This window comes from Caballeronia eucalypticola, from assembly GCF_047608185.1.
GTDB lineage: Bacteria > Pseudomonadota > Gammaproteobacteria > Burkholderiales > Burkholderiaceae > Caballeronia.
In genome coordinates this window covers 57,672-262,147 of record NZ_JBLKRU010000008.1, presented here as the reverse complement: position 1 = coordinate 262,147, position 204,476 = coordinate 57,672, and the positions used below count along the sequence as shown (strand labels likewise).

Here is a 204,476-nt window from a genome sequence, read left to right as displayed (position 1 = left end):
CGATGGATCGGCAGCATCAGCCCGCGACAATAGTCCTGCAATCCGGCGTTCCGATCCTCATGCCCTAACGCTGCGCACAGGTGCTCGATGTAGCGATCGAACTTCTCCAGATTTTCCATTGCAGTCCACTGGTAAATAAGGATTCCTTATTATAGAATGAAACATAAAAGAAACTGTCGTTTTTTATGACACAGTGAGATTAGGGTAGAGCGGTGAAAGCGTTTTCTTTGCTTCGTTTCTTTGTCGCTAAGGACCAAGAAATGACGCGCCGCCACGCGCAGTGGCTAATAGTGATAAAGAGAACAACTAACACTAAACGCGCGAAGACCTGAAAAGCAGCAACCCGGCAATGAACCAGACCGCTAACACAGAACCCGTGCAACCCACCATTGACCCCGCACTACCCCCAACCCGCGCCAGACGCGTCCGTCCACCGGCGCGAGCAACCACCACCCCCTAGGCCGCTGACAACACCTCAACAATCTTCCGCTGATAAGCAATCCCATCGGCATTAAACAAATGGCAATGCTCGGGCATCGCGCCAAGCTTCAGCACCTCACCACGAGAATGCCGCTCGAGCGGCGGAATCCTGGCGATGATCCCTTCCGGCGCAACGGAAGACTCCGCGTACAGATAAGCAGCATCGCCGAGCGACTCCACGGCCATCGTCTTCGCCGATACCCCGTGCTCGACCGTCGCCGCCGTCCCAGCATGCAGATGCTCGGGACGAATCCCGACCGTCACCGTTTCACCGACCTTCGCACTACCCGGCTCGACCGCCGTCAACTGCGTCTCACCCGTCGCATACTTCACCAGCACGCCATCGCTTAAAACCTGCGTGACTTCGGCGTTAAAGAAATTCATCTTCGGCGAACCGATAAACCCCGCCACGAACTTGTTCTGCGGCGCGTGATAAAGCTGGTTCGGCGTTCCGACCTGCTCCACATTCCCCGCCGACAACACCACGATCTTGTCAGCCAGCGTCATGGCTTCCACCTGATCGTGCGTCACGTAGATCATCGTGGTCTTGAGCTCGTCATGCAGCCGCGCAAATTCCAAACGCATCTTCACGCGCAACGCAGCGTCAAGGTTGGACAGCGGTTCATCGAAGAGAAACACCTTCGGCTTGCGCGTAATCGCCCGGCCGATCGCTACCCGCTGACGCTGTCCACCCGACAATTGCTTAGGTTTCCTATCAAGCAAATGATCGATGTGCAGGATCTTCGCGGCCTGCTTCACCGCTGCATCAATCTCCGGCTTGCTCGTACCGGCCAGCTTCAGCCCAAACGCCATGTTGTCGTACAGCGTCATGTGCGGATACAGCGCGTACGACTGGAACACCATCGCAATTCCGCGCTTGGCCGGCTGCACGTCATTCACGCGCACACCGTCAATAGTGAGGTCGCCGCCGGTAATATCTTCCAGCCCGGCGATCATCCGCATCAGCGTGGATTTGCCGCAACCGCTTGGGCCTACGAACACGACGAACTCGCCATCGGCGATGTCGAGGTTCACGCTGCGAATCACTTCCGTTTCTTCGTAGCGCTTGTTGATGTTACGCAGATTCAGGCTTGCCATGATGATGTCTCCGTCTTTAACTTGGCTTCGTTTTCTGCGAGCAAGAGGCTCACGGCAGTTCGAAGCTTGCGTTTTGCAGCCACTGCCCGACGAGCGCGGGAAGTTGTCCCATCTCGTCGAACACGACACTTGCGCCAGCACGTTTCAGCGCATCAATTTGTCCTTCAGTTGCATGACCGCCACCCAGGAAACCCAGCACGGTCATGCCCGCCGCCGCCGCCGCGGTGACGCCGGTCACGCTGTCTTCGACCACCACGCAGCGTTCAGGTGCAACACGCAGGGTCCGCGCCGCAGCGAGATAAACATCGGGCGCGGGTTTCGGGTTCGGCACTTTATCGGCGCAAAACAGACGCTCGCCGAAAAACCGCACGAGGCCCGTGCGGTTCAGCACGGCTTCCACATACGACGTAAAGCTGTTGCTCGCGCAGGCTTTGCGCAACGAAATCGCGGCCAGCGCGGCCTCGATTCCATCGACCGCCGGCCCTTCCACGGCCGCGGCTTCCACGACCACGCGGATTGCTTCGACCTGGGCTGCATCAAGCGTCCGGCCGAGCGCTTCAGCCGTGCGCTGCAGCACCGTTTCGATCCGCAGCCCGAGCAGCGGCGTGACGATCGGCTCGGCATCCACGCCGGGCCACAGTGCCTGCATCTCCTGCACGAGCACGCGTCCCGCAATGGCTTCGCTGTCGATCAATACGCCGTCGCAATCGCAGATCAGCAGATGCCCGTCGAGGGCATCGACTGGAGCGAGCGCGTCCGGTACGCCGGCTTGGGACAAGTTCAGGTTCACTGGATCAACCTCACGTTCCACTTCGGATTAAGCTTCATTTCACCGCGCCGAAGGTCAGGCCGCGCACCAGTTGCTTCTGCGACAACCAGCCGACAATCAGGATGGGTGCAACAGCGAGCAATGAGGCCGCCGAAAGCTTCGCCCAGAACAAACCTTCAGGACTCGAGTACGACGCGATGAACACCGTCAGCGGCGCCGCGTTCGAACTCGATAGGTTGATACTCCAGAACGCCTCGTTCCACGACAGGATCACGAGGAGCAACGCGGTCGAGGCGAGCCCGGGCAGCGACATCGGCATCAGCAAGTAGACAATTTCCTGCCACGTCGCCGCGCCGTCTATACGCCCCGCTTCCAGGATGTCGCGCGGGATTTCGTTGAAGTACGTGTACGACATCCAGACGGCAATCGGCAAGTTAATCAGCGTGTAGACAATGATCAAACCCCACACCGTGTCGAGCATGCCGGTGTTTTTCCACAGCAGGTAGATCGGCACGAGCACGCCCACCGACGGCATCATCTTCGTCGAGAGCATCCACAGCAGCACTTTCTGCGTTTTCTTGGTCGGGAAAAACGCCATCGCGTAGGCGCACGGCACGGCGAACAACAAGCAGATCACCGTGACGCCGACCGAGATCAGGATGGAGTTCCACGCAAACGCAAAGTAGTTACTACGCGCGAACACCTCGCGGAAACTATCGAGCGTAGGCGTGAAGATCAGCGATGACGAATACGCCTGCTGCTCGGTCTTGAACGCCGTGATGGTCATCCAGAAGATCGGGAAAAACAGCAGCAGCGCGAACAGCCACGCGATCACACCCAGCACGCCACGCTTGAGCGTGTCGAGGATCGGCACGGACGTTGTTGCGGTAACGGGATGGCTCATGATTCGTACTCCCCTTTCAGGTTCTTCGCGAGCATGCGCACCAGGAAGAACGCCACGACGTTCGCCAGTACGACCGCCAGAATGCCGCCGGCAGAAGCCAGGCCGACGTCGAATTGCTGCAGGCCGAGCGCGTAGATCAAGTACGACAGGATGGTGGTCGCCGTACCTGGGCCGCCGCCGGTCGTCGTATAGATTTCAGCGAAGATGGAGAGCAGGAAAATGGTTTCCATCATCACCACCACGGCTATCGCGCGTTTCAAATGCGGCAGCGTGATGTAGAAGAACATGGAGAAAGCGCCGGCACCGTCGATGCGCGCCGCTTCCTTCTGCTCCTGGTCCAGCGACTGGATCGCCGTGAAGAGAATCAGGAACGCGAACGGCAACCACTGCCACGCAACGATCACGATCACCGCAAAGAGCGGATAGTCGCCGAACCAGTCGATCGGCTGGAGCCCCAACGATCGCATCAACTGTGCTATCAGCCCATACACCGGATGCAGGATCATGTTCTTCCAGATCAGCGCGCTGACTGTTGGCATGACGAAGAACGGTGCAATCACCAGCAGCCGCGCAATGCCCTGGCCGATGAACTTGCGATCGAACAGCACGGCCAGCAGCACGCCGCCGATCACCGTGATTAGCAATACCGATCCGATCAGCGTCAGCGTGTGAACAATGGACGGCAGGAAGGCCGGATCGGTGGCCAGGAATTCATAGTTATCCAGCCCGGCAAACCCTTTGACATCGGGGTTGAGCAGGTTGTATTTGGAGAACGAATACCAGATGGTCATCGCGAGCGGGATGGCCATCCACAGGAACAGTACGGCGGTCGACGGCATGATGAGCCAGCGGACCGACTTCGCGCGCTTCTTGTCGCGCGCTGCGGCGGATTCCGCGTAACCGTCTGTGAGGGGGGGATTAAGTTGACTCATGATCGTGTCACCTCTCGATGATGATGCGCGGGCCGCGCGCTTGAGGCTTCTTCACAGAAGCCGCGCGGCCCGCTGTACTACATTAGGCGCAACAAAGTCTGCTGCTTCGGGTCCTTACTTCTGGTACCCGGCCTGCTTCACGGCACGATTGGCCGCGGCATTGCCGGCCTTCAGCGCGGCATCAACGGTCGTCTGTCCGGCAACCACGCCGGCGATCGACTGGCCAACGACGGTACCGAACGACTGGAATTCAGGAATCCCGACGAACTGGACACCCGTGTACGGCACCTTTTGCAGCGTTGCATCGGTCGGGCTCGCCGATTCGATGGCGCTCAGCACGAAGTCACCGAACGGCGCCGCTTTCTTGTATTCCGGATTGGCGTAGGTCGACTTGCGCGTGCCTGGGGGAACCGAGGCCCAGCCTTCGTCCTTCGCAACCAGTTCGATATATTCCTTCGATGTAGCCCAGGTCGCGAACTTCTTCGCAGCATCTTGCGACTTGGAGGTCTTGGGAATCGCGAGCGACCACGACCACAACCAGTGGTTGCCCTTCGGCGTGACCGCGACCGGTGCGGCCGCGAAGCCGATCTTGTCAGCGACTTGCGATTGCGCCTTGTTGTACAACATGCCCGCTGCCACCGTCGCGTCGATCCACATCGCGCACTTGCCCGACGACATCAACGTCAGGTTCTCGTTGAAACCATTCGAGCTGGCTCCCGGCGGGCCGTCGTTCTTAAGCAGGTCCGAGTAGAACGTGAGGGCCTTGTGCCATTCCGGGGTATCGAGCTGGGCTTGCCACTTCTCGTCGAACCAGCGGCCGCCGAAGGTATTCACGACGGTCGAGAAATACGCCATGTTCTCGCCCCAGCCTGCTTTGCCGCGCAGGCAGATGCCGTACTGGCCTTTCGATTTGTCGGTGAGCTTGTCGGCGAATTGTTTGATCTGGTCGTAGGTCGGCTGGTCGGGCATCTTCAGGCCGGCGGCATCGAACAGGTCCTTGCGGTAATACGTCATTGAGCTTTCGACGTAGAACGGCAGCGCGTACAACTGGCCGTTATACGAGAGGCCGTCGCGAGCGGTCTTCACCACGTCGTCGAGATCGTAGCTGGCCGGCAGGTTCGTCATCGGTGCGAGCCAGCCGCGCTTGCCCCACTGCGGCGCTTCATACGTGCCGATCGCCATCACGTCGAACTGGCCGCTGTTCGTGGTGATGTCGGTCGTGGCGCGCTGGCGCAGTACGTTTTCTTCCAGGATGACCCACTTCAATTGAATGTCCGGATTCGCCTTTTCGAACGCCGGCGACAGCTTCTTCAACTCGATCATGTCCGGGTTGTTGAGCGTCGCGATCGTCACGGTCGCGGCTTTTGCGGCAATTGGCGCAATCGAGGCAACGGCGAATGCAGCGAATGCGAGCGAGCGCATCGGCAGGTTCTTGAGGGTGAAGTTGGCGCGTTTCATGTTGTTTCGTCTCCTTTATCGTTAGCACGGGCGCTGGTCTTGCGTTGCGTTGCTTGAAGCAGTCGATACTCGGGTAGTACAGGTGCTGCTTTAACTACTTTCGCTAATAATCTTTGCTGCGGTCGCCTGGATGCAGGCGTTCAACTCATCCAGTTACCGCCGTCCACGTTCAGTGTTTGTGCCGTGATGTAGTCCGAATCGGCCGATACGAGGAACAGTGCCGCACCCGTCAGGTCGTTTGGCAGGCCCATGCGGCCGAGCGGCACGGCCTCTCCGACCAGCCGTTTCTTCTCGCCGAGCGGGCGGTTTTCGTACTTCGCGAAGAGCGCGTCGACCGTCTCCCACATCGGGGTATCGACAACACCCGGTGCGATGCTGTTCACGTTGATGCCATGCTTGGCGAGCCCCAGCGCGGCTGATTGCGTATAGCTGATCACGGCGGCTTTGGTCGCGCAATAGTGGGAAACTAGCGCCTCGCCGCGACGCCCGGCCTGCGACGACATGTTCACGATTTTGCCGCCACGGCCCTGCTCCACCATGCGAAGCGCCACGAGTTGCATCAGGAAGAACATGCCCTTCACGTTGACCGAGAAGAGGCGGTCGAAGATGTCCCAGGATTCGTCGAGGATCGGGCGCATGTCGAAGAGCGCCGCGTTATTGAAGAGGATGTCGATGCCGCCGAATTTATCGACGGTGCTGGAGACAATGCGCTCCAGGTCTTCGCGCTTCGTGACGTCCGCCTTCAAAGCCAGCACGCGTCCCGCACTCTCAGGGAAACGCTGCGCCAACTCGGCTTCGTCTTTCAGATCGACGACGACAACTTTCGCGCCTTCGTCCAGAAATCGTTTCGTGACCGCTTCGCCAATCCCGCTTGCCGCACCCGTCACGATTGCTACCTTGTCCTGCAGTCTCACGGCTGTCTCCGGTTTGTCTCTGATTCGCTTGCTTGAATTGCACAGTTAAAACGCGTCACAGTGAGCGAACGCTCTTTGCGCGATCAATTGCTCTCTGTTTGGTCGAATGATCGGTGAGGCGTGAGGCGGTGTCAAGGCACGCCGTCATGTTTCGATGCTGCGGCGCGCAAAGCACCTCAAAACTGCGGGAAAACCCCAACCGGCGCGGGTTTGCGGGATATCTGAGGACGTCACCAAAGAGCCTTGGACAGGCTTTTGTAATACGTCAGCGGATGCAAAACGGAGTGATACGTTATATCATCGCGGTCGACTTGAACGGTCGTCTCACCTTTGCGGCAACCGAGCAGAACAAGAACACGACACACATTGTTAGCCTCAACTCACCTTCATTCCAGGAACCACCATGAGCAAACTTGCCGCTGCCGTCCTGACCTGCGCCGCCCTTTTATATGCCAGCTTTTACGGCGCAGCCACCGCACAGACGGCGGCCACGGGCGTGGTGCCGGTGGTCGCGGCAGAGAATTTCTATGGCGATGTCGTGCGTCAGCTCGGCGGCAACCATGTTCAGGTGACGAGCATCCTGAGCAACCCCGATGAAGATCCGCATCTGTTCGAAGCCAGCCCGAAGACCGCGCGCGCGTTGCAGAACGCGGTGCTTGTCGTGTATAACGGCGCCGACTACGATCCGTGGATGGACAAGCTGCTGTCGGCATCGAAGGAAAAGGGGCGCACGACCATCGTCGCGGCGCAACTGATGGGCAGGAAATCCGGCGATAATCCGCATCTCTGGTACGACCCGGCGACCATGCCGACCGTGGCGAAAGCGGTGAGTCAGTATTTGGTGCAGGCGGACCCGGCGCACAAGGCTGACTACGACGCGCGTCTCGCGACTTTCCTGGCGTCGGTGAAACCGATCGACGAGAAGGTCGCCGCGCTTAAAAGCCAATACAAGGGCGTACCCGTGACGGCGACGGAGCCGGTGTTCGGTTATATGTCGGATGCGATCGGCCTCGACATGCGCAACAATCGTTTCCAGCTTGCCGCGATGAACGACACGGAACCGAGCGCAACGGATATCGCCGCGTTCGAAAAGGATCTGCGCGAGCGTCGCGTGCACGTGCTGATTTATAACAGCCAGGCGACGGAAGCACTCACGAAACGCATGTTGAAAGTGGCCCACGATTCACACGTGCCGAGCATCAGCGTCACCGAGACGCTGCCCGCCGGCAAGACCTTCCAGACATGGATGACGTCGCAGCTCGACGCGTTGTCGGTTGCGCTGCAGGGAAAGACACAATGACGGGATGTGGCAATAGAAGGATTGAAACGTGCGCGCTTTCGGGCGCGTTGCAATGACGGCTCCGGACGCGGGTTCAGCGCGCGTTAAAGCCGGCGCGCTGGAAGTCGAGCATGTCGCGCTCGAGCTCGGCGGACGGTCGATCCTGAAGGACGCCAGCTTCAGCGTTGCGGCGGGTGAGTTTATCGGTGTGCTGGGTCCGAACGGCGCCGGCAAGACCACGTTGATGCGCGCAATGCTGGGGTTGCTGCCGTTATCGAAGGGAACGATTCGCGTGAACGGCGCAGCGGTCGTCCGCGGTAATCCGTCAGTGGGCTACATGCCGCAAACGCGGAGCGGTCTTGCCGGCCGGCATCTGCGCGGCCGCGATTTCGTCGCGATGGCCGCCGATGGTCATCGCTGGGGCTTGCCACGCGCGAGCGCCGCAGCGCGTGCCGATGTCGACCGTGTACTCGATCTGGTCGGCGGACGCGCACTCGCCACGCGGCCGTTGTCCGAGTTGTCGGGGGGCGAACGGCAGCGTTTGCTGCTTGCACAATGCCTGCTCGGCGACCCGAAACTCCTCCTCCTCGATGAACCCCTGATCAGTCTCGATCCACGTCATCAAACGGGCGTGGTCGATCTCGTGCGCAGCGTGCAGCGTGAACTCGGCATTACCGTGCTGTTCTCCGCGCACGAACTGAATCCGCTGCTGAACTCTATCGACCGTGTGCTGTATCTCGGCAATGGGCGCGCCGCGCTCGGTACGATCGATGAAGTCATCACGAAGCCGGTTTTATCGCAGCTATATGGATCGCCCATCGATGTGATGCGCGTGAACGGCCGTATCTTCGTGATGGCCGGCGACGTGGAGGTCGACAAGCTCGATCACGCGCACGAGGACGGTCCCGACGGCCATTCTCATTCCCACGATCACGATCATGATCACGGCCATAGCCATGGTCATCACCACACCGGAAAGCATTCCCACGATGTTTGAATACGAGTTCATGCAGAACGCCTTCGCGGCGTCAGGGATTGTCGCGGTGCTGGCGGGCGTGGTCGGCTACTTCCTTGTGTTGCGCGGCCAGACCTTCGCGGGGCACGCGTTATCTCACGTGGGTTTCACCGGCGCGACCGGCGCCGTGCTGGTCGGCATGTCGCCGCTCTGGGGCATGATCGGCTTCACGCTGGCGGCCGGTATCGGCATGGGCGCGCTCGGCGAAAAGCTGACGGGACGCGATGTCGCTATCGGCGTGATCCTGACGTTGTCGCTCGGTTTCGGCTTGCTGTTCCTGCACTTCTTCACCGCGTATGCCAGCCAGGCGACTGCGCTGCTGTTCGGCAATGTGCTTGGCGTGAGTCATGAAACGCTGGTGGTGCTTGCCGGGCTTGCAGTGGTCAGCCTTGGCGCGCTCGCGATCATCATGCGGCCGTTATTGTTCGCTTCGCTGCAACCGGAACTGGCCGAAGCCAAAGGGGTATCGCTGCGCCTCGTGTCCATCCTGTTTCTCGCGATCACGGCGCTGGCGGTGGCGGCATCGACGCAGATAGTGGGCGTATTGCTCGTCTTCGCGCTGATGGTGGGACCGGCGGCGGCGGCGCAGAATGTCGCGACGCGGTTGTCGACCGGCGTGCTGCTCTCGGCAGTTTTCGCGCTGGTGCAGGCGTGGTTGGGATTGACGCTGGCGTATTACACCGACTGGCCGACGAGCTTCTGGATCACGATCCTGGCGGCAGGGGTGTATGGGTTGAGTTTGTTGGGGCGGAAATGAACCAGAAGCGAAAGCGCATCAAGCGCTTTCGTCCCAGACACACTCTCAAGCGCACAAGGTCCGCGCATGAAACGCAATATGCTCGCCAACAAACGTCGAGATGAAGTAATACCCGTGGTCATAACCTTCATGCCTGCGCACCGTCACTTCCTGCCCTGCCGCCTTCGCCGCCGCTTCGAATAACTCCGGATGCAACTGCGCTGCGAGGAAGTTATCGGCGAGACCCTGGTCGATCAAAATCCCCGCTTCAAATTTCGATGCCACCGTCTTCACCAGTTCGCTCGCGTCATACTGCTTCCACGTTTCCCGGTCTTCACCCAGATAACCTGAAAACGCCTTCACGCCCCAAGGGCATTGCGAGGGCGCGGCGATCGGCGCAAACGCGGACACCGACTTATAAATGTCCGGGTTCTTCAGCGCGAGAACTAACGCACCGTGACCACCCATCGAGTGGCCGAAAATGCCAAGCCGATCCTCGCGCACCGGCAATTCAGCAAGCACCGTCGCCAGCAGATCCTGCGTCACATACGCGTACATTCGATAGTGCCGCGCCCACGGTTCCTGCGTGGCATCGACGTAAAATCCCGCACCCACGCCGAAGTCCCACGCCGCGCTTTCGTTCGGCACGCCCGCGCCGCGCGGGCTCGTATCCGGCGCGATCAGCGCAATGCCATGCTCAGCCGCGTAACGCTGCGCGCCGGCCTTGATCGGAAAGGTCTCTTCCGTACAAGTGAGACCCGCGAGATAAAACAACGCGGGCACTTTCCCCGTCGACGCCTCGGCCGGCAAGAACACCGAGAATCGCATCGGCAAGCCGATCGATTGCGAGTCGTGTTTGTAGGTTCGCTGCACGCCGCCGCAGCACCGATGCTCTTCCACAAGTTCCAGCATTGCTTCACCTCTTCTTTTTTTTGCCAAGGCAGCGCACCATCTGCGGCGCGTCACCTCAGCTTGCGCGTAGCGTCTTAATACAGCACCACCGAGCGGATCGATTCGCCTTTCTTCATCAGGTCGAAACCTTCGTTGATGCGTTCCAGCGGCAGCGTGTGCGTGATCAGGTCATCGATATTGATCTTGCCTTCCATGTACCAGTCGACAATCTTCGGCACATCGGTGCGCCCACGTGCACCACCGAACGCCGAGCCTTTCCACTCACGCCCCGTGACCAGCTGAAACGGCCGTGTGCTGATCTCTTCGCCCGCTGCCGCCACGCCGATGATGAACGACTGGCCCCAGCCCTTGTGCGTGCATTCCAGCGCCTGACGCATCACCTTCGTATTGCCGATACATTCGAACGAATAGTCCGCGCCGCCATCAGTCAATTGCACGATGTGATCGACCACATTCGGCACGTCATTCGGGTTGATGAAGTGCGTCATGCCGAACTTCTTCGCCAGCTCAACGCGACGCGGATTGATGTCGACGCCGATGATCTTGTCGGCCCCGACCATCTTCGCGCCCTGGATCACGTTCAAGCCAATGCCGCCCAGCCCGAACACCACCACGTTCGCACCGGCTTCGACCTTCGCTGAATACACGACCGCGCCCACGCCTGTCGTCACGCCGCAGCCGATATAGCAAATCTTGTCGAAGGGCGCATCTTCACGCACTTTCGCCACCGCTATTTCCGGCACGACGATGTAGTTCGAAAACGTCGACGTCCCCATGTAATGGAACAACGGCTTCCCGCCGATGGAAAAGCGCGATGTCGCATCCGGCATCAAGCCGCGGCCTTGCGTCGAACGGATGGCCTGGCACAGATTGGTCTTGCGCGACAGGCAGAACTTGCACTGGCGGCACTCGGGCGTATAGAGCGGAATGACGTGATCACCCTTCCTCAGCGTGCCCACGCCCGGGCCGACATCGACCACGATACCCGCGCCTTCATGGCCGAGAATTGCCGGGAAGATACCTTCCGGATCCGCGCCCGAGAGCGTGTAGTAATCGGTGTGGCAAATGCCGGTCGCCTTCACTTCGATCAGCACTTCACCGGCGCGCGGCCCTTCGAGATCCACTTCCTCGATGGTGAGCGGCTTTCCGGCTTCCCATGCAATGGCGGCTTTGGTTTTCATATGAGGCTCCTTTCGTTGATCGTAGATCGTAGATTCAAACCGACCGGCAGGCGATACATTAAGGGACGACGTTCAGTACTTCGTAGCATGCGCCCATGGTGTGATAGTCGACCTTGCCGGCCGGGCTTTTTTCGTTGCTGTATTTCGTGTTGTCGCGGGCGAGTATGCGGTACCACGCGCCCCATTTGTGATCGACGAAATGGTCCCAGCTATACGCCCAGAGGCGCTCGTAATCGTTCCAGTACCGCGTTGCCGCGGCCGTGTCGGCGGCTTGATCGGCTTTCCCGGCTTTCCCGGCTTGATCGGCGAGCAGCGCGGCGGCGGCCATCGACTCGGCCTGGACCCAGAAGTACTTGTCCTCGTCGTAGAAATCGCCCTTGATGTCGAAGCCGTAAACCATCCCGCCGTGCTCTTGGTCCCACGACAAATCCATCGCGCGATCGAACAATTCCCGTGCGCGCGCGACGTGCCATGGATCCGGACGATGCCGGTCCAGAATCAGCAGCAGCTTGGCCCATTCCGTCTGATGGCCCGGCTGGAATCCCCACGGCCGGAAGATGTTCGTCTTGTCGCCCTTGTTGTAGTCCCAATCGACCGACCAGTCCGGCTTGTAGTGCTCCCAGACCAGACCACCGGCGAGCGTCGCCTGACGATTCACCATGTTGTCCGCCAGCAGCGCGGCGCGGTCCAGATAACGCACATCCTGCGACGCTTCGAACGCGGCGAGCATCGCTTCGCAAGCATGCATGTTGGCGTTTTGTCCGCGATAGTCCGACACCACCCAGTCCGCGCTTGCCTCATCTTTGTAGAGGCCGTGTGCCGCGTCCCAGAAGTGCGTTTCCATCAGGTCCCAGGTTTCTTCCAGGTACCCGCGCGCTTCTTCAAAGCCTGCTTCCAGCGCCTTCGCGTACGCCAGCACAACGAACGCGAGGCCGTAGCAATGGTTGGTTGCATCGGTGACATCGCGGCCGTTGAGCGTCCAGGCATACCCGCCGGTCTGCGGATTCCGATGGAACTCGCGCAAATATTCAATGCCATGCAGCACGCCGCCGCGATACTCATCGAGGCCGAAGTGCTTGAACGCCATCGCATAGTTAAAAACGAAGCGCGTGCTCGACACCAAATGCCGCGACTTGCGGTCGTAGATCGTGCCGTCGTCCTTGTAGAAATGATAGAAACCGCCCGCTGGGTCCATGCAGTGCGGGTGATAAAACGTCATGGTCCGCAATGCATGATCGAGCAGGAACTCACGCGAGCGAAAGTCGGGATAGTCAGGATGTGAAGTCGGGGACGTGTTTGGGTCGGACATATTTCGTATGAGATCGTCTTACTATTTCGTGAATTCGCGCGGACTCGCCAGGGCGAGCGTAAGTGTAAGCGGAGGCCGAAACGCTGCGTTAAAACGCGCTCGCGTTGCCCAGAAAAAGTAAGCGATAAAAACGGGTTGCGACGGGTTTACCCGCTGCCCGCGCCGCGCCCCCGGAAAAGAGACTATGCGGCGCGGCAGATAACCATCATAACCACGCGTCGTATCCGGACGCCTTGCCGGGCGCGACGCAAATCGTCGTTCGCCCGCCAGCCATGGCTTCACGGCGCCAGACGCGATATTAAGGCACGCGCGGCATATCAACATGGCTAAGGGGGCCATACGCCAACGTCGACTTGTTCTCGCTTTTTACGCCACGTACCTTGAATAACCAATTCGAGGGACACACTCGGATCAACGCAAGCAACTTGCATGGGCCGGCGTAGCGCTAAATCCGGTCAACATTGGAGACAAAGACGACATGGCATCCCCCCAAGTTCACCCGTGCGACGAGCGGTTACCCGCCGCCCAGTTGCTTACGCTAGGCATACAACACGTACTCGTCATGTACGCAGGCGCCGTCGCGGTCCCGCTGATTTTGGGCGCCGCGCTCAAGCTGCCGAAAGACCAGATCGCGTTCCTCATCAGCGCCGACCTTTTCTCGTGCGGCGTCGCCACGCTGATCCAGACATTGGGCCTCTGGATCTTCGGCATCCGCTTGCCGGTGATCATGGGCTGCACGTTCGCCGCCGTCGGCCCGATGGTCGCCATCGGCACGAATCCGGGACTTGGCCTTCTCGATATCTTCGGTGCGACGATTGCGGCGGGTATCGTGGGGATTCTCATCGCGCCAATGATCGGAAAGTTGCTGCGATTCTTTCCGCCCGTCGTGGTCGGCACCGTGATCGCGGTGATCGGTTTGTCGCTGATGGGCGTGGGCATCAACTGGGCAGCCGGTGGTGTCGGAAATCCTGAATACGGCAATCCGGTGTACCTGCTGCTGGCGCTTGTCGTGCTCACCCTGATCCTGATGATCAACAAGTTTGCACGCGGGTTTATCGCGAATATTTCGGTGTTGCTCGGCATCGTGGCGGGGTTCGGGATTGCCATGTCGCTTGGACGCGTCGACCTCAACGGCGTGACAAGCGCGCCGTGGGTCGGCATCGTGCTGCCGTTTCACTTCGGCCTGCCGCACTTCGACCCGCTTTCCATCGCAACCATGATCATCGTCATGTTCGTGACGTTCATCGAATCGACGGGCATGTTCCTGGCCGTCGGCGACATGGTCGAGCGTCCCGTCGCTCAGGATGCACTGGTGCGCGGCCTAAGAGTCGATGGATTGGGCACGCTGATCGGCGGGATCTTCAACTCGTTTCCGCATACGTCGTTCTCGCAGAACGTCGGGCTGATTGGCGTCACGGGCGTGAAGAGCCGCTTCGTGTGTGCGACCGGCGGCGTGATCCTCGTCGCGCTCGGGCTGTTTCCGAAGATGGCGCAGGTGGTGGCGTCGGTGCCACCGTTCGTGCTTGGCGGCGCGGGCATTGTCATGTTCGGCATGGTCGCGGCGAACGGAATCAAAGTGTTGTCGAAGGTCGACTTCGTGAAGAACCACCACAACCTGTTTATCGTCGCGGTGAGTATTGGCCTGGGACTCGTGCCGGTCGTCGCGCCAAAGTTCTTCTCGCAGTTGCCGCATGCGCTGGAACCCATTCTTCATAGCGGGATCTTGCTGGCGTCGGTGTCGGCGGTGCTGTTGAATATCGTGTTCAACGGCGTGAGGAAAGAACGCGATGCGACCTGCGCAATCCGTCATGCCGGAAGGGATTTTGACGGCACGGCGAAGGTGAAGCACTGAGGGAGTTCGCGCTGGACTGAGAGAGATAAAATAGCCGCAATAAAAAAACCGCAGCCCCAAAAGGCTGCGGTTTTCAACATCTGAAGCACGTAAAACTTTATCCCGCCGAACCCACCGTCTTCCCGTCGGCATCGACCTGCGGTTTTGCTGCCGGCACCAGATGCTGCACCGGCACCAGCTTCGCTGGACCTGCCGAACCCGTCGACGAAGCCGAGCTGACCGTCGTACCCGAAGCGGCAGGAGCAGCCGCCGTCGGCGTACCGATATCGCGATAATCCGGCATCGCATCGGAAGGACGTGGCTGATCGCCTGCATGCTCGACCCAGCCGCCACCCAGCTCACGATACAAATCGACAAGGTTCGTCGCCCGGTTCAGCCGCGCCGTAATCAGCAACTGCTGCGCCGTGTACAGGTTCGTCTGAGCCGTCAGCACGGCGAGATAGTTGTCCACACCGTTTCGATACCGCATATCCGACAGCTCCAGCCCGCGAGCCTGCGACCTCACATACGACTCGAGCGCCTTGATCTGCTCGTCATACGTACCGCGCGCGGCCAGCCCGTCCGCCACTTCGCGGAACGCCGTCTGGATCGCCTTCTCGTAATTCGCGATCTCGATGCGCTTCTGGATCTGAGCCAGATCCAGGTTGGCCAGGTTCGCGCCGCCCTCGAAAATCGGAATCGAGATTTGCGGTGCGAACGACCACGCCGCCGAACCCGGCTTGAACAACGTGCCAAGCGAAGGCGCCAAGGTTCCGAAGCTACCCGTCAGCGAAATCTTCGGGAAGAACGCCGCACGCGCCGCGCCGATGTTCGCGTTCGCCGCGAGCAACGTATGCTCCGCCGACACAATATCCGGACGTCGTGTCAGCAGGTCTGAAGGCAGACCGGCGGGGATATCGGCGAGCAGTTGCTGGCTGTCGAGCGGCATGCCCGGCGCCAAATCTGCCGGCAACGGCTCACCAATCAGCAGCACCAGCGCATTCTCGGCCTGCGCCCGCAGACGCAATTGCGACTGCAGATTAGAAGCCGCCTGCTGCAGGATGCCCTCGGACTGAGTCACGTCGAGTTCGGTGCCTACGCCGTTATCGAACTGCAGCTTCGTGATCCGATAAGACTCTTGTGCCGTCTTCAACGTGTTACGCGTGACGGCGAGCTGATCGTCATCCGACAGCATGGTCAGGTACTGGTCGGCGACTTGCGACACCAGCGAGATTTCTGCCGCCTTGCGTGTTTCCGCCAGCGCGAAATACTGCTCGAGCGCTTGATCCTTCAAGCTCTGGATCCGCCCGAAGAAGTCGATTTCCCAGGACGCATTCACGCCCACCGAATACTGGTTCGAGATGGTCTGCCCGAAGAACGACAGATCCTTAGGCGTGCGCTGCTTCGTCTGCGACCCGACTGCATCGAGCGTGGGCAGCAACTCCGCACGCGTGATCTGATACTGCGAGCGTGCCGCTGCCACATTGAGCATGGACACACGCAGGTCGCGGTTGTTCTTCAGCGCGATTGCAACGATCTGCTGCAAGCGTGTATCGACGAAGAAATCGCGCCAGCCGATATCCACCGCCGGCTTTACCTGCGCCGAAGCGCTCGGCGAAACCGACGATGCCCCGTCCGGTTGCTTGTCATACACGCCGCCCGTCGGGAACGTCTGGTCGACGGGCGCCGCCGGGCGCACGTACTTCGGCGCCATCGTGCAGCCAGCCGCAAAAAGCGCGACCGCTGCTGCCATCAAGGAGTGTTTTAGCATCTCAATGTCCTTCCTTGGCCGGGGTCGCCGTGCCGCCATGACCATCAGTGCCACCGTTACCGCCGTTGTCACCGTTGCTTCCGCCGCCGTGTTCATGCTGCGGCGTACCCTTGTCGTGGCTGATCTTGCTGATCACGACGAAGAACATCGGGATCATGAAAATTGCCAGGAAGGTCGCCGTCAACATCCCGCCGATCACGCCCGTACCAATGGCGTGCTGGCTGGCTGAACCCGCGCCGTTACTGACCGCAAGCGGCAACACGCCGAGAATGAACGCCAGCGACGTCATCAGAATCGGGCGCAACCGCTGGCGCGCCGCTTCCATTGCCGCTTCAATCGTGGTCCTGCCCTGACTGCGCAGATCGCGGGCGAATTCCACAATCAAAATGGCGTTCTTCGCCGACAACCCCACCGTCGTCAACAAGCCGACCTGGAAGAACACGTCGTTTTCCAGCCCGCGCAGCGTGGCGGCCAACAGCGCCCCCAAGATACCGAGCGGCACGACCATGATCACCGAGAACGGAATCGACCAGCTTTCATACAACGCGGCAAGACACAAGAACACGACGAGGATCGAGATGCCGTACAAGATCGGCGCCTGCGAACCCGACTGGCGTTCCTGCAGCGACAAGCCCGTCCATTCGTAGCCAATACCCGCCGGCAACTTTGCCGCGATCGCTTCGATCGCCTGCATGGCCTGACCCGTCGACTTGCCCGGAGCAGCCGCACCCTGGATTTCCACTGCGGAAATACCGTTGTAGCGCTCAAGCTTCGGCGAACCGTAGATCCATTCGCCTGTGCCGAATGCGCCGAACGGGACCATCGCGCCGGCCGTATTGCGCACGTACCACTTGTTCAGGTCTTCCGGGTTCATGCGGAACTGCGCGTCGCCCTGTACGTAGACCTTCTTGATCCGGTTATCGACGTCCAGGAAGTTGTTCACGTACGACGATGCCCAGGCGATCGAGAACACGTTGTCGATGGTCGCCGGCGACAGGCCCAGCGCATTCGCCTTCTCGCGGTCCACGTTCACCTTGAACTGCGGCGTGTCGTTCAGGCCGTTAGGACGAACCTGCGCGAGCGTCGGGTCCTTCGCAGCCATGCCGAGCAGCATGTTGCGCGCTTCCATCAGCTTCGCGTGACCAAGACCCGAGCGATCTTCCAACTCGAAGTCGAAGCCTGATGCCGTACCCAGTTCCGGAATGGACGGCGGATTGACCGGGAAGATCAACGCGTCCTTATAGCCGGCGAAGTGCCCGAACATGCGTCCGACGAGCGCGCCGACCTTCTGGTCCGCGCGCTGCCGCAACCCGTAGTCCTTCATCCGCACGAACACGAGACCCGAGTTCTGGCCGCGGCCCGCGAAGCTGAAGCCGTTCACGGTAAAGACCGCTTCGACAATGTCCTTCTGGTCAGTCAGCAGCCAGTTGGTGACATCGGCGAGAACCTTGGCCGTGCGCTCTTGCGTCGAACCTGCCGGCGCCTGGACGAGCACGAACATCGTGCCCTGGTCTTCATCAGGCAAGAACGACTTCGGCAGGCGGACAAACAGGAAACCCACCGCGACGATCACCACGAGATAGATGATCAGCCAGCGGCCCGAGCGCTTGATCACGTGCTCCACACCGCTGTGATACTTGTCCTGACTCTTGGCGAACGTGCGGTTGAACCAGCCGAAGAAACCCTTCTTCTCGTCGTGGTGACCCTTCTCGATTGGCTTAAGGAGCGTCGCGCACAATGCCGGCGTCAAGATCAACGCGGTCAGCACGGACAAGATCATGGCCGCGACGATGGTCAGCGAGAACTGCCGATAAATCGCGCCTACCGAACCGCCCGAGAACGCCACCGGCACGAACACGGCCGACAGCACGAGCGCCACGCCGACCAGCGCGCCCGTAATCTGGTCCATTGCCTTGCGGGTGGCATCCCTTGGGGAGAGTCCCTCCTCGGCCATCACCCGCTCGACGTTTTCCACCACCACGATTGCATCGTCCACCAGCAAGCCGATGGCAAGCACCAGCCCGAACATGGAGAGCGTATTGATGGAGAAACCCACCAGCCCCATGACCGCGAACGTACCCAACAACACGACCGGCACGGCGATGGTCGGAATCAGCGTGGCTCGCAGGTTCTGCAGGAACAGGTACATCACCAGGAACACCAGCACGATCCCTTCGATCAGCGTCTTGACCACTTCTTCAATAGACAGCTTCACGAACGGCGTGGTGTCGTACGGATAATTCACGACGAGACCCGGCGGGAAATACTTCGACAAGTCGTCGATCTTCTGGCGCACCAGTTTCGCCGTGTTCAGCGCGTTGGCGCCCGTGGCAAGCTGGATACCGAAGCCAGCGGTCGGCTGACCGTTGTATTTCGTGTCGAAGTTATAGTTCTCACCGCCCAGCTCGATGCGCGACACGTCCTTCAGCCGCACTTGCGAGCCGTCCTGATTCACCTTCAGCAGGATGTTGCCGAACTGCTCAGGCGTTTGCAGCAGCGTGGCTTCCGTAATGGTTGCCTGCAGCATCTGGCCCGGCACTGCCGGCGTACCGCCAAGACCGCCGCCGGCCACCTGCACGTTCTGCGCAGCAACCGCGTTCGTCACATCGATTGGCGTCAACGCGTAGTTGTTCAGCTTGGTTGCATCGAGCCAGATCCGCATGGCGAATTGCGAGCCGAACAACGTCACCGTGCCCACGCCGTCGATACGGCTGATCGGATCTTCGACCTTCGACGCCACGTAGTTGGCGAGGTCGTAACGACCCATGCTGCCGTCGGTGGAGACGAACGCCATCACCATCAAGAAGCTGCTGCTCGACTTCGTCACCTTGGAGCCAAGCTGCTGAACGGCTTGCGGCAAGAGCGGCGTGGCGAGCTGCAGCTTGTTCTGCACCTGCACCTGCGCGATGTCCGGATTCGTTCCGGCCGCGAAGGTCAGCGTAATGGTGGCCGTGCCGGAGTCATCACTGGTGGAAGACAGGTACAGCAAGTGATCGAGGCCGCTCATCTGCTGCTCGATCACCTGCGTTACCGTGTTTTCCACCGTGCTGGCGGACGCACCCGGGTACGTAGCACTGATCTGAATGGCCGGAGGAGCAATGGTCGGATACTGCGCGACCGGCAAGGTAAAGATCGAAGCGATCCCCGCCAGCATCAGAATAATGGCGATCACCCACGCAAAAATCGGGCGATCGATAAAGAACTTTGCCATGAAACAGGCTCCCTTTTATTGCGCCTGATTACGCGCCTGATGCCGCGGATGCGGGTGCCGGATTGCTCGAAGCCGCCGCGCCGCTGGCGCCAGCATCCGCTGCCGCCGGAGCCGCACCGGAAGCTGCACCCGGAGCCGCGCCCGGAGCACCGGATGCCGGTTGAGCCGCCTGAGCCGGAAGCTGTGCGTCGACAGCCTTCACGGTCGTACCCGGGCGCGCTTTTTCCGTACCCTGCACGATCACGCGATCGCCCGCGTTCAAGCCGCTATCCACGACCCACTTGTCGCCGTAAGTACCCGACGTCACCAGCTGGCGCAATGCCACCTTGTTGTCCGGACCGACCACCAGCGCCGTCGGCTGGCCCTTCTGGTCATGCGTCACGCCGACTTGCGGGACCACCAGCGCCTTGTCGTTCACGCCTTCGTCAATACGGGCGCGCACGAACATGCCCGGCAGCAGCACGCGGTCCTTGTTCGGGAAAATCGCGCGCACGGTGACCGAACCCGTACCCTGGTCCACGCTTACATCGGAGAATTGCAACTTGCCCGGTTCCGTATATGTACGGCCGTCTTCCAGGATCAGCGTGACCTTGGCTGCGTTAACGCCGCTGGTCTGCAAGCGGCCTTCCTGAATGTCACGGCGAAGCTTCAGGCCGTCCACGCTCGATTGCGTCAGGTCGACATAAACCGGATCGAGTTGTTGAATCGTCGTGAGCAACGTGGCGGCGCTAGCCTGCACGTAAGCGCCCGGCGTGACTTGCGACAAACCCGTGCGGCCCGTGATAGGCGACACTACATCCGTGTAACCCAGGTTGATCTGCGCAGTGTCGACAGCAGCCTTGCCCGACGCGACGTCGGCTACGGCCTGACCTTGAGTCGCCACGGCGTTGTCGTAGTCCTGCTTGCTGACTGCATTCGCCGCCACGAGGATCTTGTAGCGCGCCGCCTGGGCGTTCTGCGTGACCACGTTGGCCTGCGCCTTGGCGAGCGTTGCCTTCGCCGTATTCAAAGCCGCGATGTACGGTGCCGGATCAATCTTGTAGAGCCGCTGGCCCGCTTTCACTTCCGCGCCTTCTGTGAATTCACGACGCAGCACGATGCCGTCGACCCGTGCACGAACCTGGGCGACGAGGAATGCGCTCGTGCGGCCCGGCAGTTCGCTCACGACAGGAACGGTGGTGGGCTGGATGGTGACGACCCCGACTTCGGGTGTCTGGGGCGGCGGTGCTGCTGGTTTTTGTCCGCAGGCTGCAAGAATCACGGCAGCCGTCGCGGCACTGATTAAGCGGAATGGAACCCGTTCGACGCGCATGGAGCGACCTCTGTCAAAGACTGAGATTGAAATAAATAAGTGCGCGGCCCCTTCTACGGGCGGGCCGCTACGAGCGCCTGGAGACGCTTACCAGTAGCCAATGGGCGCAAAAACCAGTGCCCCGACTTTTCGTTCGTCCGCTGCGCCTGGAGCCGTCTCTGAGGACGGCTACCGCTGACAACAGCCTTGGGAGGGCCACGCGGACGGACGGCGGATTGAAAGCTGTGTCGGATATTAACCGGTCAGTGCTACTTGGGCTATCGTTGGACGGATGGTATTGTATATACATTCATGAACGAACGTAAAAGAGACGATCGTACGTGAACAAGAGCAGTGCGAGGGGATTCGTCTCGAAGGGCTGGCGAGCGATGAACAAAAGCATGACGTCGCTGCAGTGCAATGTAAGACGGCGGTAAAACGATCGCCGGCAGGCAAGCTGGAACCCACGAACCAATGGTCAGACGAACCAAGGAAGAAGCGGCAGAAACGCGCAATAGTATTCTCGATGCAGCCGAGCGGGTGTTCTTCGAGAAAGGCGTTTCGCGCACCACGCTGGCGGACATCGCGCTGGAAGCCGGTGTCACGCGCGGCGCAATCTATTGGCATTTTGCGAACAAGGGCGATCTGTTCACGGCCATGTTCGACCGCAGCCTGTTGCCGCTCGACGAACTGGTCGAAGCGACACTCGACACCAAGGAGGCCGACCCGCTCGGCCGGATCCGTGACATCTTCATCTGGTGCATGCGCAATATCGCGCTCGACGAGCAGCGCCGGCGCGTGTTCGACATCCTGTTCCTGAAGTGCGAATTCGTGGAAGACATGGGGCCGGTGCGCGAGCGGCATCAAACGAACATGCGCGAGGGGAAGGAGAAGATCGAGCGCGGACTGCGCAACGCAGTCGATAAAGGCCAGTTGCCGGCCATGCTCGATACGCATCACGCCACTACTATCCTGCACGCGCTCTTCACCGGCATTCTTTACGATTCCCTGATCTGGCCGGAGAGCATCGACCTCAAGAACGATGCGGAACGCCTGATCGATTCCTGTTTCGACGTCATGCGCTACAGCCCCCACATGCTGCTGCGCACTGGCGAACCCTCGTAGTTATCGAAGACCGTATCGCTGCGCGAGGAACAGGAATATAGCCACGCAGCAGACCATCGCGGCCCATGCCCAGGCGGGCAAGCTGTGTGGATGCGGATGACGAGGCGCGTGACCCGGCAAGCGGTGCCGCAAGACGCCGCCAATAGCGTCGGCCGTTGCCGCCGCGCGGGATTTTTGTGCTGCGGGGGCGCCGTGACGCGCGAACGCCGCCGACATGCTGATCGGCCGCAAGAACACATGGCGACGCGAGACCGCGGGTGGTTCGGGCACAACCGCGGACGGTTGGCCATGCTTTGCGCGCACGACTTCGCAGAATTCGATAAAAAAATCGTCGGCGACTTGACGCAGCGAATTTTCTATCTGGCGTGGCGGCAAACCTGCAAGCGGCCCGGTTAGCGTCGCCCAGACGGTGTATTCAATCCACGTCGATGCGCCGTTCGAATCCGGAATCAGCGCCACCGCTATTTGTCCGCGCAACGACCCCACGCCTTCACCGCGCGCCTTGAAACTGAGGGTTTGCGCGTCGACATCGCCGGAATGGCCGTCGTGGCGCGGCAAACGGGTGGCATCGGCTACATGTGCGCGGATCGCGTAATGCGCCCGCAGCGCGCCGAGCGGCACCGTCAGCCTCAGCGTGTATTCGCCACCGGCAAGACGCACCAGCGATTCGCAGTTATCGATACTCGCGCGCACCAGCGCAAGATCACCCAACGCCTCGCGCACCTGAGCGGGTTCGAGGGGGATGCGTAAGGCGTCGGCTACTTCCATCGGGCCCTCCCAAAATGTCGACCCGCGTTGGCGCTGTCGACCAGAGTTGGCGCTTTAGCGCTTACTTTGGTCCCATGCGCTTATGCTGGTCCCACGCAATTCGCATGGCGCCCATTGTTTTAATATTTGACCTGGCGTTTCAACAATTCAGGCACCAGCGGTTTCGTCGATACGATCCACTCGCGACGGATAAAACGCCAGATAACTTTTAATTTTCTCGACGCCTGCTTTAGGCTGCTCGTAACTCCAGACGGCATTTTCGATAGGACCGTCTTCCGTCAGCAGATGGTAGTACGTTGCGTCGCCCTTGTATGGGCAATGCGAGGTGTGCGTGGATTTCGACATGCGCGCCATGTTGACATCGGCACGTGGGAAATAGTGCACCGGATCGTGGCCTGTTTCGATCAGGGTCAGGGCCGCATGCGTGTCGGCGAACGTCACGCCCTGATGAATGACGCGATGACGACGCGTATTCAACGAAATTTCAATGTGATGGGTGTCGGTGCTCATCGCGCGCTCCCGGTACCAGGAAATACGAAACCGCCGCCCTCGCGTATGGAGCAGCGACATAAAAAAACCACGGGTTTTCCGGGACCCGTGGCTTTCATTATGAGACAACTTCGGGGTGCTTGTGCAAGCCCCCGCTATCGACTTTGGTACCTGCGCCACACTCTGGACCACATTTAAATCAGCGCCGCAATCCTTCGTTTCATATGCGGTTTTGCGTACTGTGGTTCATAGCGCGCCGTGGTCGATTTAATGTGTTTGAACGCTTACTGCATGGACCAATGGAAATCCGCTTTGGCCTTGCCGTTGCCGGCGACCGTCACCCCTTGCTTCTTTTCTGAATCCTTGTACTTGGCATAAACCGTGTAGTGGCCCGGCGCCAGCTTCACCAGCATGTAAGGTCCCATGGCGTCGGTCTTGAGCACCTCCGCGTTCTTCGCGTCAGTAATCCGCACGTGGACGTCAGAGAGATAGTCCGATGTCGGCCCCGTGAAGCGCAACGAGAGCGGCCAATGCGCCTGTTCGCGAATCAGCGCATGCGATTCGTCCAGTCCCACGCCGCCGGACGTGAATGACACGTCGCCCTGTGTTTGAACCTGCGGCAGCCCGCCGCCGTTCGTATTGCCGGCGCTGCTCATGTCGCTCGTGCCCCCGCCCGCGGTCTGGGCGAACGCGCCGCCCGCCATGCCGAACGTCATCGCAGCCGCTAGCACGGCAATGGCCGCCTTCCTGCCGGCTGACCGCTGATGTTTAGTTAACGAACTTACGTTTGCTTCAGTCATTGCTTCAATCGCTGCTTTAGTCGTCTTGGTCATCGTGATCAGCTCCTTATGGACTTCAGACGCCTTCATCGGCGTTCCGCTTTTCCCGCCGTCCAGCACTCAACGTTTTGGGCGGTCGGGCCAAGCGGCTTGGGAGAGAAGCCATGAGCACGGTTCGTGCCTGCATCCCACCCTATTTTTCGGACGGCGCCGGTGCTTGCTTCATACCGCGCGCCGCCCTGCTTCTTTTTGCATCGGCCGATGTTTACGTCATGTGGCAATCAACCCAAATCCACTGGCACGAAGATCTGCGCGTCGTCACGTTGGATCAGTAACGCGATGCTGTCGCCAGCGTGAGCCACCATCGTCTTCAATTGCTGCACGCTCGTCACCGGCTGGCCGTTGACCGCCAGGATCACATCGCCGGCCTGGATGCCCGCGCTTTCCGCCGCGCCGCCCGCCTGTTGCACGAGCAAACCGCGTGACAGCGAAGCGCTTTGCTTCTCTTCAGGCGTCAGCGGCCGGACCGCGACACCCAGCCGTGCATCTTGCGATGCCGAGTCGCCCTGGTCCGCACCCTTGCCCGTGCTCGCGGTCTTGGCGTCGGACAACGTGCCCACGGTCACGCTCAGGTCCTTCGTGGCCTTATCGCGCCAGACCTGCACTTTAGTCGTGGTTCCCGGCGCGAGCGCCGCCACCTGCGACGGCAATGCGTTCGAGTCCGCAACTGGCTGTCCGTCGACTGAAAGAATCACGTCGCCGGGCTGGAGACCGGCCTTCGCTGCCGGACCGCCTGCTTCAACCGAACTCACCAGCGCGCCGTTCGGGCTTTGCAAGCCGAATGACTTCGCGAGCGTCTGGTCCATGCCCTGCACGGTCACGCCAAGACGGCCGCGATCCACATGACCGGTCTTCACCAGCGCGTCTTTCACCTTCATGGCTTCGTTGATCGGGATTGCGAACGAAAGTCCCTGGAAGCCGCCGGTTTGCGAATAGATCATGGAATTGATGCCGATCACTTCGCCTTGCAGGTTGAAGAGCGGGCCGCCCGAGTTACCCGGATTCACCGGCACGTCGGTCTGGATGAACGGCGTGTAATTCTCGTTCGGCAACGAGCGCGATTTCGCGCTGATGATGCCGGAGGTCACGGTGTTATCGAAACCGTAAGGCGAGCCGATGGCGACCACCCACTGCCCGACCTTGCTGCCGTTCGGATCGCCAATCTTGACGATGGGCAGGTTCTTCGCGTCGATCTTCAGCACGGCGACATCCGATTGCTTGTCGGCGCCAACCACCTTCGCGCGATATTCGCGTTTATCCGTGGTCTTGACCGTGACGACGTTCGCACCATCGACCACGTGTGCGTTCGTCAGGATGTAACCGTCGCTGCTCACGATGAAACCTGAACCCAGGCTTTCGCTGGGGGTATCGGCGGCGTTCTGGCCGTCGTTTCCGCCCATGCCGGGCACGCCATTACCGTAGAAATGCTTGAAGAACTGATAGAACGGATCGCTCGGATCGATCGGCAATTGCGGATTGCCACCGTTCGCGCCGCCGTTCATCCCGCCGTTCATGCCATTACGGCGCGACGCGGTCTTCACCACGTGTTTCGCGCTGATATTGACGACCGCCGGGCCGTAAGTTTCAACCAGGCCGGAGAAATCCGGGATACCGGTCTTGGCAGCGGCTTCGGCGGGCATCATCGCGGCTTGGGCCGGCGCAATGACTTGCGGTGCCGGCACGTTGCGGTTGCCCGCTACGTAACCCGCCGACAGGGCAACCACAACGGCTATCGCAATGGCGCTGCGGGAAATGATCTTCGCTTTCATCGTGTGCTCCTCGGGGATGCGCTTCAGGATGAAACGAAGAGTACGAGGCGCCGCTTAAAGGGTACTTAAAGCGCCTTTTAAAGCCGATTTGAATTGAATAGCGACCAGTAAACCGCCGCTTTTCGATTCGACAAGCGACACTTTCGCGTCATGCTGCATGGCGATCCGGCGCACGATTGCAAGGCCAAGACCGCTGCCCGCGACGTCGGTGCGCGCCCGGCTGGAACCCGGTCCTACCCGATAAAACCGGTCAAACACACGCTCGCGTTCATCGGCGGGAATTCCGGGGCCCGTATCCGCTATTTCCACTGTGGGATCGCCGCCTTCCAACCGCAGGCAGACGTCCACGCGGCCGCCGCTCGGCGTGTATTTGGTGGCGTTATCGATGAGATTGTTGAACATCACGCGCAACGCATTGGCGTCGCCGGAGATGGTCGCGGGTTCGCTCGCTTCAATGCCGAGGTCAACACCGCGCTGTTGCGCCACCAGCACGGATGCGCCCACGCATTCGTCCAGCAACGCGTGCAGATCTACCGGCTTGGTCTCGCTCTTGCCGTCAGGCTCCGAGCGCGCGAGCGCCAGCAGTTGCTCAGCCAGACGCGTGGCACGGGTGATGCCGGCTTGCAAATCGTCGAGCGCTTCCTTGCGCGACTCGTCGTCCTTCGCGCGCGCCACCAGTTGCGACTGGATCTGCACGGCGGCAAGCGGCGTGCGAAGTTCGTGGGCCGCGTCGGCGACGAAAGCCTTTTGCGTATCGAGCGCAGTCGCGAGACGCGCGAGCAGCGCGTTCAACGCGCGCACGACGGGCACGACTTCTTCGGGCAAGCGATTATCGGGAAGCGGTTCCAGCGCCTCAGGATGACGCGTGTCGAGCGCGCGCGTCACGCGTTGCAACGGCGTCAGCCCTCGTCCGACGATGATCCATATGGCGAGACCGAGCAGCGGCAACAGCACCACAAGCGGCCACAAGGTTCGCCACGCAACGCCCGCTGCCAGACGGTTACGGATGGATAACGGCTGCGCAAGCTGGACGACGTTATCGCCAACAATGGCGCTGTACACGCGCCATACACCGCGCGGCGTGGATTCGGTGGAAAAGCCCAGTTCTGCGTGCGGCGCCAGCGGTACGCGCGGGTGCGAGTAATACATGAGCACGCCGTTGCGGTTCCAGATCTGGATCACGACGCCTTCATCGCTATCGCTGCGCGATTGCAGCACGGACGAAAACGGCTCCGACGGCAACGCGGCCGCGATCTGTTCCAGTTGATAGTCAAACAGTTCGTTCGCTTCGGCCAATGCCTGACGGTAGATCAGCCAGCCCGCAAACCCCACGCCGACGATCACCAGTGCCAGCAGCCAGACCAGCAATTGGCGTCGAATGGAATGCATCAGGCTTCCTTCGACACCATGTAACCGAGTCCACGGACATTGCGGATAAGGTCGGGGCCAAGCTTTTTGCGCAGCGAATGGATATAGACCTCGACCGTGTTGCTGCCGATTTCCTCGCCCCAGCCGTAGATCTTTTCCTCAAGCTGACTCTTCGATAACACCGCGCCCGGGCGTGCCATCAACGCTTCGAGCAGCGCGAATTCGCGCGCCGACAGGGCAACGGCGTTGCCCTCCAGCGTGACCTGGTGGCCCACCGGGTCGAGCGTTAATGTGCCGTGGCGGATCAGCGAATCACCGCGGCCGGCGTGGCGGCGAATCAGGGCGCGCATGCGCGCGCCCAGTTCGTCGAGGTCGAAGGGTTTAACGAGGTAGTCGTCGGCGCCGGCGTCCAGTCCTTTAACACGGTCGGCAATGGAGTCGCGGGCGGTGACGATCAGTACAGGCAGTGCGTTGCCTTTTGCTCGCAGGCTTTTAAGTACGTCGAGGCCGTCGCGTTTCGGCAGTCCCAGGTCCAGCAGCATGAGATCGTAAGGTTCGCCGCCGACCGCGGTCAGCGCAGCTTCGCCGTCCTGTACCCAGTCCACCGCGAATCCGTCGCTGCGCAGCGCCTTGCGGACGCCTTCCGCAATCATTCTGTCGTCTTCTACCAGTAGGATTCGCATCGCTTTGGGTCACGGCTAGTCTTGGCTTTGCAGCCCGGACGATCATTCTAGCCGGGACGAGTTAACGCGGGCTTAAAAGGGCCTTAAGACAAGGGGGCGCCGCAAGGGGACGCCATCAATGTTCAACGCCCCGCGCTAAACCCGTCGAAGAACGCCCGCGCATTCACCTCCAGCGTATCGATGTGATATCCGCCTTCCTGCACGATCAGCGTCGGCAATTTCAGTGCGCCAACTTGACGGCCCAGCTTGCCGAAACCCTCGGTACTGACTGCGACCATCGATTGAGGATCTTCCTTATAGATGTCGAAGCCGAGCGCCAGCACTAAAACGTCGGGCTGGAAACGCGCAAGCACGCGTGCGGCGGTATCGAGGGAATCGAAAAACACCTCCTCCGGCGAACCATGCGGCATCGGCAGATTCACGTTGTAACCCTCGCCCGCCGCCTCGCCGCGCTCGTCGTCAAAGCCTGCTACAGCCGGATAGAAGTTCGTCGGATCGCCGTGAATGGAGACATACAGCACGTCGCTGCGATCATAGAAAATTTCCTGTACGCCCTGACCGTGATGCATGTCGGTGTCCAGGATGGCGACGCGGCCGAACTTAGCACGCAACGCCTGCGCCGCGATAGCCGCGTTGTTCAGGTAGCAGAAACCACCCGCCGCTTCGGCGCGCGCATGATGCCCCGGCGGCCGGCATAACGCGTACGCCTCGCGTGCGCCGTCCAGGATCGCGTTCGCCCCGCCAAGCGCGCTTTGCGCCGACCAGTAAGCAGATTCGTAGGTATCGGGGCCGACCGGGCAACTGCCATCGGCGAGATAACGGGCTGCCTGCCCAAGCACGCCACGCAGCGGATTGTTCTCGCGGACATACACATTCGACATCACTTCGTCGCCCCATTCAGCGGGCATCTTTTTCCACTCGCGATGCGCTTCCTCAAGGAAGCGCAAGTAGTTCATGCCATGCACGGCGGCAAACGGCGCGGCGCCGAAGTCGGCGGGTTCGCGGACATCGAAACCCATTGCCTTCGACGCCTCGACCAGCCGCAATGCGCGCTCAGGAATCTCCTGAGGCGTGCGCATCTGACCGCGAGAAAGATAGGTCCTCGGATAATGCTTGAGTTGCGAAGGGTGAAAGTAAGTCAGCATTGACCGTTCCTTTTTATGCTTCAACCGTCGCGCCAATCATCGCGCGCGCCAGTACTGCATTGATCAAGACATTCGCGCCGCACGTCACGTCTTCGGGGAGCGCGTCCTCGGCTTCGTTGTGCGACAGGCCGTCCACGCACGGGATGAAAACCATGGCCGTGGGCACGTGCCGCGCGAGGTGGATGGCGTCGTGGCCCGCGCCGCTCACAATGCGCTCGTAGGCATAGCCGAGGCATTTCGTGGCTTCTTCCACGAGATGGACGCAACCGGAATCAAACGGCGTCGCAGGGCTTTTCCAGTAAGTTGAGATGCCAGCTTCGAGTCCTCTATGCGCGGCGATCTTGCTGAATGCCACGCGCACTTCGTGCTCCATCGCGTCGATTTTTGTATCGTCGGGATGACGCAGGTCGACAGTGAACGCAACGCGCCCCGCAATGGTGTTGCGCGATGAATTCGGCACGTCCACCTGACCGATCGTAACCAGACCGAGCGGCGCGAAACGTTGCGCGATAGCTTCAAGTTCAAGCGCCATTGCCGCGCTCGCAAATAACGCATCTTTCCGATACGGCATCGGCGTCGTACCGGCGTGCGCGGCAACGCCCGTGACTTCGACATCAAGCCAGCGGATCGCCTGACCGCCGGTGACAACGCCAATCGGATTGCCATGGCTCTCCAAAATCGGCCCCTGTTCGATATGCGCTTCGAAATACGAATCGACGTGTTGCACGCCGAGGCCGCGTGTTCCCGCGCAACCGATCTGCTTCAAGGCTTCCTTCAACGTCACGCCTTCCGCGTCCTTCGTTTTCAGCGCAGTGTCCAGCGGCGCGGCGCCGACAAACACCGCCGACCCAAGCATGGCCGGTGTAAAACGCGCGCCTTCTTCGTTCGTCCACGAAACGATCTCGATGGGCTTCTCCGTCGCCACGCCATGATCGTTCAACGTACGCACCACTTCGAGCGCGGCAAGAACACCATAGACGCCATCGAAGCGACCGCCTTCCGGCTGCGTATCCAGATGACTGCCGATCAGCACGGGCTTCGCCTTCGCATCGGAGCCTTCACGACGCGCAAACAGATTGCCGACTTCATCGGTACGCACGGACATTGCCGCTTCACGGCACCACGTGGCGAAGAGCTCGCGAGCGCGCCGGTCTTCCTCCGACAACGCAAGGCGACGTACGCCGCCTTTGGGCGTCGCGCCGATTTTCGCCATGGTCATCAAGCTTGCCCACAAGCGCGGGCCATCGATTTTCAACATGCTTCGTTATCCTTTGATTCAGCGAGTAGCCAGCGCTTCCGGAGCATCGGCGCGACGATGTTTCAGTGCGTCAAGCGCGACGATCGACAGCAGCGAGATCCCGGCGAGGCACGTATAAAACACCGCCAGCGGCCACCATTGCCCAATGAATTTGTGTGCAAGCCAGGTGCCCACGAGCGGCGTCAAACCGCCCGCGATCGCGCCGCAGACCTGATACGAAATCGAAATCGCCGAGTACCGCACACGTACCGGGAACACGCCGCTGACAAATCCCGCGATGACCGAATAGAAGCTCGCCATGCAGACGACGGCAATCGCGATGCCGATAATCATCGACACCATGTTGCCGCTTTGCACGAGGATAAACATGGGATACGGCGAGATCATCGCGCACAGCGCCGTGAGCTTCAGGAAGCGCGCGCCGCCAATCTTTTCCGCGATCCACGCGGCCAGCGGCTGCGTGAGGAACTGGATGATCGCAACCGCAAACAGGCAATCGAGGATCAGCGATTTCGTCACGCCGACATACTGCGTGGTGTAGGAAATCATGAACGTGTTGGTGAAATACACGCCGGCAATACCAATCGTATTCGCGCCGATGCAAAACGCGACCAGCGCGCCCGACGTGCGGAACACTTCGGCAATCGGCAATTCAACCGTGCGCTGGGACAACTTCTCGCGCTCGAATTCCGGCGACTCGTTCACGCCCATCCGAATCAGGATGCCGACCACGAGCAACACCGCGCTGATCAGGAACGGCAGGCGCCAGCCCCACGCGATGAATTCGTCATGCGGCATGGATGTCACCGCGCGGAACGCGATCAGCGACAGGATCAGCCCGGCCGGACTGCCGAGTTGTGCGAACGATGCGAAAAACGTCCGGCGTCCTTTCGGCGCATGTTCGGCCGCCATCAACACCGCGCCGCCCCATTCGCCGCCGACCGCAATGCCTTGCACCACGCGCAGCAACACGAGCAACACCGGCGCGAGCAGTCCGACCTTCGAATAAGCGGGCAGCAAGCCGACGCAGACGGTGGCCACGCCCATCATCATCAGCGTGGTCATCAGCGCTTTCTTGCGGCCGATCTTGTCACCGAGATGCCCGAAGATCAATCCGCCCAGCGGCCGCGCGAAGAATCCGACGGCGAACGTGGCGAATGACGCCATCGTGCTGATGAACGGGTCATGCGACGGGAAATACAGCTCGCCAAAAACAAGCGCGGCGGCGGTGGCGTAGATGTAGAAGTCGTACCACTCGATCATCGTGCCGATAAAAGCAGCGGTCGCCGCGCGTACGGGCTGGCGAGTCGAACTGGATGCTGGGGTCACGTTGGCTCCTGATTCGCTTGTTTGCTTGTTTTATTGCACTGGTCAGCGTGTTTTATCGCCAGCCATAAAACATTAGTCCAATTTCGAATTATTATTCGCCGTATAAATTTGGCTAATACCTAGGACTTTCCACTATGGCTCAACGGCGTGTCGACATCGCGCGGTTCCTGAACGACCGGCTCGACTGGAACCTGCTGCGGACCTTCCTGGTGATCATGCAGGAGCGCAGCGTGAGCCGCGCCGCCGCGCGCCTGCACCTCACGCAACCGGCGGTGAGCCAGGCGCTCAAGCGACTGGAAGACACGCTTGGGCGCAACCTGATCCAGCGCCGCGGCCCGCACTTCGAGCCCACGCACGCGGGGGAAGAGGTCTACCGCATCGCGAGCGATATCTACGGCCACATGTCGCGGCTCGAAACCGAGCTCGATGATCGCAGCGAAGACATTACCGGTTCGATCCGGCTGCTGACCGTGAGCCGCATCGATTCAGGCGTGTACGACGAGTTTCTCGCCGAATTCCACCGGATGTATCCGCGTATCGACTTGCATATCGAGGTGATGCGTTCGTCGGACATCATTTCGTCGCTGCTGCAAAAAACTGCGACCGCAGGGCTCAGTTTGTGCCGCACGCCCATCGATAAACTCGAGCAGCGGTGTTTCCTGCGCCAGCGATATGCCATTTTTTGTGGCCGGCATCATCGCTTGTTTGGACGGCACGGGCTGACCATGGACGATCTGCTCGCGGAGAACTTCGTGTCGTTCACGAGCGATCAGATTGGCGACAGCTTGTCGCCGCTCACCGTCTTTCGCGACCAGCGCGGGTTCACGGGCCGGATCGTGGCGGCATCGCCGAGTCTGGACGAAGTACGGCGGCTGATCTTCGCGGGGTACGGCATTGGCTGCCTGCCTGAACACATTGTCCGCGACGACCTCACGCAACAGCGCCTGTGGCGATTGCCGCCGGAAGAGGGTCTGGCAGACGTCGACGTCGACCTGCTGTGGCATCGCGGGCGCAAGATGAACGCTGCGGAGCAGGCGTTTCTCGATGGCATGGAGCGCACGATGCAGCGTTATTCGTTGCCCGAACGACTAGCGCCGCGATGAGCCTCAAACGCTGAGCCTCGAACGCAGGACTTCGCACCCGCCGCCGCCTGAAATCCCGCAAACGTCAAACCGTAAGCAGAACCCCCATACAATACGCGCACCGCTTGGGGCGCCCTCGCCCTGCAATCCGCAAAAATCGCACGACATCACCTCATCACGATCCGATCACATGTATACAGCAGCCTTTCTGAACAGGAAAAATCCACTCTCCAAACGTTGGCGCGCAGCCGCGACCCTGGTCCTGGCCGCAGCAACTTTCACCTTCGCGGTGAACGCGCCCGTCGAAGCGCGCGGCGGTAACGGCGGCGGTTCAAGGACGGAAGCACAGAAACCCACGCCGAAGCGCGCAGCGGCGAAGAAGTCGAAGGGCGTCCAGCGCGTCGCCGTTCCAAAGGTGCCGGCCGGCCCGCTGCCAGCTACCGTCATGGCGGCGCTTGCACGTGCCCACGTGCCGCTTTCATCGATGAGCGTAGTGGTCGAACGGATCGGCGGCGGCGGCGTGCCCCTCGTCGCGATCAACGCCACCGAGCCGATGATGCCCGCGTCCACCATGAAGCTGGTGACGACCTACTCGGGCTTGTCGTTATTGGGTCCGGATTACCGCTGGAAAACCACGGCCTACGCCGACGGTGAAGTCGATGCAAACGGTGTCCTTCACGGCAACCTGTATATCCAGGGCACGGGCGATCCGAAGCTCGTGCCGGAAGAACTGATCGACCTGGTGGACCAGATTCGCCACAACGGCATCACGGGTATCGACGGCGCGCTGGTGCTGGACAAACGCTACTTCGACACCTCCACGCGCAACCTCCCCGCCTTCGACGCCGACGAAACCGCGCCGTACAACGTCGGCCCGGATCCGCTGCTGTACGCGTTCAAGTCGCTGTCGTTCACGCTGACGCCGAACTCGGACGGACAAGTTTCTATCGATGTCCTGCCGCAACTCGCGCAGTTGCAAATCGACAACGAATTGAAGGTCACGCGCGGCGCTTGCGCGGGCTCGCTACCGGCGGCGTCGCCGAGCGTGGCGCAAACCACGGGCGGTTTTGTGCAGGCGTCGTTTATCGGCGACTATCCGCTTCGATGCGGCCCGCGCACCATCAACGTCGCCGCGCTCGATCACTCCACCTTCTTCGCCGGCGGCTTCCTCGCGCTGTGGAAACAGGCGGGCGGCACGTTCAACGGCACCACGCGCGAAGGCCCGACGCCGGTCAGCGCGCGGCTCGTCGGCACGCATCGCAGCCCGGTGCTGTCGGACATTGTTCGCGACATCAACAAGTTCAGCAACAACGTGATGGCACGCAACTTGTTCCTGACCATCGGCGCCGCGATGGGCAAACCGCCCGCGACGACCCAGAAATCAGCGGCGGCAATTGAAGCGTTCCTCCATCGCAGCGCCCTGCCCATGACCGGCCTTTACCTCGATAACGGCTCGGGCCTGTCACGCGAAGAACACATCACGGCGCAATCGCTCGCCGACCTGCTGGTGGCGGCGAATTCGAGCCCGGTGGCGCAGGTGTTCATCGAGTCGCTGCCGATTGCAGGCGTGGACGGCACCATGCGCAACCGGCTCACGAACGCGGGCGCGGGCGGGAATGCCCACATCAAGACGGGTACGTTGCGCGACGTGCGGGCTATCGCCGGCTACGTGGGCGCGGAGAACGGCGAAAGCTATGTCGTGGTGAGCTTTATCAACGATCCGCGTTCCGAAGCGGCGCGGGCAGCGCATGACGCGTTGCTCGAGTGGGTGTATGAAGGCGCGCGTCGCACGGGCGCGACGGACTGAACCGGTTCCGTAGCGACCTAGAACCCGAGGATGCGCGCTCTGCAAGCACAGGCAAACCCTCGTAGGAAAGAGTCTCAAATCCTCTTAAAGATTCGGTAAGCTATCGCCACGATTGGCCGACGACACGCATTGTCCGCAGTGCTTGTCGTTTGAAGGTTCGAAGCCAACGCCCAAGCGGAAAGCCAGCCGAAAGCAACCTCGACGCGGCGTGCAGACCACATGACCAGATAAACGAGGAACGAGGAGATGAAGTCAATGAAACCCGCCCTGACGAAACCCGCCGCGCGTCAACCGCGCTGGCTGCTCGCCGTGCAGACAGCCACTGCATGCGCCGCGTTTGCCCTGCTGGCTGCATGCGGCGGCAGCGACAACAACAATAACAACACGCCTGCGGGCGGTCTGAAACTGCAAGTAGTGTCGTTTGGCGACAGTCTCTCCGACGTCGGCACTTATGCGCCGGTCGCAGCGGCAAACTTCGGCGGCGGGCGTTTCACGACGAATCCCGGCCAGATCTGGACCCAGAACGTGGCGCAGTATTACGGCGACACGCTGACACCAGCGAACACCGGCGGCTTCGGTATCCCGCTTTCGCCGGCCAGCGGTTTGGGTTACGCGCAAGGCGGCTCACGCGTGACGCTGCAGCCTGGCGTTGGCCATGCCACGCCGGGCACGGCCAACGCCGACTTCTCGCAAGCCACGACGATCCCGATCAACGATCAGGTCACGCAGTACATCGGCTCGCATGGCTCGTTCAACGCCAACCAGCTCGTGCTGGTGAACGGCGGCGCCAACGACATCTTCTACAACCTCGCCGTGGCGCAAGCCACAGCCGCGGGCATCCAGGCCCAGCTCGCCGCGGGCGCCATCACGCCGGCGCAAGCGCAGGCAGCGGGCACGGCGGCAACGACTGCCGCGACGACCGCCATCAGCCAGGCGGCAATCGACCTGGCGACGCTGGTTGGCCGGGTGCTGCAATCCGGTGCGACGCACGTGGTGGTGTCGGCGGTTCCTGATATTGGCGGAGCGCCTGAAGGGTTGGCGAGCGCCGATAAAGGGGTGACCTTCTCGCAAGTGACGCAGTTGTTCAACGGCACGCTGAAGGGCGCGCTGCAGCAGTCGGGCTTGTTGTCGAAAGTGATTTACGTCGATGCCTACACCTGGGTCGACGGCATCCAGGCGAACTTCCAGGCGAACGGCTTCACGGTATCGAATACGGGCACGGCCTGTAATCTCGCCGCGATGACCGCCGCTGCGACCAAGCTCGGCGAGCCGGACCCGTCGGCATTCGCTACGTCACTGTTCTGCTCACCGCAAACCTACACGGTGGCCGGCGCGGACCAGACGTACATGTACGCGGATACGGTCCACCCGACGACGCATCTGCACGCACTGTTCTCCACGTTCGTGGAGCAGCAGATTGCTGCGAGCGGACTGGGGAAATAAACGCGGCTGGATAGCGGGATAAGCTGATGAAGTCAAAACGCCCGGTCGATGAAGACCGGGCGTTTTGCATTTTGGGCTTCCAAGGATACATGCGTGGGTTGCAAAAGGTTGCATTATGAGCCACAATGCACCTTCGTCTTCGGGAGGCATTCATCATGGCTGTGGCACTCAAACTATCGGACGAACTGGTCGAGATTGCGAAGCCGCATGCGGCGGCAAAACATCGCTCGGTTCCAAAACAAATTGAGCATTGGGCACGACTCGGAAAAGCGGTTGAAGAGAACCCTGAGCTTCCCGTCCAGTTCATCCAGGACACGCTCCTCGCTGTCGAAGAAGCCAAGGCAGGTCAGCTTGCGGAATATCAGTTCTCTTCGTGATGACGCGGAAAATTCTCGCGACCCCAACCTTCGGTAGAGCCGCAAAGAAACTGCATGTTCGCGACAAGAAGATTGTGGAAGATGCAATTCGTGAAGTCTTGGGGGCGCCCGATATCGGCGTCGCAAAAAAGGGCGACTTAGCGGGCGTTTTCGTCCACAAATTCAAGCTCAACAAACAAGAGGTTTTGCTGTCGTATCAGTTGTCGTCGACAGAGTTGGTGCTTTTGAGCTTGGGTTCTCACGAAAACTTCTACCGCGACCTCAAGCGATAGAAGACCACGGAAAATATTGCGATTCGTCACTGTCAGGCAACGAGCACTGCCTCGACCCATGATCGCAAGGCTTTAGCTGATCGTGCCTGAAGCATCGCTAGCCAGCCGCGCCCCTACTCCTGCTCTTCAAACGCCGCAGCCGCGCGCCCTAACCGGTCGTTCACCGCGTTCCATTCCGCCGATACGGGCAGCGTCTCGATCAAAATCCTTTCGACATCAGCGCAATCGAGCGCGCGCAGCAGACCGTACAACTCGCGTGCATAGCTCCGCGGATCATCGGGCGCGGCAACAAAATGCACGTTCGGCGAGTCCGCCCATCGACCAGCACTCGAGGCGCGCGCAACCAGCGCCAGCTTCTTGCCGCCACTCGACGGATGCGCCGCGAGCAACGGTTCCAGCGCCGGGAACGGCAACAAGCTAAGCGGTGTGCGCGGCGCGTAATGCGCTTTCAGCGTGCCGGAAGCGCGTGGCGCGCTGGCGTCGGTGCCATCCGGCAAACGCGGCATCACACCCAGCACATCCGCAATTTCCAGCGGACTCACATGACCCGGCCGCAGCAACGCGGGAAAGCCCCGCGATAAATCAATAATCGTCGATTCGATACCCACCTTCGCCGCCCCGCCATCGAGCACATGCACGCTAGTGCCGAATTCATCGCGGACGTGCTGCGCCGTGGTCGGACTGACATGCCCAAACCGGTTCGCCGATGGCCCCGCCACGCCGCCATGACCATCGCGCAACGCGCTGAAGGCGGTGAGCAGCGCCTGCGCGACCGGATGCGACGGGCAGCGAATAGCCACTGAATCCTGCCCGCCGCTGACCGCCGCCGGCACGTGCGCGGCGCGCTTGAGGATCAGCGTGAGCGGGCCGGGCCAGAAGGCATCGATCAGTGTTTGCGCATCGGGGACAAGGGATTCGACCCAGTACGCCGGATCGCTGCCGGGTGCGAGATGCACGATCACCGGATGATTCGACGGCCGCCCTTTTGCCGCATAGATCCGGGCGATAGCCTCGGGATTCCCGGCATCGCCACCCAGTCCGTAGACGGTTTCAGTCGGAAACGCGACGAGTTGCCCGGCGTCGAGCAGCGCCGCCGCCTCCTGGATCCGCGCGACCGTGGGCGCTTCAAAAGTCATCGGGGTCAATCCAGCGCAATGTGCAGCATGCGCGCGCAATCACGCGCCGCCGTGCGCACTTCTTCCAGCGTCGCGCCGGTGAAATTCACGTGACCCATCTTGCGGCCGGCCCGCGCCTCTTCCTTGCCGTACAGATGCAACCGCGCGGTCGGCAACGCGATCACGTCGTGCCACGGCGGCGTGCGCGCTTTCGTGCCTTCGAACCAGATATCGCCGAGGATATTCAGCATCGCGGCCGGCGAATGCTGGCGCGTGTCGCCCAGCGGCATGCCGGTCATCGCGCGGACTTGCTGCTCGAATTGACTGGTGGCGCAGGCATCGACGGTGTAATGACCGGAATTGTGCGGACGCGGCGCCATTTCGTTGGCGATCAGCGTGCCGTCTTCCAAGATGAAAAATTCCACGCACAGCACGCCGATGTAATCGAGCTTCGCGGCAATCGTCAGCGCGGCGTCCTGAGCCTGGGCAACAAGCGCAGGCGACGCGTCCGGCGCGGGCACCACGGTCTTGGCCAGAATGCCGTTGACGTGCTGGTTCTGCGCGAGCGGAAAAACAGCCGACTTCCCGTCGCCGGCACGCGCGATCAGCACCGACACCTCGAACTTCAACTGCATGCGCTTTTCGAGCACGCAAGGCACGCCTGCGAGCGATCCATACGCGGTGCGCACTTCATCGACATTGCGCACGCTCGTCTGGCCCTTGCCGTCGTAGCCCAGCCGCGCCGTCTTCAGGATGCCCGGCAACACGGCGGCGATCTGTTCATCGCTCAAAGCGGCCAGCGCTTCCGGCGACTCGATCACCACATGCGGTGCCACCGGCACGCCCGCACTCGCGATAAACCGCTTCTCCGCCACGCGATCCTGCGCGATCGCGACACATCGGCCGGCGGGACTCACGAAGGTGGTTTTCGCGAGGAAATCGAGACTGGCGGACGGCACGTTCTCGAATTCCGTCGATACCGCCGCGCACAAGCGTGCGAGTTCGGTGAGCGCGGCGGGGTCGTCGTACGTGGCGCGGATATGTTTATCGGCGACGGAACCCGCCGGGCTCGTCTCGTCCGGATCGAGGACCGCCACGCGATAGCCCATCGATTGCGCGGCGAAACAGAACATGCGGCCGAGCTGGCCGCCGCCGACCATGCCGAGCCATGCGCCCGGCTGGATGGGAGAACTGGGTTGGGTATGTGCGTTCATCTTGTGGGGTCGGTCAGTCGGTCTCGGGCCGGGAAAAGTGCCGGAGGTGTTACGTGAAACTGCTGCGTTGCATTTAGAGCGGCGGGAGGACCATCGCGTGCGCCGCACTGTTCTGGCGCGCGCGGAACGCCGCGAGTTTGTCAGCGTAGGCCGCTTGAGTGACAGCGAGCACGGAGACGGCGAACAACGCCGCGTTCGCCGCGCCCGCCTCGCCGATAGCAAACGTCGCGACCGGCACGCCCTTGGGCATCTGCACGATCGAATGCAACGAGTCCACGCCCTTCAGATATTTACTCGATACCGGCACGCCCAGCACCGGCAACGTAGTTTTGGCAGCGAGCATGCCCGGCAGATGCGCCGCGCCGCCCGCGCCGGCGATGATCGCCACGAGGCCGCGCTCACGCGCGCTTTCGGCGTAGGCAAACATTTCGTCGGGCATGCGGTGCGCCGATATCACCTTTGCCTCGTAAGGCACGCCGAATTCCTGCAGGATCGCGACCGCGTTTTTCATCACGTCCCAGTCGGAACTGGAACCCATCAACACGCCGATCAACGGTGTGTCATGCGTGTGGGCGGCGGCGGTCTGGACTTCGCTCATCGTGCTGCATTCCTTTGGGGTGAACAGGCCTTCGGCGGCCTTTTTCGAGTGATCTGGATTGGTAGCTTGCGGGCGGTGCAGGGTCTGTTGCCTTCGTACGCTGACTGCCGGCAGTTTTTGCTGTCATCTAAAGCGCGGCCAAGCCGCCGGAACCGCCCGCATAAGCGAAGCGGCGTCGCGCGCCGGCCCGGCCGCGTGAAACTTTACGCCAGCGACTGCCCGGTCAACCGTTGCAGCGCTTCTTCGTACTTTTCGGCTGTTTTCGCGATCACATCATCCGGCAACTTCGGCGCCGGGGGCGTTTTTCCCCACGATTGCGTTTCGAGCCAGTCGCGCACGAATTGTTTATCGAAGGAAGGCGGGTTCGTGCCCACCTGATACCCGTCCGCCGGCCAGAAGCGCGACGAATCCGCCGTCAGCACTTCGTCCATCAGGAATAGTTCGCCGCGGTTATCGAGGCCGAATTCGAACTTCGTATCCGCGATGATGATGCCGCGCGTCGCCGCATACTCGGCTGCTTCCTTGTACAACTTGATCGAAATCTCGCGGATGGTCGCCGAGAGCTCCGTGCCAATCCGGCGTTCCATCTCATCGTAGGTGATGTTTTCGTCGTGATGGCCCATTTCCGCCTTCGCCGCCGGCGTGAAGATCGGCTCGGGCAGCTTTTCGGCGTTCTTCAGGCCCGGCGGCAATTCCACGCCGCACACCGAACCCGTTGCCTGATAGTCCTTCCAGCCGCTGCCGGCCAGATAACCCCGCACGACCGCTTCCACCAGGATCGGCTCGAGGCGCTTCACCACGACGGCGCGGCCCTTGACCTGATCGGCTTCATCGGCTGCGACAACCGTTGCCGGATCAATGCCCGTATTGTGATTCGGCACGATGTGCGAGAGCTTCGCGAACCAGAAATCGGCCATCTGGTTCAGGACGCGGCCCTTGTTCGGAATAGGCTCGCCCATGATCACGTCGAACGCGGAGAGGCGGTCGGTGGTAACGATCAGGAGTTGATCTCGGCCGACTGCGTAGTTGTCGCGGACCTTGCCGCGCCCAAGCAGGGGCAACGATTTCAGCGTGGATTCGTACAGCGGGGAATGTGAGGTGGACATCGTCATCTACCGGAAAAGTGCCGCAAATCAGGCTGAGAGAAAAAACCAACACGCCGTTCCCCGGAATTGCGGGAACGGCGGTTCGTGTCGGCTGGCCTTGGGATACGCCCTGGGCCAGCCTTTGCATTCATTCTGCGGTTTGATACCCGGCGCAAACCGGGCGACAAGCGCGACTCATCGCTATTGTAAACGCGTCGGGCGGATGGCCCGGTTTTGGTTCATCGACGGTGAGGCTGCAGTGAAAACCTGCTCGCCACGCCGTCGAGGATGGCCATCTCAAAAAAAATCGTCCAGCGGGCCGTGTAAACGCTCCGCCTGCGCGATAAACCTTAAAACGGATCGCCCACGCGCACGATCTTCATCGCGTTCGTTCCGCCGGCCTGGCCCATTGGCTCGCCAACCGTCAACACGACCATATCCCCACGAGCGGCATATCCCTTCGATACCACCACTTCCAGCGCCTGCTGAAGCGCAACATCGCGATCGGTGTTCGTATCGAGGTGCAGCGACGTCACGTTCCGATAAAGCGCCATCGTCCGCTCGCTGCCAATGCGCGGCGTCAGCGCGAAGATTGGCACGTGCGACCAATGCCGCGACATCCACAACGCCGTTGCGCCGGACTCGGTCAAGGCAACAATCGCCTTCGCGCCCAGGTGGTAAGCGGTGAACAACGCGCCCATCGCGATGGATTGATCGATCCGCGTGAACGTGCGGTCGAGGAAATCCTTGTCCAGTTCGCTCTGTTCGGACTTCTCGGCTTCCAGGCAAATGGCCGCCATTGTCTCGATGGTCGTCACCGGATACTTACCCGCCGCCGTTTCCGCCGACAACATCACTGCATCCGTACCGTCGAGCACGGCATTCGCCACGTCGGATACTTCAGCACGCGTAGGCACGGGCGCGTGGATCATCGACTCCATCATCTGGGTCGCCGTAATCACGAACTTGTTCGACTCGCGCGCCATCCGGATCATGCGTTTTTGCAGCGCCGGCACAGCCGCATTGCCCACTTCCACGGCCAGATCACCACGCGCGACCATGATGCCGTCGGACGCATCAAGAATGCCCTGCAACGCCGGAATGGCTTCCGCGCGCTCGATCTTCGCGATCATCTTCGGCTTGATGCCGTAAGGCGCGCCCGCGATATTCGCCAGTTGCCGCGCCATCTCCATGTCAGTGGCGTTCTTCGGAAACGATACCGCCACGAAGTCCGCACCCAGCGACATCGCCGTCTTGATGTCCTCCATGTCCTTCTCGGTCAACGCCGGCGCCGTCAGGCCACCGCCCTGCCGGTTGATGCCCTTGTTGTTCGACAGGTCACCGCCCACTTTCACCGTGGTATGAATCTCTTCGCCAATCACGCGGACCACGTCGAGCACGATCAGCCCGTCGTTCAGCAACAGCACGTCGCCGTTGCGCAGGTCGCGCGGCAGATCCGGGTAATCCAGGCCAACCCGTTCGTCATTGCCCAATTCACAACGAGCATCGAGGATGAACGAATTGCCCGCGATCAACGTGACCTTGCCGTTTTCGAACTTGCCGACGCGAATCTTCGGGCCTTGCAGATCCGCCATCAACGCGACTTCGCGACCGCATTGCTTGGCGGCATCGCGAACGTATTGCGCGCGCTGGCGATGATCGTCGGCCGTGCCGTGCGAGAAGTTGAAGCGAACCACGTCGAGACCTGCCTGCATCATTTGCAGCAAGACCTCAGGGGTGCTGGAAGCGGGGCCGATAGTGGCGACAATCTTTGTAGCGCGATGCATGGAATTCCTCGTCTGGGTGGTATCGCCTGAAACAGCGCTGCGAGTACGGTGTGCCGACGGGGATGAAGCTGTCTCCGCCTGCGAACGCGCGCCAGCTCGAGCCGGCGTCGCTTTGTGATGGCTATTCGATATCTGCCCGGCGACCGGAATCAGCGACGCACTCGCGCCACCAATCATGACCGCCGTTTCCTTTCTGATTTCTTTCCTTGTTTCCTGCTTTGAATCCGAACCATGCCCGGCCGGCGATGCAGCGGAACGCTTTGACTTTACCGCTGCGCGAGCGGGGCCGGGAATGGACTTGCTCCCGACCGCCACCCTCGATCCAATCTCTGCCGCCACGGACAAACCAGCGTCGGCAACCAACTTTTCTTTATCTTCAGCGACTTCAGCAACGACGGACTCGGGACGATTGCTCTTCTGAGTGGCTCGTTTCATGGGCTCAGGCCCGCGATTCGAGCACTTCTACTGCCGGCAGCGTCTTGCCTTCCAGGAACTCGAGGAACGCGCCGCCGCCCGTCGAGATGTAGGAAATCTCGTCGTGAATGCCGTACTTCTGTATGGCCGCGAGCGTGTCGCCGCCGCCTGCAATCGAGAACGCCGATGAGTTCGCAATTGCGTCCGCCAACGTCTTCGTGCCATTGCCGAACTGGTCGAATTCGAACACGCCGACCGGCCCGTTCCACACGATCGTGCCCGCCTTCTCCAACTGCGCGGCGAGCGCCTTGGCGGTGTCCGGACCAATATCGAGGATCAGGTCGTCGTCCTGAACCTGGTCGACGGCTTTCGTTTCAGCCTTGGCGGTCGCGGCGAATTCCTTCGCGGTCACGACATCGCTGGGAATGGGTACCGATGCCCCACGCGCCCGCGCTTCGCTGATGATGGTCTTGGCTTCGTCGATGAGATCCTTCTCCGCCAGCGACTTGCCGATCTTCAACCCCGACGCGAGCATGAACGTATTGGCAATGCCGCCGCCCACGATCAGCTGGTCCACCTTCTCCGCCAGCGACTTCAAGATCGTGAGTTTCGTCGATACCTTCGAACCCGCGACAATCGCGACCAGCGGGCGCTTCGGCTCGCCGAGCGCCTTGCCCAATGCATCGAGTTCAGCGGCGAGCAGCGGACCGGCGCACGCGACGGGCGCATATTTCGCGATGCCGTGCGTGGTCGCTTCGGCCCGATGCGCCGTGCCGAACGCGTCGTTCACGTAGATATCGCAGAGTTTGGCGAGCTTCTGTGACAGCGCGTCGTCGTTCTTCTTCTCACCCTTGTTGCAGCGGCAGTTTTCAAGCAGCACGACCTGACCCGGCTGAACCCGCACACCGTCGACCCAATCGGCGATCAGCGGGACATCACGGCCAAGCAATTCGCCCAGACGCTTCGCCACCGGCGCGAGCGAATCTTCCGGCTTGAACTGCCCTTCAGTCGGGCGCCCGAGATGGGACGTGACCATCACGGCGGCGCCTGCTGCCAGCGCTTGTTGAATGGCCGGCACCGAGGCGCGCACGCGCGTGTCTTCGGTAATGTTGCCTTGGTCATCCTGCGGGACGTTCAGGTCGGCGCGGATGAAAACACGTTTGCCGGACACTTTGCCTTCGGCGATCAGATCGGTGAAACGCAATACTTTCGTCATGGGAGTCAGCGGGTGAGCGAGTAATTGGAAAGCGGTTCGGGCGAATTGAATCTGCGCGCCGTGGCTTTAGGCCAGCGGGCTCACAAGGTCGCTACGGGGAAATTGAAGTGCTCAAAACCATTCCGGTGCCAAGCCGGCGTGTACTCAACGTCGCACGGGTCGAACAACGATCTGGACAAACAAGGTAATGCGAAGATGACGAAACGAGGCGTGCCGCGCCTTTCGCCGGTGACCTGAAGGCCCGGCCAACGAGGCGTTGCAGCGAAGCATGGAGCGAGTGAAGCTGGTGTGCGGTGACTGCCGGATACACGTTTCGACCTCATTCGATACGACAGCGAGAGCGCCATTTTAACCGATACCCATGCCCGTCCGACGCAGGAAACGCAAATCCCCAGGATTCGGGATTGGTGAGTTTGCGATGGCTTGCATGACTTGCTGCATGACGCGCCGCAGCAACACCAGCGTCAGGCGAACAGCCGCAATAGCGTAAAGACGATCATGCCGACGACGATTGTCCCCAGCATGCCGCGGCGCCAAACAAACCAGGCGAGACCGCAGAGGGACGCGTAGAGCGCGTGATTCGAGAAAGCGACTGACAGGCCGGTCGATGTTGTCAGAATATCCGGCAAGACGACCGCGACCAGAGCGGCAGCCGGTGCGTAACGCAACGCGCGCTGGACACGTTCGGGCAGGATCATGCGTTCACCGCCGATCAGGAACAAGGCGCGCGTAATGCTCGTGATCAGCCCCATTCCTCCTATAGCCAGCCAGACTTGCGCGGCGCTCACCGCGCGCTCCGGGTGGCCTTGGGGCTGACCGGCGCTTTGTCGAGACCGGATGAAGAATCGAACGAGGGGTTCAGTGGCTCAGTTTCGATGTGACGGGGTGCGGGATTTTCCGCAACGTCTACACGCCTTGTCCCGCCGCGGGTCTTGCGTCGTGCTCCGAGCTTCTCGGCCATGAGATCGGCGAATGTTCCTGCAAGCAGGGCCGCCGCCACGGCCAGCGGTAACGAAAGCCGATACGGCAAGTCCAGCGCCACCAAGGCGATCACGCTCGCCACGCCAACGGCCGCGAGCGTGGAGCGCGTGGCAATCGCCGAGACAATCAGCGGGATCAGCGCAAGCGTGCCGGCAAGCTCGAGGCCCCAGTTATCGGGGAAAAGGCTCGCGAGCAGGATTCCCGCTATGGACGAAATCTGCCAGGACGACCAGCTCGTCGCGGCCATGCCCCAGAAAAACGCCTCCTTGCCCGGCTGATATCCGATCGGGAAATTACGCTTCTGGAACATCAGGTAAATGATGTCGCCATTGAAATAGCCGAGCACCAGACGGCGGCGCAACGGCAGATAGGCGAAATGGGGCGCAAGCCCGGCACTAAAAATGACGAACCGCAAGTTGACCATGGCGGCTGTCAGCAGGATGGTCCAGAGCGGAAGCTTGGCGGCGAACAACGGCAGCACAGCCAGTTGCGATGATCCCGCGTAGACCGCGAGCGACATGCCGAGCGCCTGCGGCACGGTCAGCACCGACTTCGCCATCGCGATGCCTGTGACAAGACCCCACGAGAACGTGGCCGGAACCGCCGGGGAGAGGGTTTTGACGCCATCGAGAAACGCGCGTCGGTTAAGGTCTGACAGCCGGTCGAACATGGATTGGTGCGAGTCGCGGTGTGCTTGTGCGGTGGAGCGGCGAATCCAGCGGATTCGGCGAAGAACGGGCGAAGAACGGGCGAAGGCCCGACGACCAGCGCCGACCCGTTGCGGATAGAGACTGAATCACTGTCCAGGATGACTGAAACCCGACTCGAAGCCGCTATGCCGCGCCTTGAATCACGCCGAGTCTTACGTCCCGTCAGGCTGACCAACCCAGAGGCCGGCCTCCCGGACGTTCCTCACGGTTTGCTTTCGAACCACGACGCTGACTGCACCTTGAGCACATCGCGCGGCGGCGAAAGGCAAATTATAGCGTCGTGAAAGGCGCCAAATGGCCGACGACGCCCATTTTTTGATCGAAAAGACGCTAAAATGACGGTCTTTGGCCGCCCGGCTGTTTGCCGGTTTTACGCTGGAATCCCCTGCCCCTCGCGCCGTCTCCGGACAGGCGCCCCGGCTCGGAACAGCGAAAGACACGGACGATCAGCCGCTGAAACGCGCTGATGCAAACCGGGCAGCCCACTCAATATCTGCACACTACTCGCCAGGAGAAATCGTATGTCAATGGCCGACCGCGACGGCAAGATCTGGATGGATGGCAAGCTGATCGACTGGCGCGACGCCAACATCCACGTGCTCACCCACACGCTGCACTATGGCATGGGCGTTTTTGAAGGCGTGCGCGCCTACAAGACCGGCAACGGCACGTCGATCTTTCGCCTGAAAGACCACACCAAGCGCCTGCTCAACTCCGCCAAGATCTTCCAGATGGAAGTGCCGTTCGACCATGCAACGCTCGAAGCCGCGCAACTCGAAGTGGTCGGCGTGAACAAGCTGGAATCGTGCTACATCCGGCCGATCATCTGGGTGGGCTCGGAGAAACTGGGGGTATCGGCGAAAGGCAACACCATTCACGTCGCAATTGCCGCGTGGCCGTGGGGCGCCTATCTCGGCGACGACGGCATTGCGAAGGGCATCCGCGTCAAGACGTCATCATTCACGCGCCATCATGTGAATGTGTCCATGGTTCGCGCGAAGGCGTCGGGTTGGTACGTGAACTCGATCCTGGCCAATCAGGAAGCCATCACCGACGGTTACGACGAAGCGCTGCTGCTCGACGTCGACGGCTACGTGTCCGAAGGCTCCGGCGAAAACTTCTTCCTGGTGAACAACGGCAAGCTGTACACGCCGGACCTGGCGTCGTGCCTGGACGGCATCACGCGCGACACGGTCATCACGCTCGCACGCGACTTCGGCATTCAGGTGATCGAAAAGCGCATCACGCGCGACGAGGTCTACACCTGCGACGAAGCCTTCTTCACCGGCACGGCCGCTGAAGTCACGCCGATCCGCGAGTTGGACAATCGCACCATTGGCGAAGGCAAGCGTGGTCCGATCACGGAGAAGCTGCAAAGCGCTTTCTTCGATATCGTGAGCGGCAAGAACGAAAAGTACGCCAGTTGGCTTGCGCAGGTTAAGTAACTTAACGCGCTACCCGACGCATGAAGTACGGCGGTGAGCCGGGTTTTTCGAGTCTTGAGGAATACCGGACTCGAAAACAAGGCTCACCGCGTCCCCAGACTAGAACGAACGAGATTCCTCATGAGCGAACTGAAGGAAATGCCGCTGGTCCAGTTGTCGGCGAAAGATGTGCCGGCGTTTTGCCCGAACCCGAACATGCCGCGCTGGAGCACGCATCCGCGCGTCTTCCTCGATATTTCCCACGGCGAAGCACGTTGTCCGTATTGCGGCACGCGCTATAAGCTGAAAGACGGCGAACACATCAAGGGTCATTGAATCTTCGCGAATTTTCGACTTCGCGGGGACAAGCGGTTTGCGGCTTGAATCACGCCGCCCGCTTTTTCTCGCGGTCACTCGTCATGTTGTGCCGCAATCAGCCTATGCTGCCGCCGATCCCGTTGAACCTCACGCTCCGGCCGCGCTCCGTATCCTGAATGCGCTGAAATCACTGAGAGCACAACACCTCGCGCTTCGACATCGGACACTGGATGCCGGGCGCCTTCTCCCAAAATTGCAACAACGCGTCCGCCTGCCAAGGTGTGAGCTGCGTTATTTTTGAGACTGGAACTTACATAGATGCGTCGCGCGTTGGTTATCGCCCCGAACTGGATTGGTGACGCATTGATGGCGCAGCCGCTGTTTTCGCTGCTGAAAAAGCTGCATCCGCGCATGGTCATCGATGCTGTCGCACCCGCCTGGGTCGCGCCCGTGCTGGAACGCATGCCCGAGATCCACGACGTCTACGCCACCGATCTCGCCCACGGCAAGCTGCAAATGCTGCGTCGATGGCAACTCGCGAGCGATCTGCGCGACGTGGGTTACGACGCCGCGTACGTGCTGCCGAACTCGTTCAAGTCGGCGCTGATTCCGTGGATGGCGGGGATCAACCTGCGGGTGGGCTATACGGGTGAGAGCCGTTATGGCCTGCTCAACGTGCGGCACGCGAATCCGGCCAAGGGGCAACGTCCGCCCATGGTGGGCCAGTACGCCGCCCTCGCCTACGCGCCGGGCGCGAAGCTGCCGTGGATGCAGGAAAACGCTACGGTTCCCATGCCGGTGCCGCGACTCGATACCGACCTGAACGAAGCCGCGCGCGTTTCCGCCCGCTTTAATCTCGATACCCGCGCGCCGCTCGTCGTGTTTTGCCCGGGCGCGGAATACGGTCCCGCAAAACGCTGGCCGCCGGAGCATTTCGCGACGCTTGCGCAGTTCATCGCGCAGTCGTTCCCGTATGCCCGGATCGTCGCGCTTGGGTCGCCGAAAGATTCGCCCATCGCACAGGCCATTGCCGATCGCGCGCCGAACGTGCGCAACCTGTGCGGCCAGACGTCTCTCGGCGAAGCCTGCGCGCTGATCTCGCGCGCGAGCGCGGTCGTCACCAACGATTCCGGCTTGATGCATGTGGCCGCCGCGCTGCGCCGCCCGCTGGTGGCCGTGTTCGGCTCGACCGACCCGCGCCACACGCCGCCCCTGTCCGATCTCGCAAAGGTACAATGGCTGCACCTCGAATGCAGTCCTTGCTTTGCCCGCGAGTGTCCGCTGGGTCATTTGAACTGTTTGCGTGAACTCGGCGCCGAGCAGGTTTTCGGCGATTTACGCGGCATGTTGATGATGCAGCATCATTAAAGCGGGTTGTGCTGGAGCGGCTTCGGCGACGCAGCTCAAGAAGATCGAGCGAGTCTGACCGAGCGGGTTTGGCCCGGCCGCTTCGAAGCTTGCTTCATGACTTCGTCAGGGCAACATCCGCCACGCCAGCTTTCCCGGCGCCGTGTCCGCGTCCTCCCGAGTTCCTATCGGCGGCGTGTTTGCGGCTCCTGGCAAGTCCTGACATGCCAATGTCCCTAAGCCGGGGCATGCTTTTGAAACTTGACCGAACCGTCGCGCCTTGCTGTCAGAGAACATCGGCGCCGTGCATCGACCGTTAGAGACCCACTAGCCATGCCACGTTTTGCCCGCCTCTTCGAAGCCGCCGCCGATACCCTCAACGCCTATTACCAGGCTGTCGCGGAGGGCAATATCGACAGCATCATGGCGCTCTGGATCGACGAGGAATTCGCCACGTTTATTTGTGCGGACGGCTCGCATCTGAGCGGCCTGGACAGTATTCGCGCGGGCCTGGCGACGCAACTGGGGAACCAGCCGGTCACGGTCGAGCCGCTCGATATCCGTGTATACGACAGTCTCGGCACCGTGGTGTACGCCATCGCCGAAGCACATCAGCCCTCCGAACCGGGCAGCACGCCCTTCATGGTGTTCAGCACGTATGTAATGGTCCACGAACGTGGTGAATGGCGCATTGCACATATCCACGCTAGTGCGATGCCAGACGAAGCCGCAGGCCAAGTTGCGGCGAAAATGCGACATGGACAAGGTCCACTGCATTGACATCGTTTGTGCGGATCGGCTCGGCGAGGTGGCCGGCGTCCGCGGCTCGACGATTGCTGTCATAGTTTGATCTGCAGACCGTCGGCATCCGTTCGCATCCTGCATCCTGTTTGAAGACGCGCCATGAAACGCGAGCACGCTCATCTCATCCCTGACGCTCCGGCGCTGGAGCCTCCCTCCGCGCTTGAGCAAAACGCCTCGGCCGCTCTCGACGCGGTAAGCCAGGCAACGCTTGAACCGCTGGCCGAATGGCTGTACCGGGCGCCTCGATGGCTACCTACCGCACACGCGCAGACTATTGTTCCGGCGTTGTTCGCGCCGCGGCCGGCGGTGAAATATCGACGGGAAAGGTGGAACACCCCGGACGGCGATTTCATCGATCTCGACTGGCTGGCTTATGACGTTGAAGGTGAAGGCAATGAGCGGGGTCATTCCGATGCCGCCACCGCTAACGGCTCGCAACCTTCGCATCCTGCTCCGGGCGAACTTCGAAACGCCGACTCCGTCGCGAAATCGTTCGATGAAGCCGCAAACCGCGGCCCGGGCGCGGCGCCAGCTCCCAACCCGACAGCTCCGCTATTCGTACTCTTCCACGGCCTCGAAGGCAGCTCCGACTCGCATTACGCACGCGTGCTGATGGCCGAAGCGAAGGCGCGCGGCTGGTTTGGCGTCGTGCCGCATTTCCGCAGTTGCGGCGGTTCGATGAATCTCCTTCCGCGCTTCTACCATCTCGCCGATAGCGCCGAAGTCGACTGGGTCTTGCGTCGATTGAAGGCGCAACATGCCGGGCCGGTGATCGCGGCGGGGGTATCGCTGGGCGGCAATGTGCTGTTGCGATGGCTCTGCGAGCAGGAACAGGACGCGACCGCCATCCTGGATGCAGCCGCCGCGATTTCCGCTCCGCTCGACGTCCACGCCGGCGGCCACGCAATATCGCAGGGTTTCGGCATGGTCTATACGCGTAACTTCCTCAAGACGCTCAAGCGCAAGGCGCTGGCGAAACTCGACCAGTATCCCGGCCTGTTCGACCGCGACGCCATGCTCGCGGCCCGCACCATGCACGCCTTCGATAACGCCGTGACCGCACCCGTTCACGGTTTCCGCGATACCGAGGACTACTGGACCCGAGCGACCACGCGGCCCTATCTGCCGCGCATCGCCATTCCAACGCTGGTTTTGAACGCCCGCAACGATCCGTTCCTGCCTGGGCGCGTGTTGCCGTCGGCGGCGGAAGTTTCGGCGGCGGTCACCCTCGATCAACCCGAGCATGGCGGCCACGTCGGTTTCATGACTGGCCCGTTTCCGGGGCGAATCGACTGGTTGTCGCAGCGGGTTTTCGGCTATTTGCAGACCCATGTGCATCACGTGGATCACCCGCATCACGCTCCACACCAAACGGATTCCGAGCATGGATGAGATTGTCAAACAGGCGCTGGCCAAATGGCCGAACGTTCCGCATTGCACCGGCTGGCTGCTGCTCGACCGGCGCGGCCAGTGGCGCATGCGTGACGACGCCACGCAGGCAGCAGGCCTTCCCGGCGATATCATCCGGCACGACGCGTTGCTGGGTTTCATCAACCGCAATTACGCCGCCGATGCCGACGGCCAGTGGTTCTTCCAAAACGGCCCGCAGCGCGTGTATGTAGAACTGGGTTACACGCCGTGGATCGTGCGGCTGAGTGAAGTGGAAGGCGCGCTGCGGTTAACCGATCACGCAGGCGGGCAGTTTGAGCCGACGGCAGTTTGGCTCGACGATGAAGGCGGTGTGCTGTTTTCGGACGGCACCGATGTGTCGGAAGGAGCCCGTTCGCTCCGTATCGCCGCATTGCACGATCACGATCTCGATCTGTTTTCCACGCACGCCGATCTCGACGATGACAACGGCGTATTCCATTTCGCGGCTGGCCTGGACCTGACGGCGGGGCATATCGAACGAGCGGATGTACCGGGCGAGTTTGGCTTCGTCACCAGTCCGGCGGCGAGAGCGGCGGCCTCGTAAAGCTTCCTAACTATCGTCCTTCTCCAACTCGCGCTCTTCCTTGTAGCGTGTCTGGAAGTCGCGCAGACGCGCCGAAATCGTCGATAAATCGTAGAAGCTCGCGCTCTTGAGATCGCGGGCCGCTTCCAATTGCCGGATTGCGGAAGGCCACGCGCCATCGAGCGCAAGCTTCTCGGCCATGGCGCGATGCTGCTGCATCGGATCATTCGCGCCGACACTCGCCTGCGCCAAATATCGCCACCAGTCGGGCTGGGTCGGATCGCCGCGCGTTTCGCGGCGGGCGAGCGTCTGGGCATCGGTGAATCGATGCGCCGATAACAACGCCTGCAAGTGCGTTTCGACGGCAGCATGGGAATCGGGCCAGCGCTCTTGAGCGATTTCGGCGAGATGGACGGCTTCGGCGTCGTGACCTGAGAGGCGCGCGATCTCGGCGGCGAGGACATCGAGACTCGGCGAACTGCGGGACACACGGCTTGTTACGACGATGGGGCTGAGGTTCACGGTTGGGGCGGTTGACGAACTCGCAGCATTTAGGGATGCGAGAGCCGTGCTGGCGAGCGAGCCGACATCGATCGATGGTGCGCTTGCAGCGCTTTTTTCAACGCGTTGTGCGGTGGCGCTTCCGGACGATTCCAGCGATGCCGGCGGCGTGCCCGCCGCGCTTTGCCGGAGTTGCGGACGCGACCGGTCGCCCGCTTCACTCGTGATCGATACCGGCCGTGTCCCTGAGGCGCTCGACCTCATCCGGCGTGATTCCGCCGATATAGACCGCATGCCCGGCTCGCGTTTTGCCGCACTCGCGTCCGAATTCCCCGCCACGTCGCGACTCTCAAACGCCCGCCGCGCTTCACCCAGCGCTTCAGTGGCCGCGCCGTAATCGCCGACCAGCGTCTGCGCGAGCGCGATTCCGTACCAGTTCGCCGATACATTCAGCGCGGTTTCATCATTGATTTCAGAGCGCAAGCGGCTGGCGATATCGCGATATTCACTCGCCGACTTCCCCTGCAACACGCGCGCCCGCGCCCGCACAAAACCGTACTCCGGACCTTGCCGGGGTTGTCGATATGACACCCGGCGTGCCCGGTCCTCCATATCGGCCATGCGTTCGCCGGTCAGCGGATGCGTGCACAGATACGGCGGCAGGCCGTTATCGCCCATGGCCGTACGGTCGAGGCGCGCGAAAAAGGCGACCATTGCGTAGGGATCGTAGCCGGCCGCGCTGAGCATCTGGAAGCCGACGCGGTCCGCCTCGCGCTCCGCCGCGCGCGAAAAACGCAACTGGCTATCGATAGCGAAGGCCTGCCCGCCCATCGCGATGCCCATGCCGAGGTCGCCGCTATGCGCCACCACGCCCGCCAGCAGACCGAACAGCATGGCCGCGAGCGCCGCGTAAGTGCTGCGCTCGCCCGTGCTCATCATGCGAGCGATGTGCCGCTGCAGCACGTGCCCCATCTCGTGTCCGACCACCGATGCCAGCTCCGATTCCGTTTCGGTCGTGGCAATCAGGCCCGTGTTCACGCCGATGAAACCACCGGGCATCGAAAACGCGTTGATTTGCGGATCGCGGACGGGGAAGAGATCGAAGTCGGGCAGATAGCTGCCGATATATTGCGATGTCGCCGCGGCCGATAACCGCGCCGCAATCGAGTTCAGGTAGTCGCGGATGAGCCAGTCGTCGAGATAATCGGGATCGCGGCGCAGATCGCGCATCAGCCGTTCGCCGAGGCGACGCTCGGCTTGCGGGGTCAGCGTGCCGCCGGAACCATCGCCGAGATCGGGCAACTGGAGCGTGTTCATCGATGCCTGGAGACCCGCTTTTTCACCCGGACGGTTCGCGAAACGGGTTTCGGCGCCGCCGTAGAGACCGAAGACGTTGGCGTCGATGCTTGGGTTTGTAGCCCGAGATGGTGCGGGATCCGGGCGGGGGACGGTGGTGAGCGGGGTGTTCGATGTGTTCGACGTATTCGCACTTTGCGCGGCCGAAACCGCTTGCGCGAACGCGCCCGGCGGCACGGCCACGGTCAGGCACAACATGGCGGCAACTAGTCGATTTGGACGCATGGCAAACTCTGCTATACGGTCACCGAGGCGGATCGCGGCCATCAGCCGAAACGCTGCGAACGGATAAGCGAAAACGACTTGAAAGCCTTATCGTAGCAGCGTGCGCCCGGCTGGACCACCCGTGCGCCGCTGTTATGATGAGCGCCCGTTGCAAGGAGAGTTTATGTCCGGACTTACACATTTCGATGCTTCTGGCGAAGCCCACATGGTCGATGTCGGCGATAAAAGCGAGACGCGTCGCGTGGCAATCGCGCGCGGTTCGATCGTCATGCTACCCGCCACGCTCGCGCTGATCCGCGACGGCAAGGCTAAAAAAGGCGATGTGCTCGGCGTCGCGCGAATCGCAGCGATCCAGGGCGCGAAACGCACCTCAGATCTGATCCCGTTATGCCACCCGCTGGCATTGACGCGAGTGGCGGTGGATTTTTCGATCGATGAAAATTTGCCGGGCGTGTTTTGCGAAGTACGCGTGGAAACGGTCGGGCGTACCGGCGTGGAGATGGAAGCGCTGACCGCCGTGCAAGTGGGACTGCTCACGGTTTATGACATGTGCAAAGCGGTGGATCGGGGAATGACGATCACCAATGTCAAAGTGCTGGAGAAGCACGGCGGGAAATCGGGGGATTGGGTGGTGGGGAGTTGAGCGTGGAACGCCTCCGTTTTAGCCAAGAAAAAGGCAGTTCCAACGCGAGTCGGAACTGCCTTTGCTTTTAACCCTGATCGATCTCTTCGAACTCAAGACTTTCGGTCTCATCGAGTTATCGATCAGGCCGCCCCTCAATCATCGTCATCATCACTGTCATCGTCATTAGTCGTCGGTGCCGGCACGCCATACATCGTCATCAGTTCTGCCTTAAACCCGGCGAGCGGCTTGCCCTGTTCATCCAGTAACTGATAAACGTCCGACAGCTGTTGCGGCCAGTCGTGAAGCTCGGTGGAGAATATCTTCAACCGGGCGATGGTATCGAGCGCGTCCTGCGATTGTCCCGCCAACGCCTGCAACACCGCATAACGCCGCAACACCGTTTCCCCCGGCAACAACGCCAGCGCCTGACGATGCATCGCGAGCTTCGTCGCAAGGTCCTGGCTGTTCATCGGCAGCAATGTCGCGGCGCCGTATTCACCCCACGCTCGGAACAAAAACGACGGATCCGCACGATATTGCTCAGCCGGCTGCGAACCGTAATAGAGCACTTCCGAGCGGTTGTAATCGCGCAAGATAGGGTACAGCGAAGCAAGTCCAAGCACCACCAGCACAACATACAAACCATAAGAAAACGGCCGCGATACCCACCGCAACGGCCGCGTTTCGAGCAAGCCAAAAATCAGCATCGCGGGCATCAGGTAGAACATGTACTGCTGGGGATACTCAACAAGCGCGTGCATCATCAGCACGCCCAGCAGCGACAACGCGAAAATCCGCGCAGGTGTATGCGGCGCACGCAGCACGCGGACGAGCCAGCAGCCCACGCTGAACACTATGATCGCCATGCCGAGCAGACCGGTTTTCGCAAGCAAGTCGATGAAAATATCGTGCGAATTATTCGCAATCTCCACGCCACCCAGCTCCCGCACAAACTCGAACTGATGCAGCGGAAACTCACCCCAGCCGACACCCAGCAACGGATGCGTCAGGAACATGGTCCAGCCGTACTTCCACAGCGCGAGCCGCGGCGCAATCTGGTTCGCGTCCTGCATCCGCTCGGCCGCCGATTGACCGAGTTCAAGCTGAAAACGCAAGTTCGCCCAGCGAATCACCGCGTTCACCGCGAAGAACAAGACCAGCAACACGATCGGAATCAACCACGCGCGCATTTTGCTGCGAGCCGCCTGGCTAGCAAGTCCATCCGGGTCATCGGCCACGGTCGAACGGCCCTGAATGAAGGCCATCCAGAGTCCGCCGAATACGATCACGCCCATCTGCAACCAAGGTCCGCGCGACACGGTTAGCGCGAGACCTGCTGAAAATATCGCGGACAAGACGAACCAGACGACCACCGGCAACCGTCGTGTCTGCACCAGATACAGCGCACCCGCCGTCGCGAACGCAATGTAGGTGGCCAAGTGATTCGCCTGCGCCATGTTGCCGAACGGCCGACGTTCGATCGTGACGTTGTAAGCCACCACGAACGGCGAAAACTTCGACTCCATGTGGAACAACTGCACAACTTGGCAAAACACGGCGAACAGCCCACCGACAATCAACGCCGCCGCGCCCCAGCGCAACACCTTCTCGCCAAGATCCGCGCGCACGAAGCCATAACCCGTATGCACCGCAATAAACGATGCCAGCAAATAGCCGCCGCCGAGCCAGTTCATCGACGGCTGCGACACGGGCAAAACCACGGTCTGCGCCACGAGAAGAAGCCCAAGCACAAGCGGCATCAACGCGATAACCGGCGTCGCGAATGGCACGCGCGGCTCGGACATCCGCACGATCAGCGCCATTCCCCCGCCAAGCATCAGGAACAGTGCAAGCGCGCTAAACTCGGCGTAGAAGGTCGGAATGGGATAGGTGTGGTTGACGACCGCGAACGGGATCGTCAGCGCCAAACAGAGGGCAGCAAGAGAAAGGTAGCGCGCGATGTTTGAAGGCATGTGGGGTCGGGAACGTCGGCAACCGGCGCACTATACAAAAAATTACTCATGCTGTGCGGCGCCTGGCATGAAATGCGCCGAAATCACCGTCATTCCTGAAAATTCCGTGGTGGTTTCGGCAAAACATCGAGACTGCCCGCAATCCGCGTGCTCGCTCACAAGCGTCACGACGACGAAGCACCGCGATTACGGTTTCATGCGGACAGCCTTTCAGCTTTACTCAAAGCCTCTCGACTCGCTAAGTCCGGCATTCCGGCGGAGCGAGATTAGGCGGTAATGTGGGTGCTTCCGAAGGTGAAGGACCCGCGCCCGGCGCCGGCAAGGAAGACGCCGTTTTCGTGGCGGCGAAACATTCCCACGTGATCGATCCGGCCTGAACCGAACCCTTCGTCGGAACGGTACGTGCCGTCGGCGTCTCGGCGTTGTCCGGCATTGACGGCACAAGCACCAGCGTATTCGATCCAGCCGGCGCCACACGCGTGGAAAACGCGATAGTGACCTGCCCGTTGGTATCGTCGACGTGAATTGACTCCACGTTCCGCGTTCCCGGCGGCGACGAATATCCACCACCCAAGTCAGAGCCGCTCGCGGCATTTTCTGCCACCGCCAACCGTGCCGACGACGCCAGCGACAAACCCTCGCCCACCCGGCTACGCGCCAGATAATCCTGATAAGCCGGAATGGCATACGCCGCCACCACGCCAACAATGGCCAGCACGATCATCAACTCGATCAACGTGAAACCCATCCCGAAACGCTGTTTCTTGCCGCGCGTAAACAGCCTTCGAAACCACGCCTTACCGCTACTCGCTCCATCTACCCTGCACACCGCTGCTGTCATTGCTGCTGCCATTGCGAACCCCCAAAAAGACGAAGCGCCTGGTTGCGTAATGCAATCCAGACGCTTCGATCTTATTGAGTACAACCCGGTCCCAACAGTCAGCCTGACGGCCTATGGCTTGACCGAAAATCAGTGCGCGACTTTCGCTTCCCTGGCCAACACACGCCGCCGAAAGTACCAGCCGCAAGCCAGCACCAGCACCGCGCCGGCCACGTGCGCCGTGTACTCGGCGCCCAGCACATTCAATGCGGGCCAGCGGTCCAGAAACGGATCATCGATCATCAATCCGCCTGCGATCCACCCGAGCAAACCAGCGCCGAGCGCAATCACGATCGGGAATTTATCGAGCAGCTTGAGCACCAGCGTGCTGCCCCACACGATCAACGGAATACTCACCAGCAAGCCAAATATAACCAGCGCCAATCGATGCTGCGGATCGGCCGCTTCGGCAGCACCGGCGACGGCGATCACGTTGTCGAGGCTCATCACGGCATCGGCCACGATGATCGTCTTGACCGCGGCCCAAAGCTGGTCGGTCGGCTTGATATCCGGGTCGCTGTGATCCGGCATCATCAGCTTCACGCCGATCCACAACAACATCAGCCCGCCGACGAACTTGAGGAATGGGATATCGAGCAGCACGACGGCAAATGCAATCAACGCGACCCGCAGCACGATGGCGCCGAGCGTACCGAGCAGCACGCCGCGCGTGCGTTGCTCTGCCGGCAAGTTCCTGCAGGCGAGCGCGATGACAACGGCGTTATCGCCGCCGAGGAGGATATCGATAACGATAATCTGTAGAACAGCGCCCCAATGGAGCGTGGCGAAAAATTCGAGCATGAAAAACCAATAAACGATAACGACAGAAAAAACGCGCGATAAAAAAAGCGGGGAAGCCTTAGCTCCCCCGCTTTTAGAACCGACGTTTTACGAAAGGCTTACGCAAGCATAGCGCAGCCCCGCGTTTTCTGTCGATCAGCCGTTCCTGAAACCCTTACAGCATCGCCTTCAACAGACGCGCCATTTCCGACGGGTTCTTCGTAACGGTGATACCGCATGCTTCCATGATTTCCAGCTTGGCATCGGCCGTATCCGCACCGCCCGAAATCAGCGCGCCTGCGTGACCCATTCGCTTGCCGGCCGGAGCCGTGACGCCCGCGATGAAGCCAACCACCGGCTTCTTCATGTTGTCCTTGATCCAGTAAGCCGCGTTCGCTTCGTCCGGGCCGCCGATCTCGCCGATCATGATCACGGCGTCCGTGTCGGGATCGTCGTTGAACATCTTCATGACGTCGATGTGCTTCAGACCGTTGATCGGATCGCCGCCAATACCGACTGCCGACGACTGGCCAAGGCCAATAGCCGTCAACTGGCCAACCGCTTCGTACGTGAGCGTGCCCGAACGCGACACCACGCCAATGCGGCCTTTACGGTGGATATGACCCGGCATGATGCCGATCTTCAGTTCGTCCGGCGTGATCGTGCCCGGGCAATTCGGTCCGAGCAGCAGCGTCTTGCGATTTTCGCGACGCATACGGTCCTTGATCTCGAGCATGTCGCGCACGGGAATGCCTTCCGTGATGCAGATGGCGAGATCCAGGTCGGCTTCGACAGCTTCCCAGATTGCAGCAGCCGCGCCAGCCGGCGGCACGTAGATCACCGAAACGGTTGCACCCGTTTCAGCCTTCGCTTCCGCGACGCTTGCGTAGATCGGGATGCCTTCGAAATCTTCGCCGGCCCGCTTCGGGTTCACGCCCGCCACGTACGCTTCACGGCCGTTCGCATACTCGCGGCAAGCGCGGGTGTGGAACTGACCGGTCTTGCCGGTAATACCCTGGGTGATGACCTTGGTGTCTTTGTTGATCAGAATCGACATAGTGTGACCTCTGTTCGTCGACGCCGCCCGCGCCTCGAATGCTCATGGAGCACTCAGGCACGCACGCCGCCTTTCGTGTCTGGTGGAACGCTCGTAATTGCCGGATTAAACCTGGCGCTTACTTGCCCTCGGCTGCCGCGACAACCTTCTGCGCAGCTTCTTCCATGCTGTCGGCCGCGATGATCGGCAAGCCTGAATCCGCCAGCATCTTCTTGCCGAGATCTTCGTTCGTGCCCTTCATGCGCACGACCAGAGGCACCTTCAGCGACACAGCCTTCGACGCTTCGATCACGCCTTCCGCGATCACATCGCAGCGCATGATGCCGCCGAAGATGTTCACGAGGATTGCCTTGAGGTTCGGGTTCTTCAACATGATCTTGAAGGCTTCCGTAACCTTCTCGGTCGTCGCACCGCCGCCCACGTCAAGGAAGTTGGCCGGCTCGCCGCCGAACAGCTTGATCGTGTCCATGGTGGCCATTGCCAGACCCGCGCCGTTCACCAGGCAGCCGATGTTGCCATCGAGCGAGATGTAGGCCAGATCGAACTTCGACGCTTCCACTTCAGCCGGATCTTCTTCGTCGATATCGCGATACGCGACGATGTCCGGGTGACGGAACAGCGCGTTAGCGTCGAAGTTGAACTTGGCGTCGAGTGCGATCACCTTGCCGTCGCCGGTGACGATCAGCGGGTTGATTTCGGCCAGCGATGCGTCCGTTTCCCAGAATGCCTTGTACAGGCCTTGCAGGATCGCGCGCGCTTGCGGGATCGAGCCTTCCGGAATACCAATCTTGCGCGAGAGGTCGTCGGCGTCTTTGTCGAGCAGACCCGTCGACGGCTCGACGGCAAACTTGTGCAGCAGTTCCGGCGTCTTTTCCGCGACTTCTTCGATGTCCATGCCGCCTTCGCTCGATGCCATCACCACGACTTTCTGCGTGATACGGTCGAGCACGAGGCCGATGTACAGTTCCTTCTTGATGTCCGCGCCTTCTTCGATCAGCAGGCGGTTCACCTTTTGGCCTTCAGGGCCGGTCTGGTGCGTGACGAGCTGCATACCGAGGATCTGGTTCGAATATTCGCGAACCTGTTCCAGCGTCTTTGCAACCTTCACGCCGCCGCCCTTACCGCGACCGCCAGCGTGAATCTGAGCCTTGACGACCCATACCGGGCCGCCCAGCTCTTCTGCGGCCTTGACCGCATCGTCCACCGAGAACACGGGCTTGCCGCGCGGGACCGCGACGCCGAACTTCCGCAGGATTTCCTTTCCCTGGTACTCGTGAATCTTCATGCGTGATTCCTTCAGTCTGAGAGTTGGATTGAACTTCGATTACGTGGATTAATGAGTTGCCTGAATTACTTGCTCGATTTACTTGGAATACCTGAATTACGTTCAGCGTCGCTTCCCGCGTGAAAAGACCACACGTCCGAAGTCACGCTGATGTTTCCTGGTCGGCCAGTTCTCGGAACCTGCTCTCGCTAAATTCGCTTAGGGTCGACTAATCCCGATTAATTTCGCTGAGCCGGCTCCACTTCGCTTCCGGCCTTTTTGGAGTTGTCCTGATCCGCTATCCGGTCTGCCGCGCCACGAGGCGCGTGGCCAAACCAGCGCGGATAATATTGCCGAACAGCTTCGCCGTCGAAACGCAATGCGTTGCAACGTCCAAGCTGGAATGGGGGTTTGTCGGTTTCTGCTGTGTTGTTTGATGCGCTGTCTGCTGCGTTGTTGCTTGCTGAATTTTCCGCTGATTTGCCCGGCGCGCCGCCTTTTTCGGTGTTCCACACTTCGCCGGCGAACGCCTGGATAGCGGCTGTGGGCAACACGGCGCAGAGTTCGGTGATGTGCGTGCAACCGGTCGTTCCAGCGAGCAAACGGCTGGATTCACGACGGAAATTTTGCACAAGATTGAGGCCGATGAGCGCGCGATAAGCAGGGTTCGATGCTGCGCAAAGACCGGCATAGGGAGCCCACTCGGACGCCGCTTCGGCGTCGACGATAGTGAACGTGCGGTCGATGGTGATACGCAGCCAGAGTTCATGGATCGGCAGGCCTTTAGGCCGGACGCCCGCCGCGAGTTTGACGTCGCGCGGCTTTTCATCGGTTAGACAGGCTTCGATATCCCACAAGCCATCTTCACGCTCAAACGCTTCCATTCGAATCGCGCGGCGATGGCGCAACTGTCGGGAAACGGGCGGAGAAAGCGGCATGTGCAGAGGAAGGCCGTAATGAGAAAACGCCGAGATTTTACCATACTGAGCATTCTCAACCGAACCGGGTTGCCGCGGGGAAGCTTGAAGGGCAATGAGGAGGCTTGAGCAAAGGTTTGTTTCGATATGGCCGCGAGCGGCGGGGAATTCCGCTCAACAACGGGGTTCGCATCGTAGGGTCAGAATAAAGCCCACGCCTATTCGTCGATAAATTCGTCTTCGCCCGCTTTCAGCACTTTCACGATCGTCCCGCCGTTGAATCCACGCGTCGCGAGAAAACGCGCTTGTTTTGCGCGTTCGGCCGGCGTGGTTGGCAGTTCGCCGAACTTCTTGCTCCAGACGTCGCGAGCGCGGGCGAGCTCGGTTTTGTTCAGTTCGGCGCCGGCGTCCTGAATCAGCGTTTCGTCGATACCGTTGCGCTTCAACTCATGAACGATCCGGTTTGTGCCAAGCCGAGTGCCCCGCCGATGAACCACGCTCTCGACAAATCGCTCATTCGATAACCACCCTTCTTGCTCGAGCGCGTCAAGCAAGGTATCGAGGGAATCGCCTTCGTCGAGATGCGGCGTCAGCTTGCGGGACAGCTCGGCGCGACTATGTTCTCGACGCGATAAGTAACCCAGCGCTCGGCCACGTAAGGATAATTGCGGCCCCTTGCGCTTGGAATCGCTGGTTGCGGAAGCTTTGCCACGTCCGGTGGATCCGCGCGAATAAACCGATTCGGCGTTTTGGCTTTCGCTGACCGTGTCCGCCGCTAATGGCGCGCATTGTTCGAAAGGCTCGAATGGATCAGCTACGCCCACACCGATGCCGATGTCTCGCTCGATGCCCGGAGAAATGACCGGCGTTTTCGATTGCGATTTCCGCGCAGCTTTTGCAGGCAGGGCCTGTGATTGAACAAGAGCCTGTTCCAGCACCGCTCGAGCGCGCCTTAGGCGCTCCTCGGCATCGATCACTTCGAATTCAGCGGCCGAATCAGGCGGCGCGGATTCACTTCGATGCTCGTCAATACGCGGCGCCGCTACGCTTTCAGCGCTTTCGGGGATTTGCTCGTCCGCGGGTTTTGCAGACTTCGATGTTTTGCGACGGCTGGTGTTCCGATCGGTCGATCGCTCGAAAACGTCTTCGCCGTCAGCAGGCTGAGGTGACGATTTGCTACTGGAGGCCGGACCAGCCGCTTTGCGTCCAGACAACCCGCCGCGTCCAAATTTGCTTCGGTCACTCGATCGCTCGTATTCAGCGGGCGCATCTGCCGATGCACTCTTCGCAGATGCGCGCGCCGACGCCCCACCACCGCCGAACGATCCGCGCTTCGGATATGCACGATCACTCGACCGTTCATACACCGGCTCGCTGTCCTCCGTCGTTGCTCCGTCAGCCTCTTTTAAACTCGCGGCAATTGCCTCAGCTTTGCTAGTGCGAGACGACAGGCTTGAATCGCCTACGCGCCCAAAGCTGCTTTTCCTGGCAAAGCTACTGTTACCACTGCTGCTGCCAGCACTCTTGCCGCTTGAAAACCCACCGCCCTTACTAAATCCAGTGCTTACGCTCTTCTCGCCAGAAGCCCCGCCGCTCTTCGAGAAGCTGTTTCCAAACGAACGACGCGCCGGCGCAGATCCCTCCGCACCGGCGCGTTCGCTTGCTGCTGCGCGGAATCGATCGCTACTTCTCTCATAGCGATCAACCCCTTCCTCGGCGCCGAGACTTTCGTCTTCGTCACTGATGGAGTTCGAGCCGTCCGGATCTTCCTTTACGTCCTGCTCCGCGTCACGATTTGAATCGCGACCGGTTTTTGATCCGAACCGGCTCTTGCTGCGCATCATCTTTACCGCCTAAAACTCATTCTTCTTCATCCGCCACTTCGGCAACACCCGGTGCCAGTGCGTCGGCCATTGCATTGACGCCCAGAGACTCGCGAATCCGATTTTCGATTTCGCGCGCCATTTCAGGATTCTCACGCAGGAATTCACGTGCGTTGTCCTTACCTTGGCCAATCCGCTCGCCGTTGTAGCTGTACCAGGCGCCGGCTTTATCCACCAGCTTGGCTTGCACGCCCAAGTCGATGATTTCACCCTGACGCGAGATACCTTCACCGTAGAGGATGTCGAAGATGGCTTCGCGGAACGGCGGCGCAACCTTGTTCTTCACCACCTTCACGCGCGTTTCGTTGCCGATCACTTCGTCGTTCTTCTTGATCGAACCGATACGGCGAATGTCCAGACGCACCGATGCATAAAACTTCAACGCATTACCACCCGTGGTGGTTTCCGGATTGCCGAACATCACGCCAATCTTCATGCGGATCTGGTTGATGAAGATCACCAGGCAGTTTGTGCGCTTGATCGTGCCGGTCAACTTGCGCAGCGCCTGCGACATTAAACGTGCTTGCAAACCAGGCAACGAGTCGCCCATTTCGCCTTCGATTTCAGCCTTCGGCACCAGCGCCGCGACCGAGTCGATCACGATCATGTCGATGGAACCTGAGCGCACGAGTGCATCGCAGATTTCCAGCGCCTGTTCGCCCGTGTCCGGCTGCGAGATCAGCAGGTCCGACGGACTCACGCCGAGCTTTTGCGCGTAACCGATGTCAAGCGCGTGTTCCGCGTCAATAAACGCTGCCGTGCCACCGACCTTCTGCATTTCCGCAATCACTTGCAGGGCCAGCGTGGTCTTGCCCGACGATTCCGGACCGTAGATTTCCACTACGCGTCCACGCGGCAAGCCCCCAACGCCCAATGCAATATCCAGTCCGAGCGAACCGGTCGACACCACTTGAATGTCTTCAATGGCTTCGCCAGCGCCGAGTCGCATGATCGACCCCTTGCCGAATTGCTTCTCGATCTGCGCGAGCGCGACGGCAAGCGCCTTGCTCTTCTCTGCAGACATCCCGCCCGGGCCTTTCTTGCTATCTTCCATGAATCGTCCTTTGCTATGATGAACGGCGTCTGGCGCATGCCCTTGGGAGTTTTTTCCTGCTGGGCGCACTGCTGCAGACACTGTATAAAAAAACAGGTGTTTTTGCAAGTCCGATCGAAGCGCGTAGTTTCAGCGCCACGTTCGACCCATGCGAAACACCACTACACCTGGAGACCGCCGCGCCGGGCGAATTGCGGTGCCGGCAATGCTTTTTGCGCACACTACGATGCGAATCCTCATTGCCGAAGACGACAGCATACTCGCGGATGGTCTCATTCGATCACTCCGCCAATCGGGCTATGCCGTGGATCACGTGCGGCACGGCGTGGACGCCGACAACGCACTTTCGCTCCAGACTTTCGACCTTTTGATCCTTGATCTAGGCTTGCCGATGATGTCCGGCCTGGAGGTCCTGCGACGCCTCAGAGCCCGCAACTCCCAGATGCCCGTGCTTATCCTGACAGCCGCCGACAGTGTCGACGAACGCGTCAAGGGCCTCGACCTCGGCGCCGACGATTACATGGCCAAACCGTTCGCGCTGAACGAGCTCGAAGCCCGCGTGCGCGCCCTTACGCGGCGCGGCGCGGGCGGCGGTCCGACCGTTGTCAAACATGGCGCGCTCGCGTTCGATCAAGTCGGGCGGATTGCGTCGATCAACGACCAGGTCATCGAGTTATCGGCACGTGAACTCGGCGTGCTTGAAGTCCTGTTGCAACGGGTTGGCCGGCTGGTCTCGAAGGAACAGCTCGTCAACCACCTTTGCGAGTGGGGCGAGGAAGTCAGCAATAACGCGATCGAAGTCTATGTCCATCGGCTAAGAAAAAAAATCGAGCCCGGCGGGGCGCGGATCATAACCGTTCGCGGGTTAGGCTATAGCCTTGAAAAAGCCGTTGCCGCGGTGGCCGCCTCTGTACCGCCCTCCCCGGCAAACGCCGACGAGCCTGTCTCGCCCAGCCCGCAGCACAAGTAACACGTAACCACGAGTAATCACGCCATGGGCTCGCCAGCATCCCCCGAGCGCGCCGCTCCGGCGTTGCGCGAGCTGTCACGTGCTCCGCCGGATTTGCCGGAAGCCGATCCCGACGCATCCCGCGACGCGCGTTATGCGAATCCGTTCGCGCCGCCCGACGAGCTCGAGCCCGACGGCGAGCCCGCACCGCGTTCGCTATTCGGCGAGATCCTGGACTGGATGCTCGCGCCGCTGCTGCTCCTGTGGCCCATGAGCATTGCGGTCACGTATCTCGTCGCCAAGTCGATTGCCAACGGGCCATTCGACCGCGCGCTGGAGACGGATGCGTACGTGCTCGCGCGGCAGATCGCGCCGGTGAACGGCGTCGCGGAGTTGCGGCTGCCGAACGCCACGCGCGACTTCCTGCGCGCGGACAACGTGGACAGCGTGTTTTTCCAGGTGCTGGGTACGCGCGGCGAACTCGTAGGTGGCGACGCCGATATGCCCTTGCCTCACGACGATGACCGGCCGCAACCCGGCATCGTGGAGTTCCGTGACGATGTGCTGCGCGGCAACGATATCCGCGTCGCTTATACGACGGTGGAAGCACCGACGCTCTCTCACCCGGTGCTGGTCCAGGTGGCCGAGACACTCGATAAACGTAGCCAGTTGGCCAACGACATCATCAAGGGCGTGATCCTGCCGCAGTTCGTGATCTTGCCGCTGGCTATCGTGCTGGTCTGGTTCGGGTTGTCGCGCGGACTCGCGCCGCTGCATGCTCTGCAAGCGAATATTCGCGCCCGTCGTCCCGATGATCTTTCACCGCTCGAAGCAAGCCGCGCGCCGCCGGAAATCGCGCCGTTGGTGGCGTCGTTCAACGATCTGCTCAACCGGCTCGAGCAGAACATGCAGTTGCAGAAGCGGTTCATAGCCGACGCCGCGCATCAGATGAAGACGCCGCTCGCGGGTTTGAGGACGCAGGCGGAGCTGGCGTTGCGGCAGGACGTATCGGCGGAAGTGCAGCGCTCGCTTGAACAGATAGCTACGAGTTCCGAGCACGCGGCGCGACTGGTGACGCAACTGCTTGCGCTCGCTCGGGCGGAGAACCGGATGTCGGGGCAGATTTTCTCGCGCGTGGAGTTGACCGATCTCGCGCGGCTCGCCGTGCGCGACTGGGTGCAGGCCGCGTTGGCCAAACGGATGGACATTGGCTATGAGGAACCGCCGAATCCGGTCGAGGTTGAAGGCAATGCGGTGATGTTGCGCGAAATGCTGTCGAATCTTATCGATAACGCCATTCGCTACACGCCACCGGGCGGCCGAATCACGGTCCGTGTTCGCACCGACGAGTCCGATACGCGGCACGTCTTTCTCGAAGTGGAAGACACGGGTTTGGGCATTCCTGAAGCGGAACGGGGGCGCGTGGTGGAACGGTTCTATCGCATTCTCGGTCGCGAAGGCGATGGCAGCGGACTGGGTCTGGCAATCGTCCGGGAGATCGTGACGATGCACGGCGGCACCCTCGATATAGACGATCACGTGTACAGCGAAGCACCGCGACAAGCAGGAACGCTTGTACGAGTGGGCTTAAAGCGGGTTTATCCTGCCCGGGACAAACCCTGATCGAGGCTGGCCCTTCATATTTTCAGAAACCGATTTAAACGGATGTTAGCCAATTTATTGACGTAGAAGATTGCATATTTGCTGAATTTAGAGCAATAGGAAGACAAGAAAGCGTCTCAACGCCCACCCCCTCCGCGTCAGAACGCCGTAAGTTTTCCCTCCAATAATCGTTGCACGGCGCTGCTATCCGCGGATGCCATTCAAAGATCAATACAGGAGACGACTTCATGGCAACGGTCGAGGGGCGCATTTCCCACGCACCGATGACGAGCGAAGAACGGCGCGTGATTTTCGCGTCATCGCTAGGCACGGTGTTCGAGTGGTATGACTTTTATCTGGCGGGCTCGCTTGCCATCTATATAAGCAGGACGTTCTTCTCCGGCGTCAATCCGACGGCCGCCTTCATCTTCACCTTGCTCGGCTTTGCGGCGGGTTTTGCCGTGCGGCCGTTCGGCGCGATTGTGTTCGGGCGTCTCGGCGATATGGTCGGTCGCAAGTACACGTTCCTTGTGACCATCGTGATCATGGGTCTGTCGACGTTCGTGGTGGGCCTGCTGCCTGGATACGGCACGATCGGGATTGCGGCGCCTGTGCTCTTCATCGCGATGCGGCTGCTGCAAGGGCTCGCGCTCGGCGGGGAATACGGCGGCGCGGCGACTTACGTCGCGGAACATGCGCCTTCCAACAAGCGCGGCGCGTGGACGGCGTGGATCCAGACGACGGCTACGCTTGGGCTGTTCATCTCGCTGATCGTGATCTTGCTGGTGCGGAGTTCGGTTGGTGAGGAAACGTTCGGTGCGTGGGCTTGGCGTATTCCGTTCCTGGTGTCGATCCTGCTTCTCGCTGTGTCTGTCTGGATCCGGTTGAAGCTGCACGAATCGCCGGTGTTCGAACGCATCAAGGCGGAGGGCAAGACGTCGAAAGCGCCGCTGACCGAAGCGTTCGGGCAATGGAAGAACCTCAAGATCGTGCTGCTTGCACTGTTCGGGCTGACGATGGGACAGGCCGTGGTTTGGTACACGGGCCAGTTCTACACGCTGTTTTTCCTGACGCAGACGCTGAAGGTTGACGGCACGAGCGCCAACATCATGGTGGCGGTGGCGTTGCTGATCGGCACGCCGTTCTTCCTGTTCTTCGGGTCGCTGTCCGATAAGATCGGGCGCAAGCCGATCATCATGGCCGGGTGCCTGATTGCCGCCCTGACGTACTTCCCGCTCTTTCACGCGCTGGCTCACTACACGAATCCGACGCTGGAAGCCGCGACGGTCAAGGCGCCGATTAGCGTGATTGCCAACCCGGACGAGTGTTCGTTCCAGTTCAACCCGGTGGGGACATCGAAATTCACTACCTCCTGCGATATTGCCAAGGGCGCGTTGTCGAAGGCCGGTTTGAACTACGAGAACGTGGCAGCGCCAGCCGGGACGATCGCGCAGATCAAGGTGGGCGACACCGTGGTCAATACGTATGACGGCAAGGCGGCCGATGCGAAGGTCCAGGGCGCTGCGTTCGACAAGACGCTGGCTGGCACGCTGAAGTCGGCGGGTTATCCGGCGAAGGCTGATCCGGCGCTGATCAACTGGCCGATGGCGATTGTCGTCCTGACCATCATGATGATCTACGTGACGATGGTGTATGGGCCGATTGCCGCGATGCTGGTTGAGATGTTCCCGGCGCGGATCCGGTACACGTCGATGTCGCTGCCTTATCACATTGGTAATGGCTGGTTCGGCGGGTTCTTGCCGGCGACGGCGTTTGCTATCGTGGCCGCGAAGGGGAATATTTTCTCGGGGCTGTGGTATCCGATTGTGATCGCGCTGGCGGCGTTCGTGATCGGGATGCTGTTTGTGAAGGAGACAAGGGGTACGGCGGTTTATGACTCGGATTGATTTTCGGGGGGCATTTTCCGAGCTATCTTGTCTCTAGGAATGAGCCTGGAAGGGGTTGACAGGTTTCGCAACCCTCTTCATAATCTCGATCTCTTGGCGAATTAGCTCAGCCGGTTAGAGCGACGGAATCATAATCCGCAGGTCCGGGGTTCGAATCCCTGATTCGCCACCAAGATTGACGCGAGGCCCGCTGCTCCTAACGGACAGCGGGCCTTTCGCTTTGCGCGGTGAGCCAGTTTGTGAGCCATCTCATGCACAAACTGCCACACTTGTATCGCAATCGCTTCGGCGTCTATTACCTCCGCCTGGTCCGGTCTGGCCGGGAAACGAAAAGATCACTGCGCACCAAGGACTTCCGGCAAGCTAAACTTTTGGCTCTCGCGTTCAACCTTGAACTAGCCATGAAGACGCCGAAAGAGCAGCCGAGCGCCGCCGATTTCATCCTTGACGCCGAGGCGCTCAAACGGCTCGATGTCGTCTTCCCGGACGGCACGCAAGTCAAAGACATCAACACCGATGATGACGTGCGTCGCGCCAAGGAGCTTTTTGGTGCGAGATTTGAGGCCGCAGTCCCGTTCGACGCGCCCATTCTCCCGCCCCAAACGCTCGCGTTGATTGAGCGGCAGCGGGAAGCGGCGGAAGCCAAAAAACGGCGCGGAAAACCGTTCGCGGATGTCGTTAAGCTCTACAAGCGCGAAAAGGCGCTCGACAACACCGCCCGCACCCTCACCGCCAAGCAGGGCGCGTTCGACGACTTTGCGAAAACCGCCGGCGAGCGCCCGATGGACGCCTTTTCGCTCGACGACGCGATCGGCTACAAGAACCAGCTCATCGAGAATGGTGGCAGCGCGAGCCGCATAAATTCAAAACTTTCTTACCTTCGCGATTTGTTCAGCTACGCGGTGGCAAATGGCCAGCATCCTGGGCCAAACCCGTTCGAGAACGCCAAGGTCTCATCAAAATCAAAACTTGAACAACAAAAGCGATCGTATAAGCCCTTCTCGGCCGACGATCTCAAAACCATTTTCTCGCCAGAGGCGTACGCCTTGCGGATGGACAAGCCACATTACCGCTGGCTGCCTTTCCTTGCATTGTTTGCAGGCGCGCGCCTCGAAGAGCTCGCCAGCCTTTCTTTGAATCAAATACAACGAGATGGCGATGTTTGGTATTTCGAAATCGCGAAGGCCAAAAACGCGAACTCACAACGCCGGATTCCCCTCCACCGCGCGATCGTCGAATCCTCTTTTCTCTCTTATGTCGATAGCGTCAAGGAGAGCGGCGCCACCCAGCTTTTCCCGGAGCTCAAACCCGGCAAAAACGGCTACGGCAAGAACGTCACGCGGCGCTTTGCCGATTATCTCGACGAACGGTTGATAACCGACGACCGCAAGGTTTTTCACAGCTTCCGCCATACCTTCATTGCTCGCCTGTCGGCCAGGAACGTCCATCCCGCGATGTTGATGGCGCTGGTCGGCCACTATGACCAAGCCAAGGTGGATTTCAGCAGCCCGCATTTCACGAACTACCAGCACGACAAGACCCTCGCCGAACTTAAACAAACGATCGATTTGTTTGATATCGAATTGCCGTTTCGGTTTTAGCAATCCCATTCCAACTGTTTGAAAACAGACGCGGGCGGATTATCTTCCCGCGTTGAAAAACAACAATCTCAGGCAAGCCGCGAAATCCGATTGACGAGGGGCCTGCCGCGGAGCAATGTTTGCATTCGCGCAGGAGCCGGGGCTGGACCAACCTCCTTCACGTAAAAATTAAAATATGCGGCGAGGCGGCGATGAGCGAGCGTCAACCAAAGAAGGAGCGGCTGAGCGTCTATTTGATAAAAGACCCAAAGCTGCGCGACGAACAGATTGTCAAAACCGAACGGACTCACCCGCCGATTCTCCTCGAAGTCGGGGCGGGCGACGCGAAGCTTTACGTTAAAGCCAGGACGCAGCCGAAACTGCCGGAGTGGGTCGCTTTTATATTTCCTTCCCAAGACCCGCCCGCCGGCTTATTTCAAGGAAATCACAGCGATGGGGCAGTGCTGATTTTCCGCGACAAAGAAGCGGTGTTCGCGTTGTCTTTTGGAACCGGGCACCATCTGATCGACCGCGACCTTGTGGTTCGGGATTTCGGGCTGCGAGTCACGCTGAACTCCGTCGATCCGGACAAGCTGCGCAGCCTCGACAAGGCGAATTACGAAACCAACCCCCTTAACACGCGTAGCCAAAGCCCGAAGGACGCGGACATCTTCGATTTGCAGATCGACACCGAAAACGACATGGTCTATGCGCTCACCGGCACGTCGACGGTGCCGCTCCTCGGCGACCGAGTGACCGGCCGCGATGCGCTGACGATCATGCCTGAGTCGACGCTCGAAATTTTGCCGCTGATTCTTCGTGAGGCTCACGCGCGCTATTCAGAGAAACCGCCGCAAAAATTCTCATTCGTGGAGGATGTCAGCCGCGTCAGAGACACAGAAGACGAGCAAATTCTGAATCTCGAACTGAGCGACTTGCTCACGCAAGACCCGCCGCCGACCAATGTTTGGGTCGGGGAGCCCGAGATCGTCGACTGGGAGGCTCAGACCGGCTACTCGTTTGAAAGGGGCAAAAAGGGCGTCGTGCATTCCACCTTGCAACTCGACAAGTTGCTCGACCACATGGCCGCCAAAGGAGCCAAGCCAAGCGAGGCGGAGCTTCGCGCGCTCAAAATCTATGTCATCGACGCCAACTACATGCCAGTGAAGCAGTGGTCGGCGTATCAGTGCCTATATGCCGAGATCCCGATGGGCGACCAGGTCTACATTCTTCGCAACGGGGCTTGGCACGTCGTCAGCGACGACTTCGTCGATCGGGTGGACAAGGCGTTGGCCGACGTCGAGATCGACGCGACCGCGATGCCGGTTTATGCCCACGACGACGAAGGCCATTACAACGAGAGTTGCGCCGAGCCCGGGAGCGGATACGAGCTTTTGGATCGCAAGATGGTTCCTATCGGCGGCCCCCACGACAAGATCGAGTTTTGCGATCTCGTCCGCGACGGCCACGACTTGATCCACGTGAAGGTCTATCGAAGCTCCGCGACCCTCAGCCATTTGTTCGCCCAGGGCAGCGTGTCTGCCCAGACCTTTCTGAGAGATGGCCAGTTTCGAAAACAACTCAACAACCGGCTCCCCGCTTCCATCAAGCTTGTGGATCCATCCGTTCGGCCGGAGCCAAAGAACTTTCGCGTTGTTTATGCCATCGCCACATCGAAAAGCTTGCCTTTCGAGCTGCCATTCTTCGCAAAAGTCGCTTTGAAGAACGCCGTCGCCGACCTTCGAATGATCGGTTTCACAGTGGCGCTTTCGAGGATTGACCTTGATCCGGTCTTTCTGAAAACGAGTGTTTGCAAACCAGCTGGCGCAGGCGCGAATCTAGCGCCGATAACGCCAAAGAAACTTAGGCGCAAAGACGACCGGTCATCGCCGCCCGCCCGCTTATGACCCTGCCCCACGACACCGGCTCTCTTACTCGTATTTCAAATCAAGAGATGCCAGAAAAGGCAAGATTGCTCACCCTAACCGGTTGGCCGATTGAAGGAGTTTGATGGCGGATCTCGCAATAAAAGATTTGACGACGGTTATCGCCAGCGGCATCACGGCGATCGCCACACTGAGCGCCGTCGTGATCGCCAATCTGTTCAATGCTCGGATAACGAGGGCCAATGTCGAATCGGCTGAGCGACAAAAGCGTTTGGATTTCCGTCTTTCCAAACTCGAAGAGTTTTATCTGCTTTTCGAGCGATGGGAAATGGCTTTCGTTCAAGTGTGCTTGTTTCATTATCGCGGTTACCTCGGCGAATTAAGCTTTCGGCAAGTGTTGGACCTCACGCAATCTGACAAGACGCTTGCCCCAGGCGAGTTTCAGAAACTGATGATGCTGATGCGCATTCACTTCCGACAGTTCATCGTTGACCATGAAGAAGTCGAAGCCGCGCGACGGAATGCTGCGCGGTTCTTGCACGATCCAGCCCGCACGAGGTTGACCGCAGATGAATTCTTCGCGGCCCAACAGCGTTTCGACGCAGCGTGCGCAATTTTCAAAGAGAAGATCGCAACGAACGCGCGAGCGCTGGACGGCTCATGATGCGGAAGACAGCGCCCGAGCGCTTTGAGCAAAAGCGGCGACGTTCGCGGCCGATCACCGACCCTCCTCGATGACCCACCGCCGCAAGTCCGGCTAAAAATCAGCACTCGGCGTCGTGCCATCTATTCGCGACGCGCGTATCCTCCGATTCTCGGCAGATTGCGGTTGATGTAATCGTTGAGCCCCCTGCCTTGCTCAGCCAATCGCTTCATGGCCTCGACATGCCGCGCTCCGGGCCTGGCGTCCGTATACCAGTAGGTCGCAAAGCGCCCTTCTTTAAAGCGGATCGCAATAAATCCAGGTCCGCACTCGTAGGACGCGATGCCCGAGTCACCATCCAAATTCTTATAAATCGGCATGCTTGTGTCCCCGACGATTTTCGTGGCTGATGGTAGCAGGAGCGCACGCTGGCCGAACAGGGCACGGTCTGCTGGCGACGATTCGGCTACCCGCTCAGTCCTTTGATTTTGACTTGGTGCATTTCAACGAGATCGTCCTGCATTGTCTCTACGGCCCTGCCCTTTGGGACCAGCAACTCTCCGCGAGCTTCCGTGGGCGTGCAGCCGAACCTTTCTTTGAACGACCGAGCAAAGGTTGACTCGCTAGCGAACCCCACTGAATAGCCAATCTCAGCGACGCGCGCCCGAATGTGTCGCGGCGCTGTCAGGCGCCTCAAAGCCTCATCCAATCGCCGATCCTTCACGCGCTTCGCAACGCCGCCGTCCTCGGTGAAGAGCTCGTAAAGCGCGGTCCGGGACACTTTAAGCGCGCGACAGAGCGCGGCGGGCCCCAGGTCTGGATCGAGCAGATTGCGCTCGATGTAAGACATGGCCTGCGCATGAAGCATGGGCGCGAGCCGCGGATCGCCTTGGCGCACCTCAGCAAGCGCCTTCGGGAGAAGGCATGACGCGAGCAAATCCAACGTCGCGTCCGCTGCGATCGGTGTTTGCGCCTCATCCATCGTTGTCGCCAGCCTCGCGAGCGTGTGCAAATGCGAGGCGAGCATTTCTCCAATGGCGTCGTCGGCCGCCCAGCTCGCCCCATGCAACCGTGCGCCCTCGGGCAACCGCCGATCAAGCGCGGCGCGCGACACGCTCAGCGTGAGCATCGGGGCGTCAATGGCGAATCCGACGTTTTCGACGGCCATGTCGCGAATCGCGATGGAATTCAGGGGCACCCGCTGCTGGCCCTCCGCGAACTCGGACGTGAGTTGGCCGCCAATCAGGCAGTGCACCAAATACTGATCGATGCCGGACGTTGCGATCTTCTTGCGTGTCCGATGAAACTGCACTTCGCCTTGCGCCGCGTGATGAGTGAGCAGCATCGGCCCAAAATCCCACGTGTGAATGTTCGCCTCAAACGCGTACGCCTTTGGTCGCTTCACTTCATACATGGGCTTCAAGGCAAGCCGCCATATCTCCTCTGCGTCCGTCTCCTTCATTTTCTTGCTATCGAATCGAAGCGGCTGGGGCATTGGAGGCTCGGCGGGTTCTTTTGCCGAATCTTAGCCATCTCCCCCGTCGTTTGCATTAAACGCCCCAACAAAAAACAACCCGCGGACAAATCGACAAGGAAACCTGGACGGGTTGCCGGCAGGCCTCGCGAACTATTGCCGATGATTAATGCACAAGGAGCGAGACAACGCTTCCGTCAAAAATCGAGATAAAGAAGAGGCAGCGAATGAATGCGCGACGAATGGCAACATCGGCTGGATTGGGCGGCGGACGACCCCGATCGGATCAAAGCGGCCAAAGCACTCAAAAGTCAACCGAAGGCGCCACCGGCCTTCGTTCAAAGCCTTCGGCGCGGACGCGGACGCCCGTGAGTGGAGGAGACAACCGCTTCGAGCTCCACGCGCTCGCGTTCGGCTTCGCGTCGTCCCGCGGCGTCAAGAAGGGCGCGGAGAGTTTCGCGCTCTCGCATGACAGACGCGAAATCCGAGATGATTCGCAAAATCGCGCGGCGATCGTCGCGCGGCAAATCCCCAATCAAGCCTGCGATGGCTCCGGCGTCCTCGCCGACCCCGCCTCGATAGTCGCCCAAGAGCGCGCTCAGGGGGCAGCCGAAAAGCTCCGCGAGCTGATTCAACCGCCACAGAGTCGGTGCGATAACGCCGGTCTCAATGCGCGAAACCGTTTCCTTCTCCAATCCGATCGCGTCGGCCACGCGCGTTTGCGTGAAGCCCGCCGCCTTGCGCCGGGCGGCGATCGCGGCCCCCACGCGCCGCGTCAAATCTTTGGAGCCTCCGCTCTCGGCGTCCATGATCGCCTCCTTAAGTCGCGCAAAAACGACGCAAGGCGATATTTTCCCGCTGAATCCAGCACAAAAATTGACGTGTAACGTTACGATAACGACGCAATAAATCATTAAATTGACGCGAAAAATCATCGCCGCGATCCGCGGCGCCCATCGCGCGACGAGGAATCCAAAAAATGAAAATTACCGCTAGCCGTTCGGCCGTGGCCACGGCCTCCCTTGCCCTTCTCTTGGCCGCCTGCGGCGGAGGGGGCGGCTCAAACTCAACCAACGCGGCCACGCCATCCTCGGGGGCGAGCGCGACGCCAGCGACTCCCGCTTCGGGCGCAAGCTCGACGCCCGCAACGCCCGCCAGTGGCGCCAGCTCGACGGCCGCCGTTGCGGCCATATCGCTTCTGGCGCCGGGCGCGCCCCCAGTAGCCCCGTTCGCGGCCACGGGCGACTTCGTGGGGGACGCCTTGGCCTTCATCAATCGCCAGCGAACGCTCCTGGGATTGCCCACGATGGCGGCGAACGCGGCAGTCGCGCAAGCCGCGACGAATCATTCCCTTTACCTGCAAGACAACAATGTCGTGGGGCACTTCGAAACCGCCGGACTGCGCGGCTTCACGGGCGTGACGCCCACGGACCGGGTCAATCCGCTGTATCCGACGACAGGCGCGGGAGAAATCCTTTCGGCCGTCTTCGGCCCCTTCCAGAGCTCGGCAGAGCCGATCGAATCGCTGTTCGACGCGCCGTTTCACCGCTCCGGCATCTTGTCCGACGCGACAACCGCCGGCGCTGGCATTGTCGTGTCGGCGAGCGCCAACAGCCTCTCGGCGCTCACCGTCGATTTCGTCGACTTCAAGCCAGCCGCGCCCGATGACAAATTGATCGCTTATCCCTATCCGGGGCAAACGGACGCCCAGGCGTCATGGCTCGACACCGAGAGCCCCGACCCTTTCGCCGCGGCGCCGCAGAGCTATTTCGGGAAAACCGTCGGTTATCCCGTCACATTGATTGGGGCGAACGCGGCGTCGTTCTCCCAGGTCTCGTTCGCGATCACCGACGCCACGGGCGCGAATGTGCCGTGCCAAGAGTCTGACAGCTCGAACAACGCCGAAGCCGCGCATATGGCGATGTGCGCGCCCTTCGCGCCGCTCGCGGCGAGCGCCGCGTATTCGGTTCATGTCACGGGGCTTTTGGCCAACCAGTCATTCACGGCGCCCCGGCCCTTCGACGTGTCGTGGACGTTCACGACGGCTGCGACCGCGACCACGCCCGCCGTCTCCAAAGCCATGGTCGGCGTGCCCGCGCGCCAAGTTCGGACCGACTCAGCGCGTGCGCCAAGCGCTGAATCCGCTCCGCGTCGCTGACCCGGTGGCTGACATGAGCGCTTTCAGCCACGCGGCCTTCGCCGCTTTCTGCCTCGGGGCCTTGCCCCTAACCGCGTTCGCCGTCGCAGACCCGAGCGACTCCGCCCCGCCGCCCTCGGCAAACGCCCCGGTGTTCGCGGCGGGCGAGCGATGGGAATTCGCGTATGAAAACACCTTGGAGCCCCGGCTCAATGAACGCTACTCGCAAACCGTCGAGAGCGCGGCGCCAAGCGCGACGACGCTCGTGAACAACCGCGGCGGCCATTTCCATCTGGACGCCGACTCAAATCTCGTCGAGACGCCAGCCACGCGCTATGAGCCCAGCGACGGCCGCTTGAAGTTTCCGATGGCGGTGGGCCAGAGTTGGTCGACGACCTACGTTGTCCGCTCCGGCGCCTGGACAGCCAAATGCGACCGAACGAGCTCGGTGGTCGCCGCCGAGCGCATCAAGACCCCGGCTGGGGAGTTCGACGCGTTCAGGATCGAGCAAAGGGTCGCGTGGGCCGGCATGGGCGCAAGCCAAGGCTCAGGGCTCACGTTGGAGCGGGACTGGTATGCGCCCGCCGTTGGGCGGATCGTGAAAGTCGAATATGAGGACAAGCCGCTCAAAGGCCCCGTGACGGCCACGACCGCGCAGCTCGTCGAATATTCTCCCGCCGCTGCGGCCCTGCCAAGCGGGGTCGCGCGATGACGTCCGGAAACCCGCTTCGCCAAACCATTCAAATCTCGATCAAAGGACCCGCGCATGAACGCTTCATTTGAAAGGCGGCCGGAAGGCGTACGCCTCCGTCCCGCGCCCCGTGTTTTCCTCGCCGCCGCCCTCGCGTCTTTGTCGCTCGCCGCTTGCGGCGGGTCGCCCAGCGAAAGCGACGTGAAGGCCGCTCTGCTGAAACAAGTGGACGCCGGACAAGAGCAAGCGCATCGCATGCTCGGCAAGAGCGCGTTCTTCGACAGCCAAGCCGACGAGCAACGGAAGGGCGTCTCAGAACTCAAACTCGTCGGCTGCGCCCCCGACGGAGAGAAGGCCTACCGCTGCGACATACAGGCCAAGGCCGGCGCGCTGCGGATTCGAATGATCAAGGGCTCCGACGGCTGGCTCGCGGCCGACGCCGGCGGGGGCTGACTTCTGGCGGGCGACGCTTGGCCGCGGCCGGGCGCGTCGCCTTCAACGGCCCTCGGGCCAATCTCAAAAGGCGACGGCCTTCGCCGCGCCTTGTCCGTTCAACGAAGAGCAAGGAGCAATGAAAATGAACCAACTCAATGTCGCCGCCGTTCAGTGGAACGCCTTGGGGCATATCGCGGACGTCAAGCCCATTAGCGACGCCGACACGGCGTGCCTGGAAGAACTTCGCCAAGTCTTGTTGAAGCATGGGCAAACCGCGCGCTTTGGCGTCTCGCTTTTGCACAGCCATTTTGAGCTCGCGCCCGACGAAATGATGCTCGAAGAAACAAACGTGGAGACTCGCGAGCAGTGGGTCAGGCCCGTGTCTCGTCAGTATTTGACGGAGAACGGCATCGTCGCGCAAACGACCGTCATTTCTTTTGACGAGCGCGGCATGAGCCAACTGTGTGGCTGCAACCCGCGCTCGTCCGGGCACTTCCACCTCTGATTCCATTTCGCGAGAGAGCTCTCTCATTTCAATCCGCCATGCCCCGCCGGCCTCCGCGGACAACGGAAGCCGGCATGGCGCGCGCCGAGGAGCGCGGGCGACAACGAAACCCATAAAAGCACAATGACCGACCACAAGAAGACTCGCCCTGACCGGATAGCTTCCGCCATGATGGCCTGCCTTGCGATCAGCCTTTCCATGGCGACGCTCGCGGGCTGCTCCAAGAAAGACGCCGAGCCGATCGCCGACGGCCCCGCGCCATCCACGAAGGAACTCGCTCGCGACGAATGGCACGACGACGCGGCCGCGGCGGCGATCGAGAAAGACGCCGGGCCGAAGAACACCTATGTGTGCGTGTTCAAGTTCTCCGACATGAACCAGCGGCCGACGTCGGTCGCCGCGATGGACCGGCCCAAGATCGGGGCGAAGAAAGTCTCGATGAACGAGGAGTCCATCGAGGCGACGAGCGCGGACCAAGCCCACAAGCTGATGGAGATCGCCGTCAATTACTCTCTGGAAATCGGCCCGTGCACGCGCGACTTGGCGAGCGCCTCCATCGACAAATCGAAGCCCCTGTCGTCCTACACGGATTTGAAGAGCGGGTTGCAGCTTGGGCTTCTTTATTACGGCCTGGGCGGCAAGCCCCTGCCGGCCGACGACCTTGCCCGCTCATTCGACACGGACTATCAGAACACAAGCGACTCCTTCAAGAGGGGCGACCTTCTGAAAACTCTCGCCCCTCAATACGCGGCTCAGCAAAAGGATGAAATGGCGTCGCCGTATTTCAAAATCAAGGTCGCCGCGGCGCTCGGCCACTACGACGCCCAAACCAAATCTTTCCCATTGCGGCAATTGGGCATGGACGGCAATTCCAGCATCACGCTCTACAACGCGCCCAGTTACGGCCTCGTCCTTCGCGGCGACCCGCGGCTCGCCACGATCACGCCGGAAAGCGAGGACCAAGCGCGGGCGCTGGAAGCGAAAGTCAGCGCCTCGGGCGCGACTCAAATGCAGGTGGACGTCGATGTCTACGTGAAGGTCCTCGACACCCTGACCTACGCCGCCCGCAAGGATGTCGTCGGCAAAGTCGCGGCGCTCCATGTCGCCGAGCAACAGACGGGGGCGACTATCGCGGACCTCCATTGACCTCGCCCTTCAACGATTAAACGTTTTCTGGCCGATCGCCTGGCATTTGCGGGCGATCGCTCGCCGCCCCTTCAATCATCGAGAAACAAAATGGCAAATTCATCCAAGCTCGCGGACGCGACAACCCAAACCCAGCGCGCAGGCGCGTTCGCCAAAGCCACGGGGCTTTGGACTTTTGTCCTGATCATGTCGATTCCAATCCTCGACATTTTGGCGGGACTGTTCATGGTCCTTTGGTTTTCCGTGAACATCATCAACCGAAGCGCCCAGCGCGGGCGCGACTTCTTCTGGCTTTTCGCGGGGACCGTGATTTGCTTGCTTGGCTTCGCGATTCCTGCGGCCACGGACTCGATTCGCGGCGTGGGCTTCGGCGGTGGATGGTTCTTGGACGTCATCGTGAACGTGCTGGTCGGCTGGCTGATCGTGGGCCGAAAGTTGGGCCATCTGTTCGGGGCCGACCCGAAAGCCCCCGAACCCGCGGCCTGACCCACGCTCGATTTCAGCGAAACCGCGGATGCGGGAAAGCAACGGGCCTCCCTCCCTGGAGGCCCGTGCGCTCATGGACTGGGCCGGCTCGGTCGCGGTCAACTTTTATCCTGCTCCCGGAAAAGCTCACCGGCCGCGCGCGAGGCTCGCGGTCTTTGTCTCGGCTTGCGCGATTGGCGCTCGAACCCTCTCACAACACGTGGACGATGAGACGGCCATTGGCGGCCAACAAGCTCGCCGCGCGGTCCGCGGCGCCCTCTTTTGATCATCGCTTGCGCAGCGCCTTCAAAACGGTTTGGGTCGCAGCGTGCAGGCTGAGCCGAAAGTCCGACCATTCGCCTCGCAGGCGTTGTCGCAAAAGCGCGCGTTTGATGCCTTTGATCGCGCGCTTGCTCTCTTTTGCGGTTTCCTTGAAGTAATCTGGTCGCTCGCCGTCAAGCAAATGGCCGTCGCTGTCGCCATTGGCTTCGCCGTCCCGCTGGCGCATCCGCGCGAGCGACGCCGCCGCGGCGAACCAGCGCGCGATCCGTGCGCCCCGCGTGGGTGATTGGTCGTGGACTCCCATTCATTTGCCTCCATTGTTGTCGCTCTCCTTGTTTTTGCGGCCGACGCCTTCGCTTCGGATGCGCAGCCCCGAAAAGAGGGGGAGGGCTAATCCCCTTAACCGGCGTCCCGTCAAGAAAGAGCTCGGCCAAATCAAGCGATTGAAACGCGCCGGCGAGGCGAACGCTTCTATGGGCACGGCGAATCGGCGAGAAAGCGGGACAAGGCGGCGTTAGCCGACGCGCCGCCCGCCCCGAACATTTCGGCTCCTGGCGCTTCGGTTGACGCGTTCGTGGCTTCGCGAGAGCCGTCGCCTACGCTGGCCTCATTCCCCTCGCCGTTCGCCGCCCTTTTTGCTTCATCCGCCCTTTCCGGCGCGCCGCCCGCGGCGACGGCTTCACGCCCTTCGGGCGCCGGATCGCCAAACGGGTTTGATAAGTGCGGGTCAGCAGACGCGTCGCTGGACGCGACCCGCGAGCCATTGAGCATTGGCCTGGGCGCGAGCCATTTGGCCCGAACATGCGCCGGGCGCGCTTTGGGCATCGGGAAGAAAGGCCATATCAACTCATGCGCGTCGCCTTGCGTGAACACGCACAAGGCGACTCCCTTTTGGTCCGGTGTCGGCCCGAGGCGCGAGCCCAGCTCCGCTGGCTTGTAAAGGCTGATTTCGTCGCGGGTGAACGAGAGGGTTTGAGAGCCCGCGCGCCCGTTCGCGCCGTCGCTCGACGTGGAGATGTTCGCGCGCTCCACCTCGCGCGAGCCCAGCGCCTTGCAGAGCTTGTCAGCGGTCTCGCCCGACATGGTTTGGCCGACGATCAGGGTGCCGCACATGGCGACCAAGGCCCTGAGCATTTTGTCGCCATAGATTTCTTCGATCTGCGCGAGGTCTTGGCAGACCACAACACAACGCACGCCTCGCGAGCGGCCGACCTCGAACAACGCGCGCACAGGCAATTTGCCTGCTTGGCCAAATTCATCGGCGAGAAACCAAACCTTTCTGTCGGGGTCGTCGTCGATTTCGATGCTGTTGATAGTCGCGGCGAAAGTCCCGACGATGCCTTGCACGTAGCTTTTCGTGATGTCCGAATAAGCCCCGTGCCCTTGCAAAATAATTTGGGCATGCGGTGATCGACCTTGCGCCCAATCAACAAATCCCACGCGGCGCGACTTCGGCGTGTCGCCCCAAGCGGCGGCCAAGTCGAAGATGGGAGAGCAAAAAGCTGAAAGATTGATGAGGATGCCCGTCGTGGTAACGCTGCCGCGCTCGACGGCGCGCGCCGCTTCCGGGTGATGCGCTCGCATCAAGGCCAAGAGCTGGGGTTGGGGCAGTGAGACGGCGCGGGCCAAGTCGCGCCAGCCCCAATCATCGCCCTTGTCCGCTTGCAGATGACAGATGACGCCAACAAGCAGTTGCCGCGCGGCGTTCGACCACATCGGATCAGCGCTGTCTTGGATCATGGCCGCAGCGAAGCGCCGGATGTCCAGCAGGTTTCGAAGGTCGGCCGCGACGTCCCAAGCGAGGCTTCGCTCGTCCCAAGGGGCTAGTATCTCCGGGCCCTCGAAGGCGGCGGTGAATTCCCCCTTGGGGTCAAACAAAAGCATTTGCTCGCGCGCGGCGACGATCTTCGAGACAAGGGGGCGCAGGACCGTCGACTTCCCGGCGCCGCTTCCGCCGACCAACAAGCAATGCCGAGTCCATTGCTCGGCGGGATACGGCACGCCGGGGGCGATCTCATGATCGGGCCGCGCTTTGCTTTGGGCCGCGAATCGCTTGGCGAGCGCCTTCGCGGCGGCCGGGCCTTCGAGCCTGACGCCGCCGCGCAAAGCCAACAACCTGTCGCGCGGGGTCAAGTAACTTTTCGCCATCAGCATTGCGGGCGCGCAAGCGACGACCGCCGCCAAGGCAGCGCGAGCGGCGAGACCCAAAGCGCCGTCGCAGGACAGCGCGGCCAGATCGCGCAAATAGCGGCGAGCGCCCTCATCGAAAAGCCCGGGCGAGAGCCAATGCGCGAAGAGCTTTGCGCAGCCCTCCGCGTGCGCGCTCAGCGGCGCCGTCGGACCCGCTAATCCAAACAGCGGCCGCCACACCGCCCATAAGACCGCCGCTCCCGCGGCGATCCCCGCCACAGCGCTCGCGCAAAGCCATTCGCGCCAGTCCGCTCGCGCGATGGTCGGAGCGCTGGGCACGCTGCTGAATCCTCGCTCTGGCTTGATTTGTCTGCTCATTTCCAGTCATCTCCCAAAACCTTTTTCACGGTTCAGGGCGACGAATTGGATGTTTTGTCAGATGAAAGGAATTTTATGCCGTTCATCGGCTCCGGTGGCCGCTGACGTCGCGCCAGCTTTTCAGCGCCGCAAAAATAATTGAGAAGGCATCGCCGAGCGCTTCTCAAAACAACATCGGCCCAACTACAAGGACACAATGAACAATCAAACCAAAAGGACACAACTCATCATCGGCGCATTCAACAGCCTTTCCGAAACCGAAGTTAAATCGCTTGGGCGCGCAGCTTCTCGATTGATCAGCGGCACGACGTTTTCGGAGCCTGACGACTTGCTTCACGAGGCGCTCGTGCGCACGCTAGACGGACGCCGCAACTATCCCAGTCAGGTGTCGTTCGGGTTGTATATGAATTTGACGATGCGCAGCATCGCGGACGGCGACCGTGACCTGCGCGGCAATGTCGACCCGGGCCCGAACTTTTATGATCAGGAGTCTGAGGACTCGGACGACGCCGCCGAAGATCAAGTCGCGCCATCGGCCGAAGATGAATTCGCCGCGATGGAGACGTTGGAGCGAATCGCGAAAGCAGTCGGCGACATCCGCGATTCATTGGTCGATGACGACGTGGCTTGCGCCGTCCTTGACGGAATCATCTTCGAAGAATTGCCCCAAGAAACGCGCAAGGCGCGCGGCCTCGGCGTGAAGGCCTACGACGCGGCTCGCAAACGCTTAGAACGGCGATTGCATCCGCTGCGCGACGCCTTGATCACGCGCAAAGAGAATGCCGAACGCTCTCGGACACGGCCTACGCCCGTGGCACCGGCGCCACAAGTTCGTGCTCAACTCGTCCCGCTGCGTCGCGCGCAAGCCGGCCGGACGCATCCCGCGCCGACATCAGCAAGCATGCGCCGCAGAAAAACGCTGCGAGGCCCTCGGGCGCCCCAGCCAAGGGAAAGTCCAAGGATTGATCATGGGGCCCTGGTCGGCGGTTGACCGCTTGCGGTGGACGCACGACTAAACAAAGAACGCGAGAACCCTGGGTATCTCGCGTTCTTTGTTTTCTTTCCCAACTGATCGCGCGGCCTTTGAACGGCCCTGCAAGCAAGTTAGCGTTTGCGAGCCAGTTGAGCCATCGCCTCGTCGATGATGGCCTTGCGACGCGCCTTCCGGTCGTCCGTCTGCGGGTGCGGGTGCGGGTGCGGGTGCGCCAGCATGTTGGCAGAGGCCGCAGCGCCATCGGCCAGACCTTTCGCGATGGCTTCGCGAGCGGGGGCGCGCTCGTCGCCACCGGAGAGATTGGTTTTCACCTTCGTGTCGTCGCAATACCAATCCACTAGATCTTCAAGCTTCACCGCCGGGGCCGAGCCGAGCATTCGATGCGGAAGGAAGAACGAGCCCGCGCGCATCGCTGAATAAATCGTCGGCTGCCCGATGTCGAGAATGCGCGCCAGAGTCTTGACTCGCACGAACGCGGAGCGGACGTTGAAACGGTTGGCGAAAAGGTCCATCGCTCGCTCCCTAGCCGCCAACGCTTCCGCCGTCTTGACGGTCGGTCTCGCGCATTGCCCTGACTCCCGTTTTGAACTTGCCTCCATCGTCGCGCCCCCAAGCCGCCCTCTCTTATATTTTTGCGGACAGCGAGCTTTCATTGGACGGGCGATGGCGAAAATCCGGCGATAGGACGGATTTTGGCCCAAGCATGAAATCAGAAGCGGCGGCAGCAAAGCCACGAAAAACGTCTCGCAACACGAGGCACTTTCGACCGTTCGTCGGCAAGACCTTTGGTGCAATGTTGCACCGACCACCGGCAGACATGACTTAACTTTAGCCAATTTGCCGGACATAAGGTCTCAGGGCTTTCCAAGCCTTTTCATTTGCTCGCCTTTAAGCTTTCAAAGTGTCTTTTTTCTGACCGTTAGCCGGCCGTCAGGCCTCTTTTTTGTTGGTTACTTCCTAAGCACACCCTTGCGCAGCAAGGGAATCCGCGAGATGACATCAAGGACCGCACGGCTCAATTGCACCAAATCGCATCTTGGTGCACTAAGGACATTTTCGCGGCATCCGAACGCCGCCCGTCGACAGCAAAACCAATGGGGGGCTATACAAATCACTCAGGAGACGTCATGGCCAGCATCACACCAATTTTGAACAAAAGTGGCTTAAAGTGGAAGGTCCTAATCCGCAGAAGGGGAGAGCCTCGCATCGGGAAAACCTTTGACACTCGTGCAGAAGCAGAGGCTTTTGCATATGTCGCGGAAAATAAAATCCTGGCCATCGCCATGCCAAAACTTTGGCCTGCCGTGGATCGATCAAACTCGTTGCCGTCACCAGAGCCATTGGCGCTGCCGTCACCGGATCCGTCGCCGCTGTCGTTGAATTTGGATTCGGAGCGCCTTGCCGACATCGTTGAGAAATTCATGAAGCGCGCTCGCGCCAAACAAAAATATCGCTGCCTGGCTCCCACCGTCCACAGCGAGGTCGGAGACGCGACTGTTGGCGAAATCAACAACGACTGGGTGGTCGCATACATCGACAAAATGCGAGCAAAAAAAACTCACATGGGCACGCAATTCTCATACAGCACCATAAAAAAGCACATGACGTTGATGAAGAAAGCGATCGAATGGCGCGCCGAGTCGCTCCGAGTCTTTTGCCCTTCTTTCCCATTCAAAATTACCGACGACTTCCCGCGAGACCACGAACAGTCGCGCGACCGCCGCTTGAACGCCGAAGAAACGCAACGGCTCGAAGCGAGACTGAGCCGAATAAAAGGCAAAACCCGGGACCATTGGGTCTTGCTGGTCGAGTTTGCCCGCCAAACAGGCGCTCGATTGCAAGAGTTGCTTTTGGCGGAGTGGCGAGAGTTCACCCCGGACGGAGATGGATGGACTATCCCGCGCAACCACACCAAATCTTTCGATGAGCGGTGCATTCCATTTGGCGACGCCGCAAAACGAATTTTCAAAGAACTCAAGGAATTGGCCGATCCGGACGATCCGCTTGTGTTCCACGCGCTCGGAACCTCAGCGTCGGTCTCATCCGCATTCGTCAAAATTGTCAAAGAGGCTGGAATCAAGAATTTCCGGTTCCACGATCTGCGTCATGAGGCCGTCACTCGCCTTGCGATGATGAATCCCGCGGATTCAACTAGTGTCATGAAAATTTCCGGGCACAAAAACTGGGAGATTTTCAATCGCTATGTCAATCCGACGATGACGGAGCTTTCAGTCCGCCTTGTCCTTCCTTAGAAATCGCCGTGTCGCTCCGGCGACGACTATCGTCGAAGCTTTTTCCAAAAAAGCTTCGCGCCTTTCGGTTCAATAATCGTGACGAGACGGCCCCCGCGCTCAATGGAAAACGATGGGCGGGCATTAATTGGCACTACGGCAAGCGCCCCCGCAACTGTGTGGCTTCTATGCTTTCAATCACGAAAATTAATTCCACGAAGAGCCAAGCCAAGAAAATCGCGGGCGGCCCGGGCTACCTTTTTTATCTGGGCGTGCCCTCGACTCGCGAGCGAGGCGACTTCGACGACTACGCGCGCGGAAAAGCCCCGGAGCTTGGGCCCGGGCCGTTTTGGGTTTGCAATGGCGCTTCATTGCTCGGCGTCAGCGGCGACGCCGGCGCCGAACATGTCGAAAGGCTGTCTCGCGGCTTCCATCCGCTTACCGGCGAAGCTTTGATGCAAGGCGCGGGCGACTCTCACGTCATGGGGCTGGACATGACATTTTCAGCGCCAAAAGACTTCTCTGCGGTCTTTGCCGCCGCCGATCCTTCGACGCGCGCCGATCTGCTCGAATGTTTGCACGGCGCCACTCGCGCCGCGTTGGGCTATGCTGAGAAAGCTTCGGTGACGCGGCATGGCCCAGGCGGAAAAGACAAGCAGATCGCGGAGGCCGCCGTCGGTGTCTGCTACACACATTTCGCGAGCCGATCCGGCGATCCGCAGCTCCATTGTCACGCGTTTCTGTTTAACGTCGGCAAGCGAGCCTATTCGAATGAGTGGAGCGCATTGGAACAAAAGCCACAGTTCGAGCGAAAGCTGGCGACAGGCGCCCTGTTCCGCGTTGAGCTCGCGTCCCGCTTGGCCGCCTTAGGTTTCACCGTCGAGCCGGATGGCCCCTACTTCAAACTTCGAGGGATCAGCGACGATCAGCGCGCGGCGCTTTCAACGAGAAGCCGCGAGATTAACGAGCGACTCCATGCGACGGGCTCGACCGCGGGGAAGACAAGCGCGGCCCGGGACGTCGCGGCGCTCAACACGCGATCCGCGAAGCATGAGCCGCCGTTGCCTGAACTGTTGAAACGATTCTCGCGCATGACCGCGGCGTTGGGCCTAACGCCTGAGCGAGTCAATGCCATGCGAGAGCCGGCCGTCGAGCTTGTGAACGAAGAGGCGCGTGAACGAGCAGGCATCAACGGCGTTGTCGCAAACGACCGTGCCGTAGATGCCGAGCAACCGTTCGCCATCGACCATGCGGAATTGTTGAAAGCGCTGACGCTGTCGCAATCTTGCGCGACTCCGCAAGAAGCGCTCGCCGCGATTTGCGCACTTGCGATGGGGCGATGGTCCGCGGCCGAATGCCTTTCGAACCTGGACCGCTTTTTGAACTTCGATCAGGTGGTGCCGCTGGGCATGACTGAGCTGTTGACGCCGGTCTTCACTTCGCGCGCAACGCTTGAAAACGAGGCAAACATCACCGCGCGGGTTAAAAAAGGAGCGACCGAGCGCCAACACTGGATAGACCCGAGACTGATCGCGAGCCAATTCGACGCGCTCGAAGCCGACCTCGAAAGCCGCCTGGGCGTGTCAGTCTCGCTCGACGAACAACGCGCGGCCGCCCTGCACATCGCCACGGAAACGGGCCGCCATGCTTTTGTGGAAGGCTGGGCTGGCGCAGGAAAGACAACGCTTTTGCGAGCGGTTTCGGCTGCCTACGCCGCAGCAGGCTTCTCTGTGATCGGCTGTTGCCAATCGGCTGCGGCCGCTCAGAATCTAACTCGAGAATCCGGCATCCCATCGCGAACGATCGCGAGCCTCTTGCTTGCTTTGCAAAACGGCAACGCGAAACTGTCCACGAACACCATTTTGGTGTTGGACGAGGCCGGCATGGTTGGCTCGCGCGAGTTTGGATTGCTGCAAGACGCCGCGCTTGCGGCTGGCGCTAAATTCGTGGCGGTCGGCGACTCGAAACAACTTCAACCCATTGAAGCCGGAGGCATCTTTGGAGCGCTCGTTCGCGAGCATGGCGCCGCGCAGCTCTCAGAGATCCGCCGACAGCGAACGGATTACGCCCCGATGCTGGACTGGCTCGGCGCGCAGCTCGGGGAGATATCCGCGCCCATCGACCGGAAAATGAACGCACTCCGGTCCCTTCCGGAAAGCGCGAAGATGCAAGCGATCTCGGATATCTGCGACCAAGACCCGAAGCTTCGCTTGGGATTCGCCGCGTGGCGATCGCGCTTTGACCACGAATGGCTTAGGCAGGCAGTCGAACTGCTCGCGGCTGGGAAAGCCCTGCCTGCTCTGCAACTGCTCGACTCGCATGGGCGGCTGCTGCTTTCCAACGGGCCGGAATCAGCGCTCGAATGCCTGCTTCAATCCTGGTCCGCCGACAAGACGCCTTTGCGAGCGAAGACCATGATCGCCGGCACTCGCGCCGCGGTGGCCGAGCTCAACCGGAGGGCGCGCGCGACGCTCGTGGAAAAAGGCGTGGTCCATGACATCGAAGGGGCAGAGATCGAGATCAAGCGCCGAGACGAGTCGACCGAGATGAAAAGATTCGCGCCGGGCGACCGCATTGTCTTCACTCAGAATGATCGGGATATCGGCGTTGCGAACGGAGCCACGGCGACGATCCAACGCTTCCGGTCCGCGCTCGTTGAGACTGTCCTCGTGGCCGAGCTCGACGACCCTAACCCGCGCGGCGAGAAAGTGGTCGCCCTTCCGGCGTCTTTCGCGCGATTCGATTTGGCGTATTGCCTCACCAATCACAAGGCGCAAGGCAGAACGTTCGACAGCGCCTTCGTGCATGTCGAGCCATCGATGGCCGATCGCGAATGGACTTACGTCGCGGCCAGCCGCTCGCGCTTCGCGACGACCTTGATCGTCGATCAATCGGCGATCGCGCCCGTCGATCCAGAGTCTCATCTTCCCGTTGACGAAGCGACTCCGCCGCGAGAACAGATCATCGAAGCGCTTGCCCATCGCATGGGCCGCAGCCGGTCAAAAGGAACAACGCTTGATTATCGGACACCGGTCGACGCGCCGTCTCTCTCGCCAAGCGCGATGGCGGCGCAGCCGGTTTCAGGCGCGCATCTTTCGCCATCCATGCCCGAGACAATTCCCGCCCAAGACACCGCCGCGTTGCTTGCGCCAGAGGCCGCGGTGTTGCCAAAGCGTCAGCGAGCCGCGCTCTGCGGTTTCCTCGGATTCGATGCCGATCGATCGAAAGAAAGGGACGCCGCGCAACGACGTTGAACGCTTGGGGCAGCGGCTTCGCGGACAGGACAGCGCGCCCTTTCCCCAGACCTTGACAGCGGCGCCCCAGCCGCCAGAAAACTTTGAGAAGGAGCCGCGAATGGACATCACGCCGGAAAAAGATAAGCGCTGGAATCGGGAGCAAGTCAGCGTGTGGCTGCCAGGGGCGAGGAAAGCTCGTTTGCTCGCAGTGGCGGCGCAAATGGCGCCAGGAGCGGGTCCGAAAGAGGCTATTGACCGGGCAATTGACTTGGCGAGCTCGCCCGTTTTTATCCCGCGGCCCGATGAAATCGAGGCCTTGGACAACGCCGACCATTTCGCTCGGCTGGAAGCAAAACTCGTTGGCGCGCTGGCGTTGTCAGAGCACCAGATCGCGAAAACCGTCGCGCGGCTCGAACAGTCGCTCGTGCTTGTCGCCGCGCGCGTCGGAAAGATCCACGCGATGATCACGGCCGCCGCGAATGAGAGCCTCGACGCCTCCGGCTTTGACGCCGCCGACGAAGCCGCTGCTCTTCTCCCCGATTGGCTGGCGAAGGAGCAGGCGCGCTTGGGCCTTCGAATCATGCAGGCAGCAGTCATTCGGGCAAGTTGGCAAGCAAAAACTCGCAGCGGCGACAACGTCTCGTCGATGATTTTCCGGTGCGAGCTGGTCGCGGTCGATGGCGTTCGCGTGGAGCAAGAGCTCAGGTCCGCGTCCTTGGCGCGCCTTGACTCGGTGCCGGACGAAAGTCCGTTTTCCAGGCTCGACGCGAGCTGGCAGGTTTGCTTTGTGTGCAAAATCGGGCGGGGGCATGAATGGATTTTCGACGCCCATCCAGTCGACGGCGCGGGAAATGTCGGCGCGCTGCTCGGGTCGTTGCGCGTTTGAATTCCCTTGGTTTTTCCCGATTTTCGCGTTTTCGCGAACCATCTAAAAACCACCTAGAAAAGGTGCGTCGGGTGTATAGCAAATAAAAACATTAAAAAGAGCAACAAAGCAAATTTCAACCGCCACCTCGTTTCTGCGCCGCCATCGCCTCCGCAGCCGCCTCGATCGCCTTGAACCCGGCCAAAGCCTTCTCGTCGCTCTCAACGGCTGCCATGGCGACGCCTCGCGCCCTGGCGAACTCCGCGACAAAATCCATGATCGCCCGCGCTGCGTCCGGCGACTCTTGGCTCCAAGCCACCCACCCTTTTTGCTCCGCCTCGGCGAGGACCGGCTCCAACTCGCCGGCCATTTTCGCGAACTGGGACAGCGAGGCCGCAGCCGAAATCAGGTCGGGCGAGACATACGCATTGACGGCGGATTTCAGTTTTTCGAGGCCGCTGACTCCGCGATCCGTCGCCGAGCCGATGGCGTCCAGCGCGGACGCCTTCGCGGCGACGATCTCGCGCTCGCCCCGGCGCAATCGAAGCGCCATGGTTTCGGCGAACTCGCGGTCCACGCGCAAATCCCGAAGCGCCCGGCCGGCGTCAAAGTTTTTTTCGCTCATGATTTATTCATTCTGTCGCCCCTGCGGCTTGTCGCGCGGGGAATCCAAATTTGAGTTTCTCACGCCTATGTCGGTTTGCCCTTCCACACTTGCTGCCCCCGGGCCACCGAGCGATGCCAACGCGCCGAACAGGAGCATAGGCCCCCGATGGCCGTGCCCATTTGCGCGCCACGCTTTAACGCCGGTGCGCGCGATGCCTTCCAAGCCGATCCGATCGGCGAGACGATATAAGCGAATTGTTTTTCATTTTCGTCGGCATGCGGCAACCCGACAAATTTTAACGTGAACAGGCGAAAAATGAGTTTCGCGCGGCGCGAACCAACATGAATATCGCCACTCGGGCGCGGCATGTTAAATTTCACCGATTTTTGTTTGATTTGAAAAAGACGTTTGATAAACCCATCACTCTCAGGATAAGAAAAGAATGAAAGCCAGAGCCTTCGAAAAGGCAGTTTGGGAAATCGAGCGGATTCGCATTGTCATCCATGCCCCTAACGGGACGGAGCTTGACGATTACACTTACGAAAAAGCAGCGACAAAAAACTGGAGCATCAAAGAGCTTGGGGAAAAGCGGATTGCGCCCTGTCTCAACGCCATGACCTACGCGGTGATCCAGGGTAACGGAAAGAACGCGCACGGCGGAGCGTCGGTGCAAACCGTCAGAGATAGTTACGCGGAATAAGCGCCGAGGCGCGCTTCGCGTTCTGCAACGCGCGCCCTCATGGAAGCTTTCGGCCGCCACCGGCATAGGGCGGGAAGCCTAATCGGCGCGAGCCTCATGTTTCGCCGTTCCGATTGCCCACATTCATTCTTATCCTCTTCACTAGCGGACGGCGTCGATTGATTGCGCCAACGAGGCCGAATCACCCCAGTTTGAACACAGAGGCGCGCTCGGCGAGCGCTCGGCTCCTTGTCGCCGTGACCTCGTTTTGCTTTTTACGATCAGAGAAAAACACGCGGGCCGACTCCACGTCAGCCCTCAACTCATCTCGGGTTGGGAGGGCAATATTTGCCTTGGTCGCCGTGTCGTGGGTGGCAGAACGCGAACAACGGCTCATCACCCATCGATCGCCGCGCAGTCCTCCTCAATCAAAGAAACCTATCGCAAACGCATGTCGCCACGCCTGGCCGGAATCTGACCATCGTGTCGCCCAGCACGAGCTCCTTGCCGTCCCGCTCTCAGGTTCCCGCAAACGCCGATATTCATCGCGGACGATTTCATCGCACCTCCCGGGGTCATCCGCTTTCAAAGCTTCAACGGCGGCCGGCGACATTTGCATCACGCGATCGAGTCGTTCGGCAACCTTCATTCCCGAGAACGGCCGCTCCGGATAGACGATTCCGGTGTATATAAGAAAAACACAAGATGAAGACAACCACGCCAAAGGATATGCGCCATGGAAATTGAAGTGGACGATATGCGGCAAGTGATGATCGATGCTTTTCAGTTGCGACGAACTGATGAAAAATTCACGTTTTACTACGACGAGACAAACAACATTCGTAAATTTTACTTGACGAAAAACGGCACCAACGTCCCCGAACATAAAAATTTTGTGCTCGGCGGAATTGCCCTTGCGCAGGGACAACGACTTCCGGACATCGGCCTATTGCGTGAAAAATTGCGGATGCAGAGCAACGCTCCCGAAATCAAGTTTGCCCACGTCGCAAAGGGGGATTTTGAACACGTTCTGGCTTCGAATAAGTTGGCGACTGTTCTGTCGTGGATTATCGAACACGAAATCTTGATTCATTACTCAAGCGTGAACATCATTTACTGGGCCATCGTTGACATTATTGACTCAATCTTGGTGGATGACGAGAAACTGCACCAGTTTCACGAGCCTATGAAAAACGAGTTGTATCGGGCGGCGAACGGCGACAAGCCGGCCTTCTTGTCGCTTCTTAAACGACATCGCTATCCGGACGTTCAGCGCGGTAAAGTCGCCGACTTCATTGGCGAAATCGACGCGTTCGTCGGCGCCCGCGTCTCAGCCAACGACAACCTCCCAAGCAGGATGCTCAAGGCTTTGGTAAAAAAATCGGCGTCTCTGCCGGACCTGGTCTTTCTGGCTAACAACGACGAAGACATGCTCATCAAAAGCTTTGACAATTTCTACATGCGCCCCATTCTGCTTTTCAAGAACGCTATTCATGTATTCGACCAAGAAATTGAGATCGAAAAAAGCCTGAGCGATATCCAATTCAAAAACGGCGCTGAAAACGTGAATTTTTCTTTTTCGGACTCGAAGAAAGAGCCAGGCATCCAAATCGCCGATGTCGTGACGGGATTCCTCGGAAAATACCAAAGTTTCGTGGAAGAGCACCCTCTACCCGAACTTATGAACCGAAAGAAATCATGGAACAAAATTCAAAACGCGAACTTTGGAGCGTTGCGTCAATTGATTGACATGTCGGACGCCGCCAGCAACGCGTTCATTCACCGGATCACCGCAATGGACAGCGGTTGGAAAAACGACGCGTTTTTGCACGACATGACGCCCATGCGGCACCTGATTTGACTCCTGAGGCACAGCTGGCTCGCCCTGTTGTGCCGGGAAAAATGCTCTCCAGTCCGATTTCGCGTTGAAAAACTGTCATGGCATCGAACACGAAACACAGGAAACCGGCAAGCCTCGCCATTCAGGCAAAGCACAATAAACGTTTGTTCTTGCCGATGGACGCAGTCGACGCTGACAAGCTAGCGCTAAGATTCCGAATGGCGCTCACGCGGGCGACAGACGGGGCGGCGAAGCGCGAAGATGCGCGCTGCTTGGCGGAGTCGGTGATGATGGCGGCGCTGATCGCGGATCTGGACGGAAGCGATCTCGACGACGCCGATTTGGCCACGAGCGAGGCGTGCCTGCGCCGTCGGCTCGTATCCGTTTTAGATACCAGATTGGCGCCTTGACGAAAGCGAAGCGCGGAGCCTGCGCGCCGTGATCAACGAACACGACAGACAATCGCACGAATCAAGATTGCAAACTCTGGTGAAGGCGACCGAGCGCTTCGAACGCTTGCTTAAAAACGTCAACACGCTTGAAGAGATGTTCGGCGCCAGACGAAGCGAAAATTCTGGTCGCGGCTAAACAGGCAACCCAGAAGGCCCAGCGTTTATGCAGCCACAGACTAAAACGGCCTTCACAGCCCGTTCTATTTTCACGGTCGCTTGTGCCCGGAGCAAGAAACCATCGACAACCGTCTCGCCTCCGTTTCACCGCGAACGATCACGAGAGTATCCAGCGACGGACAATTCCCGACCTTAGGGCGCAGCGGTCGCGACTGGCTTGTTTGTTAACCTCAGGCACTCGCTGGCGGCGGAGGTCCATTGGGCGCGATCACCAGGGACGTCGCCGTCGGTGCCGCCCCGGATTGGATTGCGACCAGTGGCATAACGGGGCTGGGGATGGACCCGATAGCGGGAGCCAGCGAGGTCACGGCGACGGCCGGAGTCCACGGCACGATTGCGCTGGGCGCGCGAAACAGCCATGAAGCTGATCTTTGCCCGATCGCATCAATCACCGTAATTCCGCCCACGGTCTTCGCGCCATCGACATAACGATAAGACAGCCGTTTGAGCCGGCCGGCATACCGGTTTCTGATGTCTTCATCTTTTGGGTGGATATGCACGCTCGTCATATGGCCTGCACAATAGGCTGCTGTCGCCATAGGGAATAACATCGCTGAGCACAAAAAATCTGTGATTTGAATAACCGCATGATTTTCGCTGTGCCCAAACAACGGCATTTCGAGAATCCGGTCGTAGGGGTCGCCACCAGCCTTGAACTTTTGCGTGAATATCGAGTGCGAAACGATCGAATTTAAAGCCGGCGTCCGACTGTCCGCGATGACAATTCCTTGACTATCTGTTGAAGTCAAAAAATGCTGAAAATGTGAACAGAGAGCTTGAACGGCCGCAGCATAAACGGCTTTACCTTTGAAGGGGTCTCCGGGTTTCTTAATATAGATCCGCGAGACGAGCTTCGCGTCGTTCGCGTCCAAAATATCTAAGGTTTTGTCTAGAAACCCAAAAACAGCTCGCCTCCGATTTCGATTGCGGCGCCGAATATCATGGCGCAAATCGGCCCCTTTTATTTCTACCTTAGCGATATCCAGCCCATGCGCGGCGCTTCCTCCCGCAGATGGATGAAACTGCCGTTTAAGAGACAAAAAATCGCGAGTGAGTCGCCGCAAATTCACCTGGGGCAGAATCACGCCAGAAATAGCAAGAACGGGCTGGACGTTGGATGTGACGCCGGGCAGGAGGCCTGGGCAGCCAGCCTCGTCGATGTAGAAGATATGCAAAGAAGCCTCTGAAAACAGCTAAGGCCGCGTTAGCGGCCTTAGGATTTGTCGCCCAGCCGGAACCGGTTCGACGTCAGAAACTACGTTTCTGACAAAATATTAGTCGCCCGTCGCTCTTTTGTCAATCGCTTTGTCTATCGCGACTTGGTCACGCTCGCATGCCGCGACGACCCTCTGATCCACATGTCCGGCGCGGCCCAAATTGAGGAGCCACACAGATTCTAGCACTGACGGATTTGCGAAGTTAATGGTGAGAAATTCAATGGCGTCACGCACAGATATTCAGCAAAAGTTACTTATTTTTTGAAAAAAGAAATAATTACTTGAAGCCTGACTCGTTTCTCACAACAATGAATTGCCAACTCCTACGTCGCTTTCTGCTCTTACCCACAAAGGCCAATCCATGGATCGACGCAAAACCGCCGGCTTGGCGCTGGCTACGGCCGTGTCATTTTCCGGATGCACGACGATACCGGCCTTTGTGGTCCGGCCCGACGCGGCGCAGATAAAAGGCAGCGACAAAACGGTTTCGGCGGCCGCGCCAGCCGGCCCCAAAGTGGCGGCGCTCGTGGCGAATCTGAAATGCGGTCTTTGGAAAGCGGCCACATCCAGAAAGACACTCCCCTATTACGTTGACGACATTGATCACCTGCGGACACAAAACGCCGTTTCCGACATTGGCCTGACGAAACTCAATGACGGTCAGGTCTACAATTTGAGGAACATTTTTGGCGAAATCGAATATGTCGCGGCCGTGCAGTTCACCCTGGACGTCATCGACACCAGCGCCTTCAATCCCGCAGCCATTTTGTCGCGCCCCTTGCAGGCCACTTCGGGGCTGCTGCCCGCCACGAGCGAATTGCTTGCTGTGGGCAGCGTTCTTAGCGAGGCGCCGCATCGCTTTGTGACATTCAACCAGGCAATCGATTTCGCTCGATTGGCTCCCCCAGGGCCTGGCGCTCCCCGGCTCTTGCCCTTTGAAGGCGAAACGCATCCGACCAAAAACCTACCAAAACCCGACGGCATCGACGATGGCAAATGCGGCGCCAACGGTGCCGAATTGGAAGGCGATTTGGGTTTGGAAGAGGCTCTGGCCACGGGAATAATCGCCGCGAGCATGAGCGACATATCGGTGTTTTCCGAAGACCCAGATGAGCAGAATGCAAAGCAGCCGGACAAGTCAAAGCATCAAGACGAAGCCAAGCAACTTAGCGGCGGCGCGCCGGCTCAGCCTCCCCCAGAGCCAATCGAACCGAGCCCAAACAACGTGTTTGGCGTGATCAGCGTTCAGATTGATTTCACCATCGTAGAGAACATAAACGGCGGCCCAAACTGGACCCTCACGCATTTTAAGGGACCAGCGGCCGGCAGCCAGCCACTGCTTAGCCTAAACCGCCAAGTGAAGGACACCCTGGCGATAACGTTTCTTCCGGTCTGCATTCGCCGACTGCCCTCGTCGATAAACCCAATCACGCACCGACGAGACTATTCCAATCCAGATCTGGTTGATGGCACGCCCGATTGGGCTCGCTACTTGCCGACGTGCGGCGCGGGCATCGGAGGGGAAAAAGCGAAAGCGGCCGCGACCGGGCAAAACATCAACAACTTGCTCCTTTTCAACAGCGTCCTTCAAGCCCTCCCGCGTTAGTCCAAAAAAAAACCGCTCAAGCCTGCTTAAACTCCGCGCCTCGTTCTGAAAGCGCGCGGCGCCTGTCGTCGGTCTCCTTGTTCGTCTTCTTTCGCCCCGCAAAATAGAGCCTTGCCACTTCGACGTCAGCGCGAAGGTCGGTTGGCGTCGGGGTCTCGGTGTTGAAGTCGGCGGCCGTGTCGTGCGCTGCAAAATGCGAGCACCGGGCCATGGCTTCTTCAAGCGCGGAGTAATGCCCGTCCTCGAAGTGAACGGCGCGAAGCCGCTGCGTGGCCACCCCTGGCCGAAAACGAACGACACTTTCGTTCAAGATCAACTCCTCGACACCCCGCTCCCAGGTCTCGCGCAGACGCCCATATGCTTTTCGCACAAGGTCATCGCAGGTGTCCGCATCGCCGGCTTTCAACGCCCCGTCAGCGTCCCTGGCCATGTCTTTGACTCGCTCCAACCGTTCGGCCACTCGGATTCCAGCGAATGGAAGATCCGGAGACACAATCCCCGCGCGGCCACCAGCCCTCCGGATACTCATGGCAGTCGACGACGCGCCCGCACCCTGGGCGGCGTCCGCCAAATGATTCGCGAAAGGGAGATCGTGCGTGAACACGATCACTTGGCGCACGAGCGCCTCTGCGGCCAGTCGCCGCGCCACGAACTCGCGGCGAGCGTGATCCAGCGACGACATCGGGTCGTCAAACACAATCGCGCCATGGCCAGGAACCAGCGAAACCTCCGCGAGGAAGGTCGCCAGGGCCAACGCGCGTTGCTCGCCTTCGCTGAGCACGTCGCCGACCTTCTCTGCGCCGGCGGTGGCGAGCTTCAATTGCTGTTTGGCCCTTCCCTTGTCCATCCGAGTGTTGTTTCGGATCGGCACATGCTCTATTCGCAACGCCGCGCATTCGCGAAGAAACGCCGCCTCGGCGTCCGCGGACAATGCTTCGGCGTGCAGCGTCGACATCTTTTTGGAAAACTTGCCAAAGTCCGCGGCGGTGTGAGCCGCCGCCAGTTTCTTCCTATGGAGCAGCTGATGGGCGACCGCCAAAACCTGTTCGACGCGGGCGCTCAGGCGCTGGCGAGATTGGAGATCGGCGAGCCTGCGTTCGCTTTGTTTTCGCTCATCGGCCCGGGCCAAAAGATCAAATCGAACGGCGCTTTCTTCAATCAATCGCGATTGCTCCCTCAGGAACTTCGATTGTTCGACAAAAGGCGGTGGAATCTTCTCGAAATCTTTCGCCTCCCAAGCGCTTTGCAGGAAGGCTTTGCGATGAGCATAAGCGTCAGCGGAGTATTTGACGCCCTCAGTCGCGCCCGCGCACAGTTGCTCGATCTCTGAGAGCAGAGCCTCGTCGGAAGCCAACCCCGAGGGGTCTGCCCGATCAGCGGCGGCAAAGGCCGCCTGCGCTTTCGCGCGCGCCGCGTCGGCGTTCTTTTGTGCTTCTTGCTGCACGAACACTTCAAAGCGACCCAAGCGGCTTGCGGCCGCCGCGTCCAAATCCTGCTGACAAAGAACGCAGCGCGCGCCGTCCACATGCGGGAATTCGTGCCCTGGATACGCCGCCGATACCGAGAACTCGCGCGCGGCTTCGAACAACACGCGCCATGGATTCAGGCCGGTCCCGGGCAAAAGCTCGCCCTCGGCGGCGAACGCCCCGGCCGCCGCGCGAGCCGCAGCGTCAGCGACCGCGGAGGACACACCAAGCGCTCTCGCGGTTTCCAATTTCTCATCAGACAGCGCGCTTTCGCAGGTTTCCCATTTCACGGCAAGGCCATCCACGCGCACTTTGAGCCGTCGTAAATCCGTCGCCTTCTTCTCGGGGTTGGCTTCGGAAAGCTGCTGAGACAATCGAAGGGTTTCATCAGCCTCCGCTTGTGACAGCTGAGCCAACGCTTCGATTTGCCCAAGATACTTCGGCAGGTGATATTGGCGATCAAAGGACGCAAGGAGACGCCCGACTTCGTGGTCGCCCAGCAGGTCCGAGAAGGAACTCGGCGAAGCCTGGATCGCGTTAATCTCGGCATCCAGACGCGAGCGCAATTTCACGCACAGCGAGGCCAGGCCGGCGAGCACGTCCAAGCCTCTCGGCGTGTATGCGATCTCGCCTTCCGCGTCGTTGAAGGCGCGGGCGCAATGGCTGTCGAACACCGCGACGCTGGCCAGCTCCGGCGGCGCAATCTCGCCTTGGCGCCAAACGCACACCTCGGATGCCGCGGCGTCTCCCCGTCGAATATGGATTTCAGCGCTGGCCTGCGATTTCGCCGTCGCGAACACGTCGCCCAGAATTAAGCCCCCGGCCGCCCGAGCGCGGCATGCTTTGCGCAAAACACGGGAGTAGCCGGATTTTCCGGCGCCGTTATTTCCATAAATCACCGTCAAGCCTAAGGGCGCGAAGGCAAGCGATTGGTCTGGCGCGATCGCGTTGACGCCTTCGAGCTTCCCAAGCGAAAGCAGCGTGAGGGCGGCTCCGAGAGGCGCTTCGGCCGGAATCATATCGATGGTCAACGGAATCGGTTTGCCGACTTCGCCGTCATGGATCCCTTCGCCTGCTTTCGCCATCGCGAGAATTTCGACGATGTCGCCCTCTTCGAGCTTTCCCTTTAAAAAAAGCCGACGAGCGGCATCGGATATCCACGGTTTTTGTGCGCCGATCCACGTCGCGATTTGCGTCAGAAGCATTGGTTTCTCTCAGAGTATTTTTGTAGTCGCGAGTATATTGCGTCCGACGACTAATCGGCTAGGCAATGACGAAAGTCGCTCGGGAGACCAACGGCAAGGATGCAGCACCAATCAGCGCCAGCAAAGCTTACGCACGTCGGCGCACCGTAAGAGAGTCCTCAGCACCGTCTGTTTCTGGGCGGAGAGCGTTAAGATCAGCAAATTTCGTTGCGCGGACACCAGGGCCAGGCTTACCCGTAAGCAGCCTTTAGCTCATGGATTGTTCTTGTTTTCGTGATTGCCTGGTGCTGGGAGGGCTAGCAGAGCTTGGCTAACGCTGCCCATGACGCGAGCCGCGAGATCAGCGCCCGAAACGTCCTCGTAGCGTGCGGGAATCCGTTCTTTCAAGCGAAATAATCGCTGATGTGCGGTCCGGGTAAGCTGACCGTAGGTGGCGGCAACCACTCGGCCGCGCACCCCACTCTCGTCTTTAATGTCTTTCTCTCGGGCTGTCTTCTGGGCAATCTCGTGGCCTACAACGAAGGCCCTGAACATAGGCGCCCCGTCGATCGCGCCACTTCCGAGAAAATCTTGGATATACCCGTCGGCTTGGTTCATTTCCTCTCGGCCAATAGTCGACGCTCCCTTTTTAAGCTCAATAACCAGGACGTCGCGAATTCGCGACAGATTGCCGTCAAGACTGTCGAACACTTCTGTCCCAACGACAGACAGGGTGGCGTCGGCAAGCGCAATGATGTCTGGTCTCTGCCGCGCGTTTTTGAATGCGGAAGCATCAACACGCTTCGCGAAAATCTTTTCGGTTGCGGTCCGCAAAGTCACATTAGAAGCGTATTCACTGCTGTCAAACTCTGGCCCGAACAACCAGCGAGCCTGCGTGATGAGAGGATGCAGAGTGTGGAGTTCATCGGTCGCCGGATCGCCACTCAGCTTCTCGATGGCCATTACGACAGCAAGCCTATGGTCTATCTCGTCCAGAACCGAGAGCGCATCCTGAATTGTCCATTGCCCAAGCAAGCGGTCGAGCCCGTCGATGTCGGCTTCATCCAGTTTAATTAGCTTTTCAAGCAAAGCCGCCCCGCCCCTGGCTTGCTCAAGATGAATGACTGCTTGAACGGCGGCCGAAAGCGCGTCCGGATGAATCGTGGGGACGGCCCTAACCAATTCTTGGGTGAAACCCGCAACTTCCAGCCGGCCCATCGCTGAAAGCTCTTTGAACTGCTCTCGTTTGCGAACCAACACTTCCTCGGAACTTTCCTCAACCATAGTCGCAGAAAGTTTCGAGAACATCTCCTGGGCATATCTGCGAACTACGTCAAAAAGCGCGTCAGAGCGCGGGCCGGGCTTGAACCTAGACCAGTCTGATTCTATTTCCGACATCCATCCGTCATCAGCCTTGACCACAATCGAATAACGTTTGGCAAAACGAGCGCGGCCGTCAATGATCGCCTCATTGCCAATTACCCAGTTCGGCGCTCCGACCAAGCGGCCGTTCACCCAAAAAGCCACGCCTTGGTATAAAGTTGATTTCGCTGTCCGCGTAGAATCGACCACGAATGCTTCGGCTGGGGCGCAGCCAGGAGCTTCCAACTGGCAGCGCTCAATCAATCCGGTTTGGTCTGCCAACGACACCGAATGCCCGTTCACTCGAACAACAAACTGTGGATCGTGCAGGAATCTCGCCGATAGGATGTTTCTGATGTTGATCGGGTCCGGCAAGTGCCGATCCACCGCGACTGACAGAATGGTGCCGCTTCCCGTCCTGAGAAACGATGTCTTTGTTTCCACACGGAAGGGATTCTTTCTGCTCTGGGTTCTAATTTCAAACGACGAACCCTTCCCGCCACGCCAAGTTTCCACGGAGTAGGAATCACCGAAGCAAAGCAACCCATGCCGGCCTACTCCGTTGCGCCCGTAGGCTCTTCGTTTCCAATCTTTGCGCTCCGGCGGAAACTCCACATTGGCGCTCTGGTTTTTAACGCGGTCGTAACCTAGCGTCATCCAACGCGCCTTAAAGTGAGACGCGGTCATCCCGTGGCCGTCGTCCTTCACAACAAGACTTGCGCCCCTCATCGACGGAATGGTGATATCCACCAGCGAAGCCCCAGCGTCCCATGCGTTGGCGACCAACTCCGTCAGCGCAACTGCGGAATCGCGTGCAATAGGGCCGAGCGTTCTGACGAGGTAATCTTCCTCGAACAGAGAGCCGAAGCCATGCTCCTGCTTTGTTGGTCCCCCCATTCAGCGTGGCTCCTTAAAGGCCATACTTGGTCTCGCGAATACTCAAAGAAGTTCGGCTCAATCTACAACATACAACGTCATCGTTGGTTTGTTGTGTTTTCCCTTGCCGCCCGCTTAGCAGCAACCCGGTGCTCCGTTCTATAGCATTCAGGGGCGCAACTTTTCTCGCTGTTGAAAAATTAGCCGATCGGAAGCTCCCAATCCGTGGCTTTTACGACGATAACCGTCTGACATCTTGCCGGCCATCCGTCGGCAAGTTGCTCCCCATTAATAATCCGCCATTCGCTCCGGCCGGAGCGCGCGATCCAAATAGTTCCTGTCAGTCTTTGGGTCATATTCGACTATTTGCCACTCCCGGCGCTCCTCCCAATAAATCATCATGACCTTGCCGTAATCTGGATGTGTCGCCTGCGCTTTCACGATGGCGTTGCGGACTTGATCGTTGATGTCTCGCTTTGTTTCCATTAACAATATGCCGTTGCCACGATGACGGTCGTTCACTCCGACCACAAAATCGGGATGAAAATCAGGTTGGCCAGGCAAGGGCATGAAAACGGAAAAAGGCTTCTTCGGTGGATTTCGATGCCACCAACTGACGGTCCCTGTGAGGTCGTTGTCGAGGTATTCTGCAAACGGTCGCTCCCAAGAGTTGAGGTCGCCAGGGAAAATTCCGTAAAGATTCATGCGCGCCGGGTCTAGCGCTTCAAACGATGTGATTTGAGTTGGTATCGGATCGGCCAGCTCGCTAACCGTATATTGCGCAACCGCCTCGGAGATCGCCCTTTTTAATTGGAGTGGTCGCAGCGCCAATATCTTATGCAAGCCCGCCCGCAACTTTTCGTCCGTGTCAAGGTGGTCGATCCCCTCCCGGTGCAGCTCCTTACGAAGTTGGTCCATCAAGGCCGCGTGGAGCTGACGCAAGTCGATTACGTCGCTGTCGTCTGCCTTGAAAAGGGCTTGCTGCGCTTTTGCATCGATCTCTTTCTGAGCCAAGTCCGCTCGAATTTCCTCCGGACGTTCCTTTCGGTTCTGGAAGATCTCGAGTTCTTCTTTCAATATGGTGGTGGCGTTCCGTTGGGCAACGAGCAACGCGTCTTTATCGAAGCGGAATCGGCCCACAACACTACGGACGATGTCAACATTATCCAGAGACAGCAGGGCCCGTCGAAACGCTGGCGGCGCGCCTGTGTCGGCCCGAAGAGGGTAGGTGAAGAGGCCAACTGGCTTTGTTGGCTTTTTTGGCTTTTCGGTGTGATCACTACGCGACGGGCCCAAGTCCCAAGCATCGAACAGCACATCCTGCAACGTGGGAGCGGCTGCTCCATCAGTTGCGCTCAATTCCTCGAAAAGGTCGTTGCCAGGCACCGAATTTTCCGCGCCTGTGCTCGCCGAATCTGCTGGATCGTGAAAAAAGGATAGCTGACCGCGGATGGTCATCTGTGCGACTGGCTCCTCCTCGCCTATCGCCACGATCGCGACGTTGCTGGTGACCGAAGCGAGCTCGGTCTTGACCGCATTTATCCTTTGCGCGGCATCGGTCAACCCGGTCTGGCCGGTGTTGTCGGACAAGAACACGTAACCGTAGTTGAGCTGGGGAGGCATGTCCTCCATGACCTGAAGGCGCCGATCCACGCGAAGGATGCGCCCTACGATCTGAACGCCAAAATCCTCGTCGCGGCTTGGTCGGAATGAGACGAGAGTGAAAGCGCGCGGAGCGTCAAACCCCGTGGCGACGGCAAGTTTAAAAATCAAAACTTCCACCGACTCGTCTGCTGCGATCGTTGACAAGTATGGGTCTGGCTCATCGGCCGTATGGGACCTGATGAGGCCGCTATCGCCCTCGCTGCGAAAGCCCAGGTCTTTTAGCCATTGCGTCGCCTGCTCGACTGAGCCCGGTTCGCTGTCGACTTGCACGAGCAAAAGCGGTGTTATCGTCGTCCCTGCGTCCAGCAGCGTTTGCTTGATCTTTTTATGAGTAGAAACAGCTTGCTTCAATGCTGTTTTTTTGAAGTCAATTAGGCCCTGGACGTCCGCTGGCGCCTTGAAGACCGCCACCTTGACGCCTTCCTTAATCAGTCGATCATCAATCGCTTGCTGCCTTGATACGGTGATCCGGCGCAAATTCGAAATCGACATGGCCTTTACAAAAAGCTCGATTTCTTTGTCGCGAGGGGTAGCGGTCACCAAAACCGTCAGCTCCGGGGCAAGAATATCCTTATAGAACGCGTAAGCTTGCGTTTGGCCACGAAAAGTATGGTGAGCTTCATCAATCACCACACCGATTGAAAATCCCTGTGAGCGGGCGTAAACGAGCAAATCGTCAATCGAAGGCATGATTTCTGTGCTCGTCCGAGCCTTGCGACTCAGCTCGTTGGCTACGGCCACGCCTGACCATGTTGTCACAAATACATCGCCCGACGCGAGGTCGTTCGGATCGCGATCCGTGATTGGATTCTTGGGCCGAAGAGTGTCAAATTCGCTGCGAATCGTTCGAACCGCTTGTTCTATAAGCCCCGCGAACGGCGCAATCCAAAACCAGATGACCGGGGGCAGCCCGCCCGTGTTTTTGCCTTGGCTAATTCGCTCGGCGACATGACCGGCCATCAAGGTCTTTCCGGTGCCCGTCGGCGCTTCGAACAACAGCACGCCTACGTCTCCGACGATAAGTCTTTTGTTAGCTTCGTATTGAGACGTCCCCCGGACCTTCGCGAGTTCGCGCAAGCATGTAGTCAGGACGGCCGTTCCGTTTTCCACCGCCTCTGTCTGAAAACGCTTCATTGCGGTGCCATATATCTGAACGGCGGTCACAGGTCGACCCTCCCAAAACGCTCGATCAGGTAGTCTGGGATCTTTTCAATAGCGACTTGGCTTTGTTTGAACCGTTGACGAATGACCCCCGGCTGCCATGAGTAAACGATGCACGACTTCCTCGATGAGTCAAAATGAGAGCGCAAAGCGTCAATCACAGCTTGGTTGATCTGCGGAACATAAATAATGTCGTGGGCATCCTCGCCACCATCAAGCTGTTGAAACAACGCCTTTTCGTTGTAGGCGGACACGGCATTCGCGTGCAACTGCTGCAAGACAAACCAGATTTGGTCGTGCCGAATGTCGATGGCAAGCGTCTCCCGAGGAACTCGATTGGTTCTCATATAAGCGAATTCGCCGCGAAGCCCTTTCACACTCACAGTGCCCTTCGCGGTTCGATATGAATATCCTTCAATCGCAGAACGGAGCCGCTTGGCTGTTATGTCGCGGCAAACATTTTGGTCCGGCTTCGCCTTCGTGGCCTCAGTTGAGGACACGAGGATGAACGAGCGATTGCCGTTATCTTCATCGTTCAGGGCCAACACAGCATGCCCGGTGGTGCCCGAGCCCGCGAAAAAGTCCATCACGATATGCCCGTCATCGCTCGTAGTAACTTGCCGGATCAAGGATTTAATCAAACTTATTGGCTTTGGATAAGGAAAATCCTTGTTGCCGACCATTTGGGCCAACAGCGTAGTTCCCTCGCTAGTAAAACCGGCCTTCAACACCGTCACGTCGCTTTGGTCAATGAAGTCCAAATCTGCTTTTTTGGTTGAAGACGGAAGAATCCATGTGGATACGGGTTTTGCGTCCTTTTTGATGTCCGTCAAAAACCTCTTATATCTGGGTTTGCCAAAGCCTATTCGCTTTCCGACCCAAAATTCCACCGGAGGAATATTGTCGAGTATCTTTTTTGCTGCCGCCGACGAGCCGGCATCCTTCGCGAATTCGTCCAACCGTTCATAAACCCGGAGATTATGCGGCGCGGTGCCTTCTTTGATGGCGCGAAGAAGTTCCCGCTTGGTTTTGAAAATTGCGGTCTTTCCGCTGTCTGGCCAGGAGATTCGTTTCTCTTTAATAAGAGTTTCCATGTCTTTGGAACGCAATTTCTTGTTTTCCGAGCGCTCTTCCGTGGCGAATCTCCAAACACTGTCGGGGTCGCACGGATACCAAGTGTCGGACGCGGGGTCGTGAATGGGGTAAAAAGCATCCGTTCTTTGTCGAATGTCTTTCCCTTGGTTCAACGGCCCATCGATCCAGGCGCCACGACGGTCACCATCATCGGTCGCCTTAGACCAATCCTTCTTCATGCCTGCAAAAGCGAATCCGGGTTTTGCGAAACACAGCACGTATTCGTGATCGGCGCTGAGAAACCATTCCTTTTCGTCATTTGCGCCGCTACGGCGGCGCCAAACGAACGTCCCAACTCGCATGCCGGGAAAAACTTGCTCCATCAGCAAAGTAAGGTGAGCATTCTCGATGTCGTCGATCGAAACTAGGATCACGCCATCGTCGGCCAGCAGATCCTTGGCTAAAAGCAATCGGCGAAACATGAATTCGAGCCATTTCGAATGACGATAGCCATCGTCTTTTTCAACAAAAGTATCGTTGAAAACGAAATCCTTATTCCCCGTGTTATAGGGGGGATCAATATAAATGCATTTAACTCTGCCGCGATACGCGATGTGCAGATAACGCAAGGCATCAAAGTTATCGCCTTCGATCAGCAAATTGTCGAAGGGCGCCTCGCCAACGGACCGAGCTAAGTCAAGCTCCAGGGTGACAAAATCGTCGTTTAGCGATCGCTCATGCTCGATTTCATCGCGCTCCCACACAAGACCCAGCTTGCGTGTTGCATCCCGCCTTTTCAGTAACGAGATGAGATCTTCTTTGGTCAAGTGGTCGTAACTAGCCGCCATGCGGTTTCCTAAGTTTTGCTGCGATGAAGCCAACCGGCGACAGCTGACACCGAGCATGATCTGGCTCAAAAGCACACAATTTTACCGGCCTTTGGACGAAAGCTGGCCGAAAATATAACCACGAAGAAGCGGCCCGGAAAATTCCCACACAACAGTCTAGACCGCCACACTCCCCGCAGAAAAACCTCTTGTGCCAGAGCATTCGCTGCCGTTCTCGCAGGATGGGTTGCCAAGTGAAGACGCCTTCCTATACCGAGCACCCAAAGGTATCTGACTGACCCTGAAAAATGATGGACATGGGAACAATAGTTCGGCGCGCGAGGCCCCATATCTATGTGACGGAACGAGCCATGGCAATGGCCGTCATCGTCACGGGGCTGGTCGGCCGAACTGGCGGAGTGTATTTGTAACCGCCCGTAAGCTTCACGGTTTGGCGCACCCCAGCGCCCGGCGTTTGCGTTCCGTTTCCGAGGCTTGTGGTGCCGGTCGGTCTGAAACTCGCCGCGGAGGCACCGGCCCTTGACCAATCCGCGCCGGGAGCGCCGCAGACAATGCGTCCACCCCGGCAGCAGCAGTCTCTGAGTTGCGTCAATCAAAAAACCGCGATGAACCACACCACCTTGTGGGCAAAATCCCTCAAGGATCGGGGGAATCCGCCGGTGCCTTAATAAGGTTTTTAAAACCAAATTACGCTTATTGAGGCTTTTATTGATTCCGGCGCGCAAACGAGGGGTCGTTGCTTTCGCGAGCATGAGCTTGATTGGTCGTCCCGGCGCTACCTTCGATTACAACGGACACGGGCGTGTTTTAAGCGCTTGTTTTTTTCGATAGCAATGCCGTGGGCGTATTGTGTTTTCCGATGAGCGGCGTTGTTTTATCTCATGCGATCGATTAAAAAGCGGCACGAACAATCCGCTATTAGTTGCGGTGTTCGTGCCGTAGTTTGATTGGTGCATTTTGTCGATCGCTCCAACATCAAACACCGCGGACGAAATGACCATCAAAATTGCTGTTGAGCTGTTCGTCGCTGTGATCACCCTCGGCGCTTTCGCATTTAGCTCCCGCATCGCCGTGCGCAACAGGAAAGCGGACAGCGCTGGCGGAATGGTTGGAAAAAATAGTAATCAAATTAAGCAGATGTGCCCGATTGCTGCGAACAGAAGCAAAGCAGTTACTCGCAGAATTAAGGCGACGGTGGCCGATTTTTCTGCTGAGCGCCTGTTGGGTTAGTCAACACCCACCACCCCCCGGAGATAAATATGGATTATATTTTTTGCGCGCTGGCAATAGTGTTGTTCGTTATATTTGTATGCGGATCATGGCAAATTGCGAAGTCTGGTGAACCTATTCCCTCGTTGTTAAAGCTATTTAAAGAAAAGCATATTTCAAAAAAGAAACGATGATTGCTGTAAGCATAAAATAGAAAACAATTGCCCCTAATCGTTTCCAAAAATTGCCAAGAACGCCGGCAGCCAACGCTGCGTTGAAAGATAGTCGGCCAACCGTGCTAAGGAAACGCTGAACAAAGCAGCATCGTGCAACGCTGTGCGCACGATGCGGATTCCTTCGTGAACCGGCAGCGGATTTGGCTACCAGCCGCTGAGAATTTTCACTTCTGTGGGGCTTTCGCCCCCGTTTTCGCGCGCTATGCCGCCTCGCAGACGGAGTTCTCCATTGATTGCAGCAACGCTTTCTTTGCAATCACCAAATTGCCCAGCGCAAACAACGCATCGTACTGCGCACCGTTTTTAGCCAGACCCCGGTAGCGAGCCTTCTTCTGGTTGAACAGGTTCTTCACCACATGAAACGGATGTTCGACCCGCGCCCGGATTTGCGCTTTGACCTTCTCCAGGGCCTGCGTCAACTGCTTCAACGGCCCTTCGGCCATGCCCTTTAGCTTGGCACGCTTCATCGCCACCGACCATTGCACTTGCGTCTTGATGGCACCGTCGCCTTGCGCCTTCATTATCTCTTCGCGCTTTTGCACCCCCGTGTAACCCGCATCGAGAAACACGTGATCCTCTTGACCATGCAGCACCTCATGGGTGTGTGCCACATCAGACTCGTTGGCCGCCGTGTAGTGCGTGCTATGCACCAGGCCCGACTCAGCGTCAACGCCCACGTGCGCCTTCATGCCGTGGTACCACTGATTACGCTTTTTCGTTTGATGCATCTCAGGGTCGCGCGCCTTGTCGCGATTCTTCGTCGAGGTCGGTGCGTTGATCAAGGTGGCGTCCACCATCGTCCCCTCGCGCATCATCAGCCCGCGCTCGCGCAAGTGCGCGTTGATTTCCTCCAACAGCACAGCAGTCAACTTGTGCGCCTCCAGCAGCCGACGAAACTTCAGCACCGTGGTCGCGTCCGGCGCCTCCTCATGTCCCAGATCGATACCGACAAATTGCCGGATGGCCGCGCTGTCGCTCACCGCATCTTCCAGCCCCTCGTCGGACAATGCGTACCATTGCTGCACAAAGTACAGCCGCAGCATGCGCTCCAGCCCAATTGGCGGACGCCCCCTCGCGCCCTTCGGGTAGTGGGGCTCCAATGCCCCCAGCAAGCGCGACCACGGCACGACTTGCTCCATCTCGCCCAGGAATTTCTCGCGCCGCGTAACCCGCTTCTTGCCTTGGTGTTCTGCACTCGCAAAACTGATTTGTCGCATCCGTATCGCTCCGTCGTCGTTCCAGCTCTAACAACGCTTCACTACGTCACAGCGTTTACAAACGCGTCGATTAAATCAGCGTTTCCCTAACGGCTGCGGTGAAAGCGACAATCGCGATAACCAAGCCCCATGCCCCAAAAGGTAGATGTGGCTCAGGCCCGACCTTGAACGCAATGATCAAAGCAAGCAAGGGCACGCTGACGGCGACAAGATAATTCATGGAATGCTCCAAACGGAAATTGCGTGATACTATCAGTGAGCCGTTTTCCTTCATACGAATTTCTGGCTCGCTGGCGCCAAGCGATTGATTTTGCAGCGAAATTGGGTTGGGTGGGTTGCCCTCCCTGATTCGCCACCAGTATTACTAAGGCCCTGACTCGTCAGGGCCTTTTTCATTCTGGCACGTGGCAAAACCTCTCAGGGTGCGTCTCCATCGAGAGTTCGCCACCATGCTGACGCCCTACCTGCCGTCACGCCTTCGCCGCACCCCATGCGGGGTCTTCCACTACCGCATCGTCCTGCCTCCTCACCTCGCTGCCGCCGCTGGCAAGAAAGAGGTTTGGCGGTCCCTTCGCACCCGTGATCCTGAGCGCGCTAAACTGCTGGCCTACCTGCTCAACGCCCGCTTCTCCATGTTGAAAAAGCCCTCCCTGGCCGATCTGCTTGCCCTCTCGCCCGACGACTTCCAGCAGTTTACGATCCACGGGTTGCAGGTGGGGAAGTTCAAGGCCGAACGGGTCGATCTGGACAGCACGACGCCGGACACCTTGCAACGCGATCAGGCCGCGCTGAAGGACCTGATCATGACGTTCGATACCCTGCCCCTCAGCCAGAGTTGACGCCCGAGGAAGCGGCGGACGCTGCCGAAATGATCGCGCTGAACAAGGCCACCAAGACGAAGCATCTGCCGGAGTGCGTCCGGCTCTACCTCGACAGCAAGCAGGGGGAGATTTCGCCGGCCAGCATGAAAGACTACAAGAACGGGCTGGCGATGTTCATCCGCTGGGCTGGCGACGAAACCCCGATCGGCATCTGCGATTGGGACTTTGTGCGGGGCTACTTTGAGTTCTTGCAGTGGCTGCCGACGAACTACGGGAAACGCCGCAAGAAGGATTTCGGTGGTCAGGAGGCCCGCACGTTTGTTGCCGCCGCCCAGGATCGGAACGAACGGCCGGACGACGTGATCAGCGCCCCGACGCGGAAGCAACAACAACGCATTTTGAACGGCTTCTTTGTCTGGGCGATCGAGGCCAAGCAATACAAGGGCGACAATCCGGCGGCGGCGCAGGTCAAGATGTCGAAGGCCCAGCGCGCAAAGATCAATGCCGGACGCGGCTACCTGCCGTTCACCTCCGACGCCCTGCGCCAAATTTTCGAGCCGACCCGGTTCCTGGCCTTCGCCAACACCCCGGAAGACTTCTTCCTGCCACTGCTCGGGCGCACGCATGAACGAACTGGCGCAAGCCCGCGTGAAGGACATCCGGCGGTCGGGCGATCGCTGGTTTCTGGACATCCAACCGGACCACACCGGGGATGACGAGACTGAGACGCGGGTGAAAACGGTGAGCAGCATCCGATCAGCCCCAATCCATCCGGACCTGCTCCGGTTGGGCTTGATCGCCTACGCCCTGGAACTCGGCGAACGTGGCGCGGTGCGGCTGTTTCCGCACCTGCCGCGCGATGCGAAGCGCAAGCACACCCGGAACCCCTCGCGACGCTTTGGCGACTACCTGACGGCGCTCGGGATCAAGGACAGCCGGCGCTTTGCCCTACCGTCCTTCCGGATCGCCCTGATCCAACGACTGAAAGGGGCCGGCGTCGCCAAGGATACCCGCATGGAACTGGTAGGCCATGCCCCGCGCGACGTGCACGACGGGGTCTACGCCGGCCAGTTTGAAGACGAGTTCCTGGCCACGCAAACGCTCGACCGGGTGCAGTTCGATGAGGTCGATCCGGTGGCCCGGGTCACTGATCATCGCGCTGCGATCGATGAAAAAAACGCATCCATCGGCAGATTGAGCGGCGCGCGCCCGCTTTTCCTGCTCAGGGCCTTACCGCGCGCTGTCGCGCGCCTGCGGGGAGTAGTGAAGGGTTTTACCGTGCCTGATCATGGTGGCCGGTAGCCCTTCGGGGCCTTCGGCCTGTAACCCTGACGGGTGGCTTACGCCTGTGCCCGATCATGGTGGCCCAACCGGGAAAGGTGCGGTTCTGCTTCCCCTGGGCCCGGCTTGGCCCGAACCCGTCCGAAGACGGCGGGCACTACGCCGGGAGTGAGAGCGCTGCGCTACTCACCTACGGACAGTTCAAGGCGCGCAGCGCCCCCGGTGCCGGGTCTGTCCACCCCATGACAGGGGCGTCTTTCCGTTGACGCTGTGCACCGTGTCCCGGCCGTCGCCGGGCGCTCTCCCGCTCATCGCGTCTCACCCATTCAACACCGAGCCGTCGGCGCACACGATCCGGGCCAGTTTGAGCCATACCCGGAGCCCTACGCGGGACGAAGTGTTGGGGGTCGTGGACGGACGCTGGGCGTGCGGTTCAAGGTCGTCGACTCCGGGCCGCTTTCGCTGACCAGTCAACGCCGGGGAGTGGTTACCCTGGCGCGCACTTGCTCGGACCTCCGGCGGCTCCTCTGCTGGCGCACCCGGGGCCGGACCATGCGGGGCGGAAACTTGACCGGCTGCTTCGGTGCGCTAGGACGGTCCTGCGGGGCCGAAGGTTGGGTTGTCGTAGAGCGACCTACACGATCCAGTTCCGGGTGCTGACAACATCGCGGAACCGCAACCCCACACTACGAAAGCGCCGGCCCCCTGTCAACCAGGGGAGCGTTCGCTGCCCACTTTGGCCGGGTCGGGCCAGTCGCGCTGACCGTGAGCGGTCCGTTTTCCTGGAGATTCATTTCCGGCTCGCGACAGCCAGTCGGAATGCCAATCCGGTGAATACTGACCCAAGCAGATATTGAGGAATCCGCGACCGGCGGCGTTTGCCTGACCACCGTTTGTTAAGTTGACTTGCTGAGAGAATGACGACCCCGTTCACAATCAGGCCGATAAAGTTGAGCACGGTCGCGAGCGTTAAGATCTGAAAGGCCACCGCCCCATCTTGGGGACGAACAAACTGCGGGAAAAGTGCAAGGACAAACAGCGCCATCTTTGGATTGAGCAGGTTGGTTAGCAAGCCCTGTCTAAAAATCTTTCGAATGGCATGCCGACCTTCGTTTGGTGCTGGCGAAGTCGGGATAGGAGTTATGCGAAAGGTCTTCCATGCAAGATATAGCAGGTAGGCAGCGCCGGCGAACCGCACTACATCGTATGCGATGGGAACAGCGAGAAACAACCGGGAGAGGCCAAACGCTGCCGCCATTGCATGACAATAAGTTCCCAATAGGATCCCGGCAAGCGATGCAAAGCCAGCAGATCGTCCCTGGGTAACGCTTCTGGATGCTATCAGCAGCATGTCCGGACCTGGTGTCATCGTGAGGGCAAGACAGGCGGTCGAGAAAAGGCCGAGGGTGCCGAGGCTAATCATAAGAAGTCCCTTTTGTCCGTGTGGCGCAAAAGGGACCTCAGTTTAATGAGCGCATTTTATGAGGTCAATCCGTTTGAATGGCTGCGTTAGATAAGTTCATCAATCCCTTCGAGTCGGTAAGCGCTGTTTCCGAAGTCCTCCATAAAAACCGCCACGGGCGGAACGGAGATCCGGCCCGGCTTGCGCGATCGCGCCAACCTGCCATCCTGGATAGGTAGCCTCCAATCGGCAGGACATGTATATGGCTCCCCGCGCACAACGTATGCCGCTCTCATTGTTGGACGGTCATGGACCGTCCAACAATGAGGTGTTTGGTCATCGTTCAGATGATCAAACACAAGGCCGTAGCGTGAGCGAAGGCCGAACGCGTAATTGCGGGAGCAAACACGCGCCGGCTCGATGCGGAAGCAGCGAGCCGAGCCTGGACTGCGGGAGCAGGCCGGGCGACTCCCAGACTGACACCCGAGCACCGACCCCATCCCTGAAAGTGCGTAAAGACGCCCGCTTGGACCGGAAACGCCCCGCCGGACAGAGAGAAGTATGCTGCGGCCCATTGTCTATGCCGGTTCGAATGTCGACGCGGGCGTGACTTCACTTAAGCAACGCAAGCTCGGAAGAATATGAGCCCATTCGCGCCTTCTTTGATATCAGCTCGGCAGTATTTCTTGGTGTCTTGATAGATCACAATTCTCCGCAGACCGGCATCAGACCTTCGCGGCCGTTCCTGCGATGAGTCGATTAAACACCCCCGCATGCGTCACACTCATCCCATGCGACGCACCCTCAATCGTCACTCTCCGCGCCCCTTCGATCCAACTTTCCAGCGCGTTGACCGCATCCCGAAACATCCTTGGGCTCTTCTCCCCATCGATTAGCAGCGTAGGGCATTGCACCCTCCTCGCAGCCTGCGAATCGTACGCCGGCAACGGATCTCTAAACTGCAACGCCAGCGTATTTGCGTTATCCATCGCCATGGCCTTGAACTCTTTCGGACTCCTCGCCCAGAACCCCGGCCGACTCACCGAATCGACAAAAAGCTCCAACCCCGCATCCACGTCCCCGCGACCAATCAACTCCGCCGCCTTCGCCCGTAACGCGTTAATCGGCGCAGGCAACACCGTCCGCGCTCTCCCATCATCGCCCCGAGCCACCGCCCCACCCGGATCAGCCAACACCAACGACTTCACCAACTCCGGATATCTAACAGCCAGATGAAACGCGACACACCCACCCCGCGAGTGCCCGACAACATTCACCGCCCCAACGCCCAGCCGTTCGATAAACCGTCCCAACTCATCAACATGCGCGTCCCAGCTAAACTGCCTTGACCCACCGGCCATCGCACTAAACCCCATCACCCCCGATGGCCAGTAATGCGAAAGACTAGGCGCGACACATCGATATTGCTTCGCAAGCGGCCCTAACTGCGGCTTCCAGTATCGAAAGTCACAAAGCGATCCATGGACGAAGAGCATCACCTCATCGTGTTCGTGCCCGGTTTGAACAAAGGGAACTTGCAGACCATCATCGAGCGTGGCGATATCCGGCGCTGGCAGGCCAAAAAGTTGCGAGGAATCCACTCCATCCAACAGCTTCATCCGACACAACTCCGCTTAGCGAAAAACATCAAAACCATCACTCCGGCGCTGTAGCCCGAACGGTGACCATATCGCCCATGCTGCGATCATCGTCGTCATCGAGCGAAGAGGAAGACGAAGCAGACCCCAACGCAGCAGACCCCAAAGAATCCAAAGGAATAGCCTCCACCGGAAACCCCTTCTTCTCCCACGCGTCCAACCCACCCTTTAGCGGCCGCACATTCCGAAACCCCTTCGCCTGCAACTGCCGAACAATATGCTTGGCCGTCGCCTCATTCGGACACACGCAATACACCACGACCTCATGCTCGCGAAACATCGGATCGATTTTTCGTGACGACTCCAGATCCAGCGGAATCGCGCCCTTGATCCGATGCGCCTCCTTCCGCCTCACCTCTTCCGGCCGGGCATCGAAAATAACGGGCGGTGCATCGGAGCGCATCATTTCATCGAGTTGTTCGGGCGAGATCCGATACTTCGCGAGCCATCGACGAAACTGAATACGCCGCGCCCATCGGTACGCCAAGAACGCACCCGCAGCCAGGCCGAGCACATCGAGCGCGGTGAGCCCATACGTCCGCACGAACACCAGCAGATTCGCCACTTCGGCCTTCAAGATCGCGCCGCCGAGCATCCACGCCGATGCCCAAAGCGCCGCGCCCACCAGATCCCAGAACACGAAAACGCGCACATCGATCTGCGTCGTCCCGAGCAACGGCGACGACACCAATCCCAATCCCGGAACGAATTTAGACAGCGCGAGCAAAGGCACGCCGAACCGCTCGAACCAACTCCGGGCGGTACGCAAAGTGGTATCGAGGGAAAGTGAGAACCGCACAAGCGATGTCAGGAATCGCCGGCCATATAACCGCCCGGCAGCAAACCAGAGCGAATCGGCGATAACCACCGCGATGACCGCGGCCGCCAACATATGCCAGAACGAAGCCAGCCCGGCCGCGACGAGCGTGCCGGCGAGCACCAGCATGGGTGCAGCGGGAATGGGGACGCCGAGTTGGGTGGCGAGCACGCTGACGAACACGGCCCACGCGCCCCACGACGACACAACGGAGATCGGGACGTGCGGCAATTCGGGCTCCTTCGGAAGGATGCGGAGCGCCGCGGTGTGAACGACTTCTAACTGATCAATATCAACAAAACGGCGCTCGGACCCGCAACTTTATCTCGAAAATGAAAATATCGCCGAATGTGCCGATCGTCGGTTATCTCCTTGTTACCCCTCGATTCGAGCCCGCGTGACGCCGAGCAAACCGCCCATCGCGTCACGCGCCGCCGCTGAATTCCGCGCGACGATGCCATCGAAAACGGCCGTATGTTCCGCCATCGATGCGTTGAAAACCTCCGCCCGCCGCGCATTCAACCGCAACTGCGCCTCAAGCGTACGCTCGATCAACGTCCCGAGCGGCACGAGCAACTCATTGCTGCACGCATTCAACACGCTCAAGTGAAACCGCAAATCGGCACGAACCCATTCATCGACATTGCGGGCATCCAGCATCGCTTGATGTGCTTGGCTTAAACGTGCCAACGAGGAGTCGTCGTGATTTGCGGCGGCCAGCGCAGCGGCATAAGGCTCGATCATCTCGCGCATTTCCTGCAGCTTGATCGCGAACTGCAACGGCTTCGCGACCCGCGAATACCATTCCAAAACATCCGCATCGAGAAGATTCCAGGCCTGCCGAGGCCGCACGCGCGTCCCGATCTTCGGCCGCGATTCAATCAATCCCTTCGATGTCAGCGTCCGCAACGCCTCCCGCAGCACGGTCCGGCTGACGCCAAAACGCTCCATCAGTTCGGCTTCGCGCGGCAACGTGGACGCCGGCGGAAAAACGCCGCGCAGAATCTCGGTGCCAAGCTCATACGCCACGCGTCCGTGCAGATCGTGCTGGATATCCTTCCCCTTCGCTCAAAGTAATAACGCTGGTACGGCGCTGGATTATACGGACCCTTCCCTGACAAGGGTTTCCGTCAAATAGTACTATTAATATACACGTCAAACGGATTTTTGATAGCATAGAAACCCTCGTTCCCCACTCACCGGAAAATTCAGGAGAGCCAGCATGAAAATCACCAAACTCGAAACTTTTATCGTTCCACCGCGCTGGTGCTTCCTGAAGATCACGACCGATGAAGGCATCGTCGGCTGGGGCGAACCGGTCGTGGAAGGCCGCGCGCACACGGTCGCAGCCGCCGTCGATGAGTTGTCGGACTATCTGATCGGCAAGGACCCGCTGCTGATCGAAGACCACTGGCAGGTCATGTATCGCGCGGGGTTTTATCGCGGCGGGCCCATCGGCATGAGCGCGATTGCGGGCGTCGACCAGGCGCTGTGGGACATCAAGGGCAAGCATCACGGCGTGCCCATCCACGCGCTGCTCGGCGGCCAGGTCCGCGACCGCATCAAGGTGTATTCGTGGATCGGCGGCGACCGCCCAAGCGACGTCGCAAACAACGCGCGCGCCGTCGTGGATCGCGGCTTCAAGGCGGTGAAGATGAACGGTTCGGAAGAACTTCAGATCATCGATACCTTCGACAAGGTTCAAGCCGTCATCAACAACGTGGCGGCGGTGCGTGAGGCGGTCGGACCGAATATCGGCATCGGCGTGGACTTCCACGGCCGCGTGCACAAGCCGATGGCGAAGGTGCTCGCGAAGGAACTCGACCCGTTCAAGCTGCTGTTTATCGAAGAGCCGGTGTTGTCGGAGAACGTTGAGGCGTTGCGCGACATCGTGAACCAGACGAGCACGCCGATCGCGCTCGGCGAGCGTCTGTACTCGCGCTGGGACTTCAAGCACATCCTGGCGGGCGGTTACGTCGACATCATCCAGCCGGACGCATCGCACGCGGGCGGAATTACGGAGTGCCGCAAGATTGCATCGATGGCCGAAGCCTACGACGTCGCCCTCGCCTTGCATTGCCCGCTCGGCCCGATCGCGCTGGCAACCTGTCTTCAAATCGATGCCGTCAGCTACAACGCCTTCATCCAGGAGCAAAGCCTCGGGATTCACTACAACAAGGGCAACGATCTGCTCGATTACATCAAGAACCCAGAAGTCTTCAAATACGAAGACGGCATGGTGATGATTCCGCAAGGACCGGGCTTGGGCATTGAAGTGAACGAGGAGAAAGTGCGCGAGATGGCGAAGGTTGGGCATCGCTGGCGCAATCCGGTGTGGCGTCACGCGGATGGCAGCGTTGCAGAGTGGTAACACGAGAATTGCGCTGCACCGCACTATGCAAAATGAGCGGGCATCGTAGAATAGCGCCATTGATACGACAATTTCGTCTCAATGGCGTTACGTAACATGCTGGCGAAATGCTTTTGGCCAACGGGTTACAACACTGGATATGGCTTCCTCACGGCGCACTAAACTCATGTGCCGGAAGGGTTTGCCGAAGGTGAGACGCCTGGCCCGCGTCTTGCATTATCTGGCGTAAGTGTGTTTGTTTCGACCCAGCGCCCGGGAAGAGCGCAACGACCAAGCTAGTGAGCCCAGCATGTATTACTACACCCTTCCAGATGAATTCGTCCGCACGCAGATGGCCGTCGGCGCGTTGGTGCTGTTCGGCGTGCTGCGGGTGATCTGTGCCGCCGTGGGCGCGCAGCACAGCTGGCGCATGTCGACGGTGACGCGCTGCTTTATCGGCGCTGCCGTGCTGTTTTGCCTGCCGCAACTCCTCGACGTCATCTTGTCGTCGCCCATGTCGCACCGGGCGTTCATCGAGTTGCAGGGCAAGGCGATTGGCTGCGCGCTGGCATTGTTCTGCGCACCCATCGTGAGTCACAGACTGGGCTACGAGTGACTATCGGCGTTTTGTAACTCCAGCTACGCCATCGCAGAAAAACCCGGCACGCTGTGCGACAGCACGGCGGCCGCGACAAACACCGCAACAATCAGCAACGCCTCCATCCGCATGACGCCCGTGAATGTGCGCGCATCGACTGTCGATGCAGTGCGCTGCAATCGCGGCATGACGGACCATCGGTTTATGGCGCCAAGCAACAATGCCGTCGCAATAAATACACCCTTCACGACCAGCGCGTGGCCCCACCCGCTTGTTTCGAGCGCTTGGACCGATCCGCCCAGCCCCCGCCACGCGTTGTAAATCCCGGTAAGGATCACCAGCGATACGGCAACGACCGCTGCCGTGGAAACCTTCCCGGCAAGTCGTATCAACGAGGCCCGCGCAAGCGATGTCCCAAGCGCCGGCAACACCCGCCATGCACTCGCGATAACCAACCCGCCCCACACGGCCGTCGCCAGCAGATGGACCGTCTGCACGCCTTCAGCTAGAGAAAAGGCGCCGGCATCGGCGGCATGGCCTATCGACGCCTTGCCGGCCGCCGCCACCAGTGCGCCAACCGCGAACACGCCAATGCGCGGACCGCCTTTCGGCGTACTCAAAACCGAAGCCAATACCATCAACACGCTGCCGGCGAACGCGATCGCCCAGCCCATGCCGGCGTGCGTGCCGGTCACCACGGTGACGACGGCATCGAAGGCTTGAAAGAGAGGCGCGCCGCTCATCGATGCCGCCTGCAAACAGACCAGCACGAGGTCCGCCACCGCGAGCACGACAGCGCCGCCCGTGCTCAGCCGACGCGCCCTGACCCAGCCGAGACGCGCGGGTGAAACGGGCGCAGCCGCGTTTTCCTTCGATAACCACACGCTCAGGAACGCCCCACCAAGCGCGCAGGCAAACGCGATGTCGGCGAGCGCGGCAATGAGGACTTGAGCGAACCACAGCGGATCGTCGCTCATGAATACGCCTGAACGACGTGATCCAGGCCGAAAGTGAAAACAAGCAAGGAATGCATTGAAGGTTCGATGAAGGGCCGAAGAAGGAACAAAACAAGAAACAAAAACAAACCCCAGGAACGCGAGTCTAGCGGAACGGGCACATGGAATGCACCAGGGCCTAGAGACATCCGAGCCACACAAAACCGCCCCCAAACCCAACAAATCTCGTCGATACTTTGTTCGGCACATCGACTATTAGACGTCACCCATAGCCAAAAACCTCTGTCGATCGGTCGCGCGTCAAATTGTCGCGTACACGTTGAAAGTGCGGTGCAACAGGCCAAGGCACAAATAGTCACCATCAGGCAACGATGATAGAATGCCGCGTCGCATCAGGGGCTCGCAGAGCCAATGTGGCAATGGTTCACCACATATTCGCACCGGGCCGAACGAAGCTCGGCAGGTCCTCGAAATTCATGGAGTGTCGCGTGTCTTCAAGACGCATTTTCCGTCCGTTGCTCGCCCCGCTAATGGCTCTGGCGCTGATCGGCACAGCCAGCATTGCCGGCGCAGCAGAAGCCCCGGCGCCCGCTACAGCCGCCGCCCAGCCAATGGCGCCGGACACCATGGCAGCGCGTGTCCAGGGTTGCACGGCATGTCACGGCGTCCACGGCGAAGGCACGGACAACGACTATTTCCCGCGGCTTGCCGGCAAGCCGGCTGACTACATCTACAACCAGTTGGAGAACTTCCGCGAAGGCCGCCGGAAGTATCCGCCAATGAACTACCTCGTCACGTATCTCTCCGACGACTACCTTCATCAGATCGCCACGTATTTCTCGGAACAGCGTCCGCCGTATCCGCAGCCGGCCAAGCCGACTGTGTCGGCATCAACGTTGTCGAAAGGCCAGCAGATCGTTCTGAACGGCGATGCCGGACGCAACATTCCCGCCTGCGCGGCGTGCCACGGCACGAACCTGACGGGTATGCAACCGGCTATTCCGGGTCTCGTAGGATTGCACTCCGACTACATCAGCGCGCAACTTGGCGCCTGGCGTGCGGGCTCGCGTCACGCGAAAGCACCTGACTGCATGCAACAGATCGCCACCCGCCTGACCGACGACGACGTGACTGCTGTCGCCGCCTGGCTGTCCACGCAAACCGCACCGGCTAATCCGGTACCCGCGCCTGCAGGCTCGCGCAAAACGCCGCTCGCCTGCGGCAGCGAACCGCAATAAGGCGCGAGGAGCGAGAAGAATATGAAACGCAAGTCCCTGTTCGCACTTTCGGCTGTTGTTGTCATCACGGCCGCCGCAGCCGCAGCCGCACTCTGGTCGGGTGGCAACACCTTCCATTCGGGCGGCGCCGTTGCGGCCGTGCCCGCCGACCAGACCGAGTTGATCAAACGCGGTGAATATCTGGCGCGCGCCGGTGACTGTATTGCCTGCCACACGGTTCGCGGCGGCAAGACGTTTGCCGGCGGCCTGCCCATGCTCACGCCGTTCGGCACGCTCTACACGCCGAACATCACGCCGGACGACCAGTACGGCATTGGCAAATGGACATCGGACGATTTCTACCGGTCGATCCACCTCGGCCGCTCGAAAGACGGCAGCCTGCTGTACCCGGCCATGCCGTTCACGGCTTATACCAAGGTCACGCGCGCCGACTCGGACGCCATGTTCGCGTACATGCGCTCGGTGCCCCCGGTCAATGTGGCCAGCCGTCCGCACGAACTGCGCTTCCCGTTCAACCAGCGCAACATGCTGATTGGCTGGCGCGTGCTGTTCTTCAGCGAAGGCGAATTCAAGCCGGATCCCACCAAGTCGGTTGAGTGGAACCGCGGTGCTTACCTGATCGAAGGGCTTGGCCATTGCAGCATGTGCCATACATCGATCAACCCGCTCGGCGGCCCGGTCAGCTCGGCAGCCTTCGGCGGCGGTCTGATCCCGCTGCAGAACTGGTACGCACCGTCGCTGACGTCGAACAAGGAAGCCGGACTTGGCGACTGGGACATCAAGGACATCAACGACCTGCTGAAAACCGGTGTGTCCCAGCGCGGCGCCGTGTTTGGCCCGATGGCCGAAGTGGTTCACAACAGCTTGCAGTACATGACGGACGCGGATATCAACGCCATGTCGACGTTCCTGAAGTCGATCCCGCAAAAGGGCGAAGCGCCGGAAACGATGCAGTTCGAAACATCGGCTCAGTTTGGTTCGGAATTGCTGCAACAGGGCAAGAAGATCTACACGGAAAACTGCGCGAAGTGCCACGCGGAAAATGGTCTCGGCAAACCGCCGGCCTACCCGCCGCTTGCCACGAACCAGTCCATCCAGATGCAGTCGGCCGTGAACCCGATCCGCATGGTGCTCAATGGCGGTTATCCGCCGAGCACGGAAGGCAACCCGCATCCGTATGGCATGCCGCCGTTCGCTCAATCGCTGTCGGATACGGAAGTGGCTGCAGTGGTGACGTACATTCGGATGTCTTGGGGCAACCACGGTACGCCGGTATCGCCGCAACAGGTCAGCAACTTGCGTTCGGCTCCGCTCGACTGATAACTGTTTAAAGAAGGGTTTTCCGCAGGTAGCGTAAAATACGCGGAAAGGCGCAAGCAGGGCGCAGGCCTCGAAACCGGGGCGGCGCCCTTCTTCTTTTTTGAGCACGAATAAGTGGAACGCGGGTAGTCAGGCCAGACGGAACTCGGAGCGGTAAAATGCCCGGGTGCGTTTGAGGGCTCAGTTCTCGGCTCATTTGGCAGATTACCCAGCTTCGGTCTCACACTTTTTAAAGCAGAAAAGCGCGGCATTTCAGACAGGATCGCAATACCGCGATAAGGATGGTCGATGTACTTAGGTGAACGGTTCAACAGCGTTACCCATCTCGTCGGCACGGTGCTGTCGTTGGCTGGGCTTGCAACGCTCGTCACCATGGCCGCGATGGAACGCGACCCGTACAAGATCGTCAGTTTTGCGGTGTACGGCGCCATGCTGCTCGTGCTGTACACAATCTCTACGCTGTACCACTGGGTCCGCAGTCCACGGGCCAAGGCGGTATTGCAGAAATGCGATCATTCGGCCATTTACTTGCTGATCGCAGGAAGTTACACACCGTTCACGCTTGTTACGCTTCGCGGCCCATGGGGCTGGTCGTTATTCGGGGTAAGCTGGGGGCTCGCCGCTCTCGGCATTGTTCAGGAACTCACGCTCGGGCGTCGAACCCGCAGCGTGTCGATGGTGATTTACGTGATGATGGGCTGGCTCGCGCTCGTAGCCATCCGTCCTCTCGTTTCGGCACTACCGCCCGCCGGCACGGCGTGGCTGCTGGCCGGCGGTTTGATCTACAGCGCCGGCATTTACTTTTTCATCAACGACGAGCGCATCCGGCATGGACATGGCATCTGGCACCTGTTCGTGTTGGGCGGCAGCTTGTGTCAATTCGTCAGCATTGCACGCTACGTAGCGTGAGCCTGCCTTGAAACGGCACCTAATGCCTGACGCGAAGCGTTTTACGGCGTTTCAAATGCAACTTAACGCCAGTCAGCGTGTCTTGATAGCGCGTTGATCTTCGCGGCAACTTTCCCGGCGCTCGTAGCTTTCGTTTTGAGCAAGCGCCCCGAACGTCATGCCGCCCGATTTCCTCGATCGTCGTACGCACGCACCTCGTTGTGCGAGCCGCCTTTTTTTGGGGCTTCAGAGCCCTTTGGGGCTTTAAGCGAAAAGCGCCGGTCGTCATACCGAATCTGTGAATACTTATGTCTTTTGATTCCCTCGGCTTGTCCGAACCCCTGCTTCGCGCTGTCAACGAACTCGGCTACACCATTCCAACCCCCATCCAGTTGCAGGCCATTCCGGCTGTGCTGAACGGCGGTGACCTGCTCGCCGGCGCCCAAACAGGCACGGGCAAGACGGCCGGTTTTACGCTGCCTATCCTGCAACGTTTGTCCGAAGCTCCCGCGCCTTTGGCAGGCGCCAAGCGCCCGGTCCGCGCGCTGATCCTCACGCCTACGCGCGAACTCGCCGCCCAGGTGGAAGAAAGCGTGCGCGGCTACGGTAAGTATCTGAAACTGAAATCGACGGTGATGTTCGGCGGCGTGGGCATCAATCCCCAAATCGATGCATTGCGTCGCGGTGTGGATATCGTCGTGGCAACGCCCGGCCGATTGCTCGATCACATGCAGCAGAAGACCATCGACTTGTCGAAGCTCGAAATTCTCGTGCTCGACGAAGCCGATCGTATGCTCGACATGGGCTTTATCCACGACATCAAGCGCGTGCTCGCCAAGTTGCCGCCGAAGCGCCAGAACCTGCTGTTCTCGGCTACGTTCTCGGAAGAAATCAAGACGCTTGCGGATAGCCTGCTCGATCGCCCGGCGTTGATCGAAGTGGCGCGTCGGAATTCGACCGTTGAAGCGATCGCGCAGAAGATTCACCCCGTCGATCGTGACAAGAAGCGCGAGTTGCTCACGCATCTGATTCAAAAGAACAACTGGTTCCAGGTGCTGGTCTTCACGCGTACGAAGCATGGCGCGAACCGGCTCGCCGAGCAGTTGACGAAGGACGGGATCAGCGCGCTGGCCATTCACGGCAACAAGAGCCAGTCGGCGCGTACGCGTGCTTTGGCCGAGTTCAAGGACAACACGCTGCAGGTGCTGGTAGCCACGGATATTGCGGCGCGCGGTATCGACATCGACCAGTTGCCGCATGTGGTCAACTTCGATCTGCCGAATGTGCCGGAGGATTATGTTCACCGGATCGGCCGTACGGGTCGTGCAGGTGCAACGGGTGAGGCGCTGTCGCTGGTTTGTGTCGATGAACATCAGTTGCTCAAAGACATCGAACGCCTGATCAAGCGGCCGATTCCGCAGGAAGTTATCGCAGGTTTTGAACCGGATCTGACGCAGAAGCCGGAACCGATTCTCCGACGCGGCCAAGGCGGCGGCGGTGCACGCCAAGGTCAAGGTGCGCCGCGTCAAGGTGCGCCGAAGCAATCGAACGGCGGCGGACGGTCGTCATCTTCGGCCAAGCCGGCTGGGAACGGCGGCGGCAATGGCGGCAATGGCGGTAATGGTGGCGGCTACGGTTCGCGCTCGCCGAAACCCGTTGCGGCGAAAACCGGTGGCAATGGCAGTGCGCCGCGCAAACCAGAAGGCTCACGGCCGGCTGGCGCTGCTTTGCTCGGCGGCAAACCGCGCACTGAAGGCAGCGGCGGTGCAGGCCGGCGCGATACACCCCGCACTGGACAACGCGGGCGTTAAGTAGCGCGAGGGAGGCGTCCCTCATCGCACTCGATAAAAAAGCGGAGCCTCGGCTCCGCTTTTTTGTGTTTTTTGTTTCAGGCAGCGGCACTGGCCGCACGCTTCAGCACGTCAATCTGTTCTCGCCAGCGCGTCAGCACAGCGTCCCCCTGCCCTTGCGCGAACTCGAATCCAATGCCCTGCACAAGTCGTGCATAAGGCACCTTCTGCCATTCCCCGCTTTCTATCGTCGCGATAAAACACTTGAACGGCGCACCCTCCAAGGTCGCAATTCGCGTCTGAAGCTGGACCTGGAAAAAGGCTTCATCGAAGACGAAAGTCAGTGTGGCGCAGCCCGTCTTCGACACCAACCGCGCCGCCCGCGATTGCGGCCACAACGAGAAGCACAACGTGCCCGGATCCGGCGCGAACAGTTCACCAACGCTCAGCAGCGACGTCCGCACGCGGCCTTCATCGGCTGCGAGCAACGACGCCGTGAAGCCCGTTTTCGTTTCTATCGATGTACCGTCGAACAAGGTTCGCAAACCCGGAGGCCATTCGTCGAACGTATCGTGCTCGAGACCGGGTGCGCCGGACGCAGTGGAATCGGTCATGCGGATCTCCGTGAAAAGACGATGGCCCGCGAAAGCGGGCCATCGATTAACGCTTGGCGAACCGTTCGATGCAAACGGCGGCTTGGCCTATCGGAAGAACACGTGCTGCGTGATCTTTGCGAGCGGATAGTGCACGCTAGGCTGAATGCGGGCCGGCAGATCGAGCGGCTTGAGCAACATCTTCACGCACATATCAGCCGACAAATTGCGCCGGACCAACGCATTTACCCGCGCCGCCAACTCGCGGTTGTGCGCGGTGTCGTTCGCGCGGTCCGGGTAGCGGATGGCAAACACATGGCGCAGCGCGATCTCGGAATCCTCATTCTTGATTTCCATTACACGGCGCAGCAAGGCGCCGAGAACAGCGAAGCGGCCATTGCCTTCAATCTTGTTGTACTTCTTGAAGAAGCGGAAGAAGTGCTTGTAATGGCGGACTTCGTCGGTGCGGATGTTGTCGGTGAGTTGCTTGAGCACTGGTTCGTCCGAGCACTCGTTAATGGCCCGATACAGCGTGGCCGTCCCGGTCTCAACCACGCAGCGCGCGACCATTTCAAGCGCGCGCGTTTTCTCGAAGTCCTCGACTGAACACGTCAGCGAGTACTCAGCGAAGAAATTCTTGAACGCCGTGTCCCAATCGAACTCAGGCCATACATGGTGGATATACGTCTTCAACGCGCGCCCGTGCTGCATTTCTTCCGGCTCCCACTCGTTGTTGAGCCAGTCGGACACTTCAGGGTCGTCGTTGAAATACGTGCTCAAGTTGCTCGTATAAAGATCGGTTCCGCTCTCAATGAACGAAGCCGCGCAAAGCAACAAGAGAAGGTGTTCATTGGATGCCGCTTTACGCCGGTCGATCCGGGACAGGTCGATGTCTTCGATCCGCCAGGGCATCACGTGGGTACTATCACTGTGCATAAAAATCGCGCTCCCAAAGCTGTACTGAACGCGCCGTCAGCCAAACCGGCCGAAAATCAGGCGACGCCATGACTTGAAGTCGCGGCGTCCTCATGTGGTTAAGACTTAGAGCCTGCATCTTAGCCGGGTTGCAATTAAGCTGCAGGCCCGAAGACAGACCGTTGGAACCACATGTCAGTTCCGGATACCGCTCAAAACAGCATAAATCGTACCGCGCTGAAGCGCGTTGCGATAACGCACGTCACGCTCGATTCCCGTGCGCTTACGGGCACATTTCGGTAAGCCACTGAAAAACGATTCGGCGATGGCGTTAATGGCGCCTTATAGCCGAGCGATTTTTCATATCGAATATGCTTGGCGGGAGATAGATTTCGGGCCGGCAAGCCACGTTCAGACTCGACACCATCAATTTTGCCATCCTCACGAGTTGCCGCGCTGAACGCGAAGCATGCAATCCGTACGGGCGATGTAGGCAGTGGTCTTTTGGACATGCGGATATGTACACGTATGGACAATGTCCGAGCAACTTCACTACAAGCTGCTCGCGAGTGGCACGCGGTGTAATGCCTCGTAACGCACTTGTCGCTTTTGATGCCTGACCCCAGCCGTAACACGCTCGTTGGCGTGGTTGCATCGATGCCATTGGATAGCGATATCCAAAGGTAAGACGGACGATCGAGCATTGCCGGACCGCCGGGCCTATCCCTTACAATACGGGCCACCTCAAGACAAAAAAGCGCACTCTTCGACGCCATGACACGAGATCCCCGCATCACCTTGAACGCACGACAGCAAGAGCTGCTCGACTGGGTGCAACGCGATGGCTTCGTGACAGTGGAAGACCTGGCCACGCATTTCGACGTCACGCCGCAAACCATTCGACGCGACGTCAACTGGCTCTCGGACATGAACCTCCTGCGCCGCTATCACGGTGGCGCGAGCCTGCCGACCAGTTCGGAGAACGTCTCATACACGGCGCGTCAGCGCATGTTCCACGACGAAAAACGTCGCATAGGCGCGCTCGTCGCTCAGCACATCCCCGATCAGGCGTCCCTCTTCATCAACCTGGGCACGACGACCGAGGAAGTCGCCCGGGCGCTGAACCGGCATCGCGGCTTGCACGTGATCACGAACAACCTCAACGTGGCCAGCATGATGAGCGGTTACCCCGAATGCGAGGTGCTGATTACCGGCGGCATTGTGCGGCCGTGGGACAAAGGTATTGTGGGCGAGCTGGCTATCGACTTCATCCGCCAGTTCAAAGTGGACTTCGCGATCATTGGGGCGTCGAGCATTGAAACCGACGGCACACTGCGCGACTTCGATACCCGCGAAGTCCGCGTGGCCGAAGCGATCATCAAACACGCCCGCACGGTGTTCCTCGCCGCCGATCATTCGAAATTCAACCGCCCGGCACTGGTCCGACTCGGTCATCTGAGCCAGATCGACGCGTTGTTCACCAATGCCCCTGCGCCACCGGAAATGGCTCAAACGCTCGCCGAAGCAAACACGCAGGTATTCGTGGCGGAGTAGGTCCTGCCCCAAAAATCTTGCTTCGCCAAGGCCCGCTGCCTGTGTGCAGTGCGGCAGGAACCTCACGTAAATTCTACGATTCCGCTTGTCTGCCGAACCGCTGTCGCGCCCCTAAAAAGTCAAACCCATTATTTTCCGCAAGCGTTTGGCACTCGTCTGACGCTTGCCTACAATCAAATTCCGGCAACGAAGCGCCGCTTTTGGGCGCCCCCAGCCACGCTATGCGTCATGCGTCTGCCGGACACGAAGTTTCAGCCTCGCACAACGTTCCGAAGCACTTATGCCGATCGCCGACCGATCAAAGTGCCGCTCGATCGTCATGGAGAACACGATGCTAAGTCCGCATGAATTTGCCACGCTGCTCCTGTTGCAAGACGCCCCCCATCAGATGGACATGGTGCGCGACGAACTCGACGCCCTGCTCGAGCGCCAGCTTGTCCAGTTGGAAAATCTCGCCTCCGGGCACCAGTTGTGGAGCCTGACGGCTTCCGGCGACTCCACGATCAAAGCAATCAAACGATATTCATAGATTCGCTCTTCGGCCATCGCAGCCTCCACCAAGGCTGCGTGAGTGGGCCGAACAGCGAGCCGATTAGCCAGCGCGCAACGTCGGGTCGACGGCTGCGCGCCAACTAAGCGCTTGCGCCCGCTGATCCGCGAAGAACGAAGCCCACGTGCTTTGCGCTGCTGCCGTACGGCTAGCAGTAAACGCCGCATACTGACTCGCAATTCCCGCCTCGAACGCGCAAAACTGGTCCTTTGGTAGCTTGCCGCGTTTTTGCGCCACGTAAGCATCGAGAAACGCCGTATACACGCCCTGCGCGTCCGTGCCGTAATCGACTGCGCTCCCGCCGCACATGGACTGGAGCGCGGCCAGGGACGGCGCTCCCATTGATCCTGCAACATCTGGCGCGGATATACATCCGGCCAGCGTCAGCGCGCCGAGCGCACCCGCCACTAACATCTTTCGCATCGCGTTACTCCTTCATCCCCAGTGCCTACAGTATCGGCCGGCGGCCAGCTTCGCGCCACTCGACCGAGCGGCCTATGAGCCCAAATACGATCAAAAACGACCGCAACCTGCACTTTTCCGGCAAAACGCAGTAATAGCGGCGCGTTAGCCACTCAGACGACTTTACATTTTCGTTTTTGTTCGTTAAATTTCGAATTCGAACATTAGTGTGTTCCGACGGAGTTTTCCGTTGGTGGCCATGGGGCGGACAAGCGATGCAAAGCAATCTTTACGATGTGCTCGTGGTGGGCGGCGGGGTCAACGGCACGGGTATAGCGCGGGACGCGGCGGGCCGTGGCCTCACCGTCATGCTGTGCGAAAAGGACGACCTGGCTTCGCACACGTCGTCGTCGAGTACGAAGCTCATTCACGGCGGGCTTCGTTATCTCGAATACGGCGAATATCGGCTCGTGCGCAAGGCGCTCCAGGAACGTGAAGTGTTGCTGCGCGCGGCGCCGCACATCATATGGCCGTTGCGTTTCGTGATGCCGCACATGCCGAACCTGCGCCCCGCCTGGATGATCCGCGCCGGCCTGTTCCTCTACGATCACCTTGCGCGCCGCGAATTGCTGCCCGGCTCCCGGGGCATCAAAATGCGCCGGCACCCGGCGGGCGCTCCGCTTATCGACTCAATCAAACGTGGGTTTGTCTATTCCGACGGCTGGGTGGACGACGCTCGCCTCGTCGCGCTTAACGCCGTCGATGCGCAGGAACACGGCGCCGTCATCAAGACGCGCACGCGTCTGGTGAGTGCGCGGCGCGGCGAAGGCGTTTGGCATGCCGCGCTCGCCGACAACCAGGGCGCGACCTTTGAGATTCGGGCGCGCTCCATCGCAAACGCGGCTGGTCCGTGGGTCAGCGACCTGCTCAAGGATTCGCTCAACAGCAACACGCATACGCGCCACACCGTGCGATTGGTCAAGGGAAGCCACATTGTCACCCGGCGCCTCTTTGAGCACGAGCACGCGTACATTTTCCAGAATCCGGACAAGCGCATCATTTTCGCCATTCCGTATGAGCACGACTACACGCTGATCGGAACCACGGACCTCGAGTATCACGGCGATCCATCGAAAGTCGTGATCAGCCCGGAAGAAACCGCGTACCTTTGCGACTCCATCAATCGCTACTTCAAGAAGCACATCAGCCCGGCTGATGTCTGCTGGACCTACGCCGGCGTGCGCGGCCTGCTCGAGGACGAAAACGCGGAGAACGCATCGGCCGTCACGCGCGATTACCTGCTGGAACTCGACACGCCCGCGAACGAAGCGCCGCTGTTATCGGTGTTCGGTGGCAAGATCACCACGTTTCGCAAGCTGGCCGAAGAAGCCGTCGACAAGCTGGGGGCAGCGCTGCAATCGCCGGCGCGGAGTAAAACCTGGACCGAGGGCGCGCCGCTGCCGGGGGGGGACATTGCCAACGCCGACTTCGCGCTTTTTCTCAGCTCGTTCAAGCAACGCAACAGCTGGCTGCCGGGCGAACTCGCGCACCGTTACGCGCGGGCGTACGGAACGCGCGCTCAGAAGCTTCTAGGCAATGCCGGCTCGCTCGCCGACCTCGGCGAGGCCCTGGCGCCCGGCCTCTACGAAGCCGAACTCCGCTACATGCGCGACAACGAATGGGCGACCTGTGCGGACGACGTGCTCTGGCGCCGCTCGAAACTCGGCCTGCATCTGGAGCCGGGATCGCTTGAAGACGTGGTTCGCCGCATTGACGCGTGGTTCGCGTCGAGCAAACCCGATGCCGAGCTGCGGGAGACGTCACCCACGCAATCCACGCCGCCCACACCCGCACCCGCACCCGCACCCGCTCGCACGGTCGTTTAACGAGGGGTTGCCGCGAATAGCTACCCTGCGGCACCTCATAACGGTGTGACGATATCTTCGTTTGCCGCCAGTTGAGCGAATGCTAGTCTTGCCTTCACTCGTTCCCGCGCCGGTTCGCCGAGCGGGTCTGATCGACTGAACGATTGAAAGACTGGAGGCTCATCATGGTTGCATCGGCTTATTCATCGCTGGAACTCGTGCGCGAGTCGTTCGATGCGCGCGCGCCGGCCGAACACGCCGAGGCAACACAGGCGCGTGCGGCAAACACCGTGGCAAACACCCCGGCAAACGCGCTTCACACGCAGCCAACGGACGCGCAGGAAGCGAACGACGCGCTCGAATACCTGGTTGGCGTGAACCTCGCGCGGCTGCGCGCCGAACGCCAGCTCTCGCTCGATGCCCTCGCTCGCGCGTCCGGCGTATCGCGCGCCATGTTGGCGCAGATCGAATCCGGGCGTAGCGTGCCGTCCATCAAGGTACTGCACAAGATTGCGAGCGCGCTGAAGGTATCGGTGGCGGCGTTCCTGCGACGCCACGCGATCAATGGCATCGAATATTTGCCGGCTGAAGAGGCAACGCGGATGGTGACATCGAATGGACGCTTTTCCGCCCGGCCGCTGTTTCCGTTGAGCGCGCCTGCATCGGCGGAATTCCATGAACTGAGGATTGCGCCGCTGCACGCCGAACCCGGCAGCGCGCATCCACCCGGCACCACGATCAACCTGGTTGTGAGCGACGGCACGCTGGAAATTCGCGTGCATGACCGGGCGCAGTTGCTGGCCACCGGCGACGCCATTGTGTTCGACGCCGATCAACCCCACACGCTGCGCAATCCCGGCAACACGGAAGCGCGCGCGTACCAGGTGACGGTGAACGCGGAAACGCCGCCGCGCTGGCATGTTCCGGCCGATTCACGTCGTATCGACGATGCCAGCTAAGCAAGCTTGCCTGCAAGCTAGAGGCAGGCAGTACTGCAACATTGGCAAGTCTGCTGTATCCTGAAAATCGTCGCGTTTTTAAGTGTTTAGCGACAAGTCAGTACGTCTTCAGGGCGGGGTGCAATTCCCCACCGGCGGTATGCGAGCGGCGAAAGCCTCTCGCGAGCCCGCGAGCGCCTGTGAATGCAGCTTGCAAGTCATTGCGAGCCGCCCAGCGGGGTCAGCAGATCTGGTGAGATGCCAGAGCCGACGGTCATAGTCCGGATGGAAGAAGATGTGCAGACGGTCATGTCCGTTTCGCGTGTTTGCCGCGGCGCATTTGCGTCCGCGTTAAACCGGCGCTGTCGAATTGACGGCGTTGAAGACGCGTGTCGTTCTGTCTGTTTGCAATGCCCTGAAACGTTTTTCGCCCCATTTTCTTTTGCGAGAGCGTTTCACTCATGTCCGATTCAGTTTTCACCTCCCCGGCCACCGCCTTTGCCGATCTTGCGCAACTTCGTGCAGGTGAAGCGTCCGTTGCGATCCCTCATCGAATTGCCGCTGCCCTGCAAGCGTTGCGCGAAGGCCGCGCGGTCGCCCTGCTCGACGACGACGATCGCGAGAACGAAGCCGACCTGATTTACGCCGCTGAAAAGCTTGATGTCGAAGGCATGGCGCTGATGATCCGGGAGTGCAGCGGCATTGTGTGCCTGTGCCTTCCTGACGAGACCGTTCGCGCGCTCCACTTGCCGCCGATGGTCGCCGACAACGGCAGCAAATACGGCACGGCGTTCACGGTTTCTATCGAAGCACGCGAGGGCGTGACGACGGGCGTATCGGCCATTGACCGGCTGACCACGATCCGCGCTGCGATTGCCGATAACGCGAAGGCTGGCGATATCGTGAGTCCCGGCCATGTGTTCCCGCTGCGCGCGCAGCCGGGCGGCGTGCTGACCCGGCGCGGTCATACGGAAGGAACCGTCGATCTGGCTATCCTCGCCGGGTTGAAGCCAGCCGGCGTACTGTGCGAATTGATGAACCCGGACGGCACGATGGCGCGCGGTGCTCAGATCGATGCGTTTGTGAAGGAGCGCAACATTCCGGTGCTGACAATCGCCGAACTCGCCGATTTCCGGATGGTGCTTGCCGCCGCACGCGAACTTGCGGAAGAAACGGTTTAACGACGCATAGAAGCAATAAAAAAGCGCGGCCCTGAACAAAAGGGTCGCGCTTTTTATTTATGGGTTGTGGAAGAACCCGGCAAAAATCACACGGCTTCCGCCCTCAAAATCGCCGCGAATTTTCTATAAAGCCACACCGAGCAAGTTGCCCCCGTCGCCGTATAAAGCAGCGTGCCTACGCTTTGCACGACCATCAAACCCATGGTCAGGCTGCCGATAGACCCGGCCGTCGCCAGCATTTCCGCAACCACGGTCAGCACCGTCGCAATGCCGACGACCGGCAGGATCGCAAGCAAGGCGGCTGTCGTGATGAACCAGAAATGTCCGCGCGTGTCCTCCCAGGCGGCGCGCCACTGGATCCGGCCACCAACAGCCGTGTGCGGAAACAGCAAGGCAAGCCGCGCAGACACATAACTCACGCCGCAAACAACCAGCACCGCGAGCGTGGCGGCCGCGGCCATTGAGGTGCCGCTCGACAACCCCGCCAGCCGCAACCCGATCCAGGCGATCATGACCGCGAGCGCCGCGCCTACGTACCCCGCAAGTAACGCGATGCAGAGCAGGACATAGCGCCGGATACCGGCGTCCCAGAGGTGCATCGGCGCAGGCGTGGAGACCGGTGCGGCGGCAGATGCGGCGGATTCAGCGTGCAACTTCATCGCAAAGCGGACCACGAATACGGCCAGCACAGCGAGGACCAGCGTCTGTACGAAGGTGACGCCAAGGGAAATCAGCCCTTGAGTGAACCCCGCGGCGTGACCGGCGCTGCTGCTGGTCATGGCCGTGAGCGAACTGTCCGATGCCGCCAACCCGGAAAATTGCGCCTTGTATCCGGCGGTTCCGGTTGCGAGCACGGCGACGAACGCCACTAGAAATACGATCGGCATGTGTCGTACGGCGGAGGCGGCGTCGCGCCATGCGCCCGTCAGGCATTGGCGCAGCGTGATGTCTTCCATAAAACCTCGGTCGAAAAGCGTGATGAAGCGATAAAGCCGCGAATGCGGCTCGCACGACACGCTAGTCGGTTGAGGACGCCGGGTCAACATCCGGCACAGCCTTGGCGTGGGTATTCCCCATGCAGCACGCCACGCGAACTCAAATGGCATCCACCGCGGCCGCACGCGTTCCCTGCCCGCCGCGATCAAGCCGGGCCGCATACCAGGTCACGCCGAGCGCGACCACGGCCACCACGGCCGCGACCCACGGCAGCGAATCGAGCGGATGTCCCTGGCTCAACACCACGCCGCCCAGCCACGCGCCGCCGGCATTCCCCAAATTGAACGCGCCGATATTCAGCGTCGACGCCAGGTTCGGCGCGTGTTTCGCCGTCTCCACCACGCGCGTTTGCAGCGGCGGCACGGTGGCGAACGCAGCGATGCCCCAGATAAAGATCGTGATGGCCGCGAGCGTCTGGTTATGGCTGGTCTTCGCGAAGATAGCCATGATGATCGCGAGCGCGACGAGAATGCCCATCAGCGATGGCATCAGCGCCCGGTCGGCCAGTTTGCCGCCAATCGTATTGCCGATCGTCAATCCAACCCCGAACAACACGAGCACCAGCGTGACGCCATGTGGCGAAAATCCGCTGATCTGCTCGAGGATCGGCGCAATGTAGGTGAAGACCACGAACACGCCGCCGAAACCGAGCACGGTCATTGCCAGCGCGAGCCAGACTTGGGGCTCCTTCAGCACGCGCAGTTCGCGGCCGAAGTTCGACGGCCCCGAATCGTGCTTGTTCGGCACGAGCGCTGTCACGCCGACCAGCGACAACACGCCGAGCGCCGCCACGACCCAGAATGTCGTGCGCCAGCCGAATTCCTGACCGATAAACGTCCCGAACGGCACGCCGAGCACATTCGCGAGCGTGAGCCCGGTGAACATCAGAGCAATCGCGCTGGCGCGTTTTTCAGCCGGAACCAGCGACGCCGCGACCACCGCGCCAATGCCGAAAAACGAGCCGTGCGCGAACGACGTCACCACGCGGGCGATCATGAGCATCGAATAACCGGGTGCAACGGCGCACAGCACATTGCCGACGATAAACACGCCCATCAGCAATTGCAGCGCGAGTTTGCGCGGCATTTTTGCAGTCAGCACGGCGAGCAGCGGCGCGCCCACGGCGACGCCCAGCGCGTAGCCGGTGACGAGGAATCCCGCCGATGGTATCGATACAGCCAGATCGCGGGCGACATCGGGCAGCAGCCCCATGATGACGAACTCGGTCGTCCCAATAGCGAACGCGCTGATCGCGAGCGCCAGAAGTGGAATAGGCATGAAGATCCCCTAGTTTGAGAATAAGGAAAGCGATGTCACGAATTCGATGACCACGCCCGGCGCAAGCTGCACGAACACTTGCCGTTCGCGGACGAGCGGAACCTCGGCTTCGGAAAACGGGATCGCGTGTTCGTGCAGGCGTGCGAGCAACGCCTGCCATTCGGCCGCGCTTTGAACCCGCAACGCCAGGTGATCGATGCGCGTGGCCGCCCGGCCACCGGGCGGCGAAGCCAGCACCGAGCCGCTTTCGATCAAATGCACGGCGGGCGTGTCATCGAGATAAAGCCAAAACCCGCCTATGCCGAATGGCGGGCGCGGGCCGACTTTCATGCCGGCTATATCGACGAGAAAATGGCGGATCGGCTCGCAATCGGGCGCGACGATCGTGACGTGATCGAGTTTCATCGGATGTTTCCAGCAAATTCGGGCTGCACAGTCAACCTCATACACTGCAATGCACCAAATTTTGCGCGCCCAGGAACGTTTTGATAATTGGCGTAGCATTTGAACCATTATCAAAAGCAAATTGAGAATCGCAATGGATCGACTCGGCGACATGCGCCTGTTCACTGAAGCCGCCGCGCTCGGCAGCTTGTCCGCGGCGGGGCGCAAGCTGGGTTTATCGCCGGCGGCGGCCAGCGCCCGGCTGCTCAAGCTGGAGAAATCGCTCACCGCGCGGCTGTTCGAGCGCACCACGCGCCAACTCAGGCTCACCGACGAAGGCCGGCTTTATTTGCAGCATTGCCGGATCGCGCTGCAGGCTATCGACGACGGCGAAGCCGCGCTGCACGCCGGCCAGAATCTCGTGCGCGGCAAGGTGCGGATCTCGGCCACATCGGATTTCGGCCGCAACCTGCTGTGCCATTGGCTCGATGAATTCAGCCGCCTGTATCCGGATGTGAGCTTTTCGCTGACGCTGTCGGATTCGGTATCGAACCTGCTGCTGGAAGAGATTGATCTGGCGATTCGCTTTAACCGGCCGTCGGAGGGCAATCTGATTGCCCGTCGGCTGGCGCCGAACCGGCGTGTGCTGTGCGCATCGCCGGAATACCTGGCGCGGCACGGCGAACCGAAAACGCCCGCCGATCTCGCCGCGCACACGTTCACGGTGCTGGTGACATCGACGGCAACGTTCAACGAGTTCCAGTTCGTCCGCGGCGACGAGCGTTTCACCCACACCGTGCCGCTCAGCGAGGCCTGGGAAACCAACGACGGCGCGCTGACCCGCGCCTGGGCGCTGGCCGGTCAGGGCATTGCGCACAAATCGATCTGGGATATAGCCGCCGATGTCCACTCCGGCGCGCTGAAAATTTTGCTGGCAGACTGGTGTTCGAACGAGGCGGCTGTCCACGCTGTGTATCACTGCAACCGGTATAGGGCGCCACGGGTGCGCGTGCTGCTGGACTTCCTGATCGAACGCTTCGACCTTGCGACGGCGGAATTGCTCGGCGACCTGGCCTACCCGCCCGGCCAGCAGGGTCACGAAGTCGAGCGGACGCTATAATATCAAGCTAACCGTCGAGTGCTGCAACGTGCAAATTTCGGCCAATTCAAGCGAAATAGGCCTAAAGCAGCGTTAAAAGCCGACGAAACGAAACAGATAATTCCCTTCAACGCATTAAATACCGCGCCCCCAGACTAATCACTGCGACCGGCGAAATTCATGACCAAGAAAGTGTATGTAAAGACCTTTGGCTGCCAGATGAACGAGTACGACTCCGACAAAATGGTCGACGTGCTCGGCGCAGCCAACGGCCTCACCCAGACGTTCACGCCGGAAGACGCCGACGTCATTCTCTTCAACACATGTTCGGTGCGCGAAAAAGCCCAGGAAAAGGTTTTCTCCGATCTCGGCCGCGTGCGCGAATTGAAGGAAGCGAATCCGAACCTGATCATTGGCGTAGGCGGTTGCGTGGCGAGCCAGGAAGGCGCAGCGATTGTGTCCCGCGCGCCGTATGTGGACCTGGTGTTCGGCCCGCAGACGCTGCATCGTCTGCCGGACATGATTGCGAAACGACGTTCCACCGGACGTTCGCAAGTCGACATCTCGTTCCCGGAAATCGAAAAATTCGATCATCTGCCGCCGGCGCGTGTGGATGGCCCGAGCGCGTTTGTATCGATCATGGAAGGTTGCAGCAAGTACTGCAGCTATTGCGTGGTGCCCTACACGCGCGGCGAAGAAGTATCGCGACCGCTGGATGACGTGCTGACCGAAATCGCCGGTCTCGCCGACCAAGGCGTGCGCGAAGTCACCATGCTGGGGCAGAACGTGAATGCGTATCGCGGCCCAGTGACACAGCATTCCACGGATATCGCGGATTTCGCTACGCTGATTGAATACGTCGCGGAGATTCCGGGTATTGAGCGGATTCGCTACACCACGTCGCATCCGAAGGAATTCACGCAACGCCTGATCGATACATACGCGAAAGTGCCGAAGCTCGTGAGCCACTTGCACTTGCCCGTGCAGCACGGTTCCGACCGTATTTTGATGGCCATGAAGCGCGGTTATACCGTGCTCGAATACAAGTCGGTGATCCGCAAATTGCGCGCGATTCGTCCGGATTTGTCGCTGTCTACCGACATGATTGTCGGGTTCCCGGGCGAGACGGAAGATGACTTCCAGAAGATGATGAAGCTCATCGACGAAATGAGTTACGACACCAGTTTCTCGTTCATCTACAGCCCGCGTCCGGGCACGCCGGCTGCGAACCTGCACGACGACACCCCGCGCGAAGTGAAGCTCAAGCGTTTGCAGCATTTGCAGGCGACCATCGAGGCGAACGTGGCGAAGATCAGCCATTCCATGCTGGGTTCGGTGCAGCGCATTCTGGTGGAAGGCCCGTCGCGCAAGGATCCGAGCGAACTCGCCGGACGCACGGAGAATAATCGCGTGGTGAATTTCCCGGCGCCGATCTCGTCGCACAAGCGGCTGATTGGCCAGATGGTCGATGTGGAAATCAACGTGGCGTATCCGCATTCGTTGCGCGGCGAATTAATCATGACGCCCGCGACAACTCACTAAAACCGCAGCTTCGACAGGAACCCGACTCTAGCCTTGAAGACCGCTCAGCAGCACCTGGAATTCACCGCTCCGCGCGACGACAACGCGCGGCTCGCCAACCTGTGTGGCCCGCTCGACGAAAACTTGCGGCAGATCGAGCAGGCGCTCGACGTGACGCTGACGCGTCGCGGACACAAGATCACCATCCGCGGGCGCGGCGCGAAGGTTGCGCTGGCGGCGCTCGAGAATTTCTACAATCGCGCGAAAGACACGTTGTCGGTGGACGACATCCAGCTTGCGCTGGTCGAAGCGCGCAATGCGGCGCGGCATGGGTTGAATGCCAACAGGCCATCGAATAACCTGAATTCCGAGCCCGTCGATCCGCGTTTCCGTGGCGACCCCGATCATCCCTTCGATGAACCCAACGTGACCATCGACCTGGGCGAAGAGGAAGATCCGGGGCCGAAGCTGTACACGCGACGCGCCGATCTGCGCGGCCGCACGCCCATGCAGCGTGAATACCTGAAGCAGATCATTGCGCACGATGTCACGTTTGGCATCGGCCCGGCGGGTACGGGTAAAACGTATCTGGCGGTAGCGTGCGCGGTGGATTCGCTCGAGCGCGATCAGGTGAAGCGGATTGTGCTGACGCGTCCGGCGGTGGAAGCCGGCGAGCGCTTGGGTTTCCTGCCGGGCGATCTCGCGCAGAAAGTGGATCCGTATTTGCGGCCGCTTTACGACGCACTCTACGACCTGCTCGGCTTCGATAAAACCGCAAAAATGTTCGAGCGCCAGATGATCGAAATCGCGCCGCTCGCGTACATGCGCGGCCGGACGCTGAATCATGCGTTCATCATTTTGGACGAGGCGCAGAACACTACGCCCGAGCAGATGAAGATGTTCCTGACGCGGATCGGTTTCGGGTCGAAGGCCGTTGTCACCGGCGACACCACGCAAGTCGATTTGCCGCGTGGGCACAGGAGCGGGCTGATTGAAGCGCAACACATCCTGGCCGATGTCCGCGGTATCGCGATGACGAAGTTCACGAGCGTAGACGTAGTACGGCACCCGCTGGTCGCGCGGATTGTGGAAGCGTACGACGCGCAGTCGGAGCGCGATGCCGCGGCCGCCGCGATTGCCGCCGCGAAATATCGCTCTGAATAAGCATGCCCAAACTTGCACTGACACTGCAGTTCCCGGCCGCCAAGACGTTCCCTGAACACAAGGCGCTATTGCCGCGCGCAACCGTCGCCGGCTGGATCAAGGCGTCGCTGTTCGCGGACGCGGAACTGACCGTGCGTTTCGTCGATACCGAGGAAGGCCGGGCGCTGAACCGGTCTTATCGGCAGAAGGATTACGCCACCAACGTGCTGACGTTCGCGTATGCCGAGTCGGAAGACGATCCGGTCACGGGCGACCTGGTGCTGTGCTGTTCGGTAGTGGAACGCGAGGCGCGCGAGCAGAACAAGCCGCTCGCCGCGCATTACGCGCATCTGATCGTGCACGGTACGCTGCATGCTCAGGGTTACGATCATGAAGATTCGGCGGAAGCGGAAGAAATGGAATCGATCGAAACCGGCATCATGCAAAAACTTGGTTTCACCGATCCTTACCTGCCGTTGCCGCCCAGCTAAGCCGTGACTGAAGACCCGCCCCCTTTTCCTGAACTGATGAAGGAACCGCCTTCGCAGATTCCCGACCACTATCCGCCGGTGTTCGAGGAGTCGCGTCTTCTCACCGACGAAGAACTGGCGGCATCGCGTGAAAAAGCGTTGGCGCAGTGGGATCGCAAGACGGATCTCTGGCTGTTCGGCTATGGCTCGCTGATCTGGAACCCGGGCTTGCCCGCCGTGGAAATGGTCCGCAGCAAGGTGCACGGTTATCATCGCGGACTGTATTTGTGGTCGCGCGTGAATCGCGGCACGCCTGAGCAGCCTGGGCTCGTGCTGGCGCTGGATCGCGGCGGTTCATGCTCGGGCATGGCGTTCCGGTTGGCGGCCGAAGGCGCGGAGCCGCATCTCGAAGTGCTGTGGCGACGCGAAATGGCGATGAATTCGTATCGCGTGGCGTGGTTGCCTTGCACGCTCGTGGACGGCCGCCGCGTAGAAGCGCTGGCGTTTGTGATGCGGCGCGAGGCGTCTACCTACACCGGCAAGCTCGCCGACCAGATGGTGCGCCACGTGCTCGGCTGCGCGACCGGCCGATACGGCACCACGCTCGATTACGTCAGCCGCACGGTCGAGGCGCTGCGCGAATGCGGCATGCCGGACCGGCAGCTCGAAGCGCTGTTGCATCGATGCCAAGGCGCGGATTCGTCGCAGGAATGAGCGTCACGAAACGCGCCAAAACGACGCGCCAAGTGCTGAGTCATGTGCTGAACCATGGCCGATCGGCTAACGTCACTGGCTCGACATACTCCGCCGATATTTATCAGTTACGATGTTTCTACGAGATTTGAACGTCTTCGCGCCCGCTTGAATTGGCGCGAATTTTCCTTGGTGTATTCTTAACTTTCCGAAATTTCGCGTCCGGAACAATCCGGGCGCCCCACTATGAACGACTCCTATCCCAGTCGACGTTACACCGACAAACCACCGGAAAAGCGCACGCTGCTTGAGCGCCTGACCGATTTCATCTCGCACGAACCTGAATCGCGCGACGAATTGCTGGAAGTCCTTCAGGACGCCCACGAACGCAATCTGCTCGACGCGGATTCGCTCTCCATGATCGAAGGCGTGTTCCAGGTTTCGGAACTCTGCGCGCGCGACATCATGATTCCGCGTGCCCAGATGGACGCCATCAATATTTCCGAAACGCCCGAGCAGTTCATTCCGTTCATGCTCGAAAAAGCGCACTCGCGCTATCCAGTATTCGAAAGCAACCGCGACAACGTGATCGGCGTGCTGCTTGCAAAAGACTTGCTGCGCTATTACCACGAAGAAGAATTCGATGTCCGCGGCATGCTTCGCCCCGCCGTATTCATCCCCGAATCGAAACGCCTGAACGTCTTGCTGCACGATTTCCGCGTGAACCGGAATCACATTGCCATCGTCGTCGATGAATACGGCGGCGTGGCCGGACTGATCACGATTGAAGACGTGCTGGAGCAGATTGTTGGCGACATCGAAGACGAATACGACTTCGACGAAGAAGCCGGCAACATCATTGCGACGCCGGATGGCGCGCATCGTGTGCGTGCGCTGACTGGCATCGAGCAATTCAACGAACAATTCGGCACGCATTACTCCGACGACGAAGTCGACACCATTGGCGGGCTGGTCACGCATCGGTTCGGACGCGTGCCGCATCGTGGAGAGAAGGTGCGGATCGATGACTTCGTGTTCGAAATCATGCGCGGCGACGCTCGCCAGATCCACGTGCTGCGCGTGCGCCGCGCACCGAATATGAACGTGCTCGACGGCAATTCGCGCAACCACCGTGACAGCGATCACGACGACGAACGCGATTGATCCGGTTTGATCTCCATAGAGAACAAGGGGCCCCTCAACCGGCCCTGACCTGCTTCAGTCTGTAACACAGCGTGATCACACTACGCGTTCAATTGCAGCAGTTGCGTGCCGAACCGCCGTGCAGGCGTTTTACGCGTTTTTCGTGACATGACGCGCGCCGGTCACGCTCCGTCATTCGCTTACTTTCTGCTGACCTCGTAATCCATGGCCGACTCATCGTCTCCTGTCACCTCGCAGCGCAACTCCCGCCCGATGCCCGCTGAAAAGCGCGCCGGCACGGCTCAGTCCATGCCCTTCTGGCATTACCTCGTCGCGGCCGTGCTGGGTGTCGCGAATACGCTTTCGTTTGCACCCACGCCGCATGGCGGGTGGGTCGAACTGGTGATCTTTACGCTGTTCTTCGCGTGGCTTACGCGCACTAATGGCTGGAAAAGCGCGGCGTTAACGGGCTGGGCATTTGGATTCGGCAACTTCGTCACGGGTGTGTGGTGGCTGTATGTCAGCATGCACGACTATGGCGGCATGGCGGCGCCGCTGGCGGCTGCAGCCGTCGCGTTGTTCTCGATGTACCTTGCGGTCTACCCCGCATTGGCGGGCGTGGTCTGGTCGCTGTGCGCGGGGCGTGCGCGGTATGACGACGATGGCGCCTCCGCGACCGAGCTCGCCGATGAACCGCGCTTCGTGCCCACGTGGCACGGCGCGTTTGCCTTTGCGAGCGCGTGGGCACTGGGCGAGTGGTTGCGCGGGCTTGTGTTCACCGGCTTCCCGTGGCTTGCGAGCGGGTATGCGCAAGTCGATGGCCCATTGGCGGGGTTTGGATCGGTCGCGGGCGTATACGGCGTGGGCTGGGTGCTGGGGTTGGTGGCGGCGTTGCTCGTGCAAGGTTTCTACGGCTTCAGGCGCAACACAGCCGTAGTTGAACGGTCGACGGCTGCGCGTCTTGCGCCGTTCATCGTGGCGGTGCTGCTGCTTGCATCCGGCATGTTGCTGTCACTGGTCGAATGGACAACCCCCGCGAACGCGCCACTCACCGTCCGGCTGCTGCAAGGCAACGTGAAGCAGGAGATGAAGTTCGAGCAGGAAGGCGTGGATCAATCGCTCGCGTTGTATAAAAAACTGATCACCGAGAAGCCTGCGGATCTCATCGTCACGCCGGAAACGGGGTTCCCTGTTCTCGGCGTTCGGATGCCACCGGACGTGGCGCTGGCACTGCGCAATTTCTCCGACACAACCCATTCATCCATCCTGTTCGGCGCTTTCGGCGTGACGACTTCGGCTGAAAGTTCCGTGCCTAGCTACACAAACACCCTGTTCGGCATCACGCCGAATCAGCAGGACGTGTACCGCTACGACAAACATCATCTCGTGCCATTCGGCGAATTCGTGCCGACAGGTTTCCACTGGTTCGTTGCCCTCATGGGCATTCCGCTCGGCGATCTCGGGCGCGGCCCGCCGGTGCAAAAATCGTTCTTCGTGCACAACCAGCCGATTGCCGTCGATATCTGCTACGAGGACATTTTCGGCGAAGAGATAGCACGGACGATTCGCGAACAGGAAGCGCCCGCAGGCATTTTGGTGAACTCGACGAATCTTGCCTGGTTCGGCGACACCATTGCGCTCGATCAGCATCTGCAAATGGCCCGCATGCGTTCTATCGAAACCGGCCGCCCCATGCTCCGTTCGACCAACACGGGCACAACCGCGGTGATCGCGGCAAATGGCGCTGTGGTGGCGCGGCTGCCTGTGTACACAGTCGGCTCGCTCGATGCCACCGTCCAGGGCACATCCGGGCGTACGCCGTATGTGACGAGCGGCAACATCACGGTGATCATGGTGTCGCTGTTGCTGCTGGCGTTCGGATTTGCGTTCGCGCCGGGAAAGAATGGCCGCAACAAAGCTGTCGATCATGGTCGCGAAAAGTCCTGAGCTGGCCGGGTTTGCCATCCGCAAAGCCACGAGAGCCGATGCGGACGCCGCGTGGGAAATCCGCCGCGCCGCCGTGATGCGTGAATGCGCGAATGTGTATCCGCTAGAGCAGCTGGAACAGTGGACCGGCGGTACGGCATCGCGAGCATTCGCCGATGCCGTCGAAGAGCGTTTCCTCGTGGCAACCGTTGACGGGTATGTCGCGGGCACCGGCATGATCGACCTCGCGACGGGCAAAATCGATGCGATTTTTGTCCATCCGGCGTATATGAAACGCGGCATTGGTGCAGCAATGATGCGTCATCTGGAAACACTCGCCCGCTCGAAAGAGCTCCCGGAACTCACGCTCGACTCCACGCTGAACGCGGCGCCGTTTTATCGCGCGCTCGGTTTCGAAGGCGAAGAAATCACGCCATACCAGTCGCCACGCGGCCTGACCATGGATTGCGTGCCAATGACGAAACGCCTCTGCGGATAACACCCGTTTTTACCGGCCAATCGGCCGATGAGTCCGCCGTTCATCCCCGAAAAGTCGCGCAAGACCCTCATTCCCGCTAAAATTCAACGTTTTAGCCCTCCGGCCGGTGCATTTTTCCGGTCCGCTTCGACCACGCGCCGGCCCGCCGGCTCACGCTTCGAAGGCACGCTTCAAAGGCATTCATGCTCACTTTTCAGCAAATCATCCTGACGCTGCAATCCTATTGGGACAACAAGGGTTGCGCGCTTCTCCAGCCGATCGACATGGAAGTCGGCGCGGGCACCTCGCACGTGCACACGTTCCTGCGCGCGATTGGACCGGAACCGTGGCGAGCAGCGTATGTGCAGCCGTCACGGCGTCCGAAGGACGGCCGTTACGGCGACAACCCGAACCGCCTGCAGCATTACTACCAGTACCAGGTGGTGCTCAAGCCCGCGCCGGAAAATATCCTCGACTTGTACCTCGGCTCGCTCGAAGCGCTCGGCTTCGACCTGAAGCAAAACGATGTGCGTTTCGTGGAAGACGACTGGGAAAACCCCACGCTCGGCGCATGGGGCCTCGGCTGGGAAGTCTGGCTGAACGGCATGGAAGTGACGCAGTTCACGTACTTCCAGCAAGTTGGTGGTATCGACTGCAAGCCGGTGCTCGGTGAGATCACCTACGGTCTTGAACGTCTCGCCATGTATCTGCAGAAAGTGGTGAACGTGTACGACCTCGTGTGGACCGAATGGGAAGAGGAAGGCCCGAACGGCCGCGAACTCCGGCGCCTGACGTATGGCGACGTGTATCACCAAAACGAAGTCGAGCAGTCCACCTACAACTTCGAGCACGCGAACGTCGACCTGCTGTTCACGTTCTTCAAGAGCTATGAAGCCGAAGCGCAGAAGATGATTGAAGCGAAGCTCTCGCTGCCCGCGTATGAGCTCGTGCTGAAAGCCGGTCATACGTTCAACTTGCTGGACGCGCGCGGCGCGATTTCGGTGACGGAGCGGGCGGCGTATATCGGCCGGATTCGCGATTTGTCGCGTGCGGTTGCGAAGGGCTATTACGAGTCGCGTGAAGCGCTCGGTTTCCCGATGCTGGGCAATCCCGTACACGCCGCGGCCGGACTTGTTTCGGACGCACAAGATGCCGCCAAGCCCGCGTGGGCGCCGGCGCTTAAGGTCGAGCGCAATATCGATCAGGCCTGACCAGAGCACGACATAACAATGACAGAAACCAATCTTGCATCGCTGCTCGTCGAGCTGCGGACCGAAGAACTTCCGCCGAAAGCGCTCGCGCGCCTGGGCACCTCGTTTGCCGAAGGCATCGTGCAGCGGCTTGCCGCGCGCGACCTGATTGACGGCGAAGCGAGTTTCGAAAAATACGCCACGCCGCGACGTCTCGCCGTGCTCATCAAGAACGTGCGCGCAGTCGCACCGCAACGGCAAGTGCGAGAGAAGGTGCTTCCTGTTTCCGTCGCATTGGACAAAGACGGCCTGCCCACCGCGCCGCTCGCGAAGAAACTCGCGGCGCTGGGCTTCCCCGACTTCGCCATTAGCGATCTCGAACGCGCGCAAGACGGCAAGGCCGAAGCATTCTTCCTGCGCTACGCGGCGCCCGGCGCAACGCTTGCCGACGGCCTGCAGATCGCTCTGCAAGAAACGCTCGGCAAGTTGCCCATTCCGAAGGTCATGACGTATCAACGTCCCGACGGCACCAGCGTGCAATTCGTGCGGCCGGTGCATGGGCTGATCGCGCTGCATGGCCGCGACATTGTGCCGGTGAGCGCGCTTGGTATCGACTCCGGCGACACCACGCTGGGGCATCGGTTCATGTCGGAAGGGTTTGTTCCGATCACACACGCCGACGACTACGCCGAGACGCTGCGTTCGAAGGGCAGGGTCGTCGCGAATTTCGAGGATCGACGCGAATCCATCCGTACGCAATTGCTGGCGTTCGCAGGCGAAGACCGCGTGGTCATGCCTGAATCGTTGCTCGACGAAGTGAATGCGCTGGTCGAATGGCCGGTCGTGTATCAGTGCCGTTTCGACGAATCGTTCCTGCAAGTGCCGCAGGAATGCCTGATCCTCACCATGCAGACGAACCAGAAGTATTTCGCGCTGACTGACGAGCACGGCAAGCTGCGTTCGCGCTTTCTGATCGTGTCGAACATCGAGACGCAAACGCCCGGCGATATTGTCGAAGGTAACGAGCGCGTGATCCGCCCGCGTCTGGCCGACGCGAAGTTTTTCTTCGAGCAGGACAAGAAGAAACGCCTTGCCGACCGCGTGCCGCTGCTCGCGAACGTGGTGTATCACAACAAGCTCGGCTCGCAATTGCAGCGCGTGCAGCGACTCGAAGCGCTAGCTGGCGAAATCGCGCCCATGATCGGCGTGGATGTGGCCGTCACGAAGCGCGCCGCCCTGCTCGCGAAGGCTGACCTGATCACTGACATGGTCGGTGAGTTTCCCGAATTGCAAGGGACCATGGGCACGTACTACGCGCGCCACGATGGTGAGCCGGAGGAAGTCGCGCTCGCGTGTTCGGAACATTATCAGCCGCGTTTCTCCGGCGATGAAACCCCCGCCACCGGCGTAAGCAGCGCCGTCGCGTTGGCCGACAAACTGGAAACGCTCGTCGGCATCTGGGGCATTGGCTTGCAGCCAACCGGCGAGAAAGATCCGTTCGCGCTGCGTCGTCACGCACTCGGTGTGTTGCGCATCCTGCTGGAAAAGCGCCTTGCCATCGACTTGTTCGACTTGCTGCGTATTGCGTACAAGCAATTCGCCGACATGCCGTACGTGGTTGATTCAACCGACGCCATCTACGCGTTTTTCATGGACCGGCTGCGCGGCGTGCTGCGTGAACGCGGTTTCAACGCAATTGAAATCGACGCCGTGCTGAGCCTGAACCCCACGCGCCTGGACGACATCGTCGCGCGTCTGGACGCCGTGCGCGAATTCGCGTCGTTGCCGGAAGCCGCGTCGCTTGCCGCGGCGAACAAGCGTATTTCGAATATCCTGAAGAAGTCGGCGGAAAGCGTGCCGGCGAGCGTGCAGCCAGCTTTGCTTCAGGAAGCCGCCGAAAAGGCGTTGTACGCTCAGCTCGAACAAGTTGCGCCGCGCGTGCAAACGCAACTGGCCGAACGCAATTACACGGAAGCGCTGTCGGCGCTGTCCGCGCTGCGCGATGCCGTGGATACTTTCTTCAACGACGTGATGGTGAACGCGGAAGATCCGGCGTTACGTAACAACCGCCTGGCTCTTCTCGGCGCACTGCATCAGCAGATGAATTGCGTCGCGGACATTTCGAAGCTTGCCGCCTGATGCGCCACACCATGCCGACCAACGCAAACAAGAAACTGGTGATACTCGATCGGGACGGCGTGATCAACGTCGACTCCGACGCATTCATCAAGTCGCCCGACGAATGGGTTGCCATCCCCGGCAGCCTCGAAGCGATCGCGCGTTTGAACCAGGCCGGCTACCGCGTGGCAATTGCATCGAATCAATCGGGCATAGGCCGTGGTCTGTTCGACATGGCCGCGCTCAACGCAATGCACGAAAAGATGAACCGGGCGGCAGCGGCGGTAGGCGGCCGCATTGACGCGGTGTTTTTCTGCCCGCACACACAGGAAGACGAGTGCGAGTGCCGCAAGCCGAAGCCCGGCATGTTGCAGCAGATTGTGGAGCGCTTCGAGATCGATCCGGCTGATACGCCCATGGTCGGCGACTCGCTGCGCGACCTGCAAGCGGGCGCGGCGCTCGGCTTCGAGCTGCATCTGGTGCTGACCGGCAAGGGGCATAAAACGCTGGCAGCGGGCCATCTGCCGGCAAATACGAAGGTACACAACGACCTGCGCACCTTCGCGCTCGACTTCCTCGCCGCACATCACGACTGACCCGGCCGATCTGTCGGCGGGTTTTTTTCGTCACATCACATAAGACTTATTCAAGCCGATGCGCTTCATTCGTTCGCTGTTGCTGATGGTTTTTTTCGTCGTTTATACGGTGCCGTACGCGTGCGCTTGCTTCCTCGTGTTCCCGTTCATGCGCGCTGAAAAGCGTTATTGGATGGCGGCGTACTGGTGCAAGTCGTGCATCGTGGTGATGCGCTACCTGAACAACATCCGCTATCAGATTGAAGGCATGGAGAATCTGCCCGATGGTCCCGCCGTGTTGTTGTCGAAGCACCAATCGGCTTGGGAAACGCTGGCATTCCCCGCGTTAATGCCGCGGCCGCTCTGCTATGTGTTCAAGCGTGAGTTGCTGTTCGTGCCGTTCTTCGGCTGGACCATGGGCATGCTGAAGATGGTTCATATCGACCGGCGTCAGGGCAAGGATGCATTTGCATCGGTGGCGCGGCAAGGGCGCGAGCGCATGGCCGAGGGAGCGTGGGTCATCATGTTTCCTGAAGGCACGCGCACAAGCGTGGGCAAGCAAGGCAAGTACAAGTCAGGCGGTGCGCGCTTCGCGTGCGCGGCGGGCGCGCCGGTCGTGCCGATTGCCCACAACGCCGGACACGTATGGCCGCGGAAATCGTTTCTCAAATATGCGGGTATAGTCACAATGTCAATCGGTCGTCCGATCGACACGACAGGCCTCACGCCGGAAGAAGTCAATCTGCGCGTGGAGCGCTGGATCGAAACGGAAATGCGTCGAATTGATCCGGACTCGTACGGTCCCGCCGATCGTTTCATCGCTGGGTCTGATTCCGGCGCTGACTCCGCGTCTGCCTCCGACTCCAAGTCTCAGGGCGCGGCTACCGGCCTGTAGATCCGGATGTCGTTATCGTCAGGTTCATTACGTTCGTTTCTATCGTTAGTGTTGTCCTTTCCGTCATTCCTGCGCCGCGTGCGCCAAGCTGAGCCGATGCAGAAGACCCCCTCGCGACAGCGTCCCGCTGCCGCGCTCGACAACCCGCAACTCGACCTGCCGCTCAACTTTCCCAGTGAGCCAAGGCTGTCGAGTGTGGCACCCTCGCCTGCTATGTCGGGCACGTCTGCCGCGCCCGTCGCATCGCCTCCCGCCATGCCCGCAACATTGCGTGGCGACATCACGCCGACCGATACAACCGAAACGGCACGCCCGTCCGCGCCGCCTTCACGTACGCCCATTGCGCCCGATGGTTCGCGCTACCGGCAACTCATGCTCGGTTCGCAGATGCTCGATTACCGTTTGAAACGTTCATCGCGCCGGACGATTGGCTTCACTATCGATGGCACTGGCCTCGCGATTACCGCACCGCGCTGGGTAACAATCGGCGCAATAGAAAGCGCGATTGCCGAGAAGGAAAAGTGGATCCTCAAGAAGCTGACCGAATGGCAAACGCGCGTGGAGCAACGCGCGGTGCCGCGGATTGAATGGAAGGATGGCGCGCAGCTTCCGTACCTTGGACAAAACGTCACCGTCATGATGACCGCCGCACCGGGCACAACCGGCAAGAGCGCTACGCAACCGGCGTTCGATACAGAAACCGGCGTGCTGTGGCTCGGCCTTCCCGCGCTGGCAGATGGGCAGGTCATTCGCGAGCGTGTGCAACGCTGGCTCCATGCTCAGGCGCTGCAGGTGTTTGGCGAGCGGTTGCCGGTGTATGCGGCCAAACTAGGCGTGGAGTTCAGGGCCTATGCGTTGTCATCCGCCTCTACGCGCTGGGGCAGTTGCTCCAGCGAAGGCAAGATTCGCCTCAACTGGCGGCTGATTCATTTCCCCGTCCATGTGATCGACTACGTGGTCGCGCACGAACTCGCGCACCTTCGGGAGATGAATCACAGCGCGCGCTTCTGGGCCACGGTCGAATCCATTTTCCCGGACTTCCGCGAAGCGCGGCATACACTCAAGCATCATCCGCCCGAATTGCTGCCGCTGCTTTAACGCTTTGCCAGCACGGAAATGGCGCCGAGCAGAGCGCTGCGAGCGTTTGCTACGAGCGGTACAATTTTCGATGTGGCCGTTTTCATCGTGCGCGGTGTGCATTGAGGCACGTTAAAAGACACGGTAAATCGGACCATCCGTTCCATCGACATTCCCCACAGGAACCCCATCATGCGACTTCTTCATACCATGCTGCGAGTCGGAGATTTGCAGCGATCCATCGATTTCTACACACGTATCCTCGGCATGAAAGTGCTGCGTCAAAGCGAAAACACCGAGTACAAATACACGCTGGCGTTCGTCGGTTACGGCGATGAAAGCGAAAACAGCGTGCTTGAACTGACTTACAACTGGGGCGTCGATAAGTACGATCTCGGTTCGGCATATGGCCACATCGCGCTGGAAGTGGACAATGCGGCGGCAGCGTGCGATCGCATCCGCGAAGCCGGCGGCAAGGTCTCGCGCGAAGCCGGTCCAGTGAAAGGCGGAACGACGGTGATCGCGTTTGTTGAAGATCCGGATGGATACAAGGTCGAATTGATCGAAAAGCATGCCTGAAGCGGTTCGGGGGCAACGGATGGCCAGCGATGGCTGGTTGTCTCCGAACTCTTTGAATGACGCTCCTTCAGGAGCCTCATTCATTTCCGCTCAATGCTGACCTTGCGCGAAATATCATCAGATATCCTGATTTATCGGCAATCACCAGTACGATCTATTCGTGATTAATAAAGGTCTGCGGTTCACCATTATCGTGCGACGCACAACACACCAAGTTCAATCCCTCGACATCACGGGCGGCGGCCCAAACGTCGGCAAGTCCAACGCCACACGCCCCAACTACGCATGACATCCCCACGCCATCAATGGCAGAATGCGCCAGAGACTTGACTCAGCAACCGGTCAAAACGCAAACACAAACACAATAATCGATGAGCACCACTGCCCTGCCTGTGCGTCGCGCGCCCGACTCCACCGCCATTCTGCTAATGATCGCGCTATGCGCGGTGTGGGGTTTCCAGCAGGTCGCCATCAAGGGTGCAAACGCATCGTTTCCCCCGATGCTCCAGGCCGGCATCCGTTCAACCATAGCAACCGTCCTCGTCTGGATATGGACGCGATCACGCGGCATCGCGCTGTTTCGCAGCGACAATACCCTCGCGTCCGGCCTGCTCGCCGGCGTGCTGTTTGGCGGCGAGTTCGTGTGCATTTTCCTGGGGCTGACGTTGACCAGCGCCACGCGCATGGTCGTCTTTCTCTACACCGCACCGTGCTTCATGGCGCTTGGCCTGCACTGGTTCGTCGCGGGAGAAAAGCTCAAGCGGGTGCAATGGGTGGGGATAGCGCTGGCGTTCGGCGGTATCGCACTCGCTTTCGCCGATGGCTTCCTGCACGCGGCCACGAGCAGCGCATCGGGCACCGCGTCCGGCAGTGCATCGACATGGCAAGGCACCGCCGGCGACGCCCTCGGCGTACTCGGCGGCGTGTTCTGGGCGGCGACCACCGTCGTCATCCGTGCATCGCCGCTCGCGCGTGCAAGCGCCAGCAAGACGCTGTTCTATCAACTTGGGGTATCGGCAATAGTTTTATTCGCGCTCGCCTTCGCGCTCGGCCAAACACACGTGAGCACCATCACGCTGACAGCCGTCGCCAGCCTTGCCTATCAGGCAATCGTGGTCGCGTTCCTGAGCTATCTCACGTGGTTCTGGCTGCTCACACGCTACATGGCGTCGAGGCTATCGGTGTTCTCGTTTCTCACACCCATCTTTGGTGTCGCGTTCGGTGTCTTGCTGCTGGGGGAATCGCTGACAACGCGTTTCATGGTTGCATCGGCGCTTGTTGTGACGGGCATTGCGCTGGTCAATGCACCCGCAGGACGTCGGCGCACATGAGCGCTTGAGCGCGCGGGCTATCGCGTACGTCCCGCTACTTGTGCCGCGCGGCTGGCATCGTTCATGACCTGCCCGGCAAGGACGAGCGCCGCGTCAGCAGCTGCCGATTGCGTCCGGTCAGCAAGACAAACAAGCGCAAACTGCAGCCCCAGTTTGCGCGAGTGAATAATCGGCACGCGCATGAGGCGCCGGCCATCAGGATCGCGTTGTAACACTGAAGCCGTGCAAAACATCACGGCATCCGATCGCGCGACCACGTCCTTCAGCACGGCGATATCGTTACATTTCAACTGCACGGGAACGGCTTCGTGCGCGCGAAATTTCAACAACCGGCGCAACGCATCTTCCATGAATGCGGACAGCGGCACTGACACCATCGGATAATCCTTTAACGCCGCCAGCGGCACCGTAGCGCGTGCGAGCAACGGATGATCCGGGCGCACGAACCAGCCGCCGTCGTGGCTGATCAGGCGGTGAGTGGTGACATCGGGCGCAGCAGGCATTTCACGACGATCCACCACCACGAAATCAGCCGCCTCCGCGCGCAGGTTTTGCATCAGCACGCTGGCCTCATCTATTTGAACCGATACTTTGATGGCGGGAAACCGCCGCGCAAATTCGACGAGCAGATCCGGAAACAGAATAGCGGCGGCATAAGGTCCGAGGCCGATCTTCACCTCGCCCAACGCGTCGGACCGGATCAGCTCGACATCGCGGAAAAGACAACGTGTTTCGAACAGCACTCGCCGCGCGCGCTCGACCAGCATCCGGCCGGCGGCGGTTGTCGCTACACCGCGTGCCGCGCGATCGAAGAGCTTGATATCGAACTCATCTTCCAGCGCCTGGATACTCCGGCTGAGCGCGGGCTGACTCAGATGAACCCGCTCCGCCGCACGCGCGAATCTGCCCTCCTCCGCGAGTGCCACCAGATGCGCGAGGCGCCGCGAATTGATCTCATGCATGATTTAAAACGGAACCCTAAATGATTAATTGCCGGCCTGGAAGCCGGTAGGTTATCCCATCTTCCACGGCCGCTGCGCCGAGCGTTCAGAAAAGAGCGGCGATATCCCGTCGGATACGCCGCTCTTGCTTCAGAACTTATGCCGAATCCCGGCCATCACGCCAAGCTGCGTGCTTTTCTGCGCGAGGCTGACCGCATTGACCCCTTGCAACTGCGAGCCGATCAGATCGGCTCTATAGAGCGAATAGTCGGCTTCCAGGTACACGTCCGTGCGCTTGGACAGGTCGTAGTCGGCGACCAGTTGAAATTGCCAAGCCGAGCCGTCCCGTGGTTGCGTCTTGCCGGCTTGCAGCGTGCGCCACACGTTCCCGGCGAAGTGCCACGCGCCGGCTTGCTGTGTAACGCCGCCGAGAATCATCCTGCGCTTCTTGAAGTCGGACCATTTCAGCGCGGCGAGTCCTGGCGCGGCGAACGGTCCGTTGGCGAAGGTGGAGAATCCCTTGTCGTTCTGGTTGACGATATAACCGAGCGCGAAACGCGTCTTGTCCCACGTGTACGAACCGCCGATGGTCCACGCCTTTGCCCCGCTACCGTTGATCGAGTCCTTTGTCTGTTTAAACGCGCCGCCGATCGTGACTGGACCGTTCGCGGGCGCGTAGGCTGCGGCCACGCCGTACTGGCTGCCGTAGGCCATATGGCCGGCGTTGCCGCTGAACGAATACGCGGTCGAAATGCGGAAGTCCTTGTACTTGCCGTGATACTGGATCTGGTTACTGCTCCAGATGCCCCCGGTCATGGTGACTTCGGGCTGGAAGTTGAAGTCGTAGGGAATCCAGGGATTGCTGGAGTACCCGCCCATGGTGATGCCTTCGATCATCACGTTGTACTGACGGCCTAACACAACCTCTCCATACGTCGATGACCGCAGCCCGATTTGCGCTTCGTTGAAAAACGGCATGGTGGGATCGCTCTGGCCGGTGTTCAGGAAAAAGCGGTTTTCAAGCTAGAAGGTAGTGGACCAACCGCCGCCCAGGTCTTCAACGCCCTTGACGCCCCAGCGGCTCTCGCTCATGCCGCCGGGCCCCATCAGGAAACGGCCGTTACCTTGCGTGTCCGCATTGGACAGATAACGCAAGCTTGTGTCGGCAACACCGTAAAGCGTCACGCTGGATTGCGCGTAGCTCATTTCGCTGGCGAACGCGGCGGGCAGCAATGCGTAACTCACCTTGCACCATTTTTGTAAACTGCCAATTTTCCTAAGTTGTCCCGACCTGTTCATACGTCTCCTCGTGATCTCGTAATGCGACGATCAGGCCCTGCCTGCATTTGCCTGTATCGCCACGAATCAAAGAAGCCGTTGTCCGTCTCCGATGCACCCGCGTCATGCCGCTGAAGCGGACGCCCCCTTATGAGAGTCTGCTGCGCGGTTGCGCTGCCAATTTGAGACTAACGAAGGAATTAACTCCAGTGCATTCCTTGCATCGAAAGAATGCAGGAACCGCATGGAGGCAACGAGGAAAGAGACTTGGAAGAGATGTCGCGTGATTCGCCGAAGCGAACCCGGAATAGTGAGATAGAAAAGGTGAGATCAACGGAAGCAGGTGCGATCGCGGCCTGATAGAACCGCCCTGGCGCGGTCGGTGCGGCACGCCTCGCCCTGACTGAGACGCGCGCCATCCAAACCCGCCAGCGGCCTAAAAATCGGCTACTGTGCCGCCTTGACCACCTGAGCCAATTTCACGAACTCGGCCACGGGTACTTCTTCCGCGCGCCGGGAAAGGTCAAACCCAAGTGCATCGAAATCCACCCGATCGCGATACACACCCAATGTATTGCGCATCATCTTGCGCCGTTGCGAGAACGCCGCGAGCACCACTTCGCCGAGCACCTTTTCATCCACATCGGGCAATTCGCTTGGCCCAAAGGGAATCATCCGCACGATCGCCGAATTCACCTTCGGCGGCGGGTTGAACGATTCAGGCGGAACATCGATGAGTTTATCGATGGCATACCGATACTGCAGCATCACCGTCAGGCGGCCAAAGTCCTTGTTGCCCGGCTCGGCGATCATCCGGTCGACCACTTCATCCTGCAGCATGAAATGCTGATCGATGACCTTCGGCGCGAACGCGGTCAAGTGAAACAGCAGTGGACTGGAAATGTTGTACGGCAGGTTCCCGACAATCCGCAGCGACGGCTTGTCACCTTCCAGCGCGAGCGAACCGAAGTCGAACGCGAGGGCATCGCCGGCATGCAGTGCCAGCAGGTTGCCAAACCGCTTCTCAAGCCGCCCGATCAGGTCGCGATCCAACTCCACCGCATGCAACGGCGACTCCGGCGTGGAAAGCCGTTCGATCAACGGCGCGGTGAGCGCGGCGAGCCCCGGCCCGATTTCGACCATGCGTTCGCCGCGTTTGGGCGCGATGGTGTCCACGATCGAATCGATCACGCCTTGATCGACGAGGAAGTTCTGCCCGAAGCGCTTGCGCGCGAAGTGGCCCTGGTGCTTGATGGACATCGGAGAAGCCGATTAAAACCGCAATGGAAAGAAAGGACGCAAAAGCAATCAGGCGGCGCGCAATCAGGCCGCGCGACGATGGCGCGCCATGGCAACGGCTGTATCGATAGCAACGATCAGGCTGCCCGGATCAGCGCGGCCGGTGCCGGCCAGATCGAGCGCGGTGCCGTGATCGACAGAGGTACGGATGATCGGCAGCCCGAGCGTGACGTTGATGCCTTCGCCGAACGTCGCGAATTTCAGGACCGGCAGCCCCTGGTCGTGGAACATCGCGAGCACGCAATCGGCGTCTTTGAGATAACGCGGCTGGAACAGCGTATCCGCCGGATAGGGACCGGGAGCATCGATCCCCAGCGCGCGCGCTTGCAGCAGCGCGGGCGTGATGACATCGATTTCCTCACGGCCCAGATAACCATTTTCGCCCGCGTGCGGGTTCAGTCCGGTCACCAGGATGCGCGGTTTTTGCAGCCCGAACAGCGCTTTCAGATCACGATCGATAATGCTCAGCGTCTCGACAATGCCATCCACCGTCAACGCCGCCGACACATCTTTCAGCGGCAGATGCGTCGTAGCGAGCGCGACGCGCAGCGGCCGTTCGCCCATGCCCGCGAGCATCATGACGACGCGCGGCGTATGGGTGCGTTCAGCGAGATATTCGGTGTGGCCGCTGAACGGAACGCCGGCGTCGTTGATGGTGCTTTTCTGCAGCGGCGCGGTGACTATTGCGTCGAACCGACCGCTGACTGCGCCGTCTATGGCTGTATCGAGCAGACCGAGCACGTAACGCCCGTTGGCGGCGTTCAGCGTGCCTGCTGTGACGGGCGCACCAAGCGCGTGATGCTCGATCTCGATGTCCGCGCCTTTGGAAAGCCACGACGATGAACCCGCCCGCTCGGCCATCAGCTCACGGTCGCCAAGTACGGTGAACCGCACCGACGGCCAGCGCTCAGCCGCCTCAGCCAGCGCCGCCACCGTCAATTCAGGCCCCACCCCCGCCGGTTCCCCGGTGGTAATGGCGATAGACAATGAGGACACTGGCGGCTGGCTTGCTGCTTTCATCTCGCCAAGCCTTACTGGTTCATCGCTTGCTGAGCTGCAACACCCTTGTACTGCACGTAAGCGGTGTCGCGCAGTTCACGCAGCCAGTCAGAGTACGCTTGCTCCGCCTTGCGCTGACCGATCGCCTGACGTGCCGTGTCCAGTTGCTGCTGTACCGAACCTTCCGCATCGCGGCGTCCCAGTACCTGAATCAAGTGATAACCGTACTCGCTGCGCACCGGCTCGCTGACTTGGCCGTCTTGCAGGTTGTTCATCGCGCGCTCGAATTCCGGCACGGTTTCACCCGGGCTGATCCAGCCGAGATCGCCGCCCTGCGACGCCGAACCATCCTGCGAATACGTCCGCGCGAAGTTGGCGAAATCGCCGCCCTTCGCAACGTCGCTGCGGATATCGAGCAGCTTTTGACGCGCGGCCGCCTCGGACACGCCGTCGGCTACGCGCAGCAGGATGTGGCGAACGTGGGTTTGCACGAGTTTCGGTGCATCAGCAGCCTGGCCCTGGCCTACGCGGCGTTCCACCAGCTTGATGATCTCGAAACCGCCGGCGGTGCGAATCAGTTGGGGGTTCACTTCGTTCGGACGGAGACTGGCAACCGCGCTCACAATGTCAGCCGGCAGCGAAGCCTGCGTGCGGAAACCGAGATCGCCGCCCTTGGGTGCATCGGTATCTTGCGAATTGTTCTTGGCGAGCTTGGTGAAGTCCGATCCGCTTTGCGCATCTTTCAGCACGCCTTCGGCCTTCGCCTGGATAGCGGCAATGTCAGCCTGCGTTGCGTTCTCCGGCACCTTGAACATGATGTGCTGGAGATGCAGGTCGTTGGACCCGCGCGCGCCCGGTCCACGCTGGCTGGCCACGTAGTTGGCCACTTCGCCGTCCGACACCGTGATCTTGCTGTCCACCTCTTTCTCACGCAATTTCGATAGCGTCAGCTCGGTGCGGGCATCGCGTTGGAACGTCGTCCAGGGCACCCCTTGCGCTTCAATGCGCGCGCGGTACACGTCGAGCGTCATGTTGTTTTGCTGCGCGAGACGCTCGAGCGTGCGTTGCACGGTGGCGTCGTCAATGGTGATGTTGTCTTCCTTCGCCTTCTGCAACTGAATGCGCTCGACCACCATCTGGTCGAGCACCTGGCGTTGCAGCTGATCCGCCGGGGGAACCGGCGCGTTCTGCTGTTGCAGGCGGCGCACGATCAGACCCGTGCGGTCGGCGAGTTCACGTTCCGTAATGACGTCATTGTTCACAATGGCCACGACCGAATCCGCAATCTGTGCGCCGCCCGCCTTGATGGGCGCCAGCGCCTGAGCGTGCGCCACCGGGCCGGCCAGTAAAGCTGCCGCGAAAACACCTGCCGCGACCATTGCGCACTTCAACTTGTTCATGTTTGACACAGATACTCCATCGATTGCGGCCGGTGACCGGCCCTATTGCTTGTGCACTATTACCTGCGGCGTACCGCCGCCCATTCCGCACTCACGACCCACGCTCATTCGTAATTCGTGTAACGCGCGAGCGGTGCGGGCGGAGGCGGTGGCGGCGTGTAACCGTTGACGCCGGCGCGGAACGCCGCGGTCAAGCCATTATCGACGTTCGACAAGCCCTTGAACGTCATTTGAGCAAGAATACGCGTCCCGGCAGTGTTACTTCCGGTGCTAGTGATACCGTTTGCGTAACGCTGCAAGCCCACGCCCAGCGTCCAGCAGTCGGCATCGTACTGGAAGCCCAGCAGCCCGTCGACGAGACGATGGCCTGCCAGATCGTAGTTCACCCGGGCGACGCTATAAATGTGTCGCGATAATGGCCATTGTGCAGAAACCAGAATCTGGTTGATCGGCGAGGTGGACAGCGTGGTCTCGTTCGCCCGCGTGTATCTATACCCAATATTGATGACTTCGCGCGCGGCGGGGCTATACCCGAAACCAATGCTCGAACGCACCAGCTGGTTGTTATCGGCATTATATTGGAACGCGGTTTCCTGTGAAAAACCAGCGCCCAGCTTGAAGGACGCGCCCAGGATCAGGTCGGAGTGTTTCGCCTGGTCGAGCGGCTGGCCTTCCGTGATCGTGACGCGCTGCGGCTGGAAATAATACTGCTGCGCAATCACAAAACGCGCGCGTTCGTCGCCCGTTGCCGGGTTGATGAAACGCGAGGTCAGGCCGACCGTGAGACGGTTGGCATCGGCGATACGGTCGTTACCCGCGTACGTGTTCGGCGTGTAGATTTCAGCGAGGCTGAAGTCAGACTGGCCGGTATCGAAAATAGGCGCGAATTGTTGGTTGCGGTACGGCGTGTACACGTAATACAGCCGCGGTTCCAGCGTCTGGATGTAATCCTGCCCGAAGATGCGCACCGAGCGGTCGAACACGAGGCCGGTGTCGAAGCTGACCGTAGGAATGGATTCCGTCAGGTTCTTCGGCTGGTTCGGTGGCGTGCCATTGGCTGCGCTGCCGATCTCGTTCAAGTCGTACGACGCCAGGTGATACTGCACCTTCGGGGTGACGAAATAACCCGGTCCAGTGACGCTGTAGCTCAGGTACGGATTAAATACAACGCGCTGGCCTTCCGTGGAATCCGCGATGGTCGTCGTGAAACGCGTGTAATCCGCTTCCGCGCCGTAGTCGAAGCCGCCAACGTTGTACTTGTTGTACAGCACGTTCAACTGCGGTTCGCGGGCATACGGCGAGGTTGCCGGCGGCAACACTTGCCAGCGCTGCTCGTGCGCGAGAATGGACCACGGCCCGTTGTTGTACGTGACACCCACTTCCTGCTGATACAGGACCTGCGTGCCGTTGATGATCTGGTTCGACGCGTTACCCAGGTCTTCCGGATACTGATTGTCCGAGACCTTGTTGTAGTTGATATACGCGCCGAAACCGCCACCAAAGTTCTGCTGGTGCTGGATGTAGATCGCATAGCGGTTCGTATGCGTCTGCAAGTCCTGCGGCAGGAATTCGCCGGTGATCGTGCCCGAATAAGTCGGCGACAAATACCGGAACGTGGACTGGATCTGAACGCCGCGCCGGGTCATGATGCGCGGCGTGACCACCAGGTCGCGATTCGGCGCGATATTGAAGTAATACGGCAGCGACACTTCAAAACCGGTCGTGGAATTCACCGACACCGTGGGCGGCAAGAGGCCGCTGCGCCGTTCGCCGGTCAGCGGGAACGACAGCCACGGACTCGCGAATACCGGGAAGCCCTGGAAGAACAGCACGCCGTTGTGCGCGACGCCTTCGTTCGCGCCGGTATCGAAGTCAAACGATGTGCCCTTGATGTACCACGCCGGGTCGGTCTCGCACGAACACGCCGTGTAGGTGCCGTGGTCGACCGTCGTCTGCTCGTCGTTGATCAGGTCCGCGCGCTGCGCGCTGCCCGAGCCGTTCGAAAGATTGAAGCGGTACTTCGGGTTCGTCATGTAACCCTCGTTCGCCTCCACCTTCAAGTGCGCTTCCGGGCCGATGAACGTATTGCCGTTATTGAAGATCCTGACATGGCCGTAAGCATCGGCCATGTCGGTGTCCTGGTCGTAATGCAGCGCGTCCGACTTGATCACCGAGACGTTACGACGCAACTCCGCCGAACCCTTCGCGGCCATGTCCTGGTCGGCTGTGCCCGTGGTGTGGTCGCCGAGGACAAACGTAGCCGGCTGGCTGCCCTGCTGCAACGGGCGCTCCTGGAGCTGGGGCGCGAGCCGCAGGCTCCAGGCGTCGCCGAGCGGCTGGGTGTCGGCTGCCGCGCCCGCTAGCTGCGCGTGCGCGAGCGCTGGCATGAGGCCTGGCACGGCGATCAACGCCGCGAACAGCCGCCGCCTGCGTGGCCGCGCTTCGCGCAATGGAACTGCTTTGGAAAACTGTCGTGGCGGCATGTTTGAGTGCTGTTCAATCGCGTCACGCTCGGCGCTCGACGAGAGCACCCGGGCACAGCCACCGGGACTCGCGCCACCGGAGTTGTCGGTTCGCTGCGAACGAAAGTGAATCGATCGATGGATGAAACGGGCGGTGATCTCGACCAGCGGCAGCCTTCAAGGCCTGCCAAAGGCTTCGCGCCGGGCGCATACGGAATGCTTAAAAAAGTCGTGGGGTATTATATGGCAAGACGTTTCACCCCTCGAATTTATGACGCCCCCAAACACCGATTTTCGCCTTACCCAGCTTCACGACTGGCTGCAACCCTTGGCCGAGCGGTATCGGCTGGATCTTTCAACGCTTGCTCCCGCTTCTGCCGACGCCAGTTTCCGTCGATATTTTCGGCTGGTTGCCGACTGCGACGCCGGCAAGACGCTGATTGCCGTCGATGCCCCGCCGCCCGAGAAGTGTCGCGAATTTGTGCAGGTCGCGGGGTTGCTGCGTGACGCGGGTGTTCATGTTCCGCAAATCCTGGAAACGGATTTCGATGCCGGCTTCATGCTGGTGAGCGATCTCGGCACGACGACCTACCTTTCCGTCCTCGATGAAAAGAACGCCCGGCCGATGATGCGCGCGGCGATTGACGCGTTGATCAAGTTCCAGGTGACATCGCGAGAAGGCGTGTTGCCTTCGTTCGATGAAGCGTTCCTGAGGCGCGAAATGAAACTGATGCCGGAGTGGTTCGTGGCGAAGCATCTGGGTCATACACTGGAGGCGGCCGAACGCAAGGTCCTCGACGACACGTTCAACGTTCTGGTCGAAAGCGCATTGGCCCAGCCGCAGGTTTTCATGCTGCGTGACTTCATGCCGCGAAACCTGATGGTCAGCGAGCCGAATCCCGGCGTGCTCGATTTTCAGGACGCGGTGTACGGGCCGTTAAGTTATGACATTGCGTCGTTGCTGCGCGATGCGTTCATCAGCTGGGAAGAAGAGTTCGAACTGGATTGCTTCGTGTACTACTGGGAAGACGCGCGCAAAGCCGGATTGCCCGTGAATGCGGATTTCGGCGAGTTTTATCGGCAGATTGAATGGATGGGCTTGCAGCGACATATCAAGGTGTTGGGGCTTTTTGCGCGGATTTATCATCGCGATGGCAAGCCGCAGTATCTGGCCGATTTGCCGCGATTTATTGGCTATGCGCGGAAAGTTTCGGAGCGGTACAGGCCGTTGCGTCCGTTTGCGCGGTTGCTCGATACGCTCGAAGGACGCGCCGTTGACGTGGGTTATACGTTTTGAGCGCCACGTTGAACTCCACGTTGACTACCGCGATGATTTTCGCCGCCGGGCGTGGCGAGCGCATGCGTCCGCTGACGGACTCGTGTCCCAAGCCGCTGCTTCTGGCGGGCGGCAAGCCGCTGATCGTCTGGCAGATTGAACGGCTTGCCGCGGCGGGTTTCAAGACGATTGTGATCAATCACGCGTGGCTTGGACGGATGTTCCATTCCAAACTCGGCGATGGTTCCAGGTGGGGCGTTCAACTGCGATATTCGGCCGAGATGCATGCGTTGGAAACAGCAGGCGGCATTGGGCATGCTTTACCACTGCTGGAAGAGAACGGCGAACCCACCGTATTCGCAGCAGTCAGCGGCGACGTGTTTTGCGAGTTCGACTACGCGAGCTTGCGCGAGCGCGCCGCGGAGATGGCGCTGGAAGCAACGCCGGCAATGCATCTGGTGATGGTGCCGAACCCGCCGTTTCATCGTCTCGGCGACTTTGCATTGCGCCAGGACGGCACCCTCTCGCTCGATAACGAGCCGCGCTTCACGTTCGGCAATATCGGTTTGTACGATACGCGCATGTTCCGCGATCTCGCTCCCAACACTCGGCGCGCATTGACGCCGTATTACCAGGAGACGGTCGCAGCAGGACGCGCCACCGGCGAGTTGTTTGAAGGGCGATGGGAGAACGTTGGAACGGCGGCGCAGTTGGAGGCGTTGGATAGGGTGTTGCGGGCCAGGTAGACGTGAACACTACTCCATCGTCCAAGGATCGATGATTGGGATGCCTGTCGCCTCGAAGTCCTTGCCGTTTCGAGTAGCGAGCACTGCATCACGGGCGTGGCAGATAGCGGCAATTTGCGCGTCGGCTGAACTGATTGGCCGGCCATGTGCCTCGCGTTCAGCTACGAGCATGGCGTAGCAACGGGCGGAGTCACCATCGAAGGGCAATACCCTGCCGGCCAGTTCTCCGTCGAGCATCGACTCGATCGCGCCGCGCAATGCGGTTTTGCGTCTGCCGTGCGCGAGCCGGGCAACACCATATAACAACTCCGCAACAGTGATGGCTGTAGTGTGCAGGTCCTGCGAATTCTGCGAATCGAGCCACGCTATTACGTTCTCGTCAGGCTCGGCTCGCATGAGTTCGGACAAGACGTTTGTGTCCAGAATGATCATTCCGGAAACTCGGCGGCCCGGGGCTGTTCCGTGCGATCCGGTAGCGACAGGCCCTCGTCGGCGAAGCTCGCGAAGCGTTGATGAACACGGCTGCCAAAACCGTTCACGTTTGCGGTACCCGCCAATGCGTTCTGTAAGATCACTCGCACCTCTTCTTCCATGGACCGGCCATGCCGGGCCGCTTCTAGACGAAGCAGCGCCTTCACTTGATCGTCCAGATTGCGAATTGTCAGCGTTGCCACTAGCCCCCCGATTTGCTGTCATTGACTGCAATGCTAGCACGAATTGAAAGCGTTGCCCAACTTACTGAAGTGCGCGCCAGGATGGGATTTTTCTTCAACTCGCTTTCCGAGCCATGCCCAATGCTCGAATTATTGTGCGATCGAACGATGCAATGCCGCTGAATTCGACTTTGCAATCTCGATCAGCTCGTCCGATAGTTTGAGTGTCACGGCCAAGTTGTATCCCTCACGCAAATAACGCGACCATTGTGGTTCACAATCAATCGTTCGCGGCTCACGAAGATCAATTGCGACGGCTTTTTACGCGATGCCTTTCTCAAACAATCCCAGCTAGACCGCCCCCGTTCGGCCCCTCCCCGGCCAAATGGTAAAATCCGCTACTCCTTTTGTCTCACTGCGCGGCTCCCCACCATGTCCGATACCCGTCCCGATACCCTTTTCGCCCTGACCGCGCTCTCGCCGCTCGATGGCCGCTACGCCGCCAAAACCGAGGCGCTGCGCGAGTGGCTATCGGAATATGCGTTCATGAAGCATCGCGTGAAGGTGGAAATTCACTGGCTGATCGCGCTGGCGCAAGCGGGATTCGATGAAATCCCGCGCTTCTCCAACGCCGCCGAAGACTGCCTCCTGCAACTCGCCGCACGCTTCACCGCGCACGATGCCGCCAGGATCAAGGACATCGAAAAGGTCACGAATCACGACGTGAAAGCGGTCGAGTACTGGCTGAAGGAATCCGTGAAAGGGCAGCCGGAACTCGAAAAAGCCAGCGAGTTCATCCACTTTGCGTGTACGTCGGAAGATATCAACAACACGTCGCACGGCATGATGCTGGCCGGCGCTCGCGAACATGTGTTGCTGCCTGCCCTGCGCTCGGTGCACGAACGTTTGGTCAAGCTGGCGCAGGCCAACGCTGCGCAGCCCATGCTCTCCCGCACGCACGGTCAGCCGGCAAGTCCGACTACGCTCGGCAAGGAAATGGCGAACGTGGCAGCGCGGTTGCAAGGTGCGATCGAGCGGATTGCCGAAGTGCCGATCCTTGGAAAGATGAACGGCGCCGTGGGCAACTTCAATGCGCATTTGTCGGCTTATCCGGAATTCGATTGGGAAACGTTCTCGAAAGCCGTGGTGGAAGACCGCCTGCAACTCACGTTCAATCCATACACCATCCAGATTGAACCGCACGACTACATGGCCGAACTCTTCGATGCCATCTCGCGCGCCAACACCATCCTTCTGGATCTCGACCGCGATGTGTGGGGTTACATCTCGGTAGGCTATTTCAAGCAGCGGACGAAAGCGGGTGAGATTGGGTCATCGACCATGCCGCATAAGGTCAATCCTATCGACTTCGAAAATTCGGAAGGCAATCTGGGAATGGCCAACGCGCTGCTGCGCCATCTCGCGGATAAATTGCCCATTTCCCGCTGGCAGCGCGACCTCACGGATTCAACCGTGTTGCGTAACATTGGCGTTGCGTTCGGCTATTCACTGCTTTCATACGACTCGCTGATTCGCGGGCTGGACAAGCTTGAAGTGAACGCCGCGCGCTTGAATGAAGATCTGGATAACTGCTGGGAAGTTCTGGCTGAGCCTATCCAGACGGTGATGCGCCGTTATGGCATTGAGAACCCGTATGAACAACTGAAGGAACTCACGCGCGGTAAAGGCATTACGCGGGAAGGGTTGCAGACGTTTATCAATGGTCTCGCCATTCCCGACGATGCCAAGAAGCTCCTGCTCGACATGACGCCGCATTCCTATGTGGGTAAAGCCGTGGAACTGGCGCAGCGAATCAAATAACGCACTGTTTTCAACCCGTGCAAAAGCCGCTCCAGTTTTTCGGAGCGGCTTTTTTTGCTTCAGATCCCGACAGAAATTTCGTGCGGCCTGATCGGTTCGAGGCACGCCAGTCGTAATCCGTCTTTGACGGCACGAGGTGGTCGCCCAAAAAACCGACCATGTCAAAACCCTTGCCGCCTTCGATGGGCGGCAACACATGTTTTACATACAATTGCGCATCGCCATCCATTGCCGGGCTCAACGTTAAGACAAGATCAGCGTGAGGTAAGGGCCCAGTTTCAGTCCCCGCGTTATTCGACGCCTGCGAGGCTCCCTGTATTTTCGAAGTCGAGCCGCGATCCGCCCTGCCTTCCAGCTCCGTGATCTCCGCCGGGGAGCGAGTGTTAATGCCAGTAGCCATTTGACGTCCCTTTCAGTAAGAAGTCAGCGCTTTGCTTAGTGATGGAGCGCGATGTGAACGCCTGCTGAACCAGCAACTCCGTGTTCGCGCTCGAGTGCTCGACCACGTTATACGTGCCCCCTCCCACGTGCGCCGCTCCATGCTGCTGCCACGCACGTTCGGATAAGCCAGTTACGTGCGAATTGGTTAGGTCGACGGAGTCACCCGCCTTGCCGTTGACGATCACCTGGCGTTTGCCATCGTCGACGAAAAGGTTGTGGCCGCCTAGAGAAAGGACGTCGGCGAGAGACAGAGTGAGCGCGTTATGGTGGCCGCCGAGATCAAATCCACCTATGTTGGGCGCATATGCGACTGGCAACGCAAACGCGAAACCGTTGAGATCGAGCGCGAGGTGATGGCCCAGAAACGCAACGGTGTCAAAACTCTTTCCCCCTGCTACACCCGTCAATGCCTGCCTCACGTACGCTTGCGAGTCGATTGCTGCCTCGGCATTCGCCGGCGGTGGAGGATCTGGCGGCACACTGCGATCGTTCTTTGCAGCGCCGGCTTCTACTTCTGCTGAAGCCTCCGTTGATCGCACGGTGAAATAATTTGGAGGGAAATACGCCTGCCCTGGCTCTCTGGCCGCGTCGAATACGCGAATTGCGTCTGTAGGTGCAACACTTTCTTCGAAGGTCGCCTGAACGCGTTCGGACGCTTCCACCGTGACGGCGAAATAGGTCGCGACGCGGCCTGTCCCGTAGTCCGTTGCCTGGACTGCGGAGAGGTCGTGAATACCATCGAACAGAGGGGTCGATAGTTGCAGCGGCCATGCGCCTTGTCCATTCGCCACCGCTACGCCGAGCAACGTGGCGCTGTCATACACGTCGACGGTGGCGAATGGATCGGCCCTACCCACAATCAATGGTGTTTCATTGTGGGTCATGCCGCCAGCCATTGTGCCGTGTATGGCGTCAACTACTGTGGCCGCCGGACAGAACAATTGTCGCCGCGCAGTGCCGCTTACTTCCGTTATAACCGCTTGGACCCGCGTATCTGTATCAGACGCCACTATTTGCATCCCCTTTTGATAAGGAATCGACGCGTTTTTTCACCCGACATTTCACGCCCCGGCTTTTTCTTGTAGCGTTTGGATGAGTGAAGGGACATTCCAATGTTGATTAGGTAGAGAAGTACTAACGCTTCTAATATGTCCTATGGCATGACTAAAGTAGTGTGATTTGCAGTGGGATATTTGATAGATCAGGATGTCGAATCAATGATTGAGAATATCGCAAAAAATATAGGTTAAATTCACCTATGCCGCGAAAGGCTATTCGGTTTATGACGCGAGTCGATCACATTGGTGCAACGCTTTATTGCATTTTTTGCTTGAGGGCGAGAGGACAAACTTTATAGACCAAGTAAAGAAATTATCTCGGCGTTTGCTTCTGTTGGCGCAGCGTCGTAGCGAGTCCTCGGACGGTGTAATCAGTTTGCGCTCCAATACGCGATTGCCATGAGAATTCGACTCGGCAAAAGGCAACAAAAGCCGTTCACGGATCACTCCGGTAACGGCTTGGCTTTCTGCTTGCGTTCTTGATCAACCGCTCTCCTCAACCAGCGAGAGCGGATTCACACCTTAATGCACGATGATCTGCACGCCTTGCTGAACCAGCAACTCGGTATGCGCACCCGAGTGCTCGGTACGCCCGACGGGCTCGTCTCGAGCACATAGATGTCATGCGTGCCGCTACCCAGATCCTTTTCGGGCTGAACCGTCCACTTGCCGTCCCCGCAAATAATGACCGAGCCGATCGGCGTTGCGCCGTCGTACATCGTGATCTTGTCCCCCGGCGTAACCGTCCCGCTCATGGTCGGATGCGGGTCACTTGTCGGACCGACAATCGGCACGCCGTGATCGTCGGTTATGCCGTTGATGACCGGCTTGACCGGCGCTGCTCCTGACGCAACGGTGACGGCCATTGGACCCCCGCCGCACCGGAGTGACCCGTGGTATCCGTAGTCAACGATCCTTCACTTCCTTCAACACTTTGTCCACAAGCTGCTCAGGCGACAACGCAATGTCCGCTTCAATCGCTTCGTCAGGTCCCGGCGGTTCAAGCGTATCGAGCTGGCTTTGCAACAACGCCGGGTCAAAGAAATGGCCCTTGCGCGTCTTGATCCGTTCGCGCAGCAATTCCGGCGATCCCTTCAAATAAACGAAGGTCACGTCCTTGTCGCCCTGGCGGAGAATGTCGCGGTATACGCGTTTCAACGCCGAGCACGCATACACATGCACGGTGCCGGTCGCCTGCTTTTCCACTATCGATGCCCGAATCGCATTCAGCCAGGGCCAGCGATCCTCATCCGTCAAGGGAATGCCCTTGTGCATCTTGTCCTTGTTAGCCTGGCTGTGAAAGCTGTCGGCATCGGCGAAATCGCAGTTCAGCCGCCGCGCCAGCATTTCGCCAATTGTCGTCTTGCCACAGCCGGATACACCCATCACGATCAATATCATCAGAATCTCCTTACACGACCGACGCTAGCACGAAGGTCAAACCCAAACCCATTACCGAAATGATCGTCTCGCACAGTGACCAGGTCTTGAACGTCTGACCCACCGTCATGCCGAAATATTCCTTGATCAGCCAGAAACCGCCATCGTTCACGTGCGAGAAAATCAGCGAGCCGCAACCGGTTGCCAGCACCAGTAATTCAGGGCTCACGCTCGCCCCTGCCGCCGATGCGATCGGCGCGACGATCCCGCACGCAGTGGTCATGGCGACAGTCGCGGAACCGGTTGCCAGACGAATCAGCGCCGCGACGAACCAGCCAAGCAACAGCGGCGATAAATGCGCGGCCGTTGCGACGGTTACCAGCTGCTGCGAAATCCCGCTCTCGCGCAGCACATTACCGAAGCCGCCACCGGCGCCCACAATCAATGTGATCCCTGCAATGGGCGCCAGCGACTCGCCGCAGAATTTCTGGATCTGCTCGCGATCAAACCCGCGCGACTTCCCGAAGCTCCAGAAGCTGAACAGCACCGCGATCAGCAACGCCACGTCCGAATTGCCGATGAAATGCAGCACATCATTCGGCAAGGTTTTCGGCGTGGAGATCAGGTCCGCCCAGCTGCCAATCAACATCAAGATCACGGGCAGCAAAATGGTGAACAACGTGATGCCGAAACCCGGCAGTTCGCGCGGCGGATCACCTTCCTTGCGTGAATCGATGAACTGCGCCGCGAGCGGATTGTGCTCTGGCAGCTTGATGTATTTGTGGATCAGCAACGCGAACAGCGGACCCGCGACAATCGCCGTCGGCACGCCGACGATCAGCCCGTACATGATCGTGCGGCCAATATCCGCGTGATACGCCTGCACGGCGAGCATGGCGGCCGGGTGCGGCGGGATCAGCCCGTGGACAACGGAAAGACCGGCGACCATCGGCAAGCCGATCAGCAGCAGCGACTTGCCCGTGCGCTTCGCCACGTTGAAAGCAATCGGAATCAGCAGCACAAAGCCGACTTCAAAGAACACCGGCAAGCCGACTATGATCGCCACGACCATCATTGCCCAGTGAATATGTTTTTCGCCGAACCACGCAATCAGCGTATTAGCGACTCTTTCGGCTCCGCCCGATTCGGCCATCATCTTGCCGAGCATCGTGCCAAGACCGACCACGATCGCTATGTGCCCAAGCGTATTGCCATTGCCCGTTTCGAAGGCCTTCACGATCTTGTCCATTGGCATGCCGGCGGCGAGGCCAAGCAGCAATGAAACGATGATCAGGACGAGAAACGGATAAACCTTGTAGCGCGTGATCAGCAGGATCAGCAGCCCAATTGCAATCACCCCGTACACCAGCAGCATGCTGCCGTGGACTGGCTCCATGTAGCGCCTCCCATGTTCGTTGATGTTCCTTTCCTGCGCTGCGGTTTTCATCGACTTTCAGAACGGACGATGGATCAACGCGTGCAGTCGGCTAATGACTGTTGCGGATTTTACTTGCAGGTTGAGAAACTCGCGCGGTAAGGGTGTCCAAATGTGAAAAAACCACCGCGGTCGAGTGCGGAGGTTTTTGGGTTACTACTTATTGCGAAGGGTGAGGCGTGGACTGGCCCTCCTTGCGCACGTCAGTGCTGTGGTGGCGCCAGCGTGCTCGCTGCACGAGCGAGACGTGTGACCTCTTCCCAGTTGCGCGCGGTGAGCGCAGCCTTGGGCGTCAGCCACGAACCACCCACGCACACCACGTTCGGCAGCGCCAGGAAGCTCGGCGCCGTTTCAGCGGTGATGCCGCCCGTCGGGCAGAACTTCAAACCGGGGAACGGACCGTTGAGCGCTTGCAACATCGCGATGCCGCCCGCCTGTTGTGCCGGGAACAGCTTCACGATTTCGTACCCGAGCTCTATTGCCACGATGATGTCCGTCGGCGTCATCACGCCCGGCAGAAGCGGCAGTTCGCAATCGAGCGCAGCCTGGTGGATGTCTTTCGTCAGTCCCGGCGATACCCCGAACTGCGCGCCCGCTTTCTTGGCTTGCCCGCAATGCTCAGGCTTGGTGATCGTGCCAACACCGACCACGATGTCATCGGCCAAATGGCTCGCCCGTTCTATTGCTTCAAGTCCTGCTGCCGTGCGCAACGTGATCTCGAGAACCTTCACACCACCCGCGTGCAGCGCGCGCGAAACGCTTTCGCCCTGTTCGGCCGATTCGAAAGCAAGCACCGGAATAACCGGCCCGAGGCGCACGATTTCGCTTACTGATTTCATTTGTTGCTCCTTATGTTGGATCTCTTCGGCTGCATGGCACTTCTTAGGCAAAGTTGCCTTTACTTCGCCTCTCCGACCATCGGGCCGAACACTGACGCGCCCAGCTCCGCCGGCATCGCTGCGTTGCGGAACACGCCGAACAGCTCGCGTCCAAAGCCTACTTCGTTTTCCGCCTGATGCTTCGGCTGCTCGACTTCACGCGCAGCCCATTCGCCAGCATCAATCTCAATATCAAGCACGCCCTTGTTTGCATCGATAACAATCATGTCGCCCGTGCGGACCTTACCAATCGGACCGTGCAGCAACGCTTCCGGCGAGATATGGATCACGGCGGGAACCTTGCCCGATGCCCCCGACATGCGCCCGTCCGTCACCAACGCCACATGGAAGCCCTGATCCTGCAACACGCCGAGAAGCGGCGTCAACCGGTGCAACTCCGGCATGCCGTTCGCGCGCGCTCCCTGGAACCGCACAATAGCCACGAAATCACGCTTGAGCTCGCCGTTATCGAAGGCTTCTTGCACTTGTTCCTGCGAATCAAAAACAATCGCCGGCGCCTTCACGTGCCGATGCGCGTCCGCCACCGCCGAAATCTTGATGACGCCGCGACCGAGCTTGCCTTGCATCAGACGCAGACCGCCATCGGGTGCGAACGGTTCCTTGTGGCTGCGTAAAACTTTTGTGTCGTGGCTGGATTCGGCGCCGTCGACCCATTGCAGCTTGCCATCGATTAATTTCGGTTCGCGCGTGTAGTGCTTGAGGCCTTCGCCCGCGACCGTTTTAACGTCTTCGTGCAGCAACCCGGCACTGAGCAAATCGCGCACCAGATACGCCACGCCGCCGGCAGCGTGGAAATGGTTCACATCGGCCTTGCCGTTCGGATAGATCCGCGCCGTCAGCGGCACGGCTTGCGAGAGCTCATCGAAGTCATTCCAGTCGATCACGATGCCCGCCGCGCGCGCGATCGCCACAAGATGCAGGGTGTGGTTGGTCGAACCGCCTGTTGCCAGCAACGCAACGATGCCGTTCACGATGGCTTTTTCATCGACCACATGGCCAACCGGCGTGTAATGGCCACGCTCGACCGTCAATTCGAGAACGCGCTTGGCGGCTTCTGCGGTCAGCGCGTCCCGTAATGGCGTATGCGGATGGATGAACGCCGAACCCGGCAGATGCAAGCCCATCACTTCCATCAGCATCTGGTTGCTGTTCGCCGTGCCGTAGAAAGTACACGTGCCGTGGCCGTGATACGCAGCGGCTTCCGCTTCGAGCAGCGCGTCCCGGTCGCACCCGCCCGTTGCGAACTGCTGGCGGACCTTGGCCTTGTCGTCGTTCGTGAGGCCGCTGGTCATGGGCCCGGCGGGCACGAAAACAGTTGGCAGATGACCGAATTGCAGCGCGCCAATCAAGAGGCCCGGTACGATCTTGTCGCAGATGCCGAGGCACAGGGCGGCATCGAACATATTGTGGGTCAGCGCGACCGCCGTGCTCATGGCAATCACTTCGCGCGAAAACAGCGACAGTTCCATGCCCGCGTTGCCTTGCGTCACGCCATCGCACATGGCAGGAACGCCGCCGGCGAATTGCGCCACACCGCCCGCTTCGCGCGCTGCCTGCTTGATGATGTCGGGATAATTCTTGAAAGGCGCGTGAGCCGAGAGCATCTCGTTATAAGACGAAACAATGCCGATGTTCGGCTCTTTGACCGCCTTGATCGAGATTTTTTCCTGGCCCTCAAGGCCGGCGAAGCCGTGCGCGAGGTTGGCGCACGACAATGCGCCGCGGGCGGGGAAATGACCTTGGGCGCCATCGATACGCGCCAGATACGCCGCGCGCGTCGGCTTACTGCGCTCGATCACGCGTTGCGTCACGGTGTTGAGATGCGAATGCGGGGAAACCATCGAAACTCCTTCGCCGATGGGCGGCGAGCGGGCGATTGACGCCAGGTTGAACGATCGCGGGATACCGGGTTGATTTTGTTTTTGAGACGTCCCGTGCCATGAACAGAATTTTAGTAGAAAAACTACATAATCACCATCTGGAAAACCCTTAGTTTTCGCGTGAATTGGCTGAGGTATTACGGGTAGGCTTACTTTGAATGCTTATTATCGATACCGAATGAACTTTGTTGCGTGTTTTGTTTTGTAGTTTTTGTACATTCTTACGAATCAGCTATAGTCCACGCAATTCCAGCATAGGCGAGATTCCCGATGTTGCTGTCCCAGGTCGAAGCAATGCGCGAGCAATTGCGCCCCTCCGAGCGCAAGCTCGCCGATTACGTCCTTGAAGCGCCGCGCGAGGTGCTTGATCTGGTCATGACCGACTTCGCCGCGCGCGCGGGGGTAAGTCAGCCGACTATCGCGCGTTTTTGTCAGGCGCTGGGGTTTTCAGGGTTCCGCGAATTCAAGATCCGGCTGGCCCAAAGCATTGCCTCCGACGTCCCCGCGCCCGCAGTTTTCCGCGACGTTCGCGCCGATGAACCTGCGGCCGGCGTTGCAGCGAAGGTGCTGGATCGGACTATCGGCGCGTTGCTACAGGTGCGCAACAGTTTGTCATCGGATAGCGTGGCGGCCGCGATCACATTGCTGGCGGAGGCGCGGCGCATCGAGTTCTATGGCGCGGGAGGGTCGGGAATTGCAGCGCTCGATATCCAGCACAAGTTCTTCCGTCTTGGTGTGCCGAGCGTGGCGTATTCCGATCCGCATACGTACACCACATCGGCAACGTTGTTGGCTGCCGGGGACGTGGTGGTGGTGATTTCGAACACGGGCCGGACACGCGACATTCTCGAGGCGGTGAAATCGGCGCTGCATGGCGGTGCAAAGGTGATCGCGATTACACATGGCAATTCGCCGCTCGCACGCATGGCGAGCGTAGGCCTGTTCGCGAACGTAGACGAAGACACGGATATCTTTTCGCCGATGACATCGCGCGTTTCGCACCTCGCGATCGGCGACATTCTGGCAGTGGGTGTGGCGCTGGCGCGTGGACCCGAGTTTGCAGAGAGATTGGCTGAAGCGAAGGGTGTGCTTGATCGACGACGAGTAGAAAAATAATCAGGGTTGGCATTCGGGCTGCCGTCCAACGCTGATCCAGGAACTGACCTCGTGGTTGAGGCGATCAGGCCTGCAGCAGGCGAAAAAAAGCGGGTTCTTCCCAAGAAGAATCCGCTTTTAGTTTAATTCAGCTTAAAAACTGACAAGACCAACCTTCCGAAAAACCCGGCTTTGACGAACCGGGCTCCCCTCAGGTCAGACTTCGATTACCACCGGTACGAAGCAGCAGCACCGACCGTTGTACCGCTGCCGACCAACCGGCACCCACGCGGACCTTGATGTTTTGCGTGATACAAGCCGCACCGCAAATGGCCGTTGCTGCATAGCCTTGGAACGTACCACCCCCAATACCGATCGACAGCGTCTTGTTCGCGTCGACGTCCGGGATCATGGCCAGCGCAGTGGCTGCCGCAATACCGCTGTAAGCCTTACGAGCAATACCGCCCATCGCCGAGTTCATCTGGTTCAGGTTGACAGCGTCCGTACCCTGCGCACCGGCTGCAACGTTCGTGATCTGGCGTTGCTGGTCACCGGAACCGACCGAACGCTGTTGTCACGATCAGCAACCAAGTTCGCACCCAGCGCCACTGCGTTGTTGGCCGGAGCCTAAGCACCGTTGCCAATAGCGACCGAGTCCGTACCCGATGCGCCCGCGCCGCGACCAATCACCACTACACCCGAACCCGTGCCGGTTGCTCCGCCGCCGCCAATCACAATTGCGTGATCGCCAGAAGCCGAAGCGCCGTCACCCGGGGCGATTGCGTCGTTGCCAGTTGCCGAAGCAGCTGCTGGCGACGTACCGTTGGTGCCGTTCGTACCATTCGTACCATTGATGCCGATGCTGCTGGAACCCATGGTAGAGAAGTTCTTCACCGACGTTTCGAGTGCCGAGACATTGGCGTTCGTGGTGTTCAACTGGTCGCCGGTTACTGCGTCCGTGCTGCCTGCTTCCACTGCGCCAGCCGTCAGTTTCGTCAGCAACGTGGTACAAGTGCCGTTCGAGCCGGTCAGCGTGAGCTTGTCATGCGTCGACGAGTCATACGCCACTTCGTTCGGATTTGCTACACCGTTCGTCGTGATGTTGTTCACTTGCGTCTGCAGGGTCGTCAGGTTCGTCGTGTTGGTGGTTAAGCGGCCGTCAACATGGGTGATTGCATCACCCATGTTGTGAACCGTGTTACCGCCAACGCTAAACGAAGGCTGCGTGATCGAACCGTCGGCGTTCAGAGCTGCACCGCCGCAGATCGCCGTTGCGAGAGCGGAAGCAGTCTTGAACAGTTGCGAACCATTGATTGCGTCGTAGCTCGACTCACTCACGTTTCCAGCGTCTACGCCCGTAACCACGCGCTTCGTGCCATTCAGACCCGACACGTCGACTGTGTTACCCGTTGCCGTTGCACCCACCGTGATCGCGCCGGTCGTTGCATTCTGAAGCACCAGACCCTGACCCGAGGTCGCGTTCATATCCGCAATCTGGATCTGGGCCGTAGTCAAGCCGGTATCCAGTGCAGTCACGCGGAACCAACGTTGTTCTGGCTACCCTTCTGGACTGTGTACGTCGGTGCGGTGAAGACACCGGCTGCACTGACGCCTGCTCCGCCACCCAATGCTGCTGCCATCGGCTGCAACTGACTAACGTTGACTGCCGAAGTAAGCGTCGTACCTGCTGCAACACCCGTCAATTCACGAGCGGTGCCACCAGTAGCAGCGAAGTTCACATGGCTGCCTCCAACCTTGTTCGCCACCAGGATGTCCTGGCTCGTTGCATCTTGCGTGACCAAGCCCGTACCGGCATTGCTCGAATTGGCAATAGCGACGTTAGCGTCAGTCAAGCCCGTACCAACGATGTCATGCTTCACCAACCGTGTGCTTGTCAGCCTTCTGGATGGTGTACGTCGGGCCAGTCACAGCACCGGTCGTTGCATCAACCTTTGCACCGCCGCCGAGCGCGTCGACTACCGGCTTCAGTTGAGCAAGGTTCACCGCTGAGGTAGCCGTCGTACCTGCTGCCACGTTGATCAGTTCACGAGCCGCATTCGCGCCATTTGTGAAGTTGACATGGTTACCGGTTGACGTCTTCGCAACCATGATGTCGTTGCTGGGGACGTCTTGAGTAACGAGATTCAGACCGCCGTCTCCGCCGCCGCCGTCTTTGATAGACTGCTTCATCTGGCTAACGTTGACCGCGTCCGTGTCAGCAATACCCTGAGCCACGTTCACGATCTTGCGCTCTTTACCCTTGGAACCAACAGAGATCGCATTGTTCTGCGAACCATCGCTGCCTGAACCCAGCACAACGCTGTTCGTGCCCGTTACCTCGGCAATGTTGTTACCCACTACGAAGGTGTTCGCGCAGGTTGCTGTCGTTCCATTACCCAGCAAGAACGAGCCGTCAGCCGTGCTCGTAACTGCTGCTTCCTTACCGATCGCAACGTTTCCCACACCGCCTGAGTATGCGCTCGATCCGATCGCAACCGCATCTTGACTATCGCCAACAGAGGAATAGCCGATCGACAGAGCATTCAAGCCGGTCACGCTGGCATTCACGCCAATCGCGGTGGCGCCTATGCCGTTCGAAATTGCACCGTTACCGATTGCAACAGCGTCCTGCGCGGTCGCAAGCGCGTTCTACCCAATTGCGACAGCCCTCACGTCGGTAGCATGTGTATTGAGGCCAATCGCCATTGCATCAGTACCTTCGGCAATGGTCGTCCCTGCTTTGTCCGTGTTACCGGTTGCAAGAACGTCGGTCCAGTTTGATATTGGTGCGGCTGCCACTGTTGGGTGCGGGTGCGCCGGCGCGGATATCATTCCGGCCGATAGGCTTCAAGAGCATGGCAAAACCGGTGTAGTTCGCCTTCAGCTGGCTCACGCCGATAGCCACCACTTTCGAGCCTGCTTCCGGCAACACGACGAGATAAGCCGCTTCCATCTCGATTTGGGCAGGTTGGTCGCCTTCCTTGATCTCCGCAGCCGGCTTGATGAGCTTGACGTCGTTCGGCGAACGGCCGATCAGGATGCAACCGCCGTGATCCTTTCGAAACAGCACGACGGGCAGCAACATGGGCGAGACTTCATTCGGCTGGCGTTCGATAACGCCGACTGAGAAGCCGGACTGCTCCATAGCAAGTTGCGCCTGCTTCGGTGAATGAATCGTCCCGCAGGCAGACCTGACAGCATGGACGCTTCGCTGGTCGGCTTGCCATGATAGGCAGCCATCCAGACGAGGCTTTGCAGCAAGGCGTCGTCGCCGTTCGGTTGCATGGGCGTTATCGCGCCCGGTACTTCATTTTTCATGGCTTTTGACTTTTGAGCGTCCGGGCGGAAGGCGTGAGCCCTCGGACCGGCCAGGGTGAGCGTCGCCATGAAACAACGCGGAACGATTCGTCGCGGGAAGCATTTATTGCAGCGGATGCATTATCTGCACGGGCTCTTACGCGGAAAATCGGAAGCGTCTTAAATACAAATCGAGAAAGGAATCCGTAATTGCTGCTGCGCACTGGTTTAATGCGATGAGTTGATTCTCGGCGTCAGAGGCTCGGAGAACCATGAGAAACGTCCGAATTAAACGGATGCCGGACATCGCAAATAGAGATGCTTTTGCGCAGCGGAATCAAGGGCTTACGCAGGGGAATTCGAGCAGCGGCGGGGGTTGCAACGGAAGTCACGGCCGGACAGGCGCTGGCGCCGTTGCCCGGTTTTTCGGTTATTGCAAGATACTGAGTTGGTGTGTAGCGGACTGATAGCGACTGTCATGCCGATCTACTTCATAAGAAAGAGCCGCATGCGTGCGCCATGATCGAGTTGCGCTCATACAATTTCGGATCTCGAAGTCCCGGAGGACCTCAGGAATCGCCGATCTGAGCGATGTGCATTAAGCTGCGAGGGCGGCTTAACCAGAAAACACATTCATGCCCACGTCACCGTTTTTGCTGGAAGTCTGTGCAGGTTCTGTCATCTCATGCATCGCCGCGCAAGAAGGCGGCGCTGACCGCGTCGAGTTTTGCGACAACTTGCTGGAAGGCGGCACCACGCCTTCTTATGGATCTGTATCGAGCGCACGTGATAAGTTGTCCATACAGTTGAACGTGATCATCCGTCCACGCGGTGGCGACTTTCTTTACACGGACGTGGAATTTGACGTGATGGAGCGCGACATCATTGCCTGCAAGAGACTCGGTGTGGAGGGTGTCGTGATCGGGCTGCTGACGGCGGACGGTGATATCGATGTGCCCCGTACCAAGCATCTCGTTGAACTGGCTGCGCCCATGCCGGTCACGTTCCATCGCGCATTCGACGTCGCGCGCGATCCGCTCAAAGCGCTTGAAGACATCACCGCTACAGGTTGCACTCGCCTTCTCACTTCGGGCCAGGAAGCCAACGCGCTGGAAGGCGCACTCCTGATCAGCAAACTGCGTGAGGCTGCGGGCAAGCGGCTCACCGTCATGCCCGGTGCCGGCGTGCGGCTTAACAATATTGCGCAATTGATCGATGAAACGGGCTGCGTCGAATATCACACGTCGGGTCGGGCGCCGTTCGCCAGCGGCATGCGCTACCGAAATGAACGCGTCAAGATGGGGGGACCGGGACAGGACGAATACGCGATCGTCGAGACATCGGCGGATCTGGTGAAACAGATCATCGCTCGAGCGAACGAGAGCTGGGATAGACCCGAGCACCTTGGATAAGACCGCACAGATCACGCACTTGAGGCAGACGGAGCGGCCGAAAAGCAAAACGCCGGCACGTTGGCCGGCGTTTCTTTTACTGCAACATGCTTGCTGCTTAAAACGGTTTGACTACAACTAAAAGCGTCGCACCGAGCAGCCCAAGCACCGGCAATTCGTTAAACATTCGGTACCACTTATCAGAGCGCGTGTTCTCGCCGCGCTGAAAACGACGCAACAAAACACCGCAATACGCGTGGTACAGAATGATCAGCACCACAATGCCGAGCTTCGCGTGCATCCAGCCCTGCCCTTGCCCGATACCCACAACCAGCAACAGCCATAAACCACAAGCCAGCGCCGGCACCGCGATAAACGTCATGAAGCGGAACAGCTTGCGTGCCATGAGGAGCAAACGAGCGGTCGCTGCGGGCTCGGTTTCCATCGCGAGATTGACGAAGATACGCGGCAGGTAGAACAGGCCCGCAAACCACGAGGCCACTAATACTATATGCAGCGATTTGATCCAGAGCATTGGAATGGCGGTCTCGCTTATTGTCGTCGTTTGTTAGCGTCGTTTATTCGCGTCGTTTATTCGCGGATTTCGCCGTGACCGAGCACGACGTATTTCAGCGATGTCAAACCGTCCAGCCCAACCGGTCCGCGCGCGTGCAGCTTGTCGTTCGAAATGCCGATCTCCGCGCCAAGGCCGAATTCGAAGCCATCGGCGAAACGCGTCGATGCGTTGACCATCACGCTCGCCGAATCCACTTCGCGAAGGAAGCGCATGGCGCGGTCGTGGTCTTCGGTGACAATGGCGTCGGTGTGATTCGAGCTATACGTGTTGATGTGCTCGATGGCTTCGTCCAGGTCGCTCACCAGTTTGATAGCCAGGATGGGCGCGAGATATTCGGTGCTCCAGTCGGCTTGAGTCGCGTCGTTGAGCGGGCCGTCGTATTTCGCTTGCTGCAACACGGCGCGCGCGGCGGGGTCGACGCGCAATTCCACGTCTTTCACCTTGAACGCGCTGGCGAGCAAGGGCAGCGCTTCTGCCGCAATGCTCTTCGCGATCAACAGCGTTTCCATCGTGTTGCACGTTCCGTAACGATGCGTTTTCGCGTTATCGCAGACGTTGAGCGCCTTGTTCAGATCCGCTCGGTCGTCCACGTAGACATGGCAGATGCCGTCCAGATGTTTGATCATCGGCACGCGCGCTTCGGCCATCAATCGTTCGATCAGTCCCTTGCCGCCGCGCGGCACGATCACATCGACGTACTCGGTCATGGTGATCAGCCTGCCCACCGCCGCACGATCGGCAGTCGCGACAACTTGCACAGCTTCCTGCGGCAAACCGGCAGCTTCAAGGCCTTCACCGATCAACCGTGCCAACGCCGTATTGCATTCCAGCGCCTCGGAACCGCCGCGCAGGATGGTCGCGTTGCCCGACTTCAGGCACAAAGCGGCGGCATCGATAGTCACGTTCGGCCGCGATTCATAAATGATCCCGATCACGCCGAGCGGCACGCGCATCTGGCCGACCTGAATCCCGCTGGGCCGAAACTTCAGGCCGCTGATTTCACCAATCGGGTCAGGCAGCGCGGCCACTTGCCGCAAGCCTTCGATCATCGTATTGAGTGCTTTCTCCGACAACGTCAGGCGGTCGATAAACGCAGCGTCGTGGCCTTTATCGCGAGCGCGGGCAAGATCGCGCGCGTTGGCGTCTTTCAATGCCGCGCGCTCGCGTTCGATCGCGTTCGCCACCGCTTCGAGCGCGGCGTTCTTCGCGGCCGTCGATGCACGCGCCATCGCGCGCGAGGCCCGGCGCGCACGGCGGCCGAGTTCGGTCATGTATTCGTCGATGTCAGTCATCGTCATTCTCTTGGTTTCGTTCGACGCTGCGGTGTAGAGCAGATTTTGGCGTGGAGCGCCGAAATAGGTCGATTTTATGCCGGAGTCAGGCTGGGCGCTTTGACGGCGGTGCGAGCGGCACGCTGCGTTGCAGCGGGCTGCTCGACGACGCGACGGTCATCGCGAGCTCGAACATGCCGTCCCACGGGTCGGGCGGCGGATCGCCCGGGTTCGCACTGCCTCGCGGACCGGTACCGCCTGACAGGCCCTTGACCTGCCGATCCAGCTTCGCCGCCAGCGACAGCGCCTTTTCCAGCGTCGCTTCCGTCACACGCGTGAGAGCAGGGCCGATCAGCCGTTCGCGTGGTCCCCAGACGCGGTTCTCGCGCAGTAGCGTGGTGAGCGGCTTGCCGGCCGCGACGCCGCGTTTCATTCGCAGCAGCGTGCGTATTTCTTCGACCAGCGCCCAGATCACGAGCGTTCCAGCTTCGCCCTCGCCTTTCAGGCCGTCGAGCATGCGCGTGAGGCGCGCGACATCGCCGGTGAGCATGGCTTCATTGAGCTTGAATACGTCATAACGCGCGACGTTCAGTACGGCTTCGTGAATCTGTTCGAACGTCAGCACGCCCGCCGGATAGAGCAAACCCAGCTTCAGGATTTCCTGATGCGCGGCGAGCAGATTGCCCTCCACCCGTTCCGCGATAAACACCAGCGCCCGCCGTCCATCCTCGCCCGGCTCGACGCGCTGGTTTTGGGCGTTCAAGCGCTGGCCGAGCCACATGGGCAACTGCGCGCGCTCGACCGGATCGATCTTCATCATCACGCCCGGGCCGCTCAGCGCCGTGAACCACGCGGACTTCTGCGTGGCGGCGTCGAGCCGCGGCAAGGTGACGAGCATGAGGACATCGGGGTTATCGGCGGCGGCCAGGGTTTTCAGCGCCTCGCCACCTTCCTTGCCGGGCTTGCCCGTAGGAATGCGCAACTCGACCAGTTGACGGTCGCCGAAGAGCGACATCGATTGGCTTGCGCCCAATAGCGAACTCCAATCGAAGTAACGGTCGACCACAAACACCGAGCGATCCGTGAAACCCTTCGCCCGGGCACTCGCGCGAATCTTGTCGCACGCTTCCTGCGCGAGCAGATGCTCATCGCCATAGACGACGTACAAGCCTTTCGGCCCTTTCGCGAGATGCGCGTCGAGCGCGTCGAGCTTCAACTGCATTGTTCAGGCACCCGGGGTTACAGCGGCGGTACAGGCAAAGGCGCACGCGGCGCAATGCCAGGCGCTGCTTCATTCGGCGAAGGATGCAGCGAACGCACCACCGCAAGCCGGCGCGTCAACTGGTCCACGGCATCGAACTGCATGTCGCGATACAGCGTCTGCGCTTCAATACCCTTCGCCAGCGTGAACTGATCGCTATAGGTCAGCGCACGGTTCAGTGAAATCACGCTGGGTGGAATCAGCAAGGTTCCGTCGGCGCCAACCATCGAGTAACTCAGGTTGTAGTCGAGTTCATACTCCTGCACGACACCTTGTGCATTCAGGCTCAAGGTCTTCATGCCGTTGCCGCCGGTCAGCGAAAGGATCGCGTCGGGTTTTTCCGATACCTTGACGATCACCGTGTCGCTGCCGCCTTCCACCACGCGCTGGAGGCGCCCCAGCATTTCCGGCGTGCCGCCGCTAATGGCGAGCCGCTTGAACGCGTAGTCCTGCTGCCCGCGCAACTGGAAGCCGCATGCCGACAGCAGCGCCGCGCTGCATGCCAGCGTCAGGATCGAGCGACGGCGGATTGCGCGCTTGGTCTTCGCTTGGCTTTGGATCTGGGTCGAACTCAAGCTGACAGCTTTCCTGCTCACAACGTCCTCCAGGATTTTCACAGTGCGCGATGTCCGGTTCATACGACCACGTTCACCAACCGGCCCGGCACCACGACGACCTTCTTCGGCGCGCGCCCTTCCGAAAACTTCTCGAACATCTCGTGCGCGACCGCCACTTTTTCGATGTCCTCGCGGGACGCGTCCTTCGGCATGGTCAGCGATCCACGCACCTTGCCGTTGACCTGCAGCACGAGCTCAATTTCAGCCTGTTCGAGCGCGCTTTCGTCCACTTTCGGCCAGGACGCGTCGAGCAAACCGCCGTAGAGATTGGCGTAACCAAGTTCCTGCCACAATTGGAACGTGATGTGCGGCACGACCGGGTACAGCACGCGCAGCAACACACCGAAGGTCTCGGTGAGAACGGCGGGCGTCGCGTCCTTGGCAGCATCGACAGCGTTCAGCATCTTCATGGCCGCCGATACTACCGTGTTGTACTGCAAGCGGCCGTAGTCGAAATCGGCTTGCTTCAGGATGGTGTAGATCTCGCGGCGCAGCGTGCGGTCCGAGTCGTTCAGCTTCGATGTATCCAGCTTCGCGTGCGTTTTCAGCGTGTCCGCACGGCCATGCGCGAGTTGCCACACGCGACGCAAGAAGCGGCTTGCGCCTTCCACGCCCGTGCCCGACCATTCGAGCGATTGCTCGGGCGGAGCGGCGAACATCACGAAGAGACGCGCCGTGTCCGCGCCGTAGGCATCGATCAGCAATTGCGGATCAACACCGTTGTTCTTCGACTTCGACATCTTCTCCACGCCGCCAATCACCACCAGCTTGCCGTCGGCGTTCAGCACCGCGCCGACCGGTCGGCCTTTGTCGTCGTGCGTGACGGTCACGTCGGACGGGTTGATCCACGTCTTCTTGCCCGCCGCGTCTTCGCGGAAATAGGTTTCGTTGAGCACCATGCCCTGCGTAAGCAGGTTCTTCGCCGGTTCGCCGAACTTCACCAAACCCAAGTCGCGCATGACCTTCGTCCAGAAGCGGGAATACAAGAGGTGAAGAATCGCGTGCTCGATCCCGCCGATGTACTGATCCATCGGCATCCAGTAATCGGTGCGTTCGTCGACCATTGAGGTCGCGTCCGGCGCGGCATAACGCGAGAAATACCAGGCCGAATCGACAAACGTGTCCATGGTGTCCGTTTCGCGCTTGGCCGGCGCGCCGCACTTCGGGCACGTGCAATTCACGAACGCTTCAGACTTCGCGAGCGGATTGCCCGTGCCGTCCGGCACGAGGTCTTCCGGCAACACGACCGGCAAATCGGCTTCGGGCACCGGCACGTCGCCACATGTGGCGCAGTGGATGATCGGGATCGGCGTGCCCCAGTAGCGCTGGCGCGAAATGCCCCAGTCGCGCAGACGCCAAGTGATTTTTTTATCGCCGAGATCGAGCGCCTTCAGGTCCGCGGCGATCGCGTTGGTCGCGTCTACGAATGTGAGACCGTCGTACTTGCCGCTATTGACGAGCGTGCCCGTGCCCTTCTCGGCGTACCACTCTTCCCACGCGTCGGTGCTGTAGGTCTTGCCTTCAACGGCAACCACTTGCTTGATCGGCAGCGCGTATTTCTTCGCGAACGCGAAGTCGCGTTCGTCGTGGGCCGGCACGCCCATCACGGCGCCTTCGCCGTAACTCATCAGCACGTAGTTGCCGATCCACACTTCGACCTTTTCCTGCGTCAGCGGATGCGTGACGAAAAAGCCCGTGGGCATGCCCTTCTTTTCCATCGTTGCGACGTCGGCTTCAGCCACGCCGCCGCGCTTGCATTCTTCGATAAACGCTTGCAACGCAGCGTTATCGCGAGCAAGGCGCGTTGCCAGCGGATGTTCGGCGGCAACGGCAGCGAACGTCACGCCCATGATGGTGTCGGCGCGCGTGGTGAACACGCGCAGCAATTTGCTTTCTCCGTCGATCTCGTACGGGAAGCCGAAATTCACGCCGAAGCTCTTGCCGATCCAGTTCTGCTGCATGACCTTCACGCGCTCGGGCCAGCCGAGGCCTTCCAGGTCGCCGAGCAACTGATCCGCGTAGTCCGTGATGCGCATGTAGTACATCGGGATCTCGCGCTTTTCCACCAGCGCACCCGAACGCCAGCCGCGCCCGTCGATCACCTGCTCGTTCGCGAGCACGGTCTGATCTTCCGGATCCCAGTTCACCGTCCCGGTCTTTTTATACGCGATGCCCTTTTCCAGCATCTTCAGGAACAGCCACTGGTTCCACTTGTAGTACTCGGGCTTGCACGACGCAATTTCCCGCGACCAGTCGATAGCGAGGCCCATCGACTGCATCTGCTTCTTCATGTAGTCGATGTTGTCGTAAGTCCACTTCGCCGGCGGCACGTTGTTCGCCATCGCGGCGTTTTCCGCCGGCATGCCGAACGCGTCCCAGCCCATGGGCATCAGCACGTTATGCCCGTTCATGCGCAGGAACCGGTACATCACGTCGTTGATCGTGTAGTTGCGCACGTGCCCCATGTGCAGCTTGCCCGACGGGTACGGCAGCATGGACACGCAGTAAAACTTGGGCTTGTCGCTGGTTTCGGTCGACCGGTAGACATCTTTCGCGCGCCAGTCGCTTTGCGCTGCGGATTCGACGTCGGCGGGTACGTATTTATCTTGCATGGTGGTTTTTGGCTTTCTTCGGCTAGTGCGGGCGTTCAGCGTTCGCCGGACCTGGCGCTCATGATCGCGTTCAGAGGTTTGGGGCCCGGCGGACGTGAAAACCGGGCAAAGCGTGATTATACCGGCTGTGATGGGTGGGCGACGCCGGGTGCCCTTGAGGCGCCAGCGATTTGAAACGACGCCTGTGGTGTTCGAACGCTTGCACGGCTCCACCCGTTTTTTGCCGACTGGCGAATCGGCCTCGCCACAGCAAACTATCCCGCCGTTTCGCTCTCGGCTGCAAATCGCTTCGCTTCGTCACGATAACCGTTCGTGCGCCACGTCAGCACGAAATCGAAACGCACTGTGTTCACGGCGGGGATTGACGTACGGGATCAGTCAGAACGATTGTTGGTCGTACTGGCACACACGACCGATGAACGGGAAACGATTCAAATGACCGCTTTTGCTATACATTCGCTCGCCATTTCGCGTGCGAGCGATGAAGTCCGCAGATCGAATATGCTCTCGCAAACCATTAAAAACGCAATGCGGACACTATCGATAGTATTCACGGCGCTTGCCGCAGCGCCTGCACAGGCGGACCTCGGTTGCAACGGGCTTGGTCTCGGCAATACGATTGATGCGGGCGGGATTTCGATCCCCATGGGCGCCACGTCAGGCCAGACCGTGCTCACGTTGCCGCCGAGCACCTTTCAGGCGCAGTGCCTTCTCACGAAAGGGCAGACGTCGGGGATCACCATTTCCACTCTGACTACGACCACAACGCCAGCGCCGGGATTCGACGACGTTTATCCGACCAGCGTGCCAGGTCTGGGCGTCCGGTACACATTCAACGGCGACAAGACATGCGACGCGCAGAACCTGACGATGAAGAATGGCAAGATCGCCATCTCGTATCTTGTCTCCGGCATCCCGGACTCGGCTGTGTGGCTCTATTCGGACATGACGGTTACACCTAGTCTTGTGGTAACAGGCGCGGTGAAGGGCGGCGCGTCCGTGCTGTCGAGCGCGCCAATCGTAAAATTCACGATCAAGGATGCCGGCGGTTCGTGGCCAAAAGCAGATCTATACGGAAGCACCGCAACGGGCACGCTTATGACCGCCGCCTGTTCGGTGCAGACGCCGGGCATTGCAATCACGCTCCCAACCGTTGCCACACGTTCGTTGGCGAGCGTGGGAGTAATTGCAGGCAGGCAGGCGTTCAACTTGAGCTTCGCCTGCGCGGCGGGTGCTCAGGTGTCCATTGTGATTACGGATGCCGTCGATCCGTCGAATCGATCCAACGTGCTCAAGCTCGCGGCGGAGTCGACAGCGAAGGGGGTTGGGGTCCAGGTATTGAAGGCGGGGCACACACCGGTTCTGTTCGGTCCGGACGCAATCGGCCAGAACGTGGAGAACCAATGGTTGATCGGTGCATCGCCGAATGGATTGCTCGAATTACCGCTGTCGGCACAATATATTCGCACCGGCGATCTGGCAGCGGGTTCCATCAAGGCTCTGGCCACCTTCACCATGTCGTATCAGTAGGCTTGCAACTTCTTATCGCGCCGGCTTTCCCGGGTCAGTCACGAAGCCAATCTTGCTCAGCCCCGCGCTTTGCGCTGCACCCATCACGCGGGCGATCACGTCGTAATGTGTTGCAGCCGATGCCCTCAAATGAAGCTCAGGCTGCGTCGGCTTCTTGCCGTCCGCCGCGAATTGCGTCTGCATCTGCTCGAACGTGATTGGCTTGTCATTCCAGTAAAACTTTCCCGTATCGTCGATGGAAAGCGTGATGGTGTCCGGCGTCTCGCGCGCCACCTGCGACGCCACCTTCGGCAGGTCCAGCCGGATGGCATGCGTGAACAACGGCGCCGTGATGATGAAAATCACCAGCAGCACCAGCATGACGTCGATCAACGGCGTCATGTTGATCTCCGCCATGGGCGCGCCGTTCGATTTCTTGTCCAGTCCGCCGAATGCCATGATGTACTCGTCCGGGTGCGGGAATATGAGGGTCGGCGGGTGGTCGGTTAAACCACGCGGTCTTCAACCGGCGCGCTCTTGGCGCGGCGCGGCGCAACGCCGCTCGTGTACGCGTGCAGATCGTGCGCGAAACCGTCGAGTTCTTCCGATATCTGCCGCACCATCCGCCCCAGCACGTTGTACGCAAGCACGGCCGGGATAGCCACGACCAGCCCGAACGCCGTCATGATGAGCGCCTCGCCAACCGGACCCGCCACGTTTTCGATCATGGCCTGCCCGCTCGCGGCAATGCTGCCGAGCGCGTGATAAATGCCCCACACGGTGCCGAGCAAGCCGACAAACGGCGCTGTACTTCCCACCGATGCCAGCAGGACCTGCCCGAATTCAAGCCGCCGTTGCGATGCTAGCAACGCATGTCGCAACGCGCGCAGCACGCGCTCGCCGGGCTCCACATGCGCGATCAAGGCGCCGGGCATCTCGGCTTCGGAAGCACGCCATGCAGCAACCGCAAGCGGCAGGTACACCCGTTCCCGATCCACTTTCCGCAATTCCGCGATGCCTTCGGACAGCGTCGGCGCCTGCCAGAAACGCTGCACGGCGCGCGGTCCCTGACGCTTCGCGCGCACCAGGACCCAGGCCTTCACGATGAGAAAACACCAGCTCGCCACCGACATGGCCAGAAGCACGCCCGCGACGCCATGCGTGATGCCGTCGCTGCTCTGCAAATAATGGATGATGCCGGTTGTAGCCATCGGAAAAATAACCCCGGGGTTTAGTGGCTCGGACTCAGGCTTCGCGCAAACCGAGCACGTCTTGCATGTCGAAGTAACCGCGCTCGCGGCCCGCAAGGAAGTGCGCGGCGCGCAACGAGCCTTGCGCATACGACAGCCGGTTGGCCGACTTGTGCGTGATCTCGATGCGCTCGCCAATGCCGGCGAACAACACAGTGTGATCGCCGACAATATCGCCGCCGCGAATGGCCGCGAAACCAATGGTCGATGGATCGCGTTCGCCAGTCACGCCTTCGCGCCCATACACGGCGCAATCCTTCAGCTCGCGGCCGAGCGCGTGGGCGATGGTTTCACCCATTGCAAGCGCGGTGCCCGACGGTGCATCGACCTTGTGCCGGTGATGCGCCTCGATGATCTCGATGTCGTACCCTTCGGCGAAATGTCGCGCTGCGAACTCGAGCAGCTTGAGCGTCACGTTCACGCCCACGCTCATGTTCGGCGCAAACACGATGCCGATTTTTTCACCGGCCGCGCGCAATTGGACTTTTTGTTCATCGTCGAAACCGGTCGTGCCGACGACCATCTTCACGTTATGCCGCAACGCCGCTTCCAGATGCACGAGCGTGCCTTCGGGACGCGTGAAGTCGATCAGCAGGTCCGCGCTGGCGAACACCTGCTCAATGTTGTCAGTCAGCGTAACGCCGGTCTCTTGTCCGAGGAACGCGCCTGCGTCTTGGCCGAGCTGCGGCGCGCCGGTTCTGTCGAGCGCACCGGCCAACGTGGCGTTGGCGTCCTTCAGAACTGTTTCGATGAGCATGCGGCCCATGCGGCCCGATGCGCCGGCGATGGCGATTTTCATGGCGTGTCTCGCGTGAGTTGGAGCTACGAAAGCGACGAAGTCAGAAGCATGATAGCGACACGACGGATGCGGCCGCAGCTTGGCGCGCAGCCGCCCGAGCAGAATAGATCCTGACGAAACCAGACAAAGCAGGCGGGCAACGTACGTCTGCCCGCCGTTCTGCTTAGTTGGTAGTCGTCGGCACGGAGGGCGCGCCTAGACCGTTGCCCGAGTTCGCCGGGGCAGGCGACGTGCCCGACGGACCCACGGCGCTGCTGTCCGGGATCGTGACCGGGTTCGGGCGACGCTGCAACTGGATCTGCGAGTTGCCTGCGGCACTGACGTTCGGCGGTAATCCCGGGTTGCCCGGCACAACCGGCATGGCCGACGAGCGAGTGCGGCCCGTAGGTGTCTGCACGGCGTCCGTTGCGCGATTTGCAGCTTGAGCGGCTTGCTGGTTGGCGTCGCCGGCAAACGCGTTCGACGCATTCGATGCATCCGGACGGATGCCCGGCGCACTAGCCGCTCCCGCGACCGCTGCCCCGCTCGCCGATCCCGCTGCGGCCGTTGCGTCTATTGCGCTGGCGCCTTTGGCCGAGGCCGCCGTGGCCGCAGCCGTAGCGGAGGTCAGCTTGACGCCCTTGTCGCCATCGATTTCAGCCAGCAGTTCGAGATTCGACGGCAAATTCTCGCCGCCCGACCAGCTCGCCACCGTATTGCCCGCGAACAGCACGACAAAGTCACGCTGCTGCACAACCGACGTAGAACCGCGCTTGAAGTAGAAGACGTAGTCCCAGCGATCCGCGTGGAACATGTCTGCCAGCAACGGCGTGCCCAGCAGCGCCTTCACCTGGTCTCGCGACAAGCCGACTTTCATCTGGCTCGCGGCTTCCGCCGAAACGAAGTTCCCCTGCACAACCGTGATCCGATACGGCGTGATGTGCTGCGCGATGCTTTGCGTAACGCTGTCGTAAGTGGAACATCCAGCCAGGACGGTCATAGTGGCGGCAGCGATCAAAGTTCCGCGCATACGACGGCTCTCCCGGCTATTCAATAAAGATTTTAGAAACATTTCACCCTTCATTTCACCCTTCGCCTGGCCCATCGCCCGTGGGGGCGCAAGAAGTTGCGGAGTCTTTCGGAGATCGCGCCATTTCGTTCGGATGGTGACCGGAACGGTAAAAACGCATTACTATGAGAACCTTGAATTGTACTCTAGGGATGCCTAGCCATGACCAATCCCGCCGATCTGAAAAATATCGGGCTGAAGGCAACGTTGCCCCGGCTCAAGATACTTGAGATTTTCCAGCATAGTCCTGTGCGTCATCTGACTGCAGAAGACGTGTATAGAAACCTGTTGCACGAAGAACTCGACATCGGTCTCGCCACCGTGTACCGGGTGCTCACTCAATTCGAGCAAGCGGGCCTGCTTTCCCGCAGTAACTTCGAGTCGGGCAAAGCGGTGTTCGAACTCAACGAAGGCACCCATCATGACCATCTGGTGTGTCTGGACTGCGGCATGGTGGAAGAGTTTTTCGACGCTGAAATAGAAAGCCGCCAGCAAGATATCGCCAAGGAACGCGGCTTCAAGCTGCACGAGCACGCGCTTGCCCTGTATGGCACGTGTACGAAGGAACATTGCCCGCACAGGAAGAACTGATCTTGATGAGTGTATGTGCGTGTGATTCAGCACGTAACGTAAAACAAGCGTGAAAAAGCCGCCGGTTCTTGCAAACCGGCGGCTTTTTTTCAGCTTGATTCCACTGCCTTACTTGTCGGCGTTATTTGGCGTTGGCCAAAGCAACAGCCGTGTCCAGCATGCGGTTCGAGAAGCCCCACTCGTTGTCGTACCAGCTCGACACCTTCACAAGACGGCCTGACACCTTCGTCAGCGTTGCGTCGAATGTGGACGATGCCGGGTTGTGGTTGAAGTCGATCGACACCAGCGGCGCGGTGTTGTAGCCCAGGATGCCCTTCAACGAGCCTTCCGATGCTTCCTTCATGATCGAATTCACTTCGTCCACCGTCGTGTCGCGTGCAGCGATGAACGACAGGTCCACGATCGACACATTGATAGTCGGCACGCGAATGGCGTAACCGTCCAGCTTGCCGTTCAATTCCGGCAGCACCAGGCCAACTGCTGAAGCGGCGCCAGTCTTCGTCGGGATCTGGCTATGCGTGGCCGAGCGCGCGCGGCGCAGGTCCTCGTGATAGACGTCGGTCAGGACCTGGTCGTTCGTGTACGCGTGGATCGTCGTCATCAGGCCGTTCACCAGGCCGATCTTGTCGTTCAACGGCTTGACGAGCGGCGCCAGGCAGTTCGTCGTGCACGATGCGTTCGAGATCACCGTATCCGACGCCTTCAGCACGTGATCATTCACGCCATAGACGATGGTTGCATCAACGTCCTTGCCGCCCGGCGCCGAGATGATGACCTTCTTCGCGCCGCCCTTGATGTGCGCACTGGCCTTTTCCTTCGTCGTGAAGAAGCCCGTGCATTCCAGCACCACGTCGACCTTCAATTCGCCCCACGGCAATTCGGCCGGGTTGCGGTTAGCCAGCACGCGGATGCGGTCGCCGTTCACCACGAGGTAATCGCCATCCACCGACACTTCGCCCGGGAACTTGCCGTGCGCCGTGTCGTACTGCGTCAGGTGCGCGTTCGTGGCGGCATCGCCGAGATCGTTGATCGCAACGATCTCGATGTCGTGCTTCTTGCCGTTTTCGTAGAAGGCGCGCAGCGTATTGCGGCCGATCCGGCCGTAGCCGTTGATTGCAACGCGAATCGTCATGGTCTATCTCCTGATGGCTGAAAAAATGTTCCAGTTCGCTGCTGCGGGGTTTGCCGGATGAGTTGGGTCATCAACTCCTCCAAAGACAAAGTACCCGATATCAGCCCGCGAGCGCGGCTTTTGCCGTCTCCACGACATGCTCGACGGTGAAGCCGAAATACTTAAAAAGCTCGCCGGCGGGCGCGGATTCGCCGAACGAATCGATGCCCACCACGCCGCCCTCGAGACCCACATACTTGCGCCAGAAATCGGTCACGCCGGCTTCGATCGCCACACGCACGACGCCCTTCGGCAACACGCGGTCGCGATACTCCTGGTCTTGCAGATCGAACGCGTTCGTACACGGCATGGACACGATGCGTGCGCCAATGCCTTCCTGCGCCAGTTTCTCGCCGGCCTTCAGCGCCAGTTCGACTTCCGAACCCGTGGCAATCAGGATGATCTTGCGTGCGGGAATGTCGTCGTTCCAGTCGCGCAGCACGTAGCCGCCCTTCGCAATGTTCGCGATCTGCACGTCGTTACGCGCCGAGAACAGCAGGTTCTGACGCGTGAAAATCAGCGCCGAAGGCCCTTTGTGCTCAATGGCATGCGTCCATGCAACGGCGGTTTCGACGGTATCGGCCGGACGCCACACTTGCAAGTGCGGAATCAGGCGCAAGCTCGACGTTTGTTCCACCGACTGGTGCGTCGGGCCATCTTCGCCCAGGCCGATTGAATCGTGCGTGAACACGAAGATAGACGGCGCTTTCATCAGTGCAGCCACGCGCAGCGCGTTGCGGCTGTAGTCCGAGAACGTCAGGAAGGTGCCGCCAAACGGCCGATACCCACCATGCAGCACGATGCCGTTGATGGCCGCGCTCATGCCGAACTCGCGCACGCCGTAGTTGATGTGGTTGCCCCACTGGATCTCGTTCGTGTTCTCACCCGCGCGCACCGGCTTCGATGCCTTCCAGTTGGTCAGGTTGGAGCCCGTCAGGTCGGCAGAACCGCCAAGCAGTTCAGGCAGCGCGGCGGCAAGGCCGTCGAGCGTCTGCTGCGACGCCTTGCGCGTGGCAATGGTTTCGCCCTTCTGATTCGCAGCTTCAATAATGTTCTTCGCGTCCTGCGCCCACGTGGCCGGCAGTTCGTCTTTCATGCGGCGCACGAACTCGGCGGCTTCAGCCGAATGCTTCGCGCGGTAGGCATCGAAGCGCTTGTTCCACTCGGCTTCGGCGCGCGCGCCCGCTTCCTTCGCGTCCCATGCCGCATAGACTTCCTGCGGAATCACGAACGGTTCCCAGGTCCAGCCCATACCGGCACGCGCGTCCGCGATTTCCTTGGCGCCCAGCGGCGCGCCATGCGAATCGTGGCTGCCTTGCTTGGTCGGCGCACCCTTGCCGATAGTCGTACGGCAGCAGATCAGCGTAGGTTTGTCCGAGTTCTTCGCTTGCGCAATGGCCGCGTCCACCGCGTCAACGTTGTGGCCATCGACCGCGCGGATCACGTTCCAGCCGTAGGCTTCGAAACGCTTCGGGGTGTCGTCGTGGAACCAGTGCTCAACGTGACCATCGATAGAAATACCGTTGTCGTCGTACAGCGCGATCAGCTTGTGCAGCTTGAGCGTGCCGGCGAACGAACAGGCTTCGTGCGAGATGCCTTCCATCATGCAGCCGTCGCCGAGAAACACGTACGTGTGATGGTCGACGATCTTCGTGCCGTCCTTGTTGAACTCGGCTGCGAGCAGTGCTTCGGCGAGCGCCATGCCGACCGCGTTCGCCAGACCCTGGCCAAGCGGGCCGGTCGTCGTTTCAACGCCCGGCGTAATGCCGTATTCCGGATGCCCCGGCGTCTTCGAATGCAGTTGACGGAAGTTCTTGAGTTCGTTGATCGCCAGGTCGTAGCCGGTCAGATGCAGCAACGAGTACAGCAGCATGGAGCCATGACCGTTCGACAACACAAAACGATCGCGGTCGGCCCAATGCGGATTACTCGGGTTGTGCTTGAGGTGACGCGACCAGAGCGCCACGCCGATTTCCGCCATGCCCATTGGCATGCCCGGGTGGCCGGAGTTGGCCTGTTGCACGGCGTCCATTGCCAGCGCACGGATTGCGTTGGCCATCAGGGTGGTCTGGCTGGAAGTCGGGGTCGTCATGTCGAGTCCGGTAGGTCCTGAAAAGATCCTGGGATGATTCTGAGCGACGCACCGGAGCAAACGATAGAACCTACGTTTTCAACACCCGGAGCGACGAGAAACGGAGAGGATCGGAAGCCGGTTATTCTAGCAGACGACTTTGAGGCGCTGGCGGGACGGCGGCGGGGAACCGGGCGGCGCAGGAAGCGATTGTTCGCCGGAAACGGCAATCATGACGAAGGCTTCCTGCGGGCACGCTCCCTGCACCAGCACATCGGCAGACGCGGCGTAGCGCCGCAACTGAAACCCGCCCAGCCCGCGTGGCCCGGCCTTCGCGGCCCGGCCCGTCTGCCAAAGGGCGCCATGGCACAATGCAGGCATCAGCCGAGCTCGAGGAGAAGCCCTTATGTCCGACCCCCGCCCCGCCGATGTGCCGTGGCTCACGCCTTACCTGACCGTTCGCGATGCCCGTGTATCCACGGGGTTCTACGAACAAGCGCTAGGTTTTGCAGTGCGTGACAGCGTCAACGACGACGGCGCCGTGATCCATGTCGAGATGACCTATCGCGGGCAATTGATCCTGATGTTCGCCCCCGAAGGCGCTTATGGTTCGCACGCGAAGACCCCAAAAAGCACGGGCTTGATGGCGCCGCAATCGTTCTATCTCTATGTAGACGATGTAGACGCCGTGTTCTCGCGTGCAATCGCGGTCGGCGCGAAACCGCTGATCCAACCCCAGGACCAGTACTGGGGCGATCGTTTTGCACAGTTCGAAGACCCGGACGGGTATCGGTGGGCAATCGCCCGGCATTTGAATTAGGCTGGGTCCGTCGTGTTCTACGTCGTCGTGTTCTGCGTTCTAGATAAATAGCCAAGTTCAGCATCCATCACTTCCCTGCCCCCGCGCTGTACAGCGCCCGGGCGAGTCATTTCATGCCACGTTTCTTTGTTGCCAGCCCGCTCGTCGCGGGCGAAATGATGCCCTTGCCGGACGATGTCGTCCGCCATGTGCACGTCCTGCGCCTGCAATCGGGCGACACGGTCCATCTGTTCAACGGAGCGGGCGGTGAATATCGCGCGCATCTGGTTGAAATCGGCAAGCGAACTGCGATCGTTCACCTCGATGAATTCATCGAACGTGAAGCGGAAGCGCCGTATCGAATCACCCTGGCGCAAGGCGTGGCGGGCGGCGACAAAATGGATTGGCTGATCGAGAAGGCGGTGGAACTGGGCGTCGCGGCCGTCGTTCCGCTCACGGCCGAACGCGGCGTGGTGCGGCTTTCGGGTGAACGCGCGGCGCGTCGGCAAGGACATTGGCAGGCGTTGGTACGAGCCGCATGTGAGCAATGTGGGAGAAACCGGGTGCCGGATGTCGCGGCGCCTCTGGACCTGGACAAATGGCTCGGTAACCTGCCGCCCGCCGGAGATGGCGAGTTGCGGCTGCTGCTGTCACCGCGTGCTCAGCTTGGCTTTGCGTCTTTGCCAACAAGCGCGCCCGCGGCACCGGTGACCGTCGCGATCGGGCCGGAGGCCGGGTTTTCGCCGGCAGAGGAAGCGACTATTGTCGATGCCGGGTTTGCCACGCTTGGCCTTGGACCTCGCGTCTTGCGCACCGAAACGGCGGGTATAGCAGTCCTTGGGGCACTCGCCGCGCGCTGGGGCGGGTGGTGATGCACGTCGGTAGGCTCCCGCGCTGCGATTCATTCCGCAATAAAACGCAAAAAAGCCAGTCAACGCCTGTGTTCAACAGACGACGACCGGCTTTCTGACCTCTTTTCGCCGAGAGACCGCAGCGCCTTGCCCGCAGTGCTAAACCCTGAATTCGGGCGCTATCGCTTACGTGCCGGCGAAGAACTCAGGCAAACGCCTCAGGCGAACGAGTAAAACACCCTGAACGCCACACGCCGTTCCGCCCAGAATTCCGCTGCTTCGCGAAACACGTCGAGCAAGGTTTCGCGCCCTTCTTTGTCAAATTTCTGCGCAACCGGCAGCGCTTCCAGCACGATCACGAAGCCCGGCTGCGAACCCGCTTTATGCACCAGATCGGTAAGACTGTCGTAGAGCGCGTCGTAGTTCTTCCCGAAGTGCTTCGGAAACAAAAACGATGTAGCGATAGTTTCGAGCACTTCCTGCTTGCTCTGGGCCTGACCGCAATACGCATATAGGAAATGCTGACCCAGCTTGCTCGCTTCGTCGGCGAGATCCTGGACCCTGAAAGCGCGGATCGACTGCACGATATTTGATCGCACCGTCTTGAAAAGACTCATAGACCCCTCGTTCAATGATGACAGCGCCGTGCTCTGTTCGTCGTCGGGTCGATTTTCGTCTGTCGTGCGGAGTCGCAAAACTCGCTGGAACATGTTGCCATCGCCGGCGAAAAGATCACCCGCGACACCGTTGTCGTGCGCGTAGATGTTGTCGCTCATGCCGTTCATCCCGAAGTTAATCCCGCAATGCGTTTAAAACTCACGTAATGGTCGTCGGTATAGAAGCAGTTGTCGATCTGCCGACGGGGCCCGCCACATACGATCCGACGTGCGCCGCGATCGCGGGCGCGCGGCGTAGGAACGGTGTATTCGTGGTAAAAGCCGCGCGGGTGCGGCGGCAGCATACGCTCGCGATTGCCAAACACGATGCCGTCTTTCTCATACGGAAACGGCCCGCCAGCCTCGATCCGCCGTAGCGTCACAATGGCCTGTTTTGGCAATTGCGCGGCATCGACGGTAGTCTGCGACGGTTCCGAACCCGTTGAGGCGGTATCGCGCCAGCTCTCTGCGCGCGGATCGCTTTTCAGCTTGTCCTTGTCTTGCAACACGTGCGGCGGTTCCGCCTGCGACGCTACTGCAGAGGTGTTCGCACCCGGGCTTTGGGCATCCGGCCCGCTTTTCCCGCAGCCGCTCAACACCCATGAAAGCGCCACGATCAATCCACAAAACCACGCGCGCTTCACGAAACCTGTCCCCGCTTTGAACCCAAAAATATGACGACCATGAAAGACGTAAGGGTATCGCTAATGACACCGGGAATCAACGTTGGTTCGGCAGATGCTCATTTTTCAGGCGCTTTCTCCCTCGTATCTGACCGTTGTATGCGGCTCGCCAACGCTTTTTCATCAATGACAAGAAAAATAGGCCTCGATCATTTTTAGGATCAGTCCGAGATACTTTTAGCTTGATTTAGTGAAAAATGACTTCATGCATGGTTTGGGGCGTGGAACCAGTGTCGCCTCTCTCGCGAAGCTTCCACGGTGTAAAAATCGGCACCATCGCTGTTTGGAGGAGAAAGCAAATCCCCTTGCACACCTCGTGGCGTGTCGGATCATCCGGCACGCCTTTTTTTTCGTGCGGGGAAACCCGATAAGCCAAAAGAGATTCCAAGGCATGAAGCCGAGTGGACGCTCTGTTCACGCTGGCCAGACGAGCGCAGAAATAAAAAGAGGGATTGCGACACCTCGTCGCAATCCCTCTTTTGCAGTTCTTCTTACCGGAGTTCGACTCGAACCGCCGCCCGGCGCGGGTTGAGCTCCCGCGGGTCTAAGCCGCCCGAGCCTTGAACCCTTACCGCGCCACAGCCGTAGCGTCCGCCACCAGCAACGCCGTCATGTTCACGATCCGGCGCACCGTAGCCGATGCCGTCAGCACATGCACAGGTTGAGCCGCGCCCAGCAACATCGGGCCAATCGCGATGTTGTTGCCGGCCGCCGTCTTCAGCAGGTTGTACGAGATATTCGCGGCATCAATATTCGGCAGTACGAGCAAATTCGCGTCGCCTACCAGCGTTGACTCCGGCAGGACTTCGCGGCGCAGGTTGGCGTCCAGCGCGACGTCGCCGTGCATTTCACCATCCACGTCCAGATCCGGCGCACGCTCGCGCAGCAATGCCAGCGTGTCGCGCATCTTGACGGCCGTCGGCGCGTTGCTTGTACCGAAGTTCGAATGCGACAGCAACGCGATCTTCGGCACGATACCGAAACGGCGCACTTCTTCCGCCGCCATGATCGTGATCTCGCAAAGCTGCTCGGGGGTCGGGTCCACGTTCACGTGCGTGTCGACAATGAAAATCTGCCGGCCCGGCAGCACCAGCGCGTTCATTGCTGCGTAGACGCTGCAGCCTTCCTTCTTGCCAATCACCTGATCGACGAAATGCAGGTGCCGATGCGTCGTGCTGATCGTGCCGCAGATCATGCCGTCCGCTTCGCCCTTCTTGACCAGCATTGCGCCGATCAACGTGGTGCGTCGGCGCATTTCAAGCTTCGCCATTTGCGCGCTGATGCCCTTCCTCGCCATCATGGTGTGATACGTCTGCCAGAAGTCGCGATACCGCTCGTCGTGATCCGTATCCACCACCGTGAAGTCTACGCCGGCCGTCAAACGCAAACCGTACTTCGTGATCCGTTGCGCGATCACAGCCGGTCGTCCGATGAGGATTGGCTTGGCGATCTTTTCGTCCACCGCGATCTGCACGGCGCGCAATACGCGCTCTTCTTCACCTTCGGCGAACACAATGCGCTTCTTGTCTGGCTCCACGCTGCGTGCGAGCTGGAACACGGGCTTCATGGTCGTGCCGCTGTGATAGACGAACTGCTGCAGATGCTGCTCGTAAGCATCCATGTCTTCGATAGGACGCGTGGCCACGCCTGAGTCCATGGCAGCTTTTGCCACGGCCGGCGCGATCTTCACGATCAGGCGCGGGTCAAACGGTTTCGGAATCAGGTATTCGGGACCAAACGACAAGTCCTGAATGCCATAAGCGGTTGCCACGATATCGCTTTGTTCCTGCCGCGCCAGTTCCGCGATTGCGTTCACCGCGGCAATTTCCATTTCGCGCGTGATCGTGCTTGCGCCTGCATCCAGTGCGCCGCGAAAAATGAACGGGAAACACAGGACGTTGTTGACCTGGTTCGGGTAGTCCGTACGGCCGGTGGCAAGCACGGCATCCGGACGCACTTCCAGCGCCAGTTCCGGCAGGATTTCCGGCGTCGGGTTGGCAAGCGCGAGAATCAGCGGCTTTTGCGCCATGCCCTTGACCATCTCCTGCTTCAGCACGCCGCCGGCGGACAGCCCCAGAAATACGTCGGCGCCTTCCATTACGTCGGCGAGCGTACGCGCCGAGGTTTCGCGCGCAAAACGTTCCTTGTCCGGATCCATCAATTCCACACGGCCCTTGTAGACCACGCCGGCCAGATCGGTCACGAAGATGTTTTCGAGCTTCATGCCGAGTTCAACCAACAGGTCCAGACACGCCAGCGCCGCAGCACCTGCACCCGACGCAACCAGCTTCACTTCTTCAATCTTCTTGCCGACCACGACCAGGCCGTTCGTAATAGCAGCCGCGACCACGATAGCCGTGCCGTGCTGGTCGTCGTGGAACACCGGGATCTTCATCCGCTTGCGGCATTCACGTTCCACGATGAAGCAATCCGGCGCCTTGATGTCTTCCAGGTTGATGCCGCCGAACGTGGGCTCCAAAGCGCAGATTACATCGACGAGCTTCATGGGGTCCATCTCGTTCAGCTCGATGTCGAACACGTCGATACCTGCGAACTTCTTGAACAGCACGGCCTTGCCTTCCATCACCGGCTTCGATGCCAGCGGGCCGATGTTGCCGAGCCCGAGCACCGCAGTGCCGTTGGTCACGACGCCGACCAGGTTGCTGCGCGCGGTAAAGCGCGCGGCATTCAGCGGATCGGCGACGATTTCCTCGCACGCGAACGCCACGCCCGGTGAATAAGCCAGCGCGAGATCGCGCTGGTTGATCATCTGCTTGGTGGGGGCAATCGCGATTTTGCCGGGAGTCGGAAACTCGTGGTAATCGAGCGCGGCTTCGCGGAGTTTGGCTTTGGCGTTATCGGCTGGAGTGGTCATGAGGCGTCGGTCTGAAGGCAAGATTAGAATAGAAGTTCGAATGCATTGTAGCGCCAATCAAAGTCCGTCCCGACCGGTGATACCGGCAATACACGGCACATAGCCCATTTGGACAAGGCCTGGAAAAGCACCATGAGCGCCAAGCCGGCAGCGGGTTACGCCGCAACGCTCCCTTATTAAGATGAAACGCGCGCCAACACGCGCGCATCGTCTCCAACCTCGCCCCTCGACATTTGCCGGATCGCCGATGCTCTCAGAGTTTTCCCTGATCGAACGATATTTCTCCCAGCCCGCCGCCGCATTTCCATCAACGGGCGATGAGCCGAACGCGACGCTCGGCATCGGGGACGACTGCGCGCTGCTCGCGTCGCAACCCGGTCAGCACTTGGCAATTTCCACCGACATGCTCGTCTCGGGCCGCCATTTTTTCCCCGATGTCTCCCCGTGGTCGCTAGGTTACAAAGCGCTGGCGGTGAATCTGTCGGACCTGGCCGCCATGGGTGCGAAGCCGCGCGCGTTCACCTTGGCGCTGTCAATGCCGAAAGCTGATGAAAGCTGGCTCGAAGCATTCAGCAGCGGTCTATTTGAAATGGCGAACCGATACGGCTGCGAGCTGATCGGCGGCGATACCACCGGTGGTCCTCACGTCACCATCAGCATCACCGTGTTTGGCGACGTGCCCGCCGCGCAGGCGCTGCGTCGTGACGCGGCTCGCCCGGGCGACGACATCTGGGTGTCCGGCGTGCTTGGCGGCGCACGTGCCGGGCTCGGCATCCGCCGCGGCGAATGGTCGCTAGACAGCCCTGCCAACGAAGCTATCGCCATCAATGCGCTCGAACAGCCGGAGCCGCGCGTGGCGCTCGGCATCGCGTTGCGAGGCGTCGCTCACGCTGCGCTCGATATCTCCGACGGCCTCGCTGGTGACCTGCTCCATATATTGAAGCGCTCGAAGATGCGGGCGACGGTGAATATCGATCAGATACCGCGCTCCGAAACCCTCGCCACGCTGCCGGAAACCACGCAGCGGCGTTGCATCCTGGCGGGCGGCGACGACTACGAGCTCTGCTTCACCGCGCCGGTCGCCGCAAGGACCGAAATCGAGCGGACAGGAACGGCGCAGAAAGTTTTGGTGACGCGTATCGGTACAATCGAGGGTCCGGCCACCGAGAGTCCAGCGGCATCTGGCGCGCCGAGCAAGCGTCCAGAGCCAGCGGCCATCGACTGGCGCGACAACATTGGTCCGGTTTCCTTTTTGGACACGGGCTTCGACCATTTTCATGCAGACTGATCCGATCATCGACACAATCGACGACACACCACGCCCGAAACCATCGCGCCGTACCAGCGCGCGCTTCATGCTGTCGCATCCGCTGCATATCCTGTCGCTCGGCTTCGGCAGCGGCTTGTCGCCGATCGCGCCCGGCACGGTCGGCACCTTGTTTGCATGGGTGTCGTTCGTGGTCTTCAACCCGCACCTGACGGTCGCCGAATGGGCCGTGCTGATCGCCGCGGGCTTCGTGGCCGGCTGCTGGTTCTGCGGTTTCACGGCGAAGAAAATGGGCATTTCCGATCCGTCGCCGGTGGTGTGGGACGAGATCATCGCGTTCTGGCTGGTGTTGCTGTTCGTCACGCCGGCTACGTTCACGGGACAGTTGTGGGCGTTCATCGTGTTCCGTTTCTTCGACATGGTGAAACCGCCGCCCATCAGTTATTTCGACCGCCAGTTGAAAGGCGGTTTCGGCATCATGTTCGACGATATCGCCGCTGCTTTCTTCACGCTGCTCGTGATTGCGCTATGGCGCATGACCATTTGATTTCCGTGTTGCCTGCATCTCACGTTTCCGACCGCCCCCACCCGAGGCTTTGCCATGGCTACCGATAACGTCGTCCACCAGCTCGCCATCCGTGCCGGCAACAAACTGCGCGACGAGCGTTTGATGCTCGCAACCGCCGAGTCGTGCACCGGCGGGATGGTCGCCGCCGCCATGACCGACATTTCCGGCAGCAGCGCGTGGTTCGAGCGTGGTTTCGTCACCTATTCGAATGCCGCGAAAACCGAGATGATCGGCGTGCCGGCCGACATGATCGAACGTCACGGCGCGGTCAGCGAGCCGGTCGCCAAAGCCATGGCGCAAGGCGCGCTGAGGAATAGCCGGGCGCAGGTATCGCTGTCGATTACGGGTGTGGCGGGGCCGGGTGGCGGCACGGAAACAAAGCCTGTTGGCATGGTGTCTTTTGCGTGGAGCAACCGCTTGCACACGTCGGTGGAGACGCAGCAATTCAAAGGCGATCGCGAGCAGATTCGCACCCAGGCGGCAGCGTACGCGCTGCGCGGCTTGCTGGAACTATTGGAACGCAGGGAACGGTGAGTAGACGGTGATCGAGCGGATGGCGGCAAGACAGGTTGACCAGGGTGACACGGGAACGGCCATGCACGGACGGGGTTGCTGATGCCGGCCTTTGTGTACGACACGGCTCAAATCATCAAGTGGCTCGGCTCGCAGACCGTTGCCAAGGCACGCGGGTATGTGGACGATGTGACGCGTCTGCACTGGGATGACGACGTCCTGCGTGCCCATGTTCAAGGGACGCAACGCCAGCCTTACACCGTCGAGGTGATGTTCAATGATCACGACGGCGCGGTTTCAGCGCAAGGCCATTGTTCCTGCCCGGTCGGATTCGGCTGCAAGCACGCCGCCGCCGTGTTGCTCGCGAGCGCGGCTGACCGACCGCGCGAATCTGAAGGCGTGCGCCCGGAAGTGGCGGGCTGGCTTGAAGGATTCCGCTCGCGCTTTGCCTCCACTCGCAATACGTCCGCAAAAAAACCCGGTGAATCGAACGGTGCGCTTGCGCTGGCTTATGTGCTGGGAACGTCGCGCGTCATGCGCACCGCCGAGGTCGCGCTCCACAAAGTGCGGCTCAGTCCCGACGGTTCGTTCCAGACGCTCGACCGGCCGTGGACCAATCTGGATGCGGCGCTTGTCAAGCAGCCGAAGTTCGTCAGCGATGAAGACATGACCATCGTTCGGGGCCTCGTCATTGGACGCACCCGCAACGATTTCGGTGGCTTTGGATTGCATGGCGAAGAAGGCGCGGACCTGCTGCAGCGCATGCTGGCGACAGGACGGCTGTTCAGCGCCATGCCGGCTGACCACGACACGTCGGCGCCGCGCCGGCCGCTGCGTGAAGGTGAGCAACGCCCGGGACGAATCGAGTGGACGCCTGATCCGGACGATCGCGTGCGGCCGGTGCTGCAAACCGACCCGCCCGCCACGCTGGTCATTCCCACCGAACCGCTGTGGTTCGCCGACGCGCAAACGCTTGAAGCGGGCGTCGTGGATATGCCGCAACCCGCGCGGCAACTGGCCGACTATTTGTCGATGCCGCCCATCTCGCTGGCCGAAGCGCCGCTGGTCAGCGCCATGCTGCGTGAAGTCGACTCCGACCTGCCTCCGCCGCCGGAGCCGGAAACGCTGAACGTGCGCGTTATCGATGTGGAGCCGGTGCCGGTGCTCCTGCTCGATACACGTCCCGTCAACAGCAGTTGGCGCTCCCGCGACGAGCGCACTGCGGCAAACGTGCTCGACTTTGCGCTGGTGACTTTCGATTACGACGGTTTCAGCATCGACCCCACGCGGGCCACCACGGTCATGCGGTCCACGTCCGGCGAGATGGTTCAGGTGAGGCGTCGTCACGATGTGGAAGCGCGCTATCTCGCCTCGCTCTACGATCTTGGCTTCCGCCAGATTCCATCGCATCAGCGTTTTGGACCCAAGCCCATTCCGAGCGGCGTGATCGGCTTGCCCGTGCCCGACGCATGGGCCGTATTCACTAACGACGCGCTGCCCGAGTTGCGGGAGAACGGCTGGCGCGTGAGCATGTCGCCGGAATTTCGCTTCGATTTCATCGAGATCGATGACATCGAGGGCACTGCGCGCCAGGGAACCGATGGCTGGTTCGACCTGGAACTCGGCATTGCCGTGGGCGATCGGAGCGTCCGGCTCGAACCGCTTCTGGCTGACCTGTTTCAGCGCGACCGGCGCTGGCTGGCTGGCGCTATCGATTCAATTCCTGACGAAGAAGGCATCGAACTCAAGACCGATCTCGGCGAGCGCCTGCGGGTGCGGGCGGCACGGATCAAGCCTGTGGTGCGCGTGCTGATCGATCTCTTCGATACTATCGGCACGCATCCGCTGCGCGTTTCCGAACAGGACGCGGGACGACTGGAAGCGCTCACCGACACAGCCCGTTGGCAGTTTCACGGCGACCTCTCCATTCGCGAGCTTGCGCAGCGTTTGCAGGAAGGGCCGGGGCTGCGGGAAGTGCCCGTGCCGCGCGGCTTGCATGCCGAGCTTCGGGTGTATCAGCGCGAAGGGCTCAACTGGATGCAGTATTTGCGCGAGCGCAATCTGTCGGGTGTTCTCGCCGATGACATGGGTCTCGGCAAGACCGTGCAGGCGTTGGCTCACATTTTGGTCGAGAAGGAATCGGGACGGCTGGACCGGCCGGTGCTGGTCGTGTTGCCGACCACGCTGGTTCACAACTGGCGTGAGGAAGCGAAGAAGTTCGCGCCTGATCTGCGCGTGCTGGATCTGCATGGCCCGCAGCGCAAGGAACGTTTCGATCAGATTGACGAGCACGATCTCGTGTTGACCACGTACCCGCTGCTGTGGCGCGATCAGGCGATGTTGTCGCTGCACGAATATCACCTGCTGATCCTCGATGAAGCGCAGATTGTGAAGAACGTCGCGACGAAGGCCGCGAAGGGCATTCGCGATTTACGCGCGCGGCATCGGTTATGTTTGACTGGCACGCCGCTGGAAAACCACTTGGGCGAGTTGTGGGCGCAATTCGATTTCTTGCTGCCCGGGTTCCTTGGAACGCAGAAAGATTTCACGAAGCGTTGGCGCACGCCGATCGAAAAATACGATGACCCGGTGCGGCGCGATTTGCTGGTGCGCCGGATTCGGCCGTTCATGCTGCGTCGAAGGAAAGATGAAGTCGCGAAGGAATTGCCGCAGAAAACGACCATCGTGCGGACCGTGGCGCTCGAGGGTGCGCAGCGCGATTTGTACGAGACCGTGCGGATTGCGATGCAGGAAAAAGTGCGGATGGCGGTCGCGGATCAGGGATTGGCGCGCAGCCACATTGTCGTGCTCGAGGCGTTGCTGAAGTTGCGGCAGGTTTGCTGCGATCCGGCGTTGGTGAAGTTGGCGCGGGCGGGCGGTGTGGAGGAATCGGCGAAGCTCGATTTGTTACTCGATATGCTGCCGGAGTTGCTTGAAGAAGGACGTCGGGTGCTGCTGTTTTCGCAGTTCACGGGCATGCTGGCGATCATTGCCGCCGCGCTCGATGAAGCGGGGCTTCCGTATGTGACGCTGACTGGCGATACGACTGACCGGATTACGCCGGTGACGCGCTTTCAGGATGGTGAGGTGCCGTTGTTCCTGATCAGCCTGAAGGCGGGTGGCGTGGGGTTGAATTTGACTGCTGCAGACACGGTGATTCATTACGATCCGTGGTGGAATCCGGCGGCGGAGAATCAGGCGACGGACCGGGCACATCGGATTGGGCAGTTGAAGCCGGTGTTTGTCTACAAGCTGATTGTGGCGGGGAGTATTGAAGAACGGATTGTGGCCATGCAAGGCCGCAAAGCCGCTCTCGCCGATAGTATTTTGCGTGAGGACGCGGCTGGAGCAGCGAAATTTTCTGCCGAGGATATTGAGGCGTTGCTGGCGCCAATGCCGGCGGTTTGAGGGTGCTCGCGCCGGTGGACGGGAGGGGTTTGGTCGGGGTTGGTGCCGGGGTGCTAGGTTCTAGCTTTAGTGGGCGGAGTCAATGCCGGGTTGCTAGGTTCTTGCGTTAGCGGTCGGAGTCTATTCCGGGTTGCTGCTCTCTAGGTTGGTGGTTTGCTTAGGTTCGCTAATCTTTTTATCACTATTAGCCACTGCGCGTGGCGGCGCTTCGTTTCTTTGTCCAAAGCGACAAAGAAACGAAGCAAAGAAAGCGCTTTCACCGCTCTACCCTAAGTGTCCACAGCGTGCAGTTCCATTTCATGGGTGCCCCAAAAGCACGGTGCTCGCCAGAGCTTAGGATGTTTGAAACCCTCCTTCTCGCGAATCCTGACAGCAAAACGCTTCGCCCCGTACGCTCTCGGGCTAGCACCCGTGCCTCACAATCCGATCGGCCTTACGCGTTTGTGCGACTCCACTTCGTTTGCGAACCTAGCCGTCCGGTTTGCGCAGCAATCCCCGTGAAACAGCCTACTTCGTGAGCTTTGGCAGCTTGGTTGCGAGCTCTGCCCAGCAATTTCATGGACTTTCGGCCGGATGCAGATTGATTGCCTCTTTTTTTGAGCGTTTGTTTAGCCCGCATATTATTTATTGCCGGCTACGGCCTCACGCATTTTTATGACGCAATTTCTTGGCGGGTTGCCGACATGGTTCCGTATGCGAACCTATTTGGCGGGTGGTTTACGCGGATAGCGCGAGGTGCCCCTTGGCAGGTTCAAACACTGGTGGCGCAGCGTGGGGTATCCGTGTTCGGAGAAAGAGGGTTTCACACATCCGTGGCTCTTGCGAGCACCGTGCTTTTGGGGCACCAATGAATGAAAACTGCACGCTGTGGACACTTAGGGTAGTGCTGTTAAAAGCGCTTTCTTTGCTTCGTTTCTTTGTCGCTAAGGACCAAGAAATGACGCGCCGCCACGCGCAGTGGCTAATAGTGATAAAAAGATTAGCGAACCTAAGCAAACCACTACCCTGGAGAACAGCAACCCGGCAATGACCCCGACCGCTAACTCCAGAACCTAGCAACCCGGCATTGACCCAGAACCGCAAACCCCCAAACCCGCGCCAGCCCCTTTCGGTCCACCGGCGCGAGCGAAAAACCAAGTCGCGAATGAAAAACTAAACCACTACAGTCTGAGCTTCACCAGCAAGCGATTCCCTCACCACGCCGATCGACCAAACCTGCTCGCCCGCAGCCGACAAAAGCCCCGTCGCGGCTTCAGCGTCGCCAGCGGCCACCACAACGACCATCCCGATTCCGCAGTTAAACACCCGGTGCATCTCCGCATCAGCCACACCGCCGTGCTTCTGCAGCCACGAGAACAACGGCGGCAACGGCCACGCCCGGTGATCCAACTCGACCGTCAAACCATCACGCAAAACCCGCGGAATATTCTCGACCAGCCCGCCACCGGTGATATGCGCCATGCCCTTCACGGCCATTTGCGACATCAGCGACAACAACGGCTTTACGTAAATATGCGTAGGCGCCATCAACGCGTCAGCAAGCGAACGGCCATCGAAATCAGCATTCAGGTCAGGC

The 204,476-nt window shown here is 60.0% G+C and carries 180 protein-coding genes, 1 tRNA gene, 2 pseudogenes and 1 riboswitch (1 of these 184 only partly in view); of the genes and pseudogenes, 82 read left to right on the top strand and 101 right to left on the bottom strand.

The annotated features are described in order from the left end of the window. Window positions 1–456 precede the first annotated feature (456 nt). From ACMX25_RS12710 to ACMX25_RS12685, 6 genes are all read right to left on the bottom strand, one after another. The gene (locus ACMX25_RS12710) at window positions 457–1,578 is read right to left on the bottom strand and encodes an ABC transporter ATP-binding protein (RefSeq protein WP_414950288.1); all 1,122 of its coding nucleotides are present in this window, start codon (window positions 1,576–1,578) and stop codon (window positions 457–459) included. A gap of 49 nt (window positions 1,579–1,627) precedes the next feature. After that, a complete protein-coding gene (locus ACMX25_RS12705; RefSeq protein ID WP_414950300.1) occupies window positions 1,628–2,356 on the bottom strand; it encodes an HAD family hydrolase in 729 nt (242 codons plus the stop codon). Between the two features lie 46 nt (window positions 2,357–2,402). Continuing rightward, window positions 2,403–3,251, bottom strand: a complete 849-nt coding sequence (locus ACMX25_RS12700) for a carbohydrate ABC transporter permease (RefSeq protein WP_089162953.1) — start codon at window positions 3,249–3,251, stop codon at window positions 2,403–2,405. After that, window positions 3,248–4,183 carry a carbohydrate ABC transporter permease gene (locus tag ACMX25_RS12695; protein ID WP_414950287.1) on the bottom strand — a complete coding sequence of 312 codons (936 nt, stop codon included), beginning with the start codon at window positions 4,181–4,183 and terminating at the stop codon, window positions 3,248–3,250. The genes ACMX25_RS12700 and ACMX25_RS12695 overlap by 4 nt, the downstream gene beginning before the upstream one ends. Window positions 4,184–4,297: 114 nt before the next feature. Continuing rightward, a complete protein-coding gene (locus ACMX25_RS12690; protein WP_414950299.1) occupies window positions 4,298–5,605 on the bottom strand; it encodes an ABC transporter substrate-binding protein in 1,308 nt (435 codons plus the stop codon). 176 nt (window positions 5,606–5,781) lie between these two features. After that, window positions 5,782–6,555, bottom strand: a complete 774-nt coding sequence (locus ACMX25_RS12685) for an L-iditol 2-dehydrogenase (protein WP_414950286.1) — start codon at window positions 6,553–6,555, stop codon at window positions 5,782–5,784. A 403-nt stretch (window positions 6,556–6,958) separates the two neighbouring features. Here ACMX25_RS12685 and ACMX25_RS12680 point away from each other — a divergent pair, with 403 nt between their 5' ends. The 3 genes from ACMX25_RS12680 to ACMX25_RS12670 are packed head-to-tail and all read left to right on the top strand — an operon-like array spanning window position 6,959 to window position 9,606. Further along, window positions 6,959–7,855, top strand: a complete 897-nt coding sequence (locus ACMX25_RS12680) for a metal ABC transporter solute-binding protein (protein ID WP_414950285.1) — start codon at window positions 6,959–6,961, stop codon at window positions 7,853–7,855. Window positions 7,856–7,907: 52 nt separating this feature from the next. Continuing rightward, window positions 7,908–8,831 carry an ABC transporter ATP-binding protein gene (locus ACMX25_RS12675; RefSeq protein ID WP_414950284.1) on the top strand — a complete coding sequence of 308 codons (924 nt, stop codon included), beginning with the start codon at window positions 7,908–7,910 and terminating at the stop codon, window positions 8,829–8,831. Next, a complete protein-coding gene (locus ACMX25_RS12670; protein ID WP_414950298.1) occupies window positions 8,824–9,606 on the top strand; it encodes a metal ABC transporter permease in 783 nt (260 codons plus the stop codon). The genes ACMX25_RS12675 and ACMX25_RS12670 overlap by 8 nt, the downstream gene beginning before the upstream one ends. 45 nt (window positions 9,607–9,651) lie before the next feature. Here ACMX25_RS12670 and fghA read toward each other — a convergent pair whose 3' ends face one another. The 3 genes from fghA to ACMX25_RS12655 form a co-directional block, all read right to left on the bottom strand. Next, window positions 9,652–10,497 (bottom strand): S-formylglutathione hydrolase, encoded by an 846-nt coding sequence (gene fghA / locus ACMX25_RS12665; RefSeq protein WP_414950283.1) that lies wholly within the window; start codon window positions 10,495–10,497, stop codon window positions 9,652–9,654. A 74-nt stretch (window positions 10,498–10,571) separates the two neighbouring features. Then, window positions 10,572–11,678, bottom strand: a complete 1,107-nt coding sequence (locus ACMX25_RS12660; protein WP_414950282.1) for an S-(hydroxymethyl)glutathione dehydrogenase/class III alcohol dehydrogenase — start codon at window positions 11,676–11,678, stop codon at window positions 10,572–10,574. Window positions 11,679–11,736: 58 nt separating this feature from the next. Continuing rightward, on the bottom strand, window positions 11,737–12,987 hold the full coding sequence (locus ACMX25_RS12655) for an AGE family epimerase/isomerase (protein ID WP_414950281.1): 1,251 nt from the start codon (window positions 12,985–12,987) through the stop codon (window positions 11,737–11,739). Between the two features lie 478 nt (window positions 12,988–13,465). On the opposite strand from ACMX25_RS12655, the gene ACMX25_RS12650 reads away from it, so the two are divergent. After that, on the top strand, window positions 13,466–14,839 hold the full coding sequence (locus ACMX25_RS12650; protein WP_414950280.1) for a nucleobase:cation symporter-2 family protein: 1,374 nt from the start codon (window positions 13,466–13,468) through the stop codon (window positions 14,837–14,839). A 97-nt stretch (window positions 14,840–14,936) separates the two neighbouring features. Here ACMX25_RS12650 and ACMX25_RS12645 read toward each other — a convergent pair whose 3' ends face one another. The 3 genes from ACMX25_RS12645 to ACMX25_RS12635 are packed head-to-tail and all read right to left on the bottom strand — an operon-like array spanning window position 14,937 to window position 21,112. After that, a complete protein-coding gene (locus ACMX25_RS12645) occupies window positions 14,937–16,589 on the bottom strand; it encodes an efflux transporter outer membrane subunit (protein WP_414950279.1) in 1,653 nt (550 codons plus the stop codon). A 1-nt stretch (window position 16,590) separates the two neighbouring features. Beyond that, window positions 16,591–19,800: an efflux RND transporter permease subunit gene (locus ACMX25_RS12640; RefSeq protein ID WP_414950278.1), complete on the bottom strand. Its 3,210-nt coding sequence runs from the start codon at window positions 19,798–19,800 to the stop codon at window positions 16,591–16,593. A 28-nt stretch (window positions 19,801–19,828) separates the two neighbouring features. Then, window positions 19,829–21,112, bottom strand: a complete 1,284-nt coding sequence (locus ACMX25_RS12635; RefSeq protein WP_414950277.1) for an efflux RND transporter periplasmic adaptor subunit — start codon at window positions 21,110–21,112, stop codon at window positions 19,829–19,831. Between the two features lie 453 nt (window positions 21,113–21,565). Between ACMX25_RS12635 and ACMX25_RS12630 the strand changes: the two genes are divergently transcribed. Beyond that, window positions 21,566–22,216: a TetR family transcriptional regulator gene (locus tag ACMX25_RS12630; protein WP_414950276.1), complete on the top strand. Its 651-nt coding sequence runs from the start codon at window positions 21,566–21,568 to the stop codon at window positions 22,214–22,216. Here the strand turns inward: ACMX25_RS12630 and ACMX25_RS12625 are convergent, their stop codons facing one another. From ACMX25_RS12625 to ACMX25_RS12585, 9 genes are all read right to left on the bottom strand, one after another. Beyond that, window positions 22,217–22,984 (bottom strand): CoxG family protein, encoded by a 768-nt coding sequence (locus tag ACMX25_RS12625; RefSeq protein WP_414950275.1) that lies wholly within the window; start codon window positions 22,982–22,984, stop codon window positions 22,217–22,219. Between the two features lie 147 nt (window positions 22,985–23,131). After that, entirely contained in the window at window positions 23,132–23,494 is a 363-nt protein-coding gene (locus ACMX25_RS12620) for a DUF427 domain-containing protein (protein WP_414950274.1), read from the bottom strand. Between the two features lie 263 nt (window positions 23,495–23,757). Further along, window positions 23,758–24,273: a carboxypeptidase regulatory-like domain-containing protein gene (locus ACMX25_RS12615; RefSeq protein WP_414950297.1), complete on the bottom strand. Its 516-nt coding sequence runs from the start codon at window positions 24,271–24,273 to the stop codon at window positions 23,758–23,760. 260 nt (window positions 24,274–24,533) lie between these two features. Continuing rightward, window positions 24,534–26,081, bottom strand: coding sequence for a DegQ family serine endoprotease (locus ACMX25_RS12610; RefSeq protein WP_414950273.1), 1,548 nt, complete (start codon window positions 26,079–26,081; stop codon window positions 24,534–24,536). Between the two features lie 54 nt (window positions 26,082–26,135). After that, the gene (locus ACMX25_RS12605; RefSeq protein WP_414950272.1) at window positions 26,136–27,470 is read right to left on the bottom strand and encodes a sensor histidine kinase; all 1,335 of its coding nucleotides are present in this window, start codon (window positions 27,468–27,470) and stop codon (window positions 26,136–26,138) included. Then, window positions 27,470–28,132 (bottom strand): response regulator, encoded by a 663-nt coding sequence (locus tag ACMX25_RS12600; RefSeq protein ID WP_299708575.1) that lies wholly within the window; start codon window positions 28,130–28,132, stop codon window positions 27,470–27,472. The genes ACMX25_RS12605 and ACMX25_RS12600 overlap by 1 nt, the downstream gene beginning before the upstream one ends. A gap of 122 nt (window positions 28,133–28,254) precedes the next feature. Beyond that, window positions 28,255–29,277 carry a histone deacetylase family protein gene (locus ACMX25_RS12595; protein ID WP_414950271.1) on the bottom strand — a complete coding sequence of 341 codons (1,023 nt, stop codon included), beginning with the start codon at window positions 29,275–29,277 and terminating at the stop codon, window positions 28,255–28,257. Between the two features lie 13 nt (window positions 29,278–29,290). Beyond that, complete coding sequence (locus ACMX25_RS12590) at window positions 29,291–30,535, bottom strand: Zn-dependent hydrolase (RefSeq protein WP_414950270.1); 1,245 nt, start codon at window positions 30,533–30,535, stop codon at window positions 29,291–29,293. Window positions 30,536–30,553: 18 nt separating this feature from the next. Then, window positions 30,554–31,864 (bottom strand): MFS transporter, encoded by a 1,311-nt coding sequence (locus ACMX25_RS12585; protein ID WP_414950269.1) that lies wholly within the window; start codon window positions 31,862–31,864, stop codon window positions 30,554–30,556. 134 nt (window positions 31,865–31,998) lie between these two features. Here ACMX25_RS12585 and ACMX25_RS12580 point away from each other — a divergent pair, with 134 nt between their 5' ends. The 5 genes from ACMX25_RS12580 (at window position 31,999) to ACMX25_RS12560 (ending at window position 36,845) form a co-directional block, all read left to right on the top strand. Next, window positions 31,999–32,967 (top strand): LysR family transcriptional regulator, encoded by a 969-nt coding sequence (locus ACMX25_RS12580; protein WP_414950268.1) that lies wholly within the window; start codon window positions 31,999–32,001, stop codon window positions 32,965–32,967. Between the two features lie 169 nt (window positions 32,968–33,136). Continuing rightward, window positions 33,137–34,753: a D-alanyl-D-alanine carboxypeptidase/D-alanyl-D-alanine endopeptidase gene (dacB, locus tag ACMX25_RS12575; protein WP_414950267.1), complete on the top strand. Its 1,617-nt coding sequence runs from the start codon at window positions 33,137–33,139 to the stop codon at window positions 34,751–34,753. A 246-nt stretch (window positions 34,754–34,999) separates the two neighbouring features. Then, window positions 35,000–36,196, top strand: coding sequence for an SGNH/GDSL hydrolase family protein (locus tag ACMX25_RS12570; RefSeq protein WP_414950266.1), 1,197 nt, complete (start codon window positions 35,000–35,002; stop codon window positions 36,194–36,196). 155 nt (window positions 36,197–36,351) lie between these two features. Beyond that, window positions 36,352–36,573: a TA system antitoxin ParD family protein gene (locus tag ACMX25_RS12565; RefSeq protein ID WP_414950265.1), complete on the top strand. Its 222-nt coding sequence runs from the start codon at window positions 36,352–36,354 to the stop codon at window positions 36,571–36,573. Continuing rightward, complete coding sequence (locus ACMX25_RS12560) at window positions 36,573–36,845, top strand: type II toxin-antitoxin system RelE/ParE family toxin (RefSeq protein ID WP_414950296.1); 273 nt, start codon at window positions 36,573–36,575, stop codon at window positions 36,843–36,845. The genes ACMX25_RS12565 and ACMX25_RS12560 overlap by 1 nt, the downstream gene beginning before the upstream one ends. Window positions 36,846–36,958: 113 nt before the next feature. On the opposite strand, the gene ACMX25_RS12555 is transcribed toward ACMX25_RS12560, so the two are convergent. The 8 genes from ACMX25_RS12555 to ACMX25_RS12520 form a co-directional block, all read right to left on the bottom strand. Further along, window positions 36,959–37,981 (bottom strand): L-threonylcarbamoyladenylate synthase, encoded by a 1,023-nt coding sequence (locus ACMX25_RS12555; RefSeq protein WP_414950264.1) that lies wholly within the window; start codon window positions 37,979–37,981, stop codon window positions 36,959–36,961. 5 nt (window positions 37,982–37,986) lie between these two features. Continuing rightward, window positions 37,987–39,174, bottom strand: a complete 1,188-nt coding sequence (locus ACMX25_RS12550; RefSeq protein ID WP_414950263.1) for a 5-(carboxyamino)imidazole ribonucleotide synthase — start codon at window positions 39,172–39,174, stop codon at window positions 37,987–37,989. Between the two features lie 73 nt (window positions 39,175–39,247). After that, window positions 39,248–39,772, bottom strand: coding sequence for a 5-(carboxyamino)imidazole ribonucleotide mutase (gene purE / locus ACMX25_RS12545; RefSeq protein ID WP_414950262.1), 525 nt, complete (start codon window positions 39,770–39,772; stop codon window positions 39,248–39,250). 203 nt (window positions 39,773–39,975) lie between these two features. Beyond that, entirely contained in the window at window positions 39,976–40,878 is a 903-nt protein-coding gene (locus tag ACMX25_RS12540; RefSeq protein WP_414950261.1) for a phosphoribosylaminoimidazolesuccinocarboxamide synthase, read from the bottom strand. A gap of 329 nt (window positions 40,879–41,207) precedes the next feature. Further along, window positions 41,208–42,644: a pyruvate kinase gene (gene pyk / locus ACMX25_RS12535; RefSeq protein ID WP_414950295.1), complete on the bottom strand. Its 1,437-nt coding sequence runs from the start codon at window positions 42,642–42,644 to the stop codon at window positions 41,208–41,210. Between the two features lie 439 nt (window positions 42,645–43,083). Then, entirely contained in the window at window positions 43,084–44,274 is a 1,191-nt protein-coding gene (locus ACMX25_RS12530; protein WP_414950260.1) for a phosphoglycerate kinase, read from the bottom strand. 464 nt (window positions 44,275–44,738) lie between these two features. After that, window positions 44,739–45,062 carry an AzlD domain-containing protein gene (locus ACMX25_RS12525; RefSeq protein ID WP_414950259.1) on the bottom strand — a complete coding sequence of 108 codons (324 nt, stop codon included), beginning with the start codon at window positions 45,060–45,062 and terminating at the stop codon, window positions 44,739–44,741. Then, entirely contained in the window at window positions 45,059–45,925 is an 867-nt protein-coding gene (locus tag ACMX25_RS12520; RefSeq protein ID WP_414950258.1) for an AzlC family ABC transporter permease, read from the bottom strand. The genes ACMX25_RS12525 and ACMX25_RS12520 overlap by 4 nt, the downstream gene beginning before the upstream one ends. Before the next feature lie 561 nt (window positions 45,926–46,486). Here ACMX25_RS12520 and ACMX25_RS12515 point away from each other — a divergent pair. The 6 genes from ACMX25_RS12515 (at window position 46,487) to ACMX25_RS12490 (ending at window position 51,833) form a co-directional block, all read left to right on the top strand. Then, a complete protein-coding gene (locus ACMX25_RS12515) occupies window positions 46,487–47,410 on the top strand; it encodes a branched-chain amino acid transaminase (RefSeq protein ID WP_414950257.1) in 924 nt (307 codons plus the stop codon). A gap of 120 nt (window positions 47,411–47,530) precedes the next feature. Beyond that, entirely contained in the window at window positions 47,531–47,725 is a 195-nt protein-coding gene (locus ACMX25_RS12510) for a zinc-finger domain-containing protein (RefSeq protein ID WP_031359576.1), read from the top strand. Window positions 47,726–48,025: 300 nt separating this feature from the next. Further along, a complete protein-coding gene (waaF, locus tag ACMX25_RS12505) occupies window positions 48,026–49,075 on the top strand; it encodes a lipopolysaccharide heptosyltransferase II (protein WP_414950256.1) in 1,050 nt (349 codons plus the stop codon). A 312-nt stretch (window positions 49,076–49,387) separates the two neighbouring features. After that, a complete protein-coding gene (locus ACMX25_RS12500) occupies window positions 49,388–49,834 on the top strand; it encodes a nuclear transport factor 2 family protein (protein WP_414950255.1) in 447 nt (148 codons plus the stop codon). A gap of 123 nt (window positions 49,835–49,957) precedes the next feature. After that, window positions 49,958–51,250 carry a YheT family hydrolase gene (locus tag ACMX25_RS12495; RefSeq protein WP_414950254.1) on the top strand — a complete coding sequence of 431 codons (1,293 nt, stop codon included), beginning with the start codon at window positions 49,958–49,960 and terminating at the stop codon, window positions 51,248–51,250. Continuing rightward, window positions 51,243–51,833, top strand: coding sequence for a DUF2946 family protein (locus ACMX25_RS12490; protein WP_414950253.1), 591 nt, complete (start codon window positions 51,243–51,245; stop codon window positions 51,831–51,833). Before ACMX25_RS12495 ends, ACMX25_RS12490 begins: the two co-directional genes overlap by 8 nt. Window positions 51,834–51,839: 6 nt before the next feature. On the opposite strand, the gene ACMX25_RS12485 is transcribed toward ACMX25_RS12490, so the two are convergent. After that, complete coding sequence (locus tag ACMX25_RS12485; RefSeq protein ID WP_414950252.1) at window positions 51,840–53,894, bottom strand: M48 family metalloprotease; 2,055 nt, start codon at window positions 53,892–53,894, stop codon at window positions 51,840–51,842. A gap of 163 nt (window positions 53,895–54,057) precedes the next feature. Here ACMX25_RS12485 and moaC point away from each other — a divergent pair, with 163 nt between their 5' ends. Continuing rightward, window positions 54,058–54,537 carry a cyclic pyranopterin monophosphate synthase MoaC gene (gene moaC / locus ACMX25_RS12480; RefSeq protein WP_414950251.1) on the top strand — a complete coding sequence of 160 codons (480 nt, stop codon included), beginning with the start codon at window positions 54,058–54,060 and terminating at the stop codon, window positions 54,535–54,537. A 134-nt stretch (window positions 54,538–54,671) separates the two neighbouring features. Here moaC and ACMX25_RS12475 read toward each other — a convergent pair whose 3' ends face one another. The 8 genes from ACMX25_RS12475 to recA all read right to left on the bottom strand — a co-directional run bounded on the left by ACMX25_RS12475 (window position 54,672) and on the right by recA (window position 64,327). Then, window positions 54,672–56,492: a PglL family O-oligosaccharyltransferase gene (locus ACMX25_RS12475; RefSeq protein ID WP_414950250.1), complete on the bottom strand. Its 1,821-nt coding sequence runs from the start codon at window positions 56,490–56,492 to the stop codon at window positions 54,672–54,674. A 238-nt stretch (window positions 56,493–56,730) separates the two neighbouring features. Then, a complete protein-coding gene (locus tag ACMX25_RS12470) occupies window positions 56,731–57,345 on the bottom strand; it encodes a pilin (RefSeq protein WP_414950249.1) in 615 nt (204 codons plus the stop codon). A 117-nt stretch (window positions 57,346–57,462) separates the two neighbouring features. Next, window positions 57,463–58,173, bottom strand: a complete 711-nt coding sequence (locus tag ACMX25_RS12465) for a TerC family protein (RefSeq protein WP_414950248.1) — start codon at window positions 58,171–58,173, stop codon at window positions 57,463–57,465. A 154-nt stretch (window positions 58,174–58,327) separates the two neighbouring features. Further along, window positions 58,328–59,209, bottom strand: coding sequence for a succinate--CoA ligase subunit alpha (gene sucD / locus ACMX25_RS12460; protein WP_031359567.1), 882 nt, complete (start codon window positions 59,207–59,209; stop codon window positions 58,328–58,330). A gap of 118 nt (window positions 59,210–59,327) precedes the next feature. Further along, window positions 59,328–60,509 (bottom strand): ADP-forming succinate--CoA ligase subunit beta, encoded by a 1,182-nt coding sequence (gene sucC / locus ACMX25_RS12455; protein ID WP_414950294.1) that lies wholly within the window; start codon window positions 60,507–60,509, stop codon window positions 59,328–59,330. 203 nt (window positions 60,510–60,712) lie between these two features. Then, window positions 60,713–61,411, bottom strand: coding sequence for a DUF2889 domain-containing protein (locus tag ACMX25_RS12450; protein ID WP_414950247.1), 699 nt, complete (start codon window positions 61,409–61,411; stop codon window positions 60,713–60,715). 197 nt (window positions 61,412–61,608) lie between these two features. Then, window positions 61,609–63,234 (bottom strand): recombination regulator RecX, encoded by a 1,626-nt coding sequence (gene recX, locus ACMX25_RS12445; RefSeq protein ID WP_414950246.1) that lies wholly within the window; start codon window positions 63,232–63,234, stop codon window positions 61,609–61,611. Between the two features lie 16 nt (window positions 63,235–63,250). Beyond that, entirely contained in the window at window positions 63,251–64,327 is a 1,077-nt protein-coding gene (gene recA, locus ACMX25_RS12440) for a recombinase RecA (RefSeq protein WP_299716559.1), read from the bottom strand. 226 nt (window positions 64,328–64,553) lie between these two features. On the opposite strand from recA, the gene ACMX25_RS12435 reads away from it, so the two are divergent. The 7 genes from ACMX25_RS12435 (at window position 64,554) to ACMX25_RS12405 (ending at window position 72,915) form a co-directional block, all read left to right on the top strand. Continuing rightward, complete coding sequence (locus tag ACMX25_RS12435; RefSeq protein WP_414950245.1) at window positions 64,554–65,297, top strand: response regulator; 744 nt, start codon at window positions 64,554–64,556, stop codon at window positions 65,295–65,297. 24 nt (window positions 65,298–65,321) lie between these two features. After that, the gene (locus ACMX25_RS12430) at window positions 65,322–66,899 is read left to right on the top strand and encodes a sensor histidine kinase (protein WP_414950244.1); all 1,578 of its coding nucleotides are present in this window, start codon (window positions 65,322–65,324) and stop codon (window positions 66,897–66,899) included. A 227-nt stretch (window positions 66,900–67,126) separates the two neighbouring features. Then, window positions 67,127–68,785, top strand: coding sequence for an MFS transporter (locus ACMX25_RS12425; protein ID WP_414950243.1), 1,659 nt, complete (start codon window positions 67,127–67,129; stop codon window positions 68,783–68,785). A 95-nt stretch (window positions 68,786–68,880) separates the two neighbouring features. Next, window positions 68,881–68,957 (top strand) — tRNA-Met (locus ACMX25_RS12420). 79 nt (window positions 68,958–69,036) lie between these two features. Further along, window positions 69,037–70,386, top strand: a complete 1,350-nt coding sequence (locus ACMX25_RS12415; protein WP_414950242.1) for a tyrosine-type recombinase/integrase — start codon at window positions 69,037–69,039, stop codon at window positions 70,384–70,386. Between the two features lie 191 nt (window positions 70,387–70,577). Next, the gene (locus ACMX25_RS12410) at window positions 70,578–72,272 is read left to right on the top strand and encodes a TIGR04141 family sporadically distributed protein (RefSeq protein ID WP_414950241.1); all 1,695 of its coding nucleotides are present in this window, start codon (window positions 70,578–70,580) and stop codon (window positions 72,270–72,272) included. A gap of 103 nt (window positions 72,273–72,375) precedes the next feature. Next, window positions 72,376–72,915 (top strand): hypothetical protein, encoded by a 540-nt coding sequence (locus ACMX25_RS12405; protein WP_414950240.1) that lies wholly within the window; start codon window positions 72,376–72,378, stop codon window positions 72,913–72,915. Between the two features lie 122 nt (window positions 72,916–73,037). Here the strand turns inward: ACMX25_RS12405 and ACMX25_RS12400 are convergent, their stop codons facing one another. The 4 genes from ACMX25_RS12400 to ACMX25_RS12385 form a co-directional block, all read right to left on the bottom strand. Continuing rightward, window positions 73,038–73,274, bottom strand: a complete 237-nt coding sequence (locus tag ACMX25_RS12400; RefSeq protein ID WP_414950239.1) for a hypothetical protein — start codon at window positions 73,272–73,274, stop codon at window positions 73,038–73,040. A gap of 86 nt (window positions 73,275–73,360) precedes the next feature. Then, the gene (locus tag ACMX25_RS12395) at window positions 73,361–74,389 is read right to left on the bottom strand and encodes a helix-turn-helix domain-containing protein (RefSeq protein ID WP_414950238.1); all 1,029 of its coding nucleotides are present in this window, start codon (window positions 74,387–74,389) and stop codon (window positions 73,361–73,363) included. A gap of 317 nt (window positions 74,390–74,706) precedes the next feature. Continuing rightward, a complete protein-coding gene (locus tag ACMX25_RS12390) occupies window positions 74,707–75,177 on the bottom strand; it encodes a helix-turn-helix domain-containing protein (RefSeq protein WP_414950237.1) in 471 nt (156 codons plus the stop codon). 10 nt (window positions 75,178–75,187) lie between these two features. Further along, window positions 75,188–75,559 (bottom strand): hypothetical protein, encoded by a 372-nt coding sequence (locus ACMX25_RS12385; RefSeq protein WP_414950236.1) that lies wholly within the window; start codon window positions 75,557–75,559, stop codon window positions 75,188–75,190. A gap of 70 nt (window positions 75,560–75,629) precedes the next feature. Here ACMX25_RS12385 and ACMX25_RS12380 point away from each other — a divergent pair, with 70 nt between their 5' ends. The 6 genes from ACMX25_RS12380 to ACMX25_RS12355 all read left to right on the top strand — a co-directional run bounded on the left by ACMX25_RS12380 (window position 75,630) and on the right by ACMX25_RS12355 (window position 79,768). After that, a complete protein-coding gene (locus tag ACMX25_RS12380) occupies window positions 75,630–76,526 on the top strand; it encodes a CAP domain-containing protein (RefSeq protein ID WP_414950235.1) in 897 nt (298 codons plus the stop codon). A 13-nt stretch (window positions 76,527–76,539) separates the two neighbouring features. Then, entirely contained in the window at window positions 76,540–77,217 is a 678-nt protein-coding gene (locus ACMX25_RS12375; RefSeq protein WP_414950234.1) for a TapB family protein, read from the top strand. A gap of 54 nt (window positions 77,218–77,271) precedes the next feature. Then, window positions 77,272–77,649: a hypothetical protein gene (locus ACMX25_RS12370; protein WP_414950233.1), complete on the top strand. Its 378-nt coding sequence runs from the start codon at window positions 77,272–77,274 to the stop codon at window positions 77,647–77,649. 124 nt (window positions 77,650–77,773) lie between these two features. Then, the gene (locus ACMX25_RS12365; RefSeq protein WP_414950232.1) at window positions 77,774–78,136 is read left to right on the top strand and encodes a hypothetical protein; all 363 of its coding nucleotides are present in this window, start codon (window positions 77,774–77,776) and stop codon (window positions 78,134–78,136) included. A gap of 123 nt (window positions 78,137–78,259) precedes the next feature. Next, window positions 78,260–79,282, top strand: a complete 1,023-nt coding sequence (locus ACMX25_RS12360; protein ID WP_414950231.1) for a hypothetical protein — start codon at window positions 78,260–78,262, stop codon at window positions 79,280–79,282. Between the two features lie 90 nt (window positions 79,283–79,372). Continuing rightward, on the top strand, window positions 79,373–79,768 hold the full coding sequence (locus tag ACMX25_RS12355; RefSeq protein ID WP_414950230.1) for a hypothetical protein: 396 nt from the start codon (window positions 79,373–79,375) through the stop codon (window positions 79,766–79,768). A gap of 265 nt (window positions 79,769–80,033) precedes the next feature. Here the strand turns inward: ACMX25_RS12355 and ACMX25_RS12350 are convergent, their stop codons facing one another. Together ACMX25_RS12350 and ACMX25_RS12345 are read right to left on the bottom strand one after the other, a co-directional pair. Further along, window positions 80,034–80,333, bottom strand: a complete 300-nt coding sequence (locus ACMX25_RS12350) for a hypothetical protein (RefSeq protein WP_414950229.1) — start codon at window positions 80,331–80,333, stop codon at window positions 80,034–80,036. 167 nt (window positions 80,334–80,500) lie between these two features. Further along, the gene (locus ACMX25_RS12345; RefSeq protein WP_414950228.1) at window positions 80,501–82,183 is read right to left on the bottom strand and encodes a type IV secretion system DNA-binding domain-containing protein; all 1,683 of its coding nucleotides are present in this window, start codon (window positions 82,181–82,183) and stop codon (window positions 80,501–80,503) included. Between the two features lie 550 nt (window positions 82,184–82,733). On the opposite strand from ACMX25_RS12345, the gene ACMX25_RS12340 reads away from it, so the two are divergent. Then, window positions 82,734–83,528 carry a hypothetical protein gene (locus ACMX25_RS12340; protein WP_414950227.1) on the top strand — a complete coding sequence of 265 codons (795 nt, stop codon included), beginning with the start codon at window positions 82,734–82,736 and terminating at the stop codon, window positions 83,526–83,528. Window positions 83,529–83,641: 113 nt separating this feature from the next. On the opposite strand, the gene ACMX25_RS12335 is transcribed toward ACMX25_RS12340, so the two are convergent. After that, a complete protein-coding gene (locus tag ACMX25_RS12335; RefSeq protein WP_414950226.1) occupies window positions 83,642–84,043 on the bottom strand; it encodes a helix-turn-helix transcriptional regulator in 402 nt (133 codons plus the stop codon). A 615-nt stretch (window positions 84,044–84,658) separates the two neighbouring features. Here ACMX25_RS12335 and ACMX25_RS12330 point away from each other — a divergent pair. The 3 genes from ACMX25_RS12330 (at window position 84,659) to ACMX25_RS12320 (ending at window position 89,884) form a co-directional block, all read left to right on the top strand. Next, complete coding sequence (locus ACMX25_RS12330) at window positions 84,659–85,783, top strand: site-specific integrase (RefSeq protein ID WP_414950225.1); 1,125 nt, start codon at window positions 84,659–84,661, stop codon at window positions 85,781–85,783. Between the two features lie 167 nt (window positions 85,784–85,950). Continuing rightward, entirely contained in the window at window positions 85,951–89,016 is a 3,066-nt protein-coding gene (mobF, locus tag ACMX25_RS12325) for a MobF family relaxase (protein WP_414950224.1), read from the top strand. 100 nt (window positions 89,017–89,116) lie between these two features. Beyond that, complete coding sequence (locus tag ACMX25_RS12320) at window positions 89,117–89,884, top strand: hypothetical protein (RefSeq protein WP_414950223.1); 768 nt, start codon at window positions 89,117–89,119, stop codon at window positions 89,882–89,884. A gap of 115 nt (window positions 89,885–89,999) precedes the next feature. Here ACMX25_RS12320 and ACMX25_RS12315 read toward each other — a convergent pair whose 3' ends face one another. Next, on the bottom strand, window positions 90,000–90,488 hold the full coding sequence (locus tag ACMX25_RS12315) for a hypothetical protein (protein ID WP_414950222.1): 489 nt from the start codon (window positions 90,486–90,488) through the stop codon (window positions 90,000–90,002). A 424-nt stretch (window positions 90,489–90,912) separates the two neighbouring features. Here ACMX25_RS12315 and ACMX25_RS12310 point away from each other — a divergent pair, with 424 nt between their 5' ends. The 4 genes from ACMX25_RS12310 (at window position 90,913) to ACMX25_RS12295 (ending at window position 93,577) form a co-directional block, all read left to right on the top strand. Next, window positions 90,913–91,170, top strand: coding sequence for a hypothetical protein (locus tag ACMX25_RS12310; protein WP_414950221.1), 258 nt, complete (start codon window positions 90,913–90,915; stop codon window positions 91,168–91,170). A 715-nt stretch (window positions 91,171–91,885) separates the two neighbouring features. Next, a complete protein-coding gene (locus ACMX25_RS12305; protein WP_414950220.1) occupies window positions 91,886–93,010 on the top strand; it encodes a DUF3800 domain-containing protein in 1,125 nt (374 codons plus the stop codon). 77 nt (window positions 93,011–93,087) lie between these two features. Continuing rightward, the gene (locus ACMX25_RS12300) at window positions 93,088–93,399 is read left to right on the top strand and encodes a hypothetical protein (protein WP_414950218.1); all 312 of its coding nucleotides are present in this window, start codon (window positions 93,088–93,090) and stop codon (window positions 93,397–93,399) included. A gap of 28 nt (window positions 93,400–93,427) precedes the next feature. Then, window positions 93,428–93,577 (top strand): hypothetical protein, encoded by a 150-nt coding sequence (locus ACMX25_RS12295; RefSeq protein ID WP_414950216.1) that lies wholly within the window; start codon window positions 93,428–93,430, stop codon window positions 93,575–93,577. Window positions 93,578–93,788: 211 nt separating this feature from the next. On the opposite strand, the gene ACMX25_RS12290 is transcribed toward ACMX25_RS12295, so the two are convergent. Next, the gene (locus ACMX25_RS12290; protein ID WP_414950214.1) at window positions 93,789–94,793 is read right to left on the bottom strand and encodes a DUF3800 domain-containing protein; all 1,005 of its coding nucleotides are present in this window, start codon (window positions 94,791–94,793) and stop codon (window positions 93,789–93,791) included. Between the two features lie 403 nt (window positions 94,794–95,196). Here ACMX25_RS12290 and ACMX25_RS12285 point away from each other — a divergent pair, with 403 nt between their 5' ends. After that, window positions 95,197–96,441: a hypothetical protein gene (locus tag ACMX25_RS12285; protein ID WP_414950212.1), complete on the top strand. Its 1,245-nt coding sequence runs from the start codon at window positions 95,197–95,199 to the stop codon at window positions 96,439–96,441. Window positions 96,442–96,457: 16 nt separating this feature from the next. On the opposite strand, the gene ACMX25_RS12280 is transcribed toward ACMX25_RS12285, so the two are convergent. The 4 genes from ACMX25_RS12280 to ACMX25_RS12265 all read right to left on the bottom strand — a co-directional run bounded on the left by ACMX25_RS12280 (window position 96,458) and on the right by ACMX25_RS12265 (window position 106,134). Further along, window positions 96,458–99,112 carry an AAA family ATPase gene (locus ACMX25_RS12280; RefSeq protein ID WP_414950210.1) on the bottom strand — a complete coding sequence of 885 codons (2,655 nt, stop codon included), beginning with the start codon at window positions 99,110–99,112 and terminating at the stop codon, window positions 96,458–96,460. A gap of 252 nt (window positions 99,113–99,364) precedes the next feature. Beyond that, window positions 99,365–101,350, bottom strand: coding sequence for an ATP-binding protein (locus ACMX25_RS12275; RefSeq protein ID WP_414950208.1), 1,986 nt, complete (start codon window positions 101,348–101,350; stop codon window positions 99,365–99,367). A 267-nt stretch (window positions 101,351–101,617) separates the two neighbouring features. After that, window positions 101,618–104,158 (bottom strand): DEAD/DEAH box helicase, encoded by a 2,541-nt coding sequence (locus ACMX25_RS12270; RefSeq protein WP_414950206.1) that lies wholly within the window; start codon window positions 104,156–104,158, stop codon window positions 101,618–101,620. After that, window positions 104,155–106,134 carry a site-specific DNA-methyltransferase gene (locus ACMX25_RS12265; RefSeq protein ID WP_414950204.1) on the bottom strand — a complete coding sequence of 660 codons (1,980 nt, stop codon included), beginning with the start codon at window positions 106,132–106,134 and terminating at the stop codon, window positions 104,155–104,157. Before ACMX25_RS12265 ends, ACMX25_RS12270 begins: the two co-directional genes overlap by 4 nt. A gap of 936 nt (window positions 106,135–107,070) precedes the next feature. Here ACMX25_RS12265 and ACMX25_RS12260 point away from each other — a divergent pair. Then, entirely contained in the window at window positions 107,071–107,307 is a 237-nt protein-coding gene (locus tag ACMX25_RS12260; RefSeq protein ID WP_414950202.1) for a hypothetical protein, read from the top strand. Window positions 107,308–107,722: 415 nt separating this feature from the next. Here ACMX25_RS12260 and ACMX25_RS12255 read toward each other — a convergent pair whose 3' ends face one another. Further along, the gene (locus ACMX25_RS12255) at window positions 107,723–108,739 is read right to left on the bottom strand and encodes an IS5 family transposase (RefSeq protein ID WP_414950200.1); all 1,017 of its coding nucleotides are present in this window, start codon (window positions 108,737–108,739) and stop codon (window positions 107,723–107,725) included. Window positions 108,740–108,809: 70 nt separating this feature from the next. Further along, the gene (locus tag ACMX25_RS12250) at window positions 108,810–108,959 is read right to left on the bottom strand and encodes a hypothetical protein (RefSeq protein ID WP_414950198.1); all 150 of its coding nucleotides are present in this window, start codon (window positions 108,957–108,959) and stop codon (window positions 108,810–108,812) included. Window positions 108,960–109,188: 229 nt separating this feature from the next. On the opposite strand from ACMX25_RS12250, the gene ACMX25_RS12245 reads away from it, so the two are divergent. Genes ACMX25_RS12245 through ACMX25_RS12235 form a run of 3 tightly spaced genes read left to right on the top strand, consistent with a single transcriptional unit; the run spans window position 109,189 to window position 110,862 of the window. Next, entirely contained in the window at window positions 109,189–109,578 is a 390-nt protein-coding gene (locus ACMX25_RS12245) for a DUF6538 domain-containing protein (protein ID WP_414950196.1), read from the top strand. A 29-nt stretch (window positions 109,579–109,607) separates the two neighbouring features. Continuing rightward, window positions 109,608–110,276 (top strand): hypothetical protein, encoded by a 669-nt coding sequence (locus tag ACMX25_RS12240; RefSeq protein ID WP_414950195.1) that lies wholly within the window; start codon window positions 109,608–109,610, stop codon window positions 110,274–110,276. Further along, window positions 110,185–110,862 carry a site-specific integrase gene (locus ACMX25_RS12235; protein WP_414950193.1) on the top strand — a complete coding sequence of 226 codons (678 nt, stop codon included), beginning with the start codon at window positions 110,185–110,187 and terminating at the stop codon, window positions 110,860–110,862. The genes ACMX25_RS12240 and ACMX25_RS12235 overlap by 92 nt, the downstream gene beginning before the upstream one ends. A gap of 769 nt (window positions 110,863–111,631) precedes the next feature. On the opposite strand, the gene ACMX25_RS12230 is transcribed toward ACMX25_RS12235, so the two are convergent. From ACMX25_RS12230 to ACMX25_RS12215, 4 genes are all read right to left on the bottom strand, one after another. Next, window positions 111,632–112,264, bottom strand: a complete 633-nt coding sequence (locus ACMX25_RS12230; RefSeq protein ID WP_414950191.1) for a LysE family translocator — start codon at window positions 112,262–112,264, stop codon at window positions 111,632–111,634. Window positions 112,265–112,968: 704 nt separating this feature from the next. Then, window positions 112,969–113,862, bottom strand: coding sequence for an alpha/beta fold hydrolase (locus tag ACMX25_RS12225; protein WP_414950189.1), 894 nt, complete (start codon window positions 113,860–113,862; stop codon window positions 112,969–112,971). A gap of 37 nt (window positions 113,863–113,899) precedes the next feature. Beyond that, window positions 113,900–114,949 (bottom strand): DedA family protein/thiosulfate sulfurtransferase GlpE, encoded by a 1,050-nt coding sequence (locus ACMX25_RS12220; protein ID WP_414950187.1) that lies wholly within the window; start codon window positions 114,947–114,949, stop codon window positions 113,900–113,902. Window positions 114,950–115,093: 144 nt separating this feature from the next. Continuing rightward, a complete protein-coding gene (locus tag ACMX25_RS12215; RefSeq protein WP_414950293.1) occupies window positions 115,094–115,771 on the bottom strand; it encodes a FadR/GntR family transcriptional regulator in 678 nt (225 codons plus the stop codon). Window positions 115,772–115,940: 169 nt separating this feature from the next. Between ACMX25_RS12215 and dgoD the strand changes: the two genes are divergently transcribed. Together dgoD and ACMX25_RS12205 are read left to right on the top strand one after the other, a co-directional pair. Next, the gene (gene dgoD / locus ACMX25_RS12210; protein WP_031359553.1) at window positions 115,941–117,089 is read left to right on the top strand and encodes a galactonate dehydratase; all 1,149 of its coding nucleotides are present in this window, start codon (window positions 115,941–115,943) and stop codon (window positions 117,087–117,089) included. Window positions 117,090–117,378: 289 nt separating this feature from the next. Beyond that, entirely contained in the window at window positions 117,379–117,684 is a 306-nt protein-coding gene (locus ACMX25_RS12205; protein ID WP_414950185.1) for a hypothetical protein, read from the top strand. Window positions 117,685–117,707: 23 nt separating this feature from the next. Here the strand turns inward: ACMX25_RS12205 and ACMX25_RS12200 are convergent, their stop codons facing one another. Continuing rightward, window positions 117,708–118,643 carry a CopD family protein gene (locus ACMX25_RS12200; protein WP_414950183.1) on the bottom strand — a complete coding sequence of 312 codons (936 nt, stop codon included), beginning with the start codon at window positions 118,641–118,643 and terminating at the stop codon, window positions 117,708–117,710. A 455-nt stretch (window positions 118,644–119,098) separates the two neighbouring features. Between ACMX25_RS12200 and ACMX25_RS12195 the strand changes: the two genes are divergently transcribed. From ACMX25_RS12195 to ACMX25_RS12180, 4 genes are all read left to right on the top strand, one after another. Beyond that, complete coding sequence (locus tag ACMX25_RS12195) at window positions 119,099–119,860, top strand: c-type cytochrome (RefSeq protein WP_414950181.1); 762 nt, start codon at window positions 119,099–119,101, stop codon at window positions 119,858–119,860. Window positions 119,861–119,881: 21 nt separating this feature from the next. After that, on the top strand, window positions 119,882–121,180 hold the full coding sequence (locus ACMX25_RS12190) for a c-type cytochrome (protein ID WP_414950179.1): 1,299 nt from the start codon (window positions 119,882–119,884) through the stop codon (window positions 121,178–121,180). A 288-nt stretch (window positions 121,181–121,468) separates the two neighbouring features. Then, window positions 121,469–122,089 carry a PAQR family membrane homeostasis protein TrhA gene (gene trhA / locus ACMX25_RS12185; protein ID WP_414950177.1) on the top strand — a complete coding sequence of 207 codons (621 nt, stop codon included), beginning with the start codon at window positions 121,469–121,471 and terminating at the stop codon, window positions 122,087–122,089. 287 nt (window positions 122,090–122,376) lie between these two features. Next, the gene (locus ACMX25_RS12180; RefSeq protein ID WP_414950176.1) at window positions 122,377–123,879 is read left to right on the top strand and encodes a DEAD/DEAH box helicase; all 1,503 of its coding nucleotides are present in this window, start codon (window positions 122,377–122,379) and stop codon (window positions 123,877–123,879) included. Window positions 123,880–123,956: 77 nt separating this feature from the next. Here the strand turns inward: ACMX25_RS12180 and ACMX25_RS12175 are convergent, their stop codons facing one another. Next, window positions 123,957–124,472, bottom strand: coding sequence for a hypothetical protein (locus ACMX25_RS12175; protein WP_414950174.1), 516 nt, complete (start codon window positions 124,470–124,472; stop codon window positions 123,957–123,959). 87 nt (window positions 124,473–124,559) lie between these two features. After that, window positions 124,560–125,387: a ferritin-like domain-containing protein gene (locus ACMX25_RS12170; RefSeq protein WP_414950173.1), complete on the bottom strand. Its 828-nt coding sequence runs from the start codon at window positions 125,385–125,387 to the stop codon at window positions 124,560–124,562. Window positions 125,388–126,140: 753 nt separating this feature from the next. Between ACMX25_RS12170 and ACMX25_RS12165 the strand changes: the two genes are divergently transcribed. Then, window positions 126,141–126,920: a DeoR/GlpR family DNA-binding transcription regulator gene (locus tag ACMX25_RS12165; RefSeq protein ID WP_414950171.1), complete on the top strand. Its 780-nt coding sequence runs from the start codon at window positions 126,141–126,143 to the stop codon at window positions 126,918–126,920. Window positions 126,921–127,251: 331 nt separating this feature from the next. Beyond that, window positions 127,252–127,449 carry a hypothetical protein gene (locus ACMX25_RS12160; RefSeq protein WP_414950292.1) on the top strand — a complete coding sequence of 66 codons (198 nt, stop codon included), beginning with the start codon at window positions 127,252–127,254 and terminating at the stop codon, window positions 127,447–127,449. 63 nt (window positions 127,450–127,512) lie between these two features. On the opposite strand, the gene ACMX25_RS12155 is transcribed toward ACMX25_RS12160, so the two are convergent. Continuing rightward, a complete protein-coding gene (locus ACMX25_RS12155) occupies window positions 127,513–127,893 on the bottom strand; it encodes a hypothetical protein (RefSeq protein ID WP_414950169.1) in 381 nt (126 codons plus the stop codon). Between the two features lie 254 nt (window positions 127,894–128,147). Between ACMX25_RS12155 and glpD the strand changes: the two genes are divergently transcribed. The 3 genes from glpD (at window position 128,148) to ribB (ending at window position 131,856) form a co-directional block, all read left to right on the top strand. Continuing rightward, complete coding sequence (glpD, locus tag ACMX25_RS12150) at window positions 128,148–129,758, top strand: glycerol-3-phosphate dehydrogenase (protein ID WP_414950167.1); 1,611 nt, start codon at window positions 128,148–128,150, stop codon at window positions 129,756–129,758. A 164-nt stretch (window positions 129,759–129,922) separates the two neighbouring features. Then, complete coding sequence (locus ACMX25_RS12145; RefSeq protein ID WP_414950166.1) at window positions 129,923–130,696, top strand: helix-turn-helix domain-containing protein; 774 nt, start codon at window positions 129,923–129,925, stop codon at window positions 130,694–130,696. A 100-nt stretch (window positions 130,697–130,796) separates the two neighbouring features. Next, a riboswitch (FMN riboswitch) is annotated at window positions 130,797–130,976 on the top strand. A gap of 160 nt (window positions 130,977–131,136) precedes the next feature. Then, a complete protein-coding gene (gene ribB / locus ACMX25_RS12140) occupies window positions 131,137–131,856 on the top strand; it encodes a 3,4-dihydroxy-2-butanone-4-phosphate synthase (RefSeq protein WP_414950164.1) in 720 nt (239 codons plus the stop codon). A gap of 86 nt (window positions 131,857–131,942) precedes the next feature. Here ribB and ACMX25_RS12135 read toward each other — a convergent pair whose 3' ends face one another. From ACMX25_RS12135 to ACMX25_RS12125, 3 genes are all read right to left on the bottom strand, one after another. Next, window positions 131,943–132,812, bottom strand: a complete 870-nt coding sequence (locus ACMX25_RS12135; RefSeq protein WP_414950162.1) for a hypothetical protein — start codon at window positions 132,810–132,812, stop codon at window positions 131,943–131,945. A gap of 139 nt (window positions 132,813–132,951) precedes the next feature. Then, window positions 132,952–134,130, bottom strand: a complete 1,179-nt coding sequence (locus ACMX25_RS12130) for an MFS transporter (RefSeq protein WP_414950160.1) — start codon at window positions 134,128–134,130, stop codon at window positions 132,952–132,954. A gap of 9 nt (window positions 134,131–134,139) precedes the next feature. Next, window positions 134,140–134,535 carry a VOC family protein gene (locus ACMX25_RS12125; protein ID WP_414950158.1) on the bottom strand — a complete coding sequence of 132 codons (396 nt, stop codon included), beginning with the start codon at window positions 134,533–134,535 and terminating at the stop codon, window positions 134,140–134,142. Between the two features lie 133 nt (window positions 134,536–134,668). Here ACMX25_RS12125 and ACMX25_RS12120 point away from each other — a divergent pair, with 133 nt between their 5' ends. From ACMX25_RS12120 to ACMX25_RS12050, 15 genes are all read left to right on the top strand, one after another. Continuing rightward, window positions 134,669–135,634, top strand: coding sequence for a LysR family transcriptional regulator (locus ACMX25_RS12120; RefSeq protein ID WP_414950156.1), 966 nt, complete (start codon window positions 134,669–134,671; stop codon window positions 135,632–135,634). Between the two features lie 159 nt (window positions 135,635–135,793). Continuing rightward, a complete protein-coding gene (gene miaB, locus ACMX25_RS12115) occupies window positions 135,794–137,155 on the top strand; it encodes a tRNA (N6-isopentenyl adenosine(37)-C2)-methylthiotransferase MiaB (RefSeq protein WP_414950154.1) in 1,362 nt (453 codons plus the stop codon). Window positions 137,156–137,188: 33 nt separating this feature from the next. Next, window positions 137,189–138,298, top strand: a complete 1,110-nt coding sequence (locus ACMX25_RS12110) for a PhoH family protein (protein ID WP_414950152.1) — start codon at window positions 137,189–137,191, stop codon at window positions 138,296–138,298. A 2-nt stretch (window positions 138,299–138,300) separates the two neighbouring features. Then, window positions 138,301–138,768: an rRNA maturation RNase YbeY gene (ybeY, locus tag ACMX25_RS12105; protein WP_414950150.1), complete on the top strand. Its 468-nt coding sequence runs from the start codon at window positions 138,301–138,303 to the stop codon at window positions 138,766–138,768. Between the two features lie 36 nt (window positions 138,769–138,804). Further along, the gene (locus ACMX25_RS12100) at window positions 138,805–139,461 is read left to right on the top strand and encodes a gamma-glutamylcyclotransferase (protein WP_414950291.1); all 657 of its coding nucleotides are present in this window, start codon (window positions 138,805–138,807) and stop codon (window positions 139,459–139,461) included. Window positions 139,462–139,686: 225 nt separating this feature from the next. Continuing rightward, the gene (locus ACMX25_RS12095) at window positions 139,687–140,604 is read left to right on the top strand and encodes an HlyC/CorC family transporter (RefSeq protein WP_414950148.1); all 918 of its coding nucleotides are present in this window, start codon (window positions 139,687–139,689) and stop codon (window positions 140,602–140,604) included. Window positions 140,605–140,808: 204 nt separating this feature from the next. Then, the gene (gene lnt, locus ACMX25_RS12090; protein ID WP_414950146.1) at window positions 140,809–142,530 is read left to right on the top strand and encodes an apolipoprotein N-acyltransferase; all 1,722 of its coding nucleotides are present in this window, start codon (window positions 140,809–140,811) and stop codon (window positions 142,528–142,530) included. After that, window positions 142,487–143,008 carry a GNAT family N-acetyltransferase gene (locus ACMX25_RS12085; RefSeq protein ID WP_414950144.1) on the top strand — a complete coding sequence of 174 codons (522 nt, stop codon included), beginning with the start codon at window positions 142,487–142,489 and terminating at the stop codon, window positions 143,006–143,008. Before lnt ends, ACMX25_RS12085 begins: the two co-directional genes overlap by 44 nt. A gap of 182 nt (window positions 143,009–143,190) precedes the next feature. After that, window positions 143,191–144,198 carry a glycine--tRNA ligase subunit alpha gene (glyQ, locus tag ACMX25_RS12080; RefSeq protein WP_414950142.1) on the top strand — a complete coding sequence of 336 codons (1,008 nt, stop codon included), beginning with the start codon at window positions 143,191–143,193 and terminating at the stop codon, window positions 144,196–144,198. Between the two features lie 18 nt (window positions 144,199–144,216). Continuing rightward, window positions 144,217–146,316 (top strand): glycine--tRNA ligase subunit beta, encoded by a 2,100-nt coding sequence (gene glyS, locus ACMX25_RS12075; RefSeq protein ID WP_414950141.1) that lies wholly within the window; start codon window positions 144,217–144,219, stop codon window positions 146,314–146,316. An 11-nt stretch (window positions 146,317–146,327) separates the two neighbouring features. Next, on the top strand, window positions 146,328–146,891 hold the full coding sequence (gene gmhB, locus ACMX25_RS12070) for a D-glycero-beta-D-manno-heptose 1,7-bisphosphate 7-phosphatase (RefSeq protein WP_414950139.1): 564 nt from the start codon (window positions 146,328–146,330) through the stop codon (window positions 146,889–146,891). Window positions 146,892–146,949: 58 nt separating this feature from the next. Continuing rightward, window positions 146,950–147,765 carry a lysophospholipid acyltransferase family protein gene (locus tag ACMX25_RS12065; RefSeq protein WP_414950137.1) on the top strand — a complete coding sequence of 272 codons (816 nt, stop codon included), beginning with the start codon at window positions 146,950–146,952 and terminating at the stop codon, window positions 147,763–147,765. A 96-nt stretch (window positions 147,766–147,861) separates the two neighbouring features. Continuing rightward, complete coding sequence (locus tag ACMX25_RS12060) at window positions 147,862–148,863, top strand: M48 family metallopeptidase (RefSeq protein WP_414950135.1); 1,002 nt, start codon at window positions 147,862–147,864, stop codon at window positions 148,861–148,863. A gap of 171 nt (window positions 148,864–149,034) precedes the next feature. Beyond that, window positions 149,035–149,421 (top strand): lactoylglutathione lyase, encoded by a 387-nt coding sequence (gene gloA / locus ACMX25_RS12055; RefSeq protein ID WP_299714509.1) that lies wholly within the window; start codon window positions 149,035–149,037, stop codon window positions 149,419–149,421. Window positions 149,422–149,792: 371 nt separating this feature from the next. Then, window positions 149,793–150,752 carry a DMT family transporter gene (locus ACMX25_RS12050; protein ID WP_414950133.1) on the top strand — a complete coding sequence of 320 codons (960 nt, stop codon included), beginning with the start codon at window positions 149,793–149,795 and terminating at the stop codon, window positions 150,750–150,752. A gap of 17 nt (window positions 150,753–150,769) precedes the next feature. On the opposite strand, the gene ACMX25_RS12045 is transcribed toward ACMX25_RS12050, so the two are convergent. From ACMX25_RS12045 to ACMX25_RS12020, 6 genes and pseudogenes are all read right to left on the bottom strand, one after another. Continuing rightward, entirely contained in the window at window positions 150,770–151,714 is a 945-nt protein-coding gene (locus ACMX25_RS12045; RefSeq protein ID WP_414950131.1) for a LysR family transcriptional regulator, read from the bottom strand. Window positions 151,715–151,843: 129 nt separating this feature from the next. After that, window positions 151,844–152,938: pseudogene (locus ACMX25_RS12040) on the bottom strand (porin). 480 nt (window positions 152,939–153,418) lie between these two features. Beyond that, window positions 153,419–154,231: a 16S rRNA (adenine(1518)-N(6)/adenine(1519)-N(6))-dimethyltransferase RsmA gene (rsmA, locus tag ACMX25_RS12035; protein ID WP_414950129.1), complete on the bottom strand. Its 813-nt coding sequence runs from the start codon at window positions 154,229–154,231 to the stop codon at window positions 153,419–153,421. A gap of 63 nt (window positions 154,232–154,294) precedes the next feature. Beyond that, window positions 154,295–155,290 carry a 4-hydroxythreonine-4-phosphate dehydrogenase PdxA gene (pdxA, locus tag ACMX25_RS12030; RefSeq protein WP_414950127.1) on the bottom strand — a complete coding sequence of 332 codons (996 nt, stop codon included), beginning with the start codon at window positions 155,288–155,290 and terminating at the stop codon, window positions 154,295–154,297. A gap of 11 nt (window positions 155,291–155,301) precedes the next feature. Continuing rightward, window positions 155,302–156,669, bottom strand: a complete 1,368-nt coding sequence (locus ACMX25_RS12025) for a peptidylprolyl isomerase (RefSeq protein ID WP_414950125.1) — start codon at window positions 156,667–156,669, stop codon at window positions 155,302–155,304. A 104-nt stretch (window positions 156,670–156,773) separates the two neighbouring features. Beyond that, window positions 156,774–159,152, bottom strand: coding sequence for an LPS-assembly protein LptD (locus ACMX25_RS12020; protein WP_414950123.1), 2,379 nt, complete (start codon window positions 159,150–159,152; stop codon window positions 156,774–156,776). Window positions 159,153–159,402: 250 nt separating this feature from the next. Here ACMX25_RS12020 and ACMX25_RS12015 point away from each other — a divergent pair, with 250 nt between their 5' ends. Together ACMX25_RS12015 and murU are read left to right on the top strand one after the other, a co-directional pair. Beyond that, window positions 159,403–160,428 carry an aminoglycoside phosphotransferase family protein gene (locus tag ACMX25_RS12015; RefSeq protein WP_414950121.1) on the top strand — a complete coding sequence of 342 codons (1,026 nt, stop codon included), beginning with the start codon at window positions 159,403–159,405 and terminating at the stop codon, window positions 160,426–160,428. Window positions 160,429–160,436: 8 nt separating this feature from the next. Then, window positions 160,437–161,153, top strand: a complete 717-nt coding sequence (murU, locus tag ACMX25_RS12010) for an N-acetylmuramate alpha-1-phosphate uridylyltransferase MurU (RefSeq protein WP_414950119.1) — start codon at window positions 160,437–160,439, stop codon at window positions 161,151–161,153. Window positions 161,154–161,162: 9 nt separating this feature from the next. Here the strand turns inward: murU and ACMX25_RS12005 are convergent, their stop codons facing one another. Together ACMX25_RS12005 and ACMX25_RS12000 are read right to left on the bottom strand one after the other, a co-directional pair. Further along, window positions 161,163–161,585: a type II toxin-antitoxin system VapC family toxin gene (locus tag ACMX25_RS12005; RefSeq protein ID WP_414950117.1), complete on the bottom strand. Its 423-nt coding sequence runs from the start codon at window positions 161,583–161,585 to the stop codon at window positions 161,163–161,165. Next, window positions 161,582–161,827 (bottom strand): FitA-like ribbon-helix-helix domain-containing protein, encoded by a 246-nt coding sequence (locus ACMX25_RS12000; RefSeq protein ID WP_414950115.1) that lies wholly within the window; start codon window positions 161,825–161,827, stop codon window positions 161,582–161,584. The genes ACMX25_RS12005 and ACMX25_RS12000 overlap by 4 nt, the downstream gene beginning before the upstream one ends. A gap of 411 nt (window positions 161,828–162,238) precedes the next feature. Between ACMX25_RS12000 and purB the strand changes: the two genes are divergently transcribed. Next, window positions 162,239–163,627, top strand: coding sequence for an adenylosuccinate lyase (gene purB / locus ACMX25_RS11995; RefSeq protein WP_414950113.1), 1,389 nt, complete (start codon window positions 162,239–162,241; stop codon window positions 163,625–163,627). A 10-nt stretch (window positions 163,628–163,637) separates the two neighbouring features. On the opposite strand, the gene ACMX25_RS11990 is transcribed toward purB, so the two are convergent. The 7 genes from ACMX25_RS11990 to edd form a co-directional block, all read right to left on the bottom strand. Beyond that, window positions 163,638–164,027: a hypothetical protein gene (locus tag ACMX25_RS11990; RefSeq protein ID WP_414950112.1), complete on the bottom strand. Its 390-nt coding sequence runs from the start codon at window positions 164,025–164,027 to the stop codon at window positions 163,638–163,640. Next, window positions 164,011–164,952: an Ig-like domain-containing protein gene (locus tag ACMX25_RS11985; RefSeq protein WP_414950110.1), complete on the bottom strand. Its 942-nt coding sequence runs from the start codon at window positions 164,950–164,952 to the stop codon at window positions 164,011–164,013. The genes ACMX25_RS11990 and ACMX25_RS11985 overlap by 17 nt, the downstream gene beginning before the upstream one ends. Before the next feature lie 689 nt (window positions 164,953–165,641). After that, on the bottom strand, window positions 165,642–165,992 hold the full coding sequence (locus ACMX25_RS11980; RefSeq protein ID WP_414950108.1) for an Ig-like domain-containing protein: 351 nt from the start codon (window positions 165,990–165,992) through the stop codon (window positions 165,642–165,644). Between the two features lie 40 nt (window positions 165,993–166,032). After that, window positions 166,033–166,527 (bottom strand): gluconokinase, encoded by a 495-nt coding sequence (locus ACMX25_RS11975; RefSeq protein WP_414950106.1) that lies wholly within the window; start codon window positions 166,525–166,527, stop codon window positions 166,033–166,035. Window positions 166,528–166,537: 10 nt separating this feature from the next. Next, window positions 166,538–167,902: a GntP family permease gene (locus tag ACMX25_RS11970; protein WP_414950104.1), complete on the bottom strand. Its 1,365-nt coding sequence runs from the start codon at window positions 167,900–167,902 to the stop codon at window positions 166,538–166,540. A gap of 242 nt (window positions 167,903–168,144) precedes the next feature. After that, on the bottom strand, window positions 168,145–168,780 hold the full coding sequence (gene eda, locus ACMX25_RS11965; protein ID WP_414950103.1) for a bifunctional 4-hydroxy-2-oxoglutarate aldolase/2-dehydro-3-deoxy-phosphogluconate aldolase: 636 nt from the start codon (window positions 168,778–168,780) through the stop codon (window positions 168,145–168,147). Between the two features lie 59 nt (window positions 168,781–168,839). Continuing rightward, window positions 168,840–170,681 carry a phosphogluconate dehydratase gene (gene edd / locus ACMX25_RS11960; protein ID WP_414950102.1) on the bottom strand — a complete coding sequence of 614 codons (1,842 nt, stop codon included), beginning with the start codon at window positions 170,679–170,681 and terminating at the stop codon, window positions 168,840–168,842. 309 nt (window positions 170,682–170,990) lie between these two features. Here edd and ACMX25_RS11955 point away from each other — a divergent pair, with 309 nt between their 5' ends. Further along, window positions 170,991–171,836, top strand: coding sequence for a MurR/RpiR family transcriptional regulator (locus tag ACMX25_RS11955; protein WP_414950100.1), 846 nt, complete (start codon window positions 170,991–170,993; stop codon window positions 171,834–171,836). Between the two features lie 190 nt (window positions 171,837–172,026). Here ACMX25_RS11955 and ACMX25_RS11950 read toward each other — a convergent pair whose 3' ends face one another. From ACMX25_RS11950 to ACMX25_RS11920, 7 genes and pseudogenes are all read right to left on the bottom strand, one after another. Next, window positions 172,027–172,296, bottom strand: a complete 270-nt coding sequence (locus ACMX25_RS11950; RefSeq protein WP_414950099.1) for a YadA C-terminal domain-containing protein — start codon at window positions 172,294–172,296, stop codon at window positions 172,027–172,029. Window positions 172,297–172,302: 6 nt separating this feature from the next. Beyond that, a pseudogene (locus tag ACMX25_RS11945) lies at window positions 172,303–172,350 on the bottom strand (hypothetical protein); the annotation flags it as partial. A 92-nt stretch (window positions 172,351–172,442) separates the two neighbouring features. Next, entirely contained in the window at window positions 172,443–173,330 is an 888-nt protein-coding gene (locus ACMX25_RS11940; RefSeq protein WP_414950097.1) for a hypothetical protein, read from the bottom strand. 17 nt (window positions 173,331–173,347) lie between these two features. Beyond that, window positions 173,348–173,695: a hypothetical protein gene (locus ACMX25_RS11935; protein ID WP_414950095.1), complete on the bottom strand. Its 348-nt coding sequence runs from the start codon at window positions 173,693–173,695 to the stop codon at window positions 173,348–173,350. Next, window positions 173,685–174,383, bottom strand: coding sequence for a hypothetical protein (locus ACMX25_RS11930; protein WP_414950093.1), 699 nt, complete (start codon window positions 174,381–174,383; stop codon window positions 173,685–173,687). The genes ACMX25_RS11935 and ACMX25_RS11930 overlap by 11 nt, the downstream gene beginning before the upstream one ends. An 81-nt stretch (window positions 174,384–174,464) precedes the next feature. Further along, window positions 174,465–174,647 carry a hypothetical protein gene (locus tag ACMX25_RS11925; RefSeq protein ID WP_414950091.1) on the bottom strand — a complete coding sequence of 61 codons (183 nt, stop codon included), beginning with the start codon at window positions 174,645–174,647 and terminating at the stop codon, window positions 174,465–174,467. Continuing rightward, window positions 174,565–174,960, bottom strand: coding sequence for a cysteine peptidase family C39 domain-containing protein (locus tag ACMX25_RS11920; protein WP_414950089.1), 396 nt, complete (start codon window positions 174,958–174,960; stop codon window positions 174,565–174,567). The genes ACMX25_RS11925 and ACMX25_RS11920 overlap by 83 nt, the downstream gene beginning before the upstream one ends. A 787-nt stretch (window positions 174,961–175,747) precedes the next feature. Between ACMX25_RS11920 and ACMX25_RS11915 the strand changes: the two genes are divergently transcribed. After that, a complete protein-coding gene (locus ACMX25_RS11915; protein ID WP_414950087.1) occupies window positions 175,748–176,524 on the top strand; it encodes a copper homeostasis protein CutC in 777 nt (258 codons plus the stop codon). A 97-nt stretch (window positions 176,525–176,621) separates the two neighbouring features. Here ACMX25_RS11915 and ACMX25_RS11910 read toward each other — a convergent pair whose 3' ends face one another. The 5 genes from ACMX25_RS11910 to leuS all read right to left on the bottom strand — a co-directional run bounded on the left by ACMX25_RS11910 (window position 176,622) and on the right by leuS (window position 182,841). Continuing rightward, on the bottom strand, window positions 176,622–177,038 hold the full coding sequence (locus tag ACMX25_RS11910; protein WP_414950085.1) for a CopD family protein: 417 nt from the start codon (window positions 177,036–177,038) through the stop codon (window positions 176,622–176,624). Window positions 177,039–177,094: 56 nt separating this feature from the next. Beyond that, window positions 177,095–178,372, bottom strand: coding sequence for a glutamate-5-semialdehyde dehydrogenase (locus ACMX25_RS11905; protein ID WP_414950083.1), 1,278 nt, complete (start codon window positions 178,370–178,372; stop codon window positions 177,095–177,097). 85 nt (window positions 178,373–178,457) lie between these two features. Continuing rightward, entirely contained in the window at window positions 178,458–179,573 is a 1,116-nt protein-coding gene (gene holA / locus ACMX25_RS11900; protein ID WP_414950081.1) for a DNA polymerase III subunit delta, read from the bottom strand. A gap of 17 nt (window positions 179,574–179,590) precedes the next feature. Then, window positions 179,591–180,142, bottom strand: coding sequence for an LPS-assembly lipoprotein LptE (locus ACMX25_RS11895; protein ID WP_414950290.1), 552 nt, complete (start codon window positions 180,140–180,142; stop codon window positions 179,591–179,593). Between the two features lie 104 nt (window positions 180,143–180,246). Next, window positions 180,247–182,841: a leucine--tRNA ligase gene (gene leuS / locus ACMX25_RS11890; RefSeq protein WP_414950079.1), complete on the bottom strand. Its 2,595-nt coding sequence runs from the start codon at window positions 182,839–182,841 to the stop codon at window positions 180,247–180,249. A 435-nt stretch (window positions 182,842–183,276) separates the two neighbouring features. On the opposite strand from leuS, the gene ACMX25_RS11885 reads away from it, so the two are divergent. Further along, a complete protein-coding gene (locus tag ACMX25_RS11885) occupies window positions 183,277–184,371 on the top strand; it encodes a fimbrial protein (RefSeq protein WP_414950077.1) in 1,095 nt (364 codons plus the stop codon). A gap of 12 nt (window positions 184,372–184,383) precedes the next feature. On the opposite strand, the gene ACMX25_RS11880 is transcribed toward ACMX25_RS11885, so the two are convergent. The 4 genes from ACMX25_RS11880 to ACMX25_RS11865 all read right to left on the bottom strand — a co-directional run bounded on the left by ACMX25_RS11880 (window position 184,384) and on the right by ACMX25_RS11865 (window position 187,408). Continuing rightward, a complete protein-coding gene (locus tag ACMX25_RS11880; protein ID WP_414950075.1) occupies window positions 184,384–184,809 on the bottom strand; it encodes an ExbD/TolR family protein in 426 nt (141 codons plus the stop codon). Window positions 184,810–184,856: 47 nt separating this feature from the next. Continuing rightward, on the bottom strand, window positions 184,857–185,561 hold the full coding sequence (locus ACMX25_RS11875) for a MotA/TolQ/ExbB proton channel family protein (protein WP_414950074.1): 705 nt from the start codon (window positions 185,559–185,561) through the stop codon (window positions 184,857–184,859). 34 nt (window positions 185,562–185,595) lie between these two features. After that, complete coding sequence (gene dapB / locus ACMX25_RS11870) at window positions 185,596–186,399, bottom strand: 4-hydroxy-tetrahydrodipicolinate reductase (RefSeq protein WP_414950072.1); 804 nt, start codon at window positions 186,397–186,399, stop codon at window positions 185,596–185,598. A 163-nt stretch (window positions 186,400–186,562) separates the two neighbouring features. Beyond that, window positions 186,563–187,408, bottom strand: coding sequence for an outer membrane protein assembly factor BamE (locus ACMX25_RS11865; RefSeq protein WP_414950070.1), 846 nt, complete (start codon window positions 187,406–187,408; stop codon window positions 186,563–186,565). Window positions 187,409–187,609: 201 nt separating this feature from the next. Here ACMX25_RS11865 and fur point away from each other — a divergent pair, with 201 nt between their 5' ends. Further along, window positions 187,610–188,038 carry a ferric iron uptake transcriptional regulator gene (gene fur, locus ACMX25_RS11860; protein ID WP_047895757.1) on the top strand — a complete coding sequence of 143 codons (429 nt, stop codon included), beginning with the start codon at window positions 187,610–187,612 and terminating at the stop codon, window positions 188,036–188,038. Window positions 188,039–188,159: 121 nt separating this feature from the next. Here the strand turns inward: fur and gap are convergent, their stop codons facing one another. Continuing rightward, window positions 188,160–189,170: a type I glyceraldehyde-3-phosphate dehydrogenase gene (gap, locus tag ACMX25_RS11855; RefSeq protein ID WP_414950067.1), complete on the bottom strand. Its 1,011-nt coding sequence runs from the start codon at window positions 189,168–189,170 to the stop codon at window positions 188,160–188,162. 100 nt (window positions 189,171–189,270) lie between these two features. Next, window positions 189,271–191,301 carry a transketolase gene (gene tkt, locus ACMX25_RS11850; RefSeq protein WP_414950065.1) on the bottom strand — a complete coding sequence of 677 codons (2,031 nt, stop codon included), beginning with the start codon at window positions 191,299–191,301 and terminating at the stop codon, window positions 189,271–189,273. A 385-nt stretch (window positions 191,302–191,686) separates the two neighbouring features. Here tkt and ACMX25_RS11845 point away from each other — a divergent pair, with 385 nt between their 5' ends. Next, the gene (locus tag ACMX25_RS11845; RefSeq protein WP_414950063.1) at window positions 191,687–192,100 is read left to right on the top strand and encodes a VOC family protein; all 414 of its coding nucleotides are present in this window, start codon (window positions 191,687–191,689) and stop codon (window positions 192,098–192,100) included. 113 nt (window positions 192,101–192,213) lie between these two features. Next, entirely contained in the window at window positions 192,214–192,951 is a 738-nt protein-coding gene (locus tag ACMX25_RS11840) for a 16S rRNA (uracil(1498)-N(3))-methyltransferase (protein ID WP_414950061.1), read from the top strand. A gap of 197 nt (window positions 192,952–193,148) precedes the next feature. On the opposite strand, the gene ACMX25_RS11835 is transcribed toward ACMX25_RS11840, so the two are convergent. From ACMX25_RS11835 to ACMX25_RS11825, 3 genes are all read right to left on the bottom strand, one after another. After that, a complete protein-coding gene (locus ACMX25_RS11835; protein WP_213768530.1) occupies window positions 193,149–193,706 on the bottom strand; it encodes a barstar family protein in 558 nt (185 codons plus the stop codon). Window positions 193,707–193,711: 5 nt separating this feature from the next. Continuing rightward, window positions 193,712–194,230 (bottom strand): ribonuclease domain-containing protein, encoded by a 519-nt coding sequence (locus ACMX25_RS11830; RefSeq protein ID WP_414950059.1) that lies wholly within the window; start codon window positions 194,228–194,230, stop codon window positions 193,712–193,714. A 607-nt stretch (window positions 194,231–194,837) separates the two neighbouring features. Further along, on the bottom strand, window positions 194,838–197,144 hold the full coding sequence (locus ACMX25_RS11825; RefSeq protein ID WP_414950057.1) for an NADP-dependent malic enzyme: 2,307 nt from the start codon (window positions 197,142–197,144) through the stop codon (window positions 194,838–194,840). A gap of 247 nt (window positions 197,145–197,391) precedes the next feature. Between ACMX25_RS11825 and thiL the strand changes: the two genes are divergently transcribed. The 4 genes from thiL to ACMX25_RS11805 all read left to right on the top strand — a co-directional run bounded on the left by thiL (window position 197,392) and on the right by ACMX25_RS11805 (window position 202,900). After that, entirely contained in the window at window positions 197,392–198,432 is a 1,041-nt protein-coding gene (gene thiL, locus ACMX25_RS11820; RefSeq protein WP_414950055.1) for a thiamine-phosphate kinase, read from the top strand. Next, the gene (locus ACMX25_RS11815; protein ID WP_414950053.1) at window positions 198,422–198,958 is read left to right on the top strand and encodes a phosphatidylglycerophosphatase A family protein; all 537 of its coding nucleotides are present in this window, start codon (window positions 198,422–198,424) and stop codon (window positions 198,956–198,958) included. Before thiL ends, ACMX25_RS11815 begins: the two co-directional genes overlap by 11 nt. A gap of 54 nt (window positions 198,959–199,012) precedes the next feature. After that, a complete protein-coding gene (locus tag ACMX25_RS11810; protein WP_414950051.1) occupies window positions 199,013–199,513 on the top strand; it encodes a CinA family protein in 501 nt (166 codons plus the stop codon). An 81-nt stretch (window positions 199,514–199,594) separates the two neighbouring features. Next, window positions 199,595–202,900, top strand: coding sequence for a DEAD/DEAH box helicase (locus ACMX25_RS11805; protein ID WP_414950050.1), 3,306 nt, complete (start codon window positions 199,595–199,597; stop codon window positions 202,898–202,900). A 1,152-nt stretch (window positions 202,901–204,052) separates the two neighbouring features. On the opposite strand, the gene purM is transcribed toward ACMX25_RS11805, so the two are convergent. Next, a protein-coding gene (purM, locus tag ACMX25_RS11800) for a phosphoribosylformylglycinamidine cyclo-ligase (protein ID WP_414950048.1) crosses the window boundary here: on the bottom strand, window positions 204,053–204,476 show its final stretch. 632 nt of this gene lie beyond the right edge of the window; only the last 424 of its 1,056 coding nucleotides appear in the window; its start codon lies beyond the right edge, outside the window; its stop codon occupies window positions 204,053–204,055.

Excerpts from the sequence above, each read along its gene's own strand:
- ACMX25_RS12045 (WP_414950131.1), bottom strand. The coding sequence starts at position 151,714 with ATGCATGAGATCAATTCGCGGCGCCTCGCGCATCTGGTGGCACTCGCG.
- ACMX25_RS12495 (WP_414950254.1), top strand. The coding sequence starts at position 49,958 with ATGAAACGCGAGCACGCTCATCTCATCCCTGACGCTCCGGCGCTGGAG.
- lnt (WP_414950146.1), top strand. The coding sequence starts at position 140,809 with ATGGCCGACTCATCGTCTCCTGTCACCTCGCAGCGCAACTCCCGCCCG.
- ACMX25_RS12475 (WP_414950250.1), bottom strand. The coding sequence starts at position 56,492 with ATGCCTTCAAACATCGCGCGCTACCTTTCTCTTGCTGCCCTCTGTTTG.
- ACMX25_RS12355 (WP_414950230.1), top strand. The coding sequence starts at position 79,373 with ATGGCAAATTCATCCAAGCTCGCGGACGCGACAACCCAAACCCAGCGC.
- ACMX25_RS12005 (WP_414950117.1), bottom strand. The coding sequence starts at position 161,585 with ATGATCATTCTGGACACAAACGTCTTGTCCGAACTCATGCGAGCCGAG.
- ACMX25_RS12190 (WP_414950179.1), top strand. The coding sequence starts at position 119,882 with ATGAAACGCAAGTCCCTGTTCGCACTTTCGGCTGTTGTTGTCATCACG.
- ACMX25_RS11815 (WP_414950053.1), top strand. The coding sequence starts at position 198,422 with ATGCAGACTGATCCGATCATCGACACAATCGACGACACACCACGCCCG.
- ribB (WP_414950164.1), top strand. The coding sequence starts at position 131,137 with ATGTCCGATTCAGTTTTCACCTCCCCGGCCACCGCCTTTGCCGATCTT.
- ACMX25_RS12320 (WP_414950223.1), top strand. The coding sequence starts at position 89,117 with ATGGACATCACGCCGGAAAAAGATAAGCGCTGGAATCGGGAGCAAGTC.
- ACMX25_RS12350 (WP_414950229.1), bottom strand. The coding sequence starts at position 80,333 with ATGGGAGTCCACGACCAATCACCCACGCGGGGCGCACGGATCGCGCGC.
- ACMX25_RS12175 (WP_414950174.1), bottom strand. The coding sequence starts at position 124,472 with ATGACCGATTCCACTGCGTCCGGCGCACCCGGTCTCGAGCACGATACG.
- ACMX25_RS12365 (WP_414950232.1), top strand. The coding sequence starts at position 77,774 with ATGAACCAACTCAATGTCGCCGCCGTTCAGTGGAACGCCTTGGGGCAT.
- ACMX25_RS12085 (WP_414950144.1), top strand. The coding sequence starts at position 142,487 with ATGGCCGCAACAAAGCTGTCGATCATGGTCGCGAAAAGTCCTGAGCTG.
- trhA (WP_414950177.1), top strand. The coding sequence starts at position 121,469 with ATGTACTTAGGTGAACGGTTCAACAGCGTTACCCATCTCGTCGGCACG.
- tkt (WP_414950065.1), bottom strand. The coding sequence starts at position 191,301 with ATGACGACCCCGACTTCCAGCCAGACCACCCTGATGGCCAACGCAATC.
- ACMX25_RS12500 (WP_414950255.1), top strand. The coding sequence starts at position 49,388 with ATGCCACGTTTTGCCCGCCTCTTCGAAGCCGCCGCCGATACCCTCAAC.
- ACMX25_RS12680 (WP_414950285.1), top strand. The coding sequence starts at position 6,959 with ATGAGCAAACTTGCCGCTGCCGTCCTGACCTGCGCCGCCCTTTTATAT.
- ACMX25_RS12700 (WP_089162953.1), bottom strand. The coding sequence starts at position 3,251 with ATGAGCCATCCCGTTACCGCAACAACGTCCGTGCCGATCCTCGACACG.
- ACMX25_RS12615 (WP_414950297.1), bottom strand. The coding sequence starts at position 24,273 with ATGACTGAAGCAAACGTAAGTTCGTTAACTAAACATCAGCGGTCAGCC.
- ACMX25_RS12345 (WP_414950228.1), bottom strand. The coding sequence starts at position 82,183 with ATGCTGATGGCGAAAAGTTACTTGACCCCGCGCGACAGGTTGTTGGCT.
- ACMX25_RS11925 (WP_414950091.1), bottom strand. The coding sequence starts at position 174,647 with ATGATATCCGCGCCGGCGCACCCGCACCCAACAGTGGCAGCCGCACCA.
- ACMX25_RS12250 (WP_414950198.1), bottom strand. The coding sequence starts at position 108,959 with ATGAATTATCTTGTCGCCGTCAGCGTGCCCTTGCTTGCTTTGATCATT.
- ACMX25_RS12620 (WP_414950274.1), bottom strand. The coding sequence starts at position 23,494 with ATGAGCACCGACACCCATCACATTGAAATTTCGTTGAATACGCGTCGT.
- ACMX25_RS12265 (WP_414950204.1), bottom strand. The coding sequence starts at position 106,134 with ATGCTCGGTGTCAGCTGTCGCCGGTTGGCTTCATCGCAGCAAAACTTA.
- ACMX25_RS11885 (WP_414950077.1), top strand. The coding sequence starts at position 183,277 with ATGACCGCTTTTGCTATACATTCGCTCGCCATTTCGCGTGCGAGCGAT.
- ACMX25_RS12670 (WP_414950298.1), top strand. The coding sequence starts at position 8,824 with ATGTTTGAATACGAGTTCATGCAGAACGCCTTCGCGGCGTCAGGGATT.
- leuS (WP_414950079.1), bottom strand. The coding sequence starts at position 182,841 with ATGCAAGATAAATACGTACCCGCCGACGTCGAATCCGCAGCGCAAAGC.
- ACMX25_RS12200 (WP_414950183.1), bottom strand. The coding sequence starts at position 118,643 with ATGAGCGACGATCCGCTGTGGTTCGCTCAAGTCCTCATTGCCGCGCTC.
- ACMX25_RS12340 (WP_414950227.1), top strand. The coding sequence starts at position 82,734 with ATGAACAATCAAACCAAAAGGACACAACTCATCATCGGCGCATTCAAC.
- ACMX25_RS11880 (WP_414950075.1), bottom strand. The coding sequence starts at position 184,809 with ATGGCATTCGGCGGACTGGACAAGAAATCGAACGGCGCGCCCATGGCG.
- ACMX25_RS12430 (WP_414950244.1), top strand. The coding sequence starts at position 65,322 with ATGGGCTCGCCAGCATCCCCCGAGCGCGCCGCTCCGGCGTTGCGCGAG.
- moaC (WP_414950251.1), top strand. The coding sequence starts at position 54,058 with ATGTCCGGACTTACACATTTCGATGCTTCTGGCGAAGCCCACATGGTC.
- ACMX25_RS12120 (WP_414950156.1), top strand. The coding sequence starts at position 134,669 with ATGGATCGACTCGGCGACATGCGCCTGTTCACTGAAGCCGCCGCGCTC.
- ACMX25_RS12595 (WP_414950271.1), bottom strand. The coding sequence starts at position 29,277 with ATGCTGACTTACTTTCACCCTTCGCAACTCAAGCATTATCCGAGGACC.
- sucD (WP_031359567.1), bottom strand. The coding sequence starts at position 59,209 with ATGTCGATTCTGATCAACAAAGACACCAAGGTCATCACCCAGGGTATT.
- ACMX25_RS12485 (WP_414950252.1), bottom strand. The coding sequence starts at position 53,894 with ATGCGTCCAAATCGACTAGTTGCCGCCATGTTGTGCCTGACCGTGGCC.
- ACMX25_RS12360 (WP_414950231.1), top strand. The coding sequence starts at position 78,260 with ATGACCGACCACAAGAAGACTCGCCCTGACCGGATAGCTTCCGCCATG.
- recA (WP_299716559.1), bottom strand. The coding sequence starts at position 64,327 with ATGGAAGATAGCAAGAAAGGCCCGGGCGGGATGTCTGCAGAGAAGAGC.
- ACMX25_RS11835 (WP_213768530.1), bottom strand. The coding sequence starts at position 193,706 with ATGAGCGACAACATCTACGCGCACGACAACGGTGTCGCGGGTGATCTT.
- ACMX25_RS12690 (WP_414950299.1), bottom strand. The coding sequence starts at position 5,605 with ATGCGCTCGCTCGCATTCGCTGCATTCGCCGTTGCCTCGATTGCGCCA.
- ACMX25_RS12135 (WP_414950162.1), bottom strand. The coding sequence starts at position 132,812 with ATGGAAGACATCACGCTGCGCCAATGCCTGACGGGCGCATGGCGCGAC.
- ACMX25_RS12315 (WP_414950222.1), bottom strand. The coding sequence starts at position 90,488 with ATGAGCGAAAAAAACTTTGACGCCGGCCGGGCGCTTCGGGATTTGCGC.
- ACMX25_RS11985 (WP_414950110.1), bottom strand. The coding sequence starts at position 164,952 with ATGACCCACAATGAAACACCATTGATTGTGGGTAGGGCCGATCCATTC.
- ACMX25_RS12710 (WP_414950288.1), bottom strand. The coding sequence starts at position 1,578 with ATGGCAAGCCTGAATCTGCGTAACATCAACAAGCGCTACGAAGAAACG.
- ACMX25_RS12635 (WP_414950277.1), bottom strand. The coding sequence starts at position 21,112 with ATGCGCGTCGAACGGGTTCCATTCCGCTTAATCAGTGCCGCGACGGCT.
- miaB (WP_414950154.1), top strand. The coding sequence starts at position 135,794 with ATGACCAAGAAAGTGTATGTAAAGACCTTTGGCTGCCAGATGAACGAG.
- ACMX25_RS12060 (WP_414950135.1), top strand. The coding sequence starts at position 147,862 with ATGCAGAAGACCCCCTCGCGACAGCGTCCCGCTGCCGCGCTCGACAAC.
- ACMX25_RS11920 (WP_414950089.1), bottom strand. The coding sequence starts at position 174,960 with ATGGAGCAGTCCGGCTTCTCAGTCGGCGTTATCGAACGCCAGCCGAAT.
- ACMX25_RS12130 (WP_414950160.1), bottom strand. The coding sequence starts at position 134,130 with ATGCCTATTCCACTTCTGGCGCTCGCGATCAGCGCGTTCGCTATTGGG.
- purB (WP_414950113.1), top strand. The coding sequence starts at position 162,239 with ATGTCCGATACCCGTCCCGATACCCTTTTCGCCCTGACCGCGCTCTCG.
- ACMX25_RS12335 (WP_414950226.1), bottom strand. The coding sequence starts at position 84,043 with ATGGACCTTTTCGCCAACCGTTTCAACGTCCGCTCCGCGTTCGTGCGA.
- ACMX25_RS12255 (WP_414950200.1), bottom strand. The coding sequence starts at position 108,739 with ATGCGACAAATCAGTTTTGCGAGTGCAGAACACCAAGGCAAGAAGCGG.
- ybeY (WP_414950150.1), top strand. The coding sequence starts at position 138,301 with ATGCCCAAACTTGCACTGACACTGCAGTTCCCGGCCGCCAAGACGTTC.
- ACMX25_RS12330 (WP_414950225.1), top strand. The coding sequence starts at position 84,659 with ATGGCCAGCATCACACCAATTTTGAACAAAAGTGGCTTAAAGTGGAAG.
- ACMX25_RS12655 (WP_414950281.1), bottom strand. The coding sequence starts at position 12,987 with ATGTCCGACCCAAACACGTCCCCGACTTCACATCCTGACTATCCCGAC.
- ACMX25_RS12650 (WP_414950280.1), top strand. The coding sequence starts at position 13,466 with ATGGCATCCCCCCAAGTTCACCCGTGCGACGAGCGGTTACCCGCCGCC.
- ACMX25_RS12025 (WP_414950125.1), bottom strand. The coding sequence starts at position 156,669 with ATGAACAAGTTGAAGTGCGCAATGGTCGCGGCAGGTGTTTTCGCGGCA.
- ACMX25_RS12240 (WP_414950195.1), top strand. The coding sequence starts at position 109,608 with ATGATCGCGCTGAACAAGGCCACCAAGACGAAGCATCTGCCGGAGTGC.
- ACMX25_RS11905 (WP_414950083.1), bottom strand. The coding sequence starts at position 178,372 with ATGACTGACATCGACGAATACATGACCGAACTCGGCCGCCGTGCGCGC.
- ACMX25_RS12230 (WP_414950191.1), bottom strand. The coding sequence starts at position 112,264 with ATGATTAGCCTCGGCACCCTCGGCCTTTTCTCGACCGCCTGTCTTGCC.
- pyk (WP_414950295.1), bottom strand. The coding sequence starts at position 42,644 with ATGCATCGCGCTACAAAGATTGTCGCCACTATCGGCCCCGCTTCCAGC.
- ACMX25_RS12385 (WP_414950236.1), bottom strand. The coding sequence starts at position 75,559 with ATGGCCGCAACGGCGGCCGTCGAGCTGGCGCCACTGGCGGGCGTTGCG.
- ACMX25_RS12605 (WP_414950272.1), bottom strand. The coding sequence starts at position 27,470 with ATGCATTCCATTCGACGCCAATTGCTGGTCTGGCTGCTGGCACTGGTG.
- ACMX25_RS11975 (WP_414950106.1), bottom strand. The coding sequence starts at position 166,527 with ATGATATTGATCGTGATGGGTGTATCCGGCTGTGGCAAGACGACAATT.
- ACMX25_RS12550 (WP_414950263.1), bottom strand. The coding sequence starts at position 39,174 with ATGAACGCACATACCCAACCCAGTTCTCCCATCCAGCCGGGCGCATGG.
- ACMX25_RS12400 (WP_414950239.1), bottom strand. The coding sequence starts at position 73,274 with ATGCCGATTTATAAGAATTTGGATGGTGACTCGGGCATCGCGTCCTAC.
- ACMX25_RS12465 (WP_414950248.1), bottom strand. The coding sequence starts at position 58,173 with ATGCTCGAATTTTTCGCCACGCTCCATTGGGGCGCTGTTCTACAGATT.
- dapB (WP_414950072.1), bottom strand. The coding sequence starts at position 186,399 with ATGAAAATCGCCATCGCCGGCGCATCGGGCCGCATGGGCCGCATGCTC.
- ACMX25_RS11990 (WP_414950112.1), bottom strand. The coding sequence starts at position 164,027 with ATGGCTACTGGCATTAACACTCGCTCCCCGGCGGAGATCACGGAGCTG.
- ACMX25_RS11950 (WP_414950099.1), bottom strand. The coding sequence starts at position 172,296 with ATGAACTCGGCGATGGGCGGTATTGCTCGTAAGGCTTACAGCGGTATT.
- ACMX25_RS11970 (WP_414950104.1), bottom strand. The coding sequence starts at position 167,902 with ATGGAGCCAGTCCACGGCAGCATGCTGCTGGTGTACGGGGTGATTGCA.
- holA (WP_414950081.1), bottom strand. The coding sequence starts at position 179,573 with ATGCAGTTGAAGCTCGACGCGCTCGACGCGCATCTCGCGAAAGGGCCG.
- ACMX25_RS12095 (WP_414950148.1), top strand. The coding sequence starts at position 139,687 with ATGAACGACTCCTATCCCAGTCGACGTTACACCGACAAACCACCGGAA.
- ACMX25_RS12050 (WP_414950133.1), top strand. The coding sequence starts at position 149,793 with ATGAGCACCACTGCCCTGCCTGTGCGTCGCGCGCCCGACTCCACCGCC.
- ACMX25_RS12225 (WP_414950189.1), bottom strand. The coding sequence starts at position 113,862 with ATGAAGCTGTTGGATGGAGTGGATTCCTCGCAACTTTTTGGCCTGCCA.
- ACMX25_RS12415 (WP_414950242.1), top strand. The coding sequence starts at position 69,037 with ATGCACAAACTGCCACACTTGTATCGCAATCGCTTCGGCGTCTATTAC.
- ACMX25_RS12630 (WP_414950276.1), top strand. The coding sequence starts at position 21,566 with ATGGTCAGACGAACCAAGGAAGAAGCGGCAGAAACGCGCAATAGTATT.
- ACMX25_RS12065 (WP_414950137.1), top strand. The coding sequence starts at position 146,950 with ATGCGCTTCATTCGTTCGCTGTTGCTGATGGTTTTTTTCGTCGTTTAT.
- thiL (WP_414950055.1), top strand. The coding sequence starts at position 197,392 with ATGCTCTCAGAGTTTTCCCTGATCGAACGATATTTCTCCCAGCCCGCC.
- ACMX25_RS12275 (WP_414950208.1), bottom strand. The coding sequence starts at position 101,350 with ATGGGGGGACCAACAAAGCAGGAGCATGGCTTCGGCTCTCTGTTCGAG.
- dgoD (WP_031359553.1), top strand. The coding sequence starts at position 115,941 with ATGAAAATCACCAAACTCGAAACTTTTATCGTTCCACCGCGCTGGTGC.
- ACMX25_RS11865 (WP_414950070.1), bottom strand. The coding sequence starts at position 187,408 with ATGCGCGGAACTTTGATCGCTGCCGCCACTATGACCGTCCTGGCTGGA.
- purE (WP_414950262.1), bottom strand. The coding sequence starts at position 39,772 with ATGAGCGAAGTCCAGACCGCCGCCGCCCACACGCATGACACACCGTTG.
- ACMX25_RS12660 (WP_414950282.1), bottom strand. The coding sequence starts at position 11,678 with ATGAAAACCAAAGCCGCCATTGCATGGGAAGCCGGAAAGCCGCTCACC.
- ACMX25_RS12235 (WP_414950193.1), top strand. The coding sequence starts at position 110,185 with ATGAACGAACTGGCGCAAGCCCGCGTGAAGGACATCCGGCGGTCGGGC.
- ACMX25_RS12170 (WP_414950173.1), bottom strand. The coding sequence starts at position 125,387 with ATGCACAGTGATAGTACCCACGTGATGCCCTGGCGGATCGAAGACATC.
- ACMX25_RS12520 (WP_414950258.1), bottom strand. The coding sequence starts at position 45,925 with ATGTTCGACCGGCTGTCAGACCTTAACCGACGCGCGTTTCTCGATGGC.
- ACMX25_RS12530 (WP_414950260.1), bottom strand. The coding sequence starts at position 44,274 with ATGACGAAAGTATTGCGTTTCACCGATCTGATCGCCGAAGGCAAAGTG.
- ACMX25_RS12155 (WP_414950169.1), bottom strand. The coding sequence starts at position 127,893 with ATGCGAAAGATGTTAGTGGCGGGTGCGCTCGGCGCGCTGACGCTGGCC.
- ACMX25_RS11915 (WP_414950087.1), top strand. The coding sequence starts at position 175,748 with ATGCCCACGTCACCGTTTTTGCTGGAAGTCTGTGCAGGTTCTGTCATC.
- ACMX25_RS12305 (WP_414950220.1), top strand. The coding sequence starts at position 91,886 with ATGGAAATTGAAGTGGACGATATGCGGCAAGTGATGATCGATGCTTTT.
- ACMX25_RS12570 (WP_414950266.1), top strand. The coding sequence starts at position 35,000 with ATGAAGTCAATGAAACCCGCCCTGACGAAACCCGCCGCGCGTCAACCG.
- edd (WP_414950102.1), bottom strand. The coding sequence starts at position 170,681 with ATGGTTTCCCCGCATTCGCATCTCAACACCGTGACGCAACGCGTGATC.
- ACMX25_RS11805 (WP_414950050.1), top strand. The coding sequence starts at position 199,595 with ATGCCGGCCTTTGTGTACGACACGGCTCAAATCATCAAGTGGCTCGGC.
- fghA (WP_414950283.1), bottom strand. The coding sequence starts at position 10,497 with ATGCTGGAACTTGTGGAAGAGCATCGGTGCTGCGGCGGCGTGCAGCGA.
- ACMX25_RS12125 (WP_414950158.1), bottom strand. The coding sequence starts at position 134,535 with ATGAAACTCGATCACGTCACGATCGTCGCGCCCGATTGCGAGCCGATC.
- ACMX25_RS12640 (WP_414950278.1), bottom strand. The coding sequence starts at position 19,800 with ATGGCAAAGTTCTTTATCGATCGCCCGATTTTTGCGTGGGTGATCGCC.
- ACMX25_RS12180 (WP_414950176.1), top strand. The coding sequence starts at position 122,377 with ATGTCTTTTGATTCCCTCGGCTTGTCCGAACCCCTGCTTCGCGCTGTC.
- ACMX25_RS12410 (WP_414950241.1), top strand. The coding sequence starts at position 70,578 with ATGAGCGAGCGTCAACCAAAGAAGGAGCGGCTGAGCGTCTATTTGATA.
- ACMX25_RS12165 (WP_414950171.1), top strand. The coding sequence starts at position 126,141 with ATGACACGAGATCCCCGCATCACCTTGAACGCACGACAGCAAGAGCTG.
- ACMX25_RS12600 (WP_299708575.1), bottom strand. The coding sequence starts at position 28,132 with ATGCGAATCCTACTGGTAGAAGACGACAGAATGATTGCGGAAGGCGTC.
- ACMX25_RS12370 (WP_414950233.1), top strand. The coding sequence starts at position 77,272 with ATGAACGCTTCATTTGAAAGGCGGCCGGAAGGCGTACGCCTCCGTCCC.
- ACMX25_RS12515 (WP_414950257.1), top strand. The coding sequence starts at position 46,487 with ATGTCAATGGCCGACCGCGACGGCAAGATCTGGATGGATGGCAAGCTG.
- ACMX25_RS11875 (WP_414950074.1), bottom strand. The coding sequence starts at position 185,561 with ATGGCTACAACCGGCATCATCCATTATTTGCAGAGCAGCGACGGCATC.
- ACMX25_RS12020 (WP_414950123.1), bottom strand. The coding sequence starts at position 159,152 with ATGCCGCCACGACAGTTTTCCAAAGCAGTTCCATTGCGCGAAGCGCGG.
- ACMX25_RS12395 (WP_414950238.1), bottom strand. The coding sequence starts at position 74,389 with ATGCCCCAGCCGCTTCGATTCGATAGCAAGAAAATGAAGGAGACGGAC.
- ACMX25_RS12390 (WP_414950237.1), bottom strand. The coding sequence starts at position 75,177 with ATGGACGCCGAGAGCGGAGGCTCCAAAGATTTGACGCGGCGCGTGGGG.
- ACMX25_RS12160 (WP_414950292.1), top strand. The coding sequence starts at position 127,252 with ATGCTAAGTCCGCATGAATTTGCCACGCTGCTCCTGTTGCAAGACGCC.
- ACMX25_RS12645 (WP_414950279.1), bottom strand. The coding sequence starts at position 16,589 with ATGCTAAAACACTCCTTGATGGCAGCAGCGGTCGCGCTTTTTGCGGCT.
- ACMX25_RS12555 (WP_414950264.1), bottom strand. The coding sequence starts at position 37,981 with ATGACTTTTGAAGCGCCCACGGTCGCGCGGATCCAGGAGGCGGCGGCG.
- ACMX25_RS11840 (WP_414950061.1), top strand. The coding sequence starts at position 192,214 with ATGCCACGTTTCTTTGTTGCCAGCCCGCTCGTCGCGGGCGAAATGATG.
- ACMX25_RS12375 (WP_414950234.1), top strand. The coding sequence starts at position 76,540 with ATGAGCGCTTTCAGCCACGCGGCCTTCGCCGCTTTCTGCCTCGGGGCC.
- ACMX25_RS11980 (WP_414950108.1), bottom strand. The coding sequence starts at position 165,992 with ATGGCCGTCACCGTTGCGTCAGGAGCAGCGCCGGTCAAGCCGGTCATC.
- ACMX25_RS12425 (WP_414950243.1), top strand. The coding sequence starts at position 67,127 with ATGGCAACGGTCGAGGGGCGCATTTCCCACGCACCGATGACGAGCGAA.
- ACMX25_RS12675 (WP_414950284.1), top strand. The coding sequence starts at position 7,908 with ATGACGGCTCCGGACGCGGGTTCAGCGCGCGTTAAAGCCGGCGCGCTG.
- ACMX25_RS12260 (WP_414950202.1), top strand. The coding sequence starts at position 107,071 with ATGACCATCAAAATTGCTGTTGAGCTGTTCGTCGCTGTGATCACCCTC.
- glyS (WP_414950141.1), top strand. The coding sequence starts at position 144,217 with ATGACAGAAACCAATCTTGCATCGCTGCTCGTCGAGCTGCGGACCGAA.
- ACMX25_RS12625 (WP_414950275.1), bottom strand. The coding sequence starts at position 22,984 with ATGGAAGTAGCCGACGCCTTACGCATCCCCCTCGAACCCGCTCAGGTG.
- ACMX25_RS12310 (WP_414950221.1), top strand. The coding sequence starts at position 90,913 with ATGAAAGCCAGAGCCTTCGAAAAGGCAGTTTGGGAAATCGAGCGGATT.
- ACMX25_RS12300 (WP_414950218.1), top strand. The coding sequence starts at position 93,088 with ATGGCATCGAACACGAAACACAGGAAACCGGCAAGCCTCGCCATTCAG.
- ACMX25_RS12100 (WP_414950291.1), top strand. The coding sequence starts at position 138,805 with ATGAAGGAACCGCCTTCGCAGATTCCCGACCACTATCCGCCGGTGTTC.
- ACMX25_RS12245 (WP_414950196.1), top strand. The coding sequence starts at position 109,189 with ATGCTGACGCCCTACCTGCCGTCACGCCTTCGCCGCACCCCATGCGGG.
- rsmA (WP_414950129.1), bottom strand. The coding sequence starts at position 154,231 with ATGTCCATCAAGCACCAGGGCCACTTCGCGCGCAAGCGCTTCGGGCAG.
- ACMX25_RS11910 (WP_414950085.1), bottom strand. The coding sequence starts at position 177,038 with ATGCTCTGGATCAAATCGCTGCATATAGTATTAGTGGCCTCGTGGTTT.
- ACMX25_RS12695 (WP_414950287.1), bottom strand. The coding sequence starts at position 4,183 with ATGAGTCAACTTAATCCCCCCCTCACAGACGGTTACGCGGAATCCGCC.
- ACMX25_RS12015 (WP_414950121.1), top strand. The coding sequence starts at position 159,403 with ATGACGCCCCCAAACACCGATTTTCGCCTTACCCAGCTTCACGACTGG.
- mobF (WP_414950224.1), top strand. The coding sequence starts at position 85,951 with ATGCTTTCAATCACGAAAATTAATTCCACGAAGAGCCAAGCCAAGAAA.
- ACMX25_RS12285 (WP_414950212.1), top strand. The coding sequence starts at position 95,197 with ATGGATCGACGCAAAACCGCCGGCTTGGCGCTGGCTACGGCCGTGTCA.
- eda (WP_414950103.1), bottom strand. The coding sequence starts at position 168,780 with ATGAAATCAGTAAGCGAAATCGTGCGCCTCGGGCCGGTTATTCCGGTG.
- glpD (WP_414950167.1), top strand. The coding sequence starts at position 128,148 with ATGCAAAGCAATCTTTACGATGTGCTCGTGGTGGGCGGCGGGGTCAAC.
- dacB (WP_414950267.1), top strand. The coding sequence starts at position 33,137 with ATGTATACAGCAGCCTTTCTGAACAGGAAAAATCCACTCTCCAAACGT.
- ACMX25_RS12510 (WP_031359576.1), top strand. The coding sequence starts at position 47,531 with ATGAGCGAACTGAAGGAAATGCCGCTGGTCCAGTTGTCGGCGAAAGAT.
- ACMX25_RS12560 (WP_414950296.1), top strand. The coding sequence starts at position 36,573 with ATGACGCGGAAAATTCTCGCGACCCCAACCTTCGGTAGAGCCGCAAAG.
- ACMX25_RS12580 (WP_414950268.1), top strand. The coding sequence starts at position 31,999 with ATGGCTCAACGGCGTGTCGACATCGCGCGGTTCCTGAACGACCGGCTC.
- gloA (WP_299714509.1), top strand. The coding sequence starts at position 149,035 with ATGCGACTTCTTCATACCATGCTGCGAGTCGGAGATTTGCAGCGATCC.
- ACMX25_RS12565 (WP_414950265.1), top strand. The coding sequence starts at position 36,352 with ATGGCTGTGGCACTCAAACTATCGGACGAACTGGTCGAGATTGCGAAG.
- ACMX25_RS12280 (WP_414950210.1), bottom strand. The coding sequence starts at position 99,112 with ATGCTTCTGACGCAAATCGCGACGTGGATCGGCGCACAAAAACCGTGG.
- ACMX25_RS12205 (WP_414950185.1), top strand. The coding sequence starts at position 117,379 with ATGTATTACTACACCCTTCCAGATGAATTCGTCCGCACGCAGATGGCC.
- gap (WP_414950067.1), bottom strand. The coding sequence starts at position 189,170 with ATGACGATTCGCGTTGCAATCAACGGCTACGGCCGGATCGGCCGCAAT.
- recX (WP_414950246.1), bottom strand. The coding sequence starts at position 63,234 with ATGATGCGCAGCAAGAGCCGGTTCGGATCAAAAACCGGTCGCGATTCA.
- ACMX25_RS12490 (WP_414950253.1), top strand. The coding sequence starts at position 51,243 with ATGGATGAGATTGTCAAACAGGCGCTGGCCAAATGGCCGAACGTTCCG.
- ACMX25_RS12450 (WP_414950247.1), bottom strand. The coding sequence starts at position 61,411 with ATGCCGCTTTCTCCGCCCGTTTCCCGACAGTTGCGCCATCGCCGCGCG.
- ACMX25_RS11825 (WP_414950057.1), bottom strand. The coding sequence starts at position 197,144 with ATGACCACTCCAGCCGATAACGCCAAAGCCAAACTCCGCGAAGCCGCG.
- pdxA (WP_414950127.1), bottom strand. The coding sequence starts at position 155,290 with ATGAAAGCAGCAAGCCAGCCGCCAGTGTCCTCATTGTCTATCGCCATT.
- ACMX25_RS12195 (WP_414950181.1), top strand. The coding sequence starts at position 119,099 with ATGGAGTGTCGCGTGTCTTCAAGACGCATTTTCCGTCCGTTGCTCGCC.
- ACMX25_RS12435 (WP_414950245.1), top strand. The coding sequence starts at position 64,554 with ATGCGAATCCTCATTGCCGAAGACGACAGCATACTCGCGGATGGTCTC.
- ACMX25_RS12470 (WP_414950249.1), bottom strand. The coding sequence starts at position 57,345 with ATGGCAGCAGCAATGACAGCAGCGGTGTGCAGGGTAGATGGAGCGAGT.
- ACMX25_RS12405 (WP_414950240.1), top strand. The coding sequence starts at position 72,376 with ATGGCGGATCTCGCAATAAAAGATTTGACGACGGTTATCGCCAGCGGC.
- glyQ (WP_414950142.1), top strand. The coding sequence starts at position 143,191 with ATGCTCACTTTTCAGCAAATCATCCTGACGCTGCAATCCTATTGGGAC.
- ACMX25_RS12590 (WP_414950270.1), bottom strand. The coding sequence starts at position 30,535 with ATGTTGAAAATCGATGGCCCGCGCTTGTGGGCAAGCTTGATGACCATG.
- ACMX25_RS11955 (WP_414950100.1), top strand. The coding sequence starts at position 170,991 with ATGTTGCTGTCCCAGGTCGAAGCAATGCGCGAGCAATTGCGCCCCTCC.
- ACMX25_RS12145 (WP_414950166.1), top strand. The coding sequence starts at position 129,923 with ATGGTTGCATCGGCTTATTCATCGCTGGAACTCGTGCGCGAGTCGTTC.
- fur (WP_047895757.1), top strand. The coding sequence starts at position 187,610 with ATGACCAATCCCGCCGATCTGAAAAATATCGGGCTGAAGGCAACGTTG.
- ACMX25_RS11845 (WP_414950063.1), top strand. The coding sequence starts at position 191,687 with ATGTCCGACCCCCGCCCCGCCGATGTGCCGTGGCTCACGCCTTACCTG.
- ACMX25_RS11810 (WP_414950051.1), top strand. The coding sequence starts at position 199,013 with ATGGCTACCGATAACGTCGTCCACCAGCTCGCCATCCGTGCCGGCAAC.
- gmhB (WP_414950139.1), top strand. The coding sequence starts at position 146,328 with ATGCCGACCAACGCAAACAAGAAACTGGTGATACTCGATCGGGACGGC.
- ACMX25_RS12610 (WP_414950273.1), bottom strand. The coding sequence starts at position 26,081 with ATGAAAGCGAAGATCATTTCCCGCAGCGCCATTGCGATAGCCGTTGTG.
- waaF (WP_414950256.1), top strand. The coding sequence starts at position 48,026 with ATGCGTCGCGCGTTGGTTATCGCCCCGAACTGGATTGGTGACGCATTG.
- ACMX25_RS12540 (WP_414950261.1), bottom strand. The coding sequence starts at position 40,878 with ATGTCCACCTCACATTCCCCGCTGTACGAATCCACGCTGAAATCGTTG.